Origin of the sequence: Rhodococcus sp. WB9 (genome assembly GCF_007558985.1) — a bacterium.
GTDB lineage: Bacteria > Actinomycetota > Actinomycetes > Mycobacteriales > Mycobacteriaceae > Rhodococcus_F > Rhodococcus_F opacus.
Genome location: NZ_CP041769.1, coordinates 6,179,724 through 6,410,409 on the forward strand (window position 1 = coordinate 6,179,724; position 230,686 = coordinate 6,410,409).

213 protein-coding genes, 1 tRNA gene, 2 pseudogenes and 4 riboswitches (2 of these 220 only partly in view) are annotated in these 230,686 nt (G+C 68.3%); of the genes and pseudogenes, 85 read left to right on the top strand and 131 right to left on the bottom strand.

All coding sequences use genetic code 11. The annotated features are described in order from the left end of the window. On the top strand, positions 1–2,013 hold the 3' portion of the coding sequence (locus FND50_RS28900; protein WP_144287958.1) for a prolyl oligopeptidase family protein. The gene continues 9 nt to the left of window position 1, outside the view; the window shows 2,013 of its 2,022 coding nt (coding positions 10–2,022); its start codon lies off the left edge, out of view; its stop codon occupies positions 2,011–2,013. Positions 2,014–2,052: 39 nt separating this feature from the next. On the opposite strand, the gene FND50_RS28905 is transcribed toward FND50_RS28900, so the two are convergent. Then, complete coding sequence (locus FND50_RS28905) at positions 2,053–2,886, bottom strand: alpha/beta fold hydrolase (protein ID WP_260850752.1); 834 nt, start codon at positions 2,884–2,886, stop codon at positions 2,053–2,055. 73 nt (positions 2,887–2,959) lie between these two features. Next, positions 2,960–4,003, bottom strand: coding sequence for an alpha/beta hydrolase family protein (locus FND50_RS28910; protein WP_144287959.1), 1,044 nt, complete (start codon positions 4,001–4,003; stop codon positions 2,960–2,962). Positions 4,004–4,784: 781 nt separating this feature from the next. Between FND50_RS28910 and FND50_RS28915 the strand changes: the two genes are divergently transcribed. Next, a complete protein-coding gene (locus FND50_RS28915; RefSeq protein WP_144287960.1) occupies positions 4,785–4,991 on the top strand; it encodes a PspC domain-containing protein in 207 nt (68 codons plus the stop codon). Between the two features lie 213 nt (positions 4,992–5,204). Here FND50_RS28915 and groL read toward each other — a convergent pair whose 3' ends face one another. The 5 genes from groL to FND50_RS28940 form a co-directional block, all read right to left on the bottom strand. Continuing rightward, positions 5,205–6,830, bottom strand: coding sequence for a chaperonin GroEL (gene groL, locus FND50_RS28920; protein ID WP_005263938.1), 1,626 nt, complete (start codon positions 6,828–6,830; stop codon positions 5,205–5,207). A gap of 228 nt (positions 6,831–7,058) precedes the next feature. Then, complete coding sequence (locus FND50_RS28925; RefSeq protein ID WP_005560942.1) at positions 7,059–7,613, bottom strand: DUF6764 family protein; 555 nt, start codon at positions 7,611–7,613, stop codon at positions 7,059–7,061. Positions 7,614–7,693: 80 nt separating this feature from the next. Continuing rightward, on the bottom strand, positions 7,694–8,473 hold the full coding sequence (locus FND50_RS28930; RefSeq protein WP_005560941.1) for an HAD-IIA family hydrolase: 780 nt from the start codon (positions 8,471–8,473) through the stop codon (positions 7,694–7,696). 86 nt (positions 8,474–8,559) lie between these two features. Further along, entirely contained in the window at positions 8,560–9,453 is an 894-nt protein-coding gene (locus tag FND50_RS28935; protein ID WP_005560939.1) for a universal stress protein, read from the bottom strand. Positions 9,454–9,465: 12 nt separating this feature from the next. Then, positions 9,466–10,467, bottom strand: coding sequence for a zinc-binding alcohol dehydrogenase family protein (locus FND50_RS28940; protein WP_186301354.1), 1,002 nt, complete (start codon positions 10,465–10,467; stop codon positions 9,466–9,468). A gap of 147 nt (positions 10,468–10,614) precedes the next feature. On the opposite strand from FND50_RS28940, the gene FND50_RS28945 reads away from it, so the two are divergent. Further along, a complete protein-coding gene (locus tag FND50_RS28945; RefSeq protein WP_144287962.1) occupies positions 10,615–11,778 on the top strand; it encodes a helix-turn-helix domain-containing protein in 1,164 nt (387 codons plus the stop codon). Between the two features lie 85 nt (positions 11,779–11,863). Beyond that, a complete protein-coding gene (locus FND50_RS28950) occupies positions 11,864–13,120 on the top strand; it encodes an FAD-binding oxidoreductase (protein WP_144287963.1) in 1,257 nt (418 codons plus the stop codon). Between the two features lie 7 nt (positions 13,121–13,127). On the opposite strand, the gene FND50_RS28955 is transcribed toward FND50_RS28950, so the two are convergent. Both FND50_RS28955 and hutH read right to left on the bottom strand, forming a co-directional pair. Beyond that, the gene (locus FND50_RS28955; protein ID WP_144287964.1) at positions 13,128–13,991 is read right to left on the bottom strand and encodes an alpha/beta fold hydrolase; all 864 of its coding nucleotides are present in this window, start codon (positions 13,989–13,991) and stop codon (positions 13,128–13,130) included. 70 nt (positions 13,992–14,061) lie between these two features. Next, complete coding sequence (gene hutH / locus FND50_RS28960; RefSeq protein ID WP_144287965.1) at positions 14,062–15,609, bottom strand: histidine ammonia-lyase; 1,548 nt, start codon at positions 15,607–15,609, stop codon at positions 14,062–14,064. Positions 15,610–16,085: 476 nt separating this feature from the next. Between hutH and FND50_RS28965 the strand changes: the two genes are divergently transcribed. From FND50_RS28965 to FND50_RS28990, 6 genes are all read left to right on the top strand, one after another. Beyond that, positions 16,086–16,541, top strand: a complete 456-nt coding sequence (locus FND50_RS28965; protein ID WP_144287966.1) for an SRPBCC family protein — start codon at positions 16,086–16,088, stop codon at positions 16,539–16,541. Positions 16,542–16,575: 34 nt separating this feature from the next. Further along, positions 16,576–17,100: a hypothetical protein gene (locus FND50_RS28970; protein ID WP_144287967.1), complete on the top strand. Its 525-nt coding sequence runs from the start codon at positions 16,576–16,578 to the stop codon at positions 17,098–17,100. Then, complete coding sequence (locus tag FND50_RS28975; protein WP_186301169.1) at positions 17,075–18,112, top strand: MerR family transcriptional regulator; 1,038 nt, start codon at positions 17,075–17,077, stop codon at positions 18,110–18,112. Before FND50_RS28970 ends, FND50_RS28975 begins: the two co-directional genes overlap by 26 nt. 62 nt (positions 18,113–18,174) lie before the next feature. Continuing rightward, positions 18,175–18,888 carry a phosphatidylserine decarboxylase gene (locus tag FND50_RS28980; protein WP_144287968.1) on the top strand — a complete coding sequence of 238 codons (714 nt, stop codon included), beginning with the start codon at positions 18,175–18,177 and terminating at the stop codon, positions 18,886–18,888. Further along, a complete protein-coding gene (pssA, locus tag FND50_RS28985; protein ID WP_007301325.1) occupies positions 18,885–19,745 on the top strand; it encodes a CDP-diacylglycerol--serine O-phosphatidyltransferase in 861 nt (286 codons plus the stop codon). Before FND50_RS28980 ends, pssA begins: the two co-directional genes overlap by 4 nt. Before the next feature lie 27 nt (positions 19,746–19,772). Next, positions 19,773–21,956, top strand: a complete 2,184-nt coding sequence (locus FND50_RS28990) for an AAA family ATPase (protein WP_144287969.1) — start codon at positions 19,773–19,775, stop codon at positions 21,954–21,956. A 39-nt stretch (positions 21,957–21,995) separates the two neighbouring features. On the opposite strand, the gene FND50_RS28995 is transcribed toward FND50_RS28990, so the two are convergent. Then, positions 21,996–22,748 carry an isocitrate lyase/phosphoenolpyruvate mutase family protein gene (locus FND50_RS28995; RefSeq protein WP_005264377.1) on the bottom strand — a complete coding sequence of 251 codons (753 nt, stop codon included), beginning with the start codon at positions 22,746–22,748 and terminating at the stop codon, positions 21,996–21,998. Between the two features lie 112 nt (positions 22,749–22,860). Here FND50_RS28995 and FND50_RS29000 point away from each other — a divergent pair, with 112 nt between their 5' ends. Beyond that, positions 22,861–24,201 carry a hypothetical protein gene (locus tag FND50_RS29000; RefSeq protein WP_144287970.1) on the top strand — a complete coding sequence of 447 codons (1,341 nt, stop codon included), beginning with the start codon at positions 22,861–22,863 and terminating at the stop codon, positions 24,199–24,201. On the opposite strand, the gene FND50_RS29005 is transcribed toward FND50_RS29000, so the two are convergent. Continuing rightward, the gene (locus tag FND50_RS29005) at positions 24,198–24,650 is read right to left on the bottom strand and encodes an NUDIX domain-containing protein (protein WP_043943825.1); all 453 of its coding nucleotides are present in this window, start codon (positions 24,648–24,650) and stop codon (positions 24,198–24,200) included. The genes FND50_RS29000 and FND50_RS29005 overlap by 4 nt on opposite strands. A 159-nt stretch (positions 24,651–24,809) precedes the next feature. On the opposite strand from FND50_RS29005, the gene FND50_RS29010 reads away from it, so the two are divergent. Genes FND50_RS29010 through mnhG form a run of 6 tightly spaced genes read left to right on the top strand, consistent with a single transcriptional unit; the run spans position 24,810 to position 30,990 of the window. Beyond that, on the top strand, positions 24,810–27,644 hold the full coding sequence (locus FND50_RS29010; protein WP_005563824.1) for a Na+/H+ antiporter subunit A: 2,835 nt from the start codon (positions 24,810–24,812) through the stop codon (positions 27,642–27,644). After that, positions 27,641–28,210, top strand: a complete 570-nt coding sequence (locus FND50_RS29015) for a Na(+)/H(+) antiporter subunit C (RefSeq protein ID WP_005264384.1) — start codon at positions 27,641–27,643, stop codon at positions 28,208–28,210. The genes FND50_RS29010 and FND50_RS29015 overlap by 4 nt, the downstream gene beginning before the upstream one ends. Then, on the top strand, positions 28,207–29,829 hold the full coding sequence (locus tag FND50_RS29020) for a Na+/H+ antiporter subunit D (protein ID WP_005264385.1): 1,623 nt from the start codon (positions 28,207–28,209) through the stop codon (positions 29,827–29,829). Before FND50_RS29015 ends, FND50_RS29020 begins: the two co-directional genes overlap by 4 nt. Then, positions 29,826–30,398: a Na+/H+ antiporter subunit E gene (locus tag FND50_RS29025; protein ID WP_144287971.1), complete on the top strand. Its 573-nt coding sequence runs from the start codon at positions 29,826–29,828 to the stop codon at positions 30,396–30,398. Before FND50_RS29020 ends, FND50_RS29025 begins: the two co-directional genes overlap by 4 nt. Beyond that, on the top strand, positions 30,395–30,655 hold the full coding sequence (locus tag FND50_RS29030) for a monovalent cation/H+ antiporter complex subunit F (protein WP_005264390.1): 261 nt from the start codon (positions 30,395–30,397) through the stop codon (positions 30,653–30,655). Before FND50_RS29025 ends, FND50_RS29030 begins: the two co-directional genes overlap by 4 nt. Next, complete coding sequence (gene mnhG, locus FND50_RS29035) at positions 30,652–30,990, top strand: monovalent cation/H(+) antiporter subunit G (protein ID WP_005264391.1); 339 nt, start codon at positions 30,652–30,654, stop codon at positions 30,988–30,990. The genes FND50_RS29030 and mnhG overlap by 4 nt, the downstream gene beginning before the upstream one ends. On the opposite strand, the gene FND50_RS29040 is transcribed toward mnhG, so the two are convergent. The 5 genes from FND50_RS29040 to FND50_RS29060 all read right to left on the bottom strand — a co-directional run bounded on the left by FND50_RS29040 (position 30,959) and on the right by FND50_RS29060 (position 35,250). Next, positions 30,959–32,242, bottom strand: coding sequence for a phosphatase PAP2 family protein (locus tag FND50_RS29040; RefSeq protein ID WP_005563827.1), 1,284 nt, complete (start codon positions 32,240–32,242; stop codon positions 30,959–30,961). The genes mnhG and FND50_RS29040 overlap by 32 nt on opposite strands. Positions 32,243–32,360: 118 nt before the next feature. Next, positions 32,361–33,485 carry a glutamate--cysteine ligase gene (locus tag FND50_RS29045; RefSeq protein ID WP_144287972.1) on the bottom strand — a complete coding sequence of 375 codons (1,125 nt, stop codon included), beginning with the start codon at positions 33,483–33,485 and terminating at the stop codon, positions 32,361–32,363. Positions 33,486–33,560: 75 nt separating this feature from the next. Continuing rightward, a complete protein-coding gene (sodC, locus tag FND50_RS29050; protein WP_105421246.1) occupies positions 33,561–34,262 on the bottom strand; it encodes a superoxide dismutase[Cu-Zn] in 702 nt (233 codons plus the stop codon). A gap of 73 nt (positions 34,263–34,335) precedes the next feature. Continuing rightward, positions 34,336–34,887 (bottom strand): LytR C-terminal domain-containing protein, encoded by a 552-nt coding sequence (locus FND50_RS29055; protein ID WP_144287973.1) that lies wholly within the window; start codon positions 34,885–34,887, stop codon positions 34,336–34,338. 24 nt (positions 34,888–34,911) lie between these two features. Further along, positions 34,912–35,250 carry a DUF3263 domain-containing protein gene (locus tag FND50_RS29060; RefSeq protein WP_144287974.1) on the bottom strand — a complete coding sequence of 113 codons (339 nt, stop codon included), beginning with the start codon at positions 35,248–35,250 and terminating at the stop codon, positions 34,912–34,914. Between the two features lie 178 nt (positions 35,251–35,428). On the opposite strand from FND50_RS29060, the gene FND50_RS29065 reads away from it, so the two are divergent. The 3 genes from FND50_RS29065 to FND50_RS29075 are packed head-to-tail and all read left to right on the top strand — an operon-like array spanning position 35,429 to position 37,812. Then, a complete protein-coding gene (locus tag FND50_RS29065; protein WP_011594978.1) occupies positions 35,429–36,019 on the top strand; it encodes a peptide deformylase in 591 nt (196 codons plus the stop codon). After that, a complete protein-coding gene (locus FND50_RS29070; RefSeq protein WP_144287975.1) occupies positions 36,009–36,974 on the top strand; it encodes an N-acetyltransferase in 966 nt (321 codons plus the stop codon). Before FND50_RS29065 ends, FND50_RS29070 begins: the two co-directional genes overlap by 11 nt. A gap of 34 nt (positions 36,975–37,008) precedes the next feature. Next, entirely contained in the window at positions 37,009–37,812 is an 804-nt protein-coding gene (locus FND50_RS29075) for an exodeoxyribonuclease III (protein ID WP_144287976.1), read from the top strand. Here FND50_RS29075 and FND50_RS29080 read toward each other — a convergent pair. From FND50_RS29080 to FND50_RS29090, 3 genes are all read right to left on the bottom strand, one after another. Then, positions 37,779–38,456, bottom strand: coding sequence for a hypothetical protein (locus tag FND50_RS29080; RefSeq protein ID WP_144287977.1), 678 nt, complete (start codon positions 38,454–38,456; stop codon positions 37,779–37,781). The two genes, FND50_RS29075 and FND50_RS29080, sit on opposite strands and share 34 nt — an antisense overlap. Positions 38,457–38,549: 93 nt before the next feature. Next, positions 38,550–38,912 (bottom strand): GNAT family N-acetyltransferase, encoded by a 363-nt coding sequence (locus FND50_RS29085; protein ID WP_144287978.1) that lies wholly within the window; start codon positions 38,910–38,912, stop codon positions 38,550–38,552. A gap of 101 nt (positions 38,913–39,013) precedes the next feature. Then, positions 39,014–39,400 carry a GNAT family N-acetyltransferase gene (locus FND50_RS29090; protein ID WP_144287979.1) on the bottom strand — a complete coding sequence of 129 codons (387 nt, stop codon included), beginning with the start codon at positions 39,398–39,400 and terminating at the stop codon, positions 39,014–39,016. A 132-nt stretch (positions 39,401–39,532) separates the two neighbouring features. Beyond that, positions 39,533–39,640, top strand: a riboswitch (TPP riboswitch). Between FND50_RS29090 and thiC the strand changes: the two genes are divergently transcribed. Both thiC and thiD read left to right on the top strand, forming a co-directional pair. Then, a complete protein-coding gene (gene thiC, locus FND50_RS29095; RefSeq protein ID WP_144287980.1) occupies positions 39,633–41,279 on the top strand; it encodes a phosphomethylpyrimidine synthase ThiC in 1,647 nt (548 codons plus the stop codon). Its footprint overlaps the riboswitch before it by 8 nt. 10 nt (positions 41,280–41,289) lie before the next feature. Further along, a complete protein-coding gene (thiD, locus tag FND50_RS29100; RefSeq protein WP_005264402.1) occupies positions 41,290–42,135 on the top strand; it encodes a bifunctional hydroxymethylpyrimidine kinase/phosphomethylpyrimidine kinase in 846 nt (281 codons plus the stop codon). Positions 42,136–42,167: 32 nt separating this feature from the next. On the opposite strand, the gene FND50_RS29105 is transcribed toward thiD, so the two are convergent. The 7 genes from FND50_RS29105 to thiO all read right to left on the bottom strand — a co-directional run bounded on the left by FND50_RS29105 (position 42,168) and on the right by thiO (position 48,578). Further along, positions 42,168–43,022, bottom strand: coding sequence for an adenylate/guanylate cyclase domain-containing protein (locus FND50_RS29105; protein ID WP_144287981.1), 855 nt, complete (start codon positions 43,020–43,022; stop codon positions 42,168–42,170). 52 nt (positions 43,023–43,074) lie between these two features. Then, positions 43,075–44,529: a M20/M25/M40 family metallo-hydrolase gene (locus FND50_RS29110; protein ID WP_186301170.1), complete on the bottom strand. Its 1,455-nt coding sequence runs from the start codon at positions 44,527–44,529 to the stop codon at positions 43,075–43,077. Positions 44,530–44,674: 145 nt separating this feature from the next. Then, positions 44,675–45,469, bottom strand: coding sequence for an ABC transporter permease (locus FND50_RS29115; RefSeq protein ID WP_144287982.1), 795 nt, complete (start codon positions 45,467–45,469; stop codon positions 44,675–44,677). Beyond that, positions 45,469–46,410, bottom strand: coding sequence for an ABC transporter ATP-binding protein (locus tag FND50_RS29120; protein ID WP_005251715.1), 942 nt, complete (start codon positions 46,408–46,410; stop codon positions 45,469–45,471). Before FND50_RS29120 ends, FND50_RS29115 begins: the two co-directional genes overlap by 1 nt. A 113-nt stretch (positions 46,411–46,523) precedes the next feature. Then, a complete protein-coding gene (locus FND50_RS29125) occupies positions 46,524–47,291 on the bottom strand; it encodes a thiazole synthase (protein WP_005251713.1) in 768 nt (255 codons plus the stop codon). Next, positions 47,284–47,508, bottom strand: a complete 225-nt coding sequence (gene thiS / locus FND50_RS29130) for a sulfur carrier protein ThiS (protein WP_005251712.1) — start codon at positions 47,506–47,508, stop codon at positions 47,284–47,286. Before thiS ends, FND50_RS29125 begins: the two co-directional genes overlap by 8 nt. A gap of 2 nt (positions 47,509–47,510) precedes the next feature. After that, complete coding sequence (thiO, locus tag FND50_RS29135; RefSeq protein WP_005264847.1) at positions 47,511–48,578, bottom strand: glycine oxidase ThiO; 1,068 nt, start codon at positions 48,576–48,578, stop codon at positions 47,511–47,513. Continuing rightward, positions 48,575–48,689, bottom strand: a riboswitch (TPP riboswitch). (Overlaps the previous gene by 4 nt.) 24 nt (positions 48,690–48,713) lie before the next feature. Between thiO and thiE the strand changes: the two genes are divergently transcribed. After that, the gene (thiE, locus tag FND50_RS29140; RefSeq protein WP_144287983.1) at positions 48,714–49,412 is read left to right on the top strand and encodes a thiamine phosphate synthase; all 699 of its coding nucleotides are present in this window, start codon (positions 48,714–48,716) and stop codon (positions 49,410–49,412) included. Here the strand turns inward: thiE and FND50_RS29145 are convergent, their stop codons facing one another. Next, on the bottom strand, positions 49,413–50,171 hold the full coding sequence (locus FND50_RS29145) for an NUDIX hydrolase (RefSeq protein ID WP_144287984.1): 759 nt from the start codon (positions 50,169–50,171) through the stop codon (positions 49,413–49,415). It abuts the gene before it with no gap. Between the two features lie 124 nt (positions 50,172–50,295). On the opposite strand from FND50_RS29145, the gene FND50_RS29150 reads away from it, so the two are divergent. Genes FND50_RS29150 through FND50_RS29160 form a run of 3 tightly spaced genes read left to right on the top strand, consistent with a single transcriptional unit; the run spans position 50,296 to position 54,991 of the window. Further along, entirely contained in the window at positions 50,296–51,678 is a 1,383-nt protein-coding gene (locus FND50_RS29150) for a hypothetical protein (protein WP_144287985.1), read from the top strand. After that, positions 51,675–52,661, top strand: a complete 987-nt coding sequence (locus FND50_RS29155; protein ID WP_144289188.1) for a glutamate ABC transporter substrate-binding protein — start codon at positions 51,675–51,677, stop codon at positions 52,659–52,661. The genes FND50_RS29150 and FND50_RS29155 overlap by 4 nt, the downstream gene beginning before the upstream one ends. 8 nt (positions 52,662–52,669) lie before the next feature. Continuing rightward, complete coding sequence (locus FND50_RS29160; protein ID WP_144287986.1) at positions 52,670–54,991, top strand: serine/threonine-protein kinase; 2,322 nt, start codon at positions 52,670–52,672, stop codon at positions 54,989–54,991. Positions 54,992–54,994: 3 nt separating this feature from the next. Here FND50_RS29160 and FND50_RS29165 read toward each other — a convergent pair whose 3' ends face one another. Both FND50_RS29165 and pta read right to left on the bottom strand, forming a co-directional pair. Then, positions 54,995–56,188, bottom strand: a complete 1,194-nt coding sequence (locus FND50_RS29165) for an acetate kinase (RefSeq protein ID WP_144287987.1) — start codon at positions 56,186–56,188, stop codon at positions 54,995–54,997. Then, a complete protein-coding gene (gene pta, locus FND50_RS29170; RefSeq protein ID WP_144287988.1) occupies positions 56,185–58,305 on the bottom strand; it encodes a phosphate acetyltransferase in 2,121 nt (706 codons plus the stop codon). Before pta ends, FND50_RS29165 begins: the two co-directional genes overlap by 4 nt. A 62-nt stretch (positions 58,306–58,367) precedes the next feature. Between pta and FND50_RS29175 the strand changes: the two genes are divergently transcribed. After that, a complete protein-coding gene (locus FND50_RS29175; protein WP_005264839.1) occupies positions 58,368–58,877 on the top strand; it encodes a nitroreductase/quinone reductase family protein in 510 nt (169 codons plus the stop codon). Here the strand turns inward: FND50_RS29175 and FND50_RS37195 are convergent. Continuing rightward, positions 58,823–59,296: pseudogene (locus FND50_RS37195) on the bottom strand (HNH endonuclease); the annotation flags it as partial. The gene FND50_RS29175 and the pseudogene FND50_RS37195 overlap by 55 nt on opposite strands. Positions 59,297–59,414: 118 nt before the next feature. On the opposite strand from FND50_RS37195, the gene FND50_RS29185 reads away from it, so the two are divergent. After that, on the top strand, positions 59,415–60,038 hold the full coding sequence (locus tag FND50_RS29185; RefSeq protein ID WP_186301355.1) for a CatB-related O-acetyltransferase: 624 nt from the start codon (positions 59,415–59,417) through the stop codon (positions 60,036–60,038). A 1-nt stretch (position 60,039) separates the two neighbouring features. Here the strand turns inward: FND50_RS29185 and FND50_RS29190 are convergent, their stop codons facing one another. Further along, a complete protein-coding gene (locus tag FND50_RS29190) occupies positions 60,040–60,306 on the bottom strand; it encodes a hypothetical protein (RefSeq protein ID WP_005264836.1) in 267 nt (88 codons plus the stop codon). A 253-nt stretch (positions 60,307–60,559) separates the two neighbouring features. Between FND50_RS29190 and FND50_RS29195 the strand changes: the two genes are divergently transcribed. Next, positions 60,560–61,474 (top strand): diiron oxygenase, encoded by a 915-nt coding sequence (locus FND50_RS29195; protein ID WP_144287990.1) that lies wholly within the window; start codon positions 60,560–60,562, stop codon positions 61,472–61,474. 163 nt (positions 61,475–61,637) lie between these two features. Continuing rightward, positions 61,638–62,937 (top strand): annotated as a pseudogene (locus tag FND50_RS29200) (ISL3 family transposase). Between the two features lie 32 nt (positions 62,938–62,969). Here FND50_RS29200 and fgd read toward each other — a convergent pair. Together fgd and FND50_RS29210 are read right to left on the bottom strand one after the other, a co-directional pair. Next, on the bottom strand, positions 62,970–63,977 hold the full coding sequence (fgd, locus tag FND50_RS29205) for a glucose-6-phosphate dehydrogenase (coenzyme-F420) (protein ID WP_144287991.1): 1,008 nt from the start codon (positions 63,975–63,977) through the stop codon (positions 62,970–62,972). A gap of 55 nt (positions 63,978–64,032) precedes the next feature. Then, entirely contained in the window at positions 64,033–64,374 is a 342-nt protein-coding gene (locus FND50_RS29210) for a YidH family protein (protein WP_005264833.1), read from the bottom strand. 92 nt (positions 64,375–64,466) lie between these two features. Between FND50_RS29210 and FND50_RS29215 the strand changes: the two genes are divergently transcribed. Further along, positions 64,467–65,423: an alpha/beta hydrolase family protein gene (locus FND50_RS29215; protein ID WP_144287992.1), complete on the top strand. Its 957-nt coding sequence runs from the start codon at positions 64,467–64,469 to the stop codon at positions 65,421–65,423. On the opposite strand, the gene FND50_RS29220 is transcribed toward FND50_RS29215, so the two are convergent. The 30 genes from FND50_RS29220 to FND50_RS37905 form a co-directional block, all read right to left on the bottom strand. Further along, the gene (locus FND50_RS29220; protein ID WP_260850753.1) at positions 65,379–74,738 is read right to left on the bottom strand and encodes an amino acid adenylation domain-containing protein; all 9,360 of its coding nucleotides are present in this window, start codon (positions 74,736–74,738) and stop codon (positions 65,379–65,381) included. The two genes, FND50_RS29215 and FND50_RS29220, sit on opposite strands and share 45 nt — an antisense overlap. 28 nt (positions 74,739–74,766) lie before the next feature. Then, positions 74,767–74,964 (bottom strand): hypothetical protein, encoded by a 198-nt coding sequence (locus FND50_RS37200; protein WP_260850754.1) that lies wholly within the window; start codon positions 74,962–74,964, stop codon positions 74,767–74,769. An 11-nt stretch (positions 74,965–74,975) separates the two neighbouring features. Next, the gene (locus FND50_RS37205; RefSeq protein ID WP_260851067.1) at positions 74,976–75,230 is read right to left on the bottom strand and encodes an AMP-binding protein; all 255 of its coding nucleotides are present in this window, start codon (positions 75,228–75,230) and stop codon (positions 74,976–74,978) included. Continuing rightward, a complete protein-coding gene (locus FND50_RS37210) occupies positions 75,230–76,906 on the bottom strand; it encodes an AMP-binding protein (protein ID WP_260850755.1) in 1,677 nt (558 codons plus the stop codon). The genes FND50_RS37205 and FND50_RS37210 overlap by 1 nt, the downstream gene beginning before the upstream one ends. After that, positions 76,893–77,753 carry a 3-hydroxyacyl-CoA dehydrogenase family protein gene (locus FND50_RS29225; protein WP_144287993.1) on the bottom strand — a complete coding sequence of 287 codons (861 nt, stop codon included), beginning with the start codon at positions 77,751–77,753 and terminating at the stop codon, positions 76,893–76,895. Before FND50_RS29225 ends, FND50_RS37210 begins: the two co-directional genes overlap by 14 nt. Then, the gene (locus tag FND50_RS29230; protein WP_144287994.1) at positions 77,750–82,180 is read right to left on the bottom strand and encodes a condensation domain-containing protein; all 4,431 of its coding nucleotides are present in this window, start codon (positions 82,178–82,180) and stop codon (positions 77,750–77,752) included. The genes FND50_RS29225 and FND50_RS29230 overlap by 4 nt, the downstream gene beginning before the upstream one ends. Before the next feature lie 20 nt (positions 82,181–82,200). After that, a complete protein-coding gene (locus FND50_RS29235; protein WP_144287995.1) occupies positions 82,201–91,347 on the bottom strand; it encodes a non-ribosomal peptide synthetase in 9,147 nt (3,048 codons plus the stop codon). Further along, positions 91,334–92,905: an amino acid adenylation domain-containing protein gene (locus FND50_RS29240; protein WP_144287996.1), complete on the bottom strand. Its 1,572-nt coding sequence runs from the start codon at positions 92,903–92,905 to the stop codon at positions 91,334–91,336. Before FND50_RS29240 ends, FND50_RS29235 begins: the two co-directional genes overlap by 14 nt. Then, positions 92,902–93,954, bottom strand: coding sequence for an HAD family hydrolase (locus FND50_RS29245; RefSeq protein ID WP_144289190.1), 1,053 nt, complete (start codon positions 93,952–93,954; stop codon positions 92,902–92,904). The genes FND50_RS29240 and FND50_RS29245 overlap by 4 nt, the downstream gene beginning before the upstream one ends. Beyond that, positions 93,951–94,961 carry a 3-oxoacyl-ACP synthase gene (locus FND50_RS29250; RefSeq protein ID WP_144287997.1) on the bottom strand — a complete coding sequence of 337 codons (1,011 nt, stop codon included), beginning with the start codon at positions 94,959–94,961 and terminating at the stop codon, positions 93,951–93,953. The genes FND50_RS29245 and FND50_RS29250 overlap by 4 nt, the downstream gene beginning before the upstream one ends. Further along, positions 94,958–96,055 (bottom strand): acyl-CoA dehydrogenase family protein, encoded by a 1,098-nt coding sequence (locus FND50_RS29255; protein WP_144287998.1) that lies wholly within the window; start codon positions 96,053–96,055, stop codon positions 94,958–94,960. Before FND50_RS29255 ends, FND50_RS29250 begins: the two co-directional genes overlap by 4 nt. Next, positions 96,052–96,351, bottom strand: a complete 300-nt coding sequence (locus tag FND50_RS29260) for an acyl carrier protein (RefSeq protein ID WP_037230727.1) — start codon at positions 96,349–96,351, stop codon at positions 96,052–96,054. Before FND50_RS29260 ends, FND50_RS29255 begins: the two co-directional genes overlap by 4 nt. A 44-nt stretch (positions 96,352–96,395) precedes the next feature. After that, positions 96,396–97,538: an LLM class flavin-dependent oxidoreductase gene (locus FND50_RS29265; protein WP_144287999.1), complete on the bottom strand. Its 1,143-nt coding sequence runs from the start codon at positions 97,536–97,538 to the stop codon at positions 96,396–96,398. Next, the gene (locus FND50_RS29270; protein ID WP_144288000.1) at positions 97,535–98,449 is read right to left on the bottom strand and encodes an LLM class flavin-dependent oxidoreductase; all 915 of its coding nucleotides are present in this window, start codon (positions 98,447–98,449) and stop codon (positions 97,535–97,537) included. Before FND50_RS29270 ends, FND50_RS29265 begins: the two co-directional genes overlap by 4 nt. A 2-nt stretch (positions 98,450–98,451) precedes the next feature. Next, positions 98,452–99,249, bottom strand: a complete 798-nt coding sequence (locus FND50_RS29275) for a DUF1684 domain-containing protein (protein ID WP_144288001.1) — start codon at positions 99,247–99,249, stop codon at positions 98,452–98,454. Next, the gene (locus FND50_RS29280; protein WP_144288002.1) at positions 99,246–100,610 is read right to left on the bottom strand and encodes an NtaA/DmoA family FMN-dependent monooxygenase; all 1,365 of its coding nucleotides are present in this window, start codon (positions 100,608–100,610) and stop codon (positions 99,246–99,248) included. Before FND50_RS29280 ends, FND50_RS29275 begins: the two co-directional genes overlap by 4 nt. A gap of 4 nt (positions 100,611–100,614) precedes the next feature. Continuing rightward, positions 100,615–101,751, bottom strand: coding sequence for an LLM class flavin-dependent oxidoreductase (locus FND50_RS29285; RefSeq protein ID WP_144288003.1), 1,137 nt, complete (start codon positions 101,749–101,751; stop codon positions 100,615–100,617). Further along, a complete protein-coding gene (locus tag FND50_RS29290) occupies positions 101,744–103,423 on the bottom strand; it encodes an ABC transporter ATP-binding protein (protein WP_144288004.1) in 1,680 nt (559 codons plus the stop codon). The genes FND50_RS29285 and FND50_RS29290 overlap by 8 nt, the downstream gene beginning before the upstream one ends. Continuing rightward, a complete protein-coding gene (locus FND50_RS29295) occupies positions 103,420–104,340 on the bottom strand; it encodes an ABC transporter permease (protein WP_144288005.1) in 921 nt (306 codons plus the stop codon). Before FND50_RS29295 ends, FND50_RS29290 begins: the two co-directional genes overlap by 4 nt. Then, the gene (locus FND50_RS29300) at positions 104,333–105,322 is read right to left on the bottom strand and encodes an ABC transporter permease (RefSeq protein WP_144288006.1); all 990 of its coding nucleotides are present in this window, start codon (positions 105,320–105,322) and stop codon (positions 104,333–104,335) included. The genes FND50_RS29295 and FND50_RS29300 overlap by 8 nt, the downstream gene beginning before the upstream one ends. A 3-nt stretch (positions 105,323–105,325) precedes the next feature. Beyond that, entirely contained in the window at positions 105,326–106,960 is a 1,635-nt protein-coding gene (locus FND50_RS29305) for an ABC transporter substrate-binding protein (protein WP_144289191.1), read from the bottom strand. Between the two features lie 152 nt (positions 106,961–107,112). Continuing rightward, a complete protein-coding gene (locus FND50_RS37900; RefSeq protein ID WP_310794466.1) occupies positions 107,113–107,196 on the bottom strand; it encodes a putative leader peptide in 84 nt (27 codons plus the stop codon). A gap of 4 nt (positions 107,197–107,200) precedes the next feature. Then, positions 107,201–107,294: riboswitch (SAM riboswitch) on the bottom strand. Between the two features lie 46 nt (positions 107,295–107,340). Further along, the gene (locus FND50_RS29310; protein WP_112300984.1) at positions 107,341–108,735 is read right to left on the bottom strand and encodes an NtaA/DmoA family FMN-dependent monooxygenase; all 1,395 of its coding nucleotides are present in this window, start codon (positions 108,733–108,735) and stop codon (positions 107,341–107,343) included. Positions 108,736–108,750: 15 nt separating this feature from the next. After that, positions 108,751–109,809 (bottom strand): LLM class flavin-dependent oxidoreductase, encoded by a 1,059-nt coding sequence (locus tag FND50_RS29315; protein ID WP_144288007.1) that lies wholly within the window; start codon positions 109,807–109,809, stop codon positions 108,751–108,753. Next, positions 109,806–110,867 (bottom strand): LLM class flavin-dependent oxidoreductase, encoded by a 1,062-nt coding sequence (locus FND50_RS29320; RefSeq protein ID WP_144288008.1) that lies wholly within the window; start codon positions 110,865–110,867, stop codon positions 109,806–109,808. Before FND50_RS29320 ends, FND50_RS29315 begins: the two co-directional genes overlap by 4 nt. Then, on the bottom strand, positions 110,864–111,406 hold the full coding sequence (locus FND50_RS29325) for a GNAT family N-acetyltransferase (RefSeq protein ID WP_144288009.1): 543 nt from the start codon (positions 111,404–111,406) through the stop codon (positions 110,864–110,866). Before FND50_RS29325 ends, FND50_RS29320 begins: the two co-directional genes overlap by 4 nt. An 11-nt stretch (positions 111,407–111,417) precedes the next feature. Further along, positions 111,418–112,389, bottom strand: a complete 972-nt coding sequence (locus FND50_RS29330) for an ABC transporter substrate-binding protein (RefSeq protein WP_144288010.1) — start codon at positions 112,387–112,389, stop codon at positions 111,418–111,420. Positions 112,390–112,425: 36 nt separating this feature from the next. After that, positions 112,426–113,208 (bottom strand): amino acid ABC transporter ATP-binding protein, encoded by a 783-nt coding sequence (locus FND50_RS29335; protein ID WP_144288011.1) that lies wholly within the window; start codon positions 113,206–113,208, stop codon positions 112,426–112,428. Further along, on the bottom strand, positions 113,205–114,185 hold the full coding sequence (locus tag FND50_RS29340; RefSeq protein WP_397492724.1) for an amino acid ABC transporter permease: 981 nt from the start codon (positions 114,183–114,185) through the stop codon (positions 113,205–113,207). Before FND50_RS29340 ends, FND50_RS29335 begins: the two co-directional genes overlap by 4 nt. A 144-nt stretch (positions 114,186–114,329) precedes the next feature. Further along, on the bottom strand, positions 114,330–114,404 hold the full coding sequence (locus FND50_RS37905) for a putative leader peptide (protein WP_397494228.1): 75 nt from the start codon (positions 114,402–114,404) through the stop codon (positions 114,330–114,332). A gap of 7 nt (positions 114,405–114,411) precedes the next feature. Next, positions 114,412–114,508, bottom strand: a riboswitch (SAM riboswitch). A 212-nt stretch (positions 114,509–114,720) separates the two neighbouring features. On the opposite strand from FND50_RS37905, the gene FND50_RS29345 reads away from it, so the two are divergent. Both FND50_RS29345 and FND50_RS29350 read left to right on the top strand, forming a co-directional pair. Then, the gene (locus FND50_RS29345; RefSeq protein ID WP_144288012.1) at positions 114,721–115,488 is read left to right on the top strand and encodes a sulfite exporter TauE/SafE family protein; all 768 of its coding nucleotides are present in this window, start codon (positions 114,721–114,723) and stop codon (positions 115,486–115,488) included. Between the two features lie 76 nt (positions 115,489–115,564). Then, a complete protein-coding gene (locus FND50_RS29350; RefSeq protein WP_005562415.1) occupies positions 115,565–116,356 on the top strand; it encodes an HAD-IIA family hydrolase in 792 nt (263 codons plus the stop codon). 21 nt (positions 116,357–116,377) lie between these two features. Here the strand turns inward: FND50_RS29350 and FND50_RS29355 are convergent, their stop codons facing one another. Together FND50_RS29355 and FND50_RS29360 are read right to left on the bottom strand one after the other, a co-directional pair. Beyond that, positions 116,378–116,917 (bottom strand): LppA family lipoprotein, encoded by a 540-nt coding sequence (locus FND50_RS29355; protein ID WP_144288013.1) that lies wholly within the window; start codon positions 116,915–116,917, stop codon positions 116,378–116,380. Next, complete coding sequence (locus FND50_RS29360) at positions 116,914–118,578, bottom strand: alpha/beta hydrolase (protein WP_144288014.1); 1,665 nt, start codon at positions 118,576–118,578, stop codon at positions 116,914–116,916. Before FND50_RS29360 ends, FND50_RS29355 begins: the two co-directional genes overlap by 4 nt. Positions 118,579–118,671: 93 nt before the next feature. Here FND50_RS29360 and FND50_RS29365 point away from each other — a divergent pair, with 93 nt between their 5' ends. Then, positions 118,672–118,992: a type VII secretion target gene (locus tag FND50_RS29365; RefSeq protein ID WP_144288015.1), complete on the top strand. Its 321-nt coding sequence runs from the start codon at positions 118,672–118,674 to the stop codon at positions 118,990–118,992. 68 nt (positions 118,993–119,060) lie between these two features. On the opposite strand, the gene FND50_RS29370 is transcribed toward FND50_RS29365, so the two are convergent. From FND50_RS29370 to FND50_RS29380, 3 genes are read right to left on the bottom strand one after another with little or no spacing between them, the layout of a single operon-like run. Then, positions 119,061–120,284 carry an O-succinylhomoserine sulfhydrylase gene (locus tag FND50_RS29370; RefSeq protein ID WP_144288016.1) on the bottom strand — a complete coding sequence of 408 codons (1,224 nt, stop codon included), beginning with the start codon at positions 120,282–120,284 and terminating at the stop codon, positions 119,061–119,063. After that, positions 120,281–120,700 carry a rhodanese-like domain-containing protein gene (locus FND50_RS29375; protein WP_005562410.1) on the bottom strand — a complete coding sequence of 140 codons (420 nt, stop codon included), beginning with the start codon at positions 120,698–120,700 and terminating at the stop codon, positions 120,281–120,283. Before FND50_RS29375 ends, FND50_RS29370 begins: the two co-directional genes overlap by 4 nt. A 48-nt stretch (positions 120,701–120,748) precedes the next feature. After that, the gene (locus FND50_RS29380) at positions 120,749–121,201 is read right to left on the bottom strand and encodes a hypothetical protein (RefSeq protein ID WP_144288017.1); all 453 of its coding nucleotides are present in this window, start codon (positions 121,199–121,201) and stop codon (positions 120,749–120,751) included. Between the two features lie 213 nt (positions 121,202–121,414). Here FND50_RS29380 and FND50_RS29385 point away from each other — a divergent pair, with 213 nt between their 5' ends. After that, positions 121,415–122,806: an FAD-dependent oxidoreductase gene (locus FND50_RS29385; protein ID WP_144288018.1), complete on the top strand. Its 1,392-nt coding sequence runs from the start codon at positions 121,415–121,417 to the stop codon at positions 122,804–122,806. 53 nt (positions 122,807–122,859) lie between these two features. On the opposite strand, the gene FND50_RS29390 is transcribed toward FND50_RS29385, so the two are convergent. After that, on the bottom strand, positions 122,860–123,429 hold the full coding sequence (locus tag FND50_RS29390; RefSeq protein WP_144288019.1) for a TetR/AcrR family transcriptional regulator: 570 nt from the start codon (positions 123,427–123,429) through the stop codon (positions 122,860–122,862). A gap of 105 nt (positions 123,430–123,534) precedes the next feature. On the opposite strand from FND50_RS29390, the gene FND50_RS29395 reads away from it, so the two are divergent. Beyond that, positions 123,535–124,290 (top strand): amidohydrolase, encoded by a 756-nt coding sequence (locus tag FND50_RS29395; protein WP_144288020.1) that lies wholly within the window; start codon positions 123,535–123,537, stop codon positions 124,288–124,290. A 29-nt stretch (positions 124,291–124,319) separates the two neighbouring features. Here the strand turns inward: FND50_RS29395 and FND50_RS29400 are convergent, their stop codons facing one another. The 5 genes from FND50_RS29400 to cobF all read right to left on the bottom strand — a co-directional run bounded on the left by FND50_RS29400 (position 124,320) and on the right by cobF (position 128,571). Next, a complete protein-coding gene (locus tag FND50_RS29400) occupies positions 124,320–125,081 on the bottom strand; it encodes a hypothetical protein (protein ID WP_144288021.1) in 762 nt (253 codons plus the stop codon). Positions 125,082–125,179: 98 nt separating this feature from the next. Next, positions 125,180–125,662 carry a DUF456 domain-containing protein gene (locus FND50_RS29405; RefSeq protein ID WP_054245474.1) on the bottom strand — a complete coding sequence of 161 codons (483 nt, stop codon included), beginning with the start codon at positions 125,660–125,662 and terminating at the stop codon, positions 125,180–125,182. Beyond that, complete coding sequence (gene purT, locus FND50_RS29410) at positions 125,659–126,870, bottom strand: formate-dependent phosphoribosylglycinamide formyltransferase (protein WP_144288022.1); 1,212 nt, start codon at positions 126,868–126,870, stop codon at positions 125,659–125,661. The genes FND50_RS29405 and purT overlap by 4 nt, the downstream gene beginning before the upstream one ends. Positions 126,871–126,908: 38 nt before the next feature. Next, positions 126,909–127,775, bottom strand: coding sequence for an Fpg/Nei family DNA glycosylase (locus FND50_RS29415; RefSeq protein ID WP_005251638.1), 867 nt, complete (start codon positions 127,773–127,775; stop codon positions 126,909–126,911). 55 nt (positions 127,776–127,830) lie between these two features. After that, positions 127,831–128,571 (bottom strand): precorrin-6A synthase (deacetylating), encoded by a 741-nt coding sequence (gene cobF, locus FND50_RS29420; protein ID WP_144288023.1) that lies wholly within the window; start codon positions 128,569–128,571, stop codon positions 127,831–127,833. Positions 128,572–128,656: 85 nt separating this feature from the next. Between cobF and FND50_RS29425 the strand changes: the two genes are divergently transcribed. From FND50_RS29425 to FND50_RS29445, 5 genes are all read left to right on the top strand, one after another. After that, the gene (locus FND50_RS29425) at positions 128,657–129,457 is read left to right on the top strand and encodes a thymidylate synthase (RefSeq protein ID WP_144288024.1); all 801 of its coding nucleotides are present in this window, start codon (positions 128,657–128,659) and stop codon (positions 129,455–129,457) included. Beyond that, positions 129,457–129,963, top strand: a complete 507-nt coding sequence (locus FND50_RS29430; protein ID WP_005254207.1) for a dihydrofolate reductase — start codon at positions 129,457–129,459, stop codon at positions 129,961–129,963. The genes FND50_RS29425 and FND50_RS29430 overlap by 1 nt, the downstream gene beginning before the upstream one ends. A gap of 72 nt (positions 129,964–130,035) precedes the next feature. Continuing rightward, the gene (locus FND50_RS29435; RefSeq protein WP_144288025.1) at positions 130,036–130,434 is read left to right on the top strand and encodes a hypothetical protein; all 399 of its coding nucleotides are present in this window, start codon (positions 130,036–130,038) and stop codon (positions 130,432–130,434) included. 75 nt (positions 130,435–130,509) lie between these two features. Next, positions 130,510–130,836 carry a cupin domain-containing protein gene (locus tag FND50_RS29440; protein ID WP_005254209.1) on the top strand — a complete coding sequence of 109 codons (327 nt, stop codon included), beginning with the start codon at positions 130,510–130,512 and terminating at the stop codon, positions 130,834–130,836. Between the two features lie 87 nt (positions 130,837–130,923). After that, entirely contained in the window at positions 130,924–131,649 is a 726-nt protein-coding gene (locus FND50_RS29445) for a hypothetical protein (RefSeq protein WP_144288026.1), read from the top strand. Positions 131,650–131,661: 12 nt separating this feature from the next. Here FND50_RS29445 and FND50_RS29450 read toward each other — a convergent pair whose 3' ends face one another. Continuing rightward, positions 131,662–132,285 (bottom strand): hypothetical protein, encoded by a 624-nt coding sequence (locus tag FND50_RS29450; RefSeq protein ID WP_005254211.1) that lies wholly within the window; start codon positions 132,283–132,285, stop codon positions 131,662–131,664. A gap of 117 nt (positions 132,286–132,402) precedes the next feature. Between FND50_RS29450 and FND50_RS29455 the strand changes: the two genes are divergently transcribed. After that, complete coding sequence (locus FND50_RS29455) at positions 132,403–134,049, top strand: GAF domain-containing sensor histidine kinase (RefSeq protein WP_144288027.1); 1,647 nt, start codon at positions 132,403–132,405, stop codon at positions 134,047–134,049. A gap of 8 nt (positions 134,050–134,057) precedes the next feature. Here the strand turns inward: FND50_RS29455 and FND50_RS29460 are convergent, their stop codons facing one another. Then, the gene (locus FND50_RS29460) at positions 134,058–134,693 is read right to left on the bottom strand and encodes a response regulator transcription factor (RefSeq protein ID WP_005254213.1); all 636 of its coding nucleotides are present in this window, start codon (positions 134,691–134,693) and stop codon (positions 134,058–134,060) included. 172 nt (positions 134,694–134,865) lie between these two features. On the opposite strand from FND50_RS29460, the gene FND50_RS29465 reads away from it, so the two are divergent. The 3 genes from FND50_RS29465 (at position 134,866) to FND50_RS29475 (ending at position 137,187) form a co-directional block, all read left to right on the top strand. Further along, positions 134,866–135,729, top strand: a complete 864-nt coding sequence (locus FND50_RS29465) for a nitroreductase family protein (RefSeq protein WP_144288028.1) — start codon at positions 134,866–134,868, stop codon at positions 135,727–135,729. Between the two features lie 23 nt (positions 135,730–135,752). Next, positions 135,753–136,703: an acyl-ACP desaturase gene (locus tag FND50_RS29470; RefSeq protein WP_065492129.1), complete on the top strand. Its 951-nt coding sequence runs from the start codon at positions 135,753–135,755 to the stop codon at positions 136,701–136,703. Positions 136,704–136,923: 220 nt separating this feature from the next. Further along, complete coding sequence (locus tag FND50_RS29475; protein ID WP_144288029.1) at positions 136,924–137,187, top strand: hypothetical protein; 264 nt, start codon at positions 136,924–136,926, stop codon at positions 137,185–137,187. Between the two features lie 200 nt (positions 137,188–137,387). Here FND50_RS29475 and FND50_RS29485 read toward each other — a convergent pair whose 3' ends face one another. The 3 genes from FND50_RS29485 to FND50_RS29495 form a co-directional block, all read right to left on the bottom strand. Continuing rightward, positions 137,388–138,278, bottom strand: coding sequence for a universal stress protein (locus FND50_RS29485; protein WP_144288030.1), 891 nt, complete (start codon positions 138,276–138,278; stop codon positions 137,388–137,390). A gap of 49 nt (positions 138,279–138,327) precedes the next feature. Continuing rightward, positions 138,328–139,368 carry an LLM class F420-dependent oxidoreductase gene (locus FND50_RS29490; protein WP_005573597.1) on the bottom strand — a complete coding sequence of 347 codons (1,041 nt, stop codon included), beginning with the start codon at positions 139,366–139,368 and terminating at the stop codon, positions 138,328–138,330. A gap of 72 nt (positions 139,369–139,440) precedes the next feature. Beyond that, on the bottom strand, positions 139,441–140,325 hold the full coding sequence (locus FND50_RS29495; protein WP_144288031.1) for a universal stress protein: 885 nt from the start codon (positions 140,323–140,325) through the stop codon (positions 139,441–139,443). 250 nt (positions 140,326–140,575) lie between these two features. Between FND50_RS29495 and FND50_RS29500 the strand changes: the two genes are divergently transcribed. Continuing rightward, positions 140,576–141,052, top strand: coding sequence for an Rrf2 family transcriptional regulator (locus tag FND50_RS29500; RefSeq protein WP_007296473.1), 477 nt, complete (start codon positions 140,576–140,578; stop codon positions 141,050–141,052). A 1-nt stretch (position 141,053) separates the two neighbouring features. Beyond that, on the top strand, positions 141,054–142,235 hold the full coding sequence (locus FND50_RS29505) for a globin domain-containing protein (RefSeq protein WP_144288032.1): 1,182 nt from the start codon (positions 141,054–141,056) through the stop codon (positions 142,233–142,235). 18 nt (positions 142,236–142,253) lie between these two features. Here the strand turns inward: FND50_RS29505 and FND50_RS29510 are convergent, their stop codons facing one another. Beyond that, a complete protein-coding gene (locus FND50_RS29510; protein ID WP_144288033.1) occupies positions 142,254–143,762 on the bottom strand; it encodes a glutamate-cysteine ligase family protein in 1,509 nt (502 codons plus the stop codon). Between the two features lie 118 nt (positions 143,763–143,880). On the opposite strand from FND50_RS29510, the gene FND50_RS29515 reads away from it, so the two are divergent. After that, the gene (locus FND50_RS29515; RefSeq protein ID WP_144288034.1) at positions 143,881–144,141 is read left to right on the top strand and encodes a hypothetical protein; all 261 of its coding nucleotides are present in this window, start codon (positions 143,881–143,883) and stop codon (positions 144,139–144,141) included. A gap of 4 nt (positions 144,142–144,145) precedes the next feature. Here FND50_RS29515 and FND50_RS29520 read toward each other — a convergent pair whose 3' ends face one another. Next, entirely contained in the window at positions 144,146–144,934 is a 789-nt protein-coding gene (locus tag FND50_RS29520) for a M23 family metallopeptidase (protein ID WP_144288035.1), read from the bottom strand. A gap of 113 nt (positions 144,935–145,047) precedes the next feature. Beyond that, on the bottom strand, positions 145,048–146,526 hold the full coding sequence (gene cycA / locus FND50_RS29525; protein ID WP_186301172.1) for a D-serine/D-alanine/glycine transporter: 1,479 nt from the start codon (positions 146,524–146,526) through the stop codon (positions 145,048–145,050). A gap of 175 nt (positions 146,527–146,701) precedes the next feature. On the opposite strand from cycA, the gene FND50_RS29530 reads away from it, so the two are divergent. Beyond that, complete coding sequence (locus FND50_RS29530) at positions 146,702–146,959, top strand: hypothetical protein (protein ID WP_005254226.1); 258 nt, start codon at positions 146,702–146,704, stop codon at positions 146,957–146,959. Here the strand turns inward: FND50_RS29530 and FND50_RS29535 are convergent, their stop codons facing one another. After that, positions 146,960–147,730 carry a dienelactone hydrolase family protein gene (locus tag FND50_RS29535; RefSeq protein ID WP_144288036.1) on the bottom strand — a complete coding sequence of 257 codons (771 nt, stop codon included), beginning with the start codon at positions 147,728–147,730 and terminating at the stop codon, positions 146,960–146,962. It lies immediately after the preceding gene. 71 nt (positions 147,731–147,801) lie between these two features. Here FND50_RS29535 and FND50_RS29540 point away from each other — a divergent pair. Next, positions 147,802–147,874: transfer RNA gene (locus FND50_RS29540), tRNA-Arg, on the top strand. Between the two features lie 409 nt (positions 147,875–148,283). Next, complete coding sequence (locus tag FND50_RS29545; RefSeq protein WP_144288037.1) at positions 148,284–148,727, top strand: VOC family protein; 444 nt, start codon at positions 148,284–148,286, stop codon at positions 148,725–148,727. A gap of 42 nt (positions 148,728–148,769) precedes the next feature. On the opposite strand, the gene FND50_RS29550 is transcribed toward FND50_RS29545, so the two are convergent. Continuing rightward, positions 148,770–149,645, bottom strand: a complete 876-nt coding sequence (locus FND50_RS29550; RefSeq protein WP_144288038.1) for an amidohydrolase family protein — start codon at positions 149,643–149,645, stop codon at positions 148,770–148,772. A 63-nt stretch (positions 149,646–149,708) separates the two neighbouring features. Further along, positions 149,709–150,236 carry a ribonuclease H gene (locus FND50_RS29555; protein WP_144288039.1) on the bottom strand — a complete coding sequence of 176 codons (528 nt, stop codon included), beginning with the start codon at positions 150,234–150,236 and terminating at the stop codon, positions 149,709–149,711. 72 nt (positions 150,237–150,308) lie between these two features. On the opposite strand from FND50_RS29555, the gene FND50_RS29560 reads away from it, so the two are divergent. From FND50_RS29560 to FND50_RS29595, 8 genes are all read left to right on the top strand, one after another. Next, entirely contained in the window at positions 150,309–151,235 is a 927-nt protein-coding gene (locus tag FND50_RS29560; RefSeq protein ID WP_144288040.1) for a DNA-3-methyladenine glycosylase, read from the top strand. A 128-nt stretch (positions 151,236–151,363) separates the two neighbouring features. Then, on the top strand, positions 151,364–152,059 hold the full coding sequence (locus FND50_RS29565) for an energy-coupling factor ABC transporter permease (protein WP_144289194.1): 696 nt from the start codon (positions 151,364–151,366) through the stop codon (positions 152,057–152,059). Next, a complete protein-coding gene (locus FND50_RS29570) occupies positions 152,056–152,418 on the top strand; it encodes a PDGLE domain-containing protein (RefSeq protein ID WP_144288041.1) in 363 nt (120 codons plus the stop codon). The genes FND50_RS29565 and FND50_RS29570 overlap by 4 nt, the downstream gene beginning before the upstream one ends. Before the next feature lie 2 nt (positions 152,419–152,420). After that, entirely contained in the window at positions 152,421–153,185 is a 765-nt protein-coding gene (gene cbiQ / locus FND50_RS29575; protein ID WP_144288042.1) for a cobalt ECF transporter T component CbiQ, read from the top strand. Further along, positions 153,182–153,976 (top strand): energy-coupling factor ABC transporter ATP-binding protein, encoded by a 795-nt coding sequence (locus FND50_RS29580; RefSeq protein ID WP_144288043.1) that lies wholly within the window; start codon positions 153,182–153,184, stop codon positions 153,974–153,976. Before cbiQ ends, FND50_RS29580 begins: the two co-directional genes overlap by 4 nt. Before the next feature lie 51 nt (positions 153,977–154,027). After that, entirely contained in the window at positions 154,028–155,098 is a 1,071-nt protein-coding gene (locus FND50_RS29585; RefSeq protein ID WP_005573583.1) for a methyltransferase domain-containing protein, read from the top strand. A gap of 180 nt (positions 155,099–155,278) precedes the next feature. Further along, on the top strand, positions 155,279–155,881 hold the full coding sequence (locus FND50_RS29590; protein WP_037203198.1) for a hypothetical protein: 603 nt from the start codon (positions 155,279–155,281) through the stop codon (positions 155,879–155,881). Positions 155,882–156,072: 191 nt separating this feature from the next. Next, positions 156,073–156,501 (top strand): hypothetical protein, encoded by a 429-nt coding sequence (locus FND50_RS29595; protein WP_005251571.1) that lies wholly within the window; start codon positions 156,073–156,075, stop codon positions 156,499–156,501. 54 nt (positions 156,502–156,555) lie between these two features. Here FND50_RS29595 and FND50_RS29600 read toward each other — a convergent pair whose 3' ends face one another. Beyond that, positions 156,556–157,764, bottom strand: a complete 1,209-nt coding sequence (locus FND50_RS29600; protein ID WP_144288044.1) for a CaiB/BaiF CoA-transferase family protein — start codon at positions 157,762–157,764, stop codon at positions 156,556–156,558. Beyond that, positions 157,761–158,126, bottom strand: a complete 366-nt coding sequence (locus tag FND50_RS29605; RefSeq protein ID WP_005254240.1) for a helix-turn-helix transcriptional regulator — start codon at positions 158,124–158,126, stop codon at positions 157,761–157,763. Before FND50_RS29605 ends, FND50_RS29600 begins: the two co-directional genes overlap by 4 nt. 167 nt (positions 158,127–158,293) lie before the next feature. Between FND50_RS29605 and FND50_RS29610 the strand changes: the two genes are divergently transcribed. Genes FND50_RS29610 through FND50_RS29630 form a run of 5 tightly spaced genes read left to right on the top strand, consistent with a single transcriptional unit; the run spans position 158,294 to position 163,499 of the window. Beyond that, entirely contained in the window at positions 158,294–159,862 is a 1,569-nt protein-coding gene (locus tag FND50_RS29610; RefSeq protein ID WP_144288045.1) for a long-chain-fatty-acid--CoA ligase, read from the top strand. Beyond that, the gene (locus FND50_RS29615) at positions 159,859–160,902 is read left to right on the top strand and encodes an MBL fold metallo-hydrolase (protein WP_144288046.1); all 1,044 of its coding nucleotides are present in this window, start codon (positions 159,859–159,861) and stop codon (positions 160,900–160,902) included. Before FND50_RS29610 ends, FND50_RS29615 begins: the two co-directional genes overlap by 4 nt. 12 nt (positions 160,903–160,914) lie before the next feature. After that, positions 160,915–161,676, top strand: coding sequence for a crotonase/enoyl-CoA hydratase family protein (locus tag FND50_RS29620; protein WP_144288047.1), 762 nt, complete (start codon positions 160,915–160,917; stop codon positions 161,674–161,676). 47 nt (positions 161,677–161,723) lie between these two features. Further along, the gene (locus tag FND50_RS29625; protein ID WP_144288048.1) at positions 161,724–162,602 is read left to right on the top strand and encodes a LysR family transcriptional regulator; all 879 of its coding nucleotides are present in this window, start codon (positions 161,724–161,726) and stop codon (positions 162,600–162,602) included. Positions 162,603–162,614: 12 nt separating this feature from the next. Beyond that, positions 162,615–163,499: a LysR family transcriptional regulator gene (locus tag FND50_RS29630; RefSeq protein WP_144288049.1), complete on the top strand. Its 885-nt coding sequence runs from the start codon at positions 162,615–162,617 to the stop codon at positions 163,497–163,499. On the opposite strand, the gene FND50_RS29635 is transcribed toward FND50_RS29630, so the two are convergent. Then, positions 163,481–164,443: a nitronate monooxygenase family protein gene (locus tag FND50_RS29635; RefSeq protein ID WP_144288050.1), complete on the bottom strand. Its 963-nt coding sequence runs from the start codon at positions 164,441–164,443 to the stop codon at positions 163,481–163,483. The genes FND50_RS29630 and FND50_RS29635 overlap by 19 nt on opposite strands. Positions 164,444–164,713: 270 nt before the next feature. On the opposite strand from FND50_RS29635, the gene FND50_RS29640 reads away from it, so the two are divergent. Continuing rightward, positions 164,714–165,538: an enoyl-CoA hydratase/isomerase family protein gene (locus FND50_RS29640; protein ID WP_144288051.1), complete on the top strand. Its 825-nt coding sequence runs from the start codon at positions 164,714–164,716 to the stop codon at positions 165,536–165,538. Here FND50_RS29640 and FND50_RS29645 read toward each other — a convergent pair. From FND50_RS29645 to FND50_RS29670, 6 genes are all read right to left on the bottom strand, one after another. Continuing rightward, entirely contained in the window at positions 165,507–166,166 is a 660-nt protein-coding gene (locus tag FND50_RS29645; RefSeq protein ID WP_397492743.1) for a Dabb family protein, read from the bottom strand. The genes FND50_RS29640 and FND50_RS29645 overlap by 32 nt on opposite strands. Then, entirely contained in the window at positions 166,159–166,512 is a 354-nt protein-coding gene (locus FND50_RS29650; protein ID WP_144288053.1) for a hypothetical protein, read from the bottom strand. The genes FND50_RS29645 and FND50_RS29650 overlap by 8 nt, the downstream gene beginning before the upstream one ends. Before the next feature lie 87 nt (positions 166,513–166,599). Further along, entirely contained in the window at positions 166,600–168,249 is a 1,650-nt protein-coding gene (locus tag FND50_RS29655) for a class I adenylate-forming enzyme family protein (RefSeq protein ID WP_144288054.1), read from the bottom strand. Between the two features lie 17 nt (positions 168,250–168,266). Then, positions 168,267–169,031, bottom strand: a complete 765-nt coding sequence (locus FND50_RS29660; protein ID WP_120660480.1) for an SDR family NAD(P)-dependent oxidoreductase — start codon at positions 169,029–169,031, stop codon at positions 168,267–168,269. A gap of 34 nt (positions 169,032–169,065) precedes the next feature. Continuing rightward, positions 169,066–170,199 carry a thiolase family protein gene (locus FND50_RS29665; protein ID WP_144288055.1) on the bottom strand — a complete coding sequence of 378 codons (1,134 nt, stop codon included), beginning with the start codon at positions 170,197–170,199 and terminating at the stop codon, positions 169,066–169,068. Positions 170,200–170,283: 84 nt separating this feature from the next. Beyond that, positions 170,284–171,612 (bottom strand): MFS transporter, encoded by a 1,329-nt coding sequence (locus tag FND50_RS29670; protein WP_144288056.1) that lies wholly within the window; start codon positions 171,610–171,612, stop codon positions 170,284–170,286. 331 nt (positions 171,613–171,943) lie between these two features. Here FND50_RS29670 and FND50_RS29680 point away from each other — a divergent pair, with 331 nt between their 5' ends. Both FND50_RS29680 and FND50_RS29685 read left to right on the top strand, forming a co-directional pair. Further along, the gene (locus FND50_RS29680; protein ID WP_144288057.1) at positions 171,944–173,101 is read left to right on the top strand and encodes an acyl-CoA dehydrogenase family protein; all 1,158 of its coding nucleotides are present in this window, start codon (positions 171,944–171,946) and stop codon (positions 173,099–173,101) included. Between the two features lie 49 nt (positions 173,102–173,150). Next, positions 173,151–173,915 carry a trans-aconitate 2-methyltransferase gene (locus FND50_RS29685; RefSeq protein WP_144288058.1) on the top strand — a complete coding sequence of 255 codons (765 nt, stop codon included), beginning with the start codon at positions 173,151–173,153 and terminating at the stop codon, positions 173,913–173,915. Positions 173,916–173,941: 26 nt separating this feature from the next. On the opposite strand, the gene FND50_RS29690 is transcribed toward FND50_RS29685, so the two are convergent. The 6 genes from FND50_RS29690 to FND50_RS29715 form a co-directional block, all read right to left on the bottom strand. Then, positions 173,942–174,883 (bottom strand): TAXI family TRAP transporter solute-binding subunit, encoded by a 942-nt coding sequence (locus FND50_RS29690; RefSeq protein WP_144288059.1) that lies wholly within the window; start codon positions 174,881–174,883, stop codon positions 173,942–173,944. Beyond that, complete coding sequence (locus tag FND50_RS29695; protein WP_144288060.1) at positions 174,880–176,295, bottom strand: HAMP domain-containing sensor histidine kinase; 1,416 nt, start codon at positions 176,293–176,295, stop codon at positions 174,880–174,882. The genes FND50_RS29690 and FND50_RS29695 overlap by 4 nt, the downstream gene beginning before the upstream one ends. A gap of 1 nt (position 176,296) precedes the next feature. Continuing rightward, a complete protein-coding gene (locus FND50_RS29700) occupies positions 176,297–176,956 on the bottom strand; it encodes a response regulator transcription factor (RefSeq protein ID WP_005261382.1) in 660 nt (219 codons plus the stop codon). Positions 176,957–176,971: 15 nt separating this feature from the next. Further along, entirely contained in the window at positions 176,972–178,339 is a 1,368-nt protein-coding gene (locus FND50_RS29705) for an MFS transporter (RefSeq protein ID WP_144288061.1), read from the bottom strand. A gap of 138 nt (positions 178,340–178,477) precedes the next feature. Further along, positions 178,478–179,632: a CaiB/BaiF CoA-transferase family protein gene (locus tag FND50_RS29710; protein WP_144288062.1), complete on the bottom strand. Its 1,155-nt coding sequence runs from the start codon at positions 179,630–179,632 to the stop codon at positions 178,478–178,480. Further along, positions 179,629–180,801, bottom strand: a complete 1,173-nt coding sequence (locus tag FND50_RS29715; protein ID WP_144288063.1) for an acyl-CoA dehydrogenase family protein — start codon at positions 180,799–180,801, stop codon at positions 179,629–179,631. Before FND50_RS29715 ends, FND50_RS29710 begins: the two co-directional genes overlap by 4 nt. Positions 180,802–180,948: 147 nt before the next feature. On the opposite strand from FND50_RS29715, the gene FND50_RS29720 reads away from it, so the two are divergent. Then, positions 180,949–181,983, top strand: coding sequence for a LacI family DNA-binding transcriptional regulator (locus tag FND50_RS29720; protein WP_005569540.1), 1,035 nt, complete (start codon positions 180,949–180,951; stop codon positions 181,981–181,983). Here the strand turns inward: FND50_RS29720 and FND50_RS29725 are convergent, their stop codons facing one another. The 12 genes from FND50_RS29725 to FND50_RS29780 all read right to left on the bottom strand — a co-directional run bounded on the left by FND50_RS29725 (position 181,984) and on the right by FND50_RS29780 (position 192,748). Continuing rightward, positions 181,984–183,507, bottom strand: coding sequence for an acyl-CoA synthetase (locus tag FND50_RS29725; RefSeq protein ID WP_144288064.1), 1,524 nt, complete (start codon positions 183,505–183,507; stop codon positions 181,984–181,986). 45 nt (positions 183,508–183,552) lie between these two features. Next, a complete protein-coding gene (locus tag FND50_RS29730) occupies positions 183,553–184,161 on the bottom strand; it encodes a hypothetical protein (RefSeq protein ID WP_007296521.1) in 609 nt (202 codons plus the stop codon). A 160-nt stretch (positions 184,162–184,321) separates the two neighbouring features. Next, a complete protein-coding gene (locus tag FND50_RS29735; protein WP_061697819.1) occupies positions 184,322–185,104 on the bottom strand; it encodes an enoyl-CoA hydratase in 783 nt (260 codons plus the stop codon). Between the two features lie 43 nt (positions 185,105–185,147). Then, on the bottom strand, positions 185,148–186,329 hold the full coding sequence (gene fahA, locus FND50_RS29740; RefSeq protein WP_144288065.1) for a fumarylacetoacetase: 1,182 nt from the start codon (positions 186,327–186,329) through the stop codon (positions 185,148–185,150). After that, the gene (locus FND50_RS29745) at positions 186,326–187,183 is read right to left on the bottom strand and encodes a hypothetical protein (protein WP_144289196.1); all 858 of its coding nucleotides are present in this window, start codon (positions 187,181–187,183) and stop codon (positions 186,326–186,328) included. The genes fahA and FND50_RS29745 overlap by 4 nt, the downstream gene beginning before the upstream one ends. Beyond that, positions 187,180–188,379: a homogentisate 1,2-dioxygenase gene (locus FND50_RS29750; protein WP_144288066.1), complete on the bottom strand. Its 1,200-nt coding sequence runs from the start codon at positions 188,377–188,379 to the stop codon at positions 187,180–187,182. The genes FND50_RS29745 and FND50_RS29750 overlap by 4 nt, the downstream gene beginning before the upstream one ends. A 99-nt stretch (positions 188,380–188,478) precedes the next feature. Further along, a complete protein-coding gene (locus tag FND50_RS29755) occupies positions 188,479–189,033 on the bottom strand; it encodes a MarR family winged helix-turn-helix transcriptional regulator (RefSeq protein WP_144288067.1) in 555 nt (184 codons plus the stop codon). A 133-nt stretch (positions 189,034–189,166) separates the two neighbouring features. Beyond that, positions 189,167–190,738: a polyamine aminopropyltransferase gene (locus FND50_RS29760; protein ID WP_144288068.1), complete on the bottom strand. Its 1,572-nt coding sequence runs from the start codon at positions 190,736–190,738 to the stop codon at positions 189,167–189,169. A 4-nt stretch (positions 190,739–190,742) separates the two neighbouring features. Beyond that, positions 190,743–191,213, bottom strand: a complete 471-nt coding sequence (locus FND50_RS29765) for a DUF350 domain-containing protein (protein ID WP_144288069.1) — start codon at positions 191,211–191,213, stop codon at positions 190,743–190,745. 28 nt (positions 191,214–191,241) lie between these two features. After that, complete coding sequence (locus FND50_RS29770) at positions 191,242–191,664, bottom strand: DUF4247 domain-containing protein (RefSeq protein WP_005261364.1); 423 nt, start codon at positions 191,662–191,664, stop codon at positions 191,242–191,244. Then, entirely contained in the window at positions 191,652–192,155 is a 504-nt protein-coding gene (locus tag FND50_RS29775) for a DUF2617 family protein (RefSeq protein WP_144288070.1), read from the bottom strand. Before FND50_RS29775 ends, FND50_RS29770 begins: the two co-directional genes overlap by 13 nt. Then, positions 192,152–192,748 (bottom strand): DUF4178 domain-containing protein, encoded by a 597-nt coding sequence (locus tag FND50_RS29780; RefSeq protein ID WP_144288071.1) that lies wholly within the window; start codon positions 192,746–192,748, stop codon positions 192,152–192,154. The genes FND50_RS29775 and FND50_RS29780 overlap by 4 nt, the downstream gene beginning before the upstream one ends. A gap of 223 nt (positions 192,749–192,971) precedes the next feature. Between FND50_RS29780 and FND50_RS29785 the strand changes: the two genes are divergently transcribed. The 3 genes from FND50_RS29785 (at position 192,972) to FND50_RS29795 (ending at position 201,934) form a co-directional block, all read left to right on the top strand. Then, positions 192,972–193,619: an isochorismatase family protein gene (locus FND50_RS29785; protein ID WP_144288072.1), complete on the top strand. Its 648-nt coding sequence runs from the start codon at positions 192,972–192,974 to the stop codon at positions 193,617–193,619. Positions 193,620–193,790: 171 nt separating this feature from the next. Then, a complete protein-coding gene (locus FND50_RS29790) occupies positions 193,791–200,873 on the top strand; it encodes a non-ribosomal peptide synthetase (protein ID WP_144288073.1) in 7,083 nt (2,360 codons plus the stop codon). Continuing rightward, complete coding sequence (locus FND50_RS29795; protein WP_144288074.1) at positions 200,870–201,934, top strand: iron-siderophore ABC transporter substrate-binding protein; 1,065 nt, start codon at positions 200,870–200,872, stop codon at positions 201,932–201,934. Before FND50_RS29790 ends, FND50_RS29795 begins: the two co-directional genes overlap by 4 nt. A 16-nt stretch (positions 201,935–201,950) precedes the next feature. Here the strand turns inward: FND50_RS29795 and entS are convergent, their stop codons facing one another. Further along, positions 201,951–203,216: an enterobactin transporter EntS gene (entS, locus tag FND50_RS29800; RefSeq protein WP_144288075.1), complete on the bottom strand. Its 1,266-nt coding sequence runs from the start codon at positions 203,214–203,216 to the stop codon at positions 201,951–201,953. A 146-nt stretch (positions 203,217–203,362) separates the two neighbouring features. On the opposite strand from entS, the gene FND50_RS29805 reads away from it, so the two are divergent. Both FND50_RS29805 and FND50_RS29810 read left to right on the top strand, forming a co-directional pair. Next, positions 203,363–203,611: a phosphopantetheine-binding protein gene (locus FND50_RS29805; protein WP_037230874.1), complete on the top strand. Its 249-nt coding sequence runs from the start codon at positions 203,363–203,365 to the stop codon at positions 203,609–203,611. Positions 203,612–203,686: 75 nt separating this feature from the next. Next, positions 203,687–205,030: a YhgE/Pip domain-containing protein gene (locus FND50_RS29810; protein WP_144288076.1), complete on the top strand. Its 1,344-nt coding sequence runs from the start codon at positions 203,687–203,689 to the stop codon at positions 205,028–205,030. Position 205,031: 1 nt separating this feature from the next. On the opposite strand, the gene FND50_RS29815 is transcribed toward FND50_RS29810, so the two are convergent. Beyond that, a complete protein-coding gene (locus FND50_RS29815) occupies positions 205,032–205,241 on the bottom strand; it encodes a hypothetical protein (protein WP_144288077.1) in 210 nt (69 codons plus the stop codon). A gap of 116 nt (positions 205,242–205,357) precedes the next feature. On the opposite strand from FND50_RS29815, the gene FND50_RS29820 reads away from it, so the two are divergent. Both FND50_RS29820 and FND50_RS29825 read left to right on the top strand, forming a co-directional pair. Then, positions 205,358–206,899, top strand: coding sequence for a bifunctional 3'-5' exonuclease/DNA polymerase (locus FND50_RS29820; protein ID WP_144288078.1), 1,542 nt, complete (start codon positions 205,358–205,360; stop codon positions 206,897–206,899). 83 nt (positions 206,900–206,982) lie between these two features. Further along, the gene (locus FND50_RS29825; protein ID WP_144288079.1) at positions 206,983–209,205 is read left to right on the top strand and encodes an MMPL family transporter; all 2,223 of its coding nucleotides are present in this window, start codon (positions 206,983–206,985) and stop codon (positions 209,203–209,205) included. Here FND50_RS29825 and FND50_RS29830 read toward each other — a convergent pair. The 6 genes from FND50_RS29830 to FND50_RS29855 are packed head-to-tail and all read right to left on the bottom strand — an operon-like array spanning position 209,202 to position 213,012. After that, complete coding sequence (locus FND50_RS29830) at positions 209,202–210,053, bottom strand: DNA-3-methyladenine glycosylase (RefSeq protein WP_144288080.1); 852 nt, start codon at positions 210,051–210,053, stop codon at positions 209,202–209,204. The genes FND50_RS29825 and FND50_RS29830 overlap by 4 nt on opposite strands. Next, positions 210,050–210,706, bottom strand: coding sequence for an alpha-ketoglutarate-dependent dioxygenase AlkB (locus FND50_RS29835; protein ID WP_144289197.1), 657 nt, complete (start codon positions 210,704–210,706; stop codon positions 210,050–210,052). The genes FND50_RS29830 and FND50_RS29835 overlap by 4 nt, the downstream gene beginning before the upstream one ends. A 5-nt stretch (positions 210,707–210,711) precedes the next feature. After that, a complete protein-coding gene (locus tag FND50_RS29840) occupies positions 210,712–211,422 on the bottom strand; it encodes a 2OG-Fe(II) oxygenase (protein WP_144288081.1) in 711 nt (236 codons plus the stop codon). After that, complete coding sequence (locus FND50_RS29845) at positions 211,419–212,021, bottom strand: methylated-DNA--[protein]-cysteine S-methyltransferase (RefSeq protein WP_144288082.1); 603 nt, start codon at positions 212,019–212,021, stop codon at positions 211,419–211,421. Before FND50_RS29845 ends, FND50_RS29840 begins: the two co-directional genes overlap by 4 nt. Further along, the gene (locus FND50_RS29850; protein WP_065492162.1) at positions 212,018–212,509 is read right to left on the bottom strand and encodes an RNA polymerase sigma factor; all 492 of its coding nucleotides are present in this window, start codon (positions 212,507–212,509) and stop codon (positions 212,018–212,020) included. The genes FND50_RS29845 and FND50_RS29850 overlap by 4 nt, the downstream gene beginning before the upstream one ends. After that, complete coding sequence (locus FND50_RS29855) at positions 212,506–213,012, bottom strand: methylated-DNA--[protein]-cysteine S-methyltransferase (protein ID WP_144288083.1); 507 nt, start codon at positions 213,010–213,012, stop codon at positions 212,506–212,508. Before FND50_RS29855 ends, FND50_RS29850 begins: the two co-directional genes overlap by 4 nt. 94 nt (positions 213,013–213,106) lie before the next feature. On the opposite strand from FND50_RS29855, the gene FND50_RS29860 reads away from it, so the two are divergent. Beyond that, positions 213,107–213,667 carry a hypothetical protein gene (locus tag FND50_RS29860; RefSeq protein WP_005569507.1) on the top strand — a complete coding sequence of 187 codons (561 nt, stop codon included), beginning with the start codon at positions 213,107–213,109 and terminating at the stop codon, positions 213,665–213,667. Here the strand turns inward: FND50_RS29860 and FND50_RS29865 are convergent. The 4 genes from FND50_RS29865 to FND50_RS29880 all read right to left on the bottom strand — a co-directional run bounded on the left by FND50_RS29865 (position 213,655) and on the right by FND50_RS29880 (position 217,342). Next, a complete protein-coding gene (locus FND50_RS29865; RefSeq protein ID WP_144288084.1) occupies positions 213,655–214,392 on the bottom strand; it encodes an SDR family oxidoreductase in 738 nt (245 codons plus the stop codon). The genes FND50_RS29860 and FND50_RS29865 overlap by 13 nt on opposite strands. Next, positions 214,389–215,414: a phosphotransferase family protein gene (locus FND50_RS29870; protein WP_144288085.1), complete on the bottom strand. Its 1,026-nt coding sequence runs from the start codon at positions 215,412–215,414 to the stop codon at positions 214,389–214,391. The genes FND50_RS29865 and FND50_RS29870 overlap by 4 nt, the downstream gene beginning before the upstream one ends. Continuing rightward, positions 215,411–216,622: an acyl-CoA dehydrogenase family protein gene (locus FND50_RS29875; RefSeq protein ID WP_144288086.1), complete on the bottom strand. Its 1,212-nt coding sequence runs from the start codon at positions 216,620–216,622 to the stop codon at positions 215,411–215,413. Before FND50_RS29875 ends, FND50_RS29870 begins: the two co-directional genes overlap by 4 nt. 99 nt (positions 216,623–216,721) lie before the next feature. After that, positions 216,722–217,342 carry a TetR/AcrR family transcriptional regulator gene (locus FND50_RS29880; protein WP_005261343.1) on the bottom strand — a complete coding sequence of 207 codons (621 nt, stop codon included), beginning with the start codon at positions 217,340–217,342 and terminating at the stop codon, positions 216,722–216,724. Between the two features lie 119 nt (positions 217,343–217,461). Between FND50_RS29880 and FND50_RS29885 the strand changes: the two genes are divergently transcribed. Further along, complete coding sequence (locus tag FND50_RS29885) at positions 217,462–217,920, top strand: SRPBCC family protein (RefSeq protein ID WP_144288087.1); 459 nt, start codon at positions 217,462–217,464, stop codon at positions 217,918–217,920. Here the strand turns inward: FND50_RS29885 and FND50_RS29890 are convergent. The 7 genes from FND50_RS29890 to FND50_RS29920 all read right to left on the bottom strand — a co-directional run bounded on the left by FND50_RS29890 (position 217,917) and on the right by FND50_RS29920 (position 224,547). Further along, positions 217,917–218,906, bottom strand: coding sequence for an NADPH:quinone oxidoreductase family protein (locus tag FND50_RS29890; RefSeq protein WP_144288088.1), 990 nt, complete (start codon positions 218,904–218,906; stop codon positions 217,917–217,919). The genes FND50_RS29885 and FND50_RS29890 overlap by 4 nt on opposite strands. Positions 218,907–218,909: 3 nt before the next feature. Beyond that, the gene (gene fabG / locus FND50_RS29895; RefSeq protein ID WP_144288089.1) at positions 218,910–219,668 is read right to left on the bottom strand and encodes a 3-oxoacyl-ACP reductase FabG; all 759 of its coding nucleotides are present in this window, start codon (positions 219,666–219,668) and stop codon (positions 218,910–218,912) included. After that, positions 219,665–220,906: an acyl-CoA dehydrogenase family protein gene (locus FND50_RS29900; RefSeq protein ID WP_144288090.1), complete on the bottom strand. Its 1,242-nt coding sequence runs from the start codon at positions 220,904–220,906 to the stop codon at positions 219,665–219,667. Before FND50_RS29900 ends, fabG begins: the two co-directional genes overlap by 4 nt. A 22-nt stretch (positions 220,907–220,928) precedes the next feature. After that, positions 220,929–221,738, bottom strand: a complete 810-nt coding sequence (locus tag FND50_RS29905) for an SDR family oxidoreductase (RefSeq protein WP_144288091.1) — start codon at positions 221,736–221,738, stop codon at positions 220,929–220,931. Positions 221,739–221,859: 121 nt separating this feature from the next. Continuing rightward, positions 221,860–222,555: a TetR/AcrR family transcriptional regulator gene (locus FND50_RS29910; protein ID WP_005264085.1), complete on the bottom strand. Its 696-nt coding sequence runs from the start codon at positions 222,553–222,555 to the stop codon at positions 221,860–221,862. Positions 222,556–222,599: 44 nt separating this feature from the next. Continuing rightward, entirely contained in the window at positions 222,600–223,361 is a 762-nt protein-coding gene (locus FND50_RS29915; RefSeq protein WP_005251443.1) for an SDR family NAD(P)-dependent oxidoreductase, read from the bottom strand. 40 nt (positions 223,362–223,401) lie between these two features. Further along, positions 223,402–224,547 carry an acyl-CoA dehydrogenase family protein gene (locus FND50_RS29920; protein ID WP_005264084.1) on the bottom strand — a complete coding sequence of 382 codons (1,146 nt, stop codon included), beginning with the start codon at positions 224,545–224,547 and terminating at the stop codon, positions 223,402–223,404. Between the two features lie 134 nt (positions 224,548–224,681). On the opposite strand from FND50_RS29920, the gene FND50_RS29925 reads away from it, so the two are divergent. The 8 genes from FND50_RS29925 to FND50_RS29960 all read left to right on the top strand — a co-directional run. After that, positions 224,682–225,281 carry a TetR/AcrR family transcriptional regulator gene (locus FND50_RS29925; RefSeq protein WP_186301173.1) on the top strand — a complete coding sequence of 200 codons (600 nt, stop codon included), beginning with the start codon at positions 224,682–224,684 and terminating at the stop codon, positions 225,279–225,281. 80 nt (positions 225,282–225,361) lie between these two features. Continuing rightward, on the top strand, positions 225,362–226,705 hold the full coding sequence (locus FND50_RS29930; RefSeq protein ID WP_144288093.1) for an HNH endonuclease signature motif containing protein: 1,344 nt from the start codon (positions 225,362–225,364) through the stop codon (positions 226,703–226,705). Between the two features lie 97 nt (positions 226,706–226,802). After that, positions 226,803–227,144: a hypothetical protein gene (locus tag FND50_RS29935; RefSeq protein WP_313905293.1), complete on the top strand. Its 342-nt coding sequence runs from the start codon at positions 226,803–226,805 to the stop codon at positions 227,142–227,144. Beyond that, positions 227,141–227,725, top strand: a complete 585-nt coding sequence (locus FND50_RS29940; RefSeq protein ID WP_144288095.1) for a DUF3558 domain-containing protein — start codon at positions 227,141–227,143, stop codon at positions 227,723–227,725. Before FND50_RS29935 ends, FND50_RS29940 begins: the two co-directional genes overlap by 4 nt. Before the next feature lie 3 nt (positions 227,726–227,728). After that, on the top strand, positions 227,729–229,069 hold the full coding sequence (locus tag FND50_RS29945) for a hypothetical protein (protein ID WP_144288096.1): 1,341 nt from the start codon (positions 227,729–227,731) through the stop codon (positions 229,067–229,069). Next, complete coding sequence (locus FND50_RS29950; protein WP_144288097.1) at positions 229,066–229,815, top strand: ESX secretion-associated protein EspG; 750 nt, start codon at positions 229,066–229,068, stop codon at positions 229,813–229,815. The genes FND50_RS29945 and FND50_RS29950 overlap by 4 nt, the downstream gene beginning before the upstream one ends. 16 nt (positions 229,816–229,831) lie before the next feature. Continuing rightward, complete coding sequence (locus tag FND50_RS29955) at positions 229,832–230,305, top strand: DUF309 domain-containing protein (RefSeq protein ID WP_144288098.1); 474 nt, start codon at positions 229,832–229,834, stop codon at positions 230,303–230,305. Further along, on the top strand, positions 230,305–230,686 hold the 5' portion of the coding sequence (locus FND50_RS29960; RefSeq protein ID WP_005569482.1) for an LON peptidase substrate-binding domain-containing protein. It continues 257 nt past the right edge of the window; 382 of the gene's 639 nt are visible here — the first part of the coding sequence; it begins with the start codon at positions 230,305–230,307; its stop codon lies beyond the right edge, outside the window. The genes FND50_RS29955 and FND50_RS29960 overlap by 1 nt, the downstream gene beginning before the upstream one ends.

The window sequence follows — 230,686 nt, forward strand, 5'->3', positions numbered from 1 at the left end:
CCCTTCCTCTGGCTCGAAGATGTCACCGCGGAACGGTCACTCGACTGGGTGCGCGAGCGCAACGCCCGCACGCTCGCCGAGTACACCGAGAACGCCGAGTTCTCCGCGCTCGAGAGCCGGATCCTGGACGTGCTCGACACGGACGACCGGATCCCGTACGCCGGCATGCGCGGCGAGTACCTGTACAACTTCTGGCGCGACGGCGACCACAAACGCGGCATCTGGCGGCGCACCACGCTCGAGCAGTACCGCACGGAGAACCCCGAGTGGGACGTCCTGCTCGACGTCGACGCCCTCGCCGAACAGGAGGGCGAGAACTGGGTGTGGGCCGGGGCCAGCGTGCTGCGACCCGAGCAGTCACGCGCCCTGCTGTCGTTCTCGCGTGGTGGCGCCGACGCGTCCGTGGTGCGCGAATTCGACATCGAGAAGCGCGAATTCGTCGGCGGTGACCACGCATTCGACGTCCCCGAGGCGAAGACCAGCATCAGCTGGATCGACACGGACACCGTGTATGTCGGGACCGATTTCGGCGAAGGCTCGATGACCGACTCCGGCTACCCGAGAATCGCGAAACGCTGGCATCGCGGCACCCCGCTCACCGAGGCGGTCACCGTCTTCGAGGGTGAGACCACCGACGTGTCCGTCGGCGCCTCGTACGACGACACCCCCGGATACGAGCGGCACTTCGTCGGCCGGTCCATGGACTTCTACAATTCCGAGCGCTACCAGCTGCTCCCGGACGGGTCGAAGGTCCGGATCGACACCCCCGACGACGCGGGCTCGTCCGTGTACCGCGACTGGTTGACCATCCGTCCGCGCACCGACTGGGACGTGGACGGCACCGTTTACCCGGCCGGGTCGCTGCTCGCCGCGAACTACGCCGACTTCCTCGCCGGGTCACGCGAGCTGACGCCACTGTTCACCCCGGACGAGCACACGTCCCTCGAGCAGGGAACGTGGACCCGGAACCACCTTCTCCTCGTGCGACTGTCGGATGTGCAGACCAAGCTGTCGGTGCTCACCCCGAACGACACCGGGTGGGAGGAGAAGCCCCTCGACGGCGTACCGGAACTCACGGCGAGCGGAATCATCAGCACCGATCCCCGCACCAGCGACAGCTTCTTCGTCAACTCCAGCGGATTCACGACGCCGGCGACGCTGCTGTACGGCACGGTCGGCGGACCACTCGAACCCGTCAAGCAGGCGCCGTCGTTCTTCGACGCGGACGGCATGTCCGTGGCGCAGCACTTCGCGGTGTCCGACGACGGAACCGAGATCCCCTACTTCGTGGTGCGCCGCGACGACGTCACCGGCCCCTGCCCCACCATGCTGTACGGATACGGCGGCTTCGAGAACTCGATGGTCCCGGGGTACAGCGGTTCGGTCGGGTTCGCGTGGCTCGAACGCGGCGGCGCGTACGTGGTGGCGAACATCCGCGGCGGCGGCGAGTACGGCCCGTCGTGGCACACCCAAGCGGTGCGGGAGGGTCGCCACAAGGCGTTCGAGGACTTCGCCGCGGTCGCTCGCGACCTGGTGGCCCGCGGCATCACGACGCCGAAGCAGCTCGGGATCCAGGGCGGCAGCAACGGCGGACTCCTCATGGGCGTCATGCTCACCCGCTACCCGGAACTGTTCGGGGCGATCGTGTGCCAGGTTCCGCTCCTCGACATGAAGCGGTACCACCTGCTGCTCGCCGGGGCGTCGTGGATGGCCGAGTACGGCGATCCGGACAACCCGGACGACTGGAAGTTCATCAGCGAGTACTCGCCGTATCAGAACACCGACGCGACCGCGGACTACCCGCCGATCCTCGTCACCACGTCCACCCGCGACGACCGCGTCCACCCCGGCCACGCCCGCAAGATGACGGCACTGCTCGAGGAGCAGGGCCACGAGGTCTGGTACTACGAGAACATCGAGGGCGGGCACGGCGGGGCCGCGGACAACGCGCAGGCCGCCTTCAAATCGGCGCTCACGTTCACGTTCCTGTGGGAGATGCTCACCCGCCCGTGAGTACTTATTAACCGCCCGCGGTTGATAAGTACTCACGGGTCAGGTGTGGTCGTGGATCCACTCGACGATCCGGTCGACGGTGCCGGCTGGGTCGCGGATCCACCCGTTGTGGCCCAGCGGCTGCGGCTGGTGCCACAGCGTGACATCGGCGTTCGGGAGCTTCGCGAGGAGGTTCTTCGCCGAGGATTCCGGCGCCAGATCGTCTCCTTCGACGGTCACGGCCAGCACCGGCAGTTTCAGCCGGGCGATGCGTTCCTCGTAGTCGATGTCGGCGCCGTCGGGTTCGATCCTGCCGGTGCGGGCGAATCGCGACCAATCGGTGATCAGCGCCTTCGACTGCCGCCCGAACCCTCCGATGTCGAGTTTGTCGCCGGGCCAGAACCCCGCCAGGTTGGCCGTCATCGACATCGCCGCGGCGCCGACCAGCATCCGCGGGGCATGGATGCCGGGGAACCCCCGGTGATACGGCGACCCGGACGCGACGAGCACGATCCCGCCGAGCCGGCCGCGGATCCGGGCCGCGTACATCACGCCGAGCTGACCCCCCATGCTGTGTCCGAGGAGGAAGGGCGTGGCGGCGGGAAATCGCTCCCGCACCACTTCGAAGATTGCGGGAAAGTCGAGGGCCACCAGTTCGTGGTAGCCGTACGTGCTGGCGCTGCTCGGGCGGGGACGACTGTCGCCTTGGCCGCGGAGCTCGCCGATTGCCGCGTTGAACCCCCGGGACACGAGTTCCTCGGCGAAGAGTTCGTAGTAGCCGGCGGGAATTCCCAGGCCGGGAAACACGACGATGACGGGGGCCTCGTCCGGGCCGGGAAACAGGCGAACCGGAGTGGTGGTTCCGTCGGGCATCTGGATCGGTACTGTCTCCACTTCGTCAGACTAGACGGCTCGACCCCCGCAGATCCGGGATCTGCGGGGGTCGAGTCTCATCCGAGACCGGTGATTACAGGCCGATCGACGCAGCGAGCATCGGCCACGACTTGTGCAGGTCTTCCTGCCAGTACGACCACGAATGCGTGCCGACGGGCCGGAAGTCGAACGTTGCGGGAATCTGCAGTTCGTTCAGTTTGTCCGCGAGCGCGTGGGTGCACTGGTTGGTGGCCGCCTCGATGGCGCCGCCGAGGAGGATCTGGTTGGCGAGCGTTCCGACGTCGCCGTTGATCCCCGGCCCGTTCAGCTGGTCGCCGGGCCCGGGCAGTCCGGATCCGTTGCTGACGTAGATGTCGAGTCCGCGCAGCTTCTCCGCGTTGATGTACGGGTCGTTGGCCGTCCAGCCGGGGCCGTCTTCCGGTCCCCACATGTTGGAGGTGTCGCCGCCGCCGCGGCCCTCGACGACCAGCCGCACGTACGTACGGCCGGGGTCCGTGCTGGTCATCGCACAACCGCTGTAGGCGCCGACGCTCTCGTACAGGCCGGGAGCCGACTGCGCCAGGCTGAGCACCGAACTACCCGCCATCGAGATACCGGCGATCGAGTTGACGCCGTTGGTGCCGAGCGCGGAGTCCACGATGGGCGGAAGTTCCTGCGTGAGGAACGTCGTCCATTTGTTGTTGCCCAGTTCCGGGTCGGACTGCTCCCAGTCCGTGTAGTAACTGAACGCGCCCTCCATGGGCGTGACGACGTTGACGTTCTTGTCTGCGAAGAAATCGACGACATCGGTCCTGGCCTGCCACGTGGCGGAGTCCTCGCCGCCGCCCGCCCCGTTGAGCAGGTACAGCGTGGGCCTCGGTGCGCTCGTGTCCGCGGGAGTGATGACCCGCAGCGGAATCTCCCGGTCCATGGAGGCCGAGTACACCTGCAGGGTCAACTGCCGGTCGTCGATCTCGTCGGTGCTCACCAGGTGGGAGCCACCGGCCGCGACACTGGTGTCTCCGGTCGGATCGGCGGAAGCGGACGCCTGGACTCCGAGGCACGGAATCGCCGCCGTCAGGGCGACCGCGAGCGCAAGCCGCACCCCGTACCTACCCGCTGCAGTGCGGTTGACCATCGTTCTCCTTCGCTGCGACGTCACCTGCCCGACTCCGAAGAGGCGAGAGCTGGAGCCCACATGATGTCATGTGGACTCCAGCTCTCGTCGAGAAGTGGGGTCGAAACGGGGGTTTCCCTATTCCGCGACGGACCCGATGAAGTCGATCAGTGTGGTGAGCGCTTCGAGCAGAGTCAGAAAGCTGTCGGACATAGTATTACTCCTTTTCGACGCAGTGGATTTCGAACTTCCCCCCGCGATCAGGGGCTCCGTCATTTGTACCCGAGTTTTCTCTTCGAATAAGCACAAAGTGGTAAACATTTGCGATCGTTGACTTAACGACGAACTCACGAATGAGTACTGGCTACTTCTCAATTATCGCCTGAACATGCGCATCTAGCAGGGCATATAGCGTCACCACGACCTCCGGATCCACGTTCTCGTAATCGAAGAGCGACAGAACATACCTGATTGCATTGTTTCCGGACTTTTTCTTGTCATTGCCCTTGAATCACCCGCCCGAGAATGAGCGTCGGCGAATTCGAACGTCTCTTCTTTTGCCGCGGTGAGCGCATCCGATTTGTCTCTCATTCAAAATTAATCGGCAAAATTTTCTATCGTTACACCGAATCGCCGTGAAGTGTGGGATATCGAGTTCATCGGCGCGGCGCAGACACGAGAACGATCGACCCCGAGGCACGAACATCGAGCGGTATGGAGCGGGCACTCAGGGTGAAAGACCAGGGTCGGGATCGGGGGACATCCCGATGTGCCGGCAGGTCTCGCCCAACAGAATGGGAGCATGACATTCGAGAGCAACAATCCCCGCCAGTTCACCCGTTCCGACAACCAGAAGATGCTCGCAGGCGTCTGCGGCGGCATCGCCGAATACTTCTCGGTGGACGTCAACCTCGTCCGGCTGCTCACCGTGGTCGCCACGCTGGTCACCGGCGGCACCGCGGCCCTCGTCTACCTCGCCGCCTGGATGCTGATGCCGGCCGGACACTGACCTGGGCGACACCGAAAAGCACTGTGGCCGTATAACGAATCCACGGCCACTGCCGACAGGAGATCTGCCGACGCGCACACGGGAAGGGCGGGTCACCGACACGAAAGAGCCCGGGACACCAGATGGTGTCCCGGGCTCTTCGAGCACTTCGTGCCCGTGAGTGGTAGGCGAGTCCGAGGACTCCTCAACCACTCACAGGAGGCGTAGCCGCCTTTAGAAGTCCATACCGCCCATGCCGCCGGTCGGGTCGCCCACGGGCGCTCCGGCCTTCTCCGGCTTGTCGGCGACGACGGCCTCGGTGGTCAGGAACAGAGCCGCGATGGACGCTGCGTTCTGCAGCGCGGAGCGGGTGACCTTGACCGGGTCGTTGATGCCGGCTTCGAGCAGGTCACCGTACTCGTTGGTCGAGGCGTTGAGGCCGTGACCTGCGGGCAGGTTGCGAACCTTCTCGGCAACGACGCCGGGCTCGAGGCCCGCGTTGAAGGCGATCTGCTTCAGCGGTGCTTCGAGGGCGACGCGAACGATGTTCGCACCGGTGGCCTCGTCACCTTCGAGCTTCAGGTCGTCGAGGGCGGGAGCCGACTGCAGCAGAGCCACGCCACCACCGGCGACGATGCCCTCTTCGACGGCAGCCTTGGCGTTACGCACGGCATCTTCGATGCGGTGCTTGCGCTCCTTGAGCTCCACCTCGGTGGCAGCGCCGGCCTTGATGACTGCAACGCCACCGGCCAGCTTGGCCAGGCGCTCCTGCAGCTTCTCGCGGTCGTAGTCGGAGTCGCTGTTCTCGATCTCGGCGCGGATCTGCGCCACGCGACCGGCGATGGCCTCGGGGTCTCCCGCGCCTTCGACGATGGTGGTCTCGTCCTTGGTGATGACGACCTTGCGTGCCTGGCCGAGCAGCTCGAGTCCGGCGGTCTCCAGGGAGAGGCCGACCTCTTCGCTGATGACCTCGCCACCGGTGAGGATGGCGATGTCGGCGAGCTGAGCCTTGCGACGGTCACCGAAGCCGGGAGCCTTGACGGCCACGGACTTGAAGGTGCCACGGATCTTGTTGACCACCAGGGTGGACAGGGCTTCGCCCTCGACGTCCTCGGCGATGATGACCAACGGCTTGCCGGACTGGATGACCTTCTCCAGCAGCGGCAGCAGGTCCTTGACCGTGGAGATCTTGGAGCTCACGAGCAGGATGTACGCGTCCTCGAGGACGGCTTCCTGACGCTCCGGGTCGGTGGCGAAGTACGCCGAGATGTAGCCCTTGTCGAAGCGCATGCCCTCGGTGAGCTCGAGCTGCAGGCCGAAGGTGTTGGACTCCTCGACCGTGATGACGCCTTCCTTGCCGACCTTGTCCATGGCCTCGGCGATGAGCTCGCCGATGGACGGGTCGCCTGCGGAGATACCAGCGGTAGCAGCGATCTGCTCCTTGGTGTCGATCTCCTTGGCGGTCTCGAGCAGACGCACGGTGACGGCCTCGACGGCCTTCTCGATGCCGCGCTTCAGACCCAGCGGGTTGGCGCCGGCAGCGACGTTGCGGAGACCCTCACGGACGAGAGCCTGGGCGAGAACGGTAGCGGTGGTGGTTCCGTCGCCGGCGACGTCGTCAGTCTTCTTGGCGACCTCCTTGACCAGCTCGGCACCGATCTTCTCGTAGGGGTCCTCGAGCTCGATCTCCTTGGCGATGGAAACACCATCGTTGGTGATCGTGGGGGCGCCCCACTTCTTCTCGAGCACGACGTTGCGACCCTTGGGGCCCAACGTCACCTTGACTGCGTCGGCGAGGGCGTTGAGTCCCCGCTCGAGGCCGCGACGGGCCTCTTCGTCGAACGCGATGATCTTGGCCATTGCGAAGTGATCCTCCGGATTGGGGGTGACACACAAGGCGACCGCTAGTCGGGTCGCCTCATTTACGCCTTCGGCCGAGTTCGGTGCCCGCGACGGACGACCAGGGGTGTCTTTGGTTCCCGGTCTCACCGTCCCGACCTGGCACTCACGCGTCGTGAGTGCCAAGTGCATTTTTAGCACTCGGACAGGGTGAGTGCAAGGTCGGGACGGAACCGGTGCGCCGGGCGATCAGCGCATCGCGCAGACCTGACCGGTGTTCACGTTGAACGCGAGGGACAGGGCACCGACGCAGTCGACGCCATTCGCGTCGGCAGTCGCACCCGAACCCCACCCGGCGATCGCGACGGTGGTGGTGCCGTCGGCCGCACCGGAACGGGCGATGCCGCCGCCGAGCGCGAGCGCGTACGCCTGCCCCGAGCCGGTCGACGCACCGAGCGACGTTCCGTATCCGTTGGCGTACGTGGTGGCGCCGCTGTGTCCGTTGGCGACGCTCACCGCGGTGCCGCTGTCCGCGGCCATCGCGTGGGCGACGCCGGCGTCGGTCGCCTTGGCGCCGCAGCTCGCGGTGTCCGACACCTGGACGTCGTTCGCCGACGGCGGGGAGACGCAGTTGACGGGGGCGGCACCGGCGACGCCTGCGCCGGCCACCGAGATTCCTGCCGCGACGCCCAGACCCACAGCCATCGCCGCTCCCACACGTGCCAGCCGTCGGCCGAACAGAGACGAGATACGAGTACGAGATGCCGAGGCGGTCGAGGTGACGGGTGTGGAGACAGCGAGCATGGAAGCTCCTTCTGGGAACGTCGAATTGGAGGATTCGCCGCGAGAGTACCCCCTCGCGGGCGGTTAGTCCCGGACCGCGGTCAGGCGAGTTCGTCGAGGAGCTTCGGCAGCTGCGCGACCGAGTCGACGACGTGGTCCGGACGCTGCGGGGCGAGGTCCAGAATCGACTGGCGGAACTTGCCCGTCCGCACCAGCACGCCGATCAGTCCCACCCGCTGCGCGGCCAGGACGTCACCCGTCAGATCGTCACCGACCATCACCGTCACATCCGGTTCCGTGCCCATCAGATCGGTGGCGGTGAGGAACGCCGCGAGCGACGGTTTGCCCACCGAGACGACGTTCGTTCCCGCGACCTCCTCCATACCGGGGAGGTAGGTGCCCGTGTCGATGCGCAGCCCGTCGTGGGTGGCCCAGGTGGTGCCCCGGTGCATCGCGACGACGGGGACGCCGTCGAGCATCAGCTCCACCACGCGGCTGAGTGCGTCGTGGGTGAATTCCGGCCCGGCCCCACCGAGGATCACCACCTCGGGGTCGTCGTCGTCCAGTTCGATCCCGGACAGATCGGCCGTGATGTCGCCGCTGTTGAGGACCCAGGCCCGCGCCCCGGGGTAGGTCGACCGGACGTACTCCGCGGTGAGCCGGGCCGCCGTGACGATCTCGCCGGCGTCGGCCTCGATGCCCGCCGACCGCAGGGCGTCGGCGATTTCGTCGCACGTCCGGGACGTCGTGTTGGTGAGGTAGGCGCACGCGAGTCCGCGCTCGCGCACCTCCCGCACCGCGGCGGCGGCACCGTCGATCGGATGCCACGAAGTAACCAGCACCCCGTCGATATCGAGCAGGACACCCTCGACCCCAGCCATGACAGGAGCCTATCCGCGCGGCTCGGACGGTGTCACTGCCGAGCCCGGCTCGGACGGTGTCACTGCCGAGCCCGGCTCGGACGGTGTCACTGCCGAGCCCGGCAGACGAGGACGGGACAGGGTGCGTGGTGCACCAGATTCTGGCTGACGGATCCGAGCAGGGCACCCAGCACCTTGCCGCGGCCGTGGCTTCCGACCACCAGCAGTTGCGCCCGCGTCGCGTGCCGCAGCAGGACGTCGGCGGACACCCCCTGCGTTGTCACCGCGTTCACCGGCACGTCCGGGTACTCGTCCCGGATGCCGGCGAGGCATTCGGACACGATGGCCTTCTCCCCTTCCTCGTAGGCGGTCCAGTCCACGTACTTCGACGCATGGGCGAGCCCGTGCTGCTTCTCGCCGCTCCACGCGTGCACCACGTCCAGACCGACGCCGAACGCGGACGCGAGTGCGAACGCCTCCTCGACGGCCTTCTCGCTGACCTGGCTGCCGTCCACGCCGACGACGATCGGGCGCGTGTCCGGTGCCGCCGTAGCGGGCTCTCCCCGGACGACCGCGACGGGGCTGTGCGCGTGATTGACCGTGCGGAGCACGGTGGACCCGAGGAGGTAGTCGGTGACCGCGCCCGCACCCTGCGCACCGAGCGCCACGATCCGCGCCGCCCTCGACAACTCGATCAGGTGGGACGCCGCCGCGCCCGATCGGACGTCGCGCTCGACGGCGAGTCCGGGATGGTCCTGCAAGACGGCTGCGGTGGTGGCGTCGAGCATCGAGTTGCCGTCCTCGCGCAGTTCCTGGATGAACTGGGCGTCGATCATCATCGCGGTGCCGTTGTAGAACGTGGCCTCGTCCGGGTACGTGTGGGCGAGCAGGAGTGGGGCGTCGAGCCGGACCGCCGTGCCCGCGGCCCAGCGCGCCGCGTCGAGCGCGGCGCGGGAACCATCGACACCGACGACCACGGGCGCCCCTGCATGTTCGCTCATATCTCTCTCCCTCTACGGCTCGAGAACTGCTGCACCGCTGAACTTTCCGCCGGCCAGGTCACGCAGGGCCCGGTCGGCGCGGTCGAGTGGGTACGGGTGGGTGTCGATACTCAGCCGGTGTTTCGCTGCGATGCGCAGGAATTCGACGGAATCCGAACGGGTATTGGCGGTGACGCTGCGGATCTGCCGTTCCCGGAACAGATGCCTCTGATACTCGAGCGCGGGAATGTCGGAGAGGTGGATCCCCGCGACGGCGAGGGTGCCGCCGTCGGCGAGCGCCTCCATCGTGACGGGCACCAGATCGCCCACCGGGGCGAACAGAATCGCGGAGTCGAGGGGTTCCGGCGGCACGTCGCGCACTCCCTGCACGGACGCCGCCCCGAGTCGCTGCGCCAGCGCACGGGCCTCCGCCCCACGCGTCATGACGTGCACCCGGGCGCCGCGGATCGACGCGACCTGGGCGGTGAGGTGCGCGCTGCCGCCGAACCCGTAGAGGCCCAGTACACCGCCGTCGGGGACCGCGGCACGTTCGAGTGCGCGGTAGCCGATGATCCCGGCGCACAGCAGTGGTGCGAGTTCGGTATCCGTGTAGCCGTCCGGCAGGTGCAGCGCGTAGTCGGCCGGGACCGTCGCGAATTCGGCGTATCCGCCGTCCGCATCCCAACCCGTGTATTGCGACTGCCTGCACAGGTTCTCCGAACCGCGCAGGCAGGCCGCGCAGTGTCCGCAGGTGTGACGCAGCCAGGCGATACCCACCCGGTCGCCGACAGCGAAGGTCCCCGACACCGAATCACCCAGTGCGGCAACCTCCCCCACCACCTCGTGGCCGGGAATCACCCGGGACCGGTGCACGGGCAGGTCCCCTTCGGTCACGTGCAGGTCGGTGCGGCACACTCCGCACGCCAGCACCTTCACGAGAAGTTCGCCCGGTCCCGGCTCGGGAACGGCCTCACGTCCGAGTTCCAGGGGGTGGCCCGCGACGGGGCCGGGCGCGACCACGCGCCACGCGGCCATCGTTCCGGGTCCGCCCTGCGCCGCCGCCATACCCCCACAATGCCCGTGCGGGGTGGCCACCGCCAGGACCCGGAGGCTCGTGTCTCGAGGACACGGTGTCGCAGCGAAGACCGGGCCGGACCGTCCCCGGCAACTAGGCTCCCAGACATGGACCTGCGCGGTGAAGACCTGTTCACGGTTGCGGGGTCGCTGGCCGAGCTGATCGGCGCGCCGATCACGATCGAGGACGAGAACTCGACGGTTCTGGCCTATTCGAGCGGCGAGCAGGCCGTGGACCAAGCCCGCATCGAGACCATCCTGGGACGGCAGGTGCCCGGGAAGTACCGGCAGCTCCTCGCGGACGCCGGTGTCTTCGAACGCCTGCATCGCGACACCGACGTCTTCTACGTGGACATGCGGATGCCGAACATGACTCCCCGCGCGGTGATCGCGGTGCGGGACGCGGGACGCTCGGTCGGGTCCATCTGGGCGGCGATGACGTCCGCCCCCACCCCGGAACAGGAATCGATCCTGCGGTCCGCGGTCCCCGTCGTCGCCGAACACATCGCGGCGGAGCGGGAACGGGTGGACGTGACGCGCCGGATGCAGGTGGATCGGGTGCGCGCACTGATCAACGGGGGCGAGCCCGCCTTCCGCGCCGCCGACGACCTCCGGCTGGAGGGAAGGCTGACCGTCGCCGCGGCCGCCCCGGTCGCGATCGGGCGCCCACTGCCGTCCGGCCTGCTCGCCTCCCTCGGCCTGTACCTCGACACGTTGGCGGTCGATTCGGTCGCCGCCCAGCTCGACGACGTCATCTATGTGGTCATCGCCGCATCGGAGAAGGACGTCCGGCGTCTCGCCGAGAATTTCCTCGGTCGCGCCCGCAGCGGGGCCGCGTTCGTGGTCGCCGTCGGACGCGAAGTGACGACGGCGAGCCAGGCTCACCTGTCGCGGGGGGACGCCGACCGGGTCCTCACCGTCCTGCAGCACGCCCGGTCAGGCGGTGTCGTCGGTTCGATGCGGGACAGTCTCGCGTCGGTGCTGGCGTTACGCGTCGCGGACATCTTCGACGGACTGGGCGAGCTCACCCCGCTCGCAGCGCTGACCCGGCACGACGAGCAGCACGGGACCGATCTCGTGGCCACGGCCCGTGCCTTCCTGGCCCATGGCGGCGATGTCGCCGATGCGGCGGCCGCACTGCACGTGCACCCCAACACCCTGAGGAACCGGCTGCGACGCTGCGTCGATTCGTGCGATGTGGACCTGACCGACGCGGACACCCGGCTCATCCTGATGTTGCATCTGAAGCTGACGGGACTGCGGGATATGTGACCCCTGGCCGATTGCACAGGGGTCACTGTCCGGGACTGGCCGAACGGCTACTCCCCCGGCGCCGTCGCCGACCGATGATGGAGTCATGAGCACAGTGCAGCGCCCTGACCATGTCGCGATCGTCGGAGCAGGCGTCGTCGGATTGTCCACGGCGTGGTTCCTTCAGGAGCGTGGCGTGCGCGTCACGGTCGTCGACCGGGACGGTGTCGCGTCGGACGCGTCCTGGGGCAATGCGGGTTGGCTCGCACCGGCATTGACGTTGCCACTGCCCGAGCCCGCGGTGTTGAAGTACGGGCTGCGCGCGATGCTGAATCCGTCGTCGCCGGTCTACGTTCCGTTCACGACCGATCTGCGCCTGGTGCGTTTCCTCGTCGGCTTCGTACGGCACTGCACGCCCTCCCGGTGGGCGGACGCGATGACGGTATTCGCCGAGGTCAACCGGATCTCCCTGGGCGCCTACGACGAACTCGCGGACGGCGGCGTGCGGGAGCACACCCATCTCGCCGACCCGTTCCTCACCGCATTCAAGTCGGACGAGGACCGCGAAGCGCTCGTCGACGAATTCCGTCACGTCGAAGCCGCCGGCGGGGAGGTCGAGTACGACCGCGTCGACAGGGACGAGATCCACTCTCTCGAGCCGAGTCTCGGTAACGGTGTGCACTCCGGTCTGAGGCTGCGCAACCAGCGCTTCATCGACCCGCCGCGCTTCGTGCACTCACTCGCCGACGCCGTCCGGGCCCGTGGCGGCGAGATCAGGTCCGGCTTCGACGTGACGGCTGTGCAGGATCGGGGACAGTCAGGGGTCCGGCTGGTCTCGGCCACCGGCGACGCGGTAGCCGCCGATGCCGTCGTCATCGCCAGCGGCGCACGCCTCAATGCACTCGCCCGCCCGTTCGGTGTCCGCGCCCTCGTGCAGGCCGGCCGCGGCTACAGCTTCAGCGTCCAGCCCCAGCAGATGCCGAAGAACCCGATCTACTTCCCCACCCAGCGAGTGGCGTGCACGCCCTTGCAGGACCGTTTCCGCGTCGCCGGAATGATGGAATTCCGTAGTCCCGACGCACCGCTCGACCCGCGCCGGGTCCAGGCCATCATCGAGGCCGCGACGCCCATGTTCACCGGCATCGACTGGGAATCGCGTCGGGAGGAGTGGGTCGGGTCCCGGCCCTGCACCACCGACGGACTTCCGCTCGTCGGCGCCACCCGCTCCCCCCGCGTGCACGTGGCGGGCGGTCACGGAATGTGGGGCATCGCGCTGGGGCCGCTCACCGGACGCATGCTGGCCGACTCCATGACCGGCGGTGAGGTTCCCGGCGTCATGCGGCATTTCGACCCGCTGCGCTGAGCGCGGCTCAGGAACGGGCTGCCCAGAATCTGCGCACTTCGACGACCAGTTCGCGCGACCGCTCGTCGGGGAAGAACAACTTGCCACCCTGGATCTCCACGACTTCCCGCGCTCCCGGGATGAGGTCGCGCAGCCAGTAGGCCCACTTCGTCCGGAAGAACACGTCCCCGGTGCCCCACACGACGAGTGTGGGCACCTCGAGTGCCGCGAGGTCCGACTCGACCGCGAGCAGGTCGCGTGGATGGAGGGACGCGATCCAGCGCTGGAAAAGTAGTGCTCGGTCGTGGGTGCCGAGCAGCGGCTCGACGTACGACGCCACGACTTCCTCCGGCAGTGATCGCACGTTCTGATACCCACTGCCGTACAACAACTTGCGAGCCCTCGACACGTTCCTCGCCAGCGGTCGCGCAATCCGGGCGAGCAGTCCCGCCCGGGCGAGCAGCACGGCGGGAAGGAACGCCTTCGGCGGCACGTTGTCATGGGTTTCGCAGTTCGTCAACGTCAGCGACGACAACCTGTCGGGGTGCCGGGCCGCGAAGATCTGCGCGACCGCCCCACCGGTGTCGTTGGCGACGACGTCGACCTTCGACAGCCCCAGCGCGTCGCACGTGGCCGCGACCACGTCGGCGAGTGCGCCGAGGGTGAAGTCCTGATCGGGCGCAGCGGGGGTGTGACCGTGCAGCGGGAGGTCGAGGGCGACGCACCGCCGTTCTTCCTCGAGTTGACGGATCACGTTGCGCCAGAGGTAGCCGGAGGTCCCGACACCGTGAATGAAGAAGGCCACCGGGCCGGTGCCGGAATCGAGGCAGCTCACCGGACCACGGTCCGTGTCGACGGCCTTCCTTCGTGTGTCGAACTCCGCGAGAGTCATGAGGACCATCTCCTGCATTCCACGGTAGTTCGCAAAGCTCGAGGCATCAACGGGCCGCGGGGCACGCCGCTCAGTCCAGCTTTCCCACCACCGTCTCCGCGCTCGCGACCAGCGCGCCGGAGGCGGCGAGGGTGACCGCGGCCTCGATTTCCGGCGCGAGGTGACGGTCGGTTCCCGGTCCGGGAACGTGCTCGCGGATCGTGTCCCGCACCGCACCCGTCGCGGGCGCCGGCGCCAGCGGGGCACGCAGGTCCAGCGCACGAGCGGCCGTCAACGCCTCGATCGCCAGGACCCGGGTCAGTCCGTCGACCGCCCGGCGCAGCTTCCGGGCGGCGGACCACCCCATCGACACGTGGTCCTCCTGCATCGCCGACGACGGAATCGAGTCCACACTCGCCGGCGCCGCCAGCCGCTTCAGCTCCGAGACGATCGCCGCCTGGGTGTACTGGGCGATCATGTGGCCGCTGTCCACCCCCGGATCGTCGGCCAGAAACGGGGGCAGCCCGTGATTGCGGGCGACGTCGAGGAAGCGGTCGGTACGGCGCTCGCTCATGCTCGCCACGTCCGCGACGACGATGGCCAGGAAGTCCAGCACGTATCCGACCGGCGCCCCGTGGAAATTGCCGTTCGACTCCACCCGCCCGTCCAGCGTGACCACCGGATTGTCGATTGCGCTCGCCAGTTCCCACGACGCCACCCGCTCGGCGTGCGCGAGTGTGTCCCGCGCCGCCCCGGCGACCTGCGGCGCGCACCGCAACGAGTAGGCGTCCTGGACCACGGTGCAGCTGGGATTGGCGTGGCTCTGCACGATCTCCGAGCCGGCGAGCAACCGGACCATGTTCGCGGCGGCGCGGGCCTGTCCGGGATGCGGCCGGAGCACCTGTAGATCGGGAGCGAACACCTTGTCGGTGCCGAGCAGCCCCTCCACACTCATCGCCGCTGTGACGTCGGCCAGACGCAGCAGCCCGTGCAGGTCCTCGCACGCCAGCAGCAGCATGCCGAGCATGCCGTCGGTGCCGTTGATGAGGGCCAGCCCCTCCTTCTCCTCGAGGACTACCGGTGCGATACCGGCAGCGGACAGCGCCTTCGCAGCCGGCATCGATTCGCCGTCCGCATCCCGCACCGTGCCCTCACCGATCACCGCGAGCGCTACATGGGCCAGCGGCGCCAGATCGCCGGAGCACCCGAGGCTGCCGTATTCGTGGACCACCGGAGTGATCCCCGCCGACAGGAGCGACGCGTAGACCTGCGCGACTTCCGGCCGCGCGCCGGTCCTGCCGGTGGCCAGGGTCGACAACCGCAGCAGCATGAGGGCACGCACGACCTCACGTTCCACCTCGGGGCCGTTTCCGGCGGCATGCGAGCGCACCAGACTGCGCTGCAGCTGCGTCCGCAGCGCAGAGGGTATGTGCCGGGTGGCGAGGGCCCCGAAACCCGTCGAGATCCCATACACGGGCTTCGGATCCTCGGCCAGCGCCTCGATGCGCTTCCGGGTTTCCGCCATGGCCGACATCGCGTCCCGCGAGATCCGCACCGGCGCGCCGAGACGTGCCACCCGGATCACTTCTTCGGCGGAGACCGCTTCGGTTCCGACAACGACAGACTCTTCGGCTCCCACAACCCCAGTCTCCCCCGGGGTCGGGCGGAGAGTGACGGGATTGCGGGAGCGACGACGGCGTCTACAACCGGCCGCGGAGAGCTTCCTCGATTTCGCGTGGCGTCATCAGACGTTCGAGTTTTTCACTCGGCCACGAGGACGGACGTCCTTGCAATCGGGCTGATTCGAGTAGAGGGAGAGGGCTGCGGTCCCACCGCAGGATCGAATGAACATTCACTACCGATCACTTCCGAACACCGACTCGACAACTTTCCATTCTGCGCCATTGCACCGGCGACATTTCGTCGCGCTCTTGACTCATCGCCCATCGTGCCCCTTTGGTTACACGATCTCGATGAGGCGCGCGGAAGTGCTGGAAAACTGCAGTCGGGACGAGAATTCAGTGACCTACCGCACACCTCTCTGGCACGAGCGCCTATCATGACGCCAAAGTAATTGTTACCTTACGTACCACCTTCCCTGACTGGAGACAACCGATGGCAAACACCCTCGAAGCAAGCATCGACATCGACGCGCCCCCGCAAGACGTGTGGGCCGTCGTGTCGGATCTGACGCGAATGGGCGAATGGAGCCCCCAGTGCCGCACGATGCGCGTCCTCGGTGGCGTCGTCGAAGAGGGCACCAAAACCGTCAACATCAACCGCAAGGGCTTCCTCGTGTGGCCGACCACGTCGAAGGTCGTGAAGTTCCAGCCGAACAAGACCATCGCGTTCCGGATCCTCGAGAACCGCACCATCTGGTCGTACGAACTCGAGCCGACGGCAGGCGGAACCAAGGTCACCGAGCGCCGCGAAGCCCCGACCGGAACGTCGAAGGTGTCGCAGTTCCTGGTCAAGACCGTCCTCGGCGGCAACGAGGACTTCGAGGTCGACCTCGTCAAGGGCATGAACACCACCCTCGCCCGCATCAAGTCGGCGGCCGAACGCACGTAGTCCGGTTGACCCTCGACCTGGTCGAGGCCTCAGCGTGGTCCGCGTGGACACACCGGACGCCGTCATGGCGAGGATCGCGCAGGGACAGGAACTGGCAGTAGCGGGTGACCGGGAGGGCGCCCGACGCATCTTCGAGGAGGTGTGGGACGCCCTCGCCGGTCTCGGCGACGCCACACCGGACCCGTTGCACGTCGTCACGCTGGCCCACTACCTGGCGGACGTCCAGACCGACCCCGCCGAGGAGCTGCGCTGGGATCTGCGGGCCCTCGCCGCCGCCGACTCGCTGACCGACGACCGAGCTCGGCAGCACCACTCCTCGCTCCGGGTCGCGGGGTTCTACCCGTCGCTGCACCTCAACGTGGCGGCCGCTCATCACGCACTCGGCCAGTCGTCCGAGGCACGCCACCATCTCGATCGGGCCGCGCAGAGCTGCGAACACCTCCCCGAAAACGGATATGGTCGGACGATCCGCGGGGCCGTCGAGCGACTCCGCGCAGAACTCGACGCCGACGCTGTCGGACCGCAGGGGCAGAGTGAGCACCGTGCTCAGCATCGGTGAACTCGCCCGGTCGTCCGGTCTGTCGGTCAGCGCGCTGAGGTTCTACGACAAGGCAGGCGTTCTCACCCCGCACGTGGTGGACCCGCGCACGGGCTACCGCTGGTACGCCGACAAGCACGTGGACGCAGCGGTCCTCGTCGCCGCGATGCGCCGGGTGGGGATGCCCGTGAAGGAGATGGCGGTCGTGCTGAGCGGCACGGACGCCCACGGACTTCTCGACCGGCATCTCGGCCGGCTCGAGAAGGGGCTGGACGACGCCCGGCACGAACTGACGAGAATTCACCGCCTGCTCGACGCGCGAGCGGCGCGGGAGTGCACGATCGTCCTCCGCACCACCGACCTCCTCACCGCGTTCGGCTCGGTGCGGTTCGCCGCCGACGCCGACTCGCAGTTCCCGGTGTTACGCGGCTGCCTTCTGGAAACCGACCACAACGTGCTGAGGCTCGTCACCACCGACCGCTACCGGCTGGCGGTCGGCACGGTGGCCGTCCTCGAACCGCCGGACGAACCGATCTCCGCCGTCGTCCCGTGCACGTTCGTGGACGACGCGGCCGGACTGCTGGGCCGCCACGACACGGTGACCGTCGTCGTCGGCGCCGACGGCGTCACCCTCCGCTGCGGCGCCGAGCAGCTCACCACCCGCCTCGTCGACGGCGCGTTCCCCGACCATCGCAGTCTGTCGCCCCTCGACCGCGGAATCGAACACACCTTCTCCTCGGCGGACTTGCGCGCACTCCTGGCGGACGCCGGCGACCGGGTGGATCTCGGTGTTCTCGAGTCGGGCGAGATCGTCGTCGGCAGCCCGGCGACGGAGCAGCCCGCGCGCTTCCATGTGCAGGTGAACGCCGGTTTTCTCCTCGAAGCCGTCGATGCGCTGCCGGGTGAGCAGTTAACGTTCCAGGTGGGTGGACCCATCACACCGCTCGCCATCCGGCCACGATCCGTTCACACATCGGACCCCGCGAGTGCGTACTCTCTCCTGATGCCGTTGCAGCCGGTAGCGCTCACGTAATCTGTGAGTGCGGCGCGATGGCGCGCAGGCAGCACGTCCGTCCGACACAGTTAGAGGAGCCCGTGGCACGCAAGCCCACACCCCCCGGAACCCCGCAAGCCACGAGCGTCGGGCATATCGTCGACCTCGTCCGCGGAGCAGTTCCGCCCCTACATCCGGCCGGGCTGCCCTTCGTCCTCGCGCCACTCGGTGTGGCCGTCCTCGGTCGCAAGCGCAAGTGGGTCCGGCGCGGAGCGCTGACCTCCGCCGCGGCCTGCGCCGCGTTCTTCCGGCATCCGCACCGCGTACCGCCGAACCGTGTCGGCGTCGTGGTCGCGCCCGCCGACGGCGAGGTCGCGCTCGTCGACTCCGCGGTCCCGCCGTCCGAACTCGACATGGGCACCGAGCCGCTCCCCCGGGTCAGCATCTTCCTGTCCGTGCTCGATGTGCACGTCCAGCGCAGTCCTGTCGGCGGTGAGGTCACGAAGGTCGTCCACCGGCCGGGCCAGTTCCTCTCCGCCGACCTCGCCGACGCCAGCGAGGTCAACGAACGCAACAGCATGCTGCTGCACACCCCGGAGGGCCACGATGTCGCCGTCGTGCAGATCGCCGGTCTGCTCGCCCGCCGAATCGTCTGCGACGCCAAGGTCGGCGATACCCTCCCGATCGGTGACACGTACGGCCTGATCCGGTTCGGCTCCCGCGTCGACACGTACTTCCCGGTGGGCACCACGCTGCTCGCCGAGCGAGGGCAACGGACGATCGGTGCCGAGACCGTCATCGCTCAACTGCCGTGATCGCCAACGCGAAGCGACAGCGGAGGGGTCGACCCCAGCAGGCGGTCCGGCTCCTGCCGAGCGTGGTCACGATCCTCGCGCTGTGCGCGGGGCTGTCCGCCGTCAAGTTCGCGCTCGACGGCGACCTCGGAACGGCGTTGGCCATGATCGGTGCGGCCGCGGTCCTCGACTCGCTCGACGGCCGGATCGCACGGATGCTCGACGCCACCAGCAAGATGGGCGCGGAGCTGGATTCGCTTGCCGATTCCATCTCGTTCGGCGTCGCACCGGCCCTCGTCCTCTACGTCACGCTGCTGGACGGCCAGAGTTTCGGCTGGATCATCGCCCTGATCTACGCGGTGAGCATCGTGCTGCGGCTGGCCCGGTTCAACACGCTCCTCGACGAGGACGACATGCCGGGCTACGCCAACGAGTACTTCACGGGGGTCCCGGCGCCCGCGGGTGCGCTGGTCGCGCTGACCCCGCTGGCTGCCGCGGCGCAGTGGGGCGACGGCTGGTGGTCGTCGTATCCCGTCGTCGTGGCGTGGACCGTGATCTCCGCGGCGCTGATCGTCAGCCGGATCCCCACGCTGGCGCTGAAGACGGTGTCGGTGCCGCCGCACATGGCCGCCGGTCTGCTCGTCCTCGTGGCGCTCGCGGCGGCGGCTCTGGTCACCTACCCGTACATCCTGCTGATCGCGCTCGTCGCGGTGTACCTCGGGCACATTCCGTTCGCGGTCCATTCGAAGCGGTGGGTGGCCGCGCGGCCCGAGACGTGGGACATCAAGCCCTCCGAGCGGCGGGCCATCCGGCGTCAGCCGGACGCCCGCGGCAGGCGATCCGCCGCACGGCTCGGACTGCGCCGGCCGGCCCGATAGTTCGCTCCCGCACGTAGGCTCGACGACGTGACCTCACCGGAACTCGCGCTCACAGTCCGACTGAACACCTCGGCCGCCGACACCCGGCGCGGTGTGGTCCGGCTGCATCCGGAAGCATTGGCCGCGCTCGGCCTCCGCGAGTGGGACGCTATCGCCCTCGTCGGCGCGCGCCGCACCGCCGCGGTGGCAGGTCGCGCGCCGTCCGGAACCCCCACCGGGACTGCACTCCTCGATGACGTGACCCTGTCCAACGCCGGGCTGACCGAGAACAGCACGGTCGTCGTGACACCGGTGACGGTGTACGGCGGGAAGACGGTGACGGTCAGCGGCTCGAACCTGGCCGTCAACTCCGTCTCCGACGTCACGCTGCGTCACGCCCTGCTCGGCAAGGTCCTCACCGTCGGCGACACGGTGTCGCTGCTCCCCCGCGATCTGGGCCCCGGAACCAGCACCGCCCCCGCGACGCAGGCACTGTCCCGGACGTTCGGGGTCGCGTGGACATCCGAGTTGCTCACCGTCACCGGGGTCGACCCGGCCGGTGGTCCGGTGAGCGTGCAGCCCAACACCGCGGTCGGATGGGGCGAGGGTGTGCGCGCGACGGTGTCCGCGGCTCCGTCCCGGTTGCCCGCGCCGCCTGTCCGGCCCGCCGAGGAAGTTCCCCCGGTCCCGGTCGAGGACCTGGTCGGCTCCCACACCCAGGCAGCCAAACTCACCGAATGGCTCGGACTGGCGCTCGACGAACCCGAACTGCTCCGCAAACTCGGGGCCTCACCGCATCTGGGCGTCCTGGTGACCGGGCCCGCAGGCGTCGGGAAGGCGACGCTCGCCCGAGCGGTGCTCGCCTCCCGCCGAGTCGTCGAACTCGACGGGCCGAGTGCCGGCGCGCTGGAAGCCGACTCACGGTTGCAGCGGGTCACCGCGGCGGTCGACGCGATCCGCAGCGGCGGCGTCCTGCTGATCACCGACATCGATGCCCTGCTGCCCGCCACGCCGGAGCCGGTGTCGGCGCTGATCGTCGAACAGCTCCGCCGCGCGGTCGACACCGTCGGGGTCGCGTTCGTAGCGACGTCGGCGCACCCGGAGTCGGTCGACGCCAGGTTGCGCGGACAGGACCTGTGCGACCGCGAACTCACCCTGACCCTGCCCGACGGCTCCACCCGCCGGGCGCTGCTGGAACTGCTTCTGCGGAAGGTCCCCACCGACGGCATCGCCCTCGACGCGATCGCGGCCCGCACACCGGGATTCGTCGTCGCCGACCTCGCCGCGCTGTGCCGGGAAGCGGCCCTGCGTGCCGCCTCACGCGCGGCCAGGAAACCCGTCGACCCGGCGCTCACCCAGGACGACCTGCTCGGCGCGCTCGACGTGATCCGCCCGCTGTCGCGGTCGGGCAGCGAGGAACTAGCGATCGGCAGTGTCACCCTCGACGACGTCGGGGACATGGTGGAGACCAAGCAGGCGCTGACCGAGGCGGTGCTGTGGCCGTTGCAGCACCCGGATTCGTTCGCCCGGCTGGGGGTCGATCCCCCGCGCGGAGTACTGCTGTACGGCCCGCCCGGTTGCGGCAAGACCTATCTCGTTCGGGCGCTGGCAAGTTCGGGACATCTGAGCGTGCACGCCGTCAAGGGCGCCGAACTGATGGACAAGTGGGTGGGTGCGTCCGAGAAGGCGGTCCGCGAACTGTTCCAGCGGGCGCGGGATTCGGCCCCGTCGCTGATCTTCCTCGACGAGGTGGACGCCCTCGCGCCGCGCCGCGGTCAGAGTTCCGACTCGGGGGTGTCCGATCGGGTGGTGGCGTCACTGCTCACCGAACTCGACGGCGTCGAACCGCTGCGCGACGTGGTGGTCGTCGGCGCCACCAACCGGCCCGACCTCATCGACCCGGCGTTGCTGCGGCCCGGCCGCCTGGAGCGGTTGGTGTTCGTGCCGCCGCCGGACGGTGCTGCCCGCCGCGCGATTTTGCGGACGTCCGGGAAGTCGGTGCCGCTCGCCGCAAACGTCGACCTCGACGCCCTGGCGGACGACCTCGACGGCTACTCGGCCGCCGACTGCTCGGCGCTGCTGCGGGAAGCCGCGCTGGCCGCCATGCGCCGGAACATCGACGCAGCCGACGTCTCCGCCGCCGACGTGGCGGAGGCACGCGAAAAGGTGCGCCCCTCACTCGATCCCGAGCAAGTGGCGCACCTCGAGTCCTATGCGCTGACGCGCCCGTGAGTACTTGTTAACCGCCCGCGGTTAACAAGTACTCACGGGTCAGGACCAGCGGCCGAGCAGCGTGGCCGCGTGTGCGGCGAGGGCGGCCTGGAAGAACGGGCCGAAGCTCACCCGCGCGACGCCGAGCGGCCCGAAGCTCGCCGGATCGTCCTGATCGGGCAGACCGATGGCGTTGACGGGCAGCGGCAGCTCCGACGTGAGCCGCTTCTGGGTGGCGTCGTCGTGACGGCCCACGGGGTACAGCACGTCGGCGCCGGCCTCTGCGGCGAGCTTCAGCCGAGCGATCGCGCGGTCGACACGGTCGGACTCGTCGCCCACCTGCTTGACGAACAGGTCGGTGCGCGCGTTCACGACCACGTGGACCCCGGCAGCGTCGGCCGCCTGCCGCAACCCTCCGACGAAGTCGGCGTGCTCCTGCGGTTCGCGGAGACGCCCGCCCTCGCTGTGGACCGTGTCCTCGATGTTCAGGCCGACGGCTCCCGCACCGATCAGACCTTCGATCAGACGGGCGGGCTCGAGCCCGTATCCCGATTCGATGTCGACCGACAGCGGCAGATCCACCGCTGCGGTGATCTGCGAGATGCGGTGCAGCAGCTCGTCGAACGTGATCCCCTCGTTGTCGGGCTTGCCGATCGAGTCGGATACCGGGTGGCTTCCGACTGTCAGCGCCTGAAAGCCAGCGGACACAGCCAGATTCGCGGACCAGGCATCCCACACGGTGGGCAGGATGACGGGGTTGCCGGGCTGGTGCAGTCCCAGCAGGGTGGTGGCCTTCTCGTTGATCGACGTCATAGGTGGGCTCCTCGCCTCGGTGGTATTCGATCGGAGTCGTTCTCGGGCACGCCTTCGGTGCCAACGCCGGGTTCGCCATTTCCATTCCTACCCGCTCGAGTACCGTGAGCGAATGGACTTCCGGGAACCCCTGTCGGCCGCGGCTGCTCTCGCGTCCGGTGCACTGGCCGGTTTCGTCCTCACCAATCCCCGCAACCGGGCCTGGACGATCAATGCGTCCGACCGGGAGATCGACCGGTGGCTCAGCAGCCAGCCGACGGGTGTGGTGGTGGCTCTCGTTCTCGCCGTCATCGCGGTCGCCGGTCTGCAACGGTCCGGCTCCCGGCGGGTGTCGTGGCTCCTGGCGGCGGCGTGCGCGCTCGCCCTGATCGGCGCGCGCTGGGTGGTGCCGGACGTCGGCGGGGTCGACACGCTGATCGCCCTGCACTTCGCGAAGACCGCGACTGCCGGGTTCCTGCTGGGCGCGGCGGTCGCCGCGGTGTGGGGTCGCTGGGTTTCGCAGCTGGCGTCGACTCTCGGTGTGGCGAGCGCGTTCCTCCTCGCGAGTGTGCAGCGACTACCGCGCGGCGACACCGCGTATGTCGAGCCCGCGAGTATGAGCACCTCCGCGATCGGCGAACCCCCGCAGTGGCTGCTGATCGGAGTTCTCGTGCTCGCGCTCGCATCGGCGGTGGTGGCGCGGTCGCAGTTCCGGGTGCAGCGTCCCGACCGGAAGACCCTGCTGACCGCGCTGGTCGGCGCCTTGGCTCTCGCCCTGCTCAACCGGTTGCTCGGGGCATGGATCGACGATCAGGAATTCGGCGAACCCCTGACGGTCTGGCTGATCGTCGCGTTCTCGCTTGCCGTGATTCTGACGGTCACCGTGCTGATCGCACGCCGGTTCCCGGGGATCGACGGACGCTTCCTGCTCGCCGCGACCGGTGTCACCGCCGCGGCCGTGCTCGTCCTCGACGACCTCCGGACTCCGCGGGTGACGACGCCCGCGGCGGCATTGCTGGCGGTGGGCGTCGTCGCGCTTGCCGCGGGCATCGCGGTGGCGGTCAGGGTCCCGCCGAAGTGGCGACGCCCGCAGTGGGGACTGAGCCTGGCCGCCGTCGTTCCGCTGCTCGCCGCAATCTGGCCCGACTTCGGCGACGACGGCGTCGCGTTGTTGATCCGGCTGGCCGTGCTGGGCTGCGGCACGGGTTTCGCGCTCGCCGCCGCTCTGCCGGGGTCGGCGCCCGTCGCGGTGCTCGGTTTCGCATTGCCGTTCGCGTCGCTGGTGTTCGTGGCGGCGACCACCGTTCCCCGCAGCCGGGTGGTCTACCCGGGCTCGAGCAGCGAACACCGTCTGCCGTCGTCGCCTGCCTCGACCGCCGCGTCCGACCATCTCGTCGGCTTCGTGATGCTGCTCGTCGTCGCGTTCTGCGTCTACTCGGTCCACGAGCGGCGCAGTACCCCGGAAGGCAGCTAGTCGAGGAGGCCGAGCGACTGCAGCCGACGGAACACGAGCATCGAGCCGGGCGCGACGTCGGGCATGGCCGCGTATTCGTCGACGGTGAAGTACCGCAGTTCGGCGATCTCGCTCGTCGGCCGCGGCTCGGCGCTCAGTTCGGCGAGGAAGCAGGTCATGTGCAGGTCGGTACCCTCGGGGTGTCCGTACGCGGGCGCCTCGAAGACCCCCAAATGTTCGAGCGTCCCGTCGACGATTCCGGCGTCGAGTTCCTCCCGGATCTCGCGGTGCAGAGCCTGTTCGGCGTTCTCGCCCGGATCGATCTTTCCACCTGCCATGTAGAACGCGGTCTTCCCCACCGATCGGGTCTGGAGGAGTTTCCGGTCGCGGATGTGGGCGAGCGCGGCGGTTCGGATCTCGGCAGGCACCGTCACAAGATAGAACAGTCGGGCCTGCCGCCCATAACACATTGCGCCCCATTAGTCCGATTTGCCGCGATTGTGAGTCCGAATAACCGACCCAGTAGGATGTACCCGTAGCCCAGTTCGCTAGCTAAGCGAACGGTCTACACGACTCGGTTCGTTTCGTTCCGACACCCCGCCGCCCGCTGACCCCCGACGGAGTGCCTTTTGCTTGCTGTTCTGCTCGCCCATGCCGTTGCCGCCGTTCTGGCTCCGCTTGTGGTGCGCAAGTTCGGCCGCAATGGTTTCTACCCTCTCTCCCTCGTCCCGCTGGCGTCGCTCGGATGGGTGATCGCGAACTGGGGCACGGAGCAGACCGTGTCCATCGAGTGGGCTCCGGGCCTGTCGATGGACCTCGACTTCTGGTTCGATCCGCTCGCCGCGATCATGTCGGTGCTCGTGCTGGGCATCGGCACGCTCATCCTGGTCTACTGCGCGCGCTACTTCACCGACGACGAACCCCGCCTCGGCATCTTCGCCGCCGAGATGGTGGCCTTCGCCGGGGCCATGTTCGGCCTCGTCGCCAGCGACAACATGTTGCTGCTGTACATATTCTGGGAACTGACGACGGTCCTGTCCTTCCTGCTGGTCGGGCATTACGCCGAACGCGCGTCGAGTCGCCGGGCGGCGACGCAGGCGCTGCTCGTCACCACCGCGGGTGGTCTGGCCATGCTGGTCGGCATCATCATCCTCGGCCAGGTGAGTGGCACGTACAACCTGTCCGAACTGATCGAGATCGCACCTCGCGGCTGGCTCGCTGGTGTCGCCGTCGTGCTTGTCCTGATCGGTGCCCTGTCGAAATCCGCGATCGTGCCGCTGCATTTCTGGCTGCCCGGAGCGATGGCCGCCCCGACCCCGGTCAGCGGCTACCTACACGCCGCGGCCATGGTGAAGGCCGGCATCTATCTCGTCGCCAGACTGTCGCCCGGTTTCGCCGACTCGGCGCCCTGGCGGTTCACGATCATCACGCTCGGTCTGCTGACGATGGTCCTCGCCGGGTGGCGGGCGATGCGTGCCTTCGACCTCAAACTGGTGCTCGCGTTCGGCACCGTCAGCCAGCTCGGTTTCATGATGGTCCTCGTCGGCCTCGGCACCCGCGACGCCGCGCTCGCCGGCATGACGATGGTCGTCGCCCACGCGATGTTCAAGGCCGCGCTGTTCATGGTGGTCGGGATCATCGACCACACGACGGGCACCCGCGACATCCGCAAACTTGCGCACCTCGGTGACCGTGCTCCCGCTCTGATGGTCGTCGCCGCGCTGGCCGCGGCGAGCATGGCCGGGCTTCCCCCGTTTCTCGGGTTCATCGGGAAAGAAGCCGCATTCGACTCCCTGTTGAGCACGACCGTCCTCGCCGACCCGGCGCGGATCGTCACCGTCGGCGTCGTGGTGTTCGGTTCGATCCTGACGCTCGCCTACAGCGTGCGGTTCATGTGGGGCGCCTTCGGTCGCAAGCGGCTCGCGCGGCCGAGCCCGGCCGTGCAGGGCATGCACGCACCGGGACCGTTGTTTCTCGCCGCGCCCGCCGTTCTGTCCGTACTGAGCCTGGCGGCGGGACTCGTGGCGCCGCAGCTCGAGAAGCTTCTGACGCCGTACTCGCAGACCCTGCCCGCCGAGGGCGTCTCCGACTACCACCTCGCACTGTGGCACGGCGTGAACACCGCCCTGCTGCTCACCCTGCTGGTGTTCGCCGTCGGCACCGCGCTCTTCGTGGCGCAGCGCTGGGTCAACCGGTTGCGGTTCGAGCATCCGCCGCTCGGCAACGCCGACCGCATCTACGACGCGACGCTGCGCGGCATGGACGCCTTGTCGATGCGGCTGACCGGCGCCACCCAGCGCGGTTCGCTCCCGCTGACCCAGGCGACCATCCTCGGCACCCTCGTGGTGGTGCCGCTGGTGCTGCTCGTCGTCGGCACGAATACGGGCGCCGACGTCCGGTTGTGGGATTCGCCGGTGCAGTTCGTGATCGGGCTGATGATGGTCGCGGCCGCGCTCGCCGCGACGGTGATGCGCAACCGTCTGGCCAGCGTGATCCTCGTCGGTCTCAGCGGCTACGGCTGCGGTGTGCTGTTCGCCCTCCACGGTGCCCCCGACCTCGCGCTCACCCAGTTCCTGGTGGAGACGCTGACCCTCGTCATCTTCGTTCTCGTGTTCCGAAAACTGCCCGCCGAGGTGGACGAGCGCCGGGCGATCGGATTCAAGATTCCGCGGGCGCTGCTGGCGGTCGCGGTCGGTGCCACCATCACCACGATCGGCGCGTACGCCATCAACGCGCGGAACTCGGTGCCGATCTACGAGCGACTCCCCGACGCGGCGTACTACCTCGGCAACGGCAAGAACGTCGTCAACGTCCTGCTCGTGGACATCCGTGCCTGGGATACGCTCGGTGAGATCTCGGTGCTGCTGGTGGCGGCCACGGGTGTCGCGAGCCTGGTGTTCCGCAACCGCCGCTTCGGCAGCGCACCCCGGGTGTCCGACGCCCCCGCGGTCACGGCCGATTCGTCTGCGTCGCATTCCGAGACGACGTGGCTGCTCGGCGGCGACCTCATCGATCCGAAACACCGGTCGCTGGTCCTCGAGGTGACGACCCGGCTGATCTTCCCGACCATCATGGTGTTGTCGGTCTACTTCTTCTTCGCCGGTCACAACGCACCAGGTGGCGGGTTCGCCGGCGGCCTCACCGCCGGTCTCGCGCTGGTCCTGCGGTACCTCGCGGGTGGACGGTACGAACTCGGCGAAACCGTCCCGATCGACGCGGGCAAGATCCTGGGCCTCGGACTCACACTTGCGGCGGGCACCGCGCTGGCGTCGCTGTTCCTCGGCGCCCCGGCTCTCTCCTCCGCGGTGTTCGAGGTGACGCTGCCGCTGGTCGGCCACGTCAAGATGGTCACCGCCCTGTTCTTCGACCTGGGTGTGTATCTCATCGTGGTCGGGCTCGTACTCGACGTGCTCCGCAGTCTCGGAGCACGTCTCGACGCACAGATCGAGGTGAACCAGCGATGAGCGCGAACATCGGATTTCTCGTCATCATCGGCGTCCTGGTGTCGGCGGGCGTCTACCTGCTCATCGAGCGCAGCATCACCCGCATGTTGCTGGGACTGCTGCTGTTCGGCAACGGCATCAACCTCCTGATCCTCACGTCCGGCGGTTCGGACGGCAATCCGCCCATCGTCGGCCGTGAGTCCATCCACGAGTCGATGGCCGACCCGCTGGCTCAGGCGATGATCCTGACCGCGATCGTCATCACGATGGGCATCGCCGGGTTCGTGCTCGCGCTCGCGTACCGGTCGTTCAAGATCACCACGCAGGACGCCGTCGAGAACGACCCCGAGGACACCAGGGTGCTGCGGCGCCGGTCGCCCGCCGAGGCACCCGACCGGGACCGCTCCGACGACCCGGTCACCGGCGAGCCGAGTTTCAGCGGCGACGCATTCGACAAGGACGGAAACCCTATTCCCCTGGAAGAGCTGAAGAACCTCGAGGACCTCGAATGCTACGAGGACCTGCACGAGGGTGACTTCGACGACGACGAGGACGCCGACAAGGCCGGGATCGGGGAGAGGTCGTGACCATTTCCCCGCACATCATCACGGCCCTCGCGCCGCTGCCCGTCCTCGTCCCGATGCTCGCCGCCGCGGCCACGCTGGTGCTCGGCCGGCGTCCGCGTGCCCAGCGGATCATCACGCTCGTCGCGTTGATCGGTGTTCTCGTCGTGTCGGGCCTGCTGCTGTTCCTGGCCGACCGCGATGGGACGACAGCCATTCAGGTGGGTGGCTGGGATTCACCGATCGGCATCACGCTGGTGGTCGACCGGCTGTCCGCGATGATGCTGGTGGTCTCGTCGATCGTGCTGCTCGCCGTCATGGCGTACGCCGTGGGTCAGGGTATCCGCGACGGCAGTGAGGACCAGCCCGTCTCGATCTTCCTGCCGACGTATCTGGCGCTGACGGCGGGCATCTCCAACGCGTTCCTGGCGGGCGACCTGTTCAATCTGTACGTCGGCTTCGAGGTGCTCCTCGCCGCCAGCTTCGTCCTGCTGACGCTCGGTGCGAGCGCAGACCGTGTCCGTGCGGGCGTGTCGTATGTGATGGTGTCGATGGTGTCGTCGCTGATCTTCCTGGCGGGCATCGCGTTCGCCTACGCGGCCACCGGAACGCTCAACCTCGCCGACATGGCTACCCGCCTCGACGGCATCCCGTCCGGCACGCGCACCGCCATCTTCGGTGTGCTGCTCGTGGCGTTCGGCATCAAGGCGGCGGTGTTCCCGCTGTCGACGTGGCTGCCCGACTCCTACCCCACCGCGCCGGCGCCCGTCACCGCGGTGTTCGCCGGCCTGCTCACCAAGGTGGGTGTGTACGCGATCATCCGCGCGCACACGCTGCTCTTCCCGGAGGGCGAACTCGACAACGTGCTGATGGTGTGCGGCCTCCTGACGATGCTCGTCGGCATCCTCGGTGCGATCGCGCAGAGCGACATCAAACGTCTGCTGTCGTTCACCCTGGTCAGCCACATCGGGTACATGGTGTTCGGTGTCGCGCTGTCCACCCAGTCGGGGCTGTCGGGTGCCATCTACTACGTGGCCCACCACATTCTGGTGCAGACCACGCTGTTCCTGGTGGTCGGTCTGATCGAACGCCAGGCCGGATCGTCGTCGCTGCGACGTCTCGGCGGGCTCGCCGCGGCGAGCCCCGTCCTGGCCATCGTCTTCCTCGTCCCGGCCCTCAACCTCGGTGGTATTCCCCCGTTCTCCGGGTTCATCGGCAAGGTCGCGCTGTTGCAGGCCGGCTCGGCGGATGCGAGCGTGCTGGCGTGGATCCTCGTCGCGGGCGGCACCCTCACCAGCCTCCTCACGCTGTACGTCGTCGCACGTGTGTGGACCAAGGCGTTCTGGCGGGCGCGCGCCGACGCCCCCGAGGGTGACCTCGCGGACGTCAGCCCGTCGGCCCTCCTCGACGAGTCCGAGGCCGACATCTCGTTCGACGACCGCGCCGACGTGGGCCGTATCCCCGCGATGATGCTCATCCCCACCGTCGCCCTCGTCGCCGTGGGGCTGGCGATGACGGTGTTCGCCGGCCAGATCATCCAGATCAGCGACCGCGCGGCGAGCGATCTGCAGAACCGGTCCATCTACATCGACGCCGTCCTCGGCGGTCACCCCGGCGGCGAAGCGCAGGAGGCACCGCGATGAAACGCGAGAGACTTCTCCAGTTCGGCGCGCTGCTGTGGCTGATGGCGGTGTGGATCCTGTTGTGGGGCAACGTCAGCTGGGCCAACATTCTCGGCGGGCTCGCCGTCGGCGCGCTCATCATGGTGCTCATGCCGCTGCCGCGGGTGCCCGTGGAGGGCCGGGTGCACGTCCTGCCACTGCTCCGGCTGGCAGTCATGTTCGTGTACTACTCGCTCCAGTCGAGCCTCCAGATCGCCTACCTCGCACTCCGGCCCGGGCCGCCGCCTGTCACCGGGGTCCTGCGCTACCAGCTGGGGATCAAATCCGACCTCGTCCTGACCCTGTGCATCGACGTACTGAACCTCATTCCGGGCACCATGGTCCTCGAAATCGACCAGGTACGGCGGATCGTCTACGTGCACGTCCTGGACATAGGTTCGCAGAAGGCGGTCAGCCAGTTCTACCGCACGGTCGCGCAGCTGGAACGGTTGTTCATCGAGGCGTTCGAACGCGACTCCGACTGGAAACCGAGCCCCTGGCACAACCGCGACCTGCACTACGACGACCCCACTCAGGAGGGCAGCTCATGACAGTCGTATCGGTCATCTCCGGAATCGTCCTGGTCGTCGCCGGGGTTCTGACGACGTTCCGGCTGCTCGACGGGCCCAACTCGCTGGATCGCCTCGTCGCCCTCGACACCCTGATCGCGCTCGCGATGTGCGGGCTCGCCGTGTGGGCCGCGTACACCGGCGACACGACGATCGTGCCCGCCATCGTCGCGCTGTCGTTGGTGGGGTTCATCGGTTCGGTGTCGGTGGCCCGGTTCCGGGTGAGTGACAAGTCGTGACCACCGTGCTGAACGTCATCGGGGCCACGCTCATGCTGTGCGGCTCGCTGCTCGCGCTGACGGCCGCCATCGCCATCGTCCGATTCCCGGACACCCTGCGCCGCATGCACGCCGCCACCAAACCGCAGGTGGTCGGTCTCATCATGGTTCTCGCGGGCGCCGTCCTCGAACTGCGTGGCAACGTCGACATCTGGATGCTGATCCTCGTCGGCATCTTCACCCTGTTCACCGCGCCGGTCATCGCGCACAGCGTCGGCCGGGTGGCGTACCGGGAGCAGCGAGATCAGGACGGGCTGTTGATGATCAACGAGTTGGAGCCGCCAGAACGTCCGTGACCGCTGCCTTGGCGCCGCTGCCCCACCGTGCGAGTGCGGTGTCGGGCCGGGCGAAGAACGTCGCGTAGAACCCGAGGCTCATCGCGGCGAGGGCACCGAGGACGAGTGGTCCGGACACCTCGGGGAATCGGCCCATCGGCACTGCGAGGTAGCGGTAGCTGAGCAGCAGTCCGGCCAGCACCAGCGCGCCGCCTCCGACGAGGCGAACCCGGAACCAGCCCCACCCCCGTTCGGGGTCGCGCAACGCGGATTCGATGGTCAGGCACAGGACGGCTCCGGCGACCAGGTCGACGCCGTAGTGGTAGCCGAACCCGAGGGTCGCCGTCAGCGTGCACACCAGCCAGAACGTGCCACCGAGCCGCAGCCACCAGGCGCCCTGCCGGGAGTGGATGAACAGGGCGAGAGCCCACGCCGTGTGCAGGCTCGGCATGCAGTTGCGGGGGGTCGCCGAGTCGAACGACATCGGTTCGGGCGCAAAGTCGGGTGTCGGGACGAGGTTGGGCCAGTAGTCGCTGACCTGGAACCCCTGCCCCTCGGTGCCGAACGCGAAGATCGGACCGACCACCGGGAACAGCACGTAGAAGACGGGACCGATGAGACCGATCAACAGGAACGTGCGGACCAGGTAGTGCGACGGCCAGCCGTTCCGCAGTTGGTAGACCGCTACCGCGATGGCTGCGACCGGCAGTTCGATGTAGACCCAGTGGAGGATGCCGTAGCCGACGGGTCCGAGGGCGTCGACGAACTGCCCCAGGTGCCACGAGGGGCTGCCCAGCGCGTGATCGGCCAGTTGCGCGTATTCGTCGAGGATCATCGGCCCGGCCATGATCGTGACCTGGAGCCAGGCGTCGCCGAATTTGGTCGCGAGAATCAGCAGCGCACCAAGTCCGACACCCTTGAGGGCGCTGCGCCGCTGGTCGCCGGTCCATCGGACCGCCGCATACACGCCCACCGCCGTGAGTACCCAGGTCGCGCCGTTGCCGACGGTCAGCGGGCCACCGGACAGATAGCGCACCGCGGCGACCACGACATCGATACCCGCCGCGGCGGAGAGTGCCACGACGCGCTGGCGATTGGTGAGCCCGACCATCGCGAGCGCAAGGCCGGCCCACGGGACGGACGCCGACTTGGGGGTCAGGACATAGTCGTGGAACAGGCTTTCGAGGGGGCCTTGGAAACCCTGTGTGGACGCGACCAATTGGACGACCACCAGCAGGATCGCCACCCCGAGCGCCCCGCCCGCCGCGAACATGCGGGATCGATCGACGGGCCCACCCGGCCGTACAACGGCAACATCGTCGATCGACACCCGCCAAGTGTAAACAACACGTGAACGGGAAGTGGACGAGTGTCCTGCCCGAGACCGTCCTTCAGGTCCCGAGCTCTTTCACCAGCGCATCGACCACGGCCACCAGGTCACCGCCGGTCGCCTCCGCGACCTGACGTTGCCGCTGGTAGGAAGCGCCACGACGGGGAATCTCGGCCACGGCGGCCAGTTCGTCCGCGCAGCCGAGACGCGCAGCGGTCGGAGCCAGCTTCTCGAGCAGGTCGTTCAGGTCGTCGGTGACGAGGCGCTCGTTGCTGTCCTCGTCGAGGATGATCTCGGCGTCGAGCCCGTACCGCGCGGCCCGCCACTTGTTCTCCTTCACGTGCCACGGCTGCAGGTTGGGCAGATTCTCACCTGCCTCGAAACGCCGGTCCAGGTCGACGATCAGGCAGTGCACGAGCGCGACGAGCGAACTGAGTTCGGCGCGGGTGGAGATGCCGTCGAAGACGCGGACCTCGATGGTGCCCCACCGTGGCGCCGGCCGGATGTCCCAGTGCATCCCACCGATCTTGGTGATCACACCGGTCTTCATCTGGTCGCTGATGAAATCCTCGTACTGCCCCCAGTTCGCGAACTGGTACGGCAGCCCCGCGGTGGGGAGCTGCTGGAACATCAGCGCACGATTACTCGCGTACCCCGTGTTGACGCCGGCCCACATCGGTGAGGACGCGGACAGCGCGAGCAGGTGCGGGTACCGCTGCAGCAGCGCATTGAGGATCGGGAACACCTTCTGCGGCGAGGACACACCGACGTGGACGTGCACACCCCAGATGAGCATCTGACGGCCCCACCACTGGGTGCGTTCGATCAGCTCGTCGTAATCCGGTGTGCGCGTGACCAACTGGGTCGACCACTGCGCGAACGGATGCGTTCCCGCGCAGATGAGATCGACGCCGAGCGGGTTCGCCGCCCGCCGCAACAGGTCGAGCGACTCGTCGAGGTCGTCCATCGCCTCACCGACGGTGGAGTGGATACCGGTGACGAGTTCGACGGTGTTGCGCAGTAACTCCTTGGTGATCCGCGGATCCTCGGGCCCGGCGAGATTCGCCACCGCGTCGAATACCTCCGCGGCCGTGTTGGAGAGATCCCGCGTGACCCTGTCGACCAGCGCGATCTCCCACTCGACGCCCAGAGTCGGCCGCGGCGAACCGGGAAAAGGAACTACCACGGTTTCGATCCAACCACAGGCCGCAGTGCGCGGCAGCGCACCGGCATCCCGGCCGAGGCCGGGATGTCACGCGACTCAGCTGGCGCCGATGACACCACAGGCCACCCGGGAACCCGCGTCCCCGGTGTTCAGGGTTTCCTGATCGGGGGCGGGTGCGTAACGGGTGGGGATGTTGGCGAAATTGTCGGAACCCGAGTGGATCATGACCGCGGTGCCGCTGTCGCCGTTCTTCAGGTCCTCGACCGTGAAGGCGTCGGTGGTGGTGACCAACTCGGCCGTGCCGTCGGCCAGAACCTGCAGCGAGGTGAGGTCACCGCTCGCGGGGTGCCCCGAGTGGCCCTCGGCCTGGAAGTGCCCGCCGGCGGACAGGAAGTTTCCGGGCGCACCCCCGGTCGGTGCCACGGAGTTCGTCTCGCACTTGCCGACGGAGTGCACGTGGAAACCGTGGAAGCCGGGCGTCTGATCCTTGACGGAAACGGTGACCTCGACGTGGCTGCCCGCCTGCTTGAACGTGGCGGTGCCCACGTCTTCGCCCTCGGCGTTCTTCAGCGTCGCGCTGACCGCGCCGCTCTCCGCGGACTCACCGGAACCGCTCTCGGCGTCGCCGGGAACGCCTGCAGCACTGGGATCGGCGGCGCCGGTCCAGACGGGAGGAGTGGTGCCGGGAACGTCGGTCGGCTCCTCGTTGTTACTGCAGGCGGTCAGTCCGAGTGCTGCAATGGCCACCACCGGGGTGACAATGCGCCAGGACATCCGACGGGTAGAACTCGAGGCCATCAAACCGCTCCTTTGAGGTGGCGAAGAAGTGCATCTGATCATAACCGCGGCGATGGTGCACCGACCGTCCGGTCTACTGCGCGGACGTGACGATGACGATCACGCCGGCGGACGAATTGGCGATACCCGGGAACCGCGGCTGGGCCGACACCCCGAGTTGCGCGGCGATCTCCGTCGCCGCTTCCTTCTCGGCGGCGGAAGTCCCGTAGTACACAGTGGTTTCGGAGATGGTGCCGTCGCTGTAGTTGCCGGTTTCCGACACCGTCCACCCCGAGGACATCAGTTCGGTGGCCGTCTGGCTCGCGAGACCGGTGACATTGCTGTTGTTGAGCACCCGCACCGGGACCGACGCCGCGTCGGCGGACTTCGAGGTACTCGAGGCACCGGACGTGGTGCTCGCCGCGGACGTCGAGGAGGCGCCCGCCGCTCCCGCAGCCGTCGTCGGACGCACGGCGGCGGTGGTCGTGGCAGCCGCCGTGGTGGTGACGGTGGCGGCGGTCTCCTCCGAGTCCGAACCTCCGAGGGAGGCGAACCCGAGACCCGCGAACAGAATCGCGAGGGCGATCAGCACCATCGCGAGGGCACGTAACGGCGGGCCGGACGATTCGGGTTTCGGAGTACTCACGATGTCGACCTTAGCGACCGGGTGCTACGTGACGTCGAACCCGAGGCGGCGGGCGGCGCGGGCCTTCTGCCTGCTCGCGCGCAGCCGTCGCAGCCGCTTCACGAGCATCGGGTCGGCTGCGAGTGCCTCCGGCCGGTCCACCAGCGCGTTGAGAACCTGGTAATACCGGGTGGCAGACATGTCGAACAGTTCTTTGATCGCTTCTTCCTTCGCGCCGGCGTACTTCCACCATTGGCGTTCGAAGGACAGGATGTCGTGCTCCCGACGCGAGAGGCCGTCGTCGCCGACGTCCTTGACCCCCGCCGAGTTGTCGCCGTCGATGCGCTCGGACTGGGTCCGACTACGCGCTGTTGCGCCGTCCATCTCACTCCTCGACTACTAGCTCTCGCTCGACCTCAGCGAAACCACGTTCCCCCGGCTCCTCGATCGCGTGGCCGACCGAGCAACGAATTACACCGCTGTTCTTCAGCGACTATTCAACCATGACGAACGCCGCGGGCAGTGCGAACGGCTCGGGCGCGCCGCACTATCCTTGACGACCATGGCCATCCTCCCCATCCGGATCGTGGGCGACCCGGTATTGCACGAACCGACCGAGGCAGTGTCCCAGTCACCTGCGGAACTCGCTGAGATCATCGCCGACATGTACGACACGATGGACGCCGCCAACGGCGTCGGGCTCGCCGCCAACCAGGTCGGCCTGCCGCTGCGGTTGTTCGTCTACGACTGCCCGGACGTCGACGGAGACGGCAAGGCGCTGCGCCGCCGGGGTTGCGTCGTCAACCCGGTCCTCGAAACGTCGGAACGACCCGAGACCATGCCGGATCCGGACGACGACGTCGAGGGCTGCCTGTCGGTGCCGGGCGAGCAGTTCCCCACCGGGCGGGCCGAGTGGGCGAAGGTTACGGGTACCGACGCCGACGGCAACGCCGTCGAGATCGAGGGGCACGGCTTCTTCGCACGCATGCTGCAGCACGAGGTCGGTCACCTCGACGGCTTCCTCTACGTCGACATGCTGGTCGGCCGCAACGCGCGCGCCGCCAAGAAGACCATCAAGCGCGCCGGCTGGGGCGTTCCCGGCCTCAGCTGGGTGCCGGGAACGGTCGAAGACCCGTTCGGGCATGACGACTGACATTCCGCTCGGAAGCCGGGTGGTGCTGCGATACCAGCTGCCACCCGGCCACAGCCATCCGATGACCGATGTCATCGGGGTGCTGGAGAGCGTCGACCCGGTGGTGATCGTCCGCGCCGCGGACGGCTCGGTCGTCGAGGTGGATCCGGAGCGGGTGGTCGCGCTGAAGGCCGTCCCCGCACGACCGGTGCGCGCGAGCGAGATCCGATCCCTCGAACTGGCCTCCGCCGACGGCTGGCCGGGTGTCGAGCACACGTGGATCGACGGGTGGCTCGCCCGCTACGGTCACGGCTTCACCGGACGCGCCAACTCGGCGGCCCCGCTCGGCGACCGTGGGTCGGTGGGCAGCCTGGACGACGCCTCCCCCGGCGGCACGCTCGACCGTCTGCGCGAGTGGTACGCCGAGCGCGACCGCCCGCTGCGGTTGCTGATTCCCGACCGGCTGGGCGAGGTACCGCTCGGCTGGAACGTCAGCGACGAAGTGGTCGTGATGGCGGCCGACATCGACAACCTGGCGTTGCCCGAGGGCCCACGCACCACCACGGTCACCGATCACCCCGATCCGGACTGGCTCGCCCTCTATCGCTACCGCGGGTCCGCGCTCCCCGACTTCGCGGTCGACGTGCTGGACTCGGTTCGCGGCGGCACTCTCGGGTTCGGCCGGATCGGCGCCGCCGACTCGACGCTGCTGGCCGTCGCCCGCGGATCCGTCACCTCCGCGCCCGACGACCGCCGGTGGGTCGGGCTCACCGCGGTTGAGGTCGCGGAGGCTCACCGCCGCCACGGAATCGGCAGCCTCATCTGCGGCGACATGATCAACTGGGGACGCGAACACGGCGCGACCCACGCGTGTCTGCAGGTCGCCGTCGAGAACGAGGGCGCCCAGGCGATGTACCGCAACCTCGGCTTCGTGGCCCACCACCGGTACCGCTACGCCACCGAACCTGTCGGCTGACGACCTGTCGGAGAGTGCCGCTAGGGTGGCTGCCGTGCGCATCGCAACCTGGAACGTGAACTCTGTTCGTGCCCGTACCGACCGGATCCTGGACTGGCTCCAGCGGTCCGACGTCGACGTGCTGGCGATGCAGGAAACCAAGTGCAAGGACGAGCAGTTCCCGTACGAGCGTTTCCGCGAACTGGGCTACGAGGTCGCGCATGTGGGCCTCAGCCAGTGGAACGGCGTCGCGATCGCGTCCCGCGTGGGTCTCGACGACGTGCAGATCGGGTTCGAGGATCAGCCCGGTTTCCACAAGGACCCGGAGGTCGCGCCCGCGCAGGAAGCCCGCGCCATCGGCGCCACGTGCAACGGCGTCCGCATCTGGAGCCTGTACGTCCCCAACGGCCGTGAGCTGGCCGATCCGCACTACACGTACAAGCTCGACTGGCTGGCGAAGTTGCACACCGACGCGGTCGGGTGGATGGGGCAGAACCCGGATGCGCAGATCGCATTGGTCGGCGACTGGAACGTGGCCCCCACCGACGAGGACGTCTGGGATCCGGCGCTGTTCGAGGGCAAGACGCACACGTCCGTCCCCGAGCGTGAGGCCTTCCAGGCATTCGTCGAATCCGGATTCGCCGACGTCGTCCGGCCGCACACCCCCGGCCCCGGCGTCTACACCTACTGGGATTACACCCAGTTGCGGTTCCCGAAGAAGCAGGGAATGCGCATCGACTTCGTGCTGGGATCGCCTGCCCTCGCCGGCCGTGTCGACAAGGCCGAGATCGACCGCAACGAACGCAAGGGCAAGGGCGCCAGCGATCATGCGCCGGTCATCGTCGACCTCGGCGACTGAGAACGCAGCACACCGAGCGCCACGACCGCGCACCCGAACCCGATGAGCACACCGTGCCCGATGCGCAATGGGGCGTCGACGTAGAACTGCGGGATGAACAGTGCGAACCCCACCGCCATCGGGATCCCCGCCCAGCCCGCGAGCAGCCGGGATCGGGCGATCGCCACGGCGGCCGCCGACGCGCCGACCGCGACGAGTAGCAGTCCTGCGGCGAACAGCGTCGCCTGCGCCGCCCCCATCCGCACGCTCTCGGCGAGGGTCGTGACGGCCCCCTCGTCCAGGCCGCTGCCGCCCAGGGCGTGCAGCGCGAACGTTTCGGCACCGTAGTAGGGCAGCGTCAGCCCTGTCCCGATCCACGACGCCGCCACTGCGACCACCGCCGCTCGTTCGCCACCCGTCCCATTCAGCAGTCCGCTGAGCGCGACGAGCGCAAGCCCGAACGCGATGAACCCGCCGACGGCGGCGAGGTGAGCGACGAGCCACCACGGTGAGGCGAACTCGGCCCGTCCGTCCGGCGCCCCACCTGCCGCGTAGGGACGCACCACGGGGTAGACGACGAACAGGACACCGGCGAGGGCGAACAGCGCCGCGGCGCAGATCCGTGCGACCCCGGTAGGACTCTCGATCCGATCCGACACGGCCATGACGACTCCTTCGAACGTGAGCACCGCTCTCTATACAGAGCAGTATTCACAGCGGAGTCGCAGATGGCAAGAGCAGTGCTCTCGAAAGTAGGGCTACTCGGCAACCAGAACGTCGAGATGCTCCGGGTGCAGCGCCAGGTAGCGCTGGACATACGTGCAGATGGGGCGCACTTTCCAGCCACGCCGACGCGCCGAGCTCAACGCCTCGCGCACGAGGATTGCGGCCAGCCCTCGCCCACCGAACTCTTCCTTGACGACCGTGTGCATGAACGCGACCACCTCGCCCGGCTTCGCAGTGAATCCGGGAATGTCGTCCTCGTCCCGATAGCCGAGGATGCCGACCAACTCGTCCCCGAGCCACAGATCGAATCGTTCGTGGGCAGGGTTGTCGAGCACGCGAGCCTCAGCGGCCGTGATGTTCCCGGACGACCCGGAACTGTTCGAAGTGTGATCCATGCCACTCATGGAATCAGCAAGGCGGCATCCTCGCGAGCGGAATCGCCACCCCCGGAACCGTTTCGTTGCCGACGAGTGCCCGATTCGTGCCCCGACCGTCGTCAGCCCTGCACCGGGACGACGAGGTCGCGGTACTCGGGGTGCGCCGAGACGAAGCGCTGCACGTACGTGCACACGGGCCGGACCTTCCAGCCGTAACCGCGGGCGAGGTCGAGGGAGCGACCCACCATGAGGGCGGCGAGTCCGCGGTGGCCGAAGTCCTCCACGATCACCGTGTGCATGAACGAGACCACCGGCGCCTGCCGCCCCCGACCCTTCGGACCCGGCGGCCGGGCGGCCACCACACCCACGCCGGCACCGGCGCCGGGCGGCGCGTCTGCAAGGGCGAAATACCCGAGGATGCCGACCAGGTCACCACTCAGGCGTAGCTCGAATCGGTTCTGATCGGCGTTGTCGATCACGTCCACAACCTGCGCGTCTGTCAGCATGGTTATCTCCTGGGGTGTGTGTCGTAACCGAAATGTGATGTTCATCACCCTTTATACCGATGCCGGGAACCGCTGTCCAAGTTTCCCCCGAATGATTGCTCACAGAGATCTCGGTTACAGTTTGTGGGACAACTACACATCCACGGGGGCTCGCACCAGCGGGCTGAGAGGACGGCTAGGGCCGTCGACCGTCGAACCTGTCCGGGTAATGCCGGCGTAGGGAGCATCATCGATGAGCACAAACGTATCTACAGCCACGTCCGTCACCACGGGGCCGATCGAGGGCAGCACCAAGCAGTACCTGCTGTCGGGCGACGACGTCCGGGTGCCGGTCCGGCGCGTACACCTCACCAACGGTGAGCACCTCGACGTGTACGACACGTCGGGTCCGTACACCGACGCGGACGCCGCGATCGACCTGGAAGCGGGACTGCCGCATCTGCGTGCACCGTGGATCGCCGATCGGGAGGGCACCCAACTCGACGCCGCCCGCGTCGGCGTCGTCACCCCCGAGATGCAGTATTGCGCTGCACGCGAGGGTGTTTCACCCGAGGCGGTGCGCGCCGAGGTCGCGGCGGGACGCGCCGTGATCCCGGCCAACCGCTGCCATCCCGAACTCGAGCCGATGATCATCGGCAAGGCGTTCGCGGTCAAGATCAACGCGAACATCGGCAACAGCGCGGTCACGTCGTCGATCGCGGAAGAGGTCGAGAAGATGGTGTGGGCGACGCGATGGGGCGCCGACACCATCATGGACCTGTCCACCGGCAAGAACATCCACGAGACCCGGGAATGGATCCTGCGCAATTCGCCCGTGCCCGTGGGAACCGTGCCGATCTACCAGGCGCTCGAGAAGGTCAACGGAGACCCGACGGCACTTACGTGGGAGATCTACCGCGACACCGTGATCGAGCAGTGCGAGCAGGGCGTCGACTACATGACAGTCCACGCCGGGGTGTTGCTCCGCTACATCCCGCTGACCGCGAAACGCGTCACCGGCATCGTCTCCCGCGGCGGTTCGATCATGGCGGCCTGGTGCCTGGCCCACCATCGGGAGTCGTTCCTGTACACCCACTTCGACGAACTGTGCGAGATCCTTCACCGCTACGACGTCACGTTCTCGCTCGGTGACGGCCTGCGCCCAGGCTCCATTGCGGACGCCAACGACGAGGCCCAGTTCGCGGAACTGCGCACCCTCGGCGAGCTCACGCGGATCGCGAAATCCCATGGGGTGCAAGTGATGATCGAAGGTCCCGGGCACGTCCCGATGCACAAGATCGTGGAGAACGTGCGCCTCGAGGAAGAGTTGTGCGAGGAGGCACCGTTCTACACGCTCGGGCCGCTCGCCACCGACATCGCGCCGGCGTACGACCACATCACGTCCGCGATCGGCGCGGCGATGATCGCGCAGGCCGGCACCGCGATGCTCTGCTACGTGACACCCAAGGAACACCTGGGACTGCCGAATCGGGACGACGTCAAGACCGGGGTCATCACGTACAAGATCGCGGCGCACGCGGCGGACCTCGCGAAGCAGCATCCGCGGGCGCAGGAGCGGGACGACGCGCTGTCGAAGGCCCGGTTCGAATTCCGCTGGCACGACCAGTTCGCGCTGTCCCTCGACCCGGATACCGCGCGGGAGTTTCACGACGAGACGCTGCCCGCCGAGCCGGCGAAGACGGCCCATTTCTGCTCGATGTGCGGCCCGAAGTTCTGTTCGATGCGGATCTCCGCCGACGTGCGCGAATACGCGCAGCGACACGGACTCGATTCGGTCGAAGCCATCGAGGCGGGCATGGCCGAGAAGTCGAGTGAGTTCGTCGACGCAGGTGGTCGCGTGTATCTGCCCGTCGAATCCGTCACCTCAGAGAATCGGTAAGGTCCCCTTCGTGAAGCTGCTGCCCCTGACCCCCGACGGCCAGACCCCCGTCCGCGTCCTCACCATCGCCGGCACCGATTCCGGCGGCGGCGCCGGGATCCAGGCCGACTCGCGGACGATGGCGCTGTGCGGCGTCCACGCCTGCGTCGCTGTTGCCGCGGTGACGGTGCAGAACTCGGTGGGCGTCAGCGGTTTCCACGAGATTCCGCCGGAGACGGTGGCCGCGCAGGTGCGGTGCGTCGTCGACGACATCGGGGTCGGGGCAGCGAAGACGGGCATGCTGGCGTCGACGGCCATCATCGAGGCCGTCGCCGCCGTGTGCACCGAGGTCGGGATCGGCCGCGACCAACCGGTCCCGCTGGTCGTCGACCCGGTGTGCGCGTCGATGCACGGAGATCCGCTCCTGCACGCCGAGGCGCTGGACGCCGTGCGGAACACGCTGATCCCGATCGCCACGGTGGTCACCCCGAACCTCGACGAGATCCGGCTGATCACCGGCATCGAGGTGGTGGACGACGCGACCGCGCGCCGGGCCGCCGAGGCGCTGCACGCACTCGGGGCGAAGTGGTCGATCGTGAAGGGCGGCCATCTCCGGACGTCGGCGTCGAGCACCGATCTGCTGTTCGACGGCGACAGGTTCCTCGAGTTCAGCAGTCCCCGCATCGACACCGGCAACGATCACGGCGGCGGCGACACCCTCGCGGCCGCCATCGCGAGCGCTCTAGCCCACGGGTGGTCCGTGCCCGATGCGGTGGCCTTCGGCAAGGAATGGGTCACCAAGTGTCTGGAGGCGTCGTACGACCTGGGCGCCGGTCACGGCCCCGTCTCTCCCCTGTGGCGACTCCGTCACTCGTGAGTACTTGTTAACGTCCGGCGGTTAAGAAGTACTCACGGGCGGCGGAGCCGCAACCGCCAGATGCCGAGGTCGGAAGGCACCCCGCTGGGCGCGGGGGCGAAGAAGGCGCGTCGCCACGGTTTGACGCCGACACCCAGTTCGTCGAGGGTGCCCGGCTGCAGACTCTCCAGCGTGGCGGACGACGCCATCACGTTGCCGTCGCCGCCCAGTTCCATCATGCGTGCCGCGATCGTCACGTCCACGCCGAGCCAGTCGCTGCCGATCTGCCGGGGCACGCCGGTGTGGATGCCGACACGCATGCGGGGGCGGTAGCCGTCCACCTCCACCTCCGCGAGCGCTTCCTGTGCGGCGAAGACGGCGTCGATCGCGCGGTCCGGGCTGGGGAAGACGGCCATCACGCCGTCCCCCAGGCGCTTTACCACGTGCCCGCCGCGGTCGACGATGGGGGTCTCGACGGCTCGGGCGACGTCACGCAGCAGGGCGAGGGTGGCGCTGTCACCGGCGGGCAGCGACCAACTGGAGAACCCCACCAGGTCGGTGAACACGATGGTCACCTCCTGCGCTCCCCGACCGCGCCCGGTGCGCTCGAGCAGCGCCTGCCACACCTGCAACGCACCGAGGCTCATCTCTCGGGACGCGCCCGGCTGGTGGTCGAGGAAGCGATCGGCGACGCGGGCGATGGCCCGTGCGCTGCCGGGGCCTGCCGTCGACAGTGGATCGCCGAACGCCGGATCGCCGGGCAGCGCGCGACGAACCCTCCGCAGCCCTTCGATCAGCTGTGGCTGCCGGTTCACCGATCTCATCCAGCCCAGAACCTTGTCGCCTCGTTTCGGTGTCTGCGCAGCGTCGAGTTCGGCACGGTTCTCTTCGGCCGGGTCGTCGCTCACGAGAGTAAGGGTAACCCAGCGTCACATGCACAAACCCGTGCCGACTCGGACATCACTCCGCCGCCCGCGCCTTCTCCCGGTCCGCGCCCGTGGGGACACCGTTCGGCCCGGTGAGCGACTCCGCGTACACCCCCACGGCGTACGCGACCGCGGCGGCATTCTTGGCGAGCGCGGCCCGGTTCACGTTCTCGAGGGTGTCGGTCGCGCTGTGGTAGTTCTCGTCGTACACCACATCCGGGGTGCCACCCCACTTCTGTGACTGCTCGGGGGTCTTCGTCTCGTCGGCGCCGCTGAACACGCCGCCCGAGGGGATGCCGTGCTCGATGAACGGACCGTAATCGGAGCGACCGTCGAAGTCCGTGCCGTCCGCGGCGACACCGTTGTTCTGGAGGAATTCGGTGAACGTGCGCTCGATGCCCGCGGAACCCTCGGGTCCGGGGCCCTCGCCGACGTTGTCGGAGTTGTCGCCGTCGTACGCCAGGTAGCCCGCGTTCTCGGAACCGAGCATGTCGAAGTTCAGATACAGCGCGATGTCGTTCCGCTGGTCCTCGCTGAGGCTGTTCACGTAGGCCTCCGAACCGAGCAGACCCAACTCCTCGGCGCCCCAGAACGCGAAGCGCACCGCGTTGTCGACGTCGGGCGAACCGCCGAGTTGCACGGCCGTTTCGAGGGTCGCGGCGACGCCGGTGCCGTTGTCGTTGATCCCGGGACCGTCCGGGACGCTGTCCAGGTGGGCGCCGACCATCACGACGTCCTCGGTCGAACCGGTCTTCGTCTGGGCGATGACGTTGCGAGCGGTGCTCGACTCGGTGGTGGTGTCGAGTGTGAGGGTGACGTCACCCCCGGCCTGCTCGAGCGCGGCGCCGTCCGCCTTGCTCACTCCGCCCGTGGGTACCTTGCCCACGTCCGGATCGCCGAGAGTTCCGCCGTTCATCGGCCCGTCCTCGTTGTTGACGACGATCACGCCCGCGGCGCCGCGCTCGGACGCGAGCTGCTGCTTGGCCGCGAACGGGCACACCCCGCGGTTGACGAGGACGATCGCCCCGGTCACGTCGAGGCCGTCGTAATCGGTGACCTCGCATCCCGGACTCTCGTCCTTGGGGGCAGGCACCAGGCGGGCGGTTATCCCGTCCGGACCGGTGGACGGCGAATACGCCAGTGCACGCACCTCGAAGTCACGGTCGCCGGACCTGAGCGCCTCCGTCCGGACGTCGAAGTTGTGGAACTCGAACTCTGGGGTCTCGACGTCGAAGCCCTTGTCTTCCAGCACCTGTGCGACGTAGTCGACGCTGGCGTCGTAGCCGGAGGTTCCGGCCGCGCGGTTGCCGTTGTTGTTCTCGGCGATCGTCTGCAGTTGCTCCAGGTGCCCCACCACGCCGCCCTCGGTGACCGAGGCCGCGAGAGCGCTCGCATCGACCGGCGGCGAATCGGGTTCGCTCGTCGACGAGCACCCGGCCAAGACCATCGCACCGGCCACTCCGACTGTGAAGGCTCCCCGTAGTCGCATGTCGGGAGCCTAACGCAGAAGCACCCGTGGGCCGGCGCGAATGGATCTCGCACCGGCCCACGGGCTCCCGCCCCGCCGTCACCCTCAGCCAGGTCTCCCGACGATCACCTGGCGGAGGAGCGGGGCGAAAGTACTGTATCGGGTGTCAGGCGTCGCGCTTGTTGACGACCACCAGGCCGGCCCCGAAGATCACGAAGACGAACACGGCGAAGTAGACCAGGCTGCCCCAGTGGCCCCAGTGGAAGTCGACCCCCTGCGGCGCCCCCAAAAAGTTGTTGGCGTTGAGGAACGGCAGGAAGGGCATGATCTTCTGGCCGAACGACCCGAACAGGTTGAACAGGCTCTCGATCAGCAGCGGCCACAGCAGCAGCAGGGCGATCGCGCCCGCCGACTGGCGCAGCAGCGTGCCGACGCCGACGGCGAGAACCACGCACAGGAACGCGTAGATCGGGACGCCGTAGATCGACCGCCAGGCGTCGTCACCCGACAGCGTGAGCGCCGCTCCCGCCTCGTCACCCGCGGTCGCCTTCGCGATGGCATACGCGCCGAACGTGAGCACGAACGTCAGCACCGCGCCGAACGCACCGATCAGGCCTGCCTTCGCGATGAGGACGGACGCCCGGTTCGGGATGGCCTGGAACGTGGTGCGGATGACGCCGAACCGGTATTCGCTGGTCACGGCGAGTGCCGCGAGGATCATCAGGACCAGCACGCCGAATCCGGAGACACCGCCGACCGCGTCCGACATCTGCGGCAGGAACGGATCGAAATCCGGTTGCTTACCGTCCGCGATCTGGTTGTTGAAGGAGTTGATGCTGGCCTTCGCGCTCAGCCCGATGACTGCGGCGAGGCCGAGGCCCAGCACGATGATGATGACCGTGCACCACCACGGCGACCTCGTCGACGTGATCTTGATCCGTTCGGCATTGAGAACAGCCATTACAGTGCACCCCTCATCACATCTTCGACGCCCTCTGCGTGGTACTGCACGTCGTCTCCGGTCAACTTCATGAAGGCGTCCTCCAGCGATCCGCGCTGAGATGCCAACTCGTGCAGGACGATGCCCTGCGAACCGGCGATCCCGCCGACGACGTCCGTCGACGAATCCACCACCACGAGCGCCTGCTGCCCGTCGGATCCGTCCTCGCGCACAGTGAGGCCGTTGGACGTGAGCGCGCTACGCAACGCGTCCAGCTGGGGGCTTCGCACCCGCACCGTCGATTCCGAGGACTTGCTGACGAACTCGGACACGGTGGTGTCGGCAATCAGACGCCCCCGGCCGATGACCACCAGATGTTCTGCGGTGAGCGCCATCTCGGACAGCAGGTGGCTCGACACCAGCACGGTGCGACCCTCCGCCGCGAGGCGCTGCATGAACTTCCGGATCCAGACGATACCCTCCGGGTCGAGCCCGTTCACCGGCTCGTCGAACAGCAGCACCTTCGGGTCGCCGAGGAGCGTGGCGGCCAGGCCCAGGCGCTGCGACATGCCGAGCGAGAACCCGCCTGCCTTCTTCCCGGCCACCTCGGTGAGCCCGACGAGGTGTAGCACCTCGTCGACCCGGCTCTTCGGCAGCGAGTTGGACGCCGCCATCCACTGCAGGTGGGCGCGGGCCGAGCGGTTGGGGTGCACCCACTTCGCGTCGAGCAGTGCCCCCACCGTCCGCAGCGGCTGCACCAGGTCGCTGTACGGTTTGCCGTCGATCAACGCGCTGCCCGCCGTGGGGCGGTCCAACCCGAGGATCATGCGCATCGTCGTCGATTTGCCTGCACCGTTCGGGCCGAGGAAGCCGGTGACCATACCCGGCTTCACGTTGAACGTCAGGTTGTCCACCGCCTTCGTCGCACCGAAGGTCTTTGTCAGTCCCCTCACTTCAATCATGATGAGAAGGATGCCCGAACCTGCGGCCGGCGCGCATCGGCCGCAGGTCTACTCCCGGCTCGTCCCCTGGTACCGGTCGGACCCTGAGCCGGACCCCGACGCGACCCCGAGGACTACGACGACGCCTGCGCCCAGAACCGCTTGGGAATCCGGCCCGCGTGACGTGCCTCGTACCCCGCCACCACGGCCCCGCGCATCGCCGACGCCATGAGCGCCGGATCCTTCGCCCTGGTCACAGCCGTGGCCAGCAACACCGCATCGCAGCCGAGTTCCATCGCGAGGGTGGCGTCGCTTGCGGTCCCGATGCCGGCGTCGAGGATGACGGGCACCCCCGCACCGTCCACGATCATCTCGATGTTGTGCGGGTTCGCGATACCGAGCCCGGTGCCGATCGGCGAACCCAGCGGCATCACGGCCACGCAGCCCACGTCCTCGAGTCTGCGGGCCAGAACCGGGTCGTCGGTGGTGTAGGGCAGGACGACGAATCCGTCGTCGACCAGTTGCTCTGCAGCGCTGACCAACTCGATGGCGTCGGGCATCAGGGTGCGCTCGTCGGCGATGACCTCGAGCTTCACCCAGTCGGTCTCGAGCGCTTCACGGGCGAGTTGCGCCGTCAACACAGCCTCGGCCGCACCGCGACACCCCGCGGTGTTGGGCAGCGGGGCGATGTCGAGCCGGCGCAGCAGGTCCAGCACACCGGTGCCGCCTGCGGCGTCGACGCGGCGCATCGCGACCGTGGTCAGCTCGGTGCCGGACGCGACGAGCGCCTCTTCGAGCACCGTGAGGTTGGCGGCGCCGCCGGTGCCCATGATCAACCGTGAACCGAACGTGCGTCCCGCGATCGTGAGGCCCTTCTGCACGCCGGGCGTCGCGTCAGCCACCCTGCACCGCCGTGAGGATCTCGATCTCCCAGCCCCGGACCACGAGCTCGTCCCACCGGGCTCGCGGGAACACGGCGCCGTTCACTGCCACCGCGATGCCCTTGGTGGGCAGGTTCAGCACCTCCAGCAGCCCGGTGACGGTCAACGGTTCCGTGAACTCGTGGTCCTCGCCGTTGACGCTGATGCCGATCGGCACCACTACTTGCTGCTCACTCATCTCTACCTCGCTACTTTCTCGAAACGTTCGGGGTCGGCGGCTTTCGCCTCGACCAATGCCGAGCCCTCCAACAATGCCATCGTCGCGTCGGCGGTCACCGGGGTGAGCAGGATGCCGTTACGGCCGTGTCCCGTCGCCACCACGACCCGATCGGACACCCGGCCGATCAGCGGCAGGTTGTCCGGGGTCATCGGACGCAGACCCGCCGAGGTCTCGTGCAGTTCGTACTCGCCGATGGCGGGCATCAGGGCCTCGGCGTCCGCGATCAGGTCGCGCACACCGGCCACCGTGACCTGCGTGTCGTTGCCCGACTCGTACTGGGTGGCACCGACGACGATGCCGTCGGCACGCGGCACCAGGTAGGCGGGCCTGCCGTGCACGCTGCCGCGGATGGTCCGGCCCGGCGCGGGAGTCACCCCGGGACGCGAGCGCAACCGCAGGATCTCGCCCTTCACCGGGCGTACCGGAAGCCCGGGCCACAGGGCCGGTGACGCGATGCCCGCGGTGACGACGATCTGGTCGGTGTCGAGCCGGTCGAGGCTGTGCACGGCCTCCCCGATCAGCTCCACTCCGGCGTCGGCGGCGCACCGCTGCAGCGCCTGCAACAGCAGCCTGTTGTCCACGGCCAGTTCGTCGACGGCCAAGAGTCCCAATCGGACTCCGCGACCCAGCATCGGCTCGAGGGCCCGGACTTCGGCGCGGCCCAGGATCTGCAGTTCCCGCCCCTGGGCGCCCACCCATTCGGCGATGGTCCGCAGGTCCTCCGCGTCGGCGCCGTCCAGCGCGACGGTGAGCGAACTTTCCGACGTGAACAACTCGACGCCGGCTCCGGCCTCGAGTTCCTTCCCGAATTCGGGCCACCGGTCGAGCGATGCACTCCCCAGTTCGAGGACGCTCTCCTCGCCTGGCCAGCCCTCGGACAACGGGGCGAGCATGCCGCCCGCCACCCAGGACGCTCCCGAACCTATCGACGGGTCGTACAGCCGTACCGACCAGCCGTTGCGGGCTGCTCGCCACGCAATGGACAGGCCGATCACTCCGCCTCCGACGACGGATACCGATCTCGCCATTGAACTCCACCTCACTTCCTGCGCCGGCATGATCCGGGTCAGGTATGACGGTCGGGCTCGGCGTGAGCCCCTCTCAGCCCCACGTTCCCCGGGACTCCCGTGTTGCACTTTCACCGTAGAGGCTACCGTCATGCCGTGACCACCTCGCATCACAGCAACCTCACGGACCGTCGGCGCCGCCTCGGAACAGCACGTTTGTACCTGTGCACCGATGCTCGGCGCGAGAAGGGCGACCTGGCGCAGTTCGCCGAGGCCGCACTGTCCGGCGGCGTCGACATCATCCAGCTCCGCGACAAGGGCTCGGCCGGAGAGAAGAAGTTCGGCACGATGGACGCCCGGGACGAACTGGCGGCGCTGTCGGTGCTCGCGGCCGCTGCCAGGCGGCACGGAGCGCTGCTCGCGGTCAACGACCGCGCCGACATGGCGCTGGCGGCCGGAGCCGACGTGCTGCACCTCGGCCAGGGCGACCTGCCCGTCCCGTACGCACGGACCGTGGTGGGTTCCGACGTCCTGATCGGCCGCTCCACCCACAGCCGCGCCCAGGCCAGCCTGGCGGCGATCGAGGACGGCGTCGACTACTTCTGCACCGGTCCGGTGTGGGCCACCCCCACCAAGCCGGGGCGGACCGCGTCGGGCATCGATCTGGTGCGATCGACCGCCGATTCGGAGCCGAACCGCCCGTGGTTCGCGATCGGCGGCATCGACGAGTCCCGGGTTCCGGAGATCCTCGCCGCGGGGGCCTCCCGCATCGTCGTCGTCCGGGCCGTCACCGAGGCCCGCGACCCGCAGGCCGCCGCACGCTCGCTGTCCGCCCTGCTGCAGCAGAACGCGTAGTTACGGCTGATCCAGCCAGTCCAGCACGGTGGCGGGCGGTAGGACCACGATGGTGGTCGGCAACTGTTCGATCAGGTCGGGGTCGGTGGTGACGACCGCCGTCACCGTTCCCAGCGTGGTGCCGTGGCCGGCCGGTTCGGCGAGGCGGCCGACGGCGTCCAGGGCCTCGAGCACCTCGACGCGCGGCAGCCACCCGTAAGTGCGGTCGGGCAGGTGCACCGTGCGGGGCAGGGCCTTCGACAACTGTGCCAGCGCGCCGCGTTCACCCAGCACGTCGTGCCGATCGAGCAGCAATCGCACCTCGGTGGTACGCAGTTGCGGCCACCCGGCTTCGAATCCCGGGTGCAGCGGCAACCCGGCGACGTCAGTTTCCCGCACCCAGCGCAGTTCGGTGCTCTCGCCGTTCGCGACGGTGGGCAGTGGGCGCTCGGCGTCGGCGATCACCGTCGTGTAACTCCAGCCGCTCGCGGCCTTCATCGTGACGACCTCGGTGCGGACGCGGATGGCCGCGCTCTCGATGCCTGCTTCCTCGTGGGCCTCGCGCACCGCGGCGTGGGTGGTGGACTCGTGGCTGTCCCGGGCACCGCCGGGCAACGCCCACGTACCGCCCTGGTGACTCCAGACCGCACGGTGCTGTAGCAGCACGGCCGGCGTCTCGTCGGGGAGCGGCGCACGCAGCAACAACCCGGCGGCACCGTGCTTGCCCCAATGACGACTGCCGTCCGGCCCGGTTGCCCAACCGTCACCGTCACCACGCATCGACTACCCCTGTCCGACCTGATGGGTCTCCCTGCAGTTCCCTCACACTAACGGTTTCTTCCGGAACTGCCCGTCGGCAGTCGTGAACCGACCGCTGCTTATATGCTCCCCACAAGGTGCGGCCATGACACGGGAGGGGTGCGAGGTGGTTCTGCGTGAGGCGCCGTCGATCGAACCCCACGGCAGCCGCGCATTGTCCGCCGCCGCGGACGACGACGTCGACCCCGCGGTGGCACGCCGCAAGGAACTGCGCGCGTTCCTGGAGTCGACTCCCGCCAAACTCACGGCCCTCGGGGCCCTCCTGGTCCTGCTCACCCTCACCGCCGGGTTCGTGGCCGCCTCGACGGTGAACAACAGGGAAGCCACTCTCGACAGCGTCCTCGCGGAGACGGAACCGCTGTCGTTCTCGGCGCAGAACCTCTACAGCGCCCTGTCCGTGGCGGATGCCGCGGCCACGACGGCGTTCATCTCCGGCGGTCTCGAACCGCCCGAACTCCGGGACACCTATGCGCAGGCGATCGGCACCGCCTCCGCCGACCTCGTGTACGCGTCCGGCGGACTCGCGGCGAGCGACGTGGACAGCCGCCGACTGCTTGCCTCCATCTCCACCGATCTCAGCGTCTACTCCGGTCTCGTCGAGACCGCGCGGGCCAACAATCGCACCGGTCATCCGGTCGGCGCGGCCTACCTCAGCGAGGCGTCCACGCTGATGCAGACGAGCATGCTGCCGATGGCGCAGCAGTTGCACGCCCAACAGGAAGCCGACGTCGCGGACACGCAGCGGGACTACTCCCGTCCGCCCTGGCTGGCGCTGATCCTGATCCTCGTCGCACTCGTCGCGTTGCTCCTCGCCCAGATCGTCATTGCGAGGCGCAGTCGGCGCACGTTCAATCTCGGGCTGATCGCGGCGTCGTCGTGCACGGCGATCCTCCTGACGTGGATGCTGGTCGCCGGGTTGGTCTCCTCCCTCGACACCAAGCGGGCACTGACCGAGGGCGCCCGCCCGATGCACGAGTTGACCGCGGCCCGCATCCTGGCCCAGCAGGCGCGCACCGAGGAGACCCTCAAACTGGTCCGCCGCGACTCGAACGGTGACTACGACGCCGTCTTCGAAGACAAGTCCGGTCAGCTCGACACCCTGCTGTCGAATTACCCCCACGACGGCGACCGCGCGGTCGGCCACGACGAGGTGGCGAGGGCGCAGGAGGCGTGGACGCGCTGGTCCTCGGCACACGACCGCATGAACGAGATCCTCGCCAGGGGCGACTTCGTCTCGGCGGCAATGGTCGCCATCGGACCGGGACCTTCGGATTCCGCGGCTCAGTTCACCGCCGTCGACGACGCGCTCACCGACGGAATCGGCAGCGCACGCGACCGTCTGCGGTCGAATGTCGAATCCGCGGCCGGGGTGCTGACCGCGCTCGGTTCCGGCGCCATTGTCCTGACGCTGATCGCGGTCGGCGGAATTATCATCGGGTTGTGGCCTCGATTGAGGGAATATCAGTGAGGCGGCGCCGGATCGCGCTCGTGCTCGTGCTCGTGGCGGCCACCTTACTGATCGGCGGGTGCGCCGAGTCGAGTCCCGAGCACGTCGGATCGCCGAACGTGTCGTACACCGAGCCCCCGCTTCCCGCGGCCGCGACGCCGGCGCCCGAGACCACCGCTGCGCCGCCGACTCCCGAGAAGGACTGCGGCGATCCCACGGCGAGCCTGCGCCCGTTCCCCGATACCGACGCCGCACCGCCGATGCCGACGGTCGACGCCATCCGCGCGCGGGGGCGTCTCGTCGTCGGCCTCGACACGGGCAGCAATCTGATGAGTTTCCGCGATCCGGCGACCGGTGCCATCCAGGGCTTCGACGTCGACGTGGCCCGGGAGATCGCGCGGGATCTGTTCGGCGATCCGGACCGGCTCGAGTACCGCATCCTCACGTCGGCGAATCGTGAGAAGGCGCTGCAGGAGTCGATGGTCGACATCGTGGCCAAGACGATGACCATCACCTGCGACCGAAAGGAACGGGTGGCGTTCTCCTCCGAGTACTTCGAGGCGCAGCAGCGGGTTCTCGTCGTGAAGGGCTCCCCGATCCGCAGCGCCGCCGACCTGGACGGGAAACGGGTCTGCGTCGTCCGCGGCACGACGTCGCTGACACGGTTGCAGCAGGTGGCGCCCACCGCGAACATTCTGACGGTCCCCATGTGGTCGGATTGCCTGGTGGTCCTGCAGCAGCGGCAGGTCGATGCGGTGAGCACCGACGACACGATCCTCGCCGGTCTGGCGTCCCAGGACCCGTATCTCGAGATCGTCGGAGACAGCATGGGCGCCGAGCCGTACGGCGTCGGCATCACCAAGTCGAACGAGGACCTGGTGCGGTTCGTCAACGGCACGCTCGAACGCATCCGCCGCGACGGTACCTGGACCAGGATGTACGACCAGTGGCTGTCGATGCTGGGGCCGTCCCCCGCCCCGCCGTCCGCCGTGTACCAGGACTGAGGGGACGCATGCCGCAGCATTCGCAAAATCCGGAGTCCACCGACCCGGACATCGCCACCCAGGCCGCCGTCCGGGAGCCGGAAGAGGACGCCACGCAGGCCGCGGTCCGGGAAGAACCGGACGAGGGTCCGGCCACCCAGGCGGCGCCGACGTCCCGGCCGTCCGGCGCGTCCGGCACCGGCCGCTCGACGCGCTCACCGCGCACCCGGTCCGGGGAGCGCCTGCGTCTCGGCGGCGGTCTCGTCGAGGTTCCCGTCGTGAAGACACTCGACCCGGCATCCGCCGTGATGACCGACCCGAAAGTCCCCGAGAGCAAGCGCTTCTGCTGGAAGTGCAACAAGCCGGTGGGCCGCACCGGCGCCACGTCCGAGGGCTCCGAGTTCGGTCTGTGCCCCCAGTGCGGAGCCACGTACGACTTCCGGCCGCTTCTCGGTCCGAACGAGCTGATCGGCGGCCAGTACGAGGTGCAGGGCTGCATCGCGCACGGCGGCCTCGGCTGGATCTATCTGGCCATCGATCGCAACGTCAGTGACCGCTGGGTGGTTCTCAAGGGCCTGTTGCACTTCGGCGACGCCGAGGCTCAGGCCGTCGCGGTGGCCGAACGCCAGTTCCTCGCCGAGGTGGCCCACCCGAGCATCGTGAAGATCTTCAACTTCGTGGAGCATCCCCGGTCGAACGGGACCCCGATGGGGTACATCGTGATGGAGTATGTGGGCGGTCACTCGCTTCGGGACGTCCTGTCGACGCACGCGAAGCCCGAACGCATGCCGGTCGAGCAGGCCATCGCCTACGTGCTCGAAATCCTTCCCGCACTGGCGTATCTGCACTCCACCGGTTTGGTGTACAACGACCTCAAACCCGACAACGTGATGGTTACCGAGGATGCCCTCAAGCTGATCGACCTCGGTGCCGTCGCGGGCATCGAGGACTACGGCTACCTGTACGGCACACCCGGGTATCAGGCGCCGGAGATCGTCACGACCGGCCCGACCGTGGCGTCCGACATCTACACGGTGGGGCGCACCCTCGCCGTCCTGACGCTCGACATGCCGTCCGACAAGGGCCGGTACCTCGACGGGATCCCGTCCCCCGAGCAGGCGCCGCTCCTCGCGGAATACGAGTTCTTCCACCGACTCCTGTTGCGCGCCACCGACCCCGACCCGAGCCGGCGTTTCGCGTCGGCCGAGGAGATGGCGGGTCAGCTCACGGCGGTGCTGCGAGAGGTGCTCGCGCAGCAGACCGGCGAGGAGCATCCCGGACTGTCGACCGTGTTCAGCAAGCAGAGAACGACGTTCGGCACGAACGAGGCCGTCGAGCAGACCGACGTGTACGTCGACGGCGTCGAACGGGACGAGAATCTCGATCCGCAGTCCGTGGCGCAGGCGTTGGCGGTGCCCCTGATCGACCCGACCGATCCCAATGCCCCACTCCTGGCCGCCGCGGTGCACAGCGAACCGCAGCAGACACTGGAGTCCATTCGGCACGCGCGCGAGAACGGTATCGAACGAGTCGTCGGCGACCTCGACGTGTCGTTCTCCCGGGAACTCACGCTCGCCGAGATCAAGGCGCACCTCGATCTCGGTGACGCCGCCACCGCCACCGAGCTCCTACGCGACGTGGAGGGAGAGATGGGTGGGAACTGGCGCGTCGACTGGTATGCCGGACTCTCGACGCTCATCGACGGCGACTACGAGACGGCGTTCTCCCGTTTCGAATCCGTACTGCAGGCGATGCCCGGGGAGACGGCTCCCAAACTTGCGCTGGCCGCCACCGCCGAACTGATTCTGCAGCACTGGGAGAGCTCCGACTCCCACCAGTGGCGAACGTTCGCCGAGAAGTACTACCGGACGGTGTGGCGGACCGACCACAGCATGGTGAGTGCGGCGTTCGGGCTGGCGCGGCAACTCACCGAACGCGGCGATCTGCCCGGTGCCATCGCCGCCCTCGATCAGGTTCCCCCGACGTCCCGGCACTTCACCATGGCCCGGATGACGAGCGTGCTGATGCTGTTGTCCGGCAAACCGATCGAGGAACTCGACGAATCGGCTCTCCGGGAGGCCGCACTCCGTGTCGCCGCGCTCGCACCCGAGGAGAGCCGGGCACTGCAGATGCGCACGCTCGTCCTGGGTACCGCATTGGACTGGATGCGTGCCGGTCACACGTCGGCGACGGAACTCGAGCAGATCCTCGGTGTGCCGTTCACCGAACGGGGCCTACGCAAGGGCGCCGAGGCCGGCCTGCGGGCGCTGGCCCGCAACGCCCCCGAGCGCACTCACCGGTACACGCTGGTGGATCTGGCCAACACCATCCGGCCCAAGAGCCTGCTGTAACGCTCAGGCCCCGATCAGCTCCACCGCCGCACAGGCGATCGCGAATTCCTCGTTGGTGGGCACGACCAGCACCTGAACGTCGGACTCGTCCACCGAGATACGGCGTGCGTCCCGGGAACTCGCGCGGTTGCGGTCGTCGTCGACGACGATGCCGAGGCGTCCCAGCCCGGCCAGGCTGTCGCGGCGGACGTCGACGTTGTTCTCGCCGACTCCCCCGGTGAACGTGATGACGTCGACGCCGCCGAGTTCCACCAGGTAGGCGCCGATGTACTTGCGGAGTCGGTGCACGTACACGTCGTAGGCCAGCGCCGCAGCCTGATCGCCCTCGCCGACCAGCGTCAGGAGCGCCCGGAAGTCGTTGACCCCCGACAAGCCCTCGAGGCCGGAATGCCGGTTCAGGAGGTCGTCGATCTGATCGACACCCATCCCGCTGCGGTGCAGGTGCAGGATGACGCCGGGATCGACGTCCCCGGACCGCGTGCCCATGACGAGTCCCTCGAGCGGGGTCAGCCCCATGCTGGTGTCGACGGCGAGTCCCCCGCGGATCGCGGACGCCGAGGCACCGTTCCCCAGGTGCAGGACGATCTGGTTCAGCTCGGACAGGTCCCTGCCGAGGAACTCGGCCGTGCGCGCCGACACGTACTGGTGCGACGTGCCGTGGAAGCCGTACCGCCGGATGGAGTGCTCCTTCGCGACCTGCCGGTCGATCGCATACGTCGACGCCTCCGCGGGCAGGGTATGGAAGAACGCGGTGTCGAACACCGCGACGTGCGGGATGTCCGGCAGCTCCTCCCGCGCCACCTCGATCCCGATCACGTTCGCCGGATTGTGCAGCGGTGCAAGGGTCGAAAGGTCCGAGATGGACTGCACCACTGCGTCGTCGATGATCGTGGGTTCGAAGAATACGTCGCCGCCGTGGACGATGCGATGGCCGACCGCGACGATCCCCGCCTCCCTCAGAGGTCGACCCACCTCGGCAACGATGTCCGACAACATCTTCAGTCCGGCGCGGTGGTCGGCGATGTGAACGTGGCGCTCCGCCAATCCGGTGCGGTGGTGATAGACGATGCGCCCCTCGGGTTCCCCGATCCTCTCGATGAGACCGGACGCCGAGGACTTACCGGTGTCCGGGTGGATCAGCTGGAACTTGATCGACGACGAACCGGAATTGACTACCAGTACGGACCCCTCGGTCACTGCTCTGCTCCTTGCGCCTGGATCGCGGTGATGGCCACGGTGTTCACGATGTCCTCGACCAGCGCCCCTCGCGAGAGGTCGTTGACCGGTTTGTTGAGGCCCTGCAACACCGGCCCGACGGCGATGGCGCCGGCGCTGCGCTGCACGGCCTTGTACGTGTTGTTCCCGGTGTTGAGGTCGGGGAAGATGAAGACCGTCGCCTTCCCAGCCACCGCCGAATCGGGCATCTTCTTGTCGGCCACGCTCTGCTCGATGGCAGCGTCGTACTGAATGGGGCCTTCCACCAACAGGTCCGGGCGACGCTCGCGGACGAGTTTCGTCGCAGAGCGCACCTTGTCGACGTCCGCGCCGCTGCCGGAGTCGCCGGTCGAGTACGACAGCATCGCGATACGCGGATCGATACCGAACTGGGACGCCGTCTGCGCCGACGAGATCGCGATGTCGGCCAGCTGTTCGGCCGTGGGGTCGGGCACCACCGCGCAGTCCCCGTACGCGAGCACCCGATCGGACAGACACATCAGGAACACACTCGACACCGTGGACACTCCCGGTTGTGTCTTGATGATCTCGAACGACGGCCGGATGGTGTGCGCCGTGGTGTGCGCGGCACCGGAGACCATACCGTCCGCGATTCCCAAGTGCACCATCATGGTTCCGAAGTACGAGATGTCGGTCATCACCTCGCGGGCACGGTCCACGGTCATGCCCTTGTGGGCGCGGAGCCGCGCGTACTCCTCGGCGAACGGACCGGCGTGTTCGGACGTCCGGGGGTCGAGCACCTGCGCGTCACCGAGGTCCACGCCGAGTTCCGCCGCGCGGCGACGCACCTGCACCTCGTCGCCGAGAATCGTCAGCTCCGCCACCTGCCGTTGCAGCAGTCTCCCCGCCGCTCGGAGGATGCGGTCGTCGTCGCCTTCCGGGAGCACGATGTGCTTGTGGTCGCGGCGGGCGCGGTCGATCAGCTGGTATTCGAACATCTGCGGAGTCACCACCGACGGGATCGGCAGCTTCAACCGCTCCAGCAGTGTGGGTGCGTCCACCCGGAGTTCCATGACACTCAGGGCGGTGTCGATCTTGCGCTGCGAACCGACCGCCACCCGGCCACGGGTCTGCGCTGCCGCGCTGGCCGTGTCGAACGTGCCCAGTCCGGTGGTGAGGATCGGCAACCGCGGCTTGAGGCCGGCCATCAACTTCGCGATTGCCGGGTGCGGCATCAGCCCGCCGTTCATGATGATGCCCGCCAGCGACGGGAAACCTTCGGCCTCATGCGCATTCACCATCGCCAGCAGCACGTCGGAACGGTCGGCCGGGGCGATCACCACCGTGCCCTCCGTCAACCGTTCGAGGATGTGCTCGGCCGTCATTCCACCCACCATCACCCGCAGCGCCTCCCGGTGGAGGAGCTCCGGGTCGCCGCTGAACAGGCTGCCGTCGATCGACTCGAGGAGTTCGGCCATGGTCGGTGCGACCAGCAAGGGGATCTCGGGCAGGCTCCACGCGGGTACACCAGTGACTGCCAACGCGTCGGTGACCGCATCGAGCTGGTCGGGGTCGCACCGATTGGCGACCACGGCCAGCAGGTGCGCGTGGTGAGCGGTCAGTTCACCGATGGCGAGCTGCGCGAGTTGGGCGATCTCCTCGGGGGTGCGCCGTGCTCCCCTCACGGCGAGCAACACCGGGGCGCCGAGGTTCACGGCGATCCTGGCGTTGTAGCCGAGCTCGCTGGGGCTGGCCACGTCGGTGTAGTCGCTGCCGATCACCACGACGGCATCGCACTGCGCCGCCACCTGGTGATACCGGGAGACGATCTCGCTGAGCGCGCCGTCGGGATCGGCGTGGACCTGCTCGTACGTGACCCCCAGGGACTCCTCGTACCCGATGTCGGCCGTGGTGTGTTCGAGGAGCAACTCGAGGATGTAGTCGGTTTCCTGCGTCGATCGGGCGATGGGACGGAAGACGCCCACCCTCGCCGCGGACGCGCACAGCATCTGCAGGACACCCAGCGCGATGGTGGACTTGCCGGTATCCCCCTCCGGTGAGGCGATGTAGACGCTCGACGGCTGGAGACGTGCGGGCGGATTCACGGGTGAGGGTGTCGCTGGCGCAGCCATGGCCATAGCGTATCCGGCCACCGGTTCTGGGCGATTGACACCGCACCCGCCCGGCGGTCAGATGACGTATGGCCGAATCACCCTTCCCCGACGTCCGATGGGGCAGCGAGAACAGCTTCCTCCGCGAACCCGCAGCCAAATTTGCCGCCACCCGACCCGGATCGTGGGTGATCCGGAAACTCGCCGGAGTCGACCGCCGGCTCCTCCAGAAGACCAGGGGGCGCTTCACGATCCTCGGTCCGATCGCCGCTCCGGTCGTGCTGCTGACCACGACGGGTCGCAAGTCTGGCGCACCACGGACGAGCCCGCTCCTCTACTACCGTGAGGGTGAGCAGATCTTCGTCGTGGGCAGCAACTTCGGGCAGGATCACCACCCGGCGTGGTCGGGGAACCTTCTCGCCCAGCCGAACGCGAAGGTCACGATCGGCGGGAAGGACATCCCCGTCACCGCGACTCTCCTCGCCGAACCGGAGCGAACACGGATCTATCGCGAATTCGACGAGATGGTGCGCGTCTACGGCGTCTACGAGCACCGAACGAACCGCACGATGCGGGTGTTCGCTCTCACCGCCTCGTGAGCCGAGCGCCGTGCCGGGGCCGGAAGCGGCGGTGCCGCCGACCGGGAGTGGTGCCCGGTCGGGGTGCCGACGTCGGTGAGGTGGGTGCGGCAGGGGTTATGGACTGCGCGGGCGGACCATCCATCGCCCTCCTTCGCATAGTTGCAGGCCTCGCACAGTCCGGACCCATTGTCCGCCGACGTGGCACCGGATTCTCGGCGGGAGCGGATGTGGTCGTGATGCCGGATCGGCGCATCGCACCACGGCGTACGACACGTCCGATCCCGCAGGTCGATCAGCTGTCGCAGACTCTTCGCGAACGTGCGCGACTGTGATTCCACCGCCGTCAACACCCCCGACTGCGGGCACGAATACACCCGCCGCAACGACGTCTCGGTGTCACGATCGACGGCGTCGGCAACGAGCTGCCGGGCGAAGCCGATGCCCCTGAAAAGCACATGCAGCGCAGGGCAGTACGGCGCTATACAGGAGATCGCGCACGCCCGCCTGCGCCGAGGAATGGAGAAGTAGTTGCCCACGAATGCCGCACCGGATCCGATGACCCTGCATCCCGTTTCAGGTCAGCCTCGGGTGGTCCTGCTGAAACCTCTGATCGAGAATCCACTGATCGAGGTCGGGGAGTACAGCTACTACGATGATCCCGAGTTCGCGGACGAGTTCGAAACGCGCAATGTCCTGCACCATTACGGGCCGGACCGGCTGATCATCGGCAAGTTCTGCGCGTTCGCGACCGGGACGACGTTCATCATGAACGGCGCAAATCATCGGATGAGCGGAGTCTCGACGTTCCCGTTTCCGATCATGGGCGGGTCGTGGGCCCGGCACGCCGATCTGCTCGCGGATCTACCGTCGCGGGGCGACACCGTCGTCGGCAACGATGTGTGGATCGGAGGCAACGCGACGATCATGCCTGGCGTCCGCATCGGGCACGGCGCGATCGTGTCGACCGGTTCGGTGGTGACGCGGGACGTGCCGGACTATGCGGTCGTGGGCGGGAATCCGGCCGTCCACATCAAGGACCGCTATTCGGAATCCGAGATCGCCGCACTGATGCGGATCGCGTGGTGGGACTGGCCGATTTCCGTCGTCACCGAACATGTGCGAACCATCGCCGGAGGCACTGTCGAGCAACTTCAGGATGTCGCCGACAGACTCGGCTGAATCAGCCGCGCGCCGCCTGCGGTGCTTCGGCGTCGAGGTCGAGTTCGCCGTCGTCGGCGAACACGAGGCGTCCGTCGTCGAGAGCGACGGCCCAGCGGTGCACGGGCGCCCAATCACGTCCGAGGAGTCCCTCCGACTGGGACAGGTCCGCGAAATCCTCGATCACGACACCGGGCGCGGGAGCGTCGGAGTCGCGGCGGACCCGAACGCGAGCGCCGACGACGACGTCGGGGCTGTGGGGCTGGGCGGCACTCTTCTGATCAGACATGGGTTCATTCCGCTTTCTGCAGGTGATGCCGGGGCAAGGGATCATCCGGGCCCTCTGCCGAGAACTCACTACAGACGATTGGCAAATTTTGAGCAAGCCTTGGGTCGCAGTTGTGGGGATCATCACCGAGGCCTTGACGCCCGAAGAACTACCCGGAAGTTGTCCACTATTTGTACACAACAGCCATTGACGTCAAGGGGCTTTTTCGACATCATTAGGTGTGACTGCTGGTAACATTGACATGGAGGATTTCATGGCACGCTCGACGCTCGCTCTCCGCAATCCGAAGATCACGGATCGCCAGGACACCGGCGCCCGGCTTCTCCGGTCCTCCGCACGCATGTCGTACGACCCGACCGTCGAGGTGGACTGGGACGCGCCGGTCCCCGACGACCTGTACGGCCTCACCCCAGAGTGGTCCTCGCTGTACGGAACGCCGATGTGGGACGAGATGACGTTCGAACAGCAGATCACGCTGACGAAGCACGAGGTGTCCTCGATCATGGGCACCGGAATCTGGTTCGAGATGATCCTTCAGCAGATGGTCATCCGGGACATGTACGCCAAGGACGCATCGCAGGCCCACTTCCAGTTCGCGCTGACCGAGGTGGCCGACGAGTGCAGGCACTCGGTGATGTTCGCTCGCACCGCAGAGAAGTTCGGCTGCCCCTCCTACGTTCCGCGCAAGTCGGTGGTCACACTGGGCCGCGGGTTCAAGGCGCTCGCCTCGGGCGAGGTCGCGTACGCCGGCATTCTTGTCGCCGAAGAGATCCTCGACGTCATGCAGCGCGACTGGATGAAGGACACACGCGTCCAGCCGATCGTCCGCGTCACCAGCAAGATTCACGTGGTCGAAGAAGCCCGGCACATGCGCTTCGCCCGGGAGGAGACCCTGCGACGGGCCCAGGGCATGAGCAAGGCGCACCGTGCTGCGAGCCGCGCCTGCATCGCTATCGCGTCCAATCTGATCGTCTCCAGCATGATCAATCCCGCCGTCTACGCGGCAGCAGGACTGGACACCGAACGCGCGCTCCGCGAGGCGAAAAACAACCGATTCCGGGCCGAGAAGATTCGCGAGAGTTCGCAGCCGCTCATGCGGTTCCTGGACGACGCCGATCTGCTGGGCGGTCCTTCCCGGCACCTCTACAAGCGCGTGAACATGCTCTGAGGCGCTCCGCACCCGTGCGCCTTTCTGGTAGCACCCACTACCAAAAAGGGGCTCTACTGCTGTGATCGTGGGTGGTAGCTGGGCATCGTAGGGGCGCACGCCGTTGTCCCAGTAGCGTTCTGGCTTGTCTAGGGTCAGTCGGCTACATGTGTGGGAGAACGGCGTGCGCGAAGCCAGGATATGGCGTCAGGTGTTGGGTGTCGAAAAGACGGTGATCGAGCACGTTGATTTCGATGCCACGGCCGTGGCGGTGATCGTCGCGGTCCGGCCGCAGGCCCGGGCCCGGTCCCGGTGCGGGCTGTGCGGTCGCCGTAGCCCCGGCTACGACGGCGGCACCGGGCGGCGGCGATGGCGCGGCCCGGACTGCGGCCTGGTCCGCACCTTTATCGAGGCCGACGCCCCACGGGTGTCCTGCCGCGAACACGGGGTCACGGTGGCCGCTGTGCCCTGGGCCCGGCACCGCGCCGGGCACACCCACGCGTTCGACCAGACGGTGGCGTGGCTGGCCACGCACACCTCGAAGGCCGCGACCTGCGAGGTGACGCGCACCGCCTGGCGCACGGTCGGGGCGATCGTGGACCGGGTGTGGGCCGACACCGCACCCGCCCGGGACCCGCTGGCCGGGCTGCGTCGGATCGGGATCGACGAGATCTCCTACAAGAAGGGCCACAAGTATCTGACGGTCGTCGTCGACCACGACTCCGGCCGGCTGGTGTGGGCCGCCCCCGGCCGCGACGCGGCCACCCTGTCCGGGTTCTTCGACCGGCTCGGGCCCGAACGCTGCGCGAAAATCACCCACGTCACCTCGGACGCGGCCGGGTGGATCGGATCGGTGGTGGCCCGGTACTGCCCGGATGCGATCCGCTGCGCGGACCCGTTCCACGTGGTCGCCTGGGCCACCGAAGCCCTCGACGCGGTCCGCCGGGCCGCGTGGAACCGCCCGGGCCACCGAGAACGCCTCCCGCGGCGGCGGCTGGAAACCACGCCGCCGCCCGAAGGCCGGACCAGCTCAAACGGTGAAACGCAGCCGGTGGGCGTTGCTGAAGAACCCGGACACCCTCACCACCGGGCAGCAGGCGACGCTACGGTGGATCGAACTGCACGACCCGGTGCTGCACCGCGCCTACCTACTCAAGGAAACCTTGCGGTTGATCTTCCAACTCCCGGCCGAGAACGCCGCCACCGAACTCGATCGATGGATCGGCTGGGCGAGACGGTCCCGGATCCCGGCCTTTGTCGCGTTGCAGAAAAGCATCCGCGCCCACAAACCCGCCATCCTCGCCGCCATCGAACACGGCCTGTCCAACGGGCGCATCGAATCGGTCAACACCAAAATCCGCCTCATCACCCGACGCGGATTCGGGTTCCACACCCCCGAGGCCGTCATCGCACTCGCGATGCTCAGCCTCGGGGGCGCTCGACCACAACTACCCGGCCGAACCCACCCACGAATGAGTCAGTAGAGCCCAAAAAGGCGCACGGGCGGCGAAGCCGCCTATCCCCGCAACCGCGGCGTCAGATCCCGCTCGAAGAGTTCCAGGAACCGCTTCTGATCGTGGCCGGGAGCGTGGAACACCAGGTGGTTCAATCCCGCATCGAGATACGGGCGGATCTGCGCCACCGCCTCATCCGGATCCGACGCCACGATCCACCGCTTCGCCACCTGCTCGATCGGCAACGCATCCGCCGCCTTCTCCATCTCGATCGGATCGTCGATGCTGTGCTTCTGCTCCGGAGTCAACGACAACGGCGCCCAGAACCGCGTGTTCTCCAGCGCCAACTCCGGATCCGTGTCGTACGAAATCTTGATCTCGATCATCTTGTCGATCTCCGCCACATCACGGTCGGCCTTCTCCGCCCCCTCCGCGACGGCAGGCATCAACTTCTCCGTGTACAGCTCCATGCCTTTACCGGACGTGCAGATGAACCCGTCACCGCTACGACCGGCGTACCGGGCCACCACCGGACCACCGGCGGCGATGTACACCGGAATCCCACCCTCGGGCACGTCGTAGATCGACGCCCCCTTCGTGGTGAAGTACTCCCCCTCGAAGTCGACACGGTCGCCGAGCCACAGCTCACGCATCAACCGGACCGCCTCCCGCAGCCGCGCGAACCGCTCCTTGAACTCCGGCCACTGACCCGCGAAGCCTGTCGCGATCTCGTTGAGCGCCTCCCCGGTGCCCACCCCGAGCATGATCCGCCCCGGATACAGACACCCCATCGTCGCGAACGCCTGCGCCACCACCGCCGGGTTGTACCGGAACGTCGGCGTCATCACCGACGTCCCCAACTGCAACCGCTCCGTCCGCTCCCCCACCGCCGTCATCCACGCCAACGAGAACGGCGCATGACCACCCTCGTGCCGCCACGGCTGGAAATGATCCGACACCGTCGCCGAATCCATGCCATGCTGCTCCGCCAGAACACCCAGCTCCACCAACTCCCGCGGACCGAACTGCTCCGCGGACGCCTTGTAACCGAGCTTGAGTTCGTGGGCCACCGTGTACTCCTTCGTCTTCGCGTCCGGTTCGCGAGATGCAAACCTCTTCTGCAGGTTAGAGCGCGGCCACCAGGCTGGCGAGCGCCGCTCCCAGTGCCACCACCGTCAGTGTCACCGCGAACAGCCACAACTCGTGGGGCGGTGGCATCGGTGCTCCGTCGCGCAGGGCCTTCTCGACCTGCGACCACCGCCGCATGCCGACGAGGGCCGCGGCCGCGGCGAGACCGATCAGGATCAGGCCGAGGGTCGTCCGCACCCATCCCGTGCTGAATTCGGGGACCAGGTGGATCATCGCGATGCCACCGGCCAGGAGTGCGAGCGAACTCCGCATCCAGGCGAGGAACGTCCGCTCGCTTGCGAGGGTGAAACGTTCGTCGGGCCGGTCGTTGTCGGTCACCGAATCATCTTTACACCGGTTCGCTGGAACCGCACCAAGCAGGTACCCCGCAGTCCTAGATTGGAAGGGCAGGCCACAGCCAGGGGGCGTCCATGCGACCGTTCGAAGCTCTGCGATCCGCGATCTCTCTTCGTGTACTGGCGGTGATGCTGCTGGTCGTATCCGTGTGGGCGGTGCTCGGCCCGCAGGCGGCGGCCGAGCCCCGCATCACCAGGGTGGACGTGTATTCGGAGTCGATGGGCCGGTGGGTGGCCAACGACGTCATCTCTCCCGCATCGGGTGCGCCGGTGCCCACCTTCTACCTGCTCACCGGAATCGGCGGCGGGTCGGACGGGATCTCCTGGTTCAACAACACCGGTGTGCGGGACTTCTTCGCCGACAAGCACGTCAACGTGGTAATGCCGATCGGCGGCCAGTACAGCATGTACACCGACTGGGATGCCGACGACCCGGTTCTCGGCCGGAACAAGTGGCAGACGTACCTGACGACCGAACTCCCCGCCGCCATCGACAGCCGCTTCGCGACCACGGGGGCGAACGCCATCGGCGGGGTGTCGATGGCAGGCGGCGCGGTACTCGACCTCGCCATTCAGGCTCCGGGTTTCTATCGTGCCGTCGGCTCGTACAGCGGGTGTGCCGCGACGAGCGGACTGCTGGGCCAGGCGATGGTGCGGTCGATGGTGGAACTGCGGGGCGGCGGCAATGCGGCCAACATGTGGGGCTCCGCCATGGATCCGCGGTGGCGGGTACACGACCCGATGCTGAATGCCGAACGACTGCGCGGCACAGAATTGTTCGTCTCGAGCGGCAACGGGCTTCCCGGCAGCATCGACAACCACGACCCCGTGCTGGTGGTGCCCCAGACGATCGGCGGCAGCGTGGTCGAGATGGTGACCAACGTGTGCGCGACCGCGTTCCAGTCGCGGCTGCACTCGCTGGGGATTTCCGCCACGTTCGCCTATCTGTCGCAGGGCACGCATTCGTGGGGGCTGTTCGAGACCGAGTTACGGGAGTCCTGGCCCGTCATCGGCAGTGCGATCGGGGCGTGACCCCAGGGAGCGCTCGAGGATCGGTCCGATCACCGCGAGGGCTTCCGGTGTGGTCATCCGCAGGTGGTCGCACTCCACCTTGTGTTCGACGATCACCCCGGTGATCGCGGGTTGCCAGACGCTCGGCGACGGCCGTTCGCCTTCCTCCCCGTCGGCGGACTGCGCGGCGCTGAAGAACACCAGGTCGCCGTCGAACACCCGCGGCCGGTATCCGGTGGAGATCTGCTTCGAGTTCTCCAGGCCGGTGCTGATGCGACCGAGGAGGGTCGACGCGAACGCGGGGTCGCGGCCGAAGGATCGTCCGAGCATCTCGACCAGTTGCTCGCGGTACGACGTGCCGGTGTCGCCCTCGCCCTCGAACTCGACACCCAGCCCGTGCAGCCACTCCTCGGCGTTCACCTCGAGGTCACCGAAGTTTTCGCCCTCCGCGACGTAGCTGTCCATCATCGCGAGTGTGCCGACCTCGGCGCCGGACTCACGGAGTTCGACGGCGACGGCCTGGGCGATGACACCGCCGAGGGACCAGCCCAGCAGGTGGTAGGGCCCCTGCGGTTGCACCGCGCGCATCTCGACGACGTACCGGTGGGCGAGCTGTGCCATCGACTCGAACGTCGTTCCGCCGCTGAGGATCGGCAGCTGCAGCCCGTACACCGGACGGTCGGGTGAGACGTACTTCATCAGTCCGGCGTATCCCAATGCGAGTCCGCCCGCCGGGTGCACGCAGAACAGCGCGGGTTGCGCACCGGACGCCCGGAACGGAACGACGACGTTCAGCACGTCGTCGGCGGGCATGCCTCCGAGGGCCGACGGGTCGACGATGCGGCGAGCCAGGCCCTCCGGGGTGGGGTTGCGGAAGATCCACTGCAGGACGACGTCGGTGCCGAGCCGGTCTCGGAGCGCGGACGCCACCCGGGTCGCGACGAGCGAGTTCCCGCCCAGTTCGAAGAAGTCGTCGTCGGCTCCGACGCGTTCGATGCCGAGGACGTCGGCGAAGACCTCCGCCACCGCCTCCTCGACCGGGGTGGCGGGTGCCCGGAATTCTCTGGGCGCGAGCACCGGTGCGGGTAGCGCTCGCCGGTCGAGCTTGCCGGTGCGGCCGACGGGCAGCCGCTCGAGCACCACCAGCTGGGCGGGCACCATGTACGGGGCGAGGTGGGATCCGGCGTACCGGAGTACCTCGGCGGTGTCGATGCTCGCCCCGGCTTCGGCGGTCACGTATCCCACCAGCCGGTCGCCGGTGCCGCTGTGCACGGTGACCGCCGCGCGGCCGACGCCGTCGCAGCGGGCCAGCACCGATTCGATTTCACCGAGTTCCACCCGCTGGCCCCGGATCTTCACCTGGAAGTCGTTGCGTCCCACGTACTCCAGTCTGCCGACCTCGCTCCACCGCACGAGGTCGCCGGTCCGGTACATGCGGGAGCCGGGTTCGCCGAACGGGTTCGCCACGAAGGACGCGGCCGTCAGCGCCGACCGCCGGTGGTAGCCGCGCGCGAGCCCCGGCCCCGCGACGTACAGTTCCCCGATCACCCCCACCGGAACGGGCTGCAACCACGTGTTCACCACGATCACATCGACGCCCCGCCCCGGGCCTCCCACGTTCACCGGTTCGTCCGGCGACAGCACCTCGCTGATCGTGGTCTGCACCGTCGCCTCGGTGGGTCCGTATCCGTTGAAGACGAATCGTCCCGGGGTCCAGCGGTCGGCCAGTTCGGGTGGGAACCGCTCGCCCGCGACGGCGAGAATCCGCAGGGACGGAACGTCCTCGGGGCGGAGGGTGTCCAGGATCGTGGGTGTGAAGAATGCGTGCGAGACGTGTTCGCTCGCGAGGAGTTCGGCCAGTTCCCGCCCCCCGAGGACCGTCGGTGGCACGACGACCAGTGTCGCGCCGACGGCGAACGCCATCAGCAGTTCGAACAACGACGCGTCGAAGCTCGGCGACGCCAGATGCGACACCCGCGCACCGTGCATGGATGCGAACCGTTCCCGTTCCTCGACTGCGAGATTCGCGAGTCCGCCGTGCGTGAGCACGACCCCCTTCGGTGTTCCCGTCGACCCCGACGTATAGAGCAGGAACGCGGCGTGGTCGACTCTCAGCGGACGCGGACGGTCGGCGTCGGTCACCGGGTCGCTGGAGTACCCGTTCGCCACCTCGGGATCGTCGAGCAGCAGCCACGGCACCCCGCCGGGCAACCGGTCACGGTGCGCCGTCACCGTCAACCCGAGCACCGCGCCCGAATCCTCGAGCATGCCGCCGGTGCGCGCGGGCGGCAGGGCGGGATCGACCGGCACGTACGCCGCCCCCGATTTCGCGACCGCCCACACCGACAGCACCCATTCGAGCGATCGCGGCACGCCGATCGCGACGAAGGCGTCCGGTCCGGCACCCCGACGGATCAGCGCCCTGGCCAGTCGGTTCGACCGCTCGTCGAGTTCCCGGTACGACACGGTGACGCCTTCGCACGACACTGCGGTCGCCCCCGGTGCGAGCGCAGCGCCCGCGGTGAGGACGTCCGGGAGCGTGCGTTCCGCGGCTGCGGGAAAGCCGCGCATGGGCACGAGTTCGTCCCGTTCGAGGGCGTCGAGGATCTCGAGGTCGCCGACCCTGATCGACGGGTCGGTGACGGCGGTGTCGAGCATCCGGACGAACCGGTCGGCCAGGCCGGCGACGGTTTCGGCGTCGAAAAGGTCCGTGGCGTAGGTGAAACCGGCCGTGATGCCGGCCGGTGTTCCGTCGTCCGTGTACTCCTCGGACAACGTCAGCTGCAGGTCGAACCTGGCGATCGTCGCACCGAGGTCGATGCCCTCGACCTCGACGCCGGGCAGCGAAAGGTCGGGGCGCTCGACATTCTGGAACTCGAGCAGCACCTGGAACAGCGGTGAGTGTGCCGTCGAGCGGGGCGGATCGAGCGCTTCCACGACCTTCTCGAACGGCACCTCCGCGTGGGCGTACGCACCGAGATCGACGTCGCGCACCTGCTCGAGCAGTTCGGAGAACCGGCTCGCGTCGGAGACGACGGTCCGAAGCACCACGGTGTTGACGAACATCCCGACCACGTCGTCGAGGGCGGCCTCGCCGCGGCCGGCGACCGGGGTGCCGACGGCGATGTCCTCGGTACCGGACATCCGCGCGAGGAAGGCGGCCAGGGCGGCGTGCGCGACCATGAACACGGTCGACTGGTGCGTGGACGCCGTCGCCAGCAGCCGGCGGTGCAGAACGGCGTCGATCTCGAATCCGACCCTGCTCCCGTCGGGTGTGCGTTGCATCGACCGCGGGCGGTCGGCGGGCAGGTCCAGGGCGGCGGGGAGGCCGGCCAGCGTGGTGCGCCAGTAGTCCAGTTGCTGCGACACCATCGACTGCGGATCGTCCTCCGATCCGAGGAGCTGACGCTGCCAGAGCGTGAAGTCGGCGTACTGGACCGTGGTCGGGTGCCACTCCGGGGTGTATCCGGCCGCCCGCGCGGTGTACGCCACCATCATGTCGCGGGCGAGCGGAACCATCGACACTCCGTCCGCAACGATGTGGTGGACCACGACCAGCAGCACGCGATCGGTGCCGGAGATCTCGAACACGGCGGCCCGCAACGGGATCTGCGCAGTGACGTCGAATCCCTCCGAGAGCGCCGCCGACAGCCGTTCCCTCAACTCCTCGTCGCTCGGCACCGGTGTGACGGGCAGGTCCGGCACCGAATCAGCAGCCGAGAGGATCACCTGCACCGGTTCTTCGCCGGACATCGGGAATCGGGTGCGGAGCGATTCGTGGCGCTCCACCACATCGGATACCGCGGCCCGCAGTGCGTCGAGGTCGAGTGCGCCGGTGAGCCGGAACGCCATCGCGATGTTGTAGGCGGGCGAAGAGGTGTCGAACTGGTTGAGGAACCACATGCGGGTCTGGGCCAGCGACAGGGGAATGCGCTCGGGGCGCGGCGACGCCCGCAACTCCGGCCGGCGCGTCAGCACACCCGCTTTCGCCGTGCGCTCCGCGAACCCCGCCACTGTCGGTGCCTCGAACAGGGCGTGCACGCCGACGTCGACGCCGAGAGCGGCGTCGACCCGTGCGACGACCCGGGTGGCCGACAGCGAGTCTCCACCCAACCGGAAGAAGTCGTCGTCGGCACCGACGCGGTCGACACCGAGGACGTCGCCGTACACCTCGGCGACAACGGACTCGAACGGGGTTGCCGGAGCGCGGAATCGACGCGCCGGAGCTTCCGGTGCGGGGAGTGCGGCACGATCCAACTTCCCACTCGCCGTCACCGGCAACTCCCCCAACACCACCACCACCGACGGCACCACACCCCCCGGCAACACCGACCCCGCAAACTCCACCACCACACCCGGATCCACCCGCACCCCCACCTCCGGCACCACATACCCCACCAACCCACCACCCTCACCCACCACCACCGCAGCAGCCACCACCCCCGGACACCGCACCAACACCGACTCCACCTCCCCCAACTCCACCCGCTGACCCCGCACCTTCACCTGAAAATCAGCACGCCCCACAAACACCAACGACCCCAACCCATCCCACCGCACCAAATCCCCCGTCCGATACAACCGCGACCCCACCACCCCGAACGGATTCGCCACAAAGACCCCGCCGTCAACCCCGCCCGCCCCAAATACCCCCGCGCCAACCCCGCACCCCCACATACAACTCCCCACCACACCCACCGGCACCGGCCGCAACCACCCATCCAGCACCACCACCTCCACACCCACCGCCGGACCCCCCACCGTCACCACACCCCCCGCCACCAACGCACCACTGACCGTCGCCTGCACCGTCACCTCCGTCGGCCCATACGCATCGAACAACTCCCGCCCCGGCGCCCACCGCGCCACCAACTCCGGCCCCAACACCTCCCCCGCCACCACCAACACCCGCACCGACCCCAACGACCCCGACTCCACCGTCGCCAACACCGACGGCGTCACAAAACAATGCGTCACCCCCTCCACCGCCAACCACTCCCCCAACGCCGCACCCCCGAACACCCCCGGCGGCGCCACCACCAACCGCGCCCCCACCGAAAACGCCATCAACCACTCGTACACCGACGCATCAAAACTCGGCGACGCCACATGCGACACCCGACACCCCGACCACAAACCAAACCGAACCCGCACCTCCTCAACCAAATTCGCCAACCCCCCATGCGTCACCACCACCCCCTTCGGACGCCCCGACGACCCCGACGTATACATCACATACGCCGCATCCCCCACCACCAACCCCCGCACCCGATCCCCATCCGACACCCCCACCCCCGACACCCCCACCACCACACCCGGATCATCAACCCGCAACCACTCCACCACCGACGGCAACACCACCCCCGACACCGACAACCCCACCACCGCACCCGAATCCACCAACAACTCCCGCACCCGCACCTCCGGCAACCCCGGATCCACCGGCACAAACGCCGCCCCCGACTTCACCACCGCCCACACCGCCACCACCAACTCCACCGACCGCGACACCCCCACCCCCACCACCACACCCGGACCCACACCCCGCCCGATCAACACCCGCGCCCACCGATTCGACCACTCATCCAACTCCCCATACGACAACTCCACACCCCCACACGACACCGCCACACCACCCCCACCCAACCCCACACCCCCCGCCAAAATCTCCGGCAACAACCGCACCCCCACACCAGCCCTACCCCGCACCGGCACCAACAACCCCCGCTCCACCACACCCAACACACCCACACGAGCCAACGGCCTATCCGGATCGGAGGCCATCACCTCGAGCACTCGGGTGACCCGGCCGGCCATCGCGTCGACGGTGGCCCGGTCGACGAGGTCGGGTCGGTAGTGAAACGTCATGCGCAGCTGCGTGTCCACCGAGAAGGCGACGCTCAGCGGATAGTGCGTGGCGTCGACGCCGCTCACGTCGACCACCCGGATGCCGGCGAGGTCGGTGTCTTCGGTCAGGCCTCCCCGGTCGATCGGGTACGACTCGAAGACGGTTGCCGTGTCGAACCCGATGTCGGGGCCGGCTGCTCGCTGGATGTCGGCGAGACCGAGGTGGTGGTGGTCGAGGAGGGCTGCCTGTTCCGCTTGTGTCCGGTCGAGCAGCCGGCCGAGCGTTTCCCGGGGGTTCAGCGTGATGCGTGTGGGCACGGTGTTGACGAACAACCCGATCATCGATTCGACACCGGACAGGTGCGGCGACCGTCCGGACACGGTGCTCCCGAACGTCACGTCGTGGCGGGACGTCGCTGCGCCGAGCACGATGCCCCACGCCACCTGCGTCACTGTGTTCAGTGTCGTGTTCCGGGTACGCGCGAGGGTGGTGAGGTCGGCGGTCAGTTCCTCGGACACGGTGAACCGAGCACTCTCGGGAGGAGCCGACAGCGGCCGTCCCCGTGCGTCGGGAAGGAGCAGCGTCGGACCGTCGACGCCGGCGAGCGCGGTCGCCCACGCCACTCGCGAGTCCGCAGGGTCCCGGCGATGCAGCCACGACAGGAAGTCTCGGTAGGGCCGGGGTCGCGGCAACGCCGAAACATCGTCGTCTCCGGCCACATAGAGGGCGAGCAACTCGCGGATCGCCAACGGCATCGACCATCCGTCGAGGAGGGTGTGATGATTGGTCCACACGAGCCGGGATTCGTGGCTGCCGGTCGTCACGAGCACGAACCGCACCAGTGGTGCCCGGGACGTGTCGAACGGCGTGGCCCGGTCGGCGATCAGGACCCGGTCCAGTTCGGCGGACCGCGCGGCCTCGGGCAGATCCGTGAGGTCGATCTCACGGAACGGGAGGTCGACGTCCGCGGGTACCACCTGGACGAATGTTCCGTCTCGGGCGGGAACGAACGCCACCCGCAGGTTCGCGTGCCGATCCAGCAATGCGGTGGCGGCCCGGCGCATCCGGGCCGGGTCGACGGCACCCTTCAGGTGCAGTGCCACCTGGACGGTGTACGCGTCGATCGACGGTTTCGCGAGCAGGGCGTGGAACAGCAACCCGGCCTGCAGGGGTGCGGGCGGCCACACGTCGGTGAGCGCGCCGAAGCGCTCCTCCCATGTGTCGAGGTCGCCCTGGGTCACGTCGACGAGGGGAACGTCCGACGGTGTGAGTCCCCCTGCGTCCCCACTGCGCGCGTGGGACACCAACGCGGACACACACTCCCGCCACCGTGCTGCCAGCCGCTCCACGTCGGCGTGCGCGAGCAGAGTGTCCGGGAAACCGAACCCGACCCGGAGTCGTCCGCCGATCACGATCGCGTTGACCTCGACGGCGGCGGACGCCGGCATGTCGGGGTCCGGCACGTACCGCAGGTCGCCGAACCCGTCGGCGGGACTCCAGCCGACCGCGGTGTCACCGTCCGCCGAATCCGGAACCTGACCGAGATAGTTGAAACTGATCTGCCCCGGTTCCGTTCCCGGCAGGCTGCCCGCGGTGTCCGGGTTCAGGTAGCGGAGCAGTCCGTAACCGATGCCCATGTCGGGGACTTCCCGGAGCTGTTCTTTCACGCGCTTCACGGCGCTGCCGATGTGATGGCCGCCGACGAGTGCGTTGTCGATGTCGATGCCGCGGAGATCGACGCGCACGGGGAAGACCGTCGTGAACCAGCCGACCGTGCGGGACAGGTCGGCACCGGGCACCACCTGCTGCTCCCGGCCGTGCCCTTCCAGCCGGATCAGCATCGACGTTCCCGGGATCCCCCGCTCTGCTCGCCACCTCGACGCCGCCACCACCAGCGCCGTCAGCAGGACGTCGAGGACACCCCCGTGATACAGCTCCGGAAGGCGTGTGAGCAGAACTGACGTGTCGTCACGGGAGGTTTCGACACTCACGTCCTGCAACGCGGTCGCGAAATCCAAGCCCGGATCGAGGGGGCGTTCGGTGATCAGCGGGTCGGGTCCGGCGACGACGTTCTGCCACCACCCCAGCTCGGCGGCCCTGTCGCTGCGGACGGCTTCTTCGGCCAGCGCGTGCGCCCACCGGCGCATCGACGTCGCCGGTTCCGGGAGGGCCGGTACGCTCCCGGAACTGATCTGATACCAGGCAGCTGCGAAGTCGGGCAGCAGAATCCGCCACGACACCCCGTCGACCGCGAGGTGGTGTGCCACCACGATCAATCGCCCGGTCCGTGCCGGGTGCCCGGCGGCGGACTCCGGGTCGAGCCAGACGAACTGGACGACCACCCCGTCGGACGGGCGCAATCGCTCCACGGCCGCTTGGTGCTCGGCCGCGATCAGGTCTGCCAGCGTGCCGGGATCGGACCCCGGGTCGACGACGATGCGGCGGACCAGTGAGTCGGTGTCGATCTCGGTCGCGGCACGCGTCTCCATCTGCCACTGCCCGTTTGCGTCCTGGTGGAGCCGTGACCGCAGCATGTCGTGTCGCGCGAGCACCGCGGTGACGGTCGCGAGGAGCCGGCCCGAGTCGATGCCGCCCGGGAGGTCGAGCAGCACGCTCTGGCTGAACCGCTCGAAGTGCCCACCGCGCTCGATCAGGTACCGGACCACCGGGGTCGGCGGAAACGTGCCGATGCCGCCGCCCGCGAGTTCGGCGAGCGCAACTGTGGTCTCACCGTCCGCGATCTCCGATTCCGCCGCGAGCGCGGCCACGGTCCGGTGCTCGAACACCTGCTGCGGCGTGAACACGAATCCGCGAGCCTTGGCACGGGACACGAGCCGGATCGACAGGATGCTGTCGCCGCCCAGCGCAAAGAACGACTCGTCCAGCCCGACCTGGTCGAGCCCGAGCACTTCGGCGAACACCGACGCCAGTGTGTGTTCCGCCGCTGTTCGCGGCGCGCGCTGGGGTCCGCGCGCCACGACGGGTGCGGGGAGTGCGGCACGATCCAACTTCCCACTCGCCGTCACCGGCAACTCCCCCAACACCACCACCACCGACGGCACCACACCCCCCGGCAACACCGACCCCGCAAACTCCACCACCACACCCGGATCCACCCGCACCCCCACCTCCGGCACCACATACCCCACCAACCCACCACCCTCACCCACCACCACCGCAGCAGCCACCACCCCCGGACACCGCACCAACACCGACTCCACCTCCCCCAACTCCACCCGCTGACCCCGCACCTTCACCTGAAAATCAGCACGCCCCACAAACACCAACGACCCCAACCCATCCCACCGCACCAAATCCCCCGTCCGATACAACCGCGACCCCACCACCCCGAACGGATTCGCCACAAACGACCCCGCCGTCAACCCCGCCCGCCCCAAATACCCCCGCGCCAACCCCGCACCCCCCACATACAACTCCCCCACCACACCCACCGGCACCGGCCGCAACCACCCATCCAGCACCACCACCTCCACACCCACCGCCGGACCCCCACCGTCACCACACCCCCGCCACCAACGCACCACTGACCGTCGCCTGCACCGTCACCTCCGTCGGCCCATACGCATCGAACAACTCCCGCCCCGGCGCCCACCGCGCCACCAACTCCGGCCCCAACACCTCCCCCGCCACCACCAACACCCGCACCGACCCCAACGACCCCGACTCCACCGTCGCCAACACCGACGGCGTCACAAAACAATGCGTCACCCTCCACCGCCAACCACTCCCCAACGCCGCACCCCGAACACCCCCGGCGGCGCCACCACCAACCGCGCCCCCACCGAAAACGCCATCAACCACTCGTACACCGACGCATCAAAACTCGGCGACGCCACATGCGACACCCGACACCCCGACCACAAACCAAACCGAACCCGCACCTCCTCAACCAAATTCGCCAACCCCCCATGCGTCACCACCACCCCCTTCGGACGCCCCGACGACCCCGACGTATACATCACATACGCCGCATCCCCCACCACCAACCCCGCACCCGATCCCCATCCGACACCCCCACCCCCGACACCCCCACCACCACACCCGGATCATCAACCCGCAACCACTCCACCACCGACGGCAACACCACCCCCGACACCGACAACCCCACCACCGCACCCGAATCCACCAACAACTCCCGCACCCGCACCTCCGGCAACCCCGGATCCACCGGCACAAACGCCGCCCCCGACTTCACCACCGCCCACACCGCCACCACCAACTCCACCGACCGCGACACCCCCACCCCCACCACCACACCCGGACCCACACCCCGCCCGATCAACACCCGCGCCCACCGATTCGACCACTCATCCAACTCCCCATACGACAACTCCACACCCCCACACGACACCGCCACACCACCCCCACCCAACCCCACACCCCCCGCCAAAATCTCCGGCAACAACCGCACCCCCACACCAGCCCTACCCCGCACCGGCACCAACAACCCCCGCTCCACCACACCCAACACACCCACACGAGCCAACGGCCTATCCGGTGCCCCGACCGCGGTTTCGAGAATGCGGGAGAGACGCTGCGCGTCGCCGGGGCCGTGCACGTCGACGGTCCAGGAACCGTCCCGGTCGTCGACGTCGACGAACACCCCGTTACCGTCGGAGTCCCACCGCTTCACGACGGTGACGGCACCCGCACCGATGCGCTCGACGCCGAGCGGTTCGCGCATTCCGCCTGCCACAGGCCACGAGTCCACCGGACCATCTGCGGAAGCGAGGAACCGGTGTCTCCGGGATCTCCGGAGTTGCAGTCCCACGTGCCGTGTCAGCGCATCGAATGTGAGTTGCGGTGTGAGGGAGAGCCTCACGGGTGTGGTGGACCCGTGCGACCGGTGCCCGACCACCACGTCGTCGACGGCGGTGCGGCTGTGCCAGTACACCGCCAGCGCGGCGAGCAGGACGGCGGCGGTCCCGCCGCCGCTGCGGCGTGCGAGCCGCACGAGCGCGCCGTCGGCGGGAACGGTGAACGGGCCGAGGTCCTCCTCCTCGGAGCCCGGACCGGGCGGGGTCTCGTGTCGCGGCGCTCCGGCGAGCAGGTGCTCCCAGTAGCGGCGGTCGTCCGCCCACGAGTCGCTCTCGCGGTACCGCGCATCGGAGGTCAGCGGGACGGAGGGCGACACGAACGGCCGGGAATCCGGCGGCGGGGTGGGAACGGATTCCCCCGACTCGTAGGCCTCGGCGGTGCGGTGGACGATCGCCGTCATGCCCGGTTCGTCGTTCACCAATCGGTGGTAGCGCTGGAACCACCCGTATCGGCCGTGCGGCAGCCGGAACAGGACGTGCACGTACAGCGGTCCGGTGGCGGGGTCCATCGGGCGGTTCAGCTCGTGGTCGATCCACATCGTCACGAGTCGGCCGGGGTCGTCGGACGCGGCGGCGTCGAGGACGTCCGGACCGGTCGCCGGGGCGCCGGTGACCTGCCCGGGTTCCGGGCCGTCGAGCACGAAAGTGCAGTGCAGTCCGGTGCATTCGGCCAGTGTCTGCTGCAGCACCCGGCAGAACCGGTCTTCGTCGAGCGGGCCGTCGAGTTCGAGATACTGGCCGAAGGACGCGTCGGGAACACCGGCGCGGAGCACCGCGAGCTGGTCGTAGGTGAGGGACAGCACCTCACCGGTACTCATGGAATCCTCGCCCGGTCTTACGCCCGAGATGACCGGCCTCGACCAGGGCGACGAGCGACTCGGGCGGGCTGTAGTGGTCGTCGCCGGTCAACTCGCGGAGCGCGGTCATCGTGTCGTGGACGTTGTCCAGGCCGATCAGGTCGGCGGTCCGCAGTGGGCCCATCGGGTGGCCGAGGCAGCCTTCGAACAGCGCATCGGTGGTGTCCGCGTCGGCGATACCGTCGTCGAGCGCGGTCGCCGCCTCCGCGATACACAGCATGAGGACACGGTTCAGCAGGAATCCGGGTCCGTCGCCGACGACGATGCCGGTCCTGTCCAGTGTGGCGAGGAGCGCCAGCGCACGGTCCAGCGACTGCGGCGACGTCCGCGGCCCCCGCACCACCTCGACGGTGTCCTTGAGTGGGGCGGGGTTCATGAAGTGCAGTCCGACAACCTGTTCCGGTCTCGTGGTACTCGCCGCGAGTCTGTCGACGGGGATGCCGGAGGTGCACGACGCGAGGAGCGCGTCGGGTGCGCAGACCCGGTCCAGTTCGGCGAAGACCTTCTCCTTGAGGTCGATTCGCTCGGGGACGCATTCGATGACGACGGTGGCGTCGCGCAGGTCGCTCATCTGCCCGGTCCAGTGCACCCGCGCGGTGACCTCGGCGGGTTTCGGACCACCGGCCCGGCCGAGGAGTATCGCGAGCCGCAGCGAGTCGCGCATCCGAGACCGGGCCTGTTCGACGGCCTGCGGGTCGGGGTCGACGACGATCACGTCGTGGCCGGCCTGCGCGAGACATTCGGCCACCCCGGCGCCCATGGTCCCCGCCCCCACCACACCGACGCTCATCGCACTGCCTTCACTCATCGCGCCGCCTCCGTCGAAAGGCCGGTGTCGTCCTGATGCACGTACTCCATCGCCACCTCCTGAGTGGGCAGGTCGGGATGGGCCACGAGTCCGGCCAGCAGCCGCCGGAGGTCGGTGAGCATCGCGGTAGCCGTGCTCCGGTCGAAGAGGTCGGTGGCGTAGTCCAGTTCGAGGGTGAGCGCGGTCGGACCGCGCGTCCACGACAGCCCGAGTTCGACGGGCGACAGGTCTGCCCGTTCGGCACTGTCGTCGCGCTCCCCGTCGCAGCGCACCGGGAAGTGCTGCGCCGCCGTGGCGGCCGCGCGAGGATCCGAGGACAACTCCCGGCGTACGGTCTCCACCAGCTCCGGGTAGGTCGGATCTCCCGACAGGTCCACGACCACGAGCCGAGGCGATGCCCCCGGTCCCGGGGCGGCGCCGACGGCCACCTCGTCCTGCGCCGTGTACCAGGCGAGGAGGGTGAGCCAGGCGGCGAGCAGTTCCGGGTGGCCCGGCCGGCCGTCGAGCGTCGCCGTCACCCGTGCGGTCGAGTAGCTCGGCGGTTCCGCGCCGGTCGAGGGCTGCCGGGGCCGATCCGCCGGGACCAGGGGCGGCGCCACCAGTCGCGACACCGGCGCTGGGGCCGCGTCGGTCAGGAACACGGAAACAGGCTGTGTGCGGGGAGACTCCGCGACACCTTCGAGGATGCGGACGTACTCGGCGCACAGCGCGGCGGCGGTCTGCTCGGTGAACAGTTCCGTGCTGAACTCGAGCCCGGCCGCCATGCCGTCCTCGCCGCCTCGCTCCGTGGTGACGAGGGTGAGATCGAACTTGGCCGTGCCGGACGGCACCCCGCCGAACGCGATGGCCGTGGGATCCTCCTGGTCGAACAGCGTCTCGGTCAGTCCTTGCTGCGACTGCAGCGCCGGCAGCTCCTGGTGGACGTGGCAGACGTCGAACAGTGGTGTCCGGCTCAGGTCCCGGTCGCCGGTGAGTGCGGTGACGACGCGGTCGAACGGGATCTCCTGATGCTCGAGGGCGCCGAGCACGACATCACGCACGCGTGCGCACAGCTCCGCGATGTTCGGGTCCCCGGACAGGTCGGCGCGCAGCGCCACCGTGCTGTTGAAGTACCCGATCATGCCGGACAGTTCCGGCCGGTTACGTCCGGTCGTCGGTGTCCCGACCACGAGGTCGCGCTGGCGGCTGCGGCTCGCCATGAGGAGGTAGAACGTGGAGAGCAGCACCACGAACAGCGACACGGACTCCCTCCGCGCCACGGCCCGCAGGCTCCGGGTCAGGTCCTCGGAGACGGTGAACGTGTGGAACGCGCCGGTGAAGTTCTTCCGCTCCGGACGCGGGAAGTCGGTGGGCAGCCGGAGCAGCGGTACGTCCTTCAGAACGGTTCTCCAGTATTCGAGTTCGGAGTCGAGCGCGGCACTCGCGATGAGTTCCCGCTGCCACAGGGCGTAGTCCCAGTACTCGATGGGGAGCGGTGTGAGGTCGGCGCGGCGGCCGGCGCGGCGTGCCGCGTACAGGGCGGGCAGTTCCTGCTCGAAGATCCTCGGCGACCCCCCGTCGTTGACGGAATGGTGGGTGGTGACCTGCAGGACGTGCTCGTCGGGACCGATCCTGATGAGCAGTGCCCGCACGAGCGGGTCGGTGGCCAGGTCGAACGGTGCCACCGCGGCGTCGTGCACGAGGGCCCGGGCCGCGGCCACCGGATCCGGTTCGCCCGACACGTCGGCGGTGCGGAAGAAGTCGCCGAGGGTTTCGCGGATCCGCAGTTCCGGCTCCCCGTCGACCTCGACGTAGTTGGACAACAGCACCCGATGCCGTGCGGCGAGATCGTCCCACATTCCCCGGACGGCGGATTCGTCGATCGGCCCGTGCAATTCGCTGACCATCGGCAGGTTGTAGACGGTCGTCGCGGCGTCGAGTTGGTGATGGAACCACATGCGTACCTGACCGAACGACATCACGTGCCGCCCCCGCGGCATGATCGGGGGCAGCCCACCGGACGCGGACGTGCCGACCGCGAGGAGTGCGGCGAAATCTGCGACCTTCGGCCGCTCGTAGAGGTCGATGAGTTTGGGCCGGACCCCGTATCGGTCCGACACCCGGTCGACGAGTTGCATGCCGATGAGCGAGTTCCCACCGAGGTCGAAATAGTCGTCGTCGGCGCCGACGTCCCTCTCGCTGTGGAGCAACTCGCGCAGTGTCGTCTGCAACCAGTCGAGGCTGTCTTCCGGCGCGGCCGTCGCCGATCGGGGGCTCGGTTCCGCCGACGGATTGTCCGGTGCGTCGTCCCAGTCGGGTTGGCCTGGGAGGTCGAACCAGCACCGCGAACCGCGCATCGGGTGGCCGGGTAGTCGCACTCGCCAGGCGGAGTTCTCACCGCGGTCGATGGCCGCCCAGTCGAGGTCGACTCCGCGCTCGTACAGCCCGGCGAGGAGGTGTGTGATCGCGTCGGATGTGTCCGTCGCGCGGAGCATGTCGGCGTCCGCCGTGTCGCGGAGAGCGTCGGCGAGCAGTGCGCCGAGGCGTCCCTCCGGGCTCGGCTCCACGAAGACGACGGGTCCGTCCGCGAGCATTCCCTTCGCGACGGCGACGAGCCGGTCGGTGTCGATCGAGGGGTCCGCGGCCGCGGCGGCGATGTCGGCAGCCTCCACCGCCGACAGTGTGTCCCGCAGATACCGGGCCGCGTACCGGGACACGCCGCCGCTGAGGACGGCGTCGACGGTGACTCCCGCGGCCCGGAGTTCCCGGTGGACGGCGATCTGGCCGGCGAGGAGGTCCGCCTCGTCGCCGGTGGCCGGAAGCTCCGACGGCAGGGTGCGGCCGCGCAGTGCGGGCGGCATCCGGTCGGGCGACAGCAGCAACGCCACGGCGGGGCGTTGCCGGGTGGGCGGTGCGGAGTCCTCGCCGCGGGCGTCGAGTTCGGCGGCGCGGGCAGCGAGCGACTGCGCGAGTTCGGCGATGCTGCGTGCGTGCACCGCCACCCGGTGGTCGTGGTGCGGGCGGCCGCGATTGAGGGTGAAGACCACATCGTCGAGGTCGTGCCCGCGCACGGCCGTCGCCAGTTCGGTACACAGCGTGGCGAGGGCGCCCACGCTCTTCGCCGACACCCCGACCAGTCGACTCGTGGTGCCGCCGCGCGATCCGGTGGCACGCGCGGGCGGTTGTTCCACCACGCAGTGCGCGTTGATGCCGCCGAGGCTGAACGAACTCACCCCCGCCCGCCGGGGTCCGGTCTCGTCGCTCCACGTCCGGGCCTCGGTGACCACCTCGATCCCGTTGCCCGCGAGGTCGACTCCACCGGTGGGTCGTTCGAAGTGCAGCGACGGGTACAACTCGCCGTGCTCGACGGCCAGGATCGCCTTCACGAGGCCGGACACCCCGGCGGCGTGGTCGAGGTGACCGATGTTGGTCTTCACCGAACCGATCGGCAGGACGCCGGCACGGCCCCGGAACGCGGACGTGATCCCTTCGAGTTCGACCGCGTCGCCCAGCAGAGTTCCCGATCCGTGGGCCTCGAGGTACCCGGCAGCGTCCGGGGTGAGACCCGCCTTCTGCCAGGCCCGGGAGATGACGGCCACCTGCGCCCGGGCGCTCGGGGAGCTGATCGTCGCGGACGAATGACCGCTGGACACCGTTGCGGTGCCACGGATCACGGCGTGGACCGGCACGCGGTCGGCGCGGGCGCGGGCCATCGTGGTGAGGAGAAGCGCCGCCCCACCCTCCCCGACCGCGGTGCCGTCCGCGTTCGCGTCGAACGCGCGGCAACGCCCGCCGGGTGACATCAGTTCCGCGGATCCCTCCGCCATGTCGGCGCGGAGACCGTTCACCCGCAGACTGACTCCGCCTGCCAGGGCGAAGTCGGCGTCACCCGACCGCAGCTCCCGGCAGGCGTGGTGCACCGCGATCAGCGACCCGTTGCAACCCGAATCGACGGCGTAGCAGGGGCCGGTGAGGCCGAGCTGGTACGCGATCCGGGCCGGCACGGCGAACGGAACGTTGCCCAGTGTGCTCAGCACACCCGGTTCCGCCCACATCGCCGGATACGTCGAGGTGGCGGCGCTGAACACCACCGCCGTCGCGCTGTCACGGAACTCCGCCACCGAGTATCCGGCGTCCTCGACCGCCTGATACGCGAGGACCAGTGCGAGCCGCTGCTGCGGGTCGATCAGCGACGCTTCCCGTTTCGACAGGGTGAAGAAGGCGTAGTCGAACGTGGAGATGTCCTCGACGAAACCCATCGCGTGGTAGCGGGAGGGAGGTCCCAGCCCGGTCGCCTTCGTCCGTGACCGCGACAGCGGGCGCACCGAATCCCGGCCCGCCGCAAGATTGGCGCGGAACGCCGCCAGGTTCGCGGCCTCGGGGTAGCGCGCGGCGATGCCGACCACGGCGATGTCGTCGTCGCCCGGTGTGGGATGTCGCACAGTCACGGTTGCCTCCTCCCTGCTGGTCAGAACTCGTAGGTGGCGGGCGCGGACGCCTCGCTCGTGTCGGTGGACTGCGAAATCGCCTCGGCCTGCGCCGCCACGGTGACGAGGTCGAACAGCTGGCCCACCCGCAGAGCCCCGGGCCAGCGTTCGTCGAGACGACGCTGCAGTTCCACGACGCGATGCGAGTTGCCGCCGACGTCGAAGAACCCGTCTTCGGGACCGAAGTCGTCGTGCCCCAGCACCGCCGTCCAATGCTCGGCGACCGACCGTTGCAGCGTCGTCCAGCGTTGCCGCGACTCGCCGGGCGCAGGCGCTGCCTCGGAGACGAGTGCGCGCAGCGCGTTCTCGTCCACCTCGCCGTCCGCCGTCCGCGGGACCGCACCGAGTGCGACGAACCGCGTGGGAACCGATCGGGCGTCGAGCCGCCCGGCGCTGAACTCGCGCAGGTCGTCCGCCATCGGTAGCACGGCCGCCGCGGCTGCCGGCACCCAGAAGGCGGTGACACCGGTCGCGGTCGTGAGGACCACCGCTTCGCGGACCGCCGGGTGACTCGCCACGACGTCCGTGACCGACCGCGACGGAGACCCGGTGGCGCCCACGCTCAGCAGTCGTCCGGACCGGTTCCACCGTGCGAGGGCGCCAGTCCGGACCATCCGGGAGCCCGGGACGCCGAACGGATTCGCCACGAACGTCGCGGCCGCCGCCCGCGCCGAGGTGTGGTGCTCCCGCGTATCGGCCACGTACACCGCACCGGTCACGCCTTCGGGGGTGAGCTGCAGCCAGGGATCGAGCACGACGGTCTCGGCCGCCGCACTCCATTCGCGAATCCGGGTGCGCTCGTCCGGGGCCAGCACATCGACGTCTCCGACGGCGACTGTCGGATCCGCGACGAACGCGGCGAGGATCCTGGTGAACCGATCGGCCAGGGCCTGCACGGTCGCCGCATCGAAGAGGTCGGTGGCGTAGGTGAATCCCGCCGCCATTCCTTCCGGTGTTCCGGACTCGTCGTACCGCTCGCGCACCGTCAGCTGCAGGTCGAAGAGCGACACCTCGACGTCGGGTTCGAGAACTTCGGCCTCCAGGTGCGGGAGGGCGAGATCGGGATGTTCGGTGTTCCGGAACTCGAGCAACACCTGGAACAGCGGTGAATGCGACTGGGACCGAGGCGGGTTCAGCGCCTCCACCACCCGTTCGAACGGCACGTCCGCGTGGGCGTAGGCCGCGAGGTCGGTCTCGCGCACCCGGGCGAGCAGATCGTCGAAAGTCCCCGACACGTCGGTCCGCAGCACCAGCGTGTTGACGAACATTCCCACCACGTCGTCGAGGACGGCCTCGCCGCGGCCGGCGACCGGCGACCCGATCACCACGTCGTCGGTGCCGCCCGAGCGGGCCAGCAACACGGCGAGGGCCGCGTGCACGACCATGAACACGGTGCACCGTCGGGTCCGCGCCAATGCCACTGCGCCCCGGTGCAGGTCGGCGCCGATCCCGAACGTCACCCGGTCGCCGGTGGCCGATCGCCACCGCGGGCGGTCACGGTCCGTGGGCAACGCGGTCACCGCCGGCGCGTCGGCGAGAGCGGATCGCCAGTAGTCCAGTTGCCGCGACAGCAGGGAGTCCGCGTCGTCCTCCGAGCCGAGGAGTTCCCGCTGCCACACTGTGTAGTCGGGGTACTGCACCGGCAGCGGCTCCCACCCCGGCGCGCAGCCCTCGGACCGCGCGGTGTACGCCGTCATCACGTCGCGGGCGAGCGGAACCATCGAGAACCCGTCGGCAGCGATGTGGTGCACCACGACGACGAGGACGTGCTCCCGGTCGCCGAGTTCGAACAGCCTGGCCCGCATCGGGACTTCGGTGGCGACGTCGAAACCCGCCGACACGAGTTCCGAGATCTGTTCGCGTACCGGATCGTCGGACGTCGACACGGTGAGCTGCGCGACGTGGCCCGCACCGACGATCACCTGGGTGGGTCCCGAATCGCCGTACGGGTACCGGGTGCGGAGCGATTCGTGCCGGTCCACCACGTCGGCGAGGGCGGCGGTCAGCGCGTCGACGTCGAGGTCACCCGACAGCCGGACGATCATCGCGACGTTGTACGCGGGCGAGGACGGGTCGAACTGATTGAGGAGCCACATCCGGTGCTGCGCCCAGGACAGCGGCACCGCGTCGGGGCGCCGGGGCCCCGCGATCGCAGGCCGAGCTTCGCCGCCCGCGGTCTCGCGCGCGATCCGTGCCGCGAGCGCCCGAACGGTCGGGGTCTCGAACACGTCCCGAACACCGACGTCCGTGCCGAGCGCGGAGTTGATCCGCGCGACCACCTGCGTCGCGGTCAGCGAGTTGCCTCCGGACGCGAAGAAGTCGTCATCGGCTCCGACGACGCCGGTCCCGAGTACCTCGGCGAACACGTCGGCCACCGTGGATTCGAAGGGGGTGCCGGGCGCCCGGAAGATGCGGGGCGCGAATTCGGGCTCCGGCAGCGCGTGCCGGTCGACCTTGCCGTTGGCGCCCAGCGGCAGTCGATCGAGGATCGTCACCGAGGCAGGCACCATGAACGGCGCGAGGACGGGCCCGGCGAACTGCATCACCTCGCTCGTGTCGAGGTCCGCGCCGTCCTCCGCCGTGACGTATCCGGCGAGGACCGCCTCGGCAGCGGGTGTGTGGCGGACCACGACCACCGCCTGCGCGACGCCGGGGCAACGGGTGAGCGCCGCCTCCACCTCCCCCGGCTCGACCCGCTGGCCGCGCAATTTGACCTGGAAATCGTTGCGGCCCAGATATTCCAGCCGACCGTCCTTCGTCCAGCGCAACAGGTCGCCGGTGCGGTACATGCGTGATCCCGGGTGGTCGAACGGGTTCGCCACGAACGAGGCGGCGCTCACCCCCGCCCGCCGGTGGTAGCCGCGCGCCAGACCGTCTCCCAGCACGTACAGCTCACCCACCACACCGACCGGCACGGGACGCAACCACTCGTCGAGGACGAGTTCGCGGACACCGCGCATCGGGTGGCCGATCCGCACGGGGTCGCCGGGTGTCATCGGGTCGCCGATGTTCGACATCACCGTCGTCTCGGTCGGACCGTAGCCGACGAGCAGGGTGCGCCCGGACGCCCAGCGGGCCAGCAACTCCGGCGGGCAGCGTTCGCCGCCGACGACAAGCGTGCGGAGCAGGCGCAGACCACGCGGGTCGATCGTGGCCAGGACCGCGGGGGTGGCGAACGCGTGCGTGATCCTCTCCGCCGCCAGCAGTTCCGTCAGTGCGGCGCCGCCGTAGACGTGCGGCGCCGCGATGACCAGTCGCGCACCGGCGCCGAACGCCGCGAGGTATTCGAGCATCGTCGCGTCGAACCCGGGCGACGCGAGATTCAGGACGCGCGAGGCATTCGTCGTCGCGTACCGGGTGCGCTGATCGATCGTGAAGTTCTGCAACCCGGCATGGGGGATCACGACGCCCTTCGGTGCCCCCGTCGATCCGGACGTGTACATCAGATACGCCGGATGGCCCGGTCTCAGCGGCACGACCCGGTCGTCGTCGGTGATCGGACGGGACTCCCAACGCCGCGTCGGACCCGGATAATCGAGGAGCAGCCACTCCACGCCGTCCGGCATCCGATCACGCTGTTCGGCGACCGTGAGTCCCGCCACCGCCCCGCAGTCGGCGAGGATGTCGGCGATCCTCCCCGGCGGCAGACTCGGATCCACCGGGACGAACGACGCACCCGACTTCGCCACCGCCCACACCGACACCACCAGTTCCACGGATCGGACGAGCCCGATCGCCACGTGATCCTCCGGTCCGATTCCGCGGCGGATCAGCACCCAGGCCAGGCGGTTCGACCAGTCGTCGAGTTCGCGATACGACATCACCGCGTTGCCGTACGACAGCGCCACGGCGTGCGGGTCCCGGGCGGCCGCGGCGGAGAGGATCTCCGGCAGCAACCGGGTCGTGCCGGTGGGCCGCCCGCGCACCGGGACGAGTGCCTCGCGTTCGCCGGGGGACAGCAGATCGAATCGGGCCAGCGGAATGTCCGGATCGGCGACCACCGCGTCGAGGAACCGCACGTATCGTTCGGCGAACTTGCGGACGGTCGCGGCGTCGAAGATATCGGTGGCATAGGTGAATCCCGCGCTGATCCCGGCCGGCGACCCGTCCTCTGCGAATCGTTCGGCCAGGGTCAGCTGCAGGTCGAAGGTGGAGACGGAGACGCCGAGGTCGATCTCCTCCACCTCCAGTTCCGGCAGGCTCGGGGTGGGCCGCACGACGTCCTGGAATTCGAACAGCACCTGGAACAACGGCGCGTGGGCCGTGGTGCGCGGGAGAGCGAGCGCCTCGACCACCCGCTCGAACGGCACCTCCGCGTGCGCGAACGCCTCCAGGTCGCGGTCCCGCACGGCGGCGAGCAGCGCGGTGAACGAGTCGGCGCCGTGGACGGGGGTGCGCAGTGCCAGAGTGTTGACGAACATCCCCACCACGTCGTCGAGGACGGCCTCACCGCGTCCCGCCACCGCGGATCCGATCACCACGTCGGTGGCGCTTCCCAAGCGGGACACCAGGACCGCGAATGCCGCGTGCGTCACCATGAACACGGTCGCATCGTGTTCGCGCGCAAGGGCGACCACCGTCCGGTGCAGGCGGTCCCCGATGTCGAACGACTCCCGCGCGCCGGCGAGCGACCGGTGTTCGGGACGTGCGCGATCCATCGGCAGGTCCGTCACGACCGGCGCGTCGGCGAGCGCGGAACGCCAGTACCCGAGCTGGCGGGACATCAGGGAGCCGGGATCGTCCTCCGATCCGAGCAGTGCCCGCTGCCAGATGCTGTAGTCGGCGTACTGCACCGGAAGCGGCACCCAGGCCGGCGCATGTCCCCGCGCCCGGGCGGTGTACGCGGACGTGATGTCCCGGGCCAGCGGGCCCAGCGACAGCGCGTCCGCAGCGATGTGATGGACCACCAGGGCGAGGGCGTGATCGCGCGGACCGACCTCGAACAGGTGCGCCCGCAACGGAACCTGCGCGGTCACCTCGAAGCCCGCGGACAGGGCCGCCGCGAGCCGGCCCCGGAGGTCGCTCTCCCCCGACACCGTGACCGCGCGGAGACCGGGCACCGCCTCCGCCGCCGGGATCACCGACTGCACGGGCATGTCGCCCCGCATCGGGAAGATCGTCCGCAACGCCTCGTGCCGGTCCACGACGTCCGTCAGCGCCGTGTGCAGCGCCGCGACGTCGAGGTGGCCGCGCAATCGGAACGCCGCCGCGATGTTGTAGGCGGGCGACGTCGTGTCGAACTGGTCGAGGAACCACATCCGCGTCTGCGCCAGGGACACCGGGGCCGCCGCGGACCGGTCCGTCGCCACCAGCGGCGGCCGGTCCGCCGATGCCGCTCGGCTCACCCGAGCCGCCAGCGACCGCACCGTCCGCGCCTCGAAGACGTCGCGCACACCCACGCCCGCACCGAGCACACCGTGAATCCGCGCCACGACCTTCGCCGCGATCAGCGAGTTGCCGCCGAGCGCGAAGAAGTCGTCGTCGACCCCGACCGCGGGCACGCCGAGCAGCGCGGCGAAGATGACGGTGAGCGACTCCTCGGCGGGAGTCCCCGGTGCCACGAATTCGGCGCGGGAAGCCGTGACGGGCGCCGGAAGTGCCGCCCGGTCCAGTTTCCCGTTGACGGTGAGCGGGAGCCGCTCGAGGACCGTCACCGAGGCCGGGACCATGTACGACGGCAACGCGGTTCCGGCGAATTCCAGCACGGCCTCCGTGTCGACGATCGCACCCGCCTCGGGCACCACGTACGCCGCCGGAGCGGGGCCCCTCACCGGGTCGTCGTGCAGGGTCACCACTGCCTGCGCGACCCCGTCGCACCGGCCGAGCACCCATTCCACTTCGCCGAGTTCCACCCGGAATCCGCGGATCTCGACCTGGAGATCGTCGCGTCCGAGGTAGTCGAGACTCCCGTCACGTCGCCACCGGACGATGTCCCCGGTCCGGTACATCCGGGCGCCCGACGCATCCGCGACGAAGCGGGACGCCGTGAGCCCGGCGCGGCCCAGGTAGCCGCGCGCGACCTGCGGTCCCGCCACGTACAGTTCGCCGGCCACACCGACCGGCACCGGATGCAGCCGCGCGTCCAGCACCGACACCCGAAACCCGGGAATCGGCCGCCCTACCTTGCTCGTCCACGCGGCGGCGGCGAGCCCGCGACCGAGCGGGAGGTGCGTGACGTGCACCGTCGTCTCGGTGATGCCGTACATGTTCACCAGCACGGGCGCGTCCTCGTCGTGGCGGGAGTACCAGCGTTCGAGTTGCCCGAAGTCGAGCGCCTCGCCGCCGAGCACGACGTAGCGCAGCAGCGGCGGGCCCGCGCAGGCCTCCGCGTCGGTGGCCTCGATCAGCTGCGAGAACGCCGTCGGCGTCTGACTCAGCACCGTCACCCGCTCGCGGCGCAGCAGCGCGAGGAACGCGGCGGGCGACCGGGTGGTGTCGAAGTCGACGACGACCAGGGTCCCGCCGTGCAGCAGCGCGCCCCACAGCTCCCAGACCGAGAAGTCGAATGCCGGGGAGTGGAACATCGTCCACACGTCGGTGTCCGCGAACCGGAACAGGTCCCGGGTGCTCGTGAAGAGCGAGACCACGTTGCGGTGCGACACCGCGACGCCCTTCGGCCGTCCCGTCGATCCCGACGTGTAGACGACGTAGGCCAACGAGTCCGGATCGACCGGTGCCCGGTCGGCGCCGGTCAGCGGGTCCGCGGAGCTGCCGCCCAGATCCGTGTCCGTCGAATCGAGGAGCAGGACAGGAATGTCCGACGCCGGCAGTGCGACCGCGGTGTCCCGGGTGGCCAGAATGCACACCGGGTGGGCGTCGTCGAGGACGCGCGACGAGCGCTCCCCGGGATGGTCCGCGTCGATGGGGAGATAGGCGGCCCCGGCCTTGACGATCGCCACGAGTGCGACGACGAGCGCCGCCGATCGCGGCATCGCCACCGCGACCGACGCCTCCGGGCCCACACCCAGGGAGAGCAGGTGCCGTGCAAGGCGGTTCGACCGGGCATCGAGGTCGCCGTAACTCGTGCGCTCGCTACCCGACACTACGGCGGTGGCGTCGGGGCTCCGCGACGCCCGGGCTGCGAACAACTCACCGAGTGTCGTCTCGTCGGCGGCATCCCCTGGACGGATCGACCAGTCCTGCTGCACAGCGCGTTCGGCCTGTTCAACCAGGTCGAGGTCGCCGATGACGACAGACGGATCCGCGGCGGCGGCCTCGGCGGTCCGCACGAACCGCCGAGCGATTCCCTCCACGGTGGCGGCGTCGAACAGGTCTGTCGCGTAGGTGAATCGGGCCGTCGTGTCCGACACTGTCACGCGCAGGTCGAGGTCGCCGAGTTCCCCTGCCTGGTCCGTGAATTCGAGCAGTACCTGGAAGAGCGATGCGTGGGACGTGGACCGCGGCGGGTCGAGGATGTCCAGAATTCGCCGCGCGGGCACACCGCGGTGCGCGAACGCCTCCGCGGCGGCGTCCCGCACCGTGCCGACGTACTCGCCGAAGCGGTCCGAACCGCACACATGGGTCCGCAACACCACCGGGTCGGTGTCCGTCCCCGCGCCGAGGACGACGTCGTCGGTCCGAGCCGACCGTGCCAGCACCAGCGCCAGCACCGCATGGATCACGGTGGCGGCGACCGTGCGGTGTTCGGCGGCGAACGCTTCCAGGCTGCGCCGCAGATCCGGGTCGAGTGCGACGTCGACGGCGGCGCTGCGGTGGGACGGCCGCGCGGGCCGCGGACGGTCGGTGGGCAGATCCAGCACCGGGGGCGCGTCAGCCAATGTGCGCGTCCAGAAGTCGAGCCGGGCCGTCTCCTCGTGGACGTTGGTGAGCGCGGCGTTCGCGGCGGCCGTGACGAAGTCGCCCAGCAGTTCCAGGAATTGCCGGTGATGCGCGCCGACCTCGTCGGCGTCGTACCGGTTGGGGTTGGCCAGGAAGTGGACGAAGGTCCTTACCGGTGTGCCGCTCCGGTACACGTTGACGAGCAGGTCCTCGACCGGCCCGGACGTGACGATGTGATACTCCCCGACGAGCGGCCCCAGAGCGAGTTCCTGGTGGAAGAGCATCACGTTGACCATCGGACCCGACAGTGACTCCGTGGCACCGGCGCCCGCGTCGCGCCGGATGTCGCCGAGCCCGAAACGCTGGTGTCGCAGCGCCCCCATCAGGTCGAGTTGCACCCGCTCCACCAGCTGCCCCACCGTGTCCTCGGGGCGGATCTGCACGGGAAGCGGCACGACGCCCGCCACCATTCCGCCGGACCGTCGCAGGGTCGCGGTGGTGCGCGCCGACACCGGGATCTTCACGAGCACGTCCCGGCGTCCCGTCGTCCTCGACAGGTAGCAGGCGAACGCGGCGATGATCTTCGCGGTCCCGTGGGCCCCGGCGTCGCCGAGCGCACGCTCCGCCGAGTCCGGCAGGGGCGCGGTGACGTCGGTGCTCGTGGCAACCGCGGGCCCGGTCCGCCGGGCCAGGGTCGACCCGGGTCCGAGGCCGCCGACCCGTTCGGCCCAGAACTGCCGGTCCGCGGCGAAGCGGCTCGACGACCGGTACTGCTGATCGGCCTCGTACAGATGCCGGGGGTCCACGGCCTCGTTGGGTGGCAGTTCCCGGTCGAGCACCTCCGCGGTGTACCGGGACGCGATGCGGTTGAGCATCGTCATCGCACCGTAACCGTCCAGGGCGACGTGGTGAATCTTGCTGTACCACAAGTAGTGCGTCTCACCGACGCGAAGAATCGACGATTCGACGAGGCGGTCGCGAGTCGGATCCAGTGGGGTCTCGCAGTCGGCGCGGATCCATCGACGGGCGGCCTCCACCGGTTCGGCGTCCCCGCGGAAGTCCATCAGGCCGATCGACCGGTCCGCCGACGGATCGACCAGTTGGAACGGCTGACCGCCCCTGTCGATCAACCGGAGAAAGGGCGACCCGAATTCGTCGGCGGTCGCGACGGTGGCCTCGCGCAGCAGGTCGACGTCCAGGTCGCCGTGTACCTCGACGTACTGGGCGATGCACAACGGCACGTCGGGGGCCAGTTGCTGGGCCAGCCACGCCTCGTATTGGGCCGACGACAGCGGGAACGGTGCGTCCGCGCGGCCTGCGGCCTCGGTATGGTGCTCACGCAACGCCACCACCTCCGCTGGGCAGCAGCCGGCGCAACGCCGCCTCGTCCACCTTGCTGCTCGGTGCGAGCGGAAGGGCACCGAGCGCGAGGAAGCGGTCGGGCACCGCCTGCGCGACGAGCCGCTCGGCGCAGTGCGCGATCAGGTCGCGCGGTGTGGGCAGTACGGTCGCCGCGGCCGCGGGCACCCAGAACGCGGTCAATACCGTCTCCCCGTGTTCGTCGGCGGTCGCGAGAACCACGGCCTGGTGTATCGCGGGGTGACTCTCCAGGACGGCCTCCACCGCGTGTCTCTCGACCCGGGCGCCGCGCACTTTCACCTGTCCGTCGAACCGGCCGCGGAATTCGATGTCGCCGTGCGGATCGACGCGCGCGAGGTCACCCGTGTGATACATCCGGGCACCCGGCCGCGCCGCGAAGGGGTCGGCGACGAAGCGGGCCGCGGTGGCGGCCGGGCGGGACGCGTACCCCTCGGAGATCTGCGGACCGCCGATGTACAGGTCCCCGACCGTTCCGTACGGCACCTCGACCAGTTTCGCGTCGAGGACGTACGCCGTGCTCGCCCCGAGTGGTCTGCCGATCGGCGCGATCGAGGCGGGCACGTCGCGCACCGGATGAGCCAGGCAGCTGACGGTCGTCTCGGTCGGACCGTACTCGTTGCTCAGCGGGACCCCGGGCAGCACCGCTCGATGCTGTTCGACGAGCGTGCCCGGAAGGGCTTCTCCCGCAAGCGTCACCAACCGGAGACGTTCGCGCAGCGGGGTGAGATGCGGCAGCAGCAGCCGGTAGAAGGAGGGGGTCGCGACCAGGTGGGTGGTCTGCCACGTGCGGGCGAGCGCGGCGACGGCCTCGGCGTCCATCAGTTCGCGGGCGTCCGGGAGCACACTGGTGCCGCCGGTGCACAACGCCCACAGGGTTTTCAGCAGGGAGCCGTCCCACGTGAGGCGGAACGCGGAGAACGTGACGAGGTCGCCGTCGTCGAAGTCGTAATTGCGACCGTCGACCATGCTCGCGAGGTTGGCGCGGCTCGCGACGACGGCCTTGGGGACGCCGGTCGACCCGGACGTGGTGATCACGTAGGCGGCGGTGCCCGCGGGCACGTCCTCGGGAAGATCGGCGCGTTCGGCGACGGGCGGGTGGTCGGCGTCCCGGTCGTGCAGTGCGGGAACACGTCCGCCCGCACTCCGGGCGAGTTCCCGGACCGACTCCGGCGACGTCTTCGGATCCGCGGACCCGAAGACGATGGCACCGCAGTCGACGTCGCCGAGGAGCGCGCGGAGCTGACCCACCGGATGGCCGGGCTCGATGACGCACCACGCCGCACCCAGCCGCAGCGCGGCGATCATCCCCACCACCGTCTCGACGCTCTGCCGCTGGTGGATCAGCACCACCCGGCCCGGCCGCACGCCCAGGGCCGCGAGTTGCCGCGCCAGTGCCTCGCTCGCCGAATCGAGTTCGCGATACGTCAGCGTCCGGTCGCCCACCACGATCGCGATCCGGTCGGGAACCCGCGCGCACTGGCGGAGGATCCCGGACATCACCCCACCGTTCGCGACCACGTCCGTCATGGCGCCACGTCTCCCGAGAGGACCGCGACGTGATCGGCGTTCGGTGCGCCGGCACTGCGAACGTCACTGCACAGCAGCAGCATCCGATCAGGGTTCGGGTCGACCACGTCGAAGCCCGCGAATCGCAGGGTCACCAGCATCACCCGGTTGACGTCCGTCGGCACGAACTCGGCGAGCGCCCGCCTGCCGTGGGCGCGTGCCCGCTCGACGACGTGCCGGATCAGCGCGGTCCCGACCCCGCGGGACATCACCCGGCACGACATCAGCAGCAGTTGCAGGACGGAATCGTCGCCGCGGATCTCCGAGACCGCGAGACCGATCGTGCCGTACCCGCCGAATCGGTCGCCGAGCGACGCGACGAGCACCTCGTGGTCGTCCGAGGCGCACAGCAGGCGCAGTTCGTCGATGCCGAAAGTCCGGCCCGTCGTGTTGAGTTGATGAGACCGCACGGTCAGTTCGTGGGCGCGTTCGAGGTCGTCCTCGGTCGCCCGGCGGACCGTCATGACCAGTTCGAGCGAGGCCAGGAACTCGGAGTTGGACCCGTGAAATTCCTGTTCGCTCACCTGACGGATCCGTTCGGCGTGGTACAGCGACCTCCGCTGCCTCGCCTCCTCGGTGACGGCGGGCGGCGTCAACTCGGGAAGGTCGGGGAACGACGCGATCTGCTCGGCCGGATAGCAACGCACCGGGGGAAGCGCCTCGGACACCTCGGCCCGTTCGACGGGATCGTTGTCGACGAACGCGATGGTGTCCAGACCCAGATTCAGTGTCTCCGCGATGCGGCGCACGGCCTCCGACTTCGGGCCCCAGCCGACGTCGACGGCGCAGAACAGTTCCTCGATGCCGTGCATGCGCAGGTGCGCGGCGGCGGGTTCGTATTCGCCGCGGCTCGCCACGGCGTGCAGGATGCCGCGGCGGTCGAGCACGTCCAGGGCGCGAAGGGCGTCCGCTTTCGGCACGGGGGCGTCCTGTTCGAGGACGACGCCGTCCCAGATGGTGTCGTCGAGATCCCAGACCACGCACTTCACCGTCTGCTCCATCGCGATCACTTCCCGTGCCCGGGTCGATCCGGCAGGCGTCGGAGCAGCGCGCTGCTCCACGCCGCGACCGGGCTGCTGTTCATGATCACGCAGTAGTCGCCGGGCGCCTGTGCGGACGCAGCGTGCTCGAGGTTCGCCGCGACGTCGACGGATCCGAGGTGGCCGAACCGGGCCAGGTTGTCGCGGCAGACGGGATCGATGGCGACGTCGAGTGCCTCCTGCCAGAACGTGAACGCACCGAGCGACAGGTTCTGCATGAGGAACACGCCGATCGCGTCCTGCTGCAGCCCGTTCCGGGCCAGCAGGTCCGCGTTGATCTCCGTGAACCGCTTCCGGCTCTCGACCGCGAGACGGAACGAGTATGTGGGTTCGTCGGCGCATTCCTCGACCCAGTCGGCTTCGCGGACGTCGCGGTAGTCGATGTGGAACAGGTCGGCGTATTTTCCGTCGCTGCGGATCATCTGGTCGACGAGTTCGTACCGGCCGGTCCCCGACGTCGTCAGCAGGACCGCGGCGGCGCCGTCACCCAGGAGCGTCATCGGCGACCGGTACCGCGACCGGGTAGGTGTCTTCGCCGCCGCGACGACGAGGACGTTCTGGCAACGGGGGTCGCCGCGGAGCAACGCCGACGCGAGCGCGAACGCCGCCGAGACGGACACGCACCCGAGGTCACCCACACCGGTGGTGAATGCCTGGGTCGCACCGAGCAGGTGCTGCAGCCTGGTCGCCTCGGACGCGAGCAGGTACTGCGGAACCCGGCCCTGGACGAGCAGCAGCGCGTCGAGTTCGGTGGCGTCGAGGCCCGCCTTCCGGAGCGCCTCGTCGGCCGCGGCGTGCGCCAGATCCACCTCGGAGAGCCCGATTCCGATCCGCACCGTGTCGATGCCCAGTGACAATGCGTGCTCGCGCTGAGCGATCGGCAGTTCGTCGAGCTCGGGCAGGCCGGCCACGGTCACCTCGTCGTCCGGGAACCAGAGCGCGACCGAGTCGATCGTGACCGGTCGGTCAGCGGTCATGGCGCACCTCCCCCGAGCACGTAGTCACCGATCTGGAGTTCGGCGACCTCCGTCGCGCCCTCGATGATCTGCATGACCTTGGCGTCGCGGAAGAAGCGCCCCACCCTGCTGCCGGGGGCGCATCCCGCGGCCCCGAGCACCTGGACCGCCTGCTGGCTCACCGACGCGGCGACCCGGGCAGCGGCGTATTTCGCGGCGATCGTCGTGAAGAGCGCGCTGGGCTCGTGGGCGTCGCGTTGTTCGGCGGCCCGTTCACACAGCGCGCGAGCCCCGGCGGCATCGACCCAGCTGCGACCGACGATCGCGCGGACCGAGTCGTGCTCGGACAGCACGGCGCTGCCCTGCACGCGGGTGGACGCGTGCGCGGCGGCGTCGGCGAGACACCCGCGCGCCATCCCGGCGCACCCCCAGGCGATGGTGTACCGGCCGTGGTCCAGGGCGGTGCCGACGACGTGGGACAGCCCGAATCCCGGCGGTGCGATCAGGTGGTCGGCGGGGACGACGACGCCGTCCAACGCGATGTGCGCGATCCGGGCGCCGCGCATGCCCAGCTGCCCGTGGATCGGTTCGACGGACACTCCGGGTGCGTCCGTTTCGACCAGCGCGGTCGTCAGCCCGGCCGGCGACCGGCCGAGGACGAGCAGTACGTCCGCGACCTCGCCGAACGTGACCCACAGTTTCCGTCCGGAGATCCGGTGATCGGAGCCGTGCGCCTCGAAACTGGTAGTCACAGAGGAGAGGTCGCTGCCGGCGCCGGATTCGGTGGCGGCGAATCCGGCGAGGAGTTCGCCGGTCGCCAGGGCCGGCACCCACTGTGCCCGCTGTTCGGCGGTGCCCCACCGATCGAGGGCGGCGTTCACCATCCCCTGCACGGTCAGCAGCGAGCGCAACGACGTGCAGACCGCCCCGAGTCTTTCTGCGACCGAGCCGAGTTCGGCCGCGTTCAGGCCGAGTCCCCGGCAGTCCGTCGTCCGATCCAGCCCGAGGACTCCCGCCCGCGCGGCGGCCTCGATGACGTCGACCGGCAGTCCGGTCTCGTCCCAGGTGGCGGCGTCCGTCTCGGCGGAGGTGACAAGTGTGTCGATTCCGATCACGGCGACGCCCCGTCCGTCGCACGAAGCTGCTCGCCCCGCTTTCTCCGAATGAAGCCCGCCACCCGCGTTGCGGTACGGAAGTTGTCGAGATCGAGATCCTCCACCTCGACCACGACGTCGTGGGAGCCCTCGATGTACGTGACGATCTCCAGGGCCCGCAACGAACTCACCAATCCCAGGGTGAAGTAGTCGTCGTCGGGACCGAGTTCCGTCGACGTGATCGAGCTCAGGTACTTCCGTAACTGCTCGACCAGCTCGTCATGGGACCCGGGCACAGGGGCATTTGCTGTGTCCATGCGCCTGGGATTCCCATTTGGACCAGCGTTCAATCATCGTGCTCTCAGGCGGCCAGCAGACCCGGCAGTCCCCACTCCGCCGCGAGCAACTCGTAGGAGCGCAACCGGTCGCCGTGATCGTGGGTGACGCTGGTGATCACCAGTTCGTCGGCGTCGGTGAGCCTTCGCAGACTGTCGAGTCGGTCCGCAACGGTGGCTGGTGCCCCCACGAACTGGGTGATCAGCCGGTCCTCGACCGCCGCGCGTTCCGTCTCGCCGATCGGTGCCGTGTGCGCCGGGTCGGGATACGGGATCGCACCGTGCCCGCTGCGGATGCTGTGCGTCCAGTGTGCGAACGTCGACGCTAGTTCCTTCGCGGTCGCGTCGTCCTCCGCCACGACCGCGTCGGCGGAGACGACGACGTACGGCTTCTGCAGGTTCGACGACGGGCGGAACGCGGCGCGGTAGGCCTCGACCGCCTCGAGGGTCGTCGACGGACTCACGTGGTAGTTCGCCCCGAAGGGCAACCCCAGCCGGCCGGCCAGTTCGGCGCTGGGCCCCGCACTGCTGCCGAACACCCACACCTCGACGTCGGCGCCTTCGCCGGGGCTGGCGTGGAGCTCGATCCCGTCCGGGGTGCGGTACGTGCCGCCGAGCAGTGCCAGGATGTCGTCGACCTGCTGGTCGAATGCGGGCGACAGCGCGCCCGGTTGCTGGAGTACCGACTGGGCCGCCGAGAGCCGCGGAGACAGCAGGAGCCCGGACGGATCGAACGGTGCCGGGATCACGACGCCGTCGCGGATCTCCGTCTCCCGGCGGCGCGGGGCCGGCTGGTTGTTGCGCTCCGCAACGGCTTTCAGCGCCTCTGCCCGCCGCTGACCCGACCTCCCGAGCCCGAGGTCCAGGCGACCCGGATACAGCGCGTCGACGGTGCCGAACGCCTCGACCACGGCCGCTGCGGTGGTGTGGCCCAACTGCACCGCGGCGGCGCCGACCCGGAGCGTGCTGGTCGCCGCGGCCAGGATCCCGACGAGCACGGCCGGCGACGAACTGGCGACGCCCACGAAGTGGTGTTCGGCAACCCAGTACCGCTTGTATCCCCACGCTTCGGCGTGCCGGGCCAGGTCGACGGTGTTCCGCAGCGCGGTGCGGGCGGTGGCGCCCTCGCTGACGGGCGACAGATCGAGGACGGACAACGGAGTGGTCATGAGGGCACCTTCTGGAGAGAGCGGGGATTGACAGCGCGATGGCTGCGCGGGGCACCGAGTCCGAGGTGCTGCCGCAGCGTGGCGGTGGTGTATTCGGTGCGCAGAACGCCGCGGTCCCGGAGCAACGGCACCACCGTGTCGACGAACAGGCCGAGTTCGCCCGGGGTGAGGTGGGAGGGCAGGACGAACCCGTCCGCTGCGTCCTCGCGGACCCACCGGACGATCCGGTCCGCGACGGACGTGGCGGTGCCTGCGAACGTCGCGGCGGACAGAACCTTCACCGCACCGGCGGGCCTGCCGGCTTCGACCGTGCGGCGCGCGAGGTCGTCGTAGAACGCGCGACCGGCCTCGAACGTGCCGAGCGGCGCGAGGATCACGTCGCCGTGCCGGGCGGCGAGATCCCGGGCCTGCGGGCCGTCGCCCGACACGATCACCACCGGTTGTGCCTGCGGGCTCCGCGGGACGGTGAAGCGTCCACCGATGTCGAAGTGCCTGCCCCGGTGGTAGAACGCCCCGGCGGTGGGGTCCGAGACGAATCGCCCCGCGCCGCGGTCGACCGTCACGACCCCCTCGGCCCAGGAATCCCACAGCGTGCGGGCGGTGTCGACGAACTCCGCGGCCCGCTCGCCGCCGGGAGCCGGCGTGTTCCACGCCGCACGGCCGCCGGACAGGTGATCGAGTGAGGCCAGCCGGCGGGCCACGTCGTACGGTTCGGCGGAGGTCGTGTCCAGCGTCGCCGCGAGCCCGATCGCGTCGGTGAACCCGGCCAGTGCGTTCGCCGCGGTGACGCCGTCGGCGAGGAAGAAGTCGAATCTCCCCCGCTCCGCGGTGCGGGCGGCATGCGCGAGGACGGCGAAGTCCGTCCGGCCCGCGGGTGCCGCCGCCCCGAGCACGACCTGCTTCTCGGCCATGCCTACCGCGGGTTCTTCTCGCCGGCCTCGACCGCGAGCGTCAGCCGGTTCTCGGCGGGCGCGACCGGGCAGGTGGCGTAGTCGGTGAATGCGCACGGCAGGTTGGCCGCCCGGTTGAAATCGAGGATCACCCGGCCGTCGGCGGCGGGGGCGACCACGGCCAGTGACCGCGCCGCGGGGTACGTGCTGACCCCGCTGGTGGCATCGGTGAACAAAACGTGCAGGCCACCGTCCTTGCCGGCGAACGCGACGAGTTCGTGTGCGGCGCCGTCGTACTCGAATGCCAGCGTCCCCAGCGCCGTGTGGTGGTGCTCGAGTCCCTCGACGACCGCACCCGTCGTCACGACGCGGGACTGCGGGAACGGGGTGAACGTTCCCGGCACGGCCCACTGCCGCGCAGGCAGGAACGTCAGGATTCCGGTGAACGCGGCGAGGGTGCCTGCCTCGGGGTCGTGGATCCGCAGGGCGACGTCACCGGTTCTGCGGATCACCTCGATGTTGCGGCTCCCGTGCCGGACGAGCAGACCGGGTGCACCCTCCAGCGGTGCGAGGGTCTCGGTGCCGTCGACCGCGTCGCCGTCGACCTCGAGACCGGCGTCGGCGGTGGCCGTGATCACCACCCCGTCCGCATCGGCCCGCCACTTCCCGGGCAGGTCGGGGAACGTCGTGTCCGTCTCGACGAGCCAGTGCAGGGCCGTGAGACTCAGCCATCCCAGCGGGTCGCGGAACGACTCCTCCCGCGCCGAATGCCAGTCCTGCCAGTCCTGCTCGAATGTCGCGCCTGCGGTGACTGCGGTCATGATGCCCGAACTCCTTCTGTCTGGTGATGCGGATGGCGCAGTCCGAGATGGCTGCGCAGGGTCGTCCCCGAGTACTCGGAGCGGAAACTGCCGCGGTTCTGCAACTCCGGGACCACCGTCTCGACGAACTCGTCGAGCCCGGCCGGAGTGAGGTGCGGTACCAGGATGAAGCCGTCGCACGCGTCCGCCTGCACGTAGCGGTCGATCTCCTCGGCCACCTGCGCGGCGGTGCCGACGAACTGCTGGCGGGTGGTGACCGCGATGATCAGTTCACGGATGCTGAGCTTCTCGGCTTCCGCCTTCGCCCGCCACGCGGCAGCGATCTCGCGTGGGTCCTTCGCGTGCCGGACCCGGCCGCGGGTGATGTTCGTGTCGTCGGCCGGTTCGACGTCCGGTAGCGGACCGTCCGGGTCGTACGCGGAAAGGTCACGGCCCCAAACCTGTTCGAGCAACGCGATCGCCGTCTGTGGGCCCACCTGCTGGTGCCGGATGTGATCGGCGCGCTCGGCCGCGTCCGCCGCGGAGTCGCCCAGCACGAAGGTCGCCGCGGGCAGCACCTTGAGGTCGCCGTGGCTGCGCCCGTACTTCGCCAGCCTGCCCTTGACGTCCGTATAGAACTTCTGGCCGTCCTCGAGCGATCCGTGAATGGTGAAGATCGCATCCGCTTGGGCGGCGCCGAATTCGCGGCCCTCATCGGAGTCACCGGCCTGCAGCAGCACCGGATGCCCCTGCGGGCTCCGGGGAATCGTGAACCGTCCCCGGATGTCGAACTGGGAGCCGGAGTGGGTGACGTCGCGAATCGAGTGGTCCGCGGCGAACACTCCCCGGGCGCGGTCGATCTGCAGCGCATCCTGAATCCAGCTGTCCCAGAACTTGCGGGCGCCCTCGATCAGTTCGCCTGCGCGGACGTACCGGTCGGCCTTGTCGAGGTATCCCCCGCGCCGGAAGTTCTCCCCCGTGAACGCGTCCGAGGACGTCACCATGTTCCACGCGGCCCGTCCGTCGGACAGGTGGTCGAGCGAGGCGAATTGCCGTGCCAGCTCGTATGGTTCGTTGAACGTGGTGTTGATCGTCCCCGCCAGGCCCAGATGTGTGGTGACTCCGGCGAGCGCGCCGAGCACCGTCAACGTGTCGGGCCGGCCCACCACGTCGAGGTCGTGGATCTGTCCTCGGTGCTCACGCAGGCGCAGGCCCTCAGCGAGGAAGAAGAAGTCGAACAATCCGCGTTCGGCGGTCTCCGCGAGGTGCACGAACGAGTCGAAGTCGATCTGACTCTTCGACTCGGGGTCGCTCCACACGGTGGTGTTGTTGACGCCGGGAAAGTGCGCGGCGAGATGAATCCGCTTGCGCTGGTTGCTCATGATGTCAGTCCTGCCCGGCGAAGTGATTGACGGGACGGGTGAAGCCGAGCCGCTCCCGGAGCACTCCGCTGTCGGGCGCTCGGTCGCCCGGGCGCAGCAACGGCAGGACGCGCTCGGTGATCTCGTTCAGGCCCGACGTCAGCGCCAGCGGCCGGAGGGTCACGCCGTCGACGCCCCCGGTGCCCACCACGTCGGTGATCAGGCGGGAGAGTCCCGGCGCGTCGCCGCGGTGGAGAATCGACGCCGGCTCGTATCGGCTGCCGGACCAGTTCTCGAGCTGGGCGAGGTCGCGTTCCGCCGCGTCGGCGGTCTCGGCGATCACCACCTCGACGTCCAGCAGGATTCGCAGCGAGGCGGAGTCCCGGCCCGCCTCGGCGGCGGCACGTCGCACCCGGTCTGCTGCGTCACGTGCTGCGTCCACGGTGGGCGCGCCGATGCGGATCACGTCGGCGCGCGCCGCGGCGACCCGGGTGGAGTGCTCGTCCCGCGCACCGATCACGATCAGCGACTGCCCCTGCGGCGATCGCGGCGTGATCGAGGGACCCTTCGCGGAGAAGTGCGTGCCCTCGAAATCGATGTAGTGCAGCTTGTCCCGGTCGATGAAGCGGCCGGTGGGCACGTCGCGGATCTCGGCGTCGTCCTCCCAGCTGTCCCACAGCAGGCTGACGACCTCGATCGCGTCGGCCGCCTCCGCCCACAGGCTCTCGGCATCCTGTGCGCCCTTGCGCCCGAACAGATTCGCCTGCGCCTGACCGGCCGACACGTCCACCTGCCATCCGGCGCGGCCGAGCGACGCGTGGTCGAGGCTCGCGATGGCCTTGGACACGTGGAACGGTTCGGTGTGGGTGACGGTCACCGTCGGAACCAGGCCGATGCGCTCGGTGGCCGCGACGGCCCGTGCGGCGATCGCCACGGCGTCCAGTTGTCCACGCTGATCGGAGTGTCCCGTCGTGGCGATCGCGAAGGTATCGCCGACGAACGCGAGGTCCACTCCGGCGGAGTCGGCCTGCCCGAGCAGGCCGGTCCAGTAGCCGGCGGTGAAGAGGTCCTCGGCGCGCGAGTCCTGACGACGCCAGGACTGCGGATGAATTCCCGTGCCGTACAGATCGACGGCGACGAGCGGGTCGTGTGGCTCAGGCATGAATCGATTCCTCCAGCTGTGCAGAACGTGGACGCACGACGGATCGTCCCGGGATGGCGTCGAGCAACTGCCGGGTGTAGTCGTGGCGGGGATTGTCGAATATTTCTGCCGCGGTGCCCGATTCGACGATACGGCCGGACCGCATCACCGCGACCGTGTCGCTGATCTGCCGGACCACGGCGAGGTCGTGTGAGATGAACAGGTAGCTGAGCCCGAGGTCCCGCTGCAGGCGCTCGAGCAACCCGAGGATCTGCGACTGCACCGAGACGTCCAGCGCCGACACCGGTTCGTCGAGCACGACGAGTTCGGGGTGCAGCGCGAGCGCCCGGGCGATGGCGACCCGCTGCCGTTGGCCGCCGGACAGCTCGGCCGGTCGGCGTTCGAGGTAGGTGCGCGGCAACGCGACCTGCTCGAGCAGTTCGGCGACTCGTGCCTCCCGTTCCGCCCGGGTGCCGACACCGAACGCACCGAGCGGTTCCGCCACGATATCCGCAACGGCCAGCTTCGGATCGAGGGACGCATAGGGGTTCTGGTACACGATCTGCACTCGGCGGCGCAGGGCGCGCAGCGCGCCGCCGCGCAGGGTGGTGATGTCCCGGCCGTCGAACTCGACGCGGCCTCCGGTGGGAGACTCCAACCGGATCGCGATCCGGGCCACCGTGGACTTGCCGGACCCCGACTCCCCCACCAGCGACAGAGTGCGCCCGCGGGGGACCTCGAACGACACGTCCTGGACGGCGTCGATGGCCGTGCGCCGATCGATCCGGAACGTCTTGGACACCCCGGACACCCGCAACAGGACATCGGGTTCGGCTCCGCCCGCCTCCGCGGCGCGGCTGGGCCCCCGCCCCACCGAGAGACTCGGCGCCGCGGCCAGCAGGGTGCGGGTGTACTCGTGCTGGGGGTTCTCGAGGATCTCGCGGGTGGGACCCGCTTCCACCACCTCACCCTGGCTCATCACCACGATCCGGTCGGCGCGGTCGGCTGCGACACCCAGATCGTGCGTGATCAGCAGGACCGCGGTGCCGGATTCGGCGATCCGCGCGTCGAGGTGATCGAGAATCCGGCGCTGCACCGTGACGTCGAGTGCGCTGGTCGGCTCGTCCGCGATCACGAGTTCGGGGCTGCACGCCAGCGCGGTCCCGATCAGGACGCGCTGCCGTTGCCCGCCCGAGAGGTCCTGCGGGTACTGTCTCGCCCGCACCTCGGGCTTGTCGATCCCGGCTTCGGATAGAATGCGCACCGCCTCGACGGCGGCCGTCCGCCGGTCGGCGAGACCGTGGATCCGGAGCACCTCGGCCACCTGGGCGCCGACCCGCAGGACGGGGTTGAGCGACGTCGTCGGGTCCTGGGGAACCAGGCCGATCCGGGCGCCGCGGACCCGTCCGAGTGCGCGCTCCGACTTGGTGTCGAGACGCTCACCGTCGAATGTGACGGTGCCGGCGACGGCCCGCCCGGATCCGCTGAGCAGCCCGAGGATGGCGTGCGCGGTGGTGGATTTTCCGGAGCCGGACTCGCCGACCACGGCCACCACTTCGCCGCGCGAGACCGTGAGGTCGACGCCCTTCACAGCCACGACGGGATCGCTCACGCTCCCGTACGCCACCCGCAGTCCGGAGACCTGGAGGAGCGGCGCCGTGGTGCCTGCCGCAGCAGTAGTAGTCGAACTCATCGCACTTCCCTCTGTTCGAGTGCATGTCCGAGTCGGTGCGCCGACAGCACGACGGCCACGATCACCAGTCCGGGCAGGGTAGTCATCCACCACGCGGTGGCGAGGTAGTTCCGGCCCTCGGAGATCAGCGAGCCCCACTCCGGGGTGGGCGGCACCGCGCCGAACCCGAGGAAGCTCAGCGACGACACCGCGAGGACCGCCATCCCGAACTCGACGGCGGCGAGTGCCACGACGGGCGCGTACGAATTCCGCAGAACGTGGCGGCGCAGCACCGTGTGCCAGCGGACACCCGACGCGAACGCCGCCTCGACGTACAGCGACCGGCGCACGCGCAGCACCTCCGAACGCATCACGCGGGCGAAGTTCGCGATCAGCGACACGCCCACCGCGATGGCCACGTTGACCGTGCCGAATCCCAGCGCGGTCACCAGAGCGAGCGAGAGCAGCAGGGCGGGGATCGACAGGAGGACGTCGACGACGCGCATCAGGAAGGCGTCCAGCGCACCTCCGACGGCACCGGACAGCAGGCCGATCAGCGAACCGACGACCAGTGCGATGCCCACGGCCAACAACGTTGCGGTCAGCGACAATCCGGCGCCGTGGACCACGCGGGTATACACGTCGCGGCCGATGTTGTCGGTGCCGAACCAGTGCGCGGCGCTCGGCGCCTGCAGTTTCTCGGCGGGCACCCCGACCAGCGGGTCGCCGCTCGCGAACACCGACGGCGCCACCGCGAATCCGACCGCGACGAGGAGCACCGCGGCCGAGGCCACGAGCACGAGATTGCGACGCAACCACGTCACCACGCGGCGTCCGCGGCTGTCCGACTCGGACGCGATCACGGGCGGCGGTTCGACCGGCGGAGTGCCGAAACCCTCGGCCTCGTCGATCAGTTCCCTGGTGAGGATGTCAGACATGAACCTTCTCCTCCACATCCGCGCCGCCGCTGCGGTCCGAACTGCGCCTGCCCTCGACGATCCGGGGATCGATCAGCGGGTAGAGCAGATCGACGGCGAGATTGACGAGTACGTAGACGACGGAGCTCAGCACCACGATTCCCTGGACCACCGGAATGTCCTGCGCCATCACGGACGTCTGGGTGAGCCGCCCGACTCCGGCGCGCGAGAACACCGTCTCGACGACGACCGATCCGGCCAGCAGATTCCCCACAAGCACACCGGCGATGGTGAACGCGGGAATGCTCGACAGGCGCAGCGCGTGCCGCGTCTGGATCTGCCAGCGGGACGCGCCCTTCGCCCGCGCGGCTTCGATGAACGGCTGCCGCCACGTGGTCTGCAGACTCGCCGCGAGCACCTGGGCGATCACCGCGCCGGTCGGCAGCGCGAGCGTCACCGCGGGGAGCACCAGCGTCGCGAACCCCTGGTCGCCGAACGCCGGAAAGGCCTTCAACCGGAACGAGAACAGCTGCAGCAGAATCAGTCCCACCCAGAACGTCGGCACCGCGACACCGAGCGGAGGCAGCGAGAACAGCAGATTCCGCAACCAGTGGACCCTGGTGTAGGTGGCGAGGAACGCGACCGCTGCCCCGAACACGACCGCGAGGAGCAGCGCCGCGGACGCCAGCGCGAGCGTGCTGGGGACCGCGTTCCCGATCGCCTCGGTCACCGATTGCCCGGTGGCGATCGAGTACCCGAAGTCACCGCGGACGGCGTGGCTCAGCGAATTCCAGTACTGCACCCACACCGGCTGGTCGAGGCCGTACCGCGCCTGGAGCTCCGCGACGGCGGCCGCGTCGACCGTCGTTCCGGCGGTCGCCGAGTCGACGGCGATGCTCACCGGGTCGGACGGCAACAGGAACAGCACGGCGAACGACACGGTGAACGTCGCCCACAGGACGGCGATCGCCTGCAGCACGCGTAGTCCGAGGTAGCGAATCATGGCTCAGCGTCCGCTGATCCAGGTGTCGAAGAACTGGAGCCGGGCCGAGGCCTCGAACTTCAGGTCCTGCACGTTCGGGCCGGCGCCGATCGCCTGCGACAACTCCACCGTGGGGATCCACAGGCCGTTGTCGAGCACCTGCTGCTGGGCGTCGGCGACGAGCGCGCTCCGCTCGGTGGTGTCGGTGGTGGCGAGCTGCTTCGCGAGCACGGCGTCGAGCGCGGGAATCGGTCCGCGGTTGTTCAGGTTGCGGCCCTCGAGTCCGAACTGGGTGCGGAGGATGTCACCGTCGGCGCGGGTGCTGTTGTAATAGGTGGCGTCGAAGTCCTTGGCATTCTGGCGAGCGGTGGCCTCCGGGGTGGACACGAGATTCAGCTGCAGATCCACTCCCACCTCTTTGAGCTGCTGCTGCACCAGTTCGAGGATGGCCTGGTTGCCGGCGAACACGGAGCTGAACAGAACGGGGAAGCTCAGCTTCTGACCGCCCTTCTCCCGGATGCCGTCGGCACCGGGAACCCAGCCCGCCTGGTCGAGGATCGACTTCGCCTTCTCCGGGTCGAATGTCACGTCCGGCAGCGCCACGTAGCCGGGGGTGCGGCTGGCCAGCGTGCTGGTGGCGGGCGTGAAGTTGGGCCCGAGCACGGTGTCGACCAGTTCCTGCCGGTTGATCGCCGGGACCAGCGCACTGCGCACGACCGGATCGACGAGCGGTCCGCGAGTCACGTTGGGCTGGAAACCGAACGGCGTCCCGGGGTTCGACGTGGTGAGCACCTGCCCGCCTGCGCCTTCGATCTGCGGGGCATCCTGCGGCAACGCGTCACTGATCGCATCCAGCTGTCCCGAGGACAGGCTGCCCGTGCGGACACCGGATTCGGGCACGACACTGAACTCGATGGTGTCGAGGTAGGCCTCGCCGTCGTGGCCGAACACGTCCGAACCCCAGTCGTATCCGGCGCGCTTGGCGAGGGTCACCGACTTGTCCTGCTGGTAGTCGGCGTACGTGAACGGTCCGGTGCCCGAGATGTTGCCGGTGCACCGCTCTTCGGCGGACTTCGCGACGGACGCATCGGACAGGATGCCCAGCTGCGGGGTGGACGACGCCTGCAGGAACTGCGCGTTGGGTGCGGCGAAGTCGACCTGCGCGGTCAGCGGGTCGATCACGGTGGTTCCGGTGTACCCGGCGAGGTAGCTGGCACCGAGCGGGGCCTTGGCGCCGGAGAGGGTGTTCACGATGGCGTCGAGATTCTTCTTCACCGACTCCGCGGTGAAAGGCGTTCCGTCACTGAACGTCACCCCCTCCTTCAGGTGGAACGTGAAGGAGGATGCGTCGGCGTCGGTTTCCCAGCTCTCGGCGAGCCACGGCTTCAGTTCGCCCGTCTCCGGGTCCTGGTCGGTGAGCGAGTCCACCACCTGACGAGCCACGTAGATCGTCTGATTCGTGCCCGACTGCGCGGGGTCGGCGCACGTGGGTGCCTGGGAGAGGCCGTAGCGGAGTGTGCCGCCCGGCTGTGCGGGGCCCGCATCCGCGGAGGAACTGCTGGAACCGCCACCGCAGGCGGTGAGCGCCGTGGCCAGCACGGCGGCGGCGCCGATACCTGCTGCGATGCGGGCACCGCGGTGGGGCGAGGACAAAAGCACTGATGGCACCGAGAACTCCGTGATCTCGAAGAAGTGCCGTGCGCGCTGCCCGTCGTATCGGCAGCGCTCACGCGCACAGGAAGGTGAGGGACACCGGATCCGACGCGGATGCGGTGTGAAGAGCCGGAACCCCGAGAGATCGGGGTGTCAGGTCAGCTGTGACAGATCGAGGTGGACAGCCGGCAGAGATCGACGTGCAGGCGCCCCCAGGCGCTCACGAAACCTTCGGTCAACATCGTTCCTCCATCGATCCCGGCGGTAGCACCCGCACCCGCAGGGCGGGGGGTTGCTGCGACGTCAACGAGCCAGGTCTCTCGGTCGCTCTGGATGGTCGTTACCGAGTGTAAGAGATCGCCGGTCGCGGCGCCACACGGACCCCGCTACCCGACCGCCTGCTGGGACTCGACCTCCCGCCGCGACAGGGCGGGCCGGAGCCCGAGGTGCTCACGCAGGGTGGAGCCTTCGTATTCCGTTCGGTACGAACCTCGCTCCTGCAATTCGGGCACCAGCAGGTCGACGATCTCGTCGAGTCCGGTGGGCACCAGATACGGCGAGATGTTGAATCCGTCCGTCGCCCCACTGCGAACCCACCGGGTGAGTTCGTCGGCGACCTGCCCGGGGGTGCCCGCGAAACCGGAGCGCTGGGTGGTCGCGATCGCCACCTGACGCAGCGACAGGTTCTGCGCCTCCGCCAGTGCCCGCCATTCCCGGGCGATGGCGAGCGGATCCTTTCCGTCACGCGCCGCCCCGCGGGTGACGGAGATCGGCGCGGGCACCGGATCGAATTCGGGCAGTGGACCGTCCGGGTCGCGATCGGACAGATCGCGGCCCCACACCTGACCGACCAGAGACAACGCCGTCTGCCCGGTGTACTGGCCCTCGAGAACCCAGCGCACCTTCTCCTCCACCTCGGACGCGTTCTCCGCGAGCACGATCTGCGTGCCCGGCAGAATCTTGACGTCGTCCTCGGGGCGCCCCGCACGACGCACTCTCGCCCTGATGTCCTCGGCGAAGGCGAGCGCCGCGTCGAAATGCGTTCCGTGCCGGGAGAAGATCACGTCGGTGTGCGCGGCCGCGAAGTCCCGGCCCGCCGGTGAGTCACCGGCCTGGAAGATGACGGGGTGTCCCTGGGCGCTGCGCGGCAGCGTGGGGGTGATCGTGACGTCGAACTGCGACGTGCGCCGGGACACCTCCCGCACCCCGTCCGGGGTTGCCCACGACGGCGCGTCGGTCCTCGTCGCGACCGCGCCGTCGGCCCACGCATCCCAGATCGCCCGGGCGGTGTCGAGGAACTGCCCGGCCCGCTCGTACCTGTCCGCGTGATCGAGGAAGCCGCCGCGCCGGAAGTTCTCACCGGTCCAGGCATTGTCCGTGGTGACCGCGTTCCAGCCGGCACGGCCACCGGACAGCAGGTCCAGCCCGGACAGCCGCCTGGCGAGGTCGGCGGGCTCGTTGTAGGTGGTGTTCTGGGTGGCCACCAACCCGATGTGCCGGGTGATGCCGGCGAGCGCCGCGAGCTGGGTGATCGCGTCCGGGCGGCCCACGATGTCGAGATCGAGGATCTTGCCCTCCTGTTCCCGCAGGCGCAGGCCCTCACCGAGGAAGAAGGCGTCGAACAGGCCGCGCTCGGCGGTCAGTGCCACCCGCCGGAACGTCTCGAAGTCGATCTGCGATCCGCTCGACGGATCCGACCAGATCGTCGTGTGGTTGACGCCCTGGAAGAAGACACCGAAGTGCACCTGGGCGCCGGGTCGGGCGTACGAGTTGTCGGTCATGTTCTCCACAACCTTTCAGCGAGAAGAGTGTTCGAGGCGCTCGGCCTGGAATCGGGTGACGGGACGGTCGAGGCCCAGCGTGCCGCGCAGGGTCGAACCGGGAACGGGACGGTGGGCGATGCCGGCACGGAGAAGCGCCGGAACCACGAACCGGGCCAGCACCGGAAGGTCCTCGTCGACGACGGCGGGATGCACGCGCACGCCGTCGACGTGCGCATCCAGGGTCCGCAACAGGTCCACCAGCCCGGTGGCATCGCCGGCGAACGACACCCGTCCGCTCGGCGGGGCAGGCGTGGACGCGCCCAGCGCGACGTCCAGTTCCGCGAACACCAGCACCGCCCCGCCTGCCTTTGCGCGCCCGGCGGCCTCGACGGTGTCCTCGACGGTCGGTCCGGACACCAGCACCACGTCGACCAGCGACGGATCGGTGTCCCCCGCGCGGCCGAACACCACCAGTTGCCCCTGCGGTGGTCGCGGCACGATGGCCGGACCCTTCACCGAGTACGTCTCGCCCTGGAAGTCGAGGTAGTGCACTCGGTCGCGGTCGAGGAAACGCCCGGTCGCATAGTCGCGGATCACCGCGTCGTCCTCCCACGAATCCCACAGGTCCCGGACCACGGTGATCGCGTCCCGTTCCTCCTGCGCAAGGTCGGCGGGTGCGGTGACCTCGGCCCGGCCCAGTGCGCTCGCGACCCGCGGGTCGGTGTCGCGTGCTGCGATCCAGCCACCGCGACCGCGCGACGCGTAGTCGAGCGTCGCGAGCTGGGAGGACGTGTGAAACGGCTCGGCATACGTGGTGCCGACGACCGGTACGAGTCCGATCGTGCTGGTGGTCGCGGCGACGAACGCCGCGCGGTTCACCGCGTCGATCCGGCCGACGGGTCCCCCGCCGGCGCCGGGAGGCAGGAGCGAATCATCGAAGGAGGCGAACGTGAAACCCGCGTTCTCGGCCGCCGCGACCCGGTCCGCCACCGTTCGCCCGGTCAGCAACCGGTCGGGTGTGTGCGCGGCTCGGCGCCAGGCTTCGGGATGCGCACCCTCGCCGTCGAGTTCGATGCCCAGAACCAGGCTCATGCGTCTTCCTCCTCGGTGCGGGCCGCGAGGGGGCGGCTCGGAATGGTCTCGCGCAGCGCGGGTGCCACCTCGGCCTGGAACAGCTCCAGGCTCTCGCGGTGCTGCTTGTCGGTGCCGACGCGGTCGGCGCTCAGGTGGATCACCTCGTGGCCGAACTGCTCGTGGTAGCGCTGCACCTTGTCGATCACCTGCTGCGGGCTGCCGATCAGTGCGGAACTGCGTTCGACGAAGTCCTCGACGGTCTCGAACACGACCGGAAGTCCTGCCCTGCGGGCGAAGTCGAGGCGAGCGGCGTGAATGGGACGCCACACGTCGAGCGCGTCCTGCGAGTTCGGAGTCACGTAGAACCCGGCGGTTCCGGCGCCGACGAGGGCGTCGGCGGGATCGTGACCGTAGTGCGTCCACCGTTCGCGGTAGTGCCGGACGAGTTCGGCGTACGAGTCGATGGGATACGTGACGTTCGCCGAGAAGATCGGATCACCGTAGCGGGCCGCGAGATCCACCGATTCCTTGCTCGTCGCGCTGCCGTGCCAGATCCGGATCCGTCGCTGCAGCGGGCGCGGCAGTGCGACAGCGTGCGCGAGCGACGGCCGGAACGCGCCCTCCCAGGTGACGTCCTCGCTCTCCCACAACTGCCGGAACAGTTCGTAGCCCTCGCGGTTGCGGTCCCACTGATCGTCCGGGGTGACGTGGAACAGCTCCGCTTGCGCGGTGCCGTTGCCCTTCCCGATGATGAGCTGCAGCCGGCCGCCCGACAGGTTGTCCAGCGTCGAGTAGTCCTCGAACGCACGGACGGGGTCGAGCAGGCTCAGCGTGGTCACCGCCGTCCACAACTGCAGCGTGCTGGTGCGCGCCGCGATGGCGCTGAGCACCACGGGTGGGGACGAGGACAGGAAGGGATGTTCGTGGCGCTCGCCCACCGCGAACCCGTCGTACCCGAGTTGCTCGGCGAGGACGGCGGACTCCACGACCTCCTGCAGCCTGGCTGTGGTGCCGATCTTCTCCCCTGTCACCGGATCCGGTTGGTGAGTGATCAGGCTCATCAGCAGAAATTTCATACGGACTCGTACTCCTTTGCGGCACAGGCGGAAGGCAGAGCGATAGCGGTGTGCAGGATCTTCTCGAAACCGTGGAATCCGACGTCCTGCGGTGGGAGGGAGCGGTCGAACAGTGCCGTGTACCCCGCCGCCAGATACAGGGCCACCGCCTCGGGCTGCCGCGGCCCCGTGGTGAGGAAGATGCGGGAATAGCCGGCCCGGACGATCTCGGCCTCGAGCTCCCGCAGCACGATTCGTCCGAGGCCGCGGCGGCGGTGCGCCGACGAGGTCCAGATCCGTTTGAGTTCGGCAGTCGTGTCGTCGTAGCGCCGGAAGGCCCCGCCCGCCACGGACGTCCCGTCCACGACCACGACGAGCAACGCGCCACCCGGTGCGGCGAACTCCTCCGCCGGATACGTGCTGAGATTTTCGTAGATCTCGTCGCGGGTGCGCTCGTACCGAGTGCTGTACTCGATCGCCAGTTCTTCGAGCAGCGGCGCGGCCAGTGGATCCGTCTGGTCGACGAACACGGTCTGCACGGATTCGGTCCTCTCGGTCACTGGTCCTCCTGTCAGCTGGTCTTCGGGAGTCCGGGCGGGTTGACGACCGACGTGCCGACGGCCTCGCTCGCGATGTTCCAGCGATCGAGAACCTGTGCGTACGTTCCGTTCTCGATGATGTGGTTGATGGCCTCGTTGACGGCGGTGATCAGCCCGTTGTCCTTCTTGGTGAGCACGGCGATCTCACCTTGGAGTGCATCGCCCGCACCGGAGAAAGTTCCGGCGATCTCGGTCTCCCCGGCCTGCGCAACGTGGAACGACGAGGACGGGTTGGGCCCGAAGTAGGCGTCGATCCGGCCCGACGCGAGGGGCAGGTAGTAGTCGGTGGTGTTCTGGTAGTAGGTGATGTCGGTGGGTTCGAGCCCTGTCGCGACGTTCTGCTCGCTCCACTTCACCAGCAGTGCTTCCTGATTGGTGCCGGATGAGACCGCGATCTTCAGGCCCGCGACGTCCTTGGGTTCCTTGATCTGGATGCCACTGCCCTTCTTCGTCTCGAACGCGACCGTGTCGAGGCGGTACGTCGAGAAGTCGTACTTCTCCTTCCGTTCCTCGGTGACGGTGACGTTCGAGATGAAGGCGTCGGCCTCCCCGGAGTCGATGCGGACGAAATTCTGCGCCCAGTCGGCGGCCTGGAGATCGACCTTCAATCCGAGGACGTCACCGATCAGGTGCGCGAAGTCGGTCTCCGTGCCGATGAGTGTATTGTCGTCGTCGGCGTAGAACCGCAGGGGCGGGGCGGAACCGGCGCTGCCCGTCACGACTAGCGTCCCGCGGTCGCGGATCTGCTGGGGAACCTTCGCGGCGATGGATTCGACCTCGTCGGTGGTGATGCGATTCTGGTCTGCGGTGAGGTTGTAGCCGGCGGCCGAGGTCGGCCCCGATCCCTCGTCCTCGACGTCGCCGCCCCCGCACGCGGCGGCGAGCAGCGCGAGGGTGGTGAGGGCCGAGGCCAGGATCTTCGTACGGAACCGTGCGGTGGACATGTGTGCCTTTCGGGATCCACACCGAGGTGTGGAGAATCAGAGAACTCGGGAGAGGAATGCTGTGGTGCGGACGTGCTGCGGGTTGTCGATGACCTGCGAGGGCGGGCCCTGTTCCACGACGACGCCGGCGTCCATGAAGACCGCCGTGTCGGCGACCTCCCGCGCGAATCCCATCTCGTGGGTGACGATCACGAGGGTTGCGCCGTCCCGTGCCAGTTGTTTGATCACGGCGAGGACCTCACCGACCAGTTCGGGGTCGAGGGCCGACGTGGGCTCGTCGAACAGGATCACCGCCGGACGCAGCGTGAGAGCCCGGGCGATCGCGACCCGTTGCTGCTGTCCGCCGGACAGTTGTCGCGGGTACTCGTGGGCCTTGTCGCCCACCCCGACCCGCTCGAGGAGTGCCTTCGCCTCCACCTCGACCTCGGCCCGGTCACGGCCCTGCGCCGACACCGGCGCCTCGATCACGTTCTCCAGCACCGTGAGATGCGGGAACAGGTTGAAGTTCTGGAACACGAATCCGATCCGGGACCGCTGCTTCAGGATCTCGCGCTCACGCAGTTCGTGCAGTTTGCCGCCCTTGCGCCGGTATCCGATCAGGTCACCGTCGATGCGGATGGTGCCCCGGTCGACCTTCTCCAGGTGATTCAGGGTGCGCAGCAGCGTGGACTTGCCGGAGCCCGACGGGCCCAGGATCACCGTCACCTCGCCCTTGCGGACCAGCAGGTCCACACCCTGCAGGACGTCGAGTGCGCCGAAGGACTTGTGCACTCCGCGCACCTCCACGGCGAACTCCGCCGGCTGGGCGTCGATCGTCATTTCGCGGCACCTCTCGGTACGGAGACACCGGCATCGAGGATCTCGGCGAACTTCCGGGCGAGCTTCTGCCACGGGGTCGGCGGCAGTGCCCGAGCCGATCCGCGTGCATAGTGTCGCTCGACGTAGTACTGGCCGATCGACAACAGCGTGGTCAGGATGATGTACCAGATCGTCGCGACCATCAGCAGTGGCACGACGCGGCCGTTCCTACCGAAGATCACCTGCACCTGGTAGAACAGTTCGGCGATCGCCATCGTCGACACGATCGAGGTGCCCTTGAACAGACTGATCACCTCGTTCGCTGCGTTCGGCAGGATGCCGCGCATAGCCTGGGGCAGAACGATCTTGAAGAACTGGCGTCGGCGCGGGATGCCCAGCGACTGCGCCGCCTCGATCTGCCCGTGGTCCACCGAGATGATGCCGGAGCGGATGATCTCGGCGGCGTACGCGGCCTGGTGCAGAGCAAGCCCGATGACGGCGGCGGTGAAGCCGCTGATGACGCCGTTGACCTCGAATGTGAAGAACCCCGGTCCGAACGGAAGGCCCAGCGACAGAGTCTGATACAGGTACGTGATGTTGAACCAGAACAGGAGTTGCACGATCAGCGGAATCGCCCGGAACGCCCAGATGTACACCCAGGCGATCACCTGCAGCACCGGGTTGTGCGACAAGCGGCTGACCGCCAGCACCACGCCGAGTGCGAATCCGAGGACCGTCCCCCACAGCGTCAGCTTCACCGTTATCCACAGCGCCTGCAGCACGGAGCCGGCGGTGAAGTACTTGGCGAACGTCGCCCAGTCCCATCCCGGGTTGGTGGCGAGGCCGTGGACGAACTGGGCGAGCAGTACCAGCACGGCGGCGCTGACGATCCACCGCCACGGATGCCATCTCCGCGCCACTTCCAGCGCGGCGTCCGCGTCGCCGGAGGGCACTGAATCGAGGGGCGCGGCCGAACGCGGCCGAACGGGGGCGCTCACGCTCCCTCACCACTTACGACAGACATCACTGAGGCGGCCTTTCACCTGGAACGGGACGGGAGGACGGCGCGTCTTCCGCGGGATGCGGGCGCGCGTCAGGCGCTCACCGGGCGAAATGCCCGGTGAGCGTGCTGTGAGACCTCGTCAACAGTGGCAGGAGGTGGTCCGGCACAGGTCGATGTGCCGTCTGCGCCACGCAGGGCGCGCAAAGTAGTTCATGTGCTGCCTTCCATCGATCCCGGCGGTAGCACCCGCACCCGAAGAATTCGGAAGGGTTGCTGCGACGTCAACGAGCCAGGTCTCTCGGTCGCTCTGGATGGTTGAAGCGAACACTAGCCGCATTCCCGAAGCCCGTCAACACGAGGTATTTCCCTGCAACACAGGGGAAATGGCGTCGGACGGACGCCAGAATCACCGTGCGCAGAAGTACTGACAGACGGAGATCCATGCGGTTGGATGATGCGTGCAACCCTGCATTTCCGCGGTCCTACGACCCGGCTGCCGGGGCTTCCGACGCCCTTGTAACGTCGCCTCGGTGACACCACTCGAAGCCATCGCGATCCTGGTAGCCGGCGTAGGCGCGGGCGCGATCAACGCCATCGTCGGCAGCGGCACGCTCATCACTTTCCCCACCCTGGTGGCATTCGGGTTCCCTCCGGTGACCGCCACGATGTCGAACGCGATCGGCCTGGTCGCCGGTGGCGTATCCGGAACGTGGGGTTACCGGCGGGAACTGGCCGGGCAGGGACCGCGACTGCGGTGGCAGATACCGGCGTCACTGTGCGGTGCAATTCTCGGCTCGTGGCTACTGCTGCACCTGCCCGAAACCGTGTTCGAACTCGTCGTCCCGGTGCTGCTGATCCTCGCCCTGATCCTGGTGGTGCTGCAGCCGAAGATCCAGGCCTGGGCAAAGCAGCGCGGCAGCCACGAGGCCGGCCTGAGCCCGGCGCGCCTCACCCTGCTGACCGTCGGGACGTTCGCCGTGGGCGTGTACGGCGGATACTTCACCGCGGCGCAGGGCATCCTGCTGATGGGTGTGATGGGCGCGATCCTGCCGGAGAGCCTGCAACGGATGAACGGCGCGAAGAACCTGCTCTCGCTGATCGTCAACGTCGTCGCCGCGACCGCGTACACGCTCGTGGCCTTCGAGCGGATCAGCTGGGCAGCCGCCGGCCTCATCGCGGTGGGTTCGCTGCTAGGAGGCGTCCTCGGGGCCCGCTACGGCCGCAGGCTGTCGCCCACCGCGTTGCGGGGAACCATCGTCGTCGTCGGCCTCATCGGTCTGTTCCGGCTGCTCGCATAGTCGCACATGCACCCTCCCGCTCCCTCATACTGAGTCGGTGAGCAACGACGTAGAGCACCCGGGCTGGACCTATCTCATGGACATGGACGGCGTTCTCGTCCACGAAGAGCACCTGGTCCCCGGGGCCGACCTGTTCCTGGCAGAACTCCGGGAATCCGGTACCCCGTTCATCGTTCTGACCAACAATTCGATCAGGACTCCGCGTGACCTCCGTGCCCGTCTGCTCCGCACCGGCCTGGACATTCCCGAGGAATCGATCTGGACGTCCGCCCTGGCCACCGCCACGTTCCTGGCGAACCAGCGACCCGGCGGCAGCGCGTACGTCGTCGGCGAATCCGGGCTCACCACCGCACTGCACGACATCGGGTACGTTCTCACCGAGAACGACCCCGACTACGTGGTCCTCGGCGAGACCCGCACCTACTCCTTCGAAGCGATCACCACCGCAATTCGTCTGGTGGAGAGGGGCGCTCGCTTCATCGCCACCAACCCCGACCCCACCGGCCCGTCCCGGGAGGGTTCCCTTCCGGCCACGGGATCCGTTGCGGCACTGATCAGCAGGGCCACGGGTCGCGACCCGTACTACGTGGGCAAGCCGAATGCGCTGATGATGCGCTCGGCGCTGCGGGCCATCGGCGCGCACTCCGCGAACACACTGATGATCGGCGACCGCATGGACACCGACATCGTCTGCGGGCTGGAGGCCGGGCTGCAGACCATCCTCGTCCTCACCGGAATTTCGACGCGGGATTCGGTGGAACTGTTCCCCTACCGCCCCACCGCGGTGCTCAAATCGGTCGCCGATCTGGTCGGCCGCACGTCGGATCCGTTCGGCGATGCGGCTCCGCCACCCGTGAGTACTTCCTAACCGCGGGACGTTGACAAGTACTCACGGGTGGCGGCAGCCGGTGACGCCCCTGATGGTCGCTGCCCTGTACGTCCCGAACGTGATCCGGTTCCCGTCTCCACCGGCGAACGTCACGTCGTGGCGTCCGGGTCGGTCGGCGTGCACGTCGAGCCGGTCCATTCCGGCGTCGGTGGCGATCGCACGGGCCGCGGCCAGCACGGCGGGCCAGTCCGCGTCGCCGATCGGGGTGTCGGACAGCAATACCTGCGTGGTGGCGGATTGCCCCTCCGCGTACGCATACGGTCCCGGGCATCCGCCGCCCTGGCTGCGTTCGCGATGCCACCGCCACCGGACATCCGGTGCAATCGCAGCGACGGCCTCGCTGATCCGCACCAGTGCATCGGTGACCTGCCGCTCGGTGACCGCGAGTGTCGGCCGGTCGCTCAGGCTCTCCGCCGCCGCCGCGATCTCCTCGTCGCTGAAGTTGTACGGGTTGTCCATCACGCCACCACATCCGCTCGTCAGAATCGCCGCGCCGATCGCGGCGACCGCCTTCACTGCCCACCCGCCGCGGTCCGTCACCGGATCGCGAGTTCCGGCAACCCCGCGACGATCACCGCCATGTTGTAGCCGGACGTCCGCAGCTCTCCGTTGCCACTCGGCCGTGGATACTCGCTGTGCCCGTTGGCATCTTCGCGCTGCACACCGTCCGGGGTCGCCGCCTCGCACACCGACAGTTGCTCGAGGTGCGTCTGCACCGGATCGGGCCCGAGCCTGCCGAACCCGTCTGCCACGGTGATGGGGTCGTCGTGCGCGCGCATCACGAACCCGTGCCGGGGTGCCAAACCGAGATCCGATTCGTCGTTCGCGTCGAACCCGGGCGACCCGTAGAACACGGCGTCGTCGACCGGTTGCCGCGGTCCCGCGTCCTGCAGGGCCAGTCCCTGGGTGTACGAACCATACGAATGGCCGAGCGCGGTGATATGCGAATCGGGCGTCCGGGAAGCAATGTCGAGACCCTCGTAGAACGAGGCGAGTTTCGGGGCACCCGCGGTCGCGCGGTCGGACTGCCAGGAATCGACGAGCCATCCGCGCCCGAGATTCTGGTCGATGAACGGCACGTCGTAATTGCCCGGACCGGTGGTGGTCGGAGGCTGATAGCCCAGCCACGCGATCGTCGACACCGTGTCGCCGGTGCGGCCGGCCAGGTCCAATTGCCGTTCGGTCTCGGCCTTCAGCGCCGCCGCCTCGTCGGTCATCCCGCGCAGCGAGGCGACGGTCGTGTCGATGCCCGGTGTGGTGACGGAGATGTGGTCGGCGGTGTCCGGGTCGCCGAGTGCGAACGCGGCCATCGTCCGTTCCCCCGACTGCAGGTCGAGCAGCATCAACCTGCTGTCCGGATGATCGCGCACGAGTTTCTCGAGGTCGTCGAGGTCCCGCAACTTCTGCTCGGCGTACCACAGCCGGGCGTCGTCTTCGGTGAAGACTCCACCGAACTTGTTGCGGTCCAGCCTTTCCCGGAGCCGGACCCGTTCCGCCTCCCATCGCGACCGCTCGTCGTCGAACCGGCTCACGTTCGCCTCGTGCCGCACCGCGGACGGGATGCCGTCGCGATTACCCACCCACTCGGGATGCTGCTCGATCACCTCGCGGCGCTGGGCTGCCGGCAGGGCGTCCCAGTACTCGCGGTTGTCGAGCGGGGAGCCGTCCGGCGGCGGCGCAGGGGCGGACAGTCCGGTGCCCGGGCGATCCGTCTCACCGGGTTCGGCCGCGCCGTCCGCGGCCCGCGCCAGGACAGCGGCCGCGTCGGCGACGAGGTCCTCCATCTGCAGGATCAACGCCCGGGCGGCGGCACGAAGTTCGTCCCGCCGTGTTGCCGCAGCGTCGACCGGCGGTCCGGGCGCATCGATGATGTCCCCGTTGTCCGACAGGGCCATCCCGTGGGCGGCAGCCGCTTCCCGGAGGCCGTCGACCTCGGCTTTCAGGTGCGTGACCGCGTCGACCAGGTCGCGGGCCAGCCTCTCGACGACGGCGATCGCCGTCGCCTCACCGCTCAGATCATCCGCGACGACCCGGAACCGCCGACGTGCGGCGTCCGCGGCGTCGTCCTGCCACGCCGGCAACCGGCCGATGTCGGCGAGACCGTCCTGCACGAAACGGATCGTCGCCGCCCGCACCGACAGCGACCGGTGCACCGCCTGCAGCGCGCGGGTGTCCCACTGGACTATGTCCCTCAGATTCACGATCCCCCCCAGGATGCATAATGCCCGTACCCTAACGGATCGATCGCGTCCGCGGGAGTCCGATCTCGTCTCGACCGACACGAAGGATCGAAAATGAGCGGTTCCATCCACGTCGACACGGCGGCCCTACGCGCGGCGGCCGGTCAGCTCGACGTCCTGTTCGACGACGCGTCCTCACAACTGAACACCATCGACGCGGCCCTCGCCGACTCGGGTGCGGCGTGGCCGGAGGCGGCCGAAGCTGCGTTCGGCCGGTTCACGTCCTATCTGGACAATCGCCGGGAGTTGTTGCAGCGGACTGTGGCCGAGATGTCGACGAATCTCGTCGAGTGCGCGCGCCGATACGACGCTCAGGACGGGGCCACCGCCGGGCACCTCGACGCGGTCGCGTCGGCCACGAGCCTCGACCTGTAGGCGCTTCGCGCCCGTGCGCCTTTGTGGTTGCCGGAACAACCAGAAAGGCGCACGGGCGGCGGAGCCGCCTATGCCAGCGCCTGCTCCAGGTCCGTCAGCAGGTCGGCGGTGTCTTCGAGTCCCACGGACAGCCGGACGACGCCGTCGGTGATGCCCACGGCTGCACGACCTTCCGGGCCCATCGCCCGGTGGGTGGTGGTGGCCGGGTGGGTGATGAGCGACTTGGAGTCGCCGAGGTTGTTGGAGATGTTGACCAGCCGCAGGGCGTCGAGGAGTTCGAATGCCCGCTTCTTCGCTTCGCCCTCGGATGCGTTCAGCGCGAAGGTGACGACGGTGCCGCCGCCGCTCATCTGCCGCTTGGCGAGTTCGTGCTGGGGATGCGATGCGAGGAACGGGTACTTGACCCAGTCGACCGCGGAGTGGTCCTCGAGGAACTGTGCGATCTCCAGTGCGGAGCCCACGGAGTGGCGCACCCGGATCGGCATCGTCTCGAGCCCCTTGAGGAGCGTCCACGCGTTGAACGGGCTGAGCGCCGGCCCGGTGTGGCGCATGAGGTTCTGGACGGGACCCTCGATGTAGTCCTTCGGCCCGAGGATTGCCCCGCCGAGCACGCGGCCCTGGCCGTCGATGTGCTTGGTGCCGGAGTAGACGACGATGTCGGCACCCAGCTCCAGGCTGTGCTGCAGCAGCGGCGTCGCGAACACGTTGTCCAGCACGACCTTTGCGCCGGCGGCATGCGCGAGCTCCGCCACCCGGGGCACGTCGACGAGCGTCTGCATCGGGTTCGACGGCGTCTCGAAGAACACCGCGGTGGTCGGCTCGGACAGAGCCTTCTCCCACTGGTCGAGGTCTTCACCGTCGACGAACACCGTCTCCACACCCCAGCGGGGCAGGATCTCGTTGCACACCACGAAGCAGGAACCGAACAGGCTACGTGCCGCGACCAGTCGGTCGCCGGCCTTCAGCAGCGCGCCCAGTGCGGTGAACACCGCGGACATGCCGCTGGCGGTGCCGAAGCACGCCTCTGCGCCCTCGATCAGGCGCAGCCGCTCCTCGAACATCTTCACGGTCGGGTTACCGTACCGGGAGTAGACGAAGTGATCGATCTCGCCGGTGAACGACGCCTCGGCCGCTCCCGCGCTCTCGAACACGAAACCGGAGTTCAGGAAGATCGCTTCGGACGTCTCTTCGAACCCGGAACGGAGGGTTCCTCCGCGCACGCTGATCGTGCCCTGGCCGATGTCGTCCGGCAGCGCCTTGTCAAACGCGCCGCCTCGAGGAATTGCACTCACCACTGCCTCCACGGCAGGCCCAGCGCCCGCCAGCCGACCGCCCCACGGTGACCTTCGGCGTCCAAGCCGCCTTCGAAACCGTCGAGCACGTTGTACGACGGGCCGATGCCCGCCGCTGTCGCGGCCTCCGCCGCACCGATGGACCGCTGGCCGGAGCGACACAGGAAGATCACCGGGGCGTTCTCGCCACCCGCGATCCCGGCCTCCTTCAGCTGGTCCACGAAGTTGTCGTTACGAGTGCCCGTCGGGTAGCTGACCCATTCGATCAGCACGGTCTTCCGCCCGAGCGAGGTGGTGTCGGGGACTCCGACGTACTTCCACTCGGCGTCCGTCCGCACATCCACGAGCACAGCGTCGGGATTCTCGCGGAGCAGCTCCCAGGCATGCTCCGGCGTTATGTCGCCTGCGTAACTCACCATGTCAGCTTTTCACAACCCTGTTCGGTATGCCCTTCCGGGCAACGGTCAGTTGCAGACGACCCATGTCTCGCCGTCCCGCGTCAATTGCCAGGTATCCGTCGTCTCGCCCTTGCCGTCGTCGGCGCTGACCCGGACCTCCGCCCGGGCACGATCCCCGTTGACCTCGGACGACTCGACGCCCTGCAGCGTCACCTCACCTTCCCGGTCCCGGAGCACCGACCTGTCGTCGGACCACGACGGGCAGACCAACGTCTTCTGCAGATCGGCGTCGTCGTGGTTGTGGGCCTGGATGAAGTCGGCGACCGAACGGTTGATGCGGTCCGCTTCCGTGACGTTCTCGTCGGCGGGCGAGAGCCTGCTGGACACGACGATGGCCACGAGGATGACGACGATCACGGTGACGGCGGCGATGAACGGCACCGCCGTGGTGCGCCGGGGATCCACCGGATCTTCGGTGCCTCCCGCGTCGCGCTGGGGCGATTCGCTCGAACCGGACATGACTTCCCTTCGATCTCGGCGTGGCCACGAGTGTATAGAGCAGCCCCTACAAATCGTGTTTGTGACCCCCCAACGCGAAGGCGACTACCCTCTACAGGCGTGCGTGCCGAGAATGGGCGCTGCCCTGTCGCCGCACCTCGGCCACCCGATTAGGCTGGGCTTAATTTAAGCTGAGGTTTCGTTGTCCGCCCATCAGAAGGTAGTTCGCTCCAGATGACTGATCAGACACGTCCGTTGCGCGTTGCGATCGTGGGTGCCGGCCCCGCCGGTATCTACGCAGCCGACGCTCTCATGAAATCCGATGCCGCGTCTGACGGCGGGATCAGCATCGACCTCTTCGAGCGGATGCCTGCCCCCTTCGGTCTGATCCGGTACGGCGTCGCACCTGACCACCCGCGCATCAAGGGCATCATCACCGCCCTGCACAAGGTGCTCGACAAGCCGTCGGTGCGCCTGCTGGGCAACATCGACTACGGCAGCGACATCACCCTCGAAGACCTGCACAACTTCTACGACGCGGTGATCTTCTCCACCGGCGCCAACGCCGACCGCGCCCTCAACATCCCGGGCATCGAACTCGACGGCAGCTACGGCGCCGCCGACTTCGTCTCCTGGTACGACGGCCACCCCGACGTCCCGCGCACCTGGCCCCTCGAGGCCGAGAAGGTCGCCGTCCTCGGTGTCGGCAACGTCGCCCTCGACATCGCCCGCGTCCTCGCCAAGACCGGCGACGAACTGCTGCCGACGGAGATCCCCGCCAACGTCTACGAGGGACTCAAGGCCAACAAGGCCGTCGAGGTCCACGTATTCGGTCGCCGCGGACCCGCGCAGGCCAAGTTCACCCCCCTCGAGCTGCGTGAACTCGACCACTCGCCGACGATCGAGGTCATCGTCGATCCCGAGGACATCGACTACGACGAGGGCTCCGAGCAGGCGCGCCGCAATTCCAAGCAGGTCGACATGGTCGCCAACACCCTGCAGGACTGGGCCATCCGCGACGTGGGTAACCGTCCGCACAAGCTGTTCCTGCACTTCTTCGAATCACCCACCGAGGTGCTCGGCGAGGACGGCAAGGTCGTCGGTCTGCGCACCGAGCGCACCCAGCTCGACGGCACCGGCAACGTCAAGGGCACCGGCAAGTTCAACGACTGGGACGTGCAGGCCGTGTACCGCGCGGTGGGCTACCTGTCGCAGAACATCGCGAAGCTCCCGTTCGACGAGCAGGCAGGCACCGTCCCGAACGAGGCCGGACGCGTCATCGCCGACGACTCCGCCGAGGGCAACGACCGGTTCATGCCCGCCACCTACGTCACCGGCTGGATCAAGCGCGGCCCGGTCGGCCTGATCGGCCACACCAAGGGCGACGCGAACGAGACCGTCGCGAACCTCCTCGAGGACCGGGCCGGTTTCGCCGAGCCCGCCAACCCGCGCGAGGACGCGATCATCGAGTTCCTCGAGAGCAAGCAGGTCCCGTACACCACCTGGCAGGGCTGGTACCGCCTCGACGCGCACGAGCGCAGCCTGGGCGAGCCCGAGGGCCGTGAGCGGATCAAGGTCGTCGAGCGCGAGGACATGCTCAAGGCAAGCGAGCCCGACAAGGCCTGATCTTCCGAACCGGTGTGAAGGGAACCTCCTGCGGGAGGTTCCCTTCCGTCGTCTCAGGCCAGGTGTGACGACAGCGCCCGCAACGCCGTGAGCAGTTCCTCGGCGGACATCGCGTGGTCGGGATCCACCAGCCACTGCTCCGCGACGCCGAGCAGCAGCGCCTGGTAGAGAGCGCCCAGCGTGTGTGCCCGGCCCGGCTCGATGCCCGCGTCACCGAACAGTTCGACCAGCCCTTCGCGGGCATCGGCGGTCGACGCCACCAGGTTCTTTCTCAATTCCGGCAGGGAATCCAGGTGCCCGAGCAGTTCGAACTGCAGCATCCACAACCGACGATGGGCGGTGAACGACTCGATGACACCGGTCCAGATGGCTTCGAACCGTTCCGTCGGACTCATGCCGGGTTCGATCTTCCTCCCGGCGGCCGTCGCGAGGTCGTCCCCCCAGCGCTCCATCTCCCGGTACAGCGCGGCGTGGAGCAGCGCCTCCTTGGTGCCGAAGTGATAGCCGATCGCCGCGAGGCTCACCCCGGAGGCCGACGCGATGTCCCGGGCCGTCGTCCGCGAGTATCCCTTTTCGTACAGGCTGCGCGTGGCGCCGTCGATCAGGTCTTCGCGATTTCCCATGACCTCACCCTAATGAGCCTGAGACGTATGTGTAGGACACTTGTACCAACGCTCGCGGACGGCTCCGCCACGAAGCGTGTCCCCGCACAAGGCAGGATATAAATCGTGTTTGACGCCCACGTTCACATCATCGACCCCCGGTTCCCGGTGGTCGAGAACCACGGCTACCTCCCGGAGCCGTTCACCATCGCCGACTACCGGGCGCGCACGGCAGGCTTCGGTGTGGACGGCGGCGCCGTCGTCACGGCCTCGTACCAGGGAACCGATCAGAACTACCTGAAGGCGGCGCTCGAGGAACTCGGCCCCAGCTGGGTGGGCGTCACCCAGCTGGAGCCCGACGCCACCGACGAGAGCATCCTCGAACTCGACCGCGCCGGGGTCCGGGCCGTCCGATTCAACCTCCGGCGCAGCGCGACCGACGTGAAACTCCTCACCAAGCAGGCCCTCCGCGCGTACGAGCTGGCCGGCTGGCACGCCGAGTTCTACGTGGACGCCACGCTGCTGCTGTCGCTCGAGCCGGTGTTCGCCAAGCTCCCCGCCGTGTGCATCGACCACCTGGGGATGTCGACACGGGGCCTGCCGTACCTTCTCGATCTCGTCGACCGCGGAGTCCGGGTGAAGGCCACCGGGTTCGGGCGGACCACCATCGAGAACGTCGGCGACGTGCTGCGCAAGATCCACGCCGTCAACCCCGAGGCACTGATGTTCGGCACCGACCTACCGGGCAGCCGTTCCCGAAGAGTGTTCCAGGACAGCGACATCGACATCGTCGCGGACGCGGTGGGTGACGACTTCGACGCCGTCATGGGCGGCAACGCACGCGCCTGGTACCGCTGCGACGCTCCCGGAGGAACCTGCTAGCACGCAGGACCCTTCACGCAGGACCCTTGTCAACAGCCTTCCATCTGCGCGCTGTTCATCGACACCATCTCGGCCACCGGCGGCGTCTGCGGCTGCGCCACCAGCCACATGTTGTAGTTGTTCATTTCCTCGCAGTCCAGCTGTTCCCGGCGTTCCTGCCGCCGCTCACGCTGCCGGTCGTCCATCTGGTCGTCGTTCCGGTCGACGGCGATGGCACCGGTGCTCGATCCGTTGGCCTGCCGTTCGAGCCCCCGGACGCCGTCGGCGGTCATGATCCAGCCGAGTGTGTAATCGGCCCCGTCGTGGTTGGTGGTTGCGCGGAACATGCCCTCGTCGGCAGCGGCCGGGTGCGCCACGAACGCCTTGTCGGGCATACCCGGCGCGCTGACCTGCCCCGTCACGGTGCCGTCACTCATCGACGCGGTGAGTGTCGCTCCGTCCGGCGAAGACAGCGACGCCTTGTCGCCGTCCATGGTGCCGGTCATCCATTTCCACATCTGGTCTCCGTCGCACAGGAAGGCGATCATCTCGTCGCCGGACCTGGCCAGCGCGACGTACGCGTCGGTTCCGTCGACCGAACCGACGTAGGTCGGCTCCATCTGTGGGGTCATCACGAAGGGGGATGGAACCTTCTCCATCATGTTCGACACGGGCGCCGCTTCGCCGCTGCTCGTGGCGGCTGTGCTGGTGGTGCTCGGCGCCGCCGAGTCGGACGAGTCGTCGCCGCAGCCGCTCAGGGAGAGGGCCACGGCAGCCAGGGGCGCCAGGATCCAGGTCATCTTCTTGTTCACGGCGTATTCCTCCGCTAGCCGGGAAGATCAACATCCGCGTTTCATCATCGCAGGTGGAGGACGCTTCTGGATACCCCTCGGCGACGATTTCGACCGACCTACGTCGCGACCACCGCAGCCAGCCACACACCCGAAGCGATCAGGGCGCCGAGCAGTTCGATCAGCATCGACAGTCCGACGGCCTTGCAGGCGTGCCACGTCGACGCCCACGCCCGGTTGTGCGCACGCAACCGGTAGAGCTCCGCCACATACGTTCCCGCGATGAAACCGAGGAACAATCCCACCACGGGAACGACGAAGAACCCCACGATCCCGGCCAGTCCGCCGACGATCAGCGACATATTGGGCACCCCGGCCGTGCGCATCCGTTTACCGGGCCAGGTGTATTTGACGACGCCGCTGATCACGAGGAACACCGTTGCGACCGCGAACACCGTCCACGCCGTCGCGCCGCCGGTCATGATGGCCCACACCAGGATTGCGGCGAAAATGAGGATCGTGCCGGGCAGGATCGGGATGACGATTCCGACGAGCCCGACGGCGATGGCCAGGCCGACGAGGAGTTCGGCGCCCGGACTCACGCGACAGGCTCGACGCGGGACGCTGCCTCCCGCGCGCGGCTGCGCGCGGTCTCGACGTCCGGCCCCGTGGACACGGCGACGCCCATTCGCCTGCGCACGAAACTCTCGGGCTTGCCGAACAGCCGCAGGTCCGTCTCGGGGACCGCCATCGCGTCGGCGACGCCCTCGAAGCCGATACCGGCGGCGTCGACGCCGCCGTAGATCACCGCGGACGCACCGGGTGTCGTCAGGGTGGTGTCGACGGGCAGGCCGAGGATGGCGCGGGCATGCAGTTCGAACTCCGAGAGTCGTTGTGTCCGAAGGGTGACCAACCCCGTGTCGTGCGGGCGCGGACTGACCTCCGAGAAGTAGACGTCGTCACCCTTCACGAACAGTTCCACACCGAAGATCCCGCGGCCGCCCAGCGCCGTGGTCACCTTCTCGGCCACCTCCCGCGACCGGGCGAGTGCCGCGTCGCTCATCGGTTGCGGCTGCCACGACTCCACGTAATCGCCCGAGTCCTGCAGGTGCCCGATGGGCTCGCAGAAGAAGGTGCCCACCTCGCCGTCGGCATCGATCGCCCGGACGGTGAGCTGGGTGATCTCGTAGTCGAAGTCGACGAACCCTTCCACGATGACGCGGCCGTGATTGATGCGGCCGCCCGCGAGCGCGTACTCCCAGGCCGTCTCGACGTCGCCGGCGTCGCGCACCGTGGACTGCCCCTTGCCGGACGACGACATCACCGGCTTGATCACGCAGGGAAAACCGATGCGTTCGGTGGCCGCCCGGACCTCCTCGAGCGATTCGGCGAACTCGTAGGGCGACGTCGGCAACCCCAGCTCCTCCGCCGCGAGGCGCCGGATCCCCTCGCGGTTCATGGTCAGCTGCGTCGCCCGTGCGGTGGGGATGACCACCGCGGTGCCGCGCTCCTCGACGGTGGCCAGCGCGTCCGTGGCGATCGCCTCGATCTCGGGGACCACGAAGTGGGGTCGTTCCTCCTCGACGAGACGCAACAGCGCCTCCGGGTCGCTCATGTCGATCGTGTGCGCGCGGTGCGCCACCTGGTGGCCCGGCGCGTTGTCGTAGCGGTCGACGGCGATCACCTCGACCCCCAGCCGCTGCAGGGCGATGATCACTTCCTTGCCCAGCTCACCCGACCCGAGCAGCATCACGCGCGTCGCGCCTGCCGTCAGAGGTGTACCGAACCGTACGGGTGCCTGTTCACGCATGGTCACAACTATATGCGGGCATGCTTTCGCGCCGACGCCTACTTCAGCAGCCGCGACATCCGGCGGTCGGCGAGCACCTTGCCTCCGGTCTGACACGTCGCGCAGTACTGAAAAGACTTCTCCGCGAACGACACTTCCCGGACGGTGTCGCCGCAGACGGGACAGGGGAGGCCGGTCCGGGCGTGCACTCGCATCCCGGATCGCTTCTCCCCCTTCAGCCGCGCCGCGTCCTGGCCGAGCGACCTCTGGACGGCGTCGCTGAGCACCGACCGCATCGCGTCGTACAGCACGTGCACCTGGTCCTCCGGCAGGGTGCGGGACGTGGCGAACGGGGAAATCTTTGCGGTGTGCAGGATTTCGTCGGAGTACGCGTTGCCGACCCCGGCGAGCAGCGACTGGTCGACGAGTGCATTCTTGATACGCGCCGACGTCGTGGACAGCAGCGCCGCGAACTCGGGTTCGGTGACGGCGAGGGCGTCGGGTCCGAGCCGGGCGATCCCCTCCACCTCCTGAGGGTCGTGCACCACCCACACCGCGAGCCGTTTCTTCGTGCCCGCCTCGGTGAGGTCGAACGCCGGCGTCGCGCCCTCCGGGGTGAAGAAGTGCACCCGCAGCGCCAGCGGACCCTTCCCCGGTTTCGGCGGCGCCGCCGACGGGTTGTCGGTCCAGCGCAACCAGCCCCCACGCGAGAGGTGGGTGACGAGCCACAATCCGGAGCAGTCGAGTGCGAGGTGCTTGCCGAACCGGGCCGCGCCCGTCACGTCGCGACCCTGCAGGTCGGTGATGGGGGGATCGAACGTCTTCAGCACGCTCAGGGCCGCCACGTCCACTCGGCCGACGACCGCTCCCACGGCGTGTTCACGCAGGAACTCGGCTAACGCCTCCACCTCGGGCAGCTCGGGCATGGTCCCAGGCTAACGGTAGGTGAGCGCCGAAGTGTGCTCCTCAGCGCTTTCTCACTCACCTGCGGAGGAGATAGGTGTCCATGATCCAGCCCTTGCGTTCGCGCAATTCGGCGCGCACCCGCTGGATCTCGTCCTCGACGTCGCGCAGGCGACCGGAGATCAGCACCTCGTCGGGTGTGCCGAGGTAGGCGCCCCACCAGATCTGGACGTCGTCGCCGGGGACCTGGGTGAACGTGCAGTGGGCGTCGAGCATGACCACCGCGTTGTCGACACCGTCGGGCAGACCCTCGGCCAGTCGCCTGCCGGTCGTGATGTGCACGGGTTCGCCGATCCGGTTGAGCACGATCCGGTGCTGCGCGGCCAGCGACTGCACACTGGTGACGCCGGGGATCACCGAGTAGTCGAACGACACGTTGCCGCGGGCGAGCACCCGCTCGACGATCCGCAGCGTGCTGTCGTAGAGAGAAGGGTCACCCCACACGAGGATCGCGCCGACCCCCGGCTCGGACGCGAACTCGGCCTCGAACAGTGCCGCCCGGCGCTCGTGCCAGTCGTCGACCACGCCCTCGTAGTCGGACGGCGTGCGGTCGCGGGGCGGATCGACGATGTCCACGACGCGGTACGGGCCGGTGACGTGCTCCTCGAGGATCGCGGTTCGGAGATCGACGAGGTCCTGCTTCTCGTCGCCCTTGCCGATGACGAAGAACACATCGGCCTTGTTCATCGCCTTGATCGCCTGGACCGTCACCTGGTCGGGGTCGCCGGCGCCGATGCCGATCACGAAGAGTTCACGCATGGGCGCAGGCTATCGCTCGTGCGCCTTTCCGGTTGTTCCAGCTACCGAAAAGGCGCACGGGCGCGAAGCGCCTAAACTGGACGCCGTGACTGTGCCGACCCCGTACGAAGACCTGCTCCGACTCGTCATGGACACGGGCACCCCGAAGGCAGACCGCACCGGGACCGGCACGAAGAGCGTCTTCGGTCATCAGATGCGCTGGAACCTCGCGGACGGGTTTCCGCTGATCACCACGAAGAAGGTGCACCTCAAGTCGATCGTGTACGAACTGTTGTGGTTCCTGCGCGGCGATTCCAACGTGAAGTGGCTTCAGGACAACGGCGTCACGATTTGGGACGAGTGGGCGGACGCGGACGGCGAGCTGGGCCCCGTCTACGGCGTGCAGTGGCGCAGCTGGCCGACCCCGTCGGGCGAGCACATCGACCAGATCAGTCAGACGATCGAGACGCTGAAGTCGAACCCGGACTCACGTCGCATCATCGTGTCGGCGTGGAATGTGAGTGACATTCCGCAGATGGCCCTGGCGCCGTGCCACGCGTTCTTCCAGTTCTACGTCGCGGACGGCAAGCTGTCGTGCCAGCTGTACCAGCGCAGCGCCGACCTGTTCCTGGGCGTGCCGTTCAACATCGCGAGTTACGCGCTCCTCACCCACATGGTGGCGCAGCAGGCCGGGCTCGAAGCGGGCGACTTCATCTGGACGGGCGGCGACTGCCACATCTACGACAATCACGTCGACCAGGTCACCGAGCAGTTGAGCCGGAAGCCGTTGCCGTATCCCACGCTGAAACTGCACAAGCGGGATTCGATCTTCGACTACACCTTCGAGGACGTGGAGATCGTCGACTACCGGCATCACCCCGCCATCAAGGCGCCGGTGGCCATCTAGTGGCGGCGCGGCAGGTCAAGCTGGTCTGGGCCCAGGGCGTCGGCGGCGTCATCGGTCGCGACAACACGATCCCGTGGCACGTCCCCGAGGACATGGCGTACTTCAAGAAGGTGACGCAGGGGCACCCGGTGATCATGGGCCGCAGGACGTGGGACTCGCTGCCCCCGAGGTTCCGGCCCCTGCCCGGGCGGCGCAACATCGTGATCAGCCGTCAGCCCGACTGGACCGCGGAGGGTGCCGAGTCCGCCGACGGGCTCGACTCCGCACTCGCGCTCACCGACGAGGACGTCTGCGTCATCGGCGGCGCGCAGATCTACACGGCGGCAATGCCGTTCGCCACGCAGCTACTGGTCTCCGAGATCGACGTCACGATCGACGGCGACGCCTGGGCACCCCCGATCGACGACTCCTGGCACGCGCAGGACACCGGTGAGTGGCTCACGTCGGCGAAGAACGGCACCCGGTACCGGTGGATCACCTACACCCGGGCATTACCTGCGAGGTAATTGAGAGCATTCGGCTTCGGCGCGAGTCTGAGTGACGTACCCGTTCACTCGTCTCATGTGAGGACCGCCGACATGATCGCCGCACTCGAAACCCGCACCGCCCTCTCCCCACTGCGCCTCGCCCTCCGCGTCGACGCCGTCGTCACCGGCGCCAACGGCGTCGCCTACCTCGCCGCCGCCACCGTGCTCGACGACGTCCTCGGCCCGACAGCCGGCTTCCTGCGTGCCATCGGCATCTTCCTGCTCGTCTTCACCGCCGGGGTGTGGGCGGTGAGCGTGCCGGACCGTCCCGCGCCGGCCGCGGTGGACGCCGTCGTCCTCGCGAACGTCGTCTGGGTGGGCGCGAGCGTGGCCCTGGTGCTCATGCAATCGCAGCACCTCACCAACGTCGGCGTCGTCTGGGTGCTGCTGCAGGCCGTGGTGGTCGGCGCGTTCGCCGCGGCCCAGGGCTGGGCCCTCACCCGGCGCTGACCGACGCCCCCTTTGCCGCCGCACCGTTACCCCATTCGACGGGTGACGGTGCGCGCAGTGGTTCATACTCACCTCATGGACAAGAAGTCACTGACCGCCCTTGCCCGTCAGCAACTGAAGTTGGCAGGCGGGACGTCCAGCGGCCGCAGTTCGCAGACCGTGTACGGCGGACATCGGCGCAGCCTCCGACAGACCGTCATCGCCTTGGCCGCGGGTCAGAAGATGGCAGAGCACGAGAGCCCGGGCGAGGCCACCCTGTTCATTCTCAGCGGCAAACTGAACCTCGTGTCCGGCGAGGACTCGTGGAAGGGTTCCACCGGCGATCTGCTGGTCCTTCCGACCGATCGGCACAGCGTCGAGGCGATCGAGGACGTCGCGTTCCTGCTCACCGTCGCCATGTGACGGCCGCTTCGCGGACACCGCGGGCCACCACCGCTCGCCGGTATCGTCGGTACCGGCACGCACAGCAGTGGAGACGCAGGAGAACGCATGACCGAATCCCAGCCGGTGATCGAGGTGGCCGTCGCCGCGGCGCCCTCGGTGGTGTGGCAGGCCCTGCGCGACCCGGAGTTGATCCGACGCTGGCACGGCTGGGACTACGCCGGCCTGGCCGACGAGATCAGGGAAATCTATTTCGACGACGTGACCGAGGACGCCGCCGCCTTCACCCTCGCCCTGAACGGCGCCGACAAGTTCAGCCTCCACGAGCACGAGGGCACCACACTGGTGCGGATCACCCGCCCGCCCCGCAGCGGCGACCCCGCCGCGGACGACTGGTACGACGACGTCACCGAGGGCTGGACCACGTTCCTGCAGTTCCTCAAATTCGGCATCGAGCGGCACGGACTCGACGAGCGTCGCACGCTGTTCCTCGAAGGCCCGGTCGCGGAGGGTGATTCGGCGCGGCACCTGCTCGGCCTCGACAAGCTCGAGGGCATGACGGTCGGCGATCATTTCACCGTGGTCGCCGAGACGGGCGATCTGATGCACGGGGTGGTGTGTTTCGTGGGCGAACACCAGACCGCGGTGAGTGTCGACGACCTCGGCCCGGGACTGTTGCAGTTCGGCGAGCAGCCCGTCAACGCGGCACGTCCCCACGGCGGTGCGCAGATCCTGCTGGCGGCCTACGACCTGGACGACGAGGAGTGGGCCGAACTCGACGAGCGCTGGAGAGAGTGGTGGCAGGCCCGGCCGGGGGCCGAACCTGCCACCTGAGTTCTCGAACGGTCAAGCGAGCACGGTGCCCAGCGTGGGCCACCAGATCGTGCTCTTGACGACGTTCGGTCCCACCTGGTGGTTCAGCGAGCCGTACACGGCCGCCACGACCAGACCGCTGCCGAGCCCGGCCACCGGTGGCGAGGAGACGACCGTGGGAACCGCGACGTTGTTCTGGTCCAGCTTCACGATGCCGCTGGCACCGGTGGCGAAGCTGTAGTAGACGACGTCGAGTTCGGCGCCGGTCTGGTCGTTCGCGATGACGCCCGGTCCGCCGAAGAATCCGAAGCGGAACTGGTTGCTCATGTTGGTCGCCACGCCCGCTCCGTACAGCTGTCCGAGGACCGGACCGCCCTGCCCGGTGTCGGAGTACGCGGGGATCTGGAAGATCTGGCCCGGAAGGGCGATGTTCGTCGCCGCGGTGTCGGTCGGCGACGCGGCGAGTCGCTCGATGGCGGCCTCGGCCTCGGGGTTACCGGCGGCGACGGTGCGCAGCTTCGCGATCGCGGTGGCCGGGTCGACGACGGGAGCGGAATCTGCGGGCTGCGCCGACACGACGCCGGTGAACATCATCGTCGCTGCCACTGCAGCGGTCAGACCTGCCGCGACCCGTCGTCCGAAGTGCCGTCGATTCATTCTTCTTCTCCCTCGTCACGTCAGTGGGTAAACATTAGTTCGAATGAGTAAACACTCGAGCCCTTATCGACGCCGCGGTTCGCGGCGTTACTCCGCCTCCGGACCTATGCTGCAGACATGGGACCGGACGGTGGGCACGAGGCGAGGATCAGTGAGTTCCGGGAGGGGCTCGCCGCCGTGGTCCCCACCCGCCGAAGTCTGCAGCGCCTGTTCGAGGCGGTCCTCGTGGTCGGTTCGGGCCTCGAGCTGGATTCCACCCTGCAGCGCATCGTCACGTCGGCCACCTCCCTGCTCGACGCCCGGTACGGCGCGCTCGGTGTCCACGCCCCCGACGGCGGCCTGTCGGAGTTCGTCTACGAGGGCATCACGCCGGAAGAGCGTGCGCACATGGGTCACCTGCCCGAAGGCCGTGGGCTGCTGGGACTGCTGATCCACGACCCCCGCCCGGTGCGCCTCGCCAACCTGGCCGATCACCCGGGGTCGATCGGCTTCCCGCCCAATCATCCACCGATGAAGAGCTTTCTGGGTATGCCGATCATGATGCGGGGCAAGGTTTTCGGAAGCATCTATCTCACCGAGAAACTGAGCGGTCCCGAGTTCACCGACGAGGACGAGGTGATCCTGCGCGCGCTCGCGACCTCGGCAGGAGTGGCGGTCGAGAATTCGCGGCTGTTCGAGGAATCGCGGACGCGGGAGCGGTGGTTGACGGCCGTCGCGGCGATCACGTCCCGGCTGATGGTCGGCGGATCACTCGACGAAACACTCCACACACTCGCCGCCGAGGTACGCGAACTGTCCAGCGGCGACGAGGTCTACATCGTCGTCACGCTCGGCGAGGGCGCAGCGGTCGGGGCGGACAGCACGGTGCGGCCGCTGCGCGACAGCTTCCGCATCGCCACCCAGGCCGAGCCGTTCGCCGAAGTGCTGCGTTCCCGCACTCCCGCACTGCTGACGGGGCTCGACGGTCTGGCACCGTTCTCCGCCGAGGCGGGCCGGGCGGCGGTGCTGCCGTTGTCGACGGCGTCGGGGGTCGGCGGGGTCTTGGTGGTCACGGCGCGCGGCAACACTGCGTGGGATCCGGACGAGGTCGCCCGGCTCGAATCGGTGGCCGACCTGGCTGCCGTCGCGGTGGAATTCTCCGATCAGCAGAGCAAACAACGGCTGCTGTCGGTGCTCGCCGACCGTGACCGGATCGCGCGTGACCTGCACGACAACGTCATTCAGCGATTGTTCGCCACCGGCATGAGCCTGCAGAGCACGCACGCGGTCGGAGACGTCCCGGACGGCGTGCGCTCCATTGTGGCCACCGCGGTCGAACAACTCGATCGCACGGTGCGCGAGATCCGCACCACCATCTTCGATCTGCAGGCCACCGGCATCGCATCCGCGACGAGTCTGCGCCGTCGCCTCCTCGACGTGATCGGCGACCTCACCTCCCAGTCACCGATCGCGCCGAACGTACAGTTCTCCGGCGCCATCGACACTCTCGTACCCAGCCGCATCCACCAGCACGCGGAGGCGGTGCTGCGGGAAACGCTGAGTAATGCGCTGCGGCACGCGCGGGCCACCACCATCGACATCTCGGTGGCCGCCGGGGACGACCTCACCGTTACGGTCGCGGACGACGGCATCGGGATCGCCGACGGCGCCCGGCGCAGCGGACTGGACAACCTCGATCGGCGCGCCGAGCACTGCGGCGGCGCCTGCACCGTCGACGCCGAGGGCGGCGGAACCGTCGTCACCTGGCGTGTTCCGTTGACGTGATGAAGAATTCAGCGCTGGTTGCGTAGTTCGGTGGCCAGCACGGCCGCCTGCGTGCGTCGTTGCATCCCGAGTTTGGACAACAGCCGCGACACGTAGTTCTTGATCGTCTTCTCGGCGAGGAAGAGCCGCTCGGCGATCTCCCGGTTGGTGAGCCCCTCGCCGATCAACTCGAACACGGCGCGTTCCTGCTCGGACAGTTCCGCCAGAGGGTCTTCCCGGCGCGCGGACCTGATCCGGTTCATCAGCGCCGACGTCGCCCTGCTGTCGAGCAACGAACCGCCCTCCCCCACCGTTCGCACGGCGGCGACCAGGTCGGTGCCGAGGATCTGTTTGAGGACGAATCCGGACGCTCCGGCCATGATGGCGTCGAACAGCGCCTCGTCGTCCGAGTACGACGTGAGCATCAGGCACCGCAGTTCGGGCAGGGCCGCGCGGAGGTCCCGGCACAGTTCGACACCGTTGCCGTCGGGCAACCGGACGTCGAGCACGGCGACGTCGGCGCCGCAACCCGGGATGCGCGCCATCGCCTCGCCGACGGACGCGGCCTCCCCGACCACCTCGAGGTCGGGCACGCTGCCGAGTAGATCGACCAGGCCTCGTCGCACGATCTCGTGGTCGTCGACCAGGAACACCCGCGTGGTCATGTCTGCACCTCCACCGTCTTCTCCTCGAACCGTACCGCGCCGGCGACCGGAGCCCACCCCTCCGGGACCTCTCCCCCCCGCATTGGGGACCTTCGACCCAAGCGCAGGCGCCGTGGTGCGCGGAAAGCTGAGGTTGCGGGGGAACACCCGGACACCACAAGTGGAGGTCGCGATGAACAGCTGGTCGCTCAGTGACATCGAGGTGGTCTCCCGCGCCATCGTCTCGGCCCCGTCGATCCACGACACCCAGCCGTGGGATCTGCGGCTCGACGGCAGCTGCGCCGAGATCAGCGAGCGTCGCGGCTTCACGGACACGCCGCGCGCCGACCGCGTGATCTCGTGCGGCGCGGGCGTCGCGAACGTGGAGCTCGCGTTGCGGGCGCTCGGCAGGAAGATCGAGACCGACCTGATGCCCGATCCGCGCAGGCCCGACCTCGTCGCGTCCGTCCGGGCCGTGGGCACGGCCTCGCCGTCGAGTACCGAGCTGAGGCTGTTCTCCGCCATGGCTCGCCGCCGGAGTCATCGAGAAGCGTTCGTCGACATACCGGTTCCCGCAGCAACCATTGACGACATCATCCGCGCGGCGGCGACGGAGGGCGTCCGCGCCCGGCTGCTCGCCGCGGACGAGGCGCCCGCGCTCGCCGACGTGCTCCTCTCTTCCGCTGACCGGGTTCGGCAGGATCCCGGTCACCAGCGCGACCTCTTCCCGTGGACGTCGCACTGGCTGCCGCAGAGCGGTCACGAGTCGGTCGACACGATCCGCACCGTCGTCACCCGCGGCGTCCCCGACTCGGCACGCCTCGCCGCGGCGATCGAGGGCGAGACCGTCCTCGTGTTCGTCTCGGACACGCAGGAGTCGATCGACCTGGTCCGCACCGGAATCGCGGTCGAACGAGCGTGGCTGACCGCAGTCGACGCCCGGCTGGGCGCCTCCATCCTCTCCCACCCGCTGCGCGTCGACGATTCGGCGCGTCGCCTCGCACATCGACTCGACGTGCCGGGCCATCCACAGCTGATCCTGCGAATCGGTTACTGACAGACCAGAAACGGAGTGCCCTTGTGAGCCGCGTACTCACGGACCGCGAACTGCTGCACGAACTCGAGGACGTCGCCGAGGACAACGTCAACCGCCACCTGGCCATGGCGAAGGACTGGCATCCCCACGACTACGTTCCGTGGGACGACGGCCGCAACTTCGCGGCGCTGGGCGGGGAGGACTGGGATCCGGAGCAGTCCCAGCTCAGCGACACCGCGCGGGCGGCGATGATCACCAATCTGCTGACCGAGGACAACCTGCCGTCCTACCACCGCGAGATCGCCCAGCACTTCTCACTCGACGGCGCCTGGGGCACGTGGGTGGGCCGGTGGACCGCGGAGGAGAACAAGCACTCCATCGTGATGCGGGACTATCTGGTCGTGACGCGAGGGGTCGACCCGGTAGCGCTCGAGCAGGCTCGAATGGACCACATGACACAGGGCTTCGATCCCGGTGGCGGGTCCATGCTGGATTCGGTGTCGTACGTGACGTTCCAGGAACTGGCCACCCGGGTGTCGCACCGGAACACGGGTAAGGCGTGCGGTGATCCGATCGCGGACCGGATGCTCGCCCGGGTGGCGGCCGACGAGAACTTGCACATGATGTTCTACCGCAACATCGTCGGTGCCGCCCTGGACGTCGCACCCGATCAGGCGATTGCCGCGATCCACAAGGTGGTGACCAACTTCCAGATGCCCGGTGCGGGCATGCACAATTTCCGCCGTAACGCGGTCCTGATCGCGAAGGGCGGCATCTACGACCTGCGCCAGCATCTCGACGACGTCGTCCTACCGGTGCTCCGGAAGTGGAACATGTTCGAGCGTAACGATTTCGGACCGGACGGTGAACGCTGCCGCGAGGAACTGGCGGTGTTCCTGCAGAGCCTGGAAGCCAAGGCCGCCCGGTTCGAGGAGTCGCGGGATCGCGCGCTCGCCCGCGAAGCCCGGCGCGGCGGGCGCGTCGCGGCCCGCTAACGCACCTCGAAGACCAGCGGGAACCGCGACGCGGCGTCGTCGAGTTCGGGTGCGGGAGCCCCCTTCAGGAAGCGGTCGAACATCCCTGCCACGAGGTCGTTGGTGGTGTCGACCACCTCCTGGCGGGGAGCCGTGCCGAGGCTGAAACCTCGACATTGAACCCGGCGTCCACCCGCGGATCGTCGAGGAGGACCTGCGTGGTGGTGGCTCCGCCGTTCGAATGACCGAACATCCCGATCCGGTCGGGATCGACGGCCTCGGGGAGACCGTCCGGCAACAGCCGGCCGATCCCGTCGGGGTCGTCACCGCGGGAGAGGGATTCGACGGTGTCGACGACGAAACTCGCATCCTCCACCCGGGTGTCGAGCGCCTTCTTCTGGGTTCGGCGGCGTACGGGTCGGTGATCTGTGACGTGACGACGCGGCCGTTCGGGAACACCGTCGCGAGGGCCTCACCCGTGTGGTCCATGCTGATCACCACGTAGCCGCGGCTCGCGAGATCCTCGGCGGCGATCGTGTACAGCGTCCGCGGCGCATGGAAGCCCGGCGAGAAGAGGACGACGGGAAGCGAGCGGGGAAACCACTGAGCCGGCGACCAGTCCCCGGAGTGTGAGGGTTGCCTTCACTCGAGCCTCCTCTGCGAAGTCGAGCGAAGGCTACCGCACCATCGTCGCGATCGGGGGTGCTAGCTTTCCGGCCTGACGATCATCACCGGGCAATCCGCGGTGTGGAGCAACGCATTGCTGGTGGAGCCCAACAGCATTCCCGTGAAGCCACCCCGGCCGCGGCTGCCCACGACGATCAGCTGCGCCTTCTCGGCGAACTCGCTGAGCACCCGCACCGGGCGGTCCCGCGCGACGACGCGTTCGACCGTCACATCGGGGTACCGCTCCTGGTACCCGGCCAGGCGCTCCGACAGCACCACTTCTTCGCCCGTCTGGATGCTGCTCCACAGCGGGTCCTCCGGGCTGGCGCCGAGTGACGGCTGCACACTGACATCGCTCCACACGTTGACCGCGACCAGGCTCGCTCCGCGGGCGGCGGCCTGCTCGAATGCCACTTCCACCGCCGCCTTGCTGCTTTCCGAGCCGTCGATGCCGACCACGATCGGCCCCTCTGTCGGTGGCTGCCCGTCCATGGTCCGCCCCCGCACGACCACCAGCGGGCAATGACCGTGCGCCGCGACCGCGGAGGTGGTGGAACCGACCAGCAGACCGGTGAACTCACCGTGCCCGCGCGAACCGAGCACCACCATGTGCGCGTTCGCGGAGAGCTCGATGAGTGTCTGGCTCACCTTGCCCTCGTGCTGTTCGGTGGTGATGTCGAGCGGCTCGTCCACCGTCTGCTTGGCGTGCACCCGCGCGCTGCCGAGCCGGGCCTTCGCCGTGTCCTCGAGTTCTTCCTTGAAGCTCTCGGCCAGGTACGGCTCGGTGTAGTAGAAGGCAGGAATGTGCACCACTGTCACGATGTGCAGCGGGAGCGACAGTGCGGCGGCGGCGCGAGCGGCCCACGCCACGGCGGCCGAGGCCGCCTCGGATCCGTCCACACCCACAACGATCGGCTTGGTTCCGGTCATGGTCACCTTTCCTGATTCTTCCGGCTGGGCCCTGCTGGGGTTCGCGGGGCTACCCGCAGATCTTGCGGAGCTTCTCGACCAACGCGACGCGTCCCGCACGATCCGCGGCGAGCGGGGTGACGGTGAGCGTGGTGACCCCGGATTCGGCGAAGGCGGCCACCCGCTCCGCGACGTAGCTCTCCGGACCGATCAGCGACACGGCCCGCACCAGATCGTCCGGCACCGCGGCGGCGGCCTCGTCCTTCTTGCCCGACAGGTAGAGGTCCTGGATGGTCTCGGCTTCCTTCTCGTAGCCGTACCGGACCGCGAGGTCGTTGTAGAAATTCTTGCCCTTCGCGCCCATGCCGCCGATGTACAGCGCGAGCCCGGGGCGGACCCAGTCGAGCATGTGCTCGACGTCGTCGCCGATGGCGAGGGCGGGCGACGCGAAGACCTGCAGCTCACCGAGGCTGGGGTCGCGCTTCGCCTTGCCCTTGGCCAGGGGCTCGCCCCACACGCTCGCCGCCTTCTCCGGGTGGTAGAAGATGGGTTCCCAGCCTTCGGCGATCTCGGCGGTCAGCTCCACGTTCTTCGGCCCGAGTGAGGCGATGACGATCGGGATGCGATCACGCACAGGGTGGTTGATGATCTTCAGCGGCTTGCCCAGCCCGGTGCCCTTCTCGGCGGGCAGCGGAATCTGGTAGTACTTGCCCTGGAACTCGACCTTCTCGCGGCGCCACACCTTGCGACAGATCTCGACGACCTCGCGGGTGCGCCCGAGCGGGGCGTCGTACTTGACGCCGTGAAAGCCCTCGATCACCTGTGGTCCGGAGGCGCCGAGGCCCATCACGAAGCGTCCGTCCGACACGAAGTCGAGGCCGGCGGCCGTCATGGCGGTCAGGCTGGGCGTGCGGGTGTAGATCTGGAAGATCCCGGACGCGAGTTCGAGTGTCGTGGTCTTGGCGGCGAGGTAGCCGATCTGGCTCACCGCGTCGAACGAGTAGGCCTCGGGCACGAACGCGATGTCGAGTCCGGCTTTCTCCAGGTCGGCGACCTCCTCGACCGTCTCGGCGAAACCGCCGCTGTAGTTCAAGCCCATACCTATGCGCACGTCGTTCCCCAATCCTGGCGTTATCTGCAACCTGTTCCTGCTTCAACTCAGACACTACTGCGAGCAATGGCGTCAGGGGCGTGCAGGCCTCACGACGACTACCGGGCAATGTGCCCCACCGACCAGGCTGTTGCTGGTCGATCCGAGCAGCATCCCCTTGAAACCTCCGCGCCCCCGGCTGCCGACCACCAGCAGTTGCGCCTTCTTCGACCACTCGAGCAATCGCGCCCGCGGATTGTCGATGTACACCTCCCGGGTGACCCGCACATCGGGGTACTTCTCCTGCCAGCCGGCGAGGCTCTCGGCGAGAACGGCGTGTTCGTCCTCCTCGAGCCCCTGCGGCACCAGCGCCGCGGCCCGCGGGTCCTCGAACGCTGCCGGTCCGAGGTCGCTCCAGACGTGGACGGCCACCAACGGCGCGTTCCGCAGCGACGCCTCCTGGAAGGCCACCGCGATCGCCCGCTCACTGGTGGGGCTGCCGTCGACGCCGACCACGACGGGTCCGTCGGCGTGGGCGTCGCCGCGGACCACGACGACCGGGCAGTGGGCGTGACTGGTGACGTTGATCGCCGTGTTCCCGAGCAGTGCGGTGGCGGCCGCTCCGGACCCGGACGCGCCGACCACCACGATCCGGGCGTTCTCGGACAGGTCGACGAGCCACTGGGCACTGCTGCCGATCGACAGTTCGGTGTGGACGTCGATGATGGGATTGACCGCGAACGCCTGCTCCTGCGCCTCGGCGAGAATCGCCTTGCCACTCGCTTCGACCCACTCGTACACGCCGCCCGAATCCATGTAGGGACCGCCGAACCCGTACGGAGCGAAGTCGAGTGCGTGGATGATCTTCAGGTTCAGTCCACGTTCGGTGGCCAGTTCGGCGGCCACCCGAACAGCGGACTTCGAGGTGTCCGATCCGTCGACACCGACGACGACGCTGTTGCGGTCCCGTGTGCTCATGACTTCACACTATCCCCGGCCTCCGCTTCGCGTCTGCCGCCCTTCGCCTTTCGACGAGGGACTTAAGTCCCCACCATCTCGGGCTCTCCGCCCGTAGCCGTGACGGCCGACTTCGGCGATGATGAAGAGATGGAGTGGTCTGTCCAGCTCGAAAATGACTGGGCCACTGCATTTTCCGCTCAGATTCCGTCGGTAGCGACGTCGGTCACAAATTTGGTATCCGAGATGAGAATTAAAGTACGTTCGGGTTATGCAACTCACACAGTTCACCGACCTCGGACTGCGGGTCGTCATGCGACTGGCCGTCGCCGGGGACGGCGAACGACCGGGGAGCCGGGCGATCGCCGAGGAACTGTCGGTCTCGTACACCCACGCCGCCAAGGTGATTACCCGGCTGGGTGAGCTCGGCATCGTCGACGCACGCCGGGGACGCGCGGGCGGTCTGGCCATCACCGAACTCGGGCGCACCGCCTCCGTCGGATGGCTCGCCCGCCGACTCGAAGGCGATTCGGAGGTCGTCGACTGCGACGGCGCCCAACCGTGCCCGCTGCGATCGGGGTGCCTGCTGCGGTCGGCGCTGCGACGCGCACAGAATGCGTTCTTCGAGTCGCTGGACGCCCTCACGATCGAAGACCTCACCCGGTCCCCCACCGGAACCGTGCTGCTCGCCCTCCCGCGAGCAACCGCCGCCACAACTTCCCAGATTTCTCGAACGATCGGAGAATGACATGCTCTCGCCCACCTCGACGGACGTCATCCGCGCCACCCTGCCCGTGGTCGGCGCCGCGATCTCGGACATCACGACGCTGTTCTACCGCAAGCTGTTCGACGCGCACCCCGAACTCGAACGAGACCTGTTCAACCGCGGAAATCAGAAGCAGGGCGAACAGCAGAAAGCGCTGGCCGGAGCCATCGCCGCGTTCGCGGCCCTCCAACTCGAGCCCGATCAGGCGCGCGTCGACCTCATCCTCTCGAGGATCGCGAACAAGCACGCCTCACTGGGGATCGAGCCCGCGGAGTACGCGATCGTGCACACACACCTGTTCGCGGCCATCGTCGAGGTCCTCGGCGACGCCGTCACTCCCGAGGTCGCTGCGGCCTGGGACGAGGTGTACTGGCTGATGGCGGAGACCCTGATCGCGATGGAGGCCGGGCTCTACGCCTCGGCGGGAGTGACGGTCGGCGACGTGTGGCGGGACGTGCGGGTCCGCGAGCGCCGCCACGAGTCCGCCGACACGGTCTCGTTCGTGCTCACTTCCCTCGACGGCTCGCAGCTTCCGTCGTTCGCTCCAGGGCAGTACCTGTCCGTGGCGGTTCACCTGCCGGACGGTGCGCGCCAGATCCGCCAGTACAGCCTGTCGTCGGCCCCGTCGCGCGGCGACTGGAGGATCTCGGTGAAACGAGCGGGCGAGGTGTCGAACTTCCTCTACCAGAACGTCTTCGAAGATGACGTCCTCGCGGTGTCGACGCCGTTCGGCGATCTCGTCCTGCAGGACGACGACGCTCCGCTGCTGCTCGTGTCCGCGGGCATCGGGTGCACGCCGATGATCGGGATGCTCAGCCACCTCGCGGACACCGAGGACAGCCGACCGATCTCGGTACTCCACGCCGACCGGTCGGCCAGCAGTCACGCGCACCGCGCGGAGCTGACCGAACTGGTGGAACGTCTGCCGTTCGCGGTGATGCACCGCTGGTACGAAGACCTGGGCGCCCGGCGGCCCGAGGGCAGCCTGCGCGAGGGACGGGCCGACCTCGGTGAGGTCACGATCGCGCCCGGTACTCGCGCCTACCTGTGCGGTCCGTTGCCGTTCATGCTCGGAATGCGGGAGGCGCTCCTCGCGAAGGACGTGCCCGCCGAGAACATCCACTACGAGGTGTTCGGTCCGGACAGCTGGTCGGCCACCGTGTGAGAGCCACGGCGGCGCCGTTCACACCGGCCAGGTGTGAACGGGGCTGCCCTCACGCATGTTCTCCACGTACTGACGCAGCATGGCGGCCAGGGCTTCCGCCCGGCTCAGACCGGCGTTCTCGTGCCGGACCACCTGTGCACGCTGCCACGACGCCCCCGTCTGCCGGGTGACGCACCGGCCCTCGATGACGCTCAGGTAGCGGTCGCGGGCCTTCGCGGACAGTCCGAACGCGGCGAGCCCCTCGTCGGCGATCGGCAGCAGCCGCCGCAGGACGAGCTCGTCGGCGCCCGCGAACCCGACACCGGGCCAGTACAACTCGGCGTCCATGCCGTGCTTCGCGCCGGCGTGCAGGTTCTCCTCGGCCGCATTGAACGACATTTGCGACCAGACGGGCCGATCCGATTCGACGAGCCCGCGCAGCGCGCCGTAGTAGAACGCGGCGTTCGCCATCGTGTCGAGCACGGTCGGGCCCGCGGGCAGCACCCGGTTCTCGATCCGCAGGTGCGGCTTGCCGTCGTCGCTGTCGTATACCGGGCGGTTCCACCGGTAGATGGTGCCGTTGTGCATCTGCAGTTCGCTCAGGTCCGGCACCCGGCCCGCGTCGAGTTCGGCCGCCGGGTCGACGTCGGAGACCTCCGGCAGCAGTGCCGGGAAGTATCGGGAGTTCTCCTCGAACAGGTCGAAGACCGACGTGATCCATCGCTCCCCGAACCACACGCGGGGCCGCACGCCCTGGTTCTTGAGCTCCAGTGGACGCGTGTCGGTGGCCTGCTCGAAGATCGGGATGCGGGATTCGTGCCACAGCGCCTTGCCCGCCATGAACGGCGCGTTCGCGGCGAGGGCCACCTGGGCACCGGCCAGGCACTGCGCGGCGTTCCAGTGTGCGGCGAATTCGTCGGGCGCGACGCGCAGGTGCAGCTGCAGCGACGTGCATGCGGCTTCCGGGAGCACCGAATTGGCGTCCACCTTCAGCTGTTCGGCGAGCCGGCCCTCGAGCGGCACACCCTCGAGGTCGAGTTCGATGTCCTCCCCCCGCGCGGCGAAGATCTGATCGTTGAGCTGCTCGTAGCGGGGATTCGCGGTGATCCACTCCCTGCCGAGGTGCTCGAGCTGCAGCGTCGGCAGCATGCCCACCATCACCAGCTGGGCGTCGTGCCCGTGGATCCGCGCGTCGGCGACGTGCAGCGACGCGCGCAGGGTGCGTTCGAGCTCGAACGTCCCCTCACCGATCAGGGGACCCGGCCGGACGTTCATCTCGACGTTGAACTGACCGAGTTCGGTCTGGAACACGGCGTCGTCGTCGATCGACTCGAGAACGGCGAGATTGGACATCGCGGGCGTCATGTCGGCGTGGACGAGATTGAACTCGATCTCCATGCCCAGCATGGGCCTGGGCGGGTCGACCTCGTCGACGAACGCTCCCTCCCGCAGCATTCTCTCGAGCGCGTCGACGCACATGAGCACCTTCTGCCGGAACAGACGCCGGTCTTCTCGGGTGAATGTCCGAGACGTCACTTCGCGACCCATACCACTCCCCAACTGCGCGTCGAACTGCGCTCACGGGGGAGCATATCCGTTCATCCCGCGCGAATGCGGGATGGCGGGCTAACCTCGAACCAGACGCTGGTGAGCGGAAGGACTTGAGATGACGCCTGATACCGACTCCAAGAAGAAACCAGAGTTCTCCGTGGGCACGCGCGTGAAAACGCGGCATTCGGCCGATCACGAACTGGCCGAGAAGAAGTGGCCCCTGGAGGCCGGCGTCATCGTCGACGATTTCGCCGGCGTCCAGGACATCAGCAACGATTCGTACGGCCGCGACTGGGCCGTCTCACGACGCTGGGCGATCGCCCTCGACAGCGGACCACTCGTGTTCCGCAACGACGAAGACCTCGAGCCGGAATAGGCCCTTACGCGTTGGCGCCTGCGTCGCCCCAGGTGACGGCCACGCCGCGGTCCTGTAGCCAGCGCCCCGGATCGACCTTGTTTCCGCTCGCGTCGTGTACCTCGAAGTGCAGGTGCGGTCCGGTGGACTGGCCGCGGTTACCGACGTGGGCAATCTCCTGCCCGGCGGTGACGCGCTGCCCGACACTCACGGTGTAGTCGTTGACGTGTCCGTAGACGGTGACGGTGCCGTCGTCGTGCAGCAGACGCACCCACAGTCCGAAACCGGACGCCGCGCCGGCATCGATGACCTGGCCGTCGGCCGCCGCGAGCACCGAGGTGCCGATGGGGGCCGCGATGTCGATGCCGCCGTGGTGTGCTCCCCAGCGGGAACCGAAGTTGGAGGTCAGCTTGCCCGACACCGGCTGAACCGCGTGCGGCTTGACCGGGTTGACGTTGGACAGCCACTGCTGCGCCTGAGCGCCGAGGTCCGGGCCGCCGAGGTTCTGGGCGGCGGCACCGAGGTCTGCGGGCAGCTCGAAGCCGGCGGGAAGGACACCGGCCGGGATCTCGAACGGCACACCCGGCAGCGTCTGCGCGCCGCTCGTCTCGTGGGAGTCGACGGGGGCGGCAGCGGCGTTTCCGGCGCCCAGCTGGGCTGCGCCGACCACGATGGCCCCGGTGGCGGCCGCAACAGTCGCGGCCTTGATGCCCAAACCCGCTCCGGTCTGCTGGTTGCGATGGCGTCCGCGCGCCGCGTCCGGATCGATCTCGAAGCGAACGGAAGACCCGTTCGCCCGGTGGTGGGAACCCACAGTAAATACCTCGTCAGTCGTCGGATTGCAGCTCTCCCCGTCCGGGGTGGGCTCCTCTGTCTGGCGACGAATGTAACAAAACGATATAGATCCGCGCCACCGTTACCGAACGTTTATGTTCGGCGCTCCTCGAGTTCTGCCTTGAACGCGGCGTAGCGAGCGCGGTGCGGGGCACGCCGGCGGATCACCGCCCACGCGATCCCGAGCACGACGAACCATACCGGGGTGACGAGGAGAGCCTCGAGGGTGTCCGCCTCCTGGGTCAGCGCCCAGATGAGAAACACGAAGAACGCCAGGACGACCCAGCACATCACCACACCGCCGGGCATCTTGAACTTCGACGCCTCGTGCAGTTCGGGTCGACGCTTCCGGTACACGATGTAGCTCGCCAGGATCATCGTCCACACGAACATGAACAGCACCGATGAGATTGTCGTCACAGTTGTGAACGCCTCGATGACGGAGTCGCCGGAGAACAGCAGTGCGATCGCCGACAGCAGGAAGGCGCACGAGAACATCAGCGCATTGGCCGGGACCTTGCGGGAGGAGAGCCGGCCGAGCCGGGCCGGCGCGTCCCCCTCCTGCGCGAGGCCGTAGATCATCCGCGAGGTCGAATAGATGCCCGAGTTCGCCGAGGACGCCGCGGACGTCAGCACCACGAACTGGATGACCCCGGCCGCGATCCCCAGGCCGGCGAGGGTGAACATCGCCGTGAACGGGCTCTCCCCGGGGACGACCTCACGCCACGGCGTGACCGAGATGATCACGATCAGCGAGACCACATAGAACAGCAGGATGCGGATCGGGATCGAGTTGATGGCCTTCGGCAGGTTCTTCTCCGGGTCCTTCGCCTCGGCCGCCGTGGTGCCGACGAGCTCGATACCGACGAACGCGAAGACCGCGATCTGGAATCCGGCCACGAAGCCCATCGCCCCGGTCGGGAACATGCCGCCGTCGTTCCACAGGTTGTCGAAGCCGGCCTCGGACCCGTTGGGCGACGTGAAGTGCGTGAACACCATCACGAGCCCGACCACGATGAGGCTGACGATGGCGATGATCTTGATCAGCGCGAACCAGAACTCGGTCTCACCGAACGCCCGCACGGTCGGCAGGTTCAGCAGCAGCAGCGCCGCGATGGCGATCAGTGCCGGGATCCACAGCTGGAGGTCGGGCCACCAGTACTGCACGTAACCGGAGATCGCGACGATGTCGGCGATGCCGGTGACGATCCAGCAGAACCAGTACGTCCACCCCGTGAAGAACCCGGCCCAGGGGCCGAGCAGGTCGGCGGTGAAGTCGGAGAACGACTTGTAATGCAGGTTGGAGAGAAGCAGCTCACCCATCGCCCGCATCACGAAGAACAGCATGAAACCGATGATCATGTAGACGAAGATCACCGACGGCCCGGCCAGCGAGATCGTCTTCCCGGACCCCATGAACAGGCCCGTGCCGATTGCTCCGCCGATCGCGATCAGCTGGATATGCCGGTTGGCGAGCTGCCTGGAGAGATGCGGCTCGCCGGCCGGCCCCGTCCCTGAGCCATCACCCGGTTCCGATCCGATCGAGCCCGTCGAGGAAGTGCGGTCAGCCATGGAACACCTGCAACCCTTCTCAGTCCTTGCTGTCACCGTCCGAAAGCGTGGGTCACGTTACGCCGGGACCACTTGCGGACCACGGCCGAGGACGGCATTCCGCATCGAGGGACTTGACAGAAGCCGAGTAGCTAAGGCTAACCTCAGTTCGTTACTTCGAGCGAGGAGCCTGCACATGATCGAGGACCTGATCGAGATCGCGTACGCCCAGGGCGCAATCACCTGCGTGGCTCAGGCCGCCGACGGCGTCGACGAGTACGAACTCGCCCGGGTCGATTCGGTCGCGTCCAGCGTCACGGTCACGGTGCGGGCCGACGGCAAATTCGCGAAGGCCACGAGCGTCGAGGGCTACCTCAGTCTCGGGCAGGTCGTCCGGGCGTGCGGACTCGACTACCGGCACGCCACCTCGAGCGCCCGCCAATACATCCACTGATCAACCCAGGTGCTCCCCGAAGAAACCGTCGATCCTCCGCCACGCGTCGGCGGCGGCTTCCGGGTCGGGCACCATCCCCGTGACCTTCGCCAGGGGACGCAGCACCTTCGGTCCGGCCAGCTCGTCGTTCAAGAACGTATGACCGGCAGTGGGGTACTCCTTCACATCGTGAGCCACGCCGGCCTTCGTCAGCGCCGCCTCCAACTTGGCCGCCGCGTTCCGCAGCGCGAAGTCCTTCCCGCCGTAACTGGCGACCACCGGGCACGCACCCGCCACCGCCCCCTCGAGGTCGCGCGGCAGGACCCCGTAGTTCGGGGCCGCCGCATCGAAACCCGTGCGCAGGGTCATCAGGGCGAACCCGCCGCCCATGCAGAACCCGATGACCCCGATCTTCCCCGTGCAGTCCGACGAGCCGGACAACCACTGACGGGCAGCCTCGATGTCGCCGTACGCCCGGCCCTTCCCCGACAGCATCGCCCGCATCGTCGCCACCAGGCAGCGTCGCGCACCGCCCGCACTGAACAAATCCGGCGCCAGAGTCAGGAACCCCGCCGACGCCAGCCGGTCCGCCTGCCGACGCATCACATCGTCCAAGCCGAACGCCTCGTGCACCATCACCACACCCGGCCACGGACCCTCACCGGACGGCCGCGCCAGATAACCGTGCAGGTTCAGCGAACCGTCGTGCCGCGCAGCGAGGTCGGTCAAGTCGATCTCGGACATGTGCGTCTCCCGTTCCGTCGTCACTTCCAGAACATCTGCGACAACCATGCCCTCCCCATCGCGAGCGCACCACCATTCCCGCTACACTCACCTCGGTGTGCGCCCCGCGCGTGCACCGCGCCTTCGTAGCTCAGGGGATAGAGCAACCCTCTCCTAAAGGGTAGGTCGCAGGTTCGAATCCTGCCGAGGGCACTCTCCTGCCCGCGGTAGTCCTCACTGCATCCGCTCCCGCATCTTGGACGAGGTAACGCAGGTCACGCCGCAGGCGATACGCCAGGCAGGTCGGGACGACCCGAGGAGAGTCTCATGAACTGGGTGGACATCGATATCTTCCCGCCGCTGATTGCCAACCTGCTGCACCTGTTGGCCGCCCTGACGAACAACGGGACGGGATCATGATCGGCATACTGCCCGACCTGCCGTACATGGGTTTGGATTGGGAGTTCTTCTTCCCGACCAACCTCTATATCGCGTTCATCAACTGGTGGAATCCTTTCTAGCGCACGGTAGCTCGGTCAGCGGGGTCCGCGCCCGCGCCGACATTCCGGGGATACGGATATTGCGGACCGTGGCTGACCTCGATCGTTCGTATCGTCGCCCCATGACCACTACCGAGAACCGCCCGGCAGCCCTGCACTCCTACTTCGCCTACCGTGACGCCCCGGCCGCTCTGCGCTGGCTCGAGCGCGCGTTCGGGTTCGAGACCACCCTCGAGTTCCCGGACGACCACGGCGGGATCATGCATTCCGAATTGCGGAGAGGCGACGCCGCCATCATGCTCTTCAGCGACGACGGCAACTACGACCGGCCGGCGCTCCGGGGCGAGACCGTCGGGCACGGCACGTATCTCAGCGTCGGCACCGACAGCGAAGTCGACGAGGTCTACGCCACCGCCGTCGAGGCCGGTGCCACCTCGGTCTGGGAACCCGCGAACACCCAATGGGGCAACTATCGCTGCCGGGTCCTCGACCTCGAGGGCTTCGAGTGGACGTTCGGCACCCTACGCCCGGGCGAGAGCAGCGGTGACTGGCCGGACGGCGAATGACGGTGACACGGAACCGGATCGACGCGGCACCACACCGGGTCGTCAGTCGATCGCGAAGAGCCGCGCCGCGTTGTCGTGGCACACCGCTCGCAGCCACGGCTCGCCGAGGTCGAATCGAGTGAGTCCCTCGAGTGCGTCGAGGTAGGGATACGGGATGTTGGGGAAGTCGCTGCCGAACACGATGCGTTCCTGCAGATCCGCCAGCCGGTGCACCTGGTCGCGTGGAAACGGTGTGGCCGCTTCGGTGTAGTCGGTGAACGTCATCGTGGTGTCGAGATACACGTTGCCGTACTGGTCGGCCAAGTCCAGGAATTCCCGGTACTCCGGCAGACCCATGTGGGCGATGATCAGGTGCAGCCTCGGGTACCGCGACAGCAACTCGGCGATCGGGCCGGGGCCCGTGTAGGTGCCGGGCGCCGGCCCCGACCCGCAATGGATGACCACCGGGACACCCGACTCCTGCAGCACACCCCACACGGCGTCGAGGAGCGGATCGTTCGGCGAATAGTCGCCCACCTGGATGTGGGACTTGAAGACGCGCGTGCCCGATTCGACCGCCTCCGCGACATACGTGGCCGCGGATTCCTCCGGGTAAAACGTGGACGTCCGCAGACAGTCGGGGGTCTGTTCGGCGAATTCGACCGACCACTGGTTCAGCCACGCGGCCATCTCCGGTTTGTGCGGGTAGATCATCGACGTGAACCGCCGGACACCGAACCCACGGAGGTGTTCGACGCGGACATCCTCTTCGTGCCGGTAGTGGATGGGCCACTCACGTCCGGTGAGGGGACCGACCGCGTCGAAGTAACCCCACACCTTCTCCATCACGTTCGCGGGCATGAAGTGGGTGTGGACGTCGATGATGCCGGGCAGCCCCAGCGCACGCCAGAACTCCTGCACCCTCAGATCCTCGGACAACAGTCTTCTCCTCGACGCAGTGTGCCGGACGCAGAACCCCGGCAGGTCAAAACGGGGGCCGCCTCAGAACAGCGTGAACGCGTCCTCCGCCTCGGGGGTGGATTGCGCGACTGCTGCCGGTGCAGGCGCGGGGGCAGGGACCGGCGCCGGTGCGAGCGCACCGGAGGCGACGGCACGAGCCGCTTCGCCGGCGAGGACGTCGGCCATCTCGTTGTAGTGGTTGCCGACGTGGCCACGAACCCAGCGGAAACGCACGGGCCCGGGGCGTTCGCTGATGGCCCAGTCGATGGACTGCACCAGCGCGAGGTTCTTGACGGGAGCGCCACCCGCCGTCTTCCAGCCCTTGCGCTTCCACCCGGGCAGCCACTCCGACGCGCACTTGATGGCGTACTGGGAATCGGACTCGATCAGCAGCGGATCTTCCCCGGGATGCGCGGTGATCGCTTCGAGCAGAGCCCGCAGCTCGGCGATCTGATTTGTCCCGGAGGGTTCGCCACCCGATTGGCTGGGACCCTCGTGATTGACCCATGCCCAGCCGATCGCCCCACCGGGGTTGCGGAGGCAGGATCCGTCGGTACTCACGATGATCATGGCTGGGACTTTACGTGCGCGCTCCGACATCCGCCGGTGGCGGTCGCGTTCGGAGTGGATACGCTGCATTCGATGACGGTTTCGCTGGAGGTGGTCGAGACCACCGTGACCGCGCGGCGCCCCCTGGACGTCGCCATGTCGTTGCAGCCTCTACAACGCGGCAAGGGCGACCCCTGCCACCGCCGGACGGCCGACGGCTCGATCTGGCGGACGTCGGTGCAGAAGTCGGGCCCGGTCACCTATCGCATCACCCAGATCGACCGCCACTCGGTGCGCTGTCAGGCGTGGGGTCCGGGCGCCCACGAGTTGTCCACCGGACTGGGCCGCCTCGTCGGCGACCACGACGACTGCGCGGACTTCGCCCCCGACCATCCGATCCTCGTCGAGGCCCACCGCCGATTCCCGCACCTGCGCCTCGGCCGCACCGACCGGGTGATGGAGGCCCTCGTGCCCGCGATCCTCGAGCAACGTGTGCACGGCGTCGCCGCGTTCGCGTCGTGGCGGCGCCTCGTGCGGAAGTTCGGTGGGCCCGCTCCCGGACCCGCTCCGGACGGGATGAGGCTGCCCCCGACCGCGGACGTGTGGCGGCGGGTTCCGTCCTGGGAATTCCACCGGGCCAACGTCGACCCCAGCCGGTCCCGGACGATCGTCCGCTGCGCGCAGGTCGCCGACCGGCTCGAGAAGATCGTCGACCTCCCTCGCGAGGAAGCGAATCGCCGGCTGATGTCCATTCCCGGCGTCGGGATCTGGACGGCGGCCGAGGTGTCGCAGCGTGCGCTGGGCGACCCCGACGCCCTGTCGGTCGGCGACTATCACCTTGCCGCGGTGGTGGGGTGGTCGCTGCTCGGCAAGCCCCTCGACGACGCCGAGATGGTGGAGTACCTGGCCCCGCTTCAACCGCACCGCCATCGGGCCGTGCGACTGCTGGAGGTGAGCGGACAGGCCGTCAAACCCAAGTTCGGGCCCCGCACGGCGCTCGTCGACCACACCTGGCACTGACCCCGCATTCGCGGAGACCCCACACGCGTTTCCCATACCCATGAACACCTGTTCAAGTGTTCATACGAGAAACTAGACTTCGAAGGATCAGCTGCCGGCCGGAGGAGTCGCCCGTGGAACCTGTGGCAATGCACATGAGCGACGGCCTGATCAATGCGCCGACCTCACTGCTGTTCGTCGTCGTCGCGGTGGCGGGACTGTCGATCGCCGCGTGGCGCGCGCGCTCGGAACTCGACGAACGCACCGCACCGATGGCCGGTCTCGTGGCGGCCTTCATCTTCGCGGTCCAGATGGTCAACTTCCCGATCCTTCCCGGTGTGAGCGGACACCTCCTCGGCGGCGCGCTCGCCGCCGTCCTCGTCGGCCCCTATACCGGGATGCTCTGCGTCTCGATCGTGCTGATCGTGCAGGCCCTGCTGTTCGCCGACGGTGGGCTGACGGCGCTGGGAGCGAACATCACCAACATGGCGATCATCGGGGTGGTGGTCGGCTACGGCGTCGCGGTGGCCCTGCGTCCGCTCGTGGTGCGCCAGCAGCGACTGCGCCTCCGCGTCCTCGGCGGGCTCGCGTTCGCCGCGGCACTGTGCGGAACGGTGGCGGCGTCGATGGGCTTCGTCCTCGAGTACGCCATCGGCGGTCATGCGACGTCCGGAGATTCGACGTCGCTGGGCGCGGTGGCGGCGTACATGCTCGGGGCGCACGTGCTGATCGGCATCGGTGAAGGCCTCATCACCGCCGTCACGGTGACGGCCGTCGCGAAGGCGCGCCCCGACCTCGTGTACCTGCTGCGGACGGCACCCCGACGAGTCGAGGTGCGGGCATGAGCACGTCGTCGCCGGTCTCGCTGCGCCGATTCCTCCTCGGTTTCGCGCTGGTGGCGCTGCTCGTCGCCGGCGCGGTCTCGTATCTCGCCAGCACGAGTCCGGACGGTCTGGATGCCGCGACCACTCGCGGGTGCGAAACCGTGGAAACCGATGCCGGGGAGACGCTCGTGGGTGACTGCATCGCCCAGAACGCGTCCGCCCATCCGTTGTCGGACTCGCCGCTCGCCGACTACACGGTGGGCGGCCGGTCGCATCTCACGGGGGTCGCGGGCGTGATCGGCGCCACCGCGACGTTCGTCGTCGCGGGTGGCCTGTTCTGGCTGCTCGCCCGCGCGCGGCGGAACCGAACGAGCCCCTGACCGTGGGAGCCGGTCACGCCCATCCGCTCTACCTCGACGGCACGTCACCCCTGCACCGGTTGCCGGCCGAGGTCGAGATCGTCTGCGCCGTCGTCTTCGTCTTCGCGGTGGTCGCGACGCCACGCGAGACGTTCTGGACGTTCGCCGGGTATCTCGCGATCCTGCTCGTGATCTGGCGGATCGCCGGCATTCCGATCAGATGGATCGGACCGCGGATGCTGATCGAATTGCCGTTCGTGACGCTCGCACTTCTCCTGCCGTTCGCCGAGGGCGGTGCACGCGTCACCGTCCTCGGACTGTCGCTGTCGGTCGCGGGCCTCTACGCGGCCTGGGGCATTCTCGTGAAGGGCACGCTCGGCGTCCTGGTCTCACTGACACTCGCCGCGACCACGCCGGCCCGGGACCTGCCGTTGGGTCTGGCGCGGCTGCGCGTGCCCGCGATGCTCACCACGATCGTGGTGCTGATGCTGCGCTACCTCGACCTACTCACCGCCGAGGTCGAGCGGATGCGCACCGCCCGGCTCTCCCGCGGCGACGACCCCCGGACGTTCCGGCAGATCGGTGCCACCGCCCGTGGCGTCGGCGGATTGTTCGTGCGTTCCTACGAGCGCGGCGAGCGCGTCCACCTGGCCATGCTGTCGCGGGGTTTCACGGGTTCGGTTCCCACTGTCGGGGTGCCACCTGCGACCGCTGCACTGTGGCGGGTGGGGCTCGCGCCTGCCGTGTGCGCGGTGGGGATCTGTGTCACGGCGTGGGTGCTCCGATGACCGCGGCCGTGCATCTCGAGGGCGTCTCGTTCGCGTATCCGGACGGCAGGGCCGCGCTGCACCGGATCGATCTCACGGTGCAACCGGGTGAGAGGGTGGCCGTCCTCGGCCCGAACGGGGCCGGGAAGACCACACTGATGTTGCACCTCAACGGCATTCTGACGGCCACCGAGGGCAGCGTCACCGTGGGCGGGCTGGAGCTGTCGCGGGCGGCGTCCCGGGACACGGTGCGGGAGGTCCGGCGCCGCGTCGGCATCGTGTTCCAGGACCCCGACGACCAGTTGTTCATGCCGACCGTCGCGCAGGACGTCGCGTTCGGTCCGGTCAATTTCGGGATCACCGGGACCGCGCTCGACGAGCGGGTGCACGACGCGCTGGCGGCCGTCGACATGACGGCACATTCCGATCGCAATCCCGCGCACCTGTCGGTGGGGCAGCGCCGCCGCGTCGCGCTGGCGACCGTTCTCGCATGCGCCCCGGACGTCCTCGTGCTGGACGAGCCGTCGAGCAATCTCGACCCCGTCGCCCGACGCGAACTGGCCGACGTCCTCCTGGGTATCGACACCACGCACCTGCTCGTCACGCACGACCTGCCGTACGCCGCCCAGTTGTGCACGCGCGCCGTGATCCTCGACGAGGGACACCTGGTGGCCGACGGTCCGATCCTGGAACTGCTCGGCGACCCCGCGCTGCTCGCCGAGCATCGCCTCGAGTTGCCCTGGGGCTTCCGGCTTCCTACGACCGACCCTCATTCGCCCGGCGAACGATCCGTGACACCGCCGATCGGGTAGCCCACGATGGGGAGACGAAGCTTCGCCCCGCACTCCTACCGGAGGTCCGCGATGTCCATACCCGAAGCCGACGCCGGGGCCGTGTCCCAGCGCATTTTCGACGCATCGCTCGGGGCGATCGACCTCCTCGCCGTCCATCTGGGTGACCGGCTCGGCTGGTACCGCAGTCTCGCGTCGGAAGGTCCGGCAACCGCGGACCAACTGGCGGAACGCACCTCCACCCACCCGCGGTACGCGCGGGAGTGGCTCGAACAGCAGGCCGTGTCGGGACTTCTCACGGTCGACGACTCGGAGCCGCGGACGTTCACGCTTCCGGCCGGCGCCGCCGAAGTGCTCACCGACGAGCAGAGTCTCAACTATCTTGCACCGCTGGCGCGGATCTTCGTCGCCGCGACCACGCAGATGCCCGCGTTACTGGAGGCGTACCGCACGGGCGGCGGTGTGGGATGGGCGCAGTACGGCACGGATGCCCGTGAGTCGCAGGCCGACATGAATCGGCCGTGGTACGAGCAGGTTCTTCCCGGTGCGCTGGCATCGGTTCCCGAGGTCGACGCATTACTGCGGACGCCCGGCGCCGCCATCGCCGACATCGGATGCGGCGGCGCGTGGTCCACGATCGCACTCGCGCGCGCCTACCCGGACGCCAGACTCCACGGCTACGACATCGACACCGCGACCGTCGAACTCGCGAGGTCCAACGTGCGCGAGCGGCCGGATGTCGCCGATCGGATCACGATCACCGAATCGGATGCGGCGGGAATTCCCGAAAGCACCTATACCGCGGCGTTCGCGTTCGAATGCATCCACGACATGCCGGCGCCCGTCGATGTACTGTCCGCGGTTCGGAAGGCCCTGGTTCCCGGTGGCGCGATGATCGTGATGGACGAGGCGGTGGACGACGAGTTCTCCGCGCCGGGAAGCGACGTCGAGCGGCTGATGTACGGATTCAGCCTCACCGTGTGTCTTCCCGACGGCATGAACCACACACCCAGCGCGGGCACCGGAACGGTCATGCGCCCGAGCACATTGCGCAGCTACGCCGAGGCGGCCGGTTTCGGCACCATGGACATCCTTCCCATCGAGGATTTCGGGTTCTTCCGGTTCTACCGGCTCACGGTGTAATCCCTGCACCGCCACCCCGATACGCACGTATTTTGCGGAAAGGCCGAAAACTGAGGCATCCGAAGGGGGAAGATGTCTGCAGTAGGCAGGTTACGGACGCTTTCGCCGGTCGGGGCAAGTGAAGCGCCAGGTCGAACCAGATTTGTCGTTTGTCATCCGCTACTACGCATGGGAAACACCATGAAACTGCATAGAGTGACAGCACCGGCAGCGCTGCTGATCGCCACCCTGTGTGTCGGAATGGGTACCGCGTATGCCGCCCCCACTCCCGCCGACCAGGCCGTCATCTCGCACACCAGCCTGAGCGCCGACGGCCGATCGGTCGGTACGGCACTCGACGCCGGGCACTTCACCCTGTCGCGGACGGCCGCCGCCGTCGACATCGTCAACGATTCGGGCACCCCGGTGGGCACGATCCCCCTGCGCTATTCGATCGCCGGTGTGCAGTTCGCGATCGATCCGCTCATCACCGACGCCGGCCGGTTCCTGAACCTGACACCCACGACGACCCCTGTCGCGGGAACCCTCGCCCTCACCCCGGTCGACAGGGATTCGGCGTACAACAACATGGTCGAGCAGCTGCAGATCGGTTGGAACAACGGCGGCGGGACCGCGACCGCGATCGGCGCAGGCATCGGATTCGTCGTCGGGTGCATCTTCCTCATCCTCGGCGGGTGCCTCCCCGGTGCCGCGGTAGGCGCAGCGATCGGCGCCGTCACCGGTATCAGCAACGCGAACCCCGCTGCGCCACCAGCGGTTTACGAATTCCTCGGAACCCCGTAGCGGGGCTTCCGTCCGACTCCGAAGACGATTTCGGGAGGGCTATGGGTTTAGTTCGCACACGGGGAGCATCACCGCGCACCCACATATGCATGTAGCCGTTCCGGTTTTCCAGCGAATATGGTCCACGCACAACGATGTTCGGTGCACTCAGGTGGGGGCCGTGTTCGTCCTACGACATGGTGGGAATTTCCATGAAACTCTTGAAAACTCTGGCATTGTCCATATTCGTCGTCTCCGCGATGGCCGTCGGGGCGGGCACTGCGTATGCCGATCCCGCACCTCAGGGAATCGACTGGTCACAGCCGCTGATGACTCCTGCGGCCGACGGCGGCAGCAGCCAGGTGGCCGAACAGTTCTTCCCGGAGAACGAAGTGAAACAGGACGCCTTCGACAAGATGACCAACGAGATCAATACCGGTTGGAACAACGCGGGCCTGCAGGGCATGGCGATCGGTTCCAACGTGGGCATGGCCATCGGGTGCGTGTCGATCTTCCCCAACTTCATCGCCGGCTGCATCGTCGGCGCAGTGGTCGGCACCATCGCCGGCGCCGTCATCGGCATCGGTGTGGGTAATCCCAACGCACAGCCGGCCGTAGAGCAGTTCTTCGCCACACCCTGAGCGAAGAGCGAGCTGCAGCCCCGGCCTCACTCGGGCCGGGGCTGCGGCGCGTCGTCAGCCGACGACGCCCTGGTCGCGCATCGTCGCGATATCTTCCGCCGACCAGCCCAGTTCACCGAGGATCCGATCGGTGTGCGCGCCGAGCGCGGGCACGTCGCCCATCCGCATCTCCACGTCGGAAAACGTCATCGGGGGCAGCATCGCCCTGATCGGCCCGGCCTCGGTTCCGATGTCACGCCAGCGGTCGCGCTGATCCAGCTGCGGATGGTCGATCAACCCGCCCATGTCGTTGAGCTCCGCCGCCGGGATCCCGGAGTCCGCGAGCGCCTGGTCGAGAGCCGTGCTCGTGAACCGTTGAGTCTCCTCGGCGACGAGGGCGTCCACCTCGGCCCGGTGCTGCACACGCAGCATATTGGTCGCGAACCGGGGATGGTCGGCGAGTTCTGGTCGCTTGAACACGTCGGTCACCAGTTGCCGCCACCCGCGGTCGTTCTGGACACCGATGAGGATCTGTCCGTCGAGGGTCGGGTACGAGTCGTACGGGACGATCGCCGCATGACCGAGCCCGACGCGCGGGATCTGCTTGTCGGCGTACATCTTCATGTACATCGGGTGGCCCAGCCACTCCGCGGTCGCGTCGAACATCGACACGTCGATCCGCGCCCCCACTCCGGTGCGCGACCGCCGGAACAGGGCGCCGAGGACGGACGTCATCGCATACATTCCCGCCGCGATGTCGGACACCGGGACACCAGTCTTGGTCGCGGTGTCGGGGGTGCCGGTCACCGAGATCATCCCCGTTTCGGCCTGGACCAGCATGTCGTACGCCTTGCGTTCGCGCCGCGGCCCCGCCGACCCGTAGCCGGACATGTTCACGACGATCAGTTCCTCGTGCTCGGCGCGCAACTCGTCGGCGCCGAACCCCAGCCGGTCGGCGGCATCGGGGGCGAGATTCTGGATGAAGACGTCGGCCTTCGCGATCAGCTTCGCGACGGTGTCCCGGCCCACCTCGGACTTCAGGTCGACGCCGAGCGACTCCTTCGACCGATTCAGCCACACGAAATGCGACGCCTGCCCGAACACCGCGTCGTCGTAGTTGCGGGCGAAGTCGCCCTCGCCGACGCGCTCGATCTTGATGACCCGCGCGCCCATGTCCGCGAGATGGCGGGTGGCGAGCGGAGCGGCCACGGCCTGCTCGAGTGCCACGACGGTGATGCCGTCGAGCGGCAGCAGTCCGGGGTCGTTCTCCATGTCGGGATTCACCTTTTCTCTTCGGCCCCCGTGTGATTGTGGTAGTGCGTGGCCCCGATCGTGTGCAGCAGTTCGTGCACGGTGTCGTCGGTGAGCCGGTACCGCATCGAGCGACCGTCCCGCGTCGCCGACACCCACCCCTGGTTGCGGAGCAGTCGCAGAGCGTGCGAAACGGCAGTCCCGGTCATGTCGAGTGCCGCGGCCAGGTCGCCGACGCAGATGTCGGGGGCGTGGTGCAGACACAGCAGCAGTCGGAGGCGGTTGCCGTCCGACAGCAGTTCGAACCGGTTGGCCCAGCCGTCGATGTCGGGGGTGTGCAGTGCCGCCGCAGCACGCTGAACATCCTCGGGGTTCAGGGCGGGGGTGGCGGCCATCACGCCAGTCTACAAACGCCGCGAGGCCGCTCGGCGGGGCATCCATAGGCGATTCCTCACTGTCCGTTCGGCTCTGTGACTTTGTTTCCGCACTCACGCGGGTGGTCGACTGGCAGCACGCGTCACCCGGTTCCCGGCGGCGTCGACGAGTCATCGAGGAGCGTGATGTGAGCGGTCTGCATCTACCCCAGCGTGTGCGGCACCATGCCGCAGAGCGGCCCGGAGCACCGGCAGTGACGTGTGGTGACACCACGCTGACGTACGCGGAGCTCGACTGGCGGACCAATCGGATCGCAACCGCGCTGTCGGCGTTGACCTCCGACGGCGGCCGGGTCGGGGCACTGCTCCGGATGTGCGCCGAGGGTGTCGAGGCGTTCGTGGCCGCCGCCAAGTCGGGGCTGGTGTTCGTCCCGCTCAACTGGCGACTCCCGGCGGCCGAGGCCGCCGCGATCGCGGTCGATGCCGAACTCCAGGTGCTGATCGTCGAATCCGAATTCGCTGCCGCCGCGGACGCCGTTCGCGGCGCGCTCCCGAGCGTGGTCGTGGTGGTCGTCGACGCGGCCGACGGCGACGTTCTTCCGCCCGGCACCTGGACGTGGGACCGGCTGGTCACATCGGGTACCGCCACCGATCCGGGTCTCGGGGACGACCCCGACGCCGAGGTGCTGCAGCTCTACACATCGGGCACGACGGGTTTCCCGAAGGGCGTGGTGGCGACGCATCGCAACCTGCACAACGAGCCGGAGTGCCTGCTGATCTACCGCTGGAAGCCCGGCTCGGTGGCACTCGACGCCATGCCGCTGTTCCACATCGCGGGTGCCGGCTGGTTGAGCACCTGTCTGTCGGCGGGCGTCCACGTGGTGCTGCTCGGCGCGTTCGACGCCCGGCGGGTCGCCGAACTCGTCGAACGGCATCGGATCACCCACGCCTTCCTGGTTCCGTCGACCATTCAGATGCTCCTCGACGTTCCCGACCTCGACCGCTACGACGTGTCGAGCCTCGAACTGGTCGCCTACGGTTCGGCGCCGATCACCACCACTCTGCTCCGGCGAGCGATCGATCGCCTCGGCTGTGGATTCGTGCAGCGCTACGGCATGACCGAGACGACAGGCTCGGTCACCGCCCTCGCTGTCGAGGACCACGACCCGTCCGGGCTCCGTGCGCACCTGCTGCGTTCCGCCGGCAAGCCCATGCCCGGTGTCGAGGTCGAGATCCGGGACGTGGTGACCGGCAACCGGCTTCCGGTGGGCGTGTCCGGGGAGATCGTGTGCCGCTCACGCAACAACGTCGCGGGCTACTGGCGGCGGCCGGACGAGACCGCTCAACTGCTCACCCCCGACGGTTTCCTGCGCACCGGTGACGCCGGGCACATCGACGGGGAGGGCTACCTGTTCGTCACCGACCGGGTGAAGGACATGATCATCACGGGAGGCGAGAACGTGTACCCGATCGAGGTCGAATCGGTGCTCGCCGAGCATCCGGCGGTGGCCGAGGTGGCGGTGGTCGGCGTGCCGCACCGGACGTGGGGTGAGTCCGTGACGGCGGTCGTCCGGCTCGTCGATCCGTCGAACCAACCGGACGAGCAGGACCTGATCGCGTTCACCGCCGCCCGGCTCGCGTCGTACAAGAAGCCGCGGGAGATCGTCTACGTCGCCGAACTTCCGCGAGGAGCGAGCGGCAAGATCCTCAAACGCACCCTGCGCGAGGGGCTCCGCGCCACGGAGGTGACGTCGTGATCGTCACCGAAGACGTCGGTACCGTCCAGCGCGAGGCGTGGGCCCTCGGCGTCCTGCCGCCGGTCGAGCAGGTACGCCCCGGATTGTGGTCGATCCCGGTGCCGATGCCGCGAAACCCGTTGCGCTACGTCCTGATCTACGCGCTCGCGCTGCCCGACGGCCTGGCCCTGATCGATGTGGGCTGGGATTCCGAGGAGTCGTGGCGAGCCCTCGTAGACGGCATCACCGAGACAGGGCACCACGTCACCGACGTCCGGTACGCCGCCGTCACCCACCTGCATCCCGACCACTTCGGTCTTGCGCCCCGGCTGCGGGAGGTCAGCGGGGCCGCGCTCGCGATGCACAGCGCGGACGCCGCACTGCTCGGCCACCATTCGCCGGAGGACACCACCGCCGACGAACAACTGTGGAACACCCAGCTCGCCCAACTCGGGGCGCCCACCGACATCCTCGCGGCCGCCCGCGTCGACCTCGTTCGGCTGGGGGCCGGCGAATCCATGGACGTCGTGCTCGGTGACGGGACTCCCCTGGACCTGCCCGGCTGGGATCTGCGGGCGGTCTGGACCCCGGGGCACACTCCCGGTCATCTGACCTTCGTCGACGACACCCATGGACTGATGTTCAGCGGCGACCACATGTTGCCCCGCATCAGTCCCAACATCTCGACGGTGCCCGGCGAGCTGGAGAACCCGCTGCACCGTTACCTGCTGTCGCTGCACGCCACCACCTCCATGCCCGACGGCGAGGTGCTGCCGGCCCACGAGTACCGCTTCCGGGGGATCGCCGACCGTGCCCGGCAACTGATGGGTCATCACGAGGAACGCTTCGCCGAGATCGTCCAGACTCTGGGCGTACATCCCGAATCGACGGCGTGGGAGATCTCGCACCACATCTCGTGGTCGCGGCCGTTCGAATCCATGTCCGACCGCCTGCTCCGCCTCGCGGTCCGCGAAACCCATGCCCACCTGCTCGTTCTGGCCGACCGCGGGAGCATCCGCTCACTCGGCGGGCACCCCGAACGCTGGACCCCGACACCGTAAGGAACACACCCCATGAGCGTGGTTCTCACCGAATTCTCCGACGGCGTCGCCGTCATCACCCTGAACCGGCCGGAGGCGAAGAACGCCGTCGACCTCGAGGTCGCCAAGGCGCTTGCCGCCGCGATCGACGAGTTCGAGGCGCGGCCCGACCTGACGATCGCGATCCTCACCGGTGCCGGGGGAACGTTCTGCGCGGGCATGGATCTGAAGGCGTTCACCCGCGGGGAGCGGCCGTCGCTGCCCGGCCGTGGCTTCGGCGGCATCACGGAGGCCCCGCCGACCAAGCCGCTGATCGCCGCGGTGGAGGGCTGGGCGCTGGCCGGCGGCTGCGAATTGGCGCTGTCGGCCGATCTGATCGTGGCCGCCCGCGACGCCAAGTTCGGCATCCCCGAGGTCAAGCGCGGGCTCGCCGCCGCCGCAGGCGGTCTGCTGCGACTGCCGAAGGTGCTGCCGTACCCGATCGCGATGGAGATGGCGATCACCGGCGATCCCCTCACCGCCGACGTGGCGCACGCGCACGGACTGGTCAACCGGCTCACCGAGCCTGGGCAGGCCCTCGGCACCGCCCGCGAACTGGCGGCACGGGTCGCCGCCAACGGTCCCCTCGCGGTGCGCGCCACCAAGCAGGTCGTCGCGATGTCCGCCAACTACACCGATCCCGACTCGTTCATAGGGCAACGCCGCTTTCTCGATCCGGTGTTCGCTTCCGAGGACGCCCAGGAGGGTGCGCGCGCCTTCGCGGAGAAGCGCCCGCCGGTGTGGCGTGGCCGCTAGCCTCATGATCGGCGCAGCCCGCACCACGGCTTCCGTACGATGACCGCGTGGACCTGCATCTCGTCACCTACTTCGTCGCGGTAGTCGATCACGGCGGGATCACCAGGGCCGCACAGTCCCTCTACATCTCGCAACCGTCGCTTTCACAGGCGATCCGCACACTCGAACGCCGCCTCGGTGTCACCCTGTTCGACCGCACCGGGCGGCGTCTCGAGCTGACCGAGGACGGCCGCACCCTCGACGTCGCCGCCCGGCGCATCCTCGCCGACGTCGAGCGGGCCAAGGCCAAGGTCGCAGCCGTGCGCGAACTCGTGTCCGGCCGCGTCGACGTCGTCACCTACGCGGCGTTCTCGATCGATCCGATAGTCGACCTGGTGCGCCGGTTCCGTGAGCAGTACCCCCGCGTGACGGTCCGCATCATCGACGCCGACGGCCCCACCGGCGTCCTCGGCGCCTTGCGCCGCGGCGAGGCCGAGCTCGGGGTGATCGACCTGTCCGTCGACCACAGTGCGCTGCGCTCGGTCCCCATCGGCGACCAGGAGCTGGTACTCGCCCTGCCCGGCGCCCTCGCCGAGACCCTTCCCGATCCGGTGCCCCGCTCGGCCGTCCGCGACATTCCGCTCGTTCAGGATCTCGGGGACAAGAGCGACGCGGCGCTGATCTCCGATCTCGTCGGCGAGCCCGCGAACGTCGTCATCGACTGCACACACCCGGGCGCCACGTGGGAGCTGGTGATGCGCGGCGCGGGAGCCACCGTCCTCCCCCGCCTGGTCGCCGAGGAACAGTTGCGCGGGGTCTCGATCCGGTCGATGACGCCGAAGCTCACCCGGCCCGTCGGCCTCGTGCAGCGGTCCGGGCCGGGATCACCCGCGGCCTCGGCGTTCGTCGCGATCGCGCAGTCCACCCGAACACCGGCACCCGAGTGAGGAACTGAGCACATGGAGTTGCGCCAGGTCGAGTACTTTCTCGCCGTCGTGGAACACGAAGGCATCAACGGGGCCGCCGCGTCGCTCGGCGTCGCACAGCCCACCATCTCGCAGGCGCTGCGCGGGCTCGAGCGGGAACTGGGTGTGCAACTGTTCCACCGAATCGGCCGGGGCATGGTGCTCAGCGCCGCAGGGCGCAGCATGGTCGGTCCGAGCAGGCAGATCCTGCGCGACGTCACCGCCGTCGAGGACCTCCTCGCCACCTCCGGCGGCGAACTCGCCGGCCGACTGGACATCATGGCGTTTCCGGCGTTGGCGATCGGGCCCCTCGTCGACCTCGTCACCGAATTCCGGCGGACCCACCCGAAGGTGATGGTCCGGTTGGGTGAATTGAAAGACGAGGCACAGGCCGGGTCGCTGATCGAGGACGGCCACTGCGAATTCGTGGTGGCGCACCTCCCGCTCGACGACGCCCGCCTGGACGTCGTCGAACTCGGCGAACAGGAGTACTGGCTCGTGTACCCGCCGGGCACCGACGTGCCGGAAGGTCCCGTTCCGCTCGCCGCACTCCCCGACATCCCGATGGTCTTCGTCCCCCGCGGCCACTCCGTCGCCAACGAGATCGAGGAATCGATCCGTCACGCCGGGGCACGCCCGACCCTCGCGGCGCTGTCCGATCACCGCGAAGCGCGACTTCCCCTGGTGCTCGCGGGAATCGGCGGAACCCTGCTGGAACGGTCGATCGCGGAGGCGGCCCAGGACCGTGCGGTGGTCCGCCGCGCGGAGCCGACGATCGCCCGCACCTTCGGGCTCGCATTCGATCCCGACATGCTCTCCCCGGTCGGGCACGCGTTCGTCGAACTCGTGCGGGCGGAAGGTTACAGCGCGAGCAGGTAGCTTTTTGCCGCGGCGTACTCGGAGACGAGCCGGTCGACGAGGTCCGCAGTCGGTTGCACGGAGCGCACGGTGCCGATCCCCTGTCCGGACCCCCAGATGTCGCGCCATGCCTTCGTTTTGGCGGTTCCGCCGCGGAAGCTCATGGCGGACGGGTCGGAGTGGGCGAGGTCGTTCGGGTCGAGGCCGGCGGCCTCGATGCTGCCGCGCAGGTAGTTGCCGTGCACGCCGGTGAACAGGTTGGAGTAGACGATGTCGGACGCGGTGGAGTCGACGATCATCTGCTTGTAGCCCTGGTCCGCGTTGGCCTCTGCGGTGGCGATGAACGCGGAGCCGATGTAGGCGAGGTCGGCGCCTGCGGCCTGCGCGGCGAGGACCGAGCGGCCGTGGGCGATCGAGCCCGACAGCAGGACCGGCCCGTCGAACCACTCGCGGATCTCCTGGATCAACGCGAACGGCGACAGGGTGCCCGCGTGTCCGCCGGCACCGGCCGCGACGGCGATGAGGCCGTCGGCGCCCTTCTCCACCGCCTTCTTCGCGAACGTGTTGTTGATGACGTCGTGGAGGACGATGCCGCCGTAGCTGTGGATGGCCTCGTTCACGTCGGCGCGGGCGCCGAGGGACGTGATGACGATCGGGACCTCGAACTCGACGATGGTCGCGAGGTCCTCGTCGAGGCGGTCGTTGCTCTTGTGGACGATCAGGTTGACCGCGTACGGCGCGGACGGCGTCTCCGGGTTGTTGGCGTCGTGCTTGGCGAGGGCTTCGGTGATGCGGGTGAGCCATTCCCGCAACACCGGCTGCGGGCGGGCGTTCAGGGAGGGGAACGATCCGACGATTCCCGACGTGCACTGGGCGATCACCAGGTCGGGACCCGAGACGATGAACATCGGGGAGGCCACAGCCGGCAGGCGCAGGCGATCGGACAGCACGGAGGGTAGAGACATCGGTTCTCCTGATGAGGGGGAGTCTTCTGATGCAAGCACTTTCAGGTACCGACCAGTTCAGCACGCAGTCCGGGCGTGAACAAAGACACATCGCTGATGGTCCGGTTAATCGGAACCTATGACGCTCGGCGGTAACCATAGGTTTGACCTCATCCGGTGTATCCCAGAACGACATTGCGGCGGAACGTCCCCGGTGATCGACTGGCTGGGCGGCACGGCGTCGACCACTCCGGCGTGCGCCGAGAACCGCGCCGACGTCTGGAGCCGCGTATGAGCATCGAAACCGTCACCTCGAACACGGGCACCGAATCCGCCGAACGCGACGTTCTGATCAGCCGGGACGGCGCGGTCGCGACGATCACCCTGAACCGGCCCGCACGGCGCAACGCCATGACCCTCGACTCGTGGATCGCGTTGCGCGAGGCGCTCGGCGAACTCGCCCTCGACGACGCCATCCGCGTCGTGGTCCTCACCGGCGCAGGCAGCGACTTCTGCACCGGCGCAGACCTCGACAAGCGCACCCCCATGCACCCGCTGAACCGCATGCGTCAGATCAATGCGACGGCACTGGCAGTCGCCGAGTTCCCCAAGCCACTGATTGCGAAGGTTCGCGGCTACGCCGTGGGAGCCGGCTGGAACCTGGCGCTGCTGTGCGACCTGCTCGTCGCCTCGCGCGACGCGCAGTTCAGCCAAATCTTCGCCAAGCGCGGCCTGTCGGTGGATTTCGGCGGCTCGTGGCTCCTGCCGCGCATGGTGGGACTACACCGCGCGAAACGTCTGGTCATGCTCGCCGAGATGATCGACGCCGAGCAGGCGGATGCGCTGGGACTGGTCAGCGAGCTCGTCGAGCCGGACGAATTGGACGCCACGGTCACCCGGCTCGCGACCCGTCTCGCGGCGGCACCGACGGTGGCCGTCATGCAGTCGACGCGACTGATCGAGGGCAGCACGACGTCGTCGCTGCGGGACGCACTCGAGAACGAGGCGCGTTCGCAAGCGGTCAATTTTGCCACCGATGCTCCGGCCGCGCTTCGCGCATTCATCGAGAAGCGTCCCCCTGCGTTCAGCGGGGAGTGGCAGGTGCAGCAACCGTGATGGTCGGGCCGTCGATCGCACAGAAGCTGTGGCACAGCCGAGTGACGATCCGCGGCCCGCGTTCGGGATCGAACCACCGATCTATGTGCGCCCAGTGATAGGGGTGTGTCATATACGGCCCGAGCAGCCCGTCCAGGTTCGAATACTCCTGCTCCCAGACGTGGGTCCACCGCGCGGAACCGGCCGATTCGTGCACCCGGCTCAGCTGCGAGGTCCCGATCGTGCGGATATGGTTCGGCATCGCCCGTGTCTCGGATTCGAACCGCTCCACCACCGCCGGATCGACCGAATCATCCACTGAGACAAACAGCGTCCGGTAGACGGTCGGTTCGAAACGACCTGGGGCGGGAGTGGGCACGCCCGTGTAGCCGACGCTGTCGATGTGCCGGATCTCGGGCGCGCACAGCTGTGCCGTGATGTCTGGTTCGGCAGCCCGCCAGTGGGATTCGTCGTCGAAGTGGAGGTGCGCGATCACGTCTCCCCCGTTGATTCCGCCTGGCAGGGCCGGTTCCACGAGAACGCGCCGAGCCCGGGGAGCAGCGGCCTCGCGCAATCGGCCGACCAACACCGCACCGGTGGAGGCATCTGCGTCGGCGACGAGGTGAACGAGCTTGGTCACCTTAAACATCGGTCATCGCCTCCACATCCGCGGGCGAGCAGGAGACGGTGCGTCGGCGGGTGGTGAGGAACTCGTCGGCGTCGGCCCACCAGTTGAGCACCTCTGCATCGTGACGTGCGAGAAGGCTCTGCTGCCACCACGCGCGCGCACCCCGCAGAGTCCAGCTGACGATCAGCGTATTCGACTGGTCGTCCAGCCATACCGGCGGGGAGACGAGCACGCGGTCCAGCGTCAGGCCACGCGCAATCGCGCCGGGCACATAGCGCTCCAGGTAGTCGGCGAGAAACGCGCGAGCCCGCCCGGGCTCGACTACCATCTCGTCGACGATGTACACGATCGACTCGGCCGATGCCATCGGCGCTCCTTTCTTCCCCCGACCAGGACGGTAGGGGGAAGAAGGGAGCGCCCCACAGAGTTGCGTCCACCCAGCGGGAGGAAGACGTCAGGTCGTCGCGGCGGCGAGTTGCTCGCGCAGCTTCGTCTTGAGGATCTTCCCGGCCGCCGACGTCGGCAGCTGCTCGACCACCACGACGTCGCGTACCTTCTTGTACGGCAGCACCCGCTCGGCGACGAACGCGGACACCGCATCCGGATCGATCGTCACGTCCGGCATCGGCACCACGAACGCCACCGGCTCCTGCCCGACGCTGCCGGCCTCCCTGCCGACGACGGCAGCCGAGGATACGTCCGGGTGCGAGACCAGGATCTCCTCGAGCTCACGCGGATACACGTTGTAGCCCTTGTAGATCAGCATGTCCTTGGTGCGGTCGCAGATGAACAGGTACCCGTCCTCGTCCAGGTAGGCGATGTCGCCGGTGTCGAGCCAGCCGTCGACGTACTGCTGCGCCGTGATCTCGGGATGGTTCAGGTAGCCGTCCGTGACCTGGGGGCCGCGGACCCACAACTTGCCGCGGGTGCCGGCCGCCAGCACGGCACCGGAGTCGTCCTGGGCACGAATCTGCACCTGCGTGTCGAACACCGGCAGCCCCACGCTGCCGAGCTTGTACGCGACGGAGCCGGTCAACGGTGCGGAGGCGACCAGGCAGGTGCCCTCGGTCAGCCCGTACCCCTCGACGACGCTCGCCGACGGGAACGCCCGGCCCAGCGCCTCGAGCGTCACGTGATCGATCGGCGCCGCACCCGACGACACGACCCGCACCGAGTCGGTGTCCCGAACGGCGGCGTCGGGGTGGGTGGCGACGGCATGCCACATCGCCGGGCTGCCGGTGATGTACGTGGCGCGGTGCGTCTCGATCAACTCCAGCATGCGGCCCGGCTCGAACCGTCCGGCGAACACCTGCGTCGCCCCGCACAGCAGCAGGAACGACATGTTGATCAGCGCGTGCGCGTGGAACAACGGCGAGACCACGACGGTGGCTCCGGCACCGGGCACGACACCGCGGCCCTCGAGACCGGCGATGGGCCGCAACTCGATTCCGCCGTCTTCGCCGGCGCGGACCTCGTGGCCTGCCCGCCAGGCGATCATCTGCGTCACGTTGGCGACGACGTTGCGGTGCAGCACCCGCACACCCTTCGACACCCCCGTGGTCCCGCCCGTGTAGGCGAGGTGGGCGACGTCGTCCCCGGACACGTCCGGAGTGAAGGGCACGGCGGCGTATCCGTCGACGAACTCGTCGAACCCGAACTGGCCGCGTCCCCCGCCCGCGGCGAGTCCGGCCACCACGACCGTACGGACGGTGGTGCCCTCTGCCGCCTCGACGAGGGTGCCCAGCTGCGCGGGTTGCGTGACGGCCGCGACCGCGGCCGTGTCCACGATCTGCGACCGCAGACCGGGGGCGGGTTGCAGCGGATTGACCAGGGTGACGGTCGCTCCGGCACGCAGCGCGCCGTAGTAGGCCACGACGAATTCGATGCAATTGCCCAGATGCAGGAGCACCACGTCGCGCTCGGTCACACCCGCGTCCCGCAGCGCCGCGGCGAAGGCACCCGACCGCTCGTCGAGCTCGCGATAGGTGCACACCGTGTCGCCGTCGACCACCGCGGCCCGGTCTCCGTACAGGCGCGCCATGCCGGGCGGGAACGCCGCCAGCGTCAGATCCGGGTAGTGCAGTGCCGGTGCAGGGTTGTTCACGTTCGGTCCTCTGTTCGTCAGCGAGGTGCCATGCGGATGGCACCGTCGAGGCGGATGGTCTCGCCGTTGAGGTAGCCGTTCTCGAGGATCTGGCAGGCGAGCTGCCCGAACTCGCTGGGCTTGCCCAGACGCGACGGATTGGGCACCGACTTCTCCAGCGACGCGCGCACGTCGTCGCGGAGCCGGGCGAGAAGCGGGGTGTCCATGATGCCGGGCGCGATGGTGCACACCCGGATGTTGCGGCTGGCGAGGTCCCGGGCGGCGGTGACGGTCATGCCGACGATGCCGGCCTTGGACGCGGTGTAATTGATCTGCCCGATCTGGCCTTCGAACGCGGCGACGGACGCCGTGAGCACCACCGCGCCGCGCTCGCCGTCGATCTCCTCCTGGCGCGCGATCCGTTCCGCTCCGAGGCGCAGGGCGTTGAACGAGCCGACGAGGTTGAGGCGGATCACGAACTCGAAGTCCTCGACGGAGCCTGCCTTGCCATCGGAGTCGAGGATGCGCATCCGGCGGCCGGCCCCGGCGCAGTGCACGATGCCGCGCAGGCCGCCGCGGTCGTCGGCGACGTCGAGGGCGGCCGCGAACTGCTCGGAATCGGTGACGTCGGCGGGAGCGAACTGGGCGGCGCTGCCCAATTCCTTCGCCGCCGCCTCACCGTCGGAGTTCGGGAGGTCGATGAGCGTGACCTGAGCACCTGCGTCGACGAGGCGGCGTGCCGTCGCGAGTCCGAGACCGGATGCGCCGCCGGTGACCGCGGTCGAGATTCCCTTGAGTTCCATCGTGCGGGGGTTCCCTTCGAAAAGTGTTGTCGGGTCAGAGAAGTTCGAGAATGGTGGCGTTGGCGAGGCCGCCCGCCTCGCACATGGTCTGCAGTCCGTACCGAATGCCGTTGTCCCGCATGTGGTGGACGAGTCGGGTCATGAGGATCGCGCCGGAACCGCCGAGCGGGTGACCGACTGCGATGGCGCCGCCGAGCGGGTTCAGCCGCTCCGTCGCGGCGCCGGTCTCCGCCTGCCACGCCAGCGGGACGGGGGCGAAGGCCTCGTTCACCTCGAACGCGCCGATGTCGTCGATCTTCAGTCCGGACCGGGTCAGTGCCTTCTCCGTCGCGGCGATGGGTCCGGTCAGCATGATCACCGGGTCGTCGCCGGCGACGGCGCAGGTGTGGATGCGGGCCATCGGGGTCAGACCGAGTTGCGCGGCCTTCTCGCTCGTCGTGACGAGCAGCGCACCGGCGCCGTCGGAGATCTGCGAGGAGTTGCCGGCGTGGATCACGCCGTCCTCCTTGAACACGGTCTTCAGCTTGCCGAGAGATTCGAGCGTGCCGCCGCGGCGGATCCCCTCGTCCCCGGCGAGGACGTCGGAGAGCGGTGCGAGTTGCCCGTCGAATGCGCCCCGGTCCGCGGCGTGCGCGGCGAGTTCGTGGGATCGCAGCGCGTATTCGTCGAGCACCTGACGGGAGAGCCCCCACTTCGCGGCCATCATCTCGGCGCCGGTGCCCTGGCTGAATCCGTCGACGCCGTACCGGTCGAGGACGGCCGCCGGGAAGTGCTCGCCGTTCTTGCTCGCGCTGCCCATGGGAACCCGGCTCATGGACTCCACCCCACCGGCGACGACGACGTCCTCGTGGCCGGCGATCACGGCGGCGGCGGCGAAGCTCACGGCCTGCTGGCTCGATCCGCACGCCCGGGTGAGCGTGGTGCCCGGAACCGTCTCCGGCCAGCCGGCGGCGAGGACGGCGGTGCGGGCGACGTTGCCTGCCTGCTCCCCCACCTGGCTGACACAGCCCCAGACGACGTCGCCGATCCCCTCCGGGGAGAGACCGGTGCGCGCCACAAGAGCCTCGAGGACGTGCGCCGACAGATTGGCGGGGTGAATTCCGGACAGGGAACCGCCACGCCGCCCGATGGGCGTGCGGACGGCGTCGACGATCACTGCATCGCGCATGGTGTGTTCCTTCGATCTGAGGGGGTCACTCGAATCAATCACGGGCGATGTCGTCAGCACAACGACTTTCGGCCGATCACAGGGTTAGTTCGTGCCTATGTCCGCGGCGTCGCCCCGGACGAGTTTCTTGTCGCGCTCGGGGTTCGCGAAGACCAGGGCGCCGACTGCGCAGACGGCGGCGACGAGGCCTAGCGACTGGAACGCGGTGGCGTAACCCTCGGCGGGCGAGGCAGCCGCGTCGACGATCAGACCCGTCGCGTAGGGGGCGACGAGGCCGCCGATCGCCATGACGGCGAGGAAGACGCCCAGGGTGCCCGCGGTCTGACGGGGCGGGCAGATCTCCGAGATCGCCGCGTTGAGCAGCGGGAACACCGACGCGGCGAAGCCGTAGCCGACGGAGACGACGAGGACGGCGACAGCGGGTGCGGTGATGGACGGGAGCGCCAGCAGGATCGCGCCGCAGATCAGCACCCCGACGGCGGGGACGATGACGCGGACGACGCGGGACGTCGAACCGCGTGCGAGCAGACGGTCGCCGATCACGGACGAGAGCAGCATGAGGATCAGCCCGGCGATGCTCGGGAACGCGAACATGGAGCCGGCCTGGAGGCGGCTGTATCCGAGGCCCACCTCGAAGTACGAGGGCAGCCACGTCAGAACCACGGCAACCAGTGCATACACGCTCATGACGAGAAACGCGCCGCTGATGAACGTCCGGGTCCGGAAGATGCGACCCCACGGTACCGCCGGTTCGCCCGCGTCACCGGGGGCCGCGGAATCGGCACCCTTGCCGCTGCGAATGTACGGGCCCTCGCTCCAGACGGTCAGCCACACGACGCACCACAGGACCCCGATGACCGCCAGCGCGACCAGTGCGTAGCGCCACCCGAACGTGACGGTCACGAACGCGAGGGCAGGCGCGACGGCGATCTTGGCGATGGACGCGGCACCGGCGAGCAGGGCGCTCGGCAGTCCGCGCTTGGCGGGTGCGTGCCACGAGTACGCCGCCGTGTGAAGCAGAGCCGAACTCGGCCCCTCCGCGAGCCCGAGTAGCAGGCGGCTGACCAGCAGCACCGCGAAAGACGCGACGACCACGAGCGGGAGTATCGCGACGGACCAGGCGATCGCGAGCAGCAGCAGCGCCCACCGCAGCGACATCCAGCGGTTCAGCGCGCCGGCGAAGAACCCGCCGACGGTGAAGGTCAGGAAGAAGAGGCTTCCCACCAGCCCGATCTGCGAGGCGCTCAGTCCCAGCTCGTGGGCGAGGGGTTGGGCGATGATGCCGAGGACGGCCTTGTCTGCGTAGTTGACGACGTAGAGCAGCACGAGGAGCCCGGTCAGGCCCCAAGCGCGGCTGCGGGACTCGGAACCGATGGCGACGGTCCGGTCGAGGATGGCAGTGGAGCGGGTCACGTGGTGATCCCTTCGGAAGGCGTGGTGGCGTGGGTCACAGTGTCACGGTTCATTGAACGTACCGGGGTGCCCGCGATCAATACGCACTCGGCGAAGGCACCGGCTACGTCTGCCTATGAGTCGGCGGATTCGAGGAGCCTGGTGTGCATTGGAGTGCGCTATCCGACCGATAGCCGAACGCCCCTAGCCGGGCCCCCGCGGATCGGGCATTCTCATCCCATGAGCCGCCTCGCCCGGACGTTCGATCCGACGAACAGTCCGAGGTTCGGAAGATGATCATCGGCAAGGGCGTACCAGGCAGTTACGCACTGTAATTCGAAGGAGAAAACCCGTGCAGCGTACGGTGTTCAACGAAGATCACGACGCGTTCCGGAAGACGATCCGCGACTTCATCGCCAAGGAAGTCGCACCCGTCCACCACGAGTGGGAGGGTGAAGGGCATCCCCCGCGCGACTTCTACCGTCGTCTCGGGGAGCTCGGGGTGCTCGGCATCCAGGTGCCGGAGGAGTTCGGCGGCGGCGGTGAGAAGAGTTTCAAGTTCGCCGCGGTGGTCGGCGAGGAGACGGCGGCCGCCGGAGTCACGTTCGGCAGCTATTCCGTCCACACCAACCTGATCCTGCCGTACCTGCTCGAGTACGCGAATGAGGAGCAGAAGCAGCGGTGGCTCCCCGGATTCGCGTCCGGCGACATCATGTTCGCCATCGCGATGACCGAGCCGGGCACCGGTTCCGACCTCGCGAACATCGCGACGTCGGCCAAGCTGTCCGAGGACGGGTCGCACTACGTCCTGAACGGCGCGAAGACGTTCATCACCGGTGGCGCGCTCGCCGACCGGATCCTCGTGGTGTGCCGCACCGCGCCCAGCACCCCCGAGGACCGCCGGGCGGGTCTGACCATCCTGGTCGTCGACACGACGTCCGAGGGTTTCGCGGTGGGTCGCAAGATCGAGAAGATCGGCCTCAAGGCCTCGGACACCGCCGAACTGTCGTTCACCGACGTGAAGGTGCCCGTGGCGGACCGCCTCGGCGAGGAGGGGGCCGGTTTCAGCTACCTCACCCACAACCTCGCCCAGGAACGCCTCTCCATCGCGCTCGGCGGGTCGGCCACCGCGGCCGCCGCGCTGCAGCACGCGATCGCGTACGTCAAGGAGCGCAAGGTGTTCGGCAAGCCCGTCGCGGCGTTCCAGAACACCAAGTTCGTGCTCGCCGAGTGCGCCACCGAGGTCGAGGCGATCCAGCTGATGGCCGACCGCGCGCTCGAACTGCACGATGCCGGCGAACTCACGGTCGCGGATGCCGCGAAGGCGAAGCTGTTCTGCACCGAGGCCGCGGGCCGGGTCATCGACAAGTGCCTGCAACTGCACGGCGGGTACGGGTACATCCTCGAGTACCCCATCGCGCGCCTGTACGCGGACACCCGCGTCTCCCGCATCTACGGCGGCACGAGCGAGGTCATGAAGACGATCATCGCCAAGGATCTCGGCCTCTGACCCCACACACCAGCAGTATGGGCGTACTGTTTCGGGCGAGGAGGACTACATGTGGGATCCGAACAAATACCTCGACTTCGCGGACCATCGCGGGCGCCCGTTCTACGAGTTGCTGTCGCGAGTCGACGCGCGGTCCCCGCGCCGCGTCGTCGACCTCGGCTGCGGTCCGGGAAACCTGACCGTCAGCCTCGCCGAACGATGGCCGGACGCCGTCCTCGAGGCCTCCGACAGCTCACCCGAGATGGTCGAGGCCGCGCGTGAACGCGGCCTCGACGCCAGCAGGCAGGACGTGCGCGACTGGACGCCGAAGCCCGACACCGACGTCGTCGTCTCCAACGCCGCCCTGCAGTGGGTGCCCGAACACCGGGAGCTGTTGCGTCGCTGGCCGACCCAACTGCCGTCGGGGGCGTGGATCGCGGTGCAGGTTCCCGGCAACTTCGACGCGCCGTCGCACACGATCGTCCGGGCCCTCGCCTCGAGCGACCGGTGGTCCCGGTTGCTGCCGGACGTGCCGTTCCGCGAGAGCAAGGTCGTCGACGATCCCACCGACTACGCCGGTCTACTCGCCGACGCCGGGTGTGCCGTCGACGCGTGGGAGACCACGTACGTGCAACAGCTGACCGGGGAAAACCCGGTTCTGGAGTGGATCACCGGCACCGCGCTCCGCCCGGTCAAGGACGCCCTCGCGGCGCCGGAGTGGGACCGCTTCCGCGACGAGCTCGTCCCACTCCTCGACGAGGCGTACCCCCGGCGACCGGACGGCCGCACGTTCTTCCCGTTCCGGCGCATCTTCGTCGTCGCCCAGGTGCAGTGATCGACCAGGTGCAGTGATCGACCGGCTCAGCCGTGATGTCTCCGGTACGCCGCGGCCGCGCCGGGATGCAGCGGAACCCCCGCGGTGACGATCAGCGACTGCCGGTCCAGGAACTGGCTGCCGGTCGCCTGAGCAGGCACCAGTTCCGCCGCGTGGTCGATGAGCACCTCGACGATGGCCCCGGCGGCACTGTCGGACACGGCCGGGTCGGCGAGCAGCAGGTTCGCGAGACCGATCGTTGCGACCGACGCTTGCTGACCGTACGTGCCGGGCGGAATCAGCACCGGCTCGTAGCGCGGGCCGAACCGCTCCCGCAGCAATTCCAGTTCGGCGGACAGGTCGAGTAGGCGCAGCGGGATTCCGAGATTCGCGAACGACGGGGTGGGCACTCCACCGGCCCACAGAACCGCGTCGACGGTGCCGTCACGCAGCGCCCTCCCCGCGTCGGTCATCGACAGGTGCAGACGCGTCACGTCGCCCGCACCCGCCAGGCCCAGCACCTCGAGGATCCGCTCGCCCGTCAGTTCCGCGCCGGAGCCTGTGGCACCCAGGCTGATTCGGGCTCCTCTCAGCTGCGAGGTGTCCGCGATCCCGGAATCGGCGCGCACCGCGAGTTGCATGTAGTTCTCGTAGACCTTGCCGATGGCGGTGAATCCGGCGCCGGCCTCGAGAGCCGATACGGCGGCGTCGGCGAGGCTCAGAGCCAGTTCCGCGTCTCCTGATGCCAGCGCCGCCAGATTGTCCATCGACCCCGCGGTGCGGACGGGGACGATGCTCACCGGCAGTGCGGCACGCTCCGCGGCCTGGGCCGTCAATTGGGCGAACTCCCAGAAGAATCCGCCCTCCTCACCGGCGGCGAGCCGCAGCGGATCGCGGCCGCCGTCCGAGCACGCGGCGAGCACCGAACCCGTGGCCGCGGTGGCTCCCACGGCGACGACGCCGCGCAGAAGTGCGCGTCGCGTGATCACGGCGCCACCTCCGGAAGGGTCAGCGTCACCCGGAGCCCGTGTGGCTGCTCCGCAGCGATGGTCAGCGCCCCACCGCCGCCTTCGACGAGCGCGGTCGCGATGGACAGCCCGAGCCCGGTGCCCTGCTGCCCCGCCCCGGACCCGCGGAAGAAGCGTGACGACAGTTTGCCGATCTCGTCCTCGCCGACCCCGACCCCGTCGTCGCTCACCCGGATCTCGATTCCCGAGGCGGACCGTCCCGTGTCGATCCGGACCGTCGAACCTCGACCGGCGTACTTGTGTGCGTTGCTGAGCAGGACGTCCAGGACCTGCGCCAGCTGGCTGGATCGGAATTCGGCGACCAGCGGTTCGGCCGGTTCCCGGAGCACGAGGTCCATCGCCGATTCCCCGAGAGCCTCCGTCCAGGCGTCGGCACGGTCCGAGAGGACGGCACCGACGTCGCATCCGCCGTGCGCGGTCTCGTCGTCGGCGGATTCCGCGGGCGATTCGGCGACGGCGAGTGCCAGCAGTCCGTCGAGGATTCCGCCGAGCCGATCGACCTCCATCCCGGTCCGGCGGTAGGTCTCGGCCCCGGACTCCGAGACGTGCGGGCCGAGGGAGTCCAACCGGATGTGCAGGGCCGCGAGGGGGTTTCGAAGCTGATGGGCGGTGTCGGCGATCAGCTGCCGCTGCGCCTGACCGGACGCCTGGACGGCACCCGACATGGTGTCGAACGCCTTCGCGAGTTCCTGGACCTCGGGCGGTCCGCTGTACCGGCCGGTCGGCCGACCGGTGCTGCGGCGCACCCGCGGACGCGGCGACGGGACCGCGTCGGTGAGGGCGCCGACCCTGGCGGTGAGCACCCCGAGCGGACGAACGGTCCACCGGGACAGCGCGATCGCGACCGCGGTGACCGCCGCCAGCGCGACGAGCGCCCCCGCGACGATCACCAGCCACGACGTCCGGATGGATTCACGTGCGGCGCGGGTCGACACGTCCAGGACCACGGCACCGTCCACCTGCGCTCCGGTGCCGACGGGCACGGCCGACAGGACCCGGTCCGCCGACCACGGGGTCAGCGAACCGCTGATCCCCTGCTTCTGGTTGCGCAGTCCCGCCGTGACCGCCGCGGCGACGTCGGAGTCGTCCGGCGACAGTCCAGCTCCCGCGCGAAGGTTGCCTCTCGCGTCGACGATGAGGACGCCCTCGCCGTACAACTCGTGGTAGCGGACCACCTCCTCCCGCAGCAGCGTGGTACTCCCGGGCGCCTGGGTCTGTCCGGCGAGGCTGGCGAAATGCGTCGCGTCCGCCTCCCGGCTCAGCCGCAGAGCCTGGGTTCTCCCGGCGCTGGTGGCCAGCGCGAGCGGGACGGCGAAGGCCACCACCGCGACGGCCGCGAACACCAGTAGAACGGCGAGTACACGGCGGCGCACGTCAGGTGCCCCAGCGGTAGCCGTACCCGCGGATGGTCGAGATGAGCCCGGGCCGGCCCAGTTTCGCGCGCAGCCCGGTCATGTGCACGTCGAGGGTGCGTGAGATGGCCACGTACGCGTCGCCCCACACCGCATCCATCAGTTGCTGGCGGCTCACGGCCGCACCGGGACGGGTGACGAGCACCTCGAGAAGCTCGAACTCCTTGGCCGTCAACGCCACCGGAGCGCCGCCGACCTCCACCTCACGTGCCGCCAGATCGACCACCACGTCACCCTCGGTGACCGTCTGCTCGGCCGAGGCCGCGGTCGCGCGGCGACGCTGGGTCACGACGTCGAGCCGGGCCAGCAATTCCGCGAGCCGCGCCGGCTTGACGAGGTAGTCGTCCGCACCGCCCCGAAGTCCCCGCACCACCGACCGTTCGTCGTCGCGGGCGGTGAGGATCACCACCGGAACGTCGCTGACGGCCCGCAGCTGCCGGAGCACCTGCAGGCCGTCCGCATCGGGGAGACCGAGGTCGAGGATCACCGCGTCCATACCGCGATGGCCGAGAAGGAGATCGGAGCCGCGTCGCATGCGCACCGCCTCGTGGCCGTGGGTGGCCAGTGCTTCCACGAGTGCGTCGCCGACTCCGTCGTCGTCCTCGACCACCGCGATCTGCACTTCTCTTCCCTTCGATCAGCTCCGCGAGTCGACCAGCTCGACGTCGTCGCCCGGGGTGTCCTCCCGGCTGGTCGCCCGGTCGAGCGGCGAACCGTCCGAAGTCTCACGCATGAAGAAGTAGACGACGAGCGAGATCGCGATACACCCGGTCACGTAGTAGAAGAATAGCGATTCGTGGCCGGCCCGCTTCAGGGCGAGGGCGACGGTCTCGACCGTTCCGCCGAAGATCGCCAGTGTGAGAGCGTACGGCAGCCCGACCCCGAGCGCGCGGACCTTGGTCGGGAACAGCTCGGTCTTCACGATCGCGTTCACCGACGTGTATCCGGTGACGACGATCAGTCCCAGCATCATCAGGCCGAACGCGACCAGGGGGTTCGTTGTCTTCCCGAGCGCGGTCATCAGCGGCACGGTCAGGACGGTTCCGCCGATCCCGAAGAAGATGAGCAGCTTCCGGCGACCGATGCGGTCGGACAATGCGCCGCCGATCGGCTGCAACACGATGAACACCAGCAGGGCCGCGAAGTTGATCCACGCCACCGTGTCCTTGGAGATGCCGGACGTGTTGATCATGTACTTCTGCATGTACGTGGTGTACGTGTAGAACGCCACGCAACCACCGAGCGTCAGTGCGCACACCAGCAGGCACTCGCGGGGGTACTGCAGCAGCATCCGGAGGGAACCTTCCTTCGGCCCACCGTCCGAGATGTCTGCGTCACGCTTCGCCTCCACCTCGTCGGTGAACGCCTCCGATTCGTCCATCGTGCGACGGAGCCACATCACCGCGACGGCACCGGCGGCGCCGATCAGGAACGGAATCCGCCAGCCCCACGACTGCATGGCCTCCGCAGGCAGCGTCAGCTGCAGGATGATCTGCACACCCAGTGCGATCAGCTGCCCGGCGACGAGCGTGACGTACTGGAAGCTCGAGTAGAACCCGCGCCGGCCGGGCGACGCGACCTCGGCCAGGTACGTGGCGCTGGTGGCGTACTCGCCGCCGACCGACAGTCCCTGCAGCATCCGGGCGATCACCAGCAGCACCGGTGCCACGAGCCCGATGCTCGCGTAGGACGGCGTGACGGCGATGACGAGGGAACCCGCCGCCATCACGGTCACCGACAGGGTGAGCGCCGATCGGCGTCCGTGCCGGTCGGCGTACCGTCCCATGATCCAGCCGCCGATCGGCCGCATCAGGAACCCGACCGCGAAAACGGCTGCCGTGGAAAGCAGCTGCGCGGTGGTGTCGCCCTCCGGGAAGAACTCCTTCGCGAAGTACACACTGAACGCCGCGTAGACGTACCAGTCGTACCATTCGATCAGGTTGCCGACCGAACCTTTCAAAACATTGCCGATGACTCGGCGCTCACCCGTCGATGTGGTGCTCACGCGGGACTCCTCTCGATGCCCTGGATCTCTGCGTTCACACCACAGTGGGTCACGTCACATCGATACGGAAGGGCCGCGGAGCCTTCCTAACACTCCCTTAGGGAAGAGCCCCCGTGAGTACTTGTTAACCGCGGGACGTTAACAAGTACTCACGGCTGGGGTGTCCTCGCCGAGCCGCGGCGGCGCGCTGCGATAGCTCGCCGGGGTGGCGCTGAGCCGGATCGGGTTCGCCACCTGACGCACGGGCCGGTCCCTGCGGGGGTCGTCGATCTCGACCACCGGATTCAGCCCGAGCCGCTCGGCCAGCGCCACGGCGTCGGCGATGTCGTTGAGCGGGCCGCACGGGACACCCTGCGCGGTCAGCTTCTCGAACCACTCGTCGGCCGAGCCCGCGGACAGCGCCGCGGTGATGTCCCGGACCAGTTGCTCGCGGTGCGCCACCCGTTGCGTGTTGGTCGCGTACCGCTCGTCGTCGGCGAGTTCGGGCACACCGAGAACCTCGACGAGAGAGGCGAACTGACGGTTGTTCCCCACCGCCAGCACCAGCGGACGGTCGCCGGTCCGGAAGACCTCGTACGGCGCGATGCTGGGGTGCCGGTTGCCCATCGCCTGCGGGACGACACCGGCGCCCACATACCCCGACGTCTGGTTCGCGAGGGCGGATAGCAGCGACGACAGCAGATTCACCTCGACCCGCTGCCCCTCCCCGGTCCGATCACGGTGACGCAGCGCCGAAAGGATCCCGACCGCGGCGTGCAGTCCGGTGATGATGTCGACGACGGCCACCCCGACCTTCGTCGGAACGCCGGGTTCGGGACCGGTGATGCTCATCAGCCCGCCGACGGCCTGGATGAGCAGGTCGTATCCGGGCAGGTCGTTCTGGCCGCCGAACCCGGTCACCGAGCAGTAGACGACGTCGGGATTGATCTCCCTCACGGCGTCGTAGCCGAGCCCGAGCCGGTCCATCGTGCCGGGAAGGAAGTTCTCCACCACCACGTCGGCCCGGGCGGTCAGTTCCCGCGCCTGCTGCAGGTCGGCGGGGTCGCGCAGATCCCAGGCGAAGGACCGCTTGTTGCGGTTGACGGACTGGAAGTAGGTGGATTCGTCGCCCACCCACGGCGGCCCCCACTGCCGGGTGTCGTCCCCGACGCCGGCACGCTCGATCTTGACGACGTCGGCGCCGAGATCGGCGAGCAGCATCGTGGCGTACGGCCCGGCGAGCACCCGTCCGAAGTCGGCGATCAGCAGGCCGTCCAGGGACGCGCTCCCAGCCGACTCGAGCGACCTGCTCACCGGAACGCTGCCTCGCCCGTCAGCGCCTTGCCGATCACGAGCTGGTGCACCTCGGACGTTCCCTCGTAGGTGAGCACGGACTCGAGGTTGTTGGCGTGACGGATCACGGGGTATTCCAGCGTGATTCCGTTGGCGCCGAGGATGGTCCGGCACTCGCGGGCGATGGCGATGGCCTCGCGGACGTTGTTCAGCTTGCCCGTGCTGACCTGCTCGGGACGCGCCTCGCCGCGATCCTTCAGACGTCCGAGGTGGTACGCGAGCAGGTGGCCTTTACCGACCTCGAGGGCCATGTCGGCGATCTTGACCTGCGTGATCTGGTAAGCGGCGAGCGACTTGTCGAAGACCTGACGGTCCTGCGCGTAGGAGATGGCCGATTCGAGGCAGTCGCGGGCGGCGCCCATCGCGCCGAAGATGATGCCGAACCGGGCCTCGTTGAGGCAGCCCAGCGGACCGGACAGTCCCTTGGCCTCCGGCAGCATCGCGGATCCGGGCAGCCGGACGTCCTCGAGCACGAGTTCCGAGGTGACGGACGCCCGCAGCGACATCTTGTGCTTGATCTCGGGCGCCGAGAAGCCAGGCGTGTCGGTGGGCACGACGAATCCGCGGATGCCGTCGTCGGTGCGTGCCCACACGACGGCGACGTCGGCGACGGACCCGTTGGTGATCCACATCTTGGTGCCGTTGAGGATCCAGTCGTCACCGTCCCGCTTGGCGCCCGTGCGCATGCCGGCGGGGTTGGAGCCGAAGTCGGGCTCGGTCAGTCCGAAGCAGCCGATCGCCGTGCCCGCGGCCATGCGGGGCAGCCATTCCTGCTTCTGGTCTTCGCTGCCGTAGTGGTGGATCGCGTACATGGCCAGCGAGCCCTGGACGGACACGAGGCTGCGGATTCCCGAGTCGACGGCCTCGAGTTCCAGGCAGGCAAGGCCGTAGGCGGTGGCGCTCATACCGGCGCAGCCGTATCCCTCGAGGTGCATGCCGAGCACGCCGAGTTCGCCCAGCCCTTCCGCCAGTTCACGCACGGGCAGTGCCGCCGCTTCGAACCAGTCGCCGATGTGCGGCCGGATCTTCTCGTCCGCGAATCGGCGCACGGTGTCGCGGATCGCGATCTCCTCGGTGTCGAGCAGCGAGTCGAGGGCGAACAGCTGGGACAGGGACTGCGGGTCGGACATTGTTCCTCCACGGGGCCGGTGGGGCTGATGTGCAAACGTTCGCGAGAACGATTGCACGAACGATTTCGTCACGTAGACTAAGGCGCGTTCCGGCGGCCGTCAACCACGACGCCCACCGGCCCCCGTCCCCGAGCGCGAGGATTGCCCGTGAACCAGCCGGACCGCCCGACACGCACCTCCGGGCGTCCGCCTACCCTCCGCGAGATCGCCGAACGCGCCGGCGTCCACGTGTCGACGGCGTCCCGGGTGCTCCGACAGCCCGAGCCTGCCGACGGCTGGTCCGAGGCCGCGCTGCGGGTGCGCGAAGTGGCGGTGGAACTCGGCTACCAGCCCAACCTGTGGGCCGCGAGCCTGCGGACCCGGAAGACCACCACCCTCGGCGTCGTCATGCCGCGACTCACCGACGGCGTGGTCGCGACCATGTTCCAGGGCATCGAGGAGACGGCAACGCAGGCCGGCTACTCCGTGCTGCTATCGAGCCCACCCGACGACCTCGACGCCCAGCGCCGCGCCATCGAGTTCCTCGTCAGCAGGCAGGTGGACGGTCTGCTGCTCAGCAGCCTGCACAGTCCCGGCCGCGAATTCGTCGACTCGCTGTCGGTGGGGGCACTGCCGATGCTGCAGCTCAACCGGCACGCCGACGTCGGTCTGCCGTTCGTGTCCGGCGACGACCACCGCGGCGGCTACCTCGCCGGACGCCATCTCCTCGACCGCGGCTTCACCGAGGTCGCCGTCATCGCAGGCCCCGACCATGCGAGCACCTCCCGCGACCGCCTCGCCGGGTTCCGCGACGCGCTGGCCGAGAACGGCATCGAACTCCGCCCGGATCGCGTCGTCCGCTCCGACTTCGACGTGTCCGGCGGTGTCGCCGCGGCCACCGTCCTCCTCGAGTCGGATTCGCGTCCCGAGGCGATCTTCACCGTCAGCGACACCATCGCGATCGGCGTACTCGGCGTCGCCCGGGACCTCGGGCTGCGGATCCCCGAAGACCTCGCGCTCGTCGGATACAACGACATTCCGGTGGTCGCCCAGCTGCCGGTGCCGCTGACGACCGTCCGGTCACCCGCGCGCCTGATCGGCGCGACGGGTGTGCGTCATCTCCTGTCGATCATCGCGGGCAACGACGTGGAATCGGTGAAACTCCCGGTCGAGCTGATCGAGCGGGCGTCGACCAGGAAGTAGTCAGAGCGTCGCCCGCAGTTCGCGTTTGAGAAGCTTCCCGCTCTGGTTGCGGGGCAGCTCGTCCACGAACACCACCTGCTTGGGCACCTTGAACGGCGCGATGCGCTCCTTGACGTGGGCGATCAACCCGTCCGGCGTCACACCGGCCGCGTTCGCCCGCAGCACCACCACCGCGGTGATCGCCTCGATCCACTTGTCGTCCGGCGTCCCGATGACGGCCACCTCGGCCACGTCCGGATGCGTGTAGACGGCGTCCTCGACCTCGCGCGACGCCACCAGGATGCCGCCGGTGTTGATGACGTCCTTGATGCGGTCGACGACGGTGATGTACCCCTCCGGGTCCCGCGTCACCAGATCGCCCGAGCGGAACCAGCCGTCGCGGAACGCCTCCGCGGTGGCGTCGGGGTTGTCCCAGTACCCCAGGCACAGCTGGGGTGAACGGTAGAGCACCTCACCGGGCGTGCCGTCCGGAACGTCGTTGCCGTCCGGATCCACCACCCGCGTTTCGACGAAGAACACGGCCTTGCCGCACGACGACGGCCGCTCCTCGTGCTCCTCGGGCTGCAGCACCGTGGCGAGCGGACCGATCTCGGACTGTCCGAAGCAGTTGTAGAACCCGAGGTCGGGGTAGCGTTCACGCAGCCTGTTCAGCACCGTCACCGGCATGATCGACGCGCCGTACTGCGCCTTCTTCAGCGACGACAGGTCGCGGGTCTCGAGATCCGGATGTCCGGCGAGCGGCACCCACACCGTCGGCGCCAGGAACAGCGAGCCGATGCGATCCGCCTCGATGCGCCGCAGGATCTCCGAGATGTCCGGGGTCTGCATCAGATTCACGGTGGCGCCCACCGACAGGTACGGCATCATGAAGACGTGCATGCCCGCCGAGTGGTACAGCGGCATGCAGATCAGCGGAGTGTCGCCGTCGCTCAGCGCGAGGGCGATCACCGAGGACACGTACTCGTGCACGAGACCGCCGTGAGTCATCATGGCGCCCTTCGGCTTCGACGTCGTCCCGGACGTGTACAGCAACTGTGCCAGATCGGTGGATGCGACCGGCACCGCGAGCACGGGAACGTCGCCGGAGCCGCTGTGGGCGAGAAGCGAGTCTTCGGCGTCGCGCAGGGGAACGATGTGCCGCAGTTCGAGCGCGTCCCGGACCGAGTCGAGCGTGCCCCTCAGCGCCGGATCGACCAGCACGGCGGCGCTCCCGGACTGCGACACCAGATAGGTCAGCTCCTCGCCCTCGAGCGCATAGTTGACGGGGACGTGCACGAGACCCGCACGCGCGCAGGCCAGGAACCCGATCGTGTACGCGTCCGAGTTGGTGCCGTACGCGGCCACCCGCTCACCGGCCGACAGTCCGAGCGACTGCAGGTAGGCGGCCGCTCGGCTGACCGCGTCGTCGAGTTCACGGTACGTCCACGTGCGGTCCTCGAACGTCAGTGCCCTGCGGTCGGGGAACTTGGCGGCCGAGCGCCGCAGCACTCCGTCGACGGTATCGGTACGCGCATCCAGACTCATGCACGAAGGTTATAGGACGTCCAAGTACCTTGCCGGAGGTTTCGGCTACCGCCCTGCAGGCACCAACATCGGCTCGTGCATGTCGTAGTACGACACGTCGCCCATCAACCGCCCCTCTTCCTCGAACAACGACCGCAGGTCGTCCGGGATCTCGACCTTCTCGTGTTCGCGGGCCTCCGATTCCGAGGTGAAGTACACCGCCTCGACATACCCGCCGTCGCCGTACGTGCACAACGTTCCGCCGAGGATCTCCGGGCGCAGCTGATGAACCTGGGGTTCGGCCTGTTCCAGCAGCTCCCGCATCCGACTCGCGTCGGAGGTATGCCCCTCCATGACCTGAACGAATGTCGCGTCGTCCGAGCCACCACCCATCCACTCCATCACGTCCGGGCAGTCCATGAACGACACGGCACCCTCGAAGCACCTCTCGGTCTCCGCCCACCACGCACCCTGCTCGGGACGCTCGCTGTTACGCCGGGCGGCTTCGGCCGATTCGAACCGCGCGAGGGCGATGAACGTTCCGTCGTCGCACAATCCCTGGGTGCAGCCCAGGAAGCCCGTCGCTCCCGGTCGCACGTCCTCCGTCCAGCGGTCCATGCACCGGCGCAGGCCGGCCTCGTCGGACACCTTTCCTTGAATAACCTGGATGAACATCGATAGTCACCTCCCGCGGGGGTCGCCCCGCAGTGAGAACGATCTCGGTGACCGACCCGTCGCGGTCCACCGTCAGCGGGCACCGACGGCCCGCGGCCGCAGCCACTGCACACTTGATCCTTCGCCGGTTCGCTGGACCGCGCAATGCAGACAGCGCGCGCTATTTTCCCTGCCACTGCGGTGTGCGCTTCTCGACGAACGCCTGCATGCCCTCCTGGGCGTCGCACGTGATCGCGTTGGTGGCCATCGTCTCCGCCATCGCCGCGTAGGCCTCGCCCTGAGGGAGCTCGATCTGCCGGTAGAACGCCTGCTTGCCGATCTTCACCGTGAGCGGGCTGGCCTTCGTGATCTTCGCGGCGAGAGCCCGGGTCTGCGCGTCGAGTTCCTCGGGTGCCACGACCAGGTTCACCAGCCCCCAGTCCGCGGCGGTCTCCGCCCCGATCGTCTCCCCCGTGAGCAGCATCTGCAGGGCACGCTTACGTCCGATCGCGCGGCTGAGGGCCACCATCGGGGTGGAGCAGAACAGGCCGATCTTCACCCCCGGCGTCCCGAACACGGCGTTCGACGACGCGACGACCAGGTCGCACGACGCCGCGAGCTGACAGCCCGCCGCGACGGCCGCGCCCTGGACGGACGCGATGACCGGTTGGGGAATGTCCTGCACGGTCTGCATCATCTCGACGCAGGTGTCGAAGATGGCCTGCTCGTCCTCGAGTGTGCGGCCGATCATCTCCTTCAGGTCGTGGCCTGCGGAGAACACCGGTCCTGCAGCCCTGATGACGACGACGCGGGTGGTGTCGTCGTCGCCCAGCTTCCGGAGCGCCGCGGTGACGTCCCGCATGGCCTCGGACGACAGCGGATTGCGCTGCTCGGGGCGGTTCAGGGTGAGGAACGCGACGCCGGTGTCCGGCTCGGCAGTGGTCTCGACGAAGTTCTCGGTCATGACTACTGCCTACCACCCGTGAGTACTTGTCAACCGCCCGCGGTTAACAAGTACTCACGGGTGGAGCGATGCGGGCCCGCACCTCGCCGAAGCCGATGCGGGTGCCGTTCGGGCCCGGTGCGGTGGCGGAGATGGCGATCTCGTCGCCGTCCTCGAGGAACGTTCGCTTCTCGTCCCCCACGACAACGGGTTCCTGTCCACCCCAGGTCAGTTCGATGAACGCGCCGCGCTGATCCTTCTCGGGTCCGGAGATGGTGCCCGACGCGAACAGGTCGCCCGTGCTGGCTGCGGCGCCGTTGATCGTGGTGTGCGCGAGCATCTGCGCCGGCGACCAGTACATCTGCGCGTACGGCGGCCGCGACACGACGTGTCCGTTCCATTCGACGGCCAGGTCGATGTCCAGGCCCCACTTCTCCTCGCCGCGCAGGTACGGCAGCGGCTGCGGATCCTGCGTCGGGGTGTCGATGCGGGCCGCCTCGAGCGCGTCGAGGGGAACCACCCACGGGGAGATGGACGTCGCGAAGCTCTTCCCGAGGAACGGACCGAGTGGCACGTACTCCCAGGCCTGGATGTCGCGGGCGGACCAGTCGTTCACGACGACCGCACCGAACACATACTCCGCGAACTGATCCGGGGTGATCGTCTCCCCCAGTTTCGTCGGGACGCCGACGAGGAAGCCCATCTCGGCCTCGATGTCGAGGCGGCGGGACGGACCGAAGTCGGGGGCGTCCTGAGCCGGGGTCTTGCGCTGCCCGCAGGGCCGGATGACGTCGGTGCCCGACACGATGACGGTGCTCGACCGCCCGTGGTACCCGACCGGCAGGTGCTTCCAGTTGGGCATCAGCGGCTCGGAGTCGGGGCGGAACAGTCGGCCGAGGTTGGTGGCGTGATTCTCGGAGGCGTAGAAGTCGACGTAGTCGGCGACGGCCACCGGCAGGTGCATGGTCACGTCGGAAACCGCGAACACCGCGGTGTCGGCGACGTCGCCCTGCACGAGTTCGGTGATCTGCCTGCGGACCTCGGTCCAGCGGGCCCGGCCCTGCGCCATGAAGGCGTTGAGGGTGGGCTGCGCGAAGACGTCGTCACCCAGGGCGGCGGCGAGATCCACGACGGAATCTCCCACCCGCACTCCGACCCGTGGGGCCGAGTCAGCGGTCGAGAACACACCGTACGGCAGGTTCTCGATCCCGAAAAGGGAATCGGCGGGGATGTCGAGGACGGTCATGCGTGGGCTCCTTGATCTGCGGAGGCGAGGGCGGAAGACGGCACGAGGTGCAGTGCGACGAGATCCTCGAGGGGTTCGAGGATGCTGCACGTGCCGAAGGATCGGAAGGCGGTGCGAACGGCGCCGACGACGTCGGCAGGGAGGTCGCGCAATTCGCGGGCGAGCAGTGCGCCGTCGCGTTCGGCGAGGGTGGCGGCCACCTCGTCGACACCGGCGCCGCCGAGTGCGTGCCGGGTGGCGAGCAGCACGTTGAGGAAACCGTGCTGTTCGAACCCCGTGTGCGGATCGGTGTTGCGGACGGCGTGGTGCAGCCCGGCCGTGGCCTTGAACGGAACGCCCGACGCGATGACGGTGGCGAGGGCGGACGCGAGTTCGTCCTCGTCCGGGTAGGCCTCGGCGACCACGCCTCCCGTGCGGAACTTCGCGGCGAACGGGCTACCGGTCAGCGCGGCGAGGAAATCGGCGCGACGCTCGCCGCGCGGAACCTCAACGAACACGTCGAGTCCGGCGGTCAGCGTCTCGACGGCGTCCATCGCGGCGAAGAACTCCGCGGCCGTCTGCTCCGCCGGCGCCGCGATCTCGAGTGCCACCGCGGTGGCACCGCCGATCTGCGCGAGGCGGTCCAGTGCGGGTTCGAGCGTGGCCGGGCCATCGGGCAGTGTCAGGCTCAGATCGAGCGGACCAGGTGTCAGTTCGTCGAGCCGGGCGACCGGAAAGACGAAGGGGCCGACCAGGTCCGCGTACGCCGCCGACAAATGTCCGGCGTGCGCGGGCACGGCGTCGGGCAGGGGTGCGTTACCGGGGGGGAAGAGGGCGGCGTCGTCGCAGAGCCGGGCGAAGAGGGCGGAGATCACTGCTTGGGCCCCCGTCCTGCCCACGTCCACGCGTAGCCCGAGTCCTCGCAGGCCACTGCACCCTCGCCGAGTTCGAGCGGGCGGAACGTGTCGACCATGACGGCGAGTTCGTCGAAGAACTCGGCCCCGATGCTGCGTTCGTACGCGCCCGGCTGCGGACCGTGCGCATGCCCGCCGGGGTGAATCGAGATCGAACCCTGGCCGATGCCGGAACCCTTGCGCGCCTCGTAGTCTCCGCCGACGTAGAACATGATCTCGTCGGAGTCGACGTTCGAGTGGTAGTACGGCACCGGAATCGACAGCGGGTGGTAGTCGACCTTGCGGGGCACGAAGTTGCAGATGACGAAGTTGTTGCCTTCGAACGCCTGATGCGCCGGCGGCGGCTGGTGCACGCGACCGGTGATGGGCTCGTAGTCGGAGATGTTGAACGTGTAGGGGTAGAGGCACCCGTCCCAGCCCACGACGTCGAAGGGATGCTGCGGGTACACCATTCGCGTGCCGACGATCCCGTGCGACGTCCGGTGCTTGACGAGCACCTCCACGTCGGCGCCCTCGACCTGCAACGTGTCGGACGGCCCGTGCAGGTCGCGCTCGCAGTAGGGTGCGTTCTCGAGCAACTGGCCGAACCGGGACAGATAACGCTTCGGCGGGACGATGTGACTGTTGGCCTCCATCGCGTAGGCGCGCAACGGTTCCGGGCCGCGCGGGATCCAGCGGTGGGTGGTCGACATCGGAATGAGAACGTAGTCGCCCTGCTTCGCCTCGAGCGCGCCGAACACGGTTTCGACGGTGGCGGCGCCGGATTCGACGTAGACCATCTCGTCGCCGATCGCGTTGCGGTACAGCGGCGACTCCTCGCCGGCAACCACGTAGGAGATGCGGACGTCCGCGTTGCCGAGGATCAACCGGCGTCCGGTGACCACATCGGTGTCGGCCCAGACCGTCTCCGGGAACAGGTCGTGCAACTTCAGGTGACGCGGCTTGAGCGGATGATTGGGAGTCGTGCTCTGGTCGGGCAGCTCCCACACGGTGGCATCGACGATCGCCGACGGGATGTGGCGGTGGTAGAGCAGTGAGGAATCCGAGGAGAAGCCCTCTTCTCCCATCAATTCCTCGAAGTAGAGCTGACCGTTGTCGTCACGGTGCTGGGTGTGCCGCTTGGGCGGGATGTTGCCCACGTGCCGATAGAACGCCATGACCGGCCTCCCTAGAAGTGCGTGTTCCGTAGTAGTAAATACATTAACTAAATTGCGGGCGTGATGGCAAGCACAGATTTTCCGGGAGGCACAGCAGGCTCAGTTACGGCCGCGGACGTCGAACTGGCTGCGATTGGTGATCAGCTTGTCCAGCAGCATGACGAGAATGCGCTGCTCCGGTTCGGTGAGAACACTCGCCCAGGCATGTTCCCGCTCGTTCTGCTCACGGTAGATCTCACCGATCTCGCTCCGGCCCTTCTCGGTGAGCGACAGCTGGACGGACCGGCCGTCCCGCTCGTCCGGAGTCCGCTCCATCAGACCGCCACCGACCAGCGTCTTCGTCAGATTCGAGACCGCAGCCCTGCTCATGCCGGTGAGTTTGGCCGCCGTCTTCGACTCGACGGGGCCGGCCAGCCACGTCACGAACATCAGCCGGAACGCCGACCACGACAGCCCGCGCGGACGGTGAATCGACGACTCCAGGTCGTACGTCACCACGTTCGACGCGCGGTTCAACGTCAGAAGCACCTGGGTGGCGAGTTCGTGCGTCGAGCCGTATTCCGTGCTCAGGCGCTTGTTCGCCAGTTCGATGAACGACCAGAAGTCGAGGCCGTCGGGCACCTCGACGGGCACCGGCGCTGCGTCATCGGTCATGGGGGAACCCTATCGCGAGCGGGTGGCGGGCCCGGTGCCCGCCACCTCCGCATTTAGTATATGCATGAACTATACGCCTTCGGCCTGTGAGTACTTATTAACGTCCGGCGGTTAATAAGTACTCACGGGCGCGTCAGCGCTCGTAGCCCTTCCGCATGTCGTCGACGATCCGCGGGCGGTCGAGGGTGGAGGGCTCGAGTTCGCGGCGGGGCCGGTCGCGCGGGAAGATCGCGGACGCGGCGAGGGTCGGCTCGTCGAGGAAGCGCAGTTCGGGGACGTCGCGGGGCAGGCGCAGGGCCGGCGGTTCGGGTCCGCGCCGGGCGAGGACGTAACCCCAGTCCCCGAAACTCGGCACCAGCACGTGATACGGCGTGACGGCCAGACCCGCGGACGCGACCGTCGACGTGGTGCGCCAGTACGCGTCCGGCGTCGAATAGGGGCTTCCCGACTGCACCACCATCAGTCCGCCGGGGTTCAGGGCGGCGGCGGCGAGACCGTAGAACTCGGTGGAGTACAGGCGTCCGAGCGCCGGGGTGTCCGGATCGGGGAGGTCCACGATGACGGCGTCGAAACCCGAATCGGGTGCGTCCCGTAGCCACCGGAACGCGTCGTCGAGGACGACGTGCACCCGCGGGTCCTGCAGTGCTCCCTGATTCAGCCCGGACAGCCGGGTGTTCGCGAGTTCGATGACCGCCGGGTCGAGTTCCACCTGCACGATCTCCTCGACCCCGGGCAGTCGCAGGACCTCTCGGGCGGCGAGGCCGTCGCCCCCGCCGAGGATCAGTACCCGTTTCGGGTCGTCCGCCATCGCGGGGTACACCAGCGATTCGGTGTACCGATGTTCGTCGACGCTGGAGAACTGGAGGTCGCCGTCGAGGAACAGCCGCACGTCTCCCCCGCGCTCGGTGACGACGATCTCCTGGTACTGCGACCTTTCCGCGGCGACCACCGGATCGGTGTAGAGCCGTTGCCGCGACGTGGTCTCGATGCCGTCGGCGCGCACCAGCAGTACCGCGATGCACGCGGCGGCGACGAGCATTGCCACGACGGCGAGCAACCGGGTGCGCAGGCTCAGCTGCCACCGCAGCAGGATCAGCGCCACCACCGCGGCGGCAACGAGATTGATGATGCCGGTGATGGCGGCGCCGCGGATCATCCCTGCTGCCGGCAGCAGGACGAACGGCCAGAGCAGGCCACCGACCAGGGCGCCTGCGTAGTCGGCGGCGTTGAGGTTTGCCAGCACTTTTCCGGTGCTCTCGGCGTCGGTGTCGCTTCGTCCGGACTGCAGCAGCGTCATCAGCAGCGGCACCTCGGCGCCCACCAGCACACCGATCAGTGCGGTGGCGAGCACCAGAACGATTGCGCTGGAACCGAAGAACGTAAAGGTGACGTACAGGGTCACCGCGCTGAACCCGCCGACGAGTCCGAGGACGATCTCGACGACCACGAACGACGCGGCCGCGGTGGAGAGCAGCGGCTTGGCGGCGAGGGCGCCCACCCCGAGTGCGGCCACGAAACCCGCGACGATCAGCGACGTCTGGGTGATCCCGCCTCCGGTCAGACTGACCGACAGTGTCAGCAGAGCCAGTTCGTAGATCAGCCCGCACGCCGCACAGGCTGCCACCGCGGCGAGCAGGAACCCCCTGGCCCGCCCGCCGAGTGCGCGGGTGGTGGAGGAATTCGGCTCTGCCGCTGTGGTCGTCACGAGATCAGGTGAGTGCGGCGGCGTTCACGAGGCCGATGGCGAAGAGGCTCGCACCGACCGCCCAGGCGGCACCGCACATCTGCGGGTTCCCGACCAGACCGATGAGTTGCCCCGGCAGCAGCAGATTCATCAGGCGCAGCGCGATGACCTGCAGCAGCACACCGAAGAGGCCGTAGACCGCGGAGTCGGCGAGACCCTGCGCGAATCCGTCGGAGCTGGTGAGGATCGCCGTGACCACGACGACGGCGAGGGCGAGATGGTTCGACGCCAGCAGGATTGCCGCGTTGGGGTTCTTGTCGACGTACACCTGGTGCCGGAGATTGCCGGGGGTGGCGAGGTCGAGTACCGCGAAGCCGACTCCGAGGACGGCGATGCCGATGACGAAGTACGCCAGGGTGCCGAGCATGCCGACGGCGAGCAGTCCGACGTCGACGCTGCCGATTTCCGTTGCTGCCGCCGTGTAGGTGGTGTTCACGCGCTTCTCCCCAGTCGAGTGTTCTCTGTCATTTCGCGCTTCCGGATCCGCCGCTGCCGCTGGCACCGCCCGCCGGTGAACCGGGGTTGAAACCGGGCCCCAGATAGGCGAACCCGCCACTCCGGTACCGTCCGTCGATGTCTTCGACGCGGACGAGGCTGCCGCCACCCGGCCCGGCGCTGACCGTGACGATGTCGTCGTCGTAGCGCAGGTATTCGCTGCCGCCGTCCGCCTTACGCGCTGCCGGTTCCTCCTCGGCGACGATGTTCGACACGGTCGTCCCCACCGGGTCGTTCGACGTGTACGTCTTCGCGTCGCCCGCGGTGTTCTGCAGGGCGTAGGTGTCGGCAATGTAGTCGCGGACGCCGCCGCCGCACGCGGTCGCGGCCAATACCAGGAGCAGCATCGGGGCGAGTCGCACGCGCGCACCGAACCGGCTCACGGCTGCCACCTGCTTCGAGTCTTCACGATCACCCCACCCTTGTCTCCTGGGTACAGATGCCAGGTCCGCCAGGCCCATCCGTCCGGATCTTTCGCCGCCGTGAGTGCGGTCAGTGCGGTGTGGTCGCCGGGGAACGCCCCGCAGATCCACCCGTCCACCTCGGTGGCCTGGCGCCGCAGCCAGTCGGCGGTCTGCTCGAGGTGGGTGCGGTCGACGGTGTCGGTGGTCGAGTCGAACCGATACCCGCTCGCGCTGTCGGATACCGGCAGCGGCCTGCCGCCGGCCCGGATCGCGTCGCACGACACCTGTTCGGTGATCCGCCTGCCCGCGGCGGACGCGGTCACCGCGTGCGACGCCCCGAGAACTGCGAGCGTCACTCGGTCCGCACCGTGGGTGATGGTGAGTTCGGCCAGCGGAAGCGGTGTTTCGGCGTTCACGACGAGACCGAGTGCCTCGGCCGTCACATCACGCGACTCGATGTCGAGGACGTGCAGTGTCACTGCGGCGGACCGGAATGGATCACGGTGAGTTCACCCCGCGTGACGGCGCGGCCCGTGGAGACCTCCCACGATTGCGTCCGCGCCCAGCGCTCGAAGGACAGCAGGCCGGTCTTGTCGGCCGTCTCGTAGTCGGCGTAGTCGACGATGCCCTGGGGTGCGGTTCCGGTGGTGCCTTCCGCGGTGAACGAGGCGGTGCCGCGCTCGATCTGCCGGTGCACCCGGTCGTCGAGGATCACGTCACCGTTCGGTTCGAGTCCCGTGCCCTCGCGGCGCATCCACAGCGTCATCTCGAGGTTGCCCTCGTCGTTCTCGACGGTCAGCCAGCGCTGACCGGTCGACCCGTCGAGGAGGTGTTCGTGCCAGATGTATCCCTCTTCGTCGAGGGTGATGGTGCCGCGCACGACGTGATCGATTCCGGCGTACGTGATGATGTCGCCGACTCCGATCTTGTACGGGTCGTAGACCTCCGGGTAGTCGGCGAGCGGATCGACCCTGGCAGCAGGAGTGGACTTCTTCCCGGCCCGATTCCGCAGGATCAGCACGATGCCCACGATCACGACGACGATCAGCAGCAGTAACAGCAGCGTGGTCAACAGTCTCTCCTGGTCAGCGGCTCCGGCACGGGAGACCGGCGCCCGGCCCCCACCGCTCAGTCACCTTACTGTGCGCCGCGCACCCACACACCTGGCGATTGCAGAGCCCGATAGCAAAGGCTAGCCTAACCGAACGCGCGAGCGGTGGAGCGGAGCGCTGTCGTTCACCGAGATTCGCGCGGCATACGCCCAGACGTCGACAAGACCGACTGTGAGGAACCATATGGCCATCCCGCCCATCTCGACCTACACGATCCCGGAGATCCACGAGGTCCCCGAATCGAAGGTGTCCTGGCGCCTCGACCCCCGGCGTTCCGCACTGCTGGTCCACGACATGCAGAACTACTTCATCGACGCGTACGACGTGCGGTCGGAGCCGATGTCGACCGCGCTGGCGAACATGGTCCGGATTCGCGAACTGTGCTCGGAAGCCGGGATTCCCGTGATCTACACGATGCAGCCGGGCGACCAGCACCCGTCGCGCCGCGGCATCCTCGCCGACTTCTGGGGCCCGGGACTGACGTCGGGTCGCGATACCGAGGTGGTCGAGCCGCTCGCCCCCCGCGAGGGTGACATCCAGGTGACCAAATGGCGGTACTCGGCCTTCCAGCGCACCGACCTCCGGCAGTTGCTCGGCCACCACGGCCGCGACCAGCTGATCGTGACGGGCGTCTACGCGCACATGGGCTGCATGCTGAGTGCCGCCGAGGCGTTCATGTCGGACGTGCAGCCGTTCCTGGTCTCCGACGCGACCGCGGATTTCAGCCGTGCCGAGCACCTCATGGCGCTCACCTATGCGGCGAAGCGCTGCGGTTCGGTGACCACCACGGATGCGCTGGTCGCCGCGTTCTCCCCGCTACAAGTCGGCTGAGTCGACCCGAAGCCCACACTCCGGCACAGCGCTTCGTTCCGAAGCCTGCGCCGGTGTGTTCGGCAGTCGGATCACCACAATCGATGTGGTTAGGCTAACCTGACACGCTGAGTAGCTGAAAGCCCGGAATCCCCACGCCCGAAAGCCGAAAGCATCAGGAGTGCCTGTTCGATGTCCCTTTCGATCTCGTCGCCGTCCACCCCGCAGACCGGGGAGGACACGGCCGACGTCTGCTTGACCGCCGCCCAGCGCGAGCTGTGGGCCGGGCACCTTCTCGACCCGACCCGATCGGCGTTCACCACGGCCGAATACGTGGAGGTCGCCGCCCCCGTCGACATCGACGCTCTCGCCGCGGCGGTACGCACGGTGATCGAGGAGGCCGAGGTGCTCTCGGTCCGATTCGAGGCCGAACCCGGTGCCGATTCGGCCGACGTCGTCCAGGTGCACGATCGTCGCCACGCCCCCGAACTCGAACGTCTCCAACGCGACCGGGCCGCAGCCCTGGAGTGGATGCGCGAGGACGTGCGCCGACCGCTCGACTTCGACTCCGCTCCCCTCGTGCGCACGGCACTGATCACGACCGAATCCGGTGTGCTCTGGTACCTCCGCGCCCCGCACGCGTTGCTCGATGCCTACGGGTATTCGCTGCTCACCCGCCGCGTCGCGGCACTGTACGCGGCCCGGCTCGCGGGCACGGAACCCCGGCCGGCGAAGTTCCCTTCGTTGCGGGCGCACGTCCAGGCGGCACAGGAATTCGATGCCGCGACCCCCGACATCGACGCGCCCCACGACGCTTCCCGTCCGGCCGGATTCAGCGACACCGTGCGCCGGCCCGTCCCCGACCCGCATCGCTGCACCCTCGCGATCGAGCCCGCGGTGGCGAAGACCCTGAGTGACGCGGCCACCGCACAGGCGACGACGTGGGCCGAGGCGGTCTATGCGGCCGCGGCCGCCTACCTCGGCGCCCACACGGGAGCGGAAGAAGTCCGGCTCCGCGTGCCGGTTTTGGCCCGGCAGGGCATCGAGCTGGCGTCGCCTGTGACGGCCACGAACATTGTGCCGCTCCGCATTCCGCTCGACGCGCGACCGACGTTCGCCGGCGTGATCGACAGAGTGGCCGCCGCACTGTCCGAGACGCGACCGTTCCAGCGCGTCCGGGGCGCCGGGAGCCGGGCCACCGGCGGGACGGTGGTGAACGTCAAACCGTTCGCCGCCAGAATCGCTTTCGGTCCCACGTTCGGGGCGGTGCATCAGCTCGCCACCGGTCCGGTCGAGGACGTGGTCATCTCCGTCTCGGGTGCCGGCGACGAACTCACCCTCGAATGGGCCGGAAATCCCGACGTCTACACGGACGACGAGATCCGGGACCACGCACACCGATTCGCGCACTACCTCCGAACCATCTCCGTGACAGCTGAACCCGTCTCCGTGGTCGACGTCTGCGCTCCGGACGAACTGGACCTGTGGCGGTCGGCGGCCGGCCTCGACCGGACCACCGGCACCGCAGCGGCGCTTCCGGACAGCATCGTCTCCGCCTTCCTCGCGCAGGTGCGCACCCACCCGGACCGCGTCGCGGTGAACGATCTGTCGTACCGGGAACTCTCGAATCGCAGCGCCGCCCTGGCCCGGCAGCTGAAGTCGGCCGGCGCCGGCCGCGGCACGGTCGTGGCCGTCAGCCTCCCCCGCGGCACCGACCTGATCGTCGCCGTCCTCGCGATTCTCCGCAGCGGCGCGACCTACCTGCCGATCGATCCGTCCTCCCCGGCCGACCGCGCCCGGTTCATCCTGCGGGACGCGCAGCCGTCGCTGGGAATCGGATCCGCCGATCTGCTCGGCGACCTCCCCCGAATCGAGGAGGGCGCGGCGCAGTCCGAGCTGGGCGAACTCGAGGACGCGGTGCGCGCGGACGACATCGCGTACATCATCTACACCTCCGGATCCACCGGTGTCCCCAAGGGCGTTCCGATTCCGCACCGTAACGTGCTGCGGCTGTTCGACGTGTCCCGTGACTGGTTCACGTTCACCGAGGACGACTGCTGGCCCCTGCTGCACTCGTACGCGTTCGACTTCTCCGTCTGGGAGATCTGGGGTGCGTTGCTGCATGGCGGCCGCCTCGTCACGGTCGACGAGGCCACCCTGACGTCACCGGCCGACCTCGCCGCGCTCCTCGTCGCCGAGGGTGTCACGGTGCTGAACCAGACGCCGTCCGCGTTCGGGCATCTCGTCGACGCTCTCGTCCGCGCGGACTCGTTCGACCGGCTGCGACTGCGGTACGTCGTGTTCGGCGGTGAGGCTCTCGATCCCGCCGTCCTGCGCGCCTGGTTCGCCGCGACCGGCCCGGATGCGGGAACCGAACTGGTCAACATGTACGGAATCACCGAGACCACCGTGCACGTCACCGCCACGAAGGTCACCGCCGCCGACGTCGTCGACATCGGGGTTCCGCTCGGCGACCTGCGCACGTACGTTCTCGGCTCGGGGCTGCGTCCGGTGCCGCCCGGCGTCACCGGCGAGATCTACGTGTCCGGCCCCGGACTGTCCCCGGGCTACCTCGGGCGCCCCGCCCTGACGTCGGGACGGTTCGTCGCCGACCCGTTCGCCCCCGACGGGGCGCGCATGTACCGGACCGGAGACCTCGCACGGTACGACGCGGCCGGCGCGCTCCACTACCACGGCCGGATCGACGACCAGATCCAATTGCGCGGTTACCGTGTCGAACTCGGCGAGATCGGCGCCGCGATGACTGCGGTGCCCGACGTGCAGGCGGCGGTGGCCACGGTGCACGAGCGGACCGGCGGCGACCAGCGGATCGTCGGGTACGTCGTTCCCCGGCCGGGCAGCGAGCACGACGCCGTCGAGGAGGAAGTACGGGCGCACCTGGTCCGCTCCCTCCCCGGGTACATGACGCCGTCCGCACTGGTGATTCTCGACCGCTTGCCGTTGACCCACAACGGCAAGGTCGACAAGGACGCGCTGCCCGCCCCCCGTTGGCTCGGACAGCCCGGCGACAGACCGCGGACCGACACCGAAGCCCGGATCCTCCCGCTGTTCACCTCGGTGCTCGGCTCCGAGGAGGTCGGCGTCCACGACGACTTCTTCGCACTCGGCGGAAACTCCCTCCTCGCCGCTGCTCTCGTGTCCGCGATCACTGCCGAACTGGGTGTTCCGCTGCGAGTTGCGACGGTCTTCGAGAATCCCACCGTGGCTGCCGTGGCCGCGCAGCTCGAGGATGCCGGCGAGCCGGTGTCGGCGAGCAGGCCGTCCCCGCGGGACCTCCCCGAGGGCACGCCGGCGCCGCTGTCGCCCGCGCAGGAACGCCTGTGGTTCCTCGACAGCGCGGCCGGCGGCGGAACGTACCTGCTGGCGCTGGCCGTCGATTTCGGGGAAGGCCTCGAACCCGACGCCCTGTCCGCGGCGCTCGCGGACGTCGTGACCCGGCACCAGTCGTTGCGGACGGTGTTCCCCCTCGTCGACTCGGTGCCCCACCAGGTCGTCCTTCCCGCCGGAGACGCGAAGGTCCGGCTCGAACGAGTCGACAACGTCGGCAACGTCGAGGGACACATCGCGGCGATGACGACGGTGGGTCTCGGGCTCACCGACCAGCCGCCGCTGCGCGCGGTACTGTACGAACCGCAGCGCACACTGGTCCTGTTGATGCACCACATCATCGGCGACGAGTGGTCGCAGTCGAAACTCCTCGACGATCTCGCCCTCGCGTACAACGCCCGCCGCGCCGAACGGGCACCGGAGTTCACGCCGCTGCCGTTGCAGTACCCGGACGTCGCGGTGTGGCAACGCGAACGCATCGGCGCCGGCGACGACGACGCGCCCACGCTGCTGACCGGCCAACTCGACTACTGGCGTGAGCAACTCGCCGGTCTGCCACTCGAACTGGACTGGCGCACCGACCGCCCCCGACCCGCCCTGCCCACCAACCGCGGCGCGAGCGTCCACCGCACGCTGTCGCCGTCGCTACACGCGGCCGTCGAGTCGCTCGCCGCCGAGCGCCGCGCGAGCTTCTTCATGATCGTGCACGCCGCCGTGGCCGTGCTGCTCGAAAGGCTTGGCGCCGGCGAGGACATCGCCCTCGGCGTGCCCGTCGCGGGTCGTAGTCACCCCGACCTCGACGCCATGGTGGGCTGCTTCGTCAACACGGTGGTCCTGCGGACCGACGTCTCGGGCGACCCGACGTTCGACGAACTGCTGGACCGGGTCAGGGCCGTCGACCTCGACGCCGTCGACCACGCCGACGTGCCGTTCAACCGGATCGTCGAACTCGTCAATCCCCCACGGTCGTCGGCCCGCCATCCCCTGTTCCAGGTGATGCTGTCGCACTGGAAACAGGAAGGTGCGGCGGAGCGATTCGCCGGGACCACCGCCTCGGTACGGATGCTCGACGCGACGTCCGCGAAATTCGATCTGGCGCTGCGCTTCCAGGAACGTCCGGACAGCGGCGGGGCCGACGTGACGTTCGAGTACTCCACCGAACTCTTCGATGCCGCGACCGTCGAATCCTTCGCGGACCGCCTCGCCGTGGTGATCGAGCGGCTCGTCGCGAACCACGAGCAGCGGATCGCCCGGCTCGACATCCTGACCCCGCAGGAGCGGGGCCGGGTGCTCGGCGAATGGTCCCACGCGGAGCACTCCATCCCGGCCCGTACGTTCGACGAGTACTTCTCCGCGCAGGTGGCGCAGACACCCGACGCCGAGGCCCTCGCCGTCGGTGCGAGCGTGCGGCCCGCGGTCTCCCTCACCTACCGGCAGCTCGACGAACGGGCGAACCGGATAGCTCACCTGCTGATCTCGCGTGGTGCCGGCCCCGGTGACGTGGTCGCGCTCGCACTCGACCGCTCCGCCGAGCTGATCGTCAGCGTTCTCGCCGTGCTGAAGAGCGGTGCCGCGTACCTTCCCGTCGATCCCACCTACCCGGCCGACCGGATCGCGCACATGCTCGCCGACGGCGCACCGGTCGCGATCCTCACGTCCTCCGTCGGTGTACCCGACCGCACCCCGCTGGGCACCGACGTGCCCACTCTCGATTTGGACGATCCGGACCTGCAGGCCCTGATCGACGCCCAGCCGGTCACCGGCCCCACGGACGCCGATCGGAGCAGGCCGCTGCAACTCGACGACGCCGCGTATCTCATCTACACGTCCGGATCGACGGGGGTGCCGAAGGGCGTCGTCGTTCCCCACCGGGGCATCGCGGATCTGCTGTCGCTGCAGTCGGACGTGATCGGCATGGACCACACCACTCGTGCGCTCCACTTCTCGTCCATCAGCTTCGACCTCGCGTTCTGGCAGATCATGTGGGGCGTGCTCTCGGGCGGAACGCTGGTGGTCGCGACGGACGCCGATCGCATCCCCGGTGAGCCGCTCGCCCGCGTCATCAACGAACACGACGTGAACTTCGTCGGCGTGCCACCGTCTTTCGCCGCCGCGTTCCCGCCCGAGCATCCCATCCCGGACGGCGTCGACCTGATGCTCGGTGCCGAGAAGCTCACACCCCAGCTGATCGAGCGGTACGCACCCGGACGCCGGCTGTTCAACGCGTACGGACCGACCGAGTGCACGGTCAACGCCACCCTGGCCCTCGTCGAACCGGGACACGAAGGTCCGGTCCCCATCGGCGTCGTCGATCCCGGCAAGCACGCGTACGTCCTGGACCACGCGCTGCGGCCGGTGCCTCCGGGCGTGTCCGGCGAGCTGTATCTCGCGGGCGACAGCATCACCCGGGGATACCGCAACCAGAGCCCCAAGACGGCGGAACGTTTCATCGCCGACCCGTTCGCGGAGCCGGGCACTCGCATGTACCGGACGTCGGATGTGGTGTGGTGGGGCCGGGACGGTCAGATCTATTTCGCCGGCCGCGCCGACTCCCAGGTCAAGGTGCGCGGATTCCGCATCGAACTCAACGAGATCGAGGCCGTGCTGTCCGGTGCCCCGGACGTCGAGCACATCGTCGTCGTGGTCCGCGAGGACCGCCCGGGCGATCAGCGGCTGGTCGCGTACGCCACGTCGGTGCCGGGCGGCCGGATCGACCCCGACCAGTTGCACCGCCGCGCCGCCAGCCGGCTGCCGGATTACATGATCCCGGCCGCGTTCATCGCCGTCGACGAGTTCCCCACCCTTCCCAACGGCAAGCTCGACCAGTCGTCTCTTCCCGTTCCGCACCTGTCACTGCAGGTGTCCGAGCGGGGTCCGCGCACGGCGCGCGAAGAGGTGCTGTGCCAGTTGTTCGCCGAGGCTCTCGGTATCGAGCGGGTCGGCATCGACGACAGCTTCTTCGACCTCGGCGGCCACTCGCTGATGGCGGCCGGATTGATGAGCGCGATCTCGAAGCGGCTGTCCGTCACCGCGACGGTGGCCTCGCTGTTCGCCGCGCCGACGGTGGCCCAGCTGGCCGGCCGTCTCGACGACGATCACGACGCCGACGCGCTGGCCGTCCTGCTGCCGTTCCGCACCGAGGGGTCCGAGCCGCCGGTGTTCTGCTTCCACCCCGCCGGCGGGATCAGCTGGGGCTACTCGGGCCTGCTGCGGCACATCGACGACGACTACCCGCTGTACGGCGTGCAGGCCTCCAACCTGTCGACGTCCAGGCGACCGCCGGACACGCTCGAGGACATGGCCGCCGAATACATCGAGCACATGCGGACCGTGCAGCCGAAGGGCCCCTACCACCTACTCGGATGGTCGCTGGGCGGCGTCGTCGCGCACGCCATCGCCGGCGCACTGCAGAACCAGGGGGAGGAACTCGGCATGCTCGTCATGCTCGACTCCTTCCCGTCGGACGCGTGGGCCTCGATGCCGACGGAGCAGGACGCGCTCGCCGCGCTGCTCTACATGGTCGGCTACGACCCGGAACCGCTCCTCGCGGATGGACTCGACCGGCAGCAGGTGATCGACATCCTGCGCGGCGAGGGCAGTGCGCTCGCCGGGATCAACGAACACACACCGGCTGCGATGATCGACAACTTCGCGAACGCCGTGCGCCTCGAATCCGAACCCTCACAGATCGTCGTGGACTCCGACATGCTCTTCTTCACTGCGGCCAGGAATCCTGCGACCGCGGCGACGTACGACTTGTGGCGGCCCTACCTGACCGGCACCATCGTCAACCACGACCTCGACTGCGAGCACAAGGACATGACTCAGCCCCGTTGGATCGGCGAAGTCGGCTCCGTCGTGAACGAGGCCCTCGCCTCGTTCGGCTCGCGCATGAACCCCATCAACACAGAACAGGGAGATCGATGAAAACGTCCGGAAGATACTGGCGTAGAGCCGGAATCGTGATGATGGCGGCAACCGCGCTGTTCGCGGGTGCCTGCAGCGAGTCGAATTCCGACTCGACCGACGCGGCGGGATCCGCCACCGGACAGGCCGACGCGTCGGCCTTCCCCGTGTCGATTCCGTCGGCGCTCGGCACCGCCGAGATCACGGAGGCACCGGAACGTGTCGTCACGATCGGCTGGGGCAGCGAGGACGCGGCACTGTCGCTCGGCGTCGTTCCTGTCGCCGTGCAGAACATGAAGTCGGACACGGGAACCGACGACGGCCTGCTGCCGTGGTCGCGGGCGAAGCTCGAACAGCTCGACCCGAACGCGGAACCCACATTGCTGACGGCGTCGAGCAAGGAGATGCCGTACGAGCAGATCGCGGCACTCGACCCCGACGTGATCCTGGCCGTGCACTCGGGCGTGAACCAGGAACAGTACGACAAGCTCTCGGCCATCGCCCCCACCGTGGCGTACCCGGAGCGTCGCTGGGCCACCAGCTGGGAAGACCAGATCACCACCGTCGGCAAGGCCCTCGGCCGGTCGGCACAGGCCGAGGCACTGGTGACCCAGACGCAGGACACCCTCGCGCAGGCGAAGTCGCAGCACCCCGAGTTCACCGGGAAGACGGTGGCATTCGGTAGCGGCACCGAGCCGGGGTCGTACAACTTCTACTTCGACACCGATCCTCGCCTGAAGATGCTGGCCAGCCTCGGTTTCACGGTCGATCCGCTCGCCCAGCAGTTACGCGAGAGCAGTGACCAGACCAAGTTCGCGGCTCCCGTCAGCCTGGAACTGCTGCCGACGTACAACCCGGACGTGCTGCTCGCCTGGTACCTGTCGCCGGAGCTGCAGAACGAGGTCCAGTCGAATCCGCTGTTCGCCGGGATGAAGGCCGTGCGCGACAACGCCTACGTGGGTCTGACCGACCCGCCGCTGGTGTTCGCGTCGAGCTCACCGAACGTGCTCAGCATGCCGTGGCTGCTGGACAAGCTGCTCCCGCAGCTGTCGCAGGCCGCGAACAACGCTCAGGCCAGCTAGTTTCCACCTGACAGCGTCACTGTGCCGCTGCCGAGAGGTCGTCCTCCTCGGCAGCGGCACTGCTGTAGGTGCGCAACCCCTTCAAGGTCAGTGCGAGAACCGCCAGCACCACGATGCCGCCCGCCCCGTAGAGGAGGAACGCCTCCCGCGGACCCACTGCGGCGCCGACGGCGCCGGCGACGAGCGCTCCGGCGGCCGAGCCCGTGGAGATCTGGGCGCCCCACACACCGGCGACGCGTCCGCGGTACTCCTCGGGGGTCTCGGTCTGGATGACCGCGTACCGGAGGATGTCACCGAGGACGCGGCCGAATCCGTGCGCGGCGAGCCCGAGGAACGTGACCGCGATCATCGGGACGGCGCCGACGCCGATCAGCCCGGCCGACGCGATCATGGCCGCGAGGAACACGATCAGGCCACCGCGACGCGCAGTCCCCGTCCAGCCACTCGTGAGTGATCCGGTGAGGGCGCCGACGGCGGGGGCGCTGTAGAGCAGTCCGGTGGCCGCCGGTCCGGCGTGCAGGACCTGGCTGGCGTAGGCCGGCAGCAGCACGTTCCAGCCGGTCAGCATCATGGCGCAGAAGCCGACCAGAAGCGTCCCACCGACCACGGAGTCCTTGGCGGCATAGGTGAAGCCGCTGGCGATCGACCGCAGCGGACTCTCGGTGTTCTTGACCGGCGGCGGCAGCGACGGCAGCCTGGCGATGCAGTACGCGGTGATTCCCGAGGACACCGCGGCCAGAACGTAGTTGGTGCCCACGGATGTCACCGCGATGATCACACCGCCGATGGCAGGTGACGCGACCGTGCCGAGGTCGGCCATCACGGTCATCAGGGCACCCGCGGCGGCCATCTTGTCCTTGGGGAGCAGCGACGGGATCACCGCCATCAGCGCGGTCGCGGAGATGCCGCCGGCGAGGCCCTCGATCACGCCACACAGGTAGATGATCCACAACTGGGGTGTGGGGAGGAACGCGTTGACCGCGAGGATCGCGAAGGCCAGACCCGCTGCGGCACGGGCGAGCGAGATGACCGGTCGGCGGTCGTACCGGTCGGCGATCACGCCGCCGAACAGGGTGCCGATGAACACCGAGGAGCCCACGACGATGCTCGCCACGCCCACTGCCAGTGTCGAATTCGTCATGTCGTACACCTGCAGCGGCACCGCCACCAGGAGCAGACCCAGACCGAAGATGGAGATCGTGCGGGCAATGAAGATGTATCGGAACTCGCGACTCGTCCGTAGAGGCGTCAAGTCGATTGCGTATCGCGATAATCCAGCCATTGTCATCCATTCACATTCGGTTGCAACAGCTCTCCGTTTCGCCGTTCGCGCGGAGAGCAACTATGCTTAGGCTTCACTAACCCAGCAACTTACCCCATGTCGTCGAATCGGCTCAACGGGCCGTGGTTCGACCGACGCACCGGAGGATGACAGTGAGTTCCGCTCCCAGCACAGTTCCGACCCGCGACCGAATCCGCGCCGACGTAGCCGACGTGCTCGACGTCCCGGTCGCCGAGATCGACGATTCCGCGAACCTCCTCGACGAGGGAATGGATTCCGTGCGCGTGATGGCGCTGGTCGAACGATGGCGGGCGGACGGCGTCCAGGTGGATCTCGTGGACCTCGTCGGTGAGCCGACACTCGACGCCTGGTTCGAGGTGACGGCAGCACGCTGAGCGGTCCCACCGCCTACTCTTGATCCGGCTGGTCGATCCCAGGGTCGGCACGGACACGGGAGGATGCGAGGGGACATGGCTCACGAAACCAGCGGTGCAGGCAGGATGAGCGTGCTCCGGACCCCACGGTTCTGGATAGCTCCCCTGCTCCTCGTCTCCGTCGTCATGTCCCTGCTGGCCGCGCTGTACATGGGTGGAATGCTCAACCCCACCACACACCTCAACCACTTCCCCATCGCGCTCGTCAATCAGGACGAGGGCGACACCACGCCCAATTCCAACCCGCCGCAGCAGCAGAATTTCGGCGACCAGATCACCGCCGGGCTCGTCGAGGGTGTCGATCCGAACAAGGTCGAACTTCGGCGGATCGGGATCGCGCAGGCCCAGTCCGCACTGGACAACGGGGAAATCTACGGTGCGATCGTCATACCGAGCGACTTCACGAAGCGCACGTTCATCCTCGCCCAGGCCGGTGTGATTCCCGGAGACGTCGAACGTCCGGTGATCACCATCTACACGAACCCCCGCGCGGGCACGATCAGTGCGAACCTCGTCCAGAACATCGGGGAAATGGCGTTGGACAAGGCCAATCAGACGATGGGCGAGCAGCTCACCACCCAGGTGACGCAGCAACTCCAGGCGACGGCCCCCGACCTCCAACTGTCGGGGGCCAGCCGGCTCGTGCTCGACGACCCCATCGACGTGCGGGTCGTGGCCCACAACCCGCTGCCCGACGGCACCGGCTTCGGCTTGGCGGCGTTCTACTACGCGCTCCTCATCGTCCTGGCCGGTTTCACCGGTGCGACCATCGCGAGCACCCTCATCGACGGCATGCTCGGATTCACTCCGACCGAGGTGGGGCCGCTGTACCTCCACAACGAGGCGGTCCCGATCTCACGTTTCAACACCCTGCTCATCAAGTGGGCGGTGATGGTTGTGCTGGCGATGATCGTGTCGGGTCTGTACCTGTGGATCAGCTCGGCCCTCGGCCTGCCGATCACCGATCCGCTCGCCCTGTGGGAATACGGCGCCTTCGCGATCGCCGCGGTCGGGATCACGGCGATGTCCGTGATGGCGGCGTTCGGCAACCTCGGCCTGCTCATCAACCTGCTGGTCTTCGTGGTCCTGGCGCTGCCCTCGTCGGGCGGCACGATCCCGCTCGAGGCCGCGCCGCGCCTGTACACCTGGCTCGGCGAGTTCGAACCGATGCACCAGATCTACATCGGGGTGCGCGCCATCATGTTCTTCGGCGCAGCGGGCGACGCAGGGCTCATCCACGCCGTGTGGATGACCCTCGCCGGCCTTCTCATCGGCCTCGTCTTCGGTGCAGTCATCACCCGGTTCTACGACCGCAAGGGCTTGCATCGCCGCCACAATGCGCAGACCGAACCCGAACCGGTGGACGCAGCCGGGGCGTGAGTCACGCGGGCGCGGACGACCAGGCCGTGCCGAACTGTTCGTACCAGGGATGCGGGGCGGGCACCGCCGCCAGGATCCGTTCGACGAACCGATCGGGGTCGCCGAGTTCGGCGAGTCCGACTCCGCGGCGCTCGTAGTCGGCGAATTTGGCGTGCAGTCCGGCGACCACCTTGTCGGTCACCGTCTGCTCGAACTCTTCGATGGTTGCCATCGGATGCCCCTCCTTCCGGCGAGAAGCGTCTGCGTTCAGTGTAGTGCCGACCTGCGGATTTACCCTCGCCCGGCGGCGGATTATCGACTGTCGGTAACGCAGAGCAGACTGTGCCCGTGAGAGTGCTCCTGGTTCCCGACGCCGACGGTGGCGCGACGACCGTTCGCACCGATCCCGCGGGCGTTCCGATCGAGTCGCCACGTCGTCACCCCGACGCCGTGGCCGCGGTCCGCGACATCGAGGCCACCGAACACCCCCGCTGGGTCTGGACGAGTACCGCGGCCGTCTATCCGGCACTGCTGCGAGCCGGGGTGCGGGTGCGGCGCTGCCAGGACCTCGCGCTCACCCACGCCATCCTCAGCATGCGCGACGGTGTACCCGCGCCACCGCCGGACGAACCCGTCGACGAACGGCCCGGCCTGTTCGAGACCGCACCCACCACGGATCCGGCGCAGGTGGTGGCGGACTTCGCGGAACAGCGGAAGACGATCGGTGACGACGCCCGGCTCGACCTGCTGGTGGCCGCCGAGTCCGCGGGAGCGCTGGCCGCCGCGGAGATGAGCTTCGACGGACTGCCGTTCTCCACCGTTGCCCATCGCGCGTTCCTCGAGGCGGCGCTCGGTCCGCGGCCGGCCGGGTACGACCTGCCGCAGCGCATCCAGGACGTGACTGTGGAGATAGGGGCGGCGTTCGGCCGTCGCATCAACCCGGCGTCCCACGTGGAGGTCGTCGACGCGTTTCGCCGTGAGGGCATCGAACTCGCGTCGACCCGCAAGCACCTGCTGCGGGAGGTCGATCACCCTGCCGTGCCGCTGCTCCTGCGCCACCGGGATCTGTCCAAGCTGTTCAGCACGAACGGCTGGCAGTGGCTGGACAGTTGGGTCCGCGACGACCGGTTCCGGCCCGTGTACGTTCCCGGCGGCGTGGTGTCGGGCCGCTGGGCGAGCCGCGGCGGCGGCGCACTGCAGATTCCGAAACCGCTGCGGTCGAGCGTGCTCGCCGATCCGGGTCACACGTTCGTCATCGCCGACGCCGGCCAACTCGAACCCCGCATCCTGGCCGCCATGTCGGGGGACGCCCGCATGGTTGCCGCCGCGGGCGCCGACGACCTGTACGCACCGGTCGCGGCGGAGACGTTCGACGGCGATCGAGGCAAGGCCAAGGTGGCGATCCTCGGTGTCCTGTACGGCGCCACCGCGGGCGAGGCCCGTTCCCTGCTCACGCTGCTGCGCACCCGCTTTCCCGTCGCCGTCGAATATGTGGAAAGGGCGGCCCGTGCCGGTGAACGCGGCGAGGTCGTGCACTCGTGGCTCGGCCGGGCGTGCCCGCCGCCGTCCCCCGACTTCTGGTCGCACGGCGACGCGCATTCCCGCGGCCGGTTCACCCGAAACTTCGTGGTGCAGGCCACGGCATCCGAGTGGGCACTGTGCGTGCTCGCGGATCTGCGGCGCCGGCTGGCGGACGACCCGGACAGCGAACTCGTCTTCTTCCAGCACGACGAGGTGATGGTGCATACCCGGGATCCGGACTCGGCGACGCGGCACGTTCTGGGCGCGGTCGAGGTAGCCACCCGGTTGCTGTTCGGCGAGACGCGGGTGCGGTTCCCGATGGATGTGGCGGTGCGGGACTGCTACGCCGAAACCTCCGACGAGGCCTGACGCGCGCGGATTTCCGGTGTCGCCGGTGCGCTCGACATGGTGTACTGGGACGCACTGCTGGCGGGGGCGGCGAAGGAGAACCCATGACGAAGCTGGATTCGACGGACTCGAGCACCAGCGGCGAGACGCCGCGCAGATTCCGCTGGCCTGCGTTCACCATCGTGGCAATCGCGATCATCGCGTTCTTCGCGGGCGGATTCGGGGGTTCCTTCCAGGGCAAGCTCACCGAGGTCCAGAAGAACGACAACGCCGCCTACCTGTCGAGTTCCGCCGAATCGACGATCGTCACCAACGAATCGTCCAAGTTCCTCACCGTCGAAACGATCCCCGGTTTCGTGCTGTTCCACAGCGACGCCCCGCTCACCGAGCAGGACAAGACCGCGATCGCCCAGGCACGTGACGCCATCGCGGCAGTCGACGGGGTCGACGCCGAAGGCATGTCCCAGACACAGTTCTCCCAAGACGGCACCACGGCATCGATCTTCGTTCCCCTCGTCGCGAAGGAGGACGGCACGGCGGTCGCCGGCGATGTGCTCGCCGCCACCGAGGAGAACGTCCTCACCGCCGCGAAGAACGCGGCCGCCGGGCTCGAGGTGCTCCCTGCCGGTCCCGGTGGTCTGCTGGTGGCGTTCATCGACGCGTTCGCTGGGCTCGACGGTGCACTACTGGGCGCCGCCCTGCTCGTGGTGGTCCTGATCCTGCTGGTGGTCTACCGCTCCCCGGTGTTGTGGTTCTTCCCGCTCTTCTCGGCACTGCTCGCGCTCGGCCTGGCGTCGATGGTCATCTACTTCCTCGCCAAGGCCGAGGTGCTCACGCTCACCGGACAGAGTCAGGGCATCCTGTTCGTCCTCGTGATCGGTGCGGGCACCGACTATGCGCTACTCCTGATCTCCCGATATCGAGAAGAACTTCACTTCTATCCCAGCCGGTTCGACGCCATGGTCAAGGCGTGGAAGGAATCCGCCCCCGCCATCACGGCGTCGGCAGTCACCGTCATCCTCGGTCTGCTGTGCCTGACGTTCTCCGAACTGAACTCCAACAAGAGCCTCGGGCCGGTCGCCGCGATCGGCATCGCGTGCACGTACCTCGTGATGATGACGTTCCTGCCCGTCGCGCTGTCCGCGGCGGGACGGTGGGTGTTCTGGCCGCGGAAACCCAAGGTGGACGAGGCCGCCGACCTCACCACGCACGGCCTGTGGGGCAAGATCGCCGCCCAGGTCGGAAGCAAGGACCGCCCACTCTGGATCGGTACGACGGTGCTCCTTGCCGTGCTGTTCCTGGTCGGCATCGGCAGTCTGAAGACAGACGGGCTGTCGTCGTCGGAGAACTTCACCAACCGCCCCGACGCCGTCGTCGGTCAGGAGTTGTACGACTCGAAATTCGATCCGGGCGCCGGCGCGCCCGCCGTCATCGTCACCAATGCCGATCAGACGGACGCGGTCATCGCGGCCGTGAGCGGTGTGGACGGGGTGTCGACGGATCCCGGCGCGGTGTGCCCGCAGGTCGACGTCGAGAAGCTGTCCGCACTCGTCAAGTCCAACCCGGCCGCGGTGGCTTCGGCGGCCGGGCAGGGGTGCGCACCCGACTTCCTCACGGCCGCACCGATCGACGGGCGCATGGTCGTCAACGCGACACTCGCCGACTCGTACGATTCCCCGGAAGCCCTCGAGACGGTGAAGCGACTGCGCGACGCGGCGCACGCCGTACCCGGTGCCGATGCGCTCGTCGGTGGCAGCACGGCAACCACTCTCGACGTGCAGACGGCGTCGGTGCACGACCGGAACCTGATCATCCCGATCGTTCTCGTCGTCATCTTCGTCGTGCTGGCCCTCCTGCTCCGCGCCCTGCTCACACCCATCATCCTCATCGCCACCGTGGTCCTGTCGTTCGCGGCCACCCTCGGGGTGTGCGGACTCTTCTTCACCCACGTCTTCCATTTCGCGAACGCAGATCCGGCGTTCCCGCTGTTCGCGTTCGTGTTCCTCGTGGCGCTCGGCATCGACTACAACATCTTCCTGATGACCCGGGTCCGCGAGGAAACCGAGGAACACGGCACCAAATCCGGTGTGCTGCGGGGACTGGCGGTGACCGGTGGCGTCATCACGTCGGCCGGTGTCGTACTCGCCGCGACGTTCGCGGTATTGGGCGTGCTGCCCCTGGTGTTCCTCGCCGAGGTCGGTTTCGCGGTCGCGTTCGGTGTGCTTCTCGACACGATCATCGTGCGCAGCATCCTCGTCCCGGCGCTCTCTCACGACGTCGGCAAGAAGATCTGGTGGCCGTCGGCGCTGGCGAAGGCCAAGGACTAATACGCTTCGTCCGTCCACAGGTGGAACAGCGCGTAGGCCCGCCACGGTCGCCACGACTCGGCGAGTTCCGCTGCCTGCCTGCCGGTCCTGACCTCCAGCGCGCGTTTGAGGACGAGGTCGTCGGGTGTGAACGCGTCCGGGTCGGCCAGCACCCGCACCGTCAGATAGTCCGCCGTCCACGGGCCGATGCCGGGCAGTGCGAGCAGACCGGCCCGGAACTCGGCCGGGTCGGTGTCCGCGTCGAGGCGCAGACCGTCGGACGCGGCCTCGGCCAGCGCGAGCACCGTCCTGGCCCGGGCGCCGGTGAGACCGAGGGTGGAGCGCAACTGTTCGGGTGCGAGCGCCGCGAGCGTCTCCGGTTCGGGAAACGCGAAGAATCCGTCGTGGACCGGCCGACCGTACGCGGACACGAGCCGGCTGCCGAACGTCCGGGCCGCCGCCAGCGAAACCTGTTGTCCGAGAACGGTCAGAACCGCCGTTTCGAACCCGTCCACGCTCCCCAGGCGCCGCAGACCCGGTCGTAGTGCCACCAGCGGAGCCAGTTGCGGGTGACGGCTCAACGCGGCGTCGATCGGCAGCGGATTCGCGTCGAGGTCGAGCCAGCGCCGGACCGCGACGGTCAGCGCTTCGACGTCTCCCGGATCCGCCGGTGTCAGGTGCGCCTCGACGTACCCGCCGGCGGGACGAACGACCACGGACACCAGCGCGGGCCCGTGCGGACCGTTCACCACCCGGGTGTGGGTTCCGTCGGGGTCGTGTCGCTCGAGCCCGGACACGGTGTGGGCGCGGAGCGCGCCCCACAACGGCGCATGGGTGAACGGACCCCGGTACGGCAGCTGCACTCTCATGCGTCCTCGAGTCCCGTCACCCGCAGCGTGATGTTCAGTCGGCCCGTTGTCAGTCCGCAGTCCGGATCGCTCGTGCCGGGAAGCACTTTCGGCACTCCGTGATACGCGAACCGGGACTCACCACCGAACACGAAGAGGTCGCCCGACAGCAACTCGACATCGGTGTACGGCTTCGTGCGGGTGGCAGTGTTGCCGAAGCGGAACGTGCATGTGTCGCCGATGCTCAACGACACGACGGGCGCATCGGACCGCTCCTCCTTGTCCTGGTGCATGCCCATCTTCGCGGTGTCGTCGTAGAAGTTGATCAGCGCGGCATCGGGTGTGTACCCGTCGGCGGGCTGCCCGTACGCCTCACTCACCGCTCGCCGGCCGAGTTCGACCAGCCAGCCGGGCACCGGCGCGACACGGCCGCCGCCCGCGTCCTCGGCGGTGCGCGAGTAGGAATACGGCTTCCAGTGCCAGCCGAGGCACACCGTCTGCACCGACATGCGATGCCCCGTCGGCAGTTGCGCGGCCCGCATCGGGACCGGTGCGGTGGCCCAGCGCCGGCATTCGGCCACCAGGTGGCGCTGCTCCTCCGGCGTGAGCCAGTCGGGGACGTGGACGGCGCCGGGCGCCACCACAGTTCGGGGCCGGGGTATCAACGCGGACATCACGGTCACTCGGCGTCGTGCAGGACCAGGCCGAGGGTCCGGCGGGTGCCGCGCCGAACGGTGCTGACACCGTGCCGTACCGGTCCCGTCGACCAACCGCGGGTCGAGCGTACGGGCCTGTCCCTGGTGGTGAATATCAGCGCATGACCCTGCCGCAGCGTCGTCACCGTGCCCCGGGACTGGGCGCGGGGTCGCTGCTCGACGAGCATGAATTCCCCGCCCTCGTGGTCCACTCCCGGGCGGTCGAGGCCGATCACTACCTGCAACGGGAACACCAGGTCACCGTAGAGGTCGCGGTGCAGAGCGTTCCAGTCGTTCGCGCGGTAGCTGAGCAGGATGGGTGTCGCCCGTTTCTGGCCGGCGTCGTGGCACATGTCCAGCCATTCGTCGAGGGTGTCCGGCCACGGCGCGGGCTTCCTCAGCTTGGTCGCCCAGTCCCGTGCCACGGGAAGCAGTTTCGGGTAGAAGGCCGCACGGAGTTCGGCCACGACGTCCGGTAGCGGGTAGTCGAAGTACCGGTACTGTCCCGAGCCGAAACGGTGCCGGGCCATGTCGACGGTGGACCGGAAACGCTCGACCTCCTCGTCCATGTCCGAGATCTGCCCGCACTCCTCGGCCGTCAGGATCTGCTCGGATTGCGCGCATCCCGCGGCGTCGGTCTCGCCGCGGAGACCCTGCCAATCGAGGTCGTTCACGCGTTGCGTCAAGGTAGTCATGCCGCTGCCTCCAATGTCAGCAGAATCGACTTGGCTTCCGGCCCACCCGCGTACTGGCCCATGCTGCCGTCGCTGCGGACCACCCGGTGGCAGGGAACCACGACGGGGAGCGGGTTGAGGGCGCAGGCGGTTCCGACCGCGCGCACTGCCTTCGGGCTGCCCGCGGCCGCCGCGACCGCGGCGTAACTCGCGGTGTGCCCGTATTCGATCTCGGGAAGATGGTGAAGTACCTCGAGCCGAAACCCCTTGGACAGCCTGAAATCCAGCGGGACGTCGAAGCTCGTGCGCTTGCTGAGGAAGTACTCGTCGATCTCGTGGGCCACCCGGTCGAGCCGGGCCGGTGCGCGCAGGATCCGGGGGCTGATCTGCTCGGCGAGGGTCTGCAGCACGGCGTCGTGATCCTGGCGGGGGAAGGCGACCCGTACCAGCCCGCGATCGGTGGCGGCGAGGAGAAGCGAACCGACGGGGGTGTCGAGGGTCCGGTACGCGACGTCGAGGAGCCCTGCTTCGGCGGCGAGGGCCGCGAGCCTCTCGCGCAGATTCTGCTCCACCGCGGAGTCCGACGTGGACAGGGCGTAGACGATGTCGGGGATGTTCATGTGATGTCTCCACTCACAGAGATCGAGAGGGTCTTGCGTAGCGCCGCAATCCCGTCGGCGGCGGCCCGCCGCGACGCGTCCGGGGAGTTGCCCAGGATCACCGCGATCTCGGCGTACGGCAACCCGGCCAGGTAGTGATACGCCACCGCCGCCCGCTGCTTCATCGGCAGGGCGCCGACCGCATTCCACAACTCGGGATCGTGACCGCCGGGAAGTCCGCGGTCGGTGGTCTGCTCAGGAAGCGCGTCGGTGGGGACGGGCCGCCGGTCGCGCGCACGTATGTGGTCGAGCGCTTTCCGGTGCGCGATCGTCACCAGCCACGCCTCGACGTTGCTCCCGGGACGCAAGTCGGGGTACGCCCGCATCGCGGCGATGAACGTCTCCGACCACGCGTCCTCGGCGTCCACCGGACCGACCACGGCCCGGCAGACCCGCAGCACCGTCGGCCCGTGCTCGACCACGATGTCTTCGAACGGCTTCAGGGTCATCGGCTCAGCCGGAGTCGCGTCCGTTCCGCTTCGCGTTCGAGCAGGAACCGTTTGCGGTCGAGCCCGCCCGCATACCCCGTCAGGTTGCCGTTGCTCCCGATGACGCGGTGGCACGGGACGATGATGCTGATCGGATTTCTGCCGTTCGCCGCCGCCACCGCGCGAATCGCGGTCGGGGTGCCGAGGGAGTCGGCCAGCTGACCGTACGTCCACGTCTCGCCGTACGGGATGGTGCGCAGGGCGTCCCACACCCGTTGCTGGAACGGGGTGCCTCGCGCGGCGAGCGGGACGGTGAACTCGGTGCGCCTGCCGTCGAAGTATTCGGTGAGCTGGGTGACGGCCTCGTCGAAACCTGCGGTGTCGCGCTCCCCGAACGTCGCGGGATTCGGCTGATGCCGGTGTTCGACCATGTAGATGCCGCTCAGCACGCCGTCGACGCTCACCAGCGTCAGGGGGCCGATCGGTGAATCGATGACTGTGTGTGCTGCTCGGTCGGCATTCACGGTGCCAATCCTTCCAGGTGTGCGGGCCTCTGAAAGGTAGACGTCTGCCACGACCGAAACGTGAGGTCCGGAATGCATCAGGCAGGATGGGCCGATGGCTCTCGTACAACTCGGCACCCGCGACCTGGTGCGTACCGTCACCGGGATCGCCCGGTGGTCGGCGGACACCGCTGAACTCGTCGTCTCCCTTCCCGGCCGGATCGGCACCCTCCTGGACCAGGTCGAGGTGCTGATTTCCCGCATCGAGGCGATCAGCGACGGCGCCGAGATCGCGGTGGCGAGGGCGAACGCGGTTGCGGAATCGGCGGCAACTGTGGTCGCCACGGCAGGGCACACATCCGCGTCGGCGCAGACCCTGATCGGTCTGTACGAGCCGCTGGCGACGAAGGCCGCCCCACTGGCGCAGCGGTTCGTCGACGACCTCACCGAGGAGGAGATTCACGCCGCAATCGGGTTGGTGGACCACCTGCCTGAGCTGACCCTGCGCATGGAGGGGCTGATGCCGATCCTGGCGACCCTGGACACCGTGTCGCCGGAGATCCACCAACTCCTCGAGGAGGTCCAGGGCGTGCGTCAGGCGATCCAGGGCGTCCCCGGTTTCAAGTTCTTCCGCAAGCGTGGCGAGGCCCAGGAGGACGACGACTACGCGCGGTAGCCGTCCGTTCCGGCGCGTCCGACGACGATCTTCGGGACCACCGCGCGCGACGACAGCCGCAGCAGGGCGTCGACGAGTTCGACGATGTCGTTGACCTCGATCATCGCCTCAGGCGGGATCGTGTCGTGGATCCACGCGGACATGTCGGTGTCGACGTACGCCGGCGCGAGCGCGGTCGCGGAGACTCCGTTGCACGACTCCTCCACGTTCAACGTCTCGGCCAGGGAGATCAGCGCGGCCTTGGTCGCCCCGTAGACGGCGAGCCCTGCCTCGGCGTACACGCCGGTGATCGATGCCAGGGCCACGACCTTGGACCCGCCTCCCGGGTTCTCCGCCGCACCGGCCCGGAGCAGCGGCAGCGACTGCTGCAGCAGGCTGAACGGCGCCCGCAGGTTGACTCCGAGGCTCTTGTCGAATCGGCGCATGGGGAACTCGCCGATGGGGCCCGCGGTTCCCACCCCGGCGTTGAGCACCAGCGCGTTCAGCGAACCGTAGGCGTCGGTGTGCGCCTCGACGACGCGTCCGGCAGAGTCCTCGTCGGCGAGGTCACCGGCGACCGCGACGACGTCCTTCGCGCCCGCGGTCCGCAGGTCGGCGGCCACGGACTCGAGCCGATCACGATCGCGGGCGGTGATCGTCAGCCCGTATCCCTGTTCGGAGAGACGGGTGGCGATGCCGAGTCCGATGCCACGTGAGGCGCCGGTGATCAGTGCGGTGCGACTCATACGGTCTGTCCTTTCAGGGCGCGCAGGCCGGCCGCGACGAATTCGGGCACCGCGTCGCCTGCCTTGTCGAAACCTTCTCCGACGGTGGCGCCGACACGGTAGCGGTGGTTGATGCCCTCGGCGATGACGGCGAGTTTGAAGTTCGCGAGCGCCAGGTAGAAGTTCCAGTAGGCCAGGTCGCGCCCCGACGCCACGGTGTAGCGCTGCGCGAGATCGTCCGCCGACGGCAGTCGCGGGCTCGTCCAGGCCGCCGGTTCGCCGAGCACCAGGTCGAGAGCCGGATGCCGGTAGACGCACATCAGGGCGACGTCGGTGAGCGGGTCGCCGAGGGTTGACAGTTCCCAGTCGACGACCGCCGCAACGGTGCTCACGTCGCCGGCCGCGAGGATGGTGTTGTCGATGCGGTAGTCGCCGTGCACGATCGACGACTCCGACTGCTGCGGAATCGATTCGACCAGCGCGGCATGCAGGCGGTCGACGTCCGCGGAGTCCGTCGTCTTCACTCGCCCCCACTGGCTCGCCCACAACGTGACCTGCCGGGCCACGTACCCGTCCGGGCGGCCGAGCTCGCCCAGGCCGACGGCGTCGTAGTCGACGTTGTGCAAAGCGCCGAGCACGCGGACCAGTTCGTCGGTGCACGAGTCGATGTCGTCGTCGGACAGTGCCTCGAGATCCGACTTGGTCCGGATCACCTGGCCCGTCACGTGTTCCACCACGGTGAACGGCGCGCCCATTACACTGTCGTCCTCGCACAACGCGACGGTGGCGGCCACCGGGACATCGGTGCCCTGCAGCGCCGAGGTGATGCGGAATTCGCGGGCCACGTCGTGCGCCGACGGTGTGAGCCCCGCGGTGGGCGGCCTTCGCAGCACCCACCGCGAGGAGTCGTCGAAGATGGCGTACGTGAGGTTGGACTTGCCGCCCGAGATCAGGTCGGCCCGCAACTCACCGGCGAGAGGAACGTCCGACTCGGACAGGAACTTCCGCAGCGCAACGAGATCGAGTCCCCGATGTTCGGTCATGCGCCCGCCTCCCGCGCGGCCTTCTTCGCGGCACCGACGACACGCTTGGCGATGGCCCAGCGGTGCACCTCGGACGGTCCGTCGTAGACACGGAACGGTCGCACCTCGCGGGACAGCCGGGCGAGGGGCAGGTCACCGGACACGCCGAGACCGCCGCACATCTGGATGGAGCGGTCGACGATGCGGAAGATGGCCTCGGAGGCGTAGGTCTTGGCGATGGACGTGGAGTTGCTCGCGTGGCCGCCCTGATCGAGTTCCCAGCACGCCCGCGTCAACAGTGCGCGGGTGGCGGCGATGTCGATCTCGTTGTCCGCGATCATCTTCTGGACCATGCCGAGATCGCCCAGCTTGCCCCCGAAACCCTCACGCTGCGCGACGTGTGCCACGGCGACGTCGTGGCCGCGCCGAGCCGCACCGAGCCACCGCATGACGTGCGTCATCCGGGCGGGCCCGAGCCGGACCTGGGCGTAGGCGAATCCCTGGTCTACCTCGCCGAGAACCCCGCTGTCGGGGACGAACAGGTCCTCGAAGAACACTTCGCAGTGCCCACCGATCATCGCCCGGTCCAGGGTGTCGATGTGACGACCCACCCTCAGCCCCTCGGCGTCGGCCGGCGTGAGGAACATCGTCGCACCACCGCGGTCGCCGGGCACGCCGGACGTGCGCGCGAAGATGATGAAGAATCCCGCGCCGTCGGCTCCGGTGATGAAGTACTTGTGGCCGTTGATCTTCCACCCGCCCGGCGCCTTCTCGGCGCGCGTGGTCAGCGCCGAGGGGTCGGAGCCGGCTCCGGGCGACGGCTCGGTCATGGCGAACGCCGACCGCATGTCGCCGTGCGCCAACGGGGCGAGGAACCGCTCCTTCTGCTCCGGGCTGGCGATGTGCGCGAGCATGTGGACGTTGCCCTCGTCGGGGGCCCCGATGTTCAGGGCGGTCGGGCCGAACAGCGAGTAACCCGCTGCCTCGAAGACGGGCGCGCGATCGGTCATGTTCAGACCGTGTCCGCCGTACTCGACGGGTGCGTGCGGGGCGAAGACTCCGGCGTCCTTGGCCGCCTTCTGCAGCTCCACGCGCAGGGTGTCGCCACCGGCCGCGGTGATGTCGCCGCCGTGCTCGTCCTCGATGGGCAGCACGACTTCGCGGGTGAACGCCTCGGTCTTCTCGACGAGCGCGGTCACCTCGGGTGCGTAGGACAGATCGATCGCCACAACTACCTCCAGTCAATACGGCGACTCCAGTACCGACCGATCACTCGCTCGGTCGAAGTCGTCCCCGACAATTCCACACCTTCGAAATCCGGTCAAGACTCAGTCGGACGCGCCGACCGTGCTCCTCGCGATCGCCAGGTACCGCTCGACCAGTTCGTCGGGCGACAGCGGCCCGTCCTCCCGGTACCAGGTGGACACCGCGACGCACATCGTGACGACGGCACGACTCGCGTCCTCCGGGAACGGCGTCCGGAACAGCCCCGCCGCCACCCCCTCGCGGACGATGTCGTCCAGCATCTCCTGCTGCTCGTCGCGCAGCGCGATGTACGCCTTCCGGCTCTCCGGTTCCATGCTCCGCGTTTCCCGGGACGCGACGAAGGCCTGTTCACGCCGGTACATGTGGAACCGCAGGAGCGACTCGATGACCGCGTCGAACCGCTCGCCCGGTGTCGGGCCCGCCTCGGCCACCGCCGCGTGGCTGCGATCGAGGAGTTCGCGCATCACCGCGTTCGTCAGCCCCACCAGCAGCGCCTGCTTGGAGGGGTAGTGGTGATAGAGACCGGGGACCGACAGACCGGCGCGTGACGCGATCTCACGGATCGACGCCCCGTCGTACCCCTTCTCGACGAACGCCGCCAGCGCCGCGGCCAGAACCTTGGACAAGCCCTGGTCGGTGTACTCACGCCAGGAACTGCCGCGCTGGGTGCCCTCTATCGTCATGGGTCCTACGGTAGAACAGATACCCGCCGCTCCCCTGCTGTGGTCGCGGGAGTTGACTAGAGTCGAACGAGGTCGCCCAGATCGACAGCCTTCTCCGACAGAGAGCCAGGGACCACCTGATGATCCACGTCCGTCACTCCGCGATCGCAGCCGTCCCCATCCACGTGGCGTTCGCGTACATCGACGATTACCGGACGGTCCCCGACTGGATGTTCGGGGTCTCGGAGTTCCGTCCGATCGGGGAATTCGACCAGGGGATGGAGTCGACCTTCGACGCCGCGATCCACATCGGCCCCAGCACCCTGCGGTCGCGGCTCGAGGTCACCGAGTGGGAGCAGGACCGGGTCATCACCCTGGCGTCGCTCGACGGCGCCGCGAACTCCTCGAGCTGGGAGTTCACCGCTCACGGTGAGGACAAGACCGAGATCAGCGTGGACTTCGCGTACAAGCTCCCCGGCGGTCTCGCCGGCAAGGCACTCGGTCTCATCGTCGAACCGTTCGTCGAAACGGCCGTGAAGAACACCGAGGTGACCTTGCGGCACAACCTCGAGGAGCTGTACGCGAAGCGCAACCGCTAGCGTCCGGGCAGGAAAGCTAGCCGTCCGACTGTCGTCCCCTCACCGAGCCGTGCGATGCCGTCCGCGACGTCGGTGAGCCCGAGCCGCTCGCTGATCATCGGCTTGATCTCGCCGGCCGCGGCCATCCTCGTCAGCTCTTCGTGACACTCCCGGATCGCAGCGGGGTTGTAGGCGTTGTACAACCCCCAGTGGAGCCCGATGATCGAGTAGTTCTTGATCAGCGCGTGGTTCAGCCCGGGCGACGGGATGGTGCCGCTCGCGAACCCGATCACGATGATGCGACCCTCGAACGCGATGCACTTGGTCGACTTCGTGTAGGAGTCGCCACCCACCGGATCGAACACGACGTCGGCACCGCGGCCGTCCGTGAAGTCCTTCACGGCCTGCACGAAGTCCTCGCTGTGCCGGTCGATCACGAGGTCGGCACCGAGTTCCCGCGTGTAGGCCGCCTTCTCGGGACCGCCGACGACGCCGATCACCTTCGCACCCGCCGCCTTACCCAGTTGCACGGCCGCGCTGCCCACACCACCTGCCGCAGCATGCACGAGCAGAGTTTCACCGGGCTGGATCTGCGTCCTGCGGTGCAGCGCAAACCATCCCGTCTGGTATCCGATCGACAGTGCCGACGCCTCGGCGTCGTCGAGGGCCTCCGGAGCGGGGAACGCTGTGGCCGAGGACATGACGGCCAGCTCGGCGAACCCGCCGTTCGGAAGACTCGGCATGCCGATCACCCGGTCACCGACGGAGAACTCGGTGACACCCTCGCCCAGCCCCACCACCTCGCCGCACAGCTCCACACCGGGAGTGAACGGAAGCGGCGGCTTGATCTGGTACTCGCCGCGGCACAACAGGACATCCGGGAAGTTGGCGGCGGCCGAAAGCACCTTGACCAGCAACTCCCCGGGCTTCGGTTCGAGGTCGGGAACGTCCTCGAACGTCAGAACGTCCCTCGGCTGCCCCAATTCGTGTACACGCCACGCCTTCATCGATCAGTCCTTCGGTCCACCGGCGACGTAGACGACCTGCCCCGAGACGAATCCGGCGCCCTCGCTGACGAAGAACGACGCGGTGTGCGCGATGTCCTCGGGCTGCCCGACGCGGTTCACCGGGATCTGCGACGCCGCCGCCTTCTTGAAATCCTCGAAGCCCACACCCACCCGCTCGGCGGTGGCGGCGGTCATCTCGGTCTCGATGAAACCGGGCGCGATCGCGTTCGCGGTGACACCGAACTTGCCGAGCTCGAATGCCAGCGTCTTGGTGAAGCCCTGCATGCCCGCCTTGGCGGCGGAGTAGTTGACCTGCCCGCGGTTACCGAGCGCAGAGGTGCTCGACAGGTTCACGATGCGCCCGAACTTGGCGTCCACCATGTACTTCTGCACGGCCCGCGACATCAGGAACGCACCGCGCAGGTGCACGTTCATGACCGCGTCCCAGTCGTCGACGGTCATCTTGAACAACAGGTTGTCGCGGGTGATCCCGGCGTTGTTGATCAGGATCGTCGGGGCACCGAGTTCGGCCGCCACCCGCTCGACCGCCGCGGCGACCGAGGCCTCGTCGGCGACGTTCGCGCCCACGCCCAGCGCTTCGCCGCCGGCGGACGTGATCGCGTCGACGGTGCCGGCACACGCGGACTCGTCGAGGTCGAGGACGGCGACCGCGTAGCCGTCGTCGGCCAGCCGCTTCGCGACGGCAGCGCCGATTCCCCGGGCCGATCCGGTGACGATGGCGGTTCTACGTTCCTGGCTCACTTGTTTCCTCCATGCTGGTTGTTCTCGGTCTTCGTACGGTATTTGCGGAGTTCTCTTCTCGCGATGGACATCTTGTGGACCTCGTCCGGTCCGTCCGCGAGACGCAATGTCCTCAGATGGGCGTACATCATGGCAAGGGGGAAGTCGTCGGTGACACCGGCCCCACCGTGCACCTGAATCGCCCGATCCACAATCTTCAACGCAATATTCGGAGCCGCCACCTTGATCGCCGCGATCTCCGTCCGCGCCTCCTTGTTCCCCACCGTATCCATCAGATACGCCGCCTTCAGCGTCAACAACCGGATCATCTCGATCTCGATCCGCGCCTCCGCAATCCAATCCTGAATATTCGCATTCTCACTGACCGGCTTCCCGAACGTCACCCGCGACGACGCCCGACGACACATCAACTCCAACGCCCGCTCCGCCATCCCGATCGCCCGCATGCAATGGTGAATCCGACCCGGACCCAACCGCGCCTGCGAAATCGCGAAACCCTCCCCCTCGCCCTTCAACACATCCTTGACCGGCACCCGAACATCCGCGAAGTCGATCTCCGCATGCCCCTCACGATCCTGATACCCGAACACCGGCAACCCCCGCATCACCGTCACCCCCGGCGCATCGATCGGCACCACCATCATCGACTGCTGCCGATGCGGCGCCGCCGACGGATCCGTCTTCCCCATCACGATCAACACCCGGCAATTCCGATGCAACGCATTCGACGCGAACCACTTCCGCCCGTTCAGCACATACTCGTCACCGTCCCGGACCATCGACAACTCCACATTCGTCGCATCCGAACTCGCCACCGCCGGCTCTGTCATCGCGAACGCCGACGCCATCGTCCCCTCCAGCAACGGCGTCAGATACTTCTCCTTGTGCTCGGCCGTACCGAACAACTCGAGCACCTCCATATTGCCCGTATCCGGCGCATTACAATTACACGCCTCCGACGCGATATGACTGCGCCCCATGATCTCCGCCAACGGCGCATACTCGAGATTCGTCAACCCCGCACCCGTCCCCGGATGCGGATGAAACAGATTCCACAACCCCCGACGCCGCGCCTCAACCTTCAACTCCTCCAACACCGGCGGCTGGAAATGCGGATCCCCAGACTCCCGCATCTGCTCCTCATACACCGCCTCCGCCGGATACACATGCGAATCCATGAACTCCAGCAGATCGATCTGGTATTGCCGGGCGCGATCGGATAACTCGAACAGCGACATGCGGACTCCTCGTGCGGTCGGGTCAGGACGACTGGGCGAGGAGCGAGGCCTGGTAGCGGCGCATTCCCCGGATCCATCGGTCGTAGTCGGCGCCCTTGTGCCGGTACATCTCCAGCACTTCGGGGTGCGGAAGGATCAGGAACTGTTCGGCTTCCATTGCGGCGAGGACGCATTCGGCCACCTCGGATGGTTCGAGCACCGAACCCGCGGTGGTGACGGCGCGTGCGGCGGTGGCCGACAGGGCGGCGTCGTCGGTGAGCAGCTTGGTGTTGACGCCCATCGGGCACAGGCAGCTGACGCGGACGCCCTTGTCGCCGTATGTGACGGACAGCCATTCGGCGAATCCGACTGCGGCATGTTTGGTCACCGAGTAGGGGGCGGACCCGATCTGGGTGAGCAGCCCGGCGGCGGAGGCCGTGCTGACGAAGTACCCCTCGCCGCGCTCGATCCAGCCAGGGACCAGACGGCGTGCCGCGCGGATATGCGCACGGACATTCACGTCGAGGGCGAGGTCCCACACCGCATCGTCGGGTTCGAGCCCCTCCCCGGCCGCGACACCCGCATTGGCGAAGTAGAGGTCGACGGGGCCGAACGCCTCCTCCGCGGCGTCGATGACCGACGCGATCTGTGCGTCCTCGGACGCGTCGGCACCGCGGGCGATCGAGGCCCCCGGACGTGTCGCGTTGATCCGGTCCGACACCGCCTGGGCCGATGTGGCATCGAGATCGGTGACGACGACCCGGGCGCCCTCTGCGGCGAGCCGCTCCGCGAGTGCACCGCCGATTCCACCTCCGCCACCGGTGACGATGGCGACCTTCTGCGCAACCTGCACGAGATTCCTCCTCGAGGGGACACGGACGTGCCCCAGTCTTTCACAGAAAACACCTGAACCCGGTGTCGGATTCAGTTTCGTCGATCTGGGTGTCCCACGCGCTGACGCCGTCGGAGAGAGCTCAGCTCCGCTCGGGGAACCTCAGTCCATTTGCCCAGATGCGCGTCGTGGTGAACACGACGTCGTCGAAGTCGACGGGAGTGCCGTCGGTCCCGTTCACGCTGGCCACGAACACGTTGTACGCCAACCGGCTGACCATCCCCGACAGCGCCCGCGACGCCAGCATCGGGTCGAGTTCTTTGTCGGCGATGCCCCGCGCCTGCAGTTCCGCGATGCCCCGCGCGTTGCGCGCGATGAACGCGTCGGCCCGCTGACGCCGCAGGTCCGCGAACGCCGGGTCGATGTGCGCGACCTGTTCGAGCAGCCCCATCAGCTTGGCGTTACGCCGATAGGCCTCCAGGTAGGCGCGGTTACTCGCCTCCAGGACGGCGTACGGATCGTCGGTGTCCTGCACCCGTTTCATGCCCGGGTGCATCATGTCTTCCTGCGCGACCTCGAGCACGGCGGCGAACACCTGTTCCTTGTTGTCGAAGTAGGTGTAGAACGACCCCGTCGAGCAGTTGGCTTCCTTCGTGATGTCGGTGAGCCTGGCATCGAGGTACCCGGACCGCTCGAATACCGTCCGCGCGGCCGCCACCAACGCCGCGCGTGTACGTGCACCACGCGGGGTCGCCGGAGGCTCCCGCAACAGATCGGTGGCCGCCATCGACGGGGCGGGCTTGTCGTCCCACTCTTCATGGACGGTGCGCGTGGTCATTTCCTACTTATACGCCAGCACGGCAGCCCCGCCCAACCCGACGCTCAGGTGATGGTGATGCCGCCGTCCACCGCGATCGTCTGACCGGTGACGTACGCGGCGGCGTCCGACGCGAGCCACACCACGGTCGCGGCCAGCTCCTCCGGATCGCCGAGGCGACCGAGAACCAGCCGCGATTTCATCGATTCGAGGTACCCGTCCTGGTACTGATCCGTCATCTCCGTCTCGAAGAAACCGGGAGCGATCGCATTCACTCGAATGCCCTTGCGGGCCCCCCACTGCTGCGCCAGGTCGCGGGTGAGACCGATGACCCCGGCCTTGCTCGCGGCGTACGCGGCCTGCGGAAGTCCCGCGGTGGTGAGACCCAGCACGCTCGCGATGTTCACGATCGCGCTGCCCGGCTTCATGACCTTGCCCGCCGCCTGCGCCGCCCAGTAGGAACCGTTCAGGTTGATGTCGACGACCTGCCGGAACTGCTCCGGCGTCTCCCGCGTCGCGGGGACAGCCGTACCGACGCCGGCGTTGTTGACGAGCACGTCCACGCGGCCGAACTTCTCCATGGCCGCGTCGATCATATTCTGCGCCTGAGCCGGGTCGGCGATGTCCGTCGCAACGCACAGCGCCTGCCGTCCCGCGGCCCGCACCAGCTCGGCGGTCTTCTCGAGACGGTCGGTGCGGCGTGCTGCCAGCACCACGTCGGCGCCGGCCTCCGCCGCGGCCTGCGCGAACGCCACCCCGAGGCCCGACGACGCACCGGTCACGACGACCACCCGATCGGTCAAGCTGAACTTGTCGAGAACGGACATACGAAGCGACTCCTTTGTCGTCGGGCTACGGGGTACGGGTTCAGAGGCCGAGGTCGCGGCCGATCAGTTCCTTCATGATCTCGTTGGAACCGGCCCAGATCTTGGTGACACGGGCATCCATCCACGCACGGGCGGCACGGTACTCGGTCATGAATCCGTAGCCACCGTGCAGCTGCACGCAGTGGTCGAGGACCTCGTTCTGCACCTGAGCAGTCCACCACTTGGCCTTGGCGGCGTCCACTGCCGTGAGCTCACCGTCGGCGTGTGCGGCGACGCAGTTGTCGACGTAGGCCTGGGTGACCTCGACCCGGGTGACGAGGTCCGCGAGGAGGAACTTGTTCCACTGCAGCGAGCCGATGGGCTGGCCGAATGCCTTGCGGTCCTTGGCGTACTGGATCGTCTCCTCGAGGATCGGCGCGGCGTGCGCGATGTTCGAGACGGCGGCGCCGACCCGCTCCTGCGGCAGCATCTCCATCATGTGGATGAATCCGCGGTCGATCTCACCGATGATGTTCGTCGACGGGACACGCACGTTCTCGAAGAACAGCTCGGCGGTGTCCGACTCGTGCTGGCCGACCTTGTCGAGCTTGCGTCCGCGCTCGAAGCCCTCCATGCCCGTCTCGACGGCGAACAGGGTGATGCCCTTGGACTTCTTCTCGGGGCTGGTGCGCGCCGCGACGATCACCAGGTCGGCGTTGTAGCCGTTGGTGATGAACGTCTTGGAACCGTTGATGATCCAGTCGTCGCCGTCCTTGACCGCGGTGGTCTTGAGCGACGCGAGGTCGGAACCGCCGGAAGGCTCGGTCATGCCGATCGCGGTGAGCAGCTCACCGGTGCAGAACCTGGGCAGCCAGCGCTGCTTCTGCTCCTCGGTCGTGAGCTGCACGAGATACGGCGCGACGACGTCGGCGTGAATACCGAAGCTCGACGACACGGCGGCGCTCGCCCGCGAAAGCTCCTCGGCGAGAACCGCGTTGAACCGGTAGTCACCGGCCTCGCTTCCGCCGTACGCCTCGGGGACCTCGAGGCCGAGGAATCCGTTGCGGCCGGCTTCGAGCCAGATCTCGCGGTCGATGAAGCGCTGCTCGATGAGCTTGTCGGCCACCGGCAGGAGGTTGCGGTTCACGAACTCCCGGGCCGATTCGCGGAATGCCTCGTGATCGGGGCCGTACAGGGTGCGTCGCATGACCGCTCCTTTTTCGAAATCCAGCTGTGGTGTGTCCACGCTTGTAAGCGTGTGCTTATTTTCTAAGCGCTTGCTTATACTGATGGTGCAGCGCGGTATTGTCAACAGCCGCGCAGCCGAGGATGGAGAAAGACATGAGCGAATCACCGAACCAGGTGATCAGCCCTTCCAAGGCTGCCGCCCGCATCCGAGCCGCAGCCGTCGACGCGTTCGCGACCAGCGGTTACGGGGGCACCACCACCCGTGAGATCGCCGCCCGCCTCGACATGAGCCCCGCCGCGATGTACCCGCACTACCGATCCAAGGAAGAGCTGCTCTTCGCGATCAGTTACGAAGGCCACACCGCGGCGCTCGACGTTGTCGTGAGTGCAGACCTCCCCGACGAGGCGCCCTCGACGAGACTGCAGGCGATGATCGGCGCGTTCGCGAGCTGGCAGGCCACGCACCACGCACAGGCTCGCGTCGTGCAGTACGAACTCAACGCCCTCACACCCGAGCACTATCGCGACGTGGTCAAACTGCGCCGCGACATCACCCACATCGTTCGTGCCGTCGTCGACGCCGGGGCCGCATCCGGCGAATTCACGGTGCCCGACGGCGAAGGCGTCACCCTCGCCCTCATGTCTCTGTGCGTCGACATCTGCCGCTGGTTCCCGGCCGGCGCCTACACCGAGCCGGAGGCCGTCGCGGACCTGTACGCCGACCTCGCCATGCGCATGGTGGGTGCCGGTTAGGCATTGCCAAGGTCCCGCGGGTCGGCTAGGCTAGAACATACGTTCGATTCGGGGGAGTCGACGACAGCCGGGGGGTCGGGGTGGATGCAGCAGCGGTAACCGCATTTCTGGCCGAGTTACCGAAACTCGACCGGGATATCGACGATGCGACGCGCATCGACGTACTCCGCACACTCGAAGAGGTGAAGGCCGCCTGTGCGGGCGTGCAAGCCCGGGTGACCGCAGACCTCGACGCCTCCATCCGCACCGCACGAGCAGACCGCCAAGTGCCGGCCGCACAGCGAGGGCGAGGCATCGCCAACCAGGTGGCGTTGGCACGAAGGGACTCACCGTTTCGAGGTGGCCGTCATCTCGGCATGGCCACCGCTCTCGTCCACGAGATGCCCCGCACCTTGGCGCTGCTCGAACGAGGGTTGCTGAGCGAGTGGCGGGCAACGATTCTCGTCCGCGAAACTGCATGCCTCACCCGAGAAGATCGCACCGCACTCGATTACCTGCTGTGCGCCGACCCGGCGACATTGGACGGGCTCGGCGATCAGGCGGTGTGCGCGAAAGTTCGCGCGGCCGCTGCGGAAGTCGACGCCGAGGCCGTGGTGCGGCGGGCCCGCAAGGCGGTATCGGATCGGCGGGTCACCTCCCGTCCCGCACCGGACACCATGGCTTACGTCAGCGCTTTACTGCCGGTGGCACAGGGGGTCGCGGTGCACGCGACTCTTGCCCGTGACGCCGATTCGATCCTCGCCGCCGGTGACGAGCGCACGCGGTCGCAGATCATGGCCGACCTCCTCGTCTCCCGAGTAACCGGCGCGCCCCACACCGCGACTGCACCTCCGATCACCGTGAACCTCGTCATCTCCGACCGTGCGCTCCTCCACCGGGGGTCCGAACCCGCCTACATGCAGGGGTACGGGCCCGTCCCCGCGGCACTGGCGGGGCATTGGATCAAGGAGGCAGTCGAGGCCGCGATCGATCCGGAAACCGGGGACGAGGCGCGGGTGACCCTGCGCCGCCTGTACGCGAACCCGCACTCGGGAGCCCTGACCGCAACCGAGTCCCAAGCCCGCTGCTTCCCCGCCGGGTTGGCGAGGATGATCGATCTCCGCGATCGAACGTGCCGGACACCGTGGTGCGATGCGCCGATCCGGCATCACGACCACATCCAACCCCGCGAGTACGAGGGCCCGACCACCGCACACAACGGAGCCGGCCTGTGCGCGGCCTGCAACTATGCCAAACAAGGTGCAGGGTGGAACGCCAAGCCCCACCAGGTGCCCGGCGGACTGCACAAGATCGAGATCCACACCCCCACCGGACACCGGTACCGATCAACCTCACCACCACTACCGAAACCGTTGCCGTTCCGTGAGGTTCAGATCAGCTCACCAGTGGAACGCATCCTCATCGAATACCTCCACGCAGCCTGAACATCGTGTCGCCGCACACTAGACCGCGTGACACGCCCGTGCGGTAGCATCTCCGCACGCGGCCGTGGGGGTCCTGTCGAGTACTGGGGGGATGGGAATGAGCAAAACACTGCGTCTGGAAGATGACGCAATCGAGAAGTGTGTCGGCGTGTGCGACGAGATGCTCGAGCAGCTTGACGATGCACTCAAGAAGGCAAGGGCCTTGAAGAATGTCTCAGGGTTCGGCGGCTTCGGCTCCGCGCAAGAACTGCAAACCGGGTATGAAGCAAAATTCAATGGCGGCGGAGGATCAGGTTCTATGATCGAGCGCCTTAACCAGTTTCGGTATGCAATCGAAGCGATGCGGGAGGCGTTCGCAGCTGGTGAACAAGCTTTCGCGGAAACTGACAGTGCAGTCGGACAGGCTCTGGCCACCGTTCAGGCGGGGATCGACAAATGAACTCAAAATGGGCGCGCGTCGGTGTTATCGCGATAACTCTGCTCATCGCTGGTTGCAGCACTCAATCGACGAATGAGCCAGAACCTGGCACGTCTGCGGCCGTGGTTTCACCGGCACGCTTGCCCCGACATGTCGACAAGTCCGACCGACCGCACGTATCGTTCGACCCGTGTTTAGATCTTCCCGATGCCACACTGATCGAAGCTGGATACGATCCAGGCAGCGAAGAGAATGCAGACTTCACACCTGACGAATACACATTCCTCGGATGCAGCTATGACACACCCAGCCGTCTCTATGGGCTGAATATCCTCTCGGGCAACATCAGCTTCGCTGAAGAACAAGAGAAGACCAAGGCGTACGCCACACAAATCGACATCAACGGTCGGCGGGCGCTACTAAAGTTCCAAGCCGACGAACCCGATGCGTGTGCAATCTCGATCGAGACGACCTACGGGGTGCTCATCGTCGATCGCAGCCTATTCAAAGGCACCGGAGAGCCCGCTCCCGAATCTGAATGGTGCGCTGGCCTCGAAGACACCGCCCGCATCTTCGAGCGCTACATTCGTAAGGAGGGCTGAGCCATGCCGCCCAACGATACTGTGTCCGCGATCCTCGGCTCACTGAGTCCGAATGGCGCAGGCGAGCAACGCCGTACAGGCCTCCAGACCTCGGCGGACAGGCTAGCTGCGGGCTCGGGAACAGATGACCCGTACATCCGCACCATGGAGAGCTTCCACGGTATGGGTCACGAAGAAATGTACGCGATGGTGCAGACCATGGTTCCCGACGCCATCGGTCAACTCGCCCAGGCCTGCCACGGCATCTCGAACTCGCTCCCTCTAGCATTCGGGTTTGCGATTCTCCGCAATACGATTTCTGAACGTTGGGAGGGTGCGGCGGCGGACGCGGCGGCACAAGCGACCGAGAAACTCGCTGAAACCAGCGGTCAGCTGACATCGAGTATCGCGGCAATCGCGGTGAAGCTCGATATCTTGAGCAGCGCGGCTGCGGACGTGAAAGCGTCTGTGCCTCAGCCAGCTAGTGCCGATGGCGTCCTGTCCCAACTCCCGCTGAGTCCGCTTGCGGCGGAATCGTCCGAGACTGCGAGGGAAGCCGCACGACTCGAGGCGGTTCGGAGGCTGGAAGCGATCTACGTGCCGAACTACCGCGATGTCGGCACGAATGTTCCGCAACTCCCGGAGCCTTACGCCCCTTCTGGAGATGGTGCCGGCTCCGACGGTGTCCTGACTGCTCATGGAACGTTCCCCCACGGTTCGAACCCTTGGGGCACAACCGACAGCCATACCTCCTCCGCGTCGGGCGAGGCCGATTTGTCGGCGGATAGCGAGAACTCCGCGGACGGTAATTCCGCGGGGGATGATGCCGCGGCTACGTCCGCAGCGAATGCCGAATCTGCTGCCAACCAGGGCGCCGGGGCGGGATCCGGATCGGCCGCGCAGACTGCCGCAGCGAATGCGCAGAATGCGGCCGGTGCCGGTTCGCAGTCGGGCAGCGGCGCGGGTGCCGCGGGTTACGGCGGCGGAATCGGCGGAGGTTCGGGGTCCGGTGCCGGAGGTTCGGGCCTCGGGGGTTCGGCGTCGGGCGCGCGCCGGAAGAACGACAAGCGCGACTCCGAGTCCAGCTCGAGTGGTGTGGTTCCGGGTGGCCCGATCCCGTCCGGTGGCGCCGCGGCCGGCGCAGGGGCGGCTGCCGCTGCTGCAGCGGCGACCCCGGTGAAACCGAGCATGAGTCGTCCCGGAATGGGAATGGCACCCGGGATGATGGGTGCACCCGGCCGAGCGGGCGGCAACGGCGATGGCGACACGGAGCATCAGACGCCGAGCTATCTCATCACCGTCGACAACGGCAACGAACTGATCGGCAAACTCGACCCCGTCGCGCCCCCGGTGATCGGCGCATGAACTGGCGGCTGACGTCAGCCCAGTTCATGTTCCTTTGGGAGGCAACCGATCTCGACCGGATGCCGTACCCGCTGCAATACCGGTCCGCGGCTGCGACGGCAGATCGGTACGCCGTCCAGCAACGCGAGTTGGCGCAGTGGCGAACCGCGCTCGACGAGCCGAAACTGCTCGCCGCGATCCAGGCGCTCCGGGATCCGCAACTGTCCGTCACGGTGCTCGCCCCCTCCCCCGAACTCGACTCGGGGCTTCGCCGGAGGGGCAGCATCCGTGGCCGGGTCGCCGTCGTCGCCGAACAACTGCGCGGAGAACCGGGCCGCGGCGACATCCGGATCGACGCCGGCACCGAGGGCGTCGACTGGCTGACCACTCAACTCCTGAAAGGCCTGCCCGACTGCGCGCCCGGACGGACCCCGTCCCTGACCGCGCACCCCGACGACCTCGAGAACCGAAGCAGCGGTACTTCCGTCCTGCAGAATGCTCGCGCCTCCGACGGCACTCTTCTGCGAGGGATCGTCGGCCGGCCACGGACCGGAATCGGATACATCTGCATCCGGGGTCCGCGCAGCGGGCTCGACGAGCCCGTTCTGGGTGAACTGACCTGGATCGACGTGGAAGCGGACGGCCGGTACCTCTATCACCAGGACAACCGTGTTCACCTGCGGTCCGCGACAGTCCGGTTGGTTCGCGACGAGCTGTCGAAACGCGTGTCGGCGGCCCTCGCCAACCCTTCGCCGACCCGCGACTGAGCGTTACCCTTGTCCCATGACCGATCGGGACAGGGACGGGACGGGGAAACCCCTCAACGCACGCCCCCGCGACGAACTCGGCCGACCCCTGCCCCACGACGCCGAGGGTGTACCCCGCATCCCCGACAACCTGCGGTTACCACCCGACGAGGCGATCACCGAGGCTCAGCGGCTACTCGACCACGGCATGCCGTTCCACGCCCACGAGGTCCTCGAGGGTACGTGGAAGATCGCCCCCGAGGACGAGCGGGAACTGTGGCAGGGGCTCGCCCAGCTCGCGGTGGGTCTCACCCATCTGATGCGGGGCAACAAGACCGGCGCGCGGTCACTGCTGCGCCAAGGCCACGACCGGATCCGGCATTACGAGGTGGAGGCGCCGCACGGCCTCGACATCGCCGGCCTCCTGACATGGTCAGAACACCTCACGGACGAGATCGATCGCGTCGACCCGCTGCCGGCGACGCCCGTACCCCGATTGAGAATCCCCTGATGACTCTGCTCCCCATGTTCCCGCTGGGCTCGACGATGCTGCCCGGTCAGCAGCTTCCCCTCCACGTCTTCGAACCCCGCTACCAGGAACTGGTTCGCGACTGCCTGGACGCACCGGACGGTCCCCGTTTCGGGGTCGTTCTCATTGCCCGTGGCAACGAGGTGGGCGGCGGCGATGTCCGCCACGATGTCGGCACCATCGCGAGGATCGAATCCCACGCGTCGATCGGCGACGGGCGGTACGAGCTGTTCTGCCGCACCGAGGAACGGATCAAGGTGTCGAAGTGGTTGCCCGACAACCCGTATCCGATCGCCGAGGTCGATGTGTGGCCGGACGAGAACACCGGCACCCAGACGGCGGACTACGAATTCCCGTCCCTCA

Bases quoted from the DNA above. Each gene is read 5' to 3' on its own strand.
- FND50_RS29300 (WP_144288006.1), bottom strand. From the start codon at position 105,322: ATGATTCGCTACCTCGGACTACGCGTGCTGCAGGCGATCGCCGTCCTG.
- FND50_RS29755 (WP_144288067.1), bottom strand. From the start codon at position 189,033: ATGACCGATGACGCAGCGCCGGTGCCCGTCGAGGTGCCCGACGGCCTC.
- FND50_RS29280 (WP_144288002.1), bottom strand. From the start codon at position 100,610: ATGAGCAACCAGCGCAAGCGGATTCATCTCGCCGCGCACTTTCCCGGC.
- FND50_RS28995 (WP_005264377.1), bottom strand. From the start codon at position 22,748: ATGACGTCGATCAACGAGAAGGCCACCACCCTGCTGGGACTGCACCAG.
- FND50_RS29545 (WP_144288037.1), top strand. From the start codon at position 148,284: ATGACCACTACCGAGAACCGCCCGGCAGCCCTGCACTCCTACTTCGCC.
- FND50_RS29925 (WP_186301173.1), top strand. From the start codon at position 224,682: ATGAGCGAATCACCGAACCAGGTGATCAGCCCTTCCAAGGCTGCCGCC.
- FND50_RS29455 (WP_144288027.1), top strand. From the start codon at position 132,403: ATGGGACCGGACGGTGGGCACGAGGCGAGGATCAGTGAGTTCCGGGAG.
- FND50_RS29270 (WP_144288000.1), bottom strand. From the start codon at position 98,449: ATGGCCGAGAAGCAGGTCGTGCTCGGGGCGGCGGCACCCGCGGGCCGG.
- FND50_RS29060 (WP_144287974.1), bottom strand. From the start codon at position 35,250: ATGGACGGCGCAACAGCGCGTAGTCGGACCCAGTCCGAGCGCATCGAC.
- FND50_RS29880 (WP_005261343.1), bottom strand. From the start codon at position 217,342: ATGACGATAGAGGGCACCCAGCGCGGCAGTTCCTGGCGTGAGTACACC.
- FND50_RS29515 (WP_144288034.1), top strand. From the start codon at position 143,881: ATGACGCCTGATACCGACTCCAAGAAGAAACCAGAGTTCTCCGTGGGC.
- thiS (WP_005251712.1), bottom strand. From the start codon at position 47,508: ATGAGTGAGCAGCAAGTAGTGGTGCCGATCGGCATCAGCGTCAACGGC.
- FND50_RS29835 (WP_144289197.1), bottom strand. From the start codon at position 210,706: ATGTCCGCGTTGATACCCCGGCCCCGAACTGTGGTGGCGCCCGGCGCC.
- FND50_RS29910 (WP_005264085.1), bottom strand. From the start codon at position 222,555: ATGACCACGCGCACCGTCCATGAAGAGTGGGACGACAAGCCCGCCCCG.
- FND50_RS29070 (WP_144287975.1), top strand. From the start codon at position 36,009: ATGACGACTGACATTCCGCTCGGAAGCCGGGTGGTGCTGCGATACCAG.
- FND50_RS29120 (WP_005251715.1), bottom strand. From the start codon at position 46,410: ATGATTGAAGTGAGGGGACTGACAAAGACCTTCGGTGCGACGAAGGCG.
- FND50_RS28950 (WP_144287963.1), top strand. From the start codon at position 11,864: ATGAGCACAGTGCAGCGCCCTGACCATGTCGCGATCGTCGGAGCAGGC.
- FND50_RS29225 (WP_144287993.1), bottom strand. From the start codon at position 77,753: ATGAGTGAAGGCAGTGCGATGAGCGTCGGTGTGGTGGGGGCGGGGACC.
- FND50_RS29500 (WP_007296473.1), top strand. From the start codon at position 140,576: ATGCAACTCACACAGTTCACCGACCTCGGACTGCGGGTCGTCATGCGA.
- FND50_RS29415 (WP_005251638.1), bottom strand. From the start codon at position 127,775: ATGCCCGAGCTGCCCGAGGTGGAGGCGTTAGCCGAGTTCCTGCGTGAA.
- FND50_RS29445 (WP_144288026.1), top strand. From the start codon at position 130,924: ATGACCGAATCCCAGCCGGTGATCGAGGTGGCCGTCGCCGCGGCGCCC.
- FND50_RS29275 (WP_144288001.1), bottom strand. From the start codon at position 99,249: ATGACCGCAGTCACCGCAGGCGCGACATTCGAGCAGGACTGGCAGGAC.
- FND50_RS29805 (WP_037230874.1), top strand. From the start codon at position 203,363: ATGACAGTGAGTTCCGCTCCCAGCACAGTTCCGACCCGCGACCGAATC.
- FND50_RS29150 (WP_144287985.1), top strand. From the start codon at position 50,296: ATGACACGGGAGGGGTGCGAGGTGGTTCTGCGTGAGGCGCCGTCGATC.
- cobF (WP_144288023.1), bottom strand. From the start codon at position 128,571: ATGCGTGAACTCTTCGTGATCGGCATCGGCGCCGGCGACCCCGACCAG.
- FND50_RS29945 (WP_144288096.1), top strand. From the start codon at position 227,729: ATGCCGCCCAACGATACTGTGTCCGCGATCCTCGGCTCACTGAGTCCG.
- FND50_RS29260 (WP_037230727.1), bottom strand. From the start codon at position 96,351: ATGGACACAGCAAATGCCCCTGTGCCCGGGTCCCATGACGAGCTGGTC.
- FND50_RS29890 (WP_144288088.1), bottom strand. From the start codon at position 218,906: ATGAAGGCGTGGCGTGTACACGAATTGGGGCAGCCGAGGGACGTTCTG.
- FND50_RS29635 (WP_144288050.1), bottom strand. From the start codon at position 164,443: ATGTCTCTACCCTCCGTGCTGTCCGATCGCCTGCGCCTGCCGGCTGTG.
- FND50_RS29640 (WP_144288051.1), top strand. From the start codon at position 164,714: ATGAGCATCGAAACCGTCACCTCGAACACGGGCACCGAATCCGCCGAA.
- sodC (WP_105421246.1), bottom strand. From the start codon at position 34,262: ATGGCCTCGAGTTCTACCCGTCGGATGTCCTGGCGCATTGTCACCCCG.
- FND50_RS29785 (WP_144288072.1), top strand. From the start codon at position 192,972: ATGGCCATCCCGCCCATCTCGACCTACACGATCCCGGAGATCCACGAG.
- FND50_RS29015 (WP_005264384.1), top strand. From the start codon at position 27,641: ATGAGCGCGAACATCGGATTTCTCGTCATCATCGGCGTCCTGGTGTCG.
- FND50_RS29310 (WP_112300984.1), bottom strand. From the start codon at position 108,735: ATGACCGACAACTCGTACGCCCGACCCGGCGCCCAGGTGCACTTCGGT.
- FND50_RS28930 (WP_005560941.1), bottom strand. From the start codon at position 8,473: ATGGCTGGGGTCGAGGGTGTCCTGCTCGATATCGACGGGGTGCTGGTT.
- FND50_RS29840 (WP_144288081.1), bottom strand. From the start codon at position 211,422: ATGACTACCTTGACGCAACGCGTGAACGACCTCGATTGGCAGGGTCTC.
- FND50_RS29565 (WP_144289194.1), top strand. From the start codon at position 151,364: ATGCACATGAGCGACGGCCTGATCAATGCGCCGACCTCACTGCTGTTC.
- FND50_RS29330 (WP_144288010.1), bottom strand. From the start codon at position 112,389: ATGTCCACCGCACGGTTCCGTACGAAGATCCTGGCCTCGGCCCTCACC.
- FND50_RS29250 (WP_144287997.1), bottom strand. From the start codon at position 94,961: ATGACCGCTGACCGACCGGTCACGATCGACTCGGTCGCGCTCTGGTTC.
- FND50_RS29825 (WP_144288079.1), top strand. From the start codon at position 206,983: ATGACGAAGCTGGATTCGACGGACTCGAGCACCAGCGGCGAGACGCCG.
- FND50_RS29665 (WP_144288055.1), bottom strand. From the start codon at position 170,199: ATGCGCGATGCAGTGATCGTCGACGCCGTCCGCACGCCCATCGGGCGG.
- FND50_RS29870 (WP_144288085.1), bottom strand. From the start codon at position 215,414: ATGACCGAACATCGGGGACTCGATCTCGTTGCGCTGCGGAAGTTCCTG.
- FND50_RS29240 (WP_144287996.1), bottom strand. From the start codon at position 92,905: ATGACGGACGTGGTCGCGAACGGTGGGGTGATGTCCGGGATCCTCCGC.
- FND50_RS29955 (WP_144288098.1), top strand. From the start codon at position 229,832: ATGACCGATCGGGACAGGGACGGGACGGGGAAACCCCTCAACGCACGC.
- FND50_RS29750 (WP_144288066.1), bottom strand. From the start codon at position 188,379: ATGGCGTTCTATCGGCACGTGGGCAACATCCCGCCCAAGCGGCACACC.
- FND50_RS29320 (WP_144288008.1), bottom strand. From the start codon at position 110,867: ATGAAATTTCTGCTGATGAGCCTGATCACTCACCAACCGGATCCGGTG.
- FND50_RS29815 (WP_144288077.1), bottom strand. From the start codon at position 205,241: ATGGCAACCATCGAAGAGTTCGAGCAGACGGTGACCGACAAGGTGGTC.
- FND50_RS29790 (WP_144288073.1), top strand. From the start codon at position 193,791: ATGTCCCTTTCGATCTCGTCGCCGTCCACCCCGCAGACCGGGGAGGAC.
- FND50_RS29645 (WP_397492743.1), bottom strand. From the start codon at position 166,166: ATGTTTAAGGTGACCAAGCTCGTTCACCTCGTCGCCGACGCAGATGCC.
- FND50_RS29000 (WP_144287970.1), top strand. From the start codon at position 22,861: ATGGACTTCCGGGAACCCCTGTCGGCCGCGGCTGCTCTCGCGTCCGGT.
- FND50_RS29435 (WP_144288025.1), top strand. From the start codon at position 130,036: ATGATCGCCGCACTCGAAACCCGCACCGCCCTCTCCCCACTGCGCCTC.
- FND50_RS28925 (WP_005560942.1), bottom strand. From the start codon at position 7,613: ATGCTCGCTGTCTCCACACCCGTCACCTCGACCGCCTCGGCATCTCGT.
- FND50_RS29380 (WP_144288017.1), bottom strand. From the start codon at position 121,201: ATGTCCGGTTCGAGCGAATCGCCCCAGCGCGACGCGGGAGGCACCGAA.
- FND50_RS29460 (WP_005254213.1), bottom strand. From the start codon at position 134,693: ATGACCACGCGGGTGTTCCTGGTCGACGACCACGAGATCGTGCGACGA.
- FND50_RS29190 (WP_005264836.1), bottom strand. From the start codon at position 60,306: ATGTCTGATCAGAAGAGTGCCGCCCAGCCCCACAGCCCCGACGTCGTC.
- FND50_RS28910 (WP_144287959.1), bottom strand. From the start codon at position 4,003: ATGGTCAACCGCACTGCAGCGGGTAGGTACGGGGTGCGGCTTGCGCTC.
- FND50_RS29580 (WP_144288043.1), top strand. From the start codon at position 153,182: ATGACCGCGGCCGTGCATCTCGAGGGCGTCTCGTTCGCGTATCCGGAC.
- FND50_RS29830 (WP_144288080.1), bottom strand. From the start codon at position 210,053: ATGAGAGTGCAGCTGCCGTACCGGGGTCCGTTCACCCATGCGCCGTTG.
- FND50_RS29530 (WP_005254226.1), top strand. From the start codon at position 146,702: ATGATCGAGGACCTGATCGAGATCGCGTACGCCCAGGGCGCAATCACC.
- pta (WP_144287988.1), bottom strand. From the start codon at position 58,305: ATGGCCATGGCTGCGCCAGCGACACCCTCACCCGTGAATCCGCCCGCA.
- FND50_RS29040 (WP_005563827.1), bottom strand. From the start codon at position 32,242: ATGTTCGCGGCGGGCGGGGCGCTCGGGGTGGCGATCCTGCTGGTGGTC.
- FND50_RS29595 (WP_005251571.1), top strand. From the start codon at position 156,073: ATGAAACTCTTGAAAACTCTGGCATTGTCCATATTCGTCGTCTCCGCG.
- FND50_RS28915 (WP_144287960.1), top strand. From the start codon at position 4,785: ATGACATTCGAGAGCAACAATCCCCGCCAGTTCACCCGTTCCGACAAC.
- FND50_RS37900 (WP_310794466.1), bottom strand. From the start codon at position 107,196: ATGTTGACCGAAGGTTTCGTGAGCGCCTGGGGGCGCCTGCACGTCGAT.
- cycA (WP_186301172.1), bottom strand. From the start codon at position 146,526: ATGGCTGACCGCACTTCCTCGACGGGCTCGATCGGATCGGAACCGGGT.
- FND50_RS29845 (WP_144288082.1), bottom strand. From the start codon at position 212,021: ATGAACATCCCCGACATCGTCTACGCCCTGTCCACGTCGGACTCCGCG.
- FND50_RS29735 (WP_061697819.1), bottom strand. From the start codon at position 185,104: ATGACCGAGAACTTCGTCGAGACCACTGCCGAGCCGGACACCGGCGTC.
- FND50_RS29115 (WP_144287982.1), bottom strand. From the start codon at position 45,469: ATGGCTGTTCTCAATGCCGAACGGATCAAGATCACGTCGACGAGGTCG.
- FND50_RS29465 (WP_144288028.1), top strand. From the start codon at position 134,866: ATGAACAGCTGGTCGCTCAGTGACATCGAGGTGGTCTCCCGCGCCATC.
- FND50_RS29885 (WP_144288087.1), top strand. From the start codon at position 217,462: ATGATCCACGTCCGTCACTCCGCGATCGCAGCCGTCCCCATCCACGTG.
- FND50_RS29085 (WP_144287978.1), bottom strand. From the start codon at position 38,912: ATGGATCACACTTCGAACAGTTCCGGGTCGTCCGGGAACATCACGGCC.
- FND50_RS29315 (WP_144288007.1), bottom strand. From the start codon at position 109,809: ATGAGCCTGGTTCTGGGCATCGAACTCGACGGCGAGGGTGCGCATCCC.
- FND50_RS29950 (WP_144288097.1), top strand. From the start codon at position 229,066: ATGAACTGGCGGCTGACGTCAGCCCAGTTCATGTTCCTTTGGGAGGCA.
- thiC (WP_144287980.1), top strand. From the start codon at position 39,633: ATGAGCACAAACGTATCTACAGCCACGTCCGTCACCACGGGGCCGATC.
- fahA (WP_144288065.1), bottom strand. From the start codon at position 186,329: ATGACCGTCCTCGACATCCCCGCCGATTCCCTTTTCGGGATCGAGAAC.
- FND50_RS29810 (WP_144288076.1), top strand. From the start codon at position 203,687: ATGGCTCACGAAACCAGCGGTGCAGGCAGGATGAGCGTGCTCCGGACC.
- FND50_RS29660 (WP_120660480.1), bottom strand. From the start codon at position 169,031: ATGGAACTCAAGGGAATCTCGACCGCGGTCACCGGCGGCGCATCCGGT.
- FND50_RS29495 (WP_144288031.1), bottom strand. From the start codon at position 140,325: ATGAGCACACGGGACCGCAACAGCGTCGTCGTCGGTGTCGACGGATCG.
- FND50_RS29285 (WP_144288003.1), bottom strand. From the start codon at position 101,751: ATGCCTGAGCCACACGACCCGCTCGTCGCCGTCGATCTGTACGGCACG.
- FND50_RS29110 (WP_186301170.1), bottom strand. From the start codon at position 44,529: ATGCGACTACGGGGAGCCTTCACAGTCGGAGTGGCCGGTGCGATGGTC.
- FND50_RS29265 (WP_144287999.1), bottom strand. From the start codon at position 97,538: ATGACCACTCCGTTGTCCGTCCTCGATCTGTCGCCCGTCAGCGAGGGC.
- FND50_RS29730 (WP_007296521.1), bottom strand. From the start codon at position 184,161: ATGTTCATCCAGGTTATTCAAGGAAAGGTGTCCGACGAGGCCGGCCTG.
- FND50_RS29900 (WP_144288090.1), bottom strand. From the start codon at position 220,906: ATGTCGCTGTTCGAGTTATCCGATCGCGCCCGGCAATACCAGATCGAT.
- FND50_RS29685 (WP_144288058.1), top strand. From the start codon at position 173,151: ATGTGGGATCCGAACAAATACCTCGACTTCGCGGACCATCGCGGGCGC.
- FND50_RS37205 (WP_260851067.1), bottom strand. From the start codon at position 75,230: ATGTATACGTCGGGGTCGTCGGGGCGTCCGAAGGGGGTGGTGGTGACG.
- FND50_RS29850 (WP_065492162.1), bottom strand. From the start codon at position 212,509: ATGACCCTGAAGCCGTTCGAAGACATCGTGGTCGAGCACGGGCCGACG.
- FND50_RS29605 (WP_005254240.1), bottom strand. From the start codon at position 158,126: ATGGCCGCCACCCCCGCCCTGAACCCCGAGGATGTTCAGCGTGCTGCG.
- FND50_RS29940 (WP_144288095.1), top strand. From the start codon at position 227,141: ATGAACTCAAAATGGGCGCGCGTCGGTGTTATCGCGATAACTCTGCTC.
- FND50_RS29215 (WP_144287992.1), top strand. From the start codon at position 64,467: ATGCGACCGTTCGAAGCTCTGCGATCCGCGATCTCTCTTCGTGTACTG.
- FND50_RS29915 (WP_005251443.1), bottom strand. From the start codon at position 223,361: ATGTCCGTTCTCGACAAGTTCAGCTTGACCGATCGGGTGGTCGTCGTG.
- FND50_RS29145 (WP_144287984.1), bottom strand. From the start codon at position 50,171: ATGCGTGGTGACGGTGACGGTTGGGCAACCGGGCCGGACGGCAGTCGT.
- FND50_RS29090 (WP_144287979.1), bottom strand. From the start codon at position 39,400: ATGCTGACAGACGCGCAGGTTGTGGACGTGATCGACAACGCCGATCAG.
- FND50_RS29590 (WP_037203198.1), top strand. From the start codon at position 155,279: ATGAAACTGCATAGAGTGACAGCACCGGCAGCGCTGCTGATCGCCACC.
- FND50_RS29185 (WP_186301355.1), top strand. From the start codon at position 59,415: ATGACCCTGCATCCCGTTTCAGGTCAGCCTCGGGTGGTCCTGCTGAAA.
- FND50_RS29650 (WP_144288053.1), bottom strand. From the start codon at position 166,512: ATGGCATCGGCCGAGTCGATCGTGTACATCGTCGACGAGATGGTAGTC.
- FND50_RS28935 (WP_005560939.1), bottom strand. From the start codon at position 9,453: ATGAGCGAACATGCAGGGGCGCCCGTGGTCGTCGGTGTCGATGGTTCC.
- FND50_RS29535 (WP_144288036.1), bottom strand. From the start codon at position 147,730: ATGGTTGTCGCAGATGTTCTGGAAGTGACGACGGAACGGGAGACGCAC.
- entS (WP_144288075.1), bottom strand. From the start codon at position 203,216: ATGGCTGGATTATCGCGATACGCAATCGACTTGACGCCTCTACGGACG.
- FND50_RS29510 (WP_144288033.1), bottom strand. From the start codon at position 143,762: ATGGGTCGCGAAGTGACGTCTCGGACATTCACCCGAGAAGACCGGCGT.
- FND50_RS29440 (WP_005254209.1), top strand. From the start codon at position 130,510: ATGGACAAGAAGTCACTGACCGCCCTTGCCCGTCAGCAACTGAAGTTG.
- FND50_RS29715 (WP_144288063.1), bottom strand. From the start codon at position 180,801: ATGTCCGACCCGCAGTCCCTGTCCCAGCTGTTCGCCCTCGACTCGCTG.
- FND50_RS29475 (WP_144288029.1), top strand. From the start codon at position 136,924: ATGACCGAACATCCCGATCCGGTCGGGATCGACGGCCTCGGGGAGACC.
- FND50_RS37210 (WP_260850755.1), bottom strand. From the start codon at position 76,906: ATGAGTACCGGTGAGGTGCTGTCCCTCACCTACGACCAGCTCGCGGTG.
- FND50_RS28945 (WP_144287962.1), top strand. From the start codon at position 10,615: ATGGACCTGCGCGGTGAAGACCTGTTCACGGTTGCGGGGTCGCTGGCC.
- FND50_RS29935 (WP_313905293.1), top strand. From the start codon at position 226,803: ATGAGCAAAACACTGCGTCTGGAAGATGACGCAATCGAGAAGTGTGTC.
- FND50_RS29365 (WP_144288015.1), top strand. From the start codon at position 118,672: ATGAGCGGTTCCATCCACGTCGACACGGCGGCCCTACGCGCGGCGGCC.
- FND50_RS29485 (WP_144288030.1), bottom strand. From the start codon at position 138,278: ATGACCGGAACCAAGCCGATCGTTGTGGGTGTGGACGGATCCGAGGCG.
- purT (WP_144288022.1), bottom strand. From the start codon at position 126,870: ATGCGTGAACAGGCACCCGTACGGTTCGGTACACCTCTGACGGCAGGC.
- FND50_RS29005 (WP_043943825.1), bottom strand. From the start codon at position 24,650: ATGTGTTATGGGCGGCAGGCCCGACTGTTCTATCTTGTGACGGTGCCT.
- FND50_RS28965 (WP_144287966.1), top strand. From the start codon at position 16,086: ATGGCAAACACCCTCGAAGCAAGCATCGACATCGACGCGCCCCCGCAA.
- FND50_RS29630 (WP_144288049.1), top strand. From the start codon at position 162,615: ATGGAGTTGCGCCAGGTCGAGTACTTTCTCGCCGTCGTGGAACACGAA.
- FND50_RS29570 (WP_144288041.1), top strand. From the start codon at position 152,056: ATGAGCACGTCGTCGCCGGTCTCGCTGCGCCGATTCCTCCTCGGTTTC.
- FND50_RS29860 (WP_005569507.1), top strand. From the start codon at position 213,107: ATGGCTCTCGTACAACTCGGCACCCGCGACCTGGTGCGTACCGTCACC.
- FND50_RS29335 (WP_144288011.1), bottom strand. From the start codon at position 113,208: ATGACGATCGACGCCCAGCCGGCGGAGTTCGCCGTGGAGGTGCGCGGA.
- groL (WP_005263938.1), bottom strand. From the start codon at position 6,830: ATGGCCAAGATCATCGCGTTCGACGAAGAGGCCCGTCGCGGCCTCGAG.
- FND50_RS29795 (WP_144288074.1), top strand. From the start codon at position 200,870: ATGAAAACGTCCGGAAGATACTGGCGTAGAGCCGGAATCGTGATGATG.
- FND50_RS29025 (WP_144287971.1), top strand. From the start codon at position 29,826: ATGAAACGCGAGAGACTTCTCCAGTTCGGCGCGCTGCTGTGGCTGATG.
- FND50_RS29295 (WP_144288005.1), bottom strand. From the start codon at position 104,340: ATGTCTGACATCCTCACCAGGGAACTGATCGACGAGGCCGAGGGTTTC.
- thiO (WP_005264847.1), bottom strand. From the start codon at position 48,578: ATGGCGAGATCGGTATCCGTCGTCGGAGGCGGAGTGATCGGCCTGTCC.
- FND50_RS29350 (WP_005562415.1), top strand. From the start codon at position 115,565: ATGGACATGGACGGCGTTCTCGTCCACGAAGAGCACCTGGTCCCCGGG.
- FND50_RS29290 (WP_144288004.1), bottom strand. From the start codon at position 103,423: ATGAGTTCGACTACTACTGCTGCGGCAGGCACCACGGCGCCGCTCCTC.
- FND50_RS29505 (WP_144288032.1), top strand. From the start codon at position 141,054: ATGCTCTCGCCCACCTCGACGGACGTCATCCGCGCCACCCTGCCCGTG.
- FND50_RS29175 (WP_005264839.1), top strand. From the start codon at position 58,368: ATGGCCGAATCACCCTTCCCCGACGTCCGATGGGGCAGCGAGAACAGC.
- FND50_RS29390 (WP_144288019.1), bottom strand. From the start codon at position 123,429: ATGGGAAATCGCGAAGACCTGATCGACGGCGCCACGCGCAGCCTGTAC.
- FND50_RS29585 (WP_005573583.1), top strand. From the start codon at position 154,028: ATGTCCATACCCGAAGCCGACGCCGGGGCCGTGTCCCAGCGCATTTTC.
- FND50_RS29160 (WP_144287986.1), top strand. From the start codon at position 52,670: ATGCCGCAGCATTCGCAAAATCCGGAGTCCACCGACCCGGACATCGCC.
- FND50_RS29725 (WP_144288064.1), bottom strand. From the start codon at position 183,507: ATGAGTCTGGATGCGCGTACCGATACCGTCGACGGAGTGCTGCGGCGC.
- FND50_RS29920 (WP_005264084.1), bottom strand. From the start codon at position 224,547: ATGCGACGCACCCTGTACGGCCCCGATCACGAGGCATTCCGCGAATCG.
- FND50_RS29080 (WP_144287977.1), bottom strand. From the start codon at position 38,456: ATGGCCGTGTCGGATCGGATCGAGAGTCCTACCGGGGTCGCACGGATC.
- FND50_RS29030 (WP_005264390.1), top strand. From the start codon at position 30,395: ATGACAGTCGTATCGGTCATCTCCGGAATCGTCCTGGTCGTCGCCGGG.
- FND50_RS28955 (WP_144287964.1), bottom strand. From the start codon at position 13,991: ATGACTCTCGCGGAGTTCGACACACGAAGGAAGGCCGTCGACACGGAC.
- FND50_RS29450 (WP_005254211.1), bottom strand. From the start codon at position 132,285: ATGAATCGACGGCACTTCGGACGACGGGTCGCGGCAGGTCTGACCGCT.
- FND50_RS29195 (WP_144287990.1), top strand. From the start codon at position 60,560: ATGGCACGCTCGACGCTCGCTCTCCGCAATCCGAAGATCACGGATCGC.
- FND50_RS29555 (WP_144288039.1), bottom strand. From the start codon at position 150,236: ATGATCATCGTGAGTACCGACGGATCCTGCCTCCGCAACCCCGGTGGG.
- FND50_RS29620 (WP_144288047.1), top strand. From the start codon at position 160,915: ATGAGCGTGGTTCTCACCGAATTCTCCGACGGCGTCGCCGTCATCACC.
- FND50_RS29865 (WP_144288084.1), bottom strand. From the start codon at position 214,392: ATGAGTCGCACCGCACTGATCACCGGCGCCTCACGTGGCATCGGACTC.
- FND50_RS29385 (WP_144288018.1), top strand. From the start codon at position 121,415: ATGACTGATCAGACACGTCCGTTGCGCGTTGCGATCGTGGGTGCCGGC.
- FND50_RS29065 (WP_011594978.1), top strand. From the start codon at position 35,429: ATGGCCATCCTCCCCATCCGGATCGTGGGCGACCCGGTATTGCACGAA.
- FND50_RS28940 (WP_186301354.1), bottom strand. From the start codon at position 10,467: ATGGCCGCGTGGCGCGTGGTCGCGCCCGGCCCCGTCGCGGGCCACCCC.
- FND50_RS29560 (WP_144288040.1), top strand. From the start codon at position 150,309: ATGACGGTTTCGCTGGAGGTGGTCGAGACCACCGTGACCGCGCGGCGC.